This window comes from Actinopolyspora mzabensis, assembly GCF_900101095.1.
GTDB lineage: Bacteria > Actinomycetota > Actinomycetes > Mycobacteriales > Pseudonocardiaceae > Actinopolyspora > Actinopolyspora mzabensis.
Genome location: NZ_FNFM01000006.1, coordinates 1 through 189,810 on the forward strand (window position 1 = coordinate 1; position 189,810 = coordinate 189,810).

At 68.3% G+C, this 189,810-nt stretch carries 171 protein-coding genes, 4 tRNA genes and 1 pseudogene; 96 read left to right on the top strand and 80 right to left on the bottom strand.

What is annotated here, in order from left to right:
- The 5 genes from BLR41_RS10835 to BLR41_RS10855 all read left to right on the top strand — a co-directional run.
- The coding region (locus BLR41_RS10835; protein ID WP_176797945.1) for an NAD(P)/FAD-dependent oxidoreductase at positions 1-458 on the top strand (458 nt) is incomplete at its 5' end.
- A 111-nt stretch (positions 459-569) separates the two neighbouring features.
- A complete protein-coding gene (trxA, locus tag BLR41_RS10840; protein ID WP_092627938.1) occupies positions 570-896 on the top strand; it encodes a thioredoxin in 327 nt (108 codons plus the stop codon).
- A gap of 287 nt (positions 897-1,183) precedes the next feature.
- Positions 1,184-2,335, top strand: coding sequence for an N-acetylmuramoyl-L-alanine amidase (locus tag BLR41_RS10845; protein WP_092627939.1), 1,152 nt, complete (start codon positions 1,184-1,186; stop codon positions 2,333-2,335).
- 408 nt (positions 2,336-2,743) lie between these two features.
- Entirely contained in the window at positions 2,744-4,027 is a 1,284-nt protein-coding gene (locus BLR41_RS10850; RefSeq protein WP_342745362.1) for an aminotransferase-like domain-containing protein, read from the top strand.
- 193 nt (positions 4,028-4,220) lie between these two features.
- Positions 4,221-5,171, top strand: a complete 951-nt coding sequence (locus BLR41_RS10855) for a D-alanine--D-alanine ligase family protein (RefSeq protein ID WP_092627941.1) — start codon at positions 4,221-4,223, stop codon at positions 5,169-5,171.
- 489 nt (positions 5,172-5,660) lie between these two features.
- Here BLR41_RS10855 and BLR41_RS10860 read toward each other — a convergent pair whose 3' ends face one another.
- From BLR41_RS10860 to rpmH, 8 genes are all read right to left on the bottom strand, one after another.
- Positions 5,661-6,650, bottom strand: coding sequence for a ParB/RepB/Spo0J family partition protein (locus tag BLR41_RS10860; protein WP_092627942.1), 990 nt, complete (start codon positions 6,648-6,650; stop codon positions 5,661-5,663).
- Positions 6,647-7,582: a ParA family protein gene (locus tag BLR41_RS10865; RefSeq protein WP_092628293.1), complete on the bottom strand. Its 936-nt coding sequence runs from the start codon at positions 7,580-7,582 to the stop codon at positions 6,647-6,649. The genes BLR41_RS10860 and BLR41_RS10865 overlap by 4 nt, the downstream gene beginning before the upstream one ends.
- 68 nt (positions 7,583-7,650) lie before the next feature.
- Positions 7,651-8,358, bottom strand: a complete 708-nt coding sequence (gene rsmG / locus BLR41_RS10870; RefSeq protein ID WP_092628295.1) for a 16S rRNA (guanine(527)-N(7))-methyltransferase RsmG — start codon at positions 8,356-8,358, stop codon at positions 7,651-7,653.
- A gap of 453 nt (positions 8,359-8,811) precedes the next feature.
- Positions 8,812-9,378, bottom strand: coding sequence for a Jag family protein (locus BLR41_RS10875; protein WP_092627943.1), 567 nt, complete (start codon positions 9,376-9,378; stop codon positions 8,812-8,814).
- A 32-nt stretch (positions 9,379-9,410) separates the two neighbouring features.
- Positions 9,411-10,358: a membrane protein insertase YidC gene (gene yidC / locus BLR41_RS10880; protein WP_092627944.1), complete on the bottom strand. Its 948-nt coding sequence runs from the start codon at positions 10,356-10,358 to the stop codon at positions 9,411-9,413.
- Positions 10,359-10,366: 8 nt separating this feature from the next.
- Positions 10,367-10,690: a membrane protein insertion efficiency factor YidD gene (gene yidD / locus BLR41_RS10885; protein WP_092627945.1), complete on the bottom strand. Its 324-nt coding sequence runs from the start codon at positions 10,688-10,690 to the stop codon at positions 10,367-10,369.
- Complete coding sequence (rnpA, locus tag BLR41_RS10890; RefSeq protein WP_092627946.1) at positions 10,690-11,187, bottom strand: ribonuclease P protein component; 498 nt, start codon at positions 11,185-11,187, stop codon at positions 10,690-10,692. The genes yidD and rnpA overlap by 1 nt, the downstream gene beginning before the upstream one ends.
- Positions 11,188-11,199: 12 nt before the next feature.
- Positions 11,200-11,343 (bottom strand): 50S ribosomal protein L34, encoded by a 144-nt coding sequence (gene rpmH / locus BLR41_RS10895; protein ID WP_092627947.1) that lies wholly within the window; start codon positions 11,341-11,343, stop codon positions 11,200-11,202.
- A gap of 568 nt (positions 11,344-11,911) precedes the next feature.
- On the opposite strand from rpmH, the gene dnaA reads away from it, so the two are divergent.
- The 13 genes from dnaA (at position 11,912) to cutA (ending at position 26,596) form a co-directional block, all read left to right on the top strand.
- Positions 11,912-13,801 (top strand): chromosomal replication initiator protein DnaA, encoded by a 1,890-nt coding sequence (gene dnaA, locus BLR41_RS10900; protein ID WP_092627948.1) that lies wholly within the window; start codon positions 11,912-11,914, stop codon positions 13,799-13,801.
- A gap of 1,270 nt (positions 13,802-15,071) precedes the next feature.
- Complete coding sequence (gene dnaN, locus BLR41_RS10910; RefSeq protein WP_092627950.1) at positions 15,072-16,193, top strand: DNA polymerase III subunit beta; 1,122 nt, start codon at positions 15,072-15,074, stop codon at positions 16,191-16,193.
- 121 nt (positions 16,194-16,314) lie between these two features.
- Positions 16,315-17,205 carry a phosphogluconate dehydrogenase (NAD(+)-dependent, decarboxylating) gene (gnd, locus tag BLR41_RS10915; RefSeq protein ID WP_092627951.1) on the top strand — a complete coding sequence of 297 codons (891 nt, stop codon included), beginning with the start codon at positions 16,315-16,317 and terminating at the stop codon, positions 17,203-17,205.
- A gap of 74 nt (positions 17,206-17,279) precedes the next feature.
- Entirely contained in the window at positions 17,280-18,455 is a 1,176-nt protein-coding gene (recF, locus tag BLR41_RS10920; RefSeq protein ID WP_092627952.1) for a DNA replication/repair protein RecF, read from the top strand.
- A 139-nt stretch (positions 18,456-18,594) separates the two neighbouring features.
- Positions 18,595-19,182, top strand: a complete 588-nt coding sequence (locus BLR41_RS10925; RefSeq protein WP_092628296.1) for a DciA family protein — start codon at positions 18,595-18,597, stop codon at positions 19,180-19,182.
- A gap of 388 nt (positions 19,183-19,570) precedes the next feature.
- The gene (gene gyrB / locus BLR41_RS10930) at positions 19,571-21,544 is read left to right on the top strand and encodes a DNA topoisomerase (ATP-hydrolyzing) subunit B (RefSeq protein ID WP_092627953.1); all 1,974 of its coding nucleotides are present in this window, start codon (positions 19,571-19,573) and stop codon (positions 21,542-21,544) included.
- A gap of 118 nt (positions 21,545-21,662) precedes the next feature.
- Positions 21,663-24,158 (top strand): DNA gyrase subunit A, encoded by a 2,496-nt coding sequence (gene gyrA, locus BLR41_RS10935; protein WP_092627954.1) that lies wholly within the window; start codon positions 21,663-21,665, stop codon positions 24,156-24,158.
- Positions 24,159-24,317: 159 nt separating this feature from the next.
- A complete protein-coding gene (locus BLR41_RS10940) occupies positions 24,318-25,106 on the top strand; it encodes a DUF3566 domain-containing protein (RefSeq protein ID WP_425426910.1) in 789 nt (262 codons plus the stop codon).
- Between the two features lie 140 nt (positions 25,107-25,246).
- Positions 25,247-25,320 (top strand) — tRNA-Ile (locus BLR41_RS10945).
- Between the two features lie 66 nt (positions 25,321-25,386).
- On the top strand, positions 25,387-25,503 hold the full coding sequence (locus BLR41_RS23125; protein WP_130468691.1) for a DLW-39 family protein: 117 nt from the start codon (positions 25,387-25,389) through the stop codon (positions 25,501-25,503).
- Between the two features lie 99 nt (positions 25,504-25,602).
- A tRNA-Ala gene (locus tag BLR41_RS10950) sits at positions 25,603-25,678 on the top strand.
- Positions 25,679-25,713: 35 nt separating this feature from the next.
- A complete protein-coding gene (locus BLR41_RS23130; protein ID WP_218120072.1) occupies positions 25,714-25,905 on the top strand; it encodes a helix-turn-helix domain-containing protein in 192 nt (63 codons plus the stop codon).
- Positions 25,906-26,362: 457 nt separating this feature from the next.
- Complete coding sequence (gene cutA / locus BLR41_RS24000; RefSeq protein ID WP_092627955.1) at positions 26,363-26,596, top strand: divalent cation tolerance protein CutA; 234 nt, start codon at positions 26,363-26,365, stop codon at positions 26,594-26,596.
- Positions 26,597-26,701: 105 nt separating this feature from the next.
- Here the strand turns inward: cutA and BLR41_RS23855 are convergent, their stop codons facing one another.
- Positions 26,702-27,298: a GNAT family N-acetyltransferase gene (locus BLR41_RS23855; protein WP_218120073.1), complete on the bottom strand. Its 597-nt coding sequence runs from the start codon at positions 27,296-27,298 to the stop codon at positions 26,702-26,704.
- Between the two features lie 152 nt (positions 27,299-27,450).
- Here BLR41_RS23855 and BLR41_RS10970 point away from each other — a divergent pair, with 152 nt between their 5' ends.
- From BLR41_RS10970 to BLR41_RS11010, 8 genes are all read left to right on the top strand, one after another.
- The gene (locus BLR41_RS10970) at positions 27,451-28,044 is read left to right on the top strand and encodes a DinB family protein (protein ID WP_218120074.1); all 594 of its coding nucleotides are present in this window, start codon (positions 27,451-27,453) and stop codon (positions 28,042-28,044) included.
- Between the two features lie 1,584 nt (positions 28,045-29,628).
- Positions 29,629-30,018 carry a VOC family protein gene (locus BLR41_RS10980; RefSeq protein ID WP_092627956.1) on the top strand — a complete coding sequence of 130 codons (390 nt, stop codon included), beginning with the start codon at positions 29,629-29,631 and terminating at the stop codon, positions 30,016-30,018.
- 198 nt (positions 30,019-30,216) lie between these two features.
- Entirely contained in the window at positions 30,217-30,690 is a 474-nt protein-coding gene (locus BLR41_RS10985; RefSeq protein ID WP_092628301.1) for a DUF1648 domain-containing protein, read from the top strand.
- A 166-nt stretch (positions 30,691-30,856) separates the two neighbouring features.
- Positions 30,857-31,489: a class I SAM-dependent methyltransferase gene (locus BLR41_RS10990; protein WP_092627957.1), complete on the top strand. Its 633-nt coding sequence runs from the start codon at positions 30,857-30,859 to the stop codon at positions 31,487-31,489.
- A 201-nt stretch (positions 31,490-31,690) separates the two neighbouring features.
- Positions 31,691-32,344: an SAV_915 family protein gene (locus BLR41_RS10995; RefSeq protein ID WP_143013052.1), complete on the top strand. Its 654-nt coding sequence runs from the start codon at positions 31,691-31,693 to the stop codon at positions 32,342-32,344.
- 2 nt (positions 32,345-32,346) lie between these two features.
- Complete coding sequence (locus BLR41_RS11000; RefSeq protein ID WP_143013053.1) at positions 32,347-32,658, top strand: hypothetical protein; 312 nt, start codon at positions 32,347-32,349, stop codon at positions 32,656-32,658.
- Between the two features lie 13 nt (positions 32,659-32,671).
- Positions 32,672-33,799, top strand: a complete 1,128-nt coding sequence (locus tag BLR41_RS11005; RefSeq protein WP_092627960.1) for a hypothetical protein — start codon at positions 32,672-32,674, stop codon at positions 33,797-33,799.
- A 14-nt stretch (positions 33,800-33,813) separates the two neighbouring features.
- Entirely contained in the window at positions 33,814-34,455 is a 642-nt protein-coding gene (locus tag BLR41_RS11010) for a hypothetical protein (RefSeq protein ID WP_245694065.1), read from the top strand.
- Between the two features lie 242 nt (positions 34,456-34,697).
- Here BLR41_RS11010 and BLR41_RS11015 read toward each other — a convergent pair whose 3' ends face one another.
- From BLR41_RS11015 to BLR41_RS11025, 3 genes are all read right to left on the bottom strand, one after another.
- Positions 34,698-34,955, bottom strand: a complete 258-nt coding sequence (locus tag BLR41_RS11015) for a hypothetical protein (RefSeq protein WP_092627962.1) — start codon at positions 34,953-34,955, stop codon at positions 34,698-34,700.
- A gap of 367 nt (positions 34,956-35,322) precedes the next feature.
- Positions 35,323-35,874: an SRPBCC family protein gene (locus BLR41_RS11020; RefSeq protein WP_143013054.1), complete on the bottom strand. Its 552-nt coding sequence runs from the start codon at positions 35,872-35,874 to the stop codon at positions 35,323-35,325.
- Between the two features lie 197 nt (positions 35,875-36,071).
- Complete coding sequence (locus tag BLR41_RS11025; RefSeq protein ID WP_245694066.1) at positions 36,072-36,716, bottom strand: hypothetical protein; 645 nt, start codon at positions 36,714-36,716, stop codon at positions 36,072-36,074.
- Between the two features lie 123 nt (positions 36,717-36,839).
- Here BLR41_RS11025 and BLR41_RS11030 point away from each other — a divergent pair, with 123 nt between their 5' ends.
- Positions 36,840-37,403: a peptidylprolyl isomerase gene (locus tag BLR41_RS11030; RefSeq protein ID WP_175496715.1), complete on the top strand. Its 564-nt coding sequence runs from the start codon at positions 36,840-36,842 to the stop codon at positions 37,401-37,403.
- A gap of 57 nt (positions 37,404-37,460) precedes the next feature.
- Positions 37,461-38,384, top strand: coding sequence for a rhomboid family intramembrane serine protease (locus BLR41_RS11035; protein WP_245694067.1), 924 nt, complete (start codon positions 37,461-37,463; stop codon positions 38,382-38,384).
- Between the two features lie 114 nt (positions 38,385-38,498).
- On the opposite strand, the gene BLR41_RS11040 is transcribed toward BLR41_RS11035, so the two are convergent.
- Positions 38,499-38,948: a PH domain-containing protein gene (locus tag BLR41_RS11040; protein WP_176797947.1), complete on the bottom strand. Its 450-nt coding sequence runs from the start codon at positions 38,946-38,948 to the stop codon at positions 38,499-38,501.
- Between the two features lie 88 nt (positions 38,949-39,036).
- Positions 39,037-39,303 (bottom strand): cell division protein CrgA, encoded by a 267-nt coding sequence (crgA, locus tag BLR41_RS11045; RefSeq protein ID WP_092627966.1) that lies wholly within the window; start codon positions 39,301-39,303, stop codon positions 39,037-39,039.
- Positions 39,304-39,567: 264 nt separating this feature from the next.
- On the opposite strand from crgA, the gene BLR41_RS11050 reads away from it, so the two are divergent.
- Complete coding sequence (locus tag BLR41_RS11050) at positions 39,568-40,395, top strand: class E sortase (RefSeq protein ID WP_092627967.1); 828 nt, start codon at positions 39,568-39,570, stop codon at positions 40,393-40,395.
- Positions 40,396-40,423: 28 nt separating this feature from the next.
- Positions 40,424-40,579: a hypothetical protein gene (locus BLR41_RS22860; RefSeq protein WP_092627968.1), complete on the top strand. Its 156-nt coding sequence runs from the start codon at positions 40,424-40,426 to the stop codon at positions 40,577-40,579.
- A gap of 339 nt (positions 40,580-40,918) precedes the next feature.
- Here BLR41_RS22860 and BLR41_RS11060 read toward each other — a convergent pair whose 3' ends face one another.
- On the bottom strand, positions 40,919-41,557 hold the full coding sequence (locus BLR41_RS11060; protein WP_092627969.1) for an NAD-binding protein: 639 nt from the start codon (positions 41,555-41,557) through the stop codon (positions 40,919-40,921).
- 28 nt (positions 41,558-41,585) lie between these two features.
- Positions 41,586-42,962 (bottom strand): TrkH family potassium uptake protein, encoded by a 1,377-nt coding sequence (locus tag BLR41_RS11065; protein WP_092627970.1) that lies wholly within the window; start codon positions 42,960-42,962, stop codon positions 41,586-41,588.
- A gap of 228 nt (positions 42,963-43,190) precedes the next feature.
- Here BLR41_RS11065 and BLR41_RS11070 point away from each other — a divergent pair, with 228 nt between their 5' ends.
- Positions 43,191-43,832, top strand: coding sequence for an aminodeoxychorismate/anthranilate synthase component II (locus BLR41_RS11070; RefSeq protein WP_092627971.1), 642 nt, complete (start codon positions 43,191-43,193; stop codon positions 43,830-43,832).
- Between the two features lie 295 nt (positions 43,833-44,127).
- On the opposite strand, the gene pknB is transcribed toward BLR41_RS11070, so the two are convergent.
- From pknB to BLR41_RS11105, 7 genes and pseudogenes are all read right to left on the bottom strand, one after another.
- Entirely contained in the window at positions 44,128-46,104 is a 1,977-nt protein-coding gene (gene pknB / locus BLR41_RS11075) for a Stk1 family PASTA domain-containing Ser/Thr kinase (protein ID WP_092627972.1), read from the bottom strand.
- 728 nt (positions 46,105-46,832) lie between these two features.
- Positions 46,833-47,885, bottom strand: a pseudogene (locus BLR41_RS24005) (serine/threonine-protein kinase); the annotation flags it as partial.
- Between the two features lie 3 nt (positions 47,886-47,888).
- A complete protein-coding gene (locus BLR41_RS11085) occupies positions 47,889-49,352 on the bottom strand; it encodes a peptidoglycan D,D-transpeptidase FtsI family protein (protein WP_092627974.1) in 1,464 nt (487 codons plus the stop codon).
- Positions 49,349-50,821 carry an FtsW/RodA/SpoVE family cell cycle protein gene (locus BLR41_RS11090; RefSeq protein ID WP_092627975.1) on the bottom strand — a complete coding sequence of 491 codons (1,473 nt, stop codon included), beginning with the start codon at positions 50,819-50,821 and terminating at the stop codon, positions 49,349-49,351. The genes BLR41_RS11085 and BLR41_RS11090 overlap by 4 nt, the downstream gene beginning before the upstream one ends.
- A complete protein-coding gene (locus BLR41_RS11095; protein WP_092627976.1) occupies positions 50,821-52,341 on the bottom strand; it encodes a PP2C family protein-serine/threonine phosphatase in 1,521 nt (506 codons plus the stop codon). Before BLR41_RS11095 ends, BLR41_RS11090 begins: the two co-directional genes overlap by 1 nt.
- Positions 52,338-52,802 (bottom strand): FHA domain-containing protein FhaB/FipA, encoded by a 465-nt coding sequence (locus tag BLR41_RS11100; RefSeq protein ID WP_092627977.1) that lies wholly within the window; start codon positions 52,800-52,802, stop codon positions 52,338-52,340. Before BLR41_RS11100 ends, BLR41_RS11095 begins: the two co-directional genes overlap by 4 nt.
- A 52-nt stretch (positions 52,803-52,854) precedes the next feature.
- Entirely contained in the window at positions 52,855-54,075 is a 1,221-nt protein-coding gene (locus BLR41_RS11105) for an FHA domain-containing protein (RefSeq protein ID WP_092627978.1), read from the bottom strand.
- A 266-nt stretch (positions 54,076-54,341) separates the two neighbouring features.
- Here BLR41_RS11105 and BLR41_RS11110 point away from each other — a divergent pair.
- Positions 54,342-54,425: transfer RNA gene (locus BLR41_RS11110), tRNA-Leu, on the top strand.
- Positions 54,426-54,891: 466 nt separating this feature from the next.
- Here the strand turns inward: BLR41_RS11110 and BLR41_RS11115 are convergent.
- Positions 54,892-56,268, bottom strand: coding sequence for a dihydrolipoyl dehydrogenase family protein (locus BLR41_RS11115; protein WP_092627979.1), 1,377 nt, complete (start codon positions 56,266-56,268; stop codon positions 54,892-54,894).
- A 193-nt stretch (positions 56,269-56,461) separates the two neighbouring features.
- Here BLR41_RS11115 and BLR41_RS11120 point away from each other — a divergent pair, with 193 nt between their 5' ends.
- Complete coding sequence (locus tag BLR41_RS11120; protein ID WP_176797948.1) at positions 56,462-56,722, top strand: SbtR family transcriptional regulator; 261 nt, start codon at positions 56,462-56,464, stop codon at positions 56,720-56,722.
- 257 nt (positions 56,723-56,979) lie between these two features.
- The gene (locus BLR41_RS11125; protein WP_092627980.1) at positions 56,980-57,444 is read left to right on the top strand and encodes a hypothetical protein; all 465 of its coding nucleotides are present in this window, start codon (positions 56,980-56,982) and stop codon (positions 57,442-57,444) included.
- Here the strand turns inward: BLR41_RS11125 and BLR41_RS11130 are convergent.
- The 6 genes from BLR41_RS11130 to BLR41_RS11155 all read right to left on the bottom strand — a co-directional run bounded on the left by BLR41_RS11130 (position 57,416) and on the right by BLR41_RS11155 (position 61,887).
- A complete protein-coding gene (locus BLR41_RS11130; protein WP_092627981.1) occupies positions 57,416-57,727 on the bottom strand; it encodes a monooxygenase in 312 nt (103 codons plus the stop codon). The two genes, BLR41_RS11125 and BLR41_RS11130, sit on opposite strands and share 29 nt — an antisense overlap.
- Before the next feature lie 122 nt (positions 57,728-57,849).
- Positions 57,850-58,890: a C40 family peptidase gene (locus BLR41_RS11135; protein WP_092628305.1), complete on the bottom strand. Its 1,041-nt coding sequence runs from the start codon at positions 58,888-58,890 to the stop codon at positions 57,850-57,852.
- Positions 58,891-58,940: 50 nt separating this feature from the next.
- Positions 58,941-59,777, bottom strand: coding sequence for a cytochrome c biogenesis CcdA family protein (locus BLR41_RS11140; protein WP_092627982.1), 837 nt, complete (start codon positions 59,775-59,777; stop codon positions 58,941-58,943).
- The gene (locus BLR41_RS11145; RefSeq protein ID WP_092627983.1) at positions 59,774-60,511 is read right to left on the bottom strand and encodes a DsbA family protein; all 738 of its coding nucleotides are present in this window, start codon (positions 60,509-60,511) and stop codon (positions 59,774-59,776) included. Before BLR41_RS11145 ends, BLR41_RS11140 begins: the two co-directional genes overlap by 4 nt.
- A gap of 57 nt (positions 60,512-60,568) precedes the next feature.
- Positions 60,569-61,519 (bottom strand): M56 family metallopeptidase, encoded by a 951-nt coding sequence (locus BLR41_RS11150; protein WP_092627984.1) that lies wholly within the window; start codon positions 61,517-61,519, stop codon positions 60,569-60,571.
- Complete coding sequence (locus BLR41_RS11155; RefSeq protein ID WP_092627985.1) at positions 61,516-61,887, bottom strand: BlaI/MecI/CopY family transcriptional regulator; 372 nt, start codon at positions 61,885-61,887, stop codon at positions 61,516-61,518. Before BLR41_RS11155 ends, BLR41_RS11150 begins: the two co-directional genes overlap by 4 nt.
- Positions 61,888-62,161: 274 nt before the next feature.
- Here BLR41_RS11155 and BLR41_RS11160 point away from each other — a divergent pair, with 274 nt between their 5' ends.
- Complete coding sequence (locus BLR41_RS11160; protein ID WP_092627987.1) at positions 62,162-62,884, top strand: DUF4386 domain-containing protein; 723 nt, start codon at positions 62,162-62,164, stop codon at positions 62,882-62,884.
- 851 nt (positions 62,885-63,735) lie between these two features.
- Here the strand turns inward: BLR41_RS11160 and BLR41_RS11170 are convergent.
- The gene (locus BLR41_RS11170) at positions 63,736-64,749 is read right to left on the bottom strand and encodes a sporulation protein (RefSeq protein ID WP_218120076.1); all 1,014 of its coding nucleotides are present in this window, start codon (positions 64,747-64,749) and stop codon (positions 63,736-63,738) included.
- A 298-nt stretch (positions 64,750-65,047) separates the two neighbouring features.
- Between BLR41_RS11170 and BLR41_RS11175 the strand changes: the two genes are divergently transcribed.
- The gene (locus BLR41_RS11175) at positions 65,048-65,914 is read left to right on the top strand and encodes a M48 family metalloprotease (RefSeq protein WP_092627990.1); all 867 of its coding nucleotides are present in this window, start codon (positions 65,048-65,050) and stop codon (positions 65,912-65,914) included.
- 173 nt (positions 65,915-66,087) lie between these two features.
- Here BLR41_RS11175 and BLR41_RS11180 read toward each other — a convergent pair whose 3' ends face one another.
- Both BLR41_RS11180 and BLR41_RS11185 read right to left on the bottom strand, forming a co-directional pair.
- The gene (locus BLR41_RS11180; RefSeq protein ID WP_092627992.1) at positions 66,088-66,348 is read right to left on the bottom strand and encodes a hypothetical protein; all 261 of its coding nucleotides are present in this window, start codon (positions 66,346-66,348) and stop codon (positions 66,088-66,090) included.
- A gap of 31 nt (positions 66,349-66,379) precedes the next feature.
- Complete coding sequence (locus BLR41_RS11185) at positions 66,380-67,072, bottom strand: DedA family protein (RefSeq protein ID WP_092627993.1); 693 nt, start codon at positions 67,070-67,072, stop codon at positions 66,380-66,382.
- Between the two features lie 409 nt (positions 67,073-67,481).
- Between BLR41_RS11185 and BLR41_RS11190 the strand changes: the two genes are divergently transcribed.
- From BLR41_RS11190 to BLR41_RS11200, 3 genes are all read left to right on the top strand, one after another.
- A complete protein-coding gene (locus tag BLR41_RS11190; RefSeq protein ID WP_218120077.1) occupies positions 67,482-68,900 on the top strand; it encodes an LCP family protein in 1,419 nt (472 codons plus the stop codon).
- 369 nt (positions 68,901-69,269) lie between these two features.
- Positions 69,270-71,429, top strand: a complete 2,160-nt coding sequence (locus BLR41_RS11195) for a HelD family protein (protein WP_245694070.1) — start codon at positions 69,270-69,272, stop codon at positions 71,427-71,429.
- A gap of 164 nt (positions 71,430-71,593) precedes the next feature.
- Positions 71,594-71,968 (top strand): MerR family transcriptional regulator, encoded by a 375-nt coding sequence (locus BLR41_RS11200; protein WP_092627995.1) that lies wholly within the window; start codon positions 71,594-71,596, stop codon positions 71,966-71,968.
- A gap of 152 nt (positions 71,969-72,120) precedes the next feature.
- Here the strand turns inward: BLR41_RS11200 and BLR41_RS11205 are convergent, their stop codons facing one another.
- Complete coding sequence (locus BLR41_RS11205) at positions 72,121-73,605, bottom strand: SulP family inorganic anion transporter (protein ID WP_218120078.1); 1,485 nt, start codon at positions 73,603-73,605, stop codon at positions 72,121-72,123.
- A gap of 420 nt (positions 73,606-74,025) precedes the next feature.
- On the opposite strand from BLR41_RS11205, the gene BLR41_RS11210 reads away from it, so the two are divergent.
- Positions 74,026-75,630: a peptide chain release factor 3 gene (locus BLR41_RS11210; protein WP_092627997.1), complete on the top strand. Its 1,605-nt coding sequence runs from the start codon at positions 74,026-74,028 to the stop codon at positions 75,628-75,630.
- A 106-nt stretch (positions 75,631-75,736) separates the two neighbouring features.
- Positions 75,737-77,122, top strand: a complete 1,386-nt coding sequence (locus BLR41_RS11215) for an MFS transporter (protein ID WP_092627998.1) — start codon at positions 75,737-75,739, stop codon at positions 77,120-77,122.
- Positions 77,123-77,133: 11 nt separating this feature from the next.
- Here the strand turns inward: BLR41_RS11215 and BLR41_RS11220 are convergent, their stop codons facing one another.
- Positions 77,134-77,610, bottom strand: a complete 477-nt coding sequence (locus tag BLR41_RS11220; RefSeq protein WP_092628000.1) for an Lrp/AsnC family transcriptional regulator — start codon at positions 77,608-77,610, stop codon at positions 77,134-77,136.
- Positions 77,611-77,715: 105 nt separating this feature from the next.
- Between BLR41_RS11220 and BLR41_RS11225 the strand changes: the two genes are divergently transcribed.
- The 4 genes from BLR41_RS11225 (at position 77,716) to BLR41_RS11240 (ending at position 82,121) form a co-directional block, all read left to right on the top strand.
- Complete coding sequence (locus BLR41_RS11225) at positions 77,716-78,342, top strand: LysE family translocator (protein WP_143013055.1); 627 nt, start codon at positions 77,716-77,718, stop codon at positions 78,340-78,342.
- Positions 78,343-78,851: 509 nt separating this feature from the next.
- Positions 78,852-80,060: a CynX/NimT family MFS transporter gene (locus BLR41_RS11230; RefSeq protein WP_218120079.1), complete on the top strand. Its 1,209-nt coding sequence runs from the start codon at positions 78,852-78,854 to the stop codon at positions 80,058-80,060.
- A 137-nt stretch (positions 80,061-80,197) separates the two neighbouring features.
- Positions 80,198-80,977: an IclR family transcriptional regulator gene (locus tag BLR41_RS11235; protein ID WP_092628002.1), complete on the top strand. Its 780-nt coding sequence runs from the start codon at positions 80,198-80,200 to the stop codon at positions 80,975-80,977.
- Positions 80,978-81,470: 493 nt separating this feature from the next.
- Entirely contained in the window at positions 81,471-82,121 is a 651-nt protein-coding gene (locus tag BLR41_RS11240; protein WP_092628004.1) for a hypothetical protein, read from the top strand.
- A 306-nt stretch (positions 82,122-82,427) separates the two neighbouring features.
- Here the strand turns inward: BLR41_RS11240 and BLR41_RS11245 are convergent, their stop codons facing one another.
- Positions 82,428-83,138 (bottom strand): hypothetical protein, encoded by a 711-nt coding sequence (locus BLR41_RS11245; RefSeq protein ID WP_092628005.1) that lies wholly within the window; start codon positions 83,136-83,138, stop codon positions 82,428-82,430.
- On the bottom strand, positions 83,135-83,434 hold the full coding sequence (locus tag BLR41_RS11250) for an HC3 family zinc finger protein (RefSeq protein ID WP_092628006.1): 300 nt from the start codon (positions 83,432-83,434) through the stop codon (positions 83,135-83,137). Before BLR41_RS11250 ends, BLR41_RS11245 begins: the two co-directional genes overlap by 4 nt.
- 141 nt (positions 83,435-83,575) lie before the next feature.
- Here BLR41_RS11250 and BLR41_RS11255 point away from each other — a divergent pair, with 141 nt between their 5' ends.
- The 6 genes from BLR41_RS11255 to BLR41_RS11280 all read left to right on the top strand — a co-directional run bounded on the left by BLR41_RS11255 (position 83,576) and on the right by BLR41_RS11280 (position 88,795).
- A complete protein-coding gene (locus tag BLR41_RS11255) occupies positions 83,576-84,433 on the top strand; it encodes a helix-turn-helix domain-containing protein (RefSeq protein WP_092628007.1) in 858 nt (285 codons plus the stop codon).
- A complete protein-coding gene (locus tag BLR41_RS11260) occupies positions 84,430-84,630 on the top strand; it encodes a DUF397 domain-containing protein (protein ID WP_092628009.1) in 201 nt (66 codons plus the stop codon). Before BLR41_RS11255 ends, BLR41_RS11260 begins: the two co-directional genes overlap by 4 nt.
- Before the next feature lie 738 nt (positions 84,631-85,368).
- Positions 85,369-85,704 (top strand): hypothetical protein, encoded by a 336-nt coding sequence (locus BLR41_RS11265; protein WP_092628010.1) that lies wholly within the window; start codon positions 85,369-85,371, stop codon positions 85,702-85,704.
- Between the two features lie 17 nt (positions 85,705-85,721).
- Positions 85,722-86,333, top strand: coding sequence for a DUF3558 domain-containing protein (locus BLR41_RS11270; protein WP_143013056.1), 612 nt, complete (start codon positions 85,722-85,724; stop codon positions 86,331-86,333).
- Between the two features lie 13 nt (positions 86,334-86,346).
- Positions 86,347-87,735: a hypothetical protein gene (locus BLR41_RS22865; RefSeq protein WP_176797949.1), complete on the top strand. Its 1,389-nt coding sequence runs from the start codon at positions 86,347-86,349 to the stop codon at positions 87,733-87,735.
- A 250-nt stretch (positions 87,736-87,985) separates the two neighbouring features.
- Positions 87,986-88,795, top strand: a complete 810-nt coding sequence (locus BLR41_RS11280; protein ID WP_092628013.1) for an ESX secretion-associated protein EspG — start codon at positions 87,986-87,988, stop codon at positions 88,793-88,795.
- Between the two features lie 302 nt (positions 88,796-89,097).
- Here the strand turns inward: BLR41_RS11280 and BLR41_RS11285 are convergent, their stop codons facing one another.
- Positions 89,098-90,432 (bottom strand): D-arabinono-1,4-lactone oxidase, encoded by a 1,335-nt coding sequence (locus BLR41_RS11285; protein ID WP_092628014.1) that lies wholly within the window; start codon positions 90,430-90,432, stop codon positions 89,098-89,100.
- Positions 90,433-90,510: 78 nt separating this feature from the next.
- Between BLR41_RS11285 and BLR41_RS11290 the strand changes: the two genes are divergently transcribed.
- Positions 90,511-91,797, top strand: coding sequence for an alanine racemase (locus tag BLR41_RS11290; protein WP_425426903.1), 1,287 nt, complete (start codon positions 90,511-90,513; stop codon positions 91,795-91,797).
- Here BLR41_RS11290 and BLR41_RS11295 read toward each other — a convergent pair.
- Positions 91,767-92,414: a TetR/AcrR family transcriptional regulator gene (locus BLR41_RS11295; RefSeq protein WP_092628310.1), complete on the bottom strand. Its 648-nt coding sequence runs from the start codon at positions 92,412-92,414 to the stop codon at positions 91,767-91,769. The two genes, BLR41_RS11290 and BLR41_RS11295, sit on opposite strands and share 31 nt — an antisense overlap.
- 519 nt (positions 92,415-92,933) lie before the next feature.
- Here BLR41_RS11295 and BLR41_RS11300 point away from each other — a divergent pair.
- Complete coding sequence (locus tag BLR41_RS11300; protein WP_245694071.1) at positions 92,934-96,314, top strand: L-tyrosine/L-tryptophan isonitrile synthase family protein; 3,381 nt, start codon at positions 92,934-92,936, stop codon at positions 96,312-96,314.
- A 724-nt stretch (positions 96,315-97,038) separates the two neighbouring features.
- Here the strand turns inward: BLR41_RS11300 and BLR41_RS11305 are convergent.
- Positions 97,039-97,377: a hypothetical protein gene (locus tag BLR41_RS11305; RefSeq protein WP_092628015.1), complete on the bottom strand. Its 339-nt coding sequence runs from the start codon at positions 97,375-97,377 to the stop codon at positions 97,039-97,041.
- A gap of 509 nt (positions 97,378-97,886) precedes the next feature.
- Between BLR41_RS11305 and BLR41_RS11315 the strand changes: the two genes are divergently transcribed.
- The 3 genes from BLR41_RS11315 to BLR41_RS11325 all read left to right on the top strand — a co-directional run bounded on the left by BLR41_RS11315 (position 97,887) and on the right by BLR41_RS11325 (position 102,652).
- On the top strand, positions 97,887-99,269 hold the full coding sequence (locus BLR41_RS11315) for a helix-turn-helix domain-containing protein (RefSeq protein WP_092628018.1): 1,383 nt from the start codon (positions 97,887-97,889) through the stop codon (positions 99,267-99,269).
- Between the two features lie 61 nt (positions 99,270-99,330).
- A complete protein-coding gene (locus tag BLR41_RS11320; protein WP_245694072.1) occupies positions 99,331-100,257 on the top strand; it encodes a phosphotransferase enzyme family protein in 927 nt (308 codons plus the stop codon).
- A 727-nt stretch (positions 100,258-100,984) separates the two neighbouring features.
- Positions 100,985-102,652: a BCCT family transporter gene (locus BLR41_RS11325; protein ID WP_092628312.1), complete on the top strand. Its 1,668-nt coding sequence runs from the start codon at positions 100,985-100,987 to the stop codon at positions 102,650-102,652.
- Between the two features lie 269 nt (positions 102,653-102,921).
- On the opposite strand, the gene BLR41_RS11330 is transcribed toward BLR41_RS11325, so the two are convergent.
- A complete protein-coding gene (locus BLR41_RS11330) occupies positions 102,922-103,560 on the bottom strand; it encodes a DUF6474 family protein (protein WP_218120081.1) in 639 nt (212 codons plus the stop codon).
- A gap of 236 nt (positions 103,561-103,796) precedes the next feature.
- Between BLR41_RS11330 and BLR41_RS11335 the strand changes: the two genes are divergently transcribed.
- Positions 103,797-105,524, top strand: coding sequence for a TM0106 family RecB-like putative nuclease (locus BLR41_RS11335; RefSeq protein ID WP_281240954.1), 1,728 nt, complete (start codon positions 103,797-103,799; stop codon positions 105,522-105,524).
- A 157-nt stretch (positions 105,525-105,681) separates the two neighbouring features.
- Here the strand turns inward: BLR41_RS11335 and BLR41_RS11340 are convergent, their stop codons facing one another.
- The 4 genes from BLR41_RS11340 to BLR41_RS11355 all read right to left on the bottom strand — a co-directional run bounded on the left by BLR41_RS11340 (position 105,682) and on the right by BLR41_RS11355 (position 110,444).
- Positions 105,682-106,716: an alcohol dehydrogenase catalytic domain-containing protein gene (locus BLR41_RS11340; protein ID WP_092628317.1), complete on the bottom strand. Its 1,035-nt coding sequence runs from the start codon at positions 106,714-106,716 to the stop codon at positions 105,682-105,684.
- 199 nt (positions 106,717-106,915) lie between these two features.
- Positions 106,916-107,674: an SDR family NAD(P)-dependent oxidoreductase gene (locus BLR41_RS11345; protein ID WP_092628024.1), complete on the bottom strand. Its 759-nt coding sequence runs from the start codon at positions 107,672-107,674 to the stop codon at positions 106,916-106,918.
- A 315-nt stretch (positions 107,675-107,989) separates the two neighbouring features.
- Entirely contained in the window at positions 107,990-108,952 is a 963-nt protein-coding gene (locus tag BLR41_RS11350; RefSeq protein WP_092628026.1) for an aldo/keto reductase, read from the bottom strand.
- A 139-nt stretch (positions 108,953-109,091) separates the two neighbouring features.
- On the bottom strand, positions 109,092-110,444 hold the full coding sequence (locus tag BLR41_RS11355; RefSeq protein WP_092628028.1) for a short-chain fatty acid transporter: 1,353 nt from the start codon (positions 110,442-110,444) through the stop codon (positions 109,092-109,094).
- Positions 110,445-110,769: 325 nt separating this feature from the next.
- On the opposite strand from BLR41_RS11355, the gene BLR41_RS11360 reads away from it, so the two are divergent.
- A complete protein-coding gene (locus BLR41_RS11360; protein WP_218120083.1) occupies positions 110,770-112,572 on the top strand; it encodes a gamma-glutamyltransferase family protein in 1,803 nt (600 codons plus the stop codon).
- A 10-nt stretch (positions 112,573-112,582) separates the two neighbouring features.
- On the opposite strand, the gene BLR41_RS11365 is transcribed toward BLR41_RS11360, so the two are convergent.
- Entirely contained in the window at positions 112,583-113,026 is a 444-nt protein-coding gene (locus BLR41_RS11365) for an SgcJ/EcaC family oxidoreductase (protein WP_092628030.1), read from the bottom strand.
- 550 nt (positions 113,027-113,576) lie between these two features.
- Here BLR41_RS11365 and BLR41_RS11370 point away from each other — a divergent pair.
- The 4 genes from BLR41_RS11370 (at position 113,577) to BLR41_RS11385 (ending at position 120,159) form a co-directional block, all read left to right on the top strand.
- Complete coding sequence (locus BLR41_RS11370) at positions 113,577-114,725, top strand: RtcB family protein (protein ID WP_092628320.1); 1,149 nt, start codon at positions 113,577-113,579, stop codon at positions 114,723-114,725.
- Between the two features lie 408 nt (positions 114,726-115,133).
- Entirely contained in the window at positions 115,134-115,508 is a 375-nt protein-coding gene (locus BLR41_RS11375) for a hypothetical protein (RefSeq protein ID WP_143013057.1), read from the top strand.
- A gap of 208 nt (positions 115,509-115,716) precedes the next feature.
- Positions 115,717-116,772: a WXG100 family type VII secretion target gene (locus BLR41_RS11380; protein WP_143013058.1), complete on the top strand. Its 1,056-nt coding sequence runs from the start codon at positions 115,717-115,719 to the stop codon at positions 116,770-116,772.
- Positions 116,773-116,937: 165 nt separating this feature from the next.
- Positions 116,938-120,159 carry a glycosyltransferase gene (locus BLR41_RS11385; RefSeq protein ID WP_092628037.1) on the top strand — a complete coding sequence of 1,074 codons (3,222 nt, stop codon included), beginning with the start codon at positions 116,938-116,940 and terminating at the stop codon, positions 120,157-120,159.
- Between the two features lie 60 nt (positions 120,160-120,219).
- Here the strand turns inward: BLR41_RS11385 and BLR41_RS11390 are convergent, their stop codons facing one another.
- On the bottom strand, positions 120,220-121,476 hold the full coding sequence (locus BLR41_RS11390) for a hypothetical protein (RefSeq protein WP_092628039.1): 1,257 nt from the start codon (positions 121,474-121,476) through the stop codon (positions 120,220-120,222).
- A gap of 202 nt (positions 121,477-121,678) precedes the next feature.
- On the opposite strand from BLR41_RS11390, the gene BLR41_RS11395 reads away from it, so the two are divergent.
- On the top strand, positions 121,679-122,968 hold the full coding sequence (locus BLR41_RS11395; protein ID WP_092628040.1) for an acyltransferase family protein: 1,290 nt from the start codon (positions 121,679-121,681) through the stop codon (positions 122,966-122,968).
- 103 nt (positions 122,969-123,071) lie between these two features.
- Entirely contained in the window at positions 123,072-123,728 is a 657-nt protein-coding gene (gene msrA / locus BLR41_RS11400) for a peptide-methionine (S)-S-oxide reductase MsrA (protein ID WP_092628042.1), read from the top strand.
- A gap of 242 nt (positions 123,729-123,970) precedes the next feature.
- On the opposite strand, the gene BLR41_RS11405 is transcribed toward msrA, so the two are convergent.
- From BLR41_RS11405 to BLR41_RS11415, 3 genes are all read right to left on the bottom strand, one after another.
- Entirely contained in the window at positions 123,971-124,579 is a 609-nt protein-coding gene (locus BLR41_RS11405; RefSeq protein ID WP_092628043.1) for a lytic polysaccharide monooxygenase auxiliary activity family 9 protein, read from the bottom strand.
- A gap of 476 nt (positions 124,580-125,055) precedes the next feature.
- A tRNA-Gly gene (locus BLR41_RS11410) sits at positions 125,056-125,130 on the bottom strand.
- A 162-nt stretch (positions 125,131-125,292) separates the two neighbouring features.
- The gene (locus BLR41_RS11415; protein ID WP_092628044.1) at positions 125,293-125,694 is read right to left on the bottom strand and encodes a PPOX class F420-dependent oxidoreductase; all 402 of its coding nucleotides are present in this window, start codon (positions 125,692-125,694) and stop codon (positions 125,293-125,295) included.
- A gap of 284 nt (positions 125,695-125,978) precedes the next feature.
- On the opposite strand from BLR41_RS11415, the gene BLR41_RS11420 reads away from it, so the two are divergent.
- The 10 genes from BLR41_RS11420 (at position 125,979) to BLR41_RS11465 (ending at position 136,041) form a co-directional block, all read left to right on the top strand.
- Positions 125,979-126,416: a DUF983 domain-containing protein gene (locus BLR41_RS11420; protein WP_092628046.1), complete on the top strand. Its 438-nt coding sequence runs from the start codon at positions 125,979-125,981 to the stop codon at positions 126,414-126,416.
- Positions 126,417-126,527: 111 nt separating this feature from the next.
- Positions 126,528-128,000 (top strand): sensor histidine kinase, encoded by a 1,473-nt coding sequence (locus BLR41_RS11425; RefSeq protein ID WP_425426905.1) that lies wholly within the window; start codon positions 126,528-126,530, stop codon positions 127,998-128,000.
- A 206-nt stretch (positions 128,001-128,206) separates the two neighbouring features.
- Positions 128,207-129,115, top strand: a complete 909-nt coding sequence (locus BLR41_RS11430) for a S49 family peptidase (RefSeq protein WP_092628048.1) — start codon at positions 128,207-128,209, stop codon at positions 129,113-129,115.
- Between the two features lie 547 nt (positions 129,116-129,662).
- Positions 129,663-130,586 (top strand): LytR/AlgR family response regulator transcription factor, encoded by a 924-nt coding sequence (locus BLR41_RS11435; protein WP_092628050.1) that lies wholly within the window; start codon positions 129,663-129,665, stop codon positions 130,584-130,586.
- A gap of 36 nt (positions 130,587-130,622) precedes the next feature.
- Entirely contained in the window at positions 130,623-131,015 is a 393-nt protein-coding gene (locus tag BLR41_RS11440; protein WP_092628051.1) for a hypothetical protein, read from the top strand.
- A complete protein-coding gene (locus BLR41_RS11445) occupies positions 131,012-132,850 on the top strand; it encodes a sodium/solute symporter (RefSeq protein ID WP_092628052.1) in 1,839 nt (612 codons plus the stop codon). The genes BLR41_RS11440 and BLR41_RS11445 overlap by 4 nt, the downstream gene beginning before the upstream one ends.
- A gap of 75 nt (positions 132,851-132,925) precedes the next feature.
- On the top strand, positions 132,926-133,633 hold the full coding sequence (locus BLR41_RS11450) for an SDR family NAD(P)-dependent oxidoreductase (RefSeq protein ID WP_092628053.1): 708 nt from the start codon (positions 132,926-132,928) through the stop codon (positions 133,631-133,633).
- Positions 133,634-133,692: 59 nt separating this feature from the next.
- On the top strand, positions 133,693-134,034 hold the full coding sequence (locus BLR41_RS11455; protein WP_092628055.1) for a rhodanese-like domain-containing protein: 342 nt from the start codon (positions 133,693-133,695) through the stop codon (positions 134,032-134,034).
- Between the two features lie 29 nt (positions 134,035-134,063).
- Positions 134,064-134,948 (top strand): DUF4328 domain-containing protein, encoded by an 885-nt coding sequence (locus BLR41_RS11460; RefSeq protein ID WP_092628056.1) that lies wholly within the window; start codon positions 134,064-134,066, stop codon positions 134,946-134,948.
- A 130-nt stretch (positions 134,949-135,078) separates the two neighbouring features.
- On the top strand, positions 135,079-136,041 hold the full coding sequence (locus BLR41_RS11465; RefSeq protein WP_092628057.1) for a DUF5926 family protein: 963 nt from the start codon (positions 135,079-135,081) through the stop codon (positions 136,039-136,041).
- A 470-nt stretch (positions 136,042-136,511) separates the two neighbouring features.
- Here the strand turns inward: BLR41_RS11465 and BLR41_RS11470 are convergent, their stop codons facing one another.
- From BLR41_RS11470 to BLR41_RS11485, 4 genes are all read right to left on the bottom strand, one after another.
- Positions 136,512-137,072: a ferritin gene (locus BLR41_RS11470; protein ID WP_092628058.1), complete on the bottom strand. Its 561-nt coding sequence runs from the start codon at positions 137,070-137,072 to the stop codon at positions 136,512-136,514.
- A gap of 213 nt (positions 137,073-137,285) precedes the next feature.
- The gene (locus tag BLR41_RS11475; RefSeq protein ID WP_245694076.1) at positions 137,286-138,770 is read right to left on the bottom strand and encodes an FGGY-family carbohydrate kinase; all 1,485 of its coding nucleotides are present in this window, start codon (positions 138,768-138,770) and stop codon (positions 137,286-137,288) included.
- Positions 138,767-139,456 (bottom strand): HAD family hydrolase, encoded by a 690-nt coding sequence (locus BLR41_RS11480; RefSeq protein ID WP_092628060.1) that lies wholly within the window; start codon positions 139,454-139,456, stop codon positions 138,767-138,769. The genes BLR41_RS11475 and BLR41_RS11480 overlap by 4 nt, the downstream gene beginning before the upstream one ends.
- A 252-nt stretch (positions 139,457-139,708) precedes the next feature.
- Positions 139,709-141,082: an MFS transporter gene (locus BLR41_RS11485; protein ID WP_092628061.1), complete on the bottom strand. Its 1,374-nt coding sequence runs from the start codon at positions 141,080-141,082 to the stop codon at positions 139,709-139,711.
- A gap of 332 nt (positions 141,083-141,414) precedes the next feature.
- Between BLR41_RS11485 and BLR41_RS11490 the strand changes: the two genes are divergently transcribed.
- The 5 genes from BLR41_RS11490 (at position 141,415) to BLR41_RS11510 (ending at position 146,958) form a co-directional block, all read left to right on the top strand.
- Positions 141,415-142,137: an HAD family hydrolase gene (locus BLR41_RS11490; protein WP_092628062.1), complete on the top strand. Its 723-nt coding sequence runs from the start codon at positions 141,415-141,417 to the stop codon at positions 142,135-142,137.
- Positions 142,137-143,876 (top strand): dihydroxyacetone kinase family protein, encoded by a 1,740-nt coding sequence (locus tag BLR41_RS11495; RefSeq protein WP_092628063.1) that lies wholly within the window; start codon positions 142,137-142,139, stop codon positions 143,874-143,876. The genes BLR41_RS11490 and BLR41_RS11495 overlap by 1 nt, the downstream gene beginning before the upstream one ends.
- A gap of 5 nt (positions 143,877-143,881) precedes the next feature.
- Positions 143,882-144,337, top strand: coding sequence for a ribose-5-phosphate isomerase (locus tag BLR41_RS11500; protein ID WP_092628322.1), 456 nt, complete (start codon positions 143,882-143,884; stop codon positions 144,335-144,337).
- 129 nt (positions 144,338-144,466) lie between these two features.
- The gene (locus BLR41_RS11505; protein WP_092628065.1) at positions 144,467-145,504 is read left to right on the top strand and encodes a 2-hydroxyacid dehydrogenase; all 1,038 of its coding nucleotides are present in this window, start codon (positions 144,467-144,469) and stop codon (positions 145,502-145,504) included.
- Entirely contained in the window at positions 145,501-146,958 is a 1,458-nt protein-coding gene (locus BLR41_RS11510) for an FGGY-family carbohydrate kinase (RefSeq protein WP_092628066.1), read from the top strand. Before BLR41_RS11505 ends, BLR41_RS11510 begins: the two co-directional genes overlap by 4 nt.
- 308 nt (positions 146,959-147,266) lie before the next feature.
- Here BLR41_RS11510 and BLR41_RS11515 read toward each other — a convergent pair whose 3' ends face one another.
- Complete coding sequence (locus BLR41_RS11515; protein ID WP_092628067.1) at positions 147,267-147,701, bottom strand: DoxX family protein; 435 nt, start codon at positions 147,699-147,701, stop codon at positions 147,267-147,269.
- Between the two features lie 110 nt (positions 147,702-147,811).
- Here BLR41_RS11515 and BLR41_RS11520 point away from each other — a divergent pair, with 110 nt between their 5' ends.
- Entirely contained in the window at positions 147,812-148,267 is a 456-nt protein-coding gene (locus BLR41_RS11520; RefSeq protein WP_092628068.1) for a MarR family winged helix-turn-helix transcriptional regulator, read from the top strand.
- A 197-nt stretch (positions 148,268-148,464) separates the two neighbouring features.
- On the opposite strand, the gene BLR41_RS11525 is transcribed toward BLR41_RS11520, so the two are convergent.
- The 7 genes from BLR41_RS11525 to BLR41_RS11550 form a co-directional block, all read right to left on the bottom strand.
- On the bottom strand, positions 148,465-148,671 hold the full coding sequence (locus BLR41_RS11525; RefSeq protein ID WP_092628070.1) for a DUF397 domain-containing protein: 207 nt from the start codon (positions 148,669-148,671) through the stop codon (positions 148,465-148,467).
- Between the two features lie 75 nt (positions 148,672-148,746).
- Complete coding sequence (locus BLR41_RS11530) at positions 148,747-149,358, bottom strand: DUF3558 domain-containing protein (protein WP_092628072.1); 612 nt, start codon at positions 149,356-149,358, stop codon at positions 148,747-148,749.
- A gap of 17 nt (positions 149,359-149,375) precedes the next feature.
- The gene (locus BLR41_RS22870) at positions 149,376-149,531 is read right to left on the bottom strand and encodes a hypothetical protein (RefSeq protein WP_176797951.1); all 156 of its coding nucleotides are present in this window, start codon (positions 149,529-149,531) and stop codon (positions 149,376-149,378) included.
- 168 nt (positions 149,532-149,699) lie between these two features.
- The gene (locus BLR41_RS11535; RefSeq protein WP_092628074.1) at positions 149,700-150,311 is read right to left on the bottom strand and encodes a DUF3558 domain-containing protein; all 612 of its coding nucleotides are present in this window, start codon (positions 150,309-150,311) and stop codon (positions 149,700-149,702) included.
- Positions 150,312-150,328: 17 nt separating this feature from the next.
- On the bottom strand, positions 150,329-150,661 hold the full coding sequence (locus tag BLR41_RS11540; RefSeq protein ID WP_143013059.1) for a hypothetical protein: 333 nt from the start codon (positions 150,659-150,661) through the stop codon (positions 150,329-150,331).
- Between the two features lie 334 nt (positions 150,662-150,995).
- A complete protein-coding gene (locus BLR41_RS11545) occupies positions 150,996-151,193 on the bottom strand; it encodes a DUF397 domain-containing protein (protein WP_092628076.1) in 198 nt (65 codons plus the stop codon).
- 3 nt (positions 151,194-151,196) lie between these two features.
- Complete coding sequence (locus BLR41_RS11550) at positions 151,197-152,048, bottom strand: helix-turn-helix domain-containing protein (protein WP_176797953.1); 852 nt, start codon at positions 152,046-152,048, stop codon at positions 151,197-151,199.
- A 139-nt stretch (positions 152,049-152,187) separates the two neighbouring features.
- Between BLR41_RS11550 and BLR41_RS11555 the strand changes: the two genes are divergently transcribed.
- From BLR41_RS11555 to BLR41_RS11565, 3 genes are all read left to right on the top strand, one after another.
- Positions 152,188-152,487, top strand: a complete 300-nt coding sequence (locus BLR41_RS11555; RefSeq protein WP_092628324.1) for an HC3 family zinc finger protein — start codon at positions 152,188-152,190, stop codon at positions 152,485-152,487.
- Positions 152,484-153,176: a hypothetical protein gene (locus BLR41_RS11560; protein ID WP_092628079.1), complete on the top strand. Its 693-nt coding sequence runs from the start codon at positions 152,484-152,486 to the stop codon at positions 153,174-153,176. The genes BLR41_RS11555 and BLR41_RS11560 overlap by 4 nt, the downstream gene beginning before the upstream one ends.
- 102 nt (positions 153,177-153,278) lie before the next feature.
- On the top strand, positions 153,279-153,875 hold the full coding sequence (locus BLR41_RS11565; protein WP_092628326.1) for an RICIN domain-containing protein: 597 nt from the start codon (positions 153,279-153,281) through the stop codon (positions 153,873-153,875).
- Positions 153,876-154,100: 225 nt separating this feature from the next.
- On the opposite strand, the gene cydD is transcribed toward BLR41_RS11565, so the two are convergent.
- From cydD to BLR41_RS11595, 6 genes are all read right to left on the bottom strand, one after another.
- Entirely contained in the window at positions 154,101-157,586 is a 3,486-nt protein-coding gene (cydD, locus tag BLR41_RS11570; protein ID WP_092628327.1) for a thiol reductant ABC exporter subunit CydD, read from the bottom strand.
- Positions 157,587-157,963: 377 nt separating this feature from the next.
- A complete protein-coding gene (cydB, locus tag BLR41_RS11575; RefSeq protein ID WP_092628080.1) occupies positions 157,964-158,971 on the bottom strand; it encodes a cytochrome d ubiquinol oxidase subunit II in 1,008 nt (335 codons plus the stop codon).
- Positions 158,972-159,089: 118 nt separating this feature from the next.
- Entirely contained in the window at positions 159,090-160,616 is a 1,527-nt protein-coding gene (locus BLR41_RS11580) for a cytochrome ubiquinol oxidase subunit I (protein WP_092628329.1), read from the bottom strand.
- A gap of 513 nt (positions 160,617-161,129) precedes the next feature.
- Positions 161,130-161,831 (bottom strand): IclR family transcriptional regulator, encoded by a 702-nt coding sequence (locus BLR41_RS11585; RefSeq protein WP_092628081.1) that lies wholly within the window; start codon positions 161,829-161,831, stop codon positions 161,130-161,132.
- 4 nt (positions 161,832-161,835) lie between these two features.
- Positions 161,836-163,041, bottom strand: coding sequence for a fumarylacetoacetase (gene fahA / locus BLR41_RS11590; RefSeq protein ID WP_092628083.1), 1,206 nt, complete (start codon positions 163,039-163,041; stop codon positions 161,836-161,838).
- On the bottom strand, positions 163,038-163,901 hold the full coding sequence (locus BLR41_RS11595) for a hypothetical protein (protein ID WP_245694078.1): 864 nt from the start codon (positions 163,899-163,901) through the stop codon (positions 163,038-163,040). Before BLR41_RS11595 ends, fahA begins: the two co-directional genes overlap by 4 nt.
- Positions 163,902-164,073: 172 nt before the next feature.
- Between BLR41_RS11595 and BLR41_RS11600 the strand changes: the two genes are divergently transcribed.
- The 5 genes from BLR41_RS11600 to BLR41_RS11620 all read left to right on the top strand — a co-directional run bounded on the left by BLR41_RS11600 (position 164,074) and on the right by BLR41_RS11620 (position 170,097).
- Complete coding sequence (locus tag BLR41_RS11600) at positions 164,074-165,261, top strand: homogentisate 1,2-dioxygenase (RefSeq protein WP_092628331.1); 1,188 nt, start codon at positions 164,074-164,076, stop codon at positions 165,259-165,261.
- A 471-nt stretch (positions 165,262-165,732) separates the two neighbouring features.
- Positions 165,733-166,503, top strand: coding sequence for a DUF2470 domain-containing protein (locus tag BLR41_RS11605; RefSeq protein WP_092628084.1), 771 nt, complete (start codon positions 165,733-165,735; stop codon positions 166,501-166,503).
- Positions 166,504-166,640: 137 nt separating this feature from the next.
- A complete protein-coding gene (locus tag BLR41_RS11610; RefSeq protein ID WP_218120085.1) occupies positions 166,641-167,468 on the top strand; it encodes a CPBP family intramembrane glutamic endopeptidase in 828 nt (275 codons plus the stop codon).
- 129 nt (positions 167,469-167,597) lie between these two features.
- Complete coding sequence (locus BLR41_RS11615; protein ID WP_092628085.1) at positions 167,598-168,782, top strand: arginine deiminase; 1,185 nt, start codon at positions 167,598-167,600, stop codon at positions 168,780-168,782.
- A gap of 160 nt (positions 168,783-168,942) precedes the next feature.
- Positions 168,943-170,097 carry a GAF domain-containing sensor histidine kinase gene (locus tag BLR41_RS11620; RefSeq protein WP_092628086.1) on the top strand — a complete coding sequence of 385 codons (1,155 nt, stop codon included), beginning with the start codon at positions 168,943-168,945 and terminating at the stop codon, positions 170,095-170,097.
- A gap of 212 nt (positions 170,098-170,309) precedes the next feature.
- Here the strand turns inward: BLR41_RS11620 and BLR41_RS11625 are convergent, their stop codons facing one another.
- The 3 genes from BLR41_RS11625 to BLR41_RS11635 all read right to left on the bottom strand — a co-directional run bounded on the left by BLR41_RS11625 (position 170,310) and on the right by BLR41_RS11635 (position 172,308).
- Positions 170,310-170,945, bottom strand: a complete 636-nt coding sequence (locus tag BLR41_RS11625) for a response regulator (RefSeq protein ID WP_092628334.1) — start codon at positions 170,943-170,945, stop codon at positions 170,310-170,312.
- A gap of 106 nt (positions 170,946-171,051) precedes the next feature.
- Complete coding sequence (locus BLR41_RS11630) at positions 171,052-171,576, bottom strand: DoxX family protein (RefSeq protein WP_092628088.1); 525 nt, start codon at positions 171,574-171,576, stop codon at positions 171,052-171,054.
- Between the two features lie 132 nt (positions 171,577-171,708).
- Positions 171,709-172,308 carry a macro domain-containing protein gene (locus BLR41_RS11635; protein WP_092628336.1) on the bottom strand — a complete coding sequence of 200 codons (600 nt, stop codon included), beginning with the start codon at positions 172,306-172,308 and terminating at the stop codon, positions 171,709-171,711.
- Positions 172,309-172,456: 148 nt separating this feature from the next.
- On the opposite strand from BLR41_RS11635, the gene pheA reads away from it, so the two are divergent.
- Positions 172,457-173,380, top strand: a complete 924-nt coding sequence (pheA, locus tag BLR41_RS11640) for a prephenate dehydratase (RefSeq protein WP_092628089.1) — start codon at positions 172,457-172,459, stop codon at positions 173,378-173,380.
- Between the two features lie 114 nt (positions 173,381-173,494).
- Here the strand turns inward: pheA and BLR41_RS11645 are convergent, their stop codons facing one another.
- Together BLR41_RS11645 and BLR41_RS11650 are read right to left on the bottom strand one after the other, a co-directional pair.
- On the bottom strand, positions 173,495-173,845 hold the full coding sequence (locus BLR41_RS11645) for a metallopeptidase family protein (protein ID WP_092628338.1): 351 nt from the start codon (positions 173,843-173,845) through the stop codon (positions 173,495-173,497).
- A 5-nt stretch (positions 173,846-173,850) separates the two neighbouring features.
- Entirely contained in the window at positions 173,851-174,882 is a 1,032-nt protein-coding gene (locus BLR41_RS11650; RefSeq protein ID WP_092628090.1) for a septum formation family protein, read from the bottom strand.
- Positions 174,883-175,026: 144 nt separating this feature from the next.
- On the opposite strand from BLR41_RS11650, the gene serS reads away from it, so the two are divergent.
- Entirely contained in the window at positions 175,027-176,286 is a 1,260-nt protein-coding gene (gene serS, locus BLR41_RS11655; RefSeq protein ID WP_092628091.1) for a serine--tRNA ligase, read from the top strand.
- 93 nt (positions 176,287-176,379) lie between these two features.
- Here the strand turns inward: serS and BLR41_RS11660 are convergent, their stop codons facing one another.
- Positions 176,380-177,042: an endonuclease gene (locus tag BLR41_RS11660; RefSeq protein ID WP_092628093.1), complete on the bottom strand. Its 663-nt coding sequence runs from the start codon at positions 177,040-177,042 to the stop codon at positions 176,380-176,382.
- A gap of 126 nt (positions 177,043-177,168) precedes the next feature.
- Positions 177,169-178,062, bottom strand: coding sequence for an LLM class flavin-dependent oxidoreductase (locus tag BLR41_RS11665; RefSeq protein ID WP_092628094.1), 894 nt, complete (start codon positions 178,060-178,062; stop codon positions 177,169-177,171).
- A 123-nt stretch (positions 178,063-178,185) separates the two neighbouring features.
- Between BLR41_RS11665 and BLR41_RS11670 the strand changes: the two genes are divergently transcribed.
- Positions 178,186-178,998 carry an HAD family hydrolase gene (locus BLR41_RS11670; RefSeq protein ID WP_092628096.1) on the top strand — a complete coding sequence of 271 codons (813 nt, stop codon included), beginning with the start codon at positions 178,186-178,188 and terminating at the stop codon, positions 178,996-178,998.
- Positions 178,999-179,044: 46 nt separating this feature from the next.
- Here BLR41_RS11670 and BLR41_RS11675 read toward each other — a convergent pair whose 3' ends face one another.
- Positions 179,045-180,121 carry a peptidoglycan recognition protein family protein gene (locus tag BLR41_RS11675; protein WP_092628097.1) on the bottom strand — a complete coding sequence of 359 codons (1,077 nt, stop codon included), beginning with the start codon at positions 180,119-180,121 and terminating at the stop codon, positions 179,045-179,047.
- Positions 180,122-180,370: 249 nt separating this feature from the next.
- Here BLR41_RS11675 and glf point away from each other — a divergent pair, with 249 nt between their 5' ends.
- The 4 genes from glf (at position 180,371) to BLR41_RS11695 (ending at position 185,575) form a co-directional block, all read left to right on the top strand.
- Complete coding sequence (gene glf / locus BLR41_RS11680; RefSeq protein ID WP_092628098.1) at positions 180,371-181,558, top strand: UDP-galactopyranose mutase; 1,188 nt, start codon at positions 180,371-180,373, stop codon at positions 181,556-181,558.
- Between the two features lies 1 nt (position 181,559).
- Positions 181,560-183,611, top strand: a complete 2,052-nt coding sequence (locus BLR41_RS11685) for a glycosyltransferase (protein ID WP_218120086.1) — start codon at positions 181,560-181,562, stop codon at positions 183,609-183,611.
- Positions 183,612-183,729: 118 nt separating this feature from the next.
- On the top strand, positions 183,730-184,326 hold the full coding sequence (locus tag BLR41_RS11690) for a phosphatase PAP2 family protein (RefSeq protein WP_218120087.1): 597 nt from the start codon (positions 183,730-183,732) through the stop codon (positions 184,324-184,326).
- Positions 184,319-185,575 (top strand): decaprenyl-phosphate phosphoribosyltransferase, encoded by a 1,257-nt coding sequence (locus BLR41_RS11695; RefSeq protein WP_218120088.1) that lies wholly within the window; start codon positions 184,319-184,321, stop codon positions 185,573-185,575. Before BLR41_RS11690 ends, BLR41_RS11695 begins: the two co-directional genes overlap by 8 nt.
- 337 nt (positions 185,576-185,912) lie before the next feature.
- Here the strand turns inward: BLR41_RS11695 and BLR41_RS11700 are convergent, their stop codons facing one another.
- A complete protein-coding gene (locus BLR41_RS11700) occupies positions 185,913-186,389 on the bottom strand; it encodes a YbaK/EbsC family protein (protein WP_092628343.1) in 477 nt (158 codons plus the stop codon).
- Positions 186,390-186,504: 115 nt separating this feature from the next.
- On the opposite strand from BLR41_RS11700, the gene BLR41_RS11705 reads away from it, so the two are divergent.
- Complete coding sequence (locus tag BLR41_RS11705; RefSeq protein WP_245694079.1) at positions 186,505-187,044, top strand: nitroreductase family protein; 540 nt, start codon at positions 186,505-186,507, stop codon at positions 187,042-187,044.
- 135 nt (positions 187,045-187,179) lie between these two features.
- Here the strand turns inward: BLR41_RS11705 and BLR41_RS11710 are convergent, their stop codons facing one another.
- The 3 genes from BLR41_RS11710 to BLR41_RS22875 all read right to left on the bottom strand — a co-directional run.
- Positions 187,180-187,761: a DUF2017 family protein gene (locus BLR41_RS11710; protein WP_092628102.1), complete on the bottom strand. Its 582-nt coding sequence runs from the start codon at positions 187,759-187,761 to the stop codon at positions 187,180-187,182.
- A 177-nt stretch (positions 187,762-187,938) separates the two neighbouring features.
- Complete coding sequence (locus tag BLR41_RS11715; protein ID WP_245694080.1) at positions 187,939-188,766, bottom strand: LGFP repeat-containing protein; 828 nt, start codon at positions 188,764-188,766, stop codon at positions 187,939-187,941.
- 231 nt (positions 188,767-188,997) lie between these two features.
- The coding region (locus tag BLR41_RS22875) for an LGFP repeat-containing protein (protein WP_425426909.1) at positions 188,998-189,810 on the bottom strand (813 nt) is incomplete at its 5' end.

The following is a 189,810-nucleotide window of genomic DNA, read 5'->3' on the forward strand; positions in this document are numbered from 1 at the left end:
TGCTGGAACGCGCACGGGCCAACGACAAGATCCACTGGCGCACGAACACCGTGGTCACCGAGGTCAACGGGGACGGGACCGTCTCCGGGCTGACCGTGCGTGACACCGTGACCGGGCAGGAGTCGCAGCTGCCGGTGACGGGCATGTTCGTCGCGATCGGGCACGATCCGCGGAGCAAGCTCGTCACCGACCAGGTCGAGGTGGACGAGGAGGGCTACGTGCAGGTGCGGCATCCCTCCACCGCCACCAACATCCCGGGTGTGTTCGCCGCGGGTGACCTGGTGGACAAGACGTACCGGCAGGCTGTCACGGCTGCCGGTTCGGGTTGCTCGGCGGCCATCGACGCGGAGCGTTGGCTGGCCGAACACGAAGCCTCCGAGGCGGCCGAGGTCGCACCGGAACTCGTCGGCGGTGGCTACGGAGCCGCCACCGAAGCCGACACCGCGGCAGCTCACTGAAAGGCCGCGAGCGACACCGAGCCGAACCCCGCACGGCGCCGGGACGCCCGGGGGGGGGGGCGGGCCGGTGATCACCCCCGTACCGACCAGAGCACCGAACAAGGAGCGAACATGGCAGCCAAGCCGGTTACCGTCGATTCGGAGTCGTTCAAGAACGACGTCCTCAACAGCGACAAGCCCGTCCTGGTGGACTTCTGGGCCACCTGGTGCGGCCCCTGCAAGATGGTGGCCCCGGTCCTGGAGGAGATCGCCTCGGAGCACGAGGACAAGATCACCGTCGCCAAGCTGGACATCGACCAGAACCCCGGCGTCGCCCGTGACTACCAGGTGATGTCGATTCCCACCCTGCTGCTGTTCTCCAACGGGGAACCGGTCAAGCAGATCGTCGGTGCCAAGCCGAAGGACCAGTTGCTCTCGGACATCTCCGACTATCTGTGACGGGTGACCACACCTCGCGCACTCGGGCGACGAAGCCCGAGTGGCAGCTCGCCGAGATCCCACCGTCCCGCGGGACGGTGGGATCTCGCGTTCGAACGGTCAACGATCGGGGCCGACCAGGCTAGCGGAACGTGCCGAAGCGGCGACGGTGCGGCCCATAGCCCACGCGCTACAGCGACAAGGCACAATACTTCGCAGCGGACCGCATCGGAATAAACTGATACTTGGGGGTAATGACACGTCGTTAGCACCGGCCGAGGTCGGTGCCTGAATCGAGCGAGGGGTGCATGCAGCTGCTCCACCGCGGTGACATCGGCCCGGCTGTAACCGAGATCCATGGCGTTCTCGTTACGCTGGGGCTCTTACCACCACCGAACGGCCACGGGGGCCCGGCCACCTACGACGCGTCGGTGGAACACGCGGTACGCGCCTTTCAACAGCAACGAGGTCTGATAACCGACGGGGTCGTCGGCCCGGCCACCTACCGAGCGCTCACCGACGCCAAGTGGCGGCTGGGCGATCGTTCGCTCGCCTACTTCGTGTCCCGTCCCATCAGTGGTGACGACGTGTTCGCCCTGCAGGAGAGGCTGCTCGAACTGGGTTACGACGCCGGCCGCCCGGACGGGATCTTCGGCAGGCAGACCGAGCACGCGCTGCAGAACTTCCAGCGCGAGTACGCGCTGAACTCGGACGGTATCTGTGGGCCCGCCACCCTGCGTTCGCTGCGACAGCTGACCCCGAAGGTTCGCGGCGGACGCCCGGTCTACCTGCGGGAACAGGAGAAGGTGCGGCGAGCGGGACCACGCCTGCGTGGCAAACGCATCGTCATCGACCCCGGACACGGCGGAAACGATCGGGGAGCGGTGGTCAACGGTGTCGCCGAGGCCGATCTGGCCTGGGACTTCGCCCGCAGGATCGAGGGCCGCATGGTCGCCACCGGCATGGAGGCGCTGATCTCCCGAGGCCCCAACTCGTGCCCCGCCGAGGCCGACCGGGCCTCGTTCGCGAACGAGGCCGGCGCGGACCTGTTCCTGTCGCTGCACGTGGACTCCAATCGCTCACCACAGGCACAAGGGGTCGCCACCTTCCACTTCGGCACCGGCAACGGCACCACGTCGAACGTGGGGGAGGCGCTCGCCGGTTTCCTGCAGCGCGAAGTGGTGGCGCGCACCGCCATGCTGGACTGCCGCAGCCACCCGAAGAGCTGGGAAGTCCTGCGCTGGACGAAAATGCCCGCCGTGCGCATCGAAGCCGGATACCTGAGCAACCCGGAGGACCAGGCGCGGCTGTTGGATCCCGGCTTCCGCGACGTGGTGGCCGAGGCGGTGCTCGTCGCCGTCAAACGGCTCTACCTGCTGGGCGAGGACGACCGGCCCACCGGCTCGTTCACCTTCGACGATCTGCTGCGCTACGAACTCACCCGCGCCGAGGGCGCCTGAACACGCGTCCGACCCGGGGAACATCGGGGATGTTTCCGAGAGCGGTTCTCGCACGGCACGAGGAGTGTTCTCGGAAATCACCTCCGCCGTGGGACATTCGCGGCCCGCGACGGCGCGTTCGGCACGCCCGGTCAAGCACTTCCGGGAGCCCACCGAAAGCCCTCAACTAGTGATTTTGCTCACTGTTGGCCAGGATGGCACGAGGCGGACGTTACACAACCGCGAACGTCACACGATGAACCGGTTAGAATCGCCGGATCAAATCCGGTCCCGCTTCCCCGTGACCGGTGCCGATCACACGGCGCACCACCGACCCTGGAGCGCGGAATGTCCGATCATTCGAACCAGCCGAACGAGCAATCCGAACCGGAAGAAACCGGCACGCCGGCTCCCGCGACAGGAGCGGCGATGGGCAACCTCGACACTCACTCCGCACGGTATGCCGAGCGCACGGCGGGGATGACGGCATCGGAGATCAGGGCACTCTTCGCGGTGGCCAGCAGACCGGAAGTGGTATCGCTGGCCGGTGGCATGCCCAACCTGGCGGCGCTGCCGCTGGACTCGCTGTCCGAGGAAGTGGCCCGGCTGATCGCCGAGCAGGGCCAGGCGGCGCTGCAGTACGGCTCCGCACACGGCGTTCCGGAGTTGCGCGAGCAGATCTGCGAGATCATGGCACTCGAGGGCATCTCGGGCCAGCCGGACGACGTCATGGTCACCGTGGGCTCGCAGATGGCGCTGGACCTGGTCACCAGGATCTTCTGCGACCCGGGCGACGTGGTACTGGCCGAGGGGCCCTCCTACGTCGGCGCCATGGGCGCGTTCTCCACCTATCAGGCCGATGTGGTGCACGTGGCGATGGACGAGCACGGGCTGCAGCCGGACGCGCTGCGCGCCGCCATCGAGGAACTCCACGAGCAGGGCAGGAGCATCAAGTTCCTCTACACCATCCCGAACTTCCACAACCCCGCGGGCGTCACGCTGGCGGAGCAGCGACGCCCGGAGATCCTGGAGATCTGTTCCCGACACGGCATCATGGTGTTGGAGGACAACCCCTACGGACTGCTCGGTTTCGAGGGGCAGACCTACTCGTCGCTGCGCTCGCTGGATCCCGACAACGTAGTGTACCTGGGCTCGTTCTCCAAGACCTTCGCATCCGGACTCCGGGTCGGCTGGGTGCTGGCCCCGCACGCCGTCCGGGAGAAACTCGTGCTCGCCGCCGAGTCGGCGACGCTGTGCCCCCCGACGCTGAACCAGATGATCGTCTCGCGCTACCTGAGCACGCACGACTGGTTGGGACAGATCAAGAGCTTCCGGGAGCAGTACCGGGAACGCCGTGACGCCATGCTCAACGCGCTGGAGCAGCACATGCCCGCGGGCTGCGACTGGACCCGCCCCGACGGCGGTTTCTTCGTGTGGTTCACCGCACCGGAGGGGGTGGACACCAAGGCGATGCTGCCGCGCGCGGTCACCCAGCGGGTGGCCTACGCCTCCGGGACCGGTTTCTACCGGGACGGCCTGGGAACCAGGCAGATGCGGCTGTCGTTCTGCTATCCCACCCCGGAGCGGATTCACGAGGGCGTTCGCAGGCTGGCCAACACGCTCAACGAGGAGCTGGACCTGCTGCGAACCTTCGGTTCCGGTGGCGGACGCGAACTCTCCGGGCCGCAGACCCCCTCACCGGACACCGCCTGATCTTCGGTGGAACCCGCACGGCGTTCCCGGTTGGGGCCGCACAAACCCCGGCAAGCGCGCTGAGCCCGTGCGGGGCGGCCCTACCGGCCGGTTGCCGAACCGCATAACGTCGTCCGGGTAGGTTTTTCGTACTGATCCGGTAAGTCCGTCACGCTCGGTCGGGTGTGACGGACTTCGTCATGCAGGAGTCCACTTGAGCGATCGCTGGGTTGCCGTACTTTCCGGAGGGCTGTCGCACGAGCGCGACGTCTCGCTGCGTTCCGGCCGCAGACTGTCCGCCGCACTTCGTTCCACCGGGCTCACCGTGACCGAGCTGGACGCCGACCACGAGCTGCTCAACCGCCTGAGCATCGAGCGGCCGGAGGCGGTGCTGGTCGCGTTACACGGCGGAGAAGGGGAGAACGGCGCGATCCAGTCCATCCTGGAGCTGCTCGACATTCCCTATGTGGGCACCGATCCGCGGGCCTGCCGCCGGGCCTGGGACAAACCGACGGCCAAGGCCGAACTCGCCAGGGCGGGGTTGCCCACTCCCGAGTGGATGGTGCTGCCGCAGTCCACCTTCCGCGAGCTCGGCGCCCATCCGGTGTTGGACGCCCTGGTGGACAAGATCGGTCTCCCGCTGATGCTCAAACCGGTGCAGGGCGGCTCCGCCCTGGGGGCACGAGTGGTGCGGGAGTCCGCGGAGCTGCCCTCCGCGATGATGGGGGCGTTCTCCTACGGCGACACGGTCCTGGTCGAGAAGCTGGTGGAGGGCACCGAGCTGGCGATCGGGGTGCTGGAGGACTCCGCGGGGCCACACGCGCTCCCGGCCGTACGAATCGAACCGTCGAAGGGGATCTTCGACTACACCGCGCGTTACACGGCGGGGTTGACGAGCTATCAGGCTCCCGCCGAGCTCCCCGAGGGAGTGGCTCGCCGGGCGGCCGAGCTGGCGGTCTCCGCGCATCGCCTGTTGGGACTGCGCGACATCTCGCGCACGGACGCGATCGTGGACGAATCCGGCGAGGTCCACTTCCTCGAAGTGAACGTTTCGCCCGGCCTGACCGCGACCTCGCTGATGCCGATGGGGATCGAGGCTGCCGGACGGGGACTCGGGGACGTCTTCGACGGGCTGATCGAACGGGCGATCGAAGGACGGAACTAGCGGCGTCGACCTCGCTTCGTTTCACGTGAAACGCTGGCCATGGTTCCGGCTACGGGAGCACCGTCCGAAACAGAACGTCACCGTGACGGAACCATGTCGGCCCAAGGGGACCTTTGAGTCCGCCCGTGGTTGGAGCGCGCCGGGGCAGTGGCCGCACTGCCCCGCTGTGCGGTACCTTCGCCCCGCAGTGGAAACCACCACGACGAACCACAGTCACCACCATGCGGCTCAGACTGCGTAAATTTCCCACGAAATTCACGCCGCTCCGACACCCCCGTCGGGAAGCGACCAGGTGTGTCGCAGTGCGAGTGTCCGCAGGCCGAGCCCAACTACCCTCGTAATCGGCGCCGCTGCGGGTTCTCCCGTGCGGCTCTCGCGAGGACGCCGGAGACGTTGTGTAGGTCGCTACCCGATGTCGCCGGCCCCGCAGCGAGAGCCGCGCGAGAGGTTCCGCCACCCACACCGCCAGGCAAACCGAGCCGCCGACAATTAGTCACCCAACAGAAGTTCCGTGAGTCTGCGCAGATCGTCGGAGGAACCGAACTCCACGACGATGCGTCCCTTCCGCTGCCCGGACTCGACCTTCACCTTGGTGTCCAGCCAGTCGGCGAGGCGTTCCTGCACTTCCTCGGCTCCCGCGAGCTCCATCTTGGGACGTTGCTTGGACTTCGGCTTCTCGGGTTGTTCCCGCTTCTTGAGCGTCACCTGCTCCTCGGCGGCACGTACCGACAGCCCTTCCGCCACGATGCGATTGGCGATCTCCTCCTGGGCCTGTGCGTCGTCCAGACTGAGCAGCGCCCGGGCGTGGCCGGCTGCGAGCACTCCGGCGGCGACTCGACGTTGCACGGGCAACGGCAGCCGCAGCAGACGAATCATATTGGTGATCACGGGTCTGCTGCGCCCGATGCGGTCGGCCAGTTCGTCGTGGGTGACCTCGAACTCCTCCAGCAACTGCTGATACGCGGATGCTTCCTCCAGCGGGTTGAGCTGCACCCGGTGGATGTTCTCCAGCAACGCGTCCCGCAACAACGCGTCGTCCTTGGTCTGTCGGACGATCGCGGGAAGTGTGGCCAGTTCGGCCTGCTGCGCCGCTCGCCAACGGCGCTCTCCCATGATGAGTTCGTACTGCTCGCCACCATCGAGCTCACGCACCACGATCGGCTGCATGAGCCCGAACTCCTTGATGGAGTGTTCCAGCTCGGCGAGCGCGTCCTCGTCGAAGACCTGGCGCGGCTGTCGTGGGTTGGGAACTATCGCCGAGATCTCGACCTCGCGGTAGACGGCTCCGGCGACGCCCTCGCTCGTTTCACGTGAAACAACGGGTTCCACGGCGGAGCCGCCGGGCGGGGGAGTGGAGTCGGTTCCCCCCGGAAGCGTCACCGTGTCGAAATTCTCCCCTTCCCGTGGTGCCTCCGATTCCGGAGCACTCGGAATGAGTGCGGCCAGTCCGCGCCCCAAACCACCACGACGCTCGGTCATGACGTCTTCCTCTCCGTACCGCGCTCGGCGATCTCACGAGCAGCATCCAAATAACTCATGGAACCCCGCGATCCGGGGTCGTAACTCAGCACGGTTTGCCCGAAGCCGGGAGCTTCGGAAATCTTGACGCTACGGGGGATGACGGTTCGCAGCGCCCGCTCTCCGAAGTAGTTACGAACTTCCTCGGTAACCTGTTCGGCCAGCTTCGTGCGCCCGTCGTACATGGTCAGCAACACGGTGGAGACGTTGAGACCGGGGTTGAGATACGACTGCACCAGCTCGATATTGTTGATCAGTTGCCCCAACCCCTCCAGCGCGTAGTACTCGCACTGGATCGGAATCACCACTTCGTGCGCGCCCACCAGCGCGTTCACCGTGAGCAGTCCCAACGAAGGTGGGCAGTCGATGAAGACGTAGTCGTAGTCCAACTCGTCGAGTACCGCCGGTCGCAGCGCCTCGCGCAGTCTCGCCTCGCGAGCGACCATCGTGACGAGTTCGACTTCCGCCCCTGCCAGATCGATGGTGGCGGGCACACAGCTGAGGTTCTCCGACTGCGTACTGGTGGCGGCGGCATCCGCCACGCCGATCTCACCGAGCAGCAGTTGGTAGACCGAGGGAACCCCGGCCTGGTGATCGACCCCGAGCGCGGTACTGGCATTGCCCTGCGGGTCGAGATCTATTACCAGAACCCGCAGCCCCTGCACTGCCAACGCGGTGGCCAGGTTGACCGTGCTGGTCGTCTTTCCCACGCCGCCCTTCTGGTTGGCGACGGTCATGATCCGGCGCTGATCGGGTTTGGGCAGCCGGGTCGATTCCGGCGCGGGGGAGGAGGTGCTCCGTTTCGCCTCCTCCACGAGAGGGGTCCAGGCGCTCCAATCGGAACCCGGTTCCTCCGCCTGCGCTCCCTCGCCCGCCACGGCGGGGAAACGCATCCCACCCATGGAACGACCCTTTGTTTCACGTGAAACACCATCGGTCTGGTTCGATTCCGGGGTCACCGTCACCGTTCCTTTCTGTTTCGCCGTTTGTCCGGCCGAGGCGTCCCCGCCCCACGAGCTCGCTTTCCGGAGCCGGCGGAACGCGACGGAGCCGCATCCGAACGCCGCACCACGACGACATTGGCCGGAGTCTCCAGCACATCCGCTCCGCAATGGCGCACCTCGGCCGACACGCCACCACGGCGTGCTATCGCGGCACGATCACGCTCCAACTCCTCGGACGCACTGGCACCTTTCTGCGCGAGCAGCCGGCCGCCCGAACGCAGCAGCGGCAGACACCATTCGGCGAGCCGCTCCAACGAACTCACCGCCCGGGCAACCACGAAGTCCTGATCGTGCAGCCGGGCACGTATCGGCTTTTCCTCCGCTCGTCCCCGCACCACCGTCACGGGCAGTTCCAGATCATCCGACAGTTCCTCCAGCCACGCGACCCGACGCGCCATCGGTTCCAGCAATGTGACGGTCAGATCGGGACGAGCGATCGCGAGCGGTATACCGGGCAGCCCCGCCCCGGAGCCGACATCGACCACCGTGGCTTCACGTGGCAACAACTCCCGCAGCACCGCCGAGTTGTAGATGTGGCGTTCCCAGAGCCGGTCTCCCTCTCTCGGACCGATCAAGCCACGTTGCACGCCATCCGTCAAGAGGCGTTCCGCGAACTCGGTCGCCAACGACGCCCGATCACCGAAAATCATCCGCTCCGGTGACATTCCCTCGGTCCCTCGCACAGCTTCACCCGCATCATTCTCGGCCGGGAACCGCCCGGCCGGACTCTCGTCGTCCAACAATCCGCCTCTTCACTGCCCCGACTTCGATCCCGTTCATCATAGAGTTGTTTCACGTGAAACATGCCCCGAAGGCAGGCTCCACCGCAGCCACCCACGAAAAACGAATATCTCTCACCCGTCACGGGTGACATCCCGCCGAACGAGCACGTCGCACACCTCGGACAGCGGCCCGGATCCACCCGTACACCAACCCCACGAGCGAGGCCGCCACGCTGTTTCACGTGAAACGCGCCGGGCGAGCACGCCCCCGCGCGGTGCGCCGCCCCACGGCACAACGCGGCACGCCGCCGAACACAACGCTGCCCCTGTGACGCGGTGTCACAGGGGCAGCATGACAACGAACCGTTCCCGCCGGAACGACCACACGCCGGGGAATCACCCGGCCCGGTAAACGACCACACGCCTACTGGGCGGTTCCCCCTCGCCCTCGCTGCTGACTCCCGACACGGCGGCGACCGCGTCGTGCACCACCTTGCGTTCGAACGGACTCATCGGGCGCAGCCGCTGGGTCTTACCGGTACTCGCGACCTTCTCGGCCGTTCGGCGGCCGAGATCACTGAGTTCGTCGCGCCGGTTCGCGCGCCAACCGGCGATGTCGAGCATCAGCCTGCTACGCACCCCGGTTTCCTGCTGCACGGCCAGTCGGGTGAGCTCCTGCACGGCTTCGAGCACCTCGCCCTGCGAACCGACGAGCTTTTCGAGGTCCTTGCCGCCTTCCACGCTCACCACGGCACGCCCCGACTCCACATCCAGATCGATGTCGCCGTCGTAGTCGAGCAAGTCCAACAGCCGTTCCAGGTAGTCACCGGCGATGTCGCCTTCGCGCACCAGATCGGCTTCGTTTCTGGACGTCGATCCACTGTCCCGATCAGTGGCCTGTTCGGAACCACCGACTGCCTCGGACTGCTCGTCCTGGCCGGCCTCCTGCACGGTATCGGACACTGGGTGTCTCCTCTCTGGAGGTGCGTACGGACTCACCGGTGCTCGTCCGGCTTGTCCGTGTCGCTGGAACGGTCTTCCGGTATTCCGGGCAATTCGGCTCGCTCGTCGTCTTCAGGTCGAGCGTGGGACTCCGCACGCTCGCCTGCCGAGGAATCGATCACCGCGGGCGCCGCGTCCGGCGTCTGCTGCCGCTGTGCTTCTTCCTCGTCGATACGTCGAAACACGATACGCTGCTGCCCGAGGGTCCAGAAGTTGTTCGCCAACCAGTACAGCAGGATCGCCAACGGCAGGAACGGGCCCGCTATCACGGCGAACGCCGGAAAGAGCCACAGCATGATCCGATTCATCATCGCCTGCTGGTTCGGAGCGGCCGCGGGAGCGCGTTCGCCACGCTGTCTGGCTATCGAATGTCTGGTGGTGAAATGCGTGGCGACCCCCGCCGCGATCATCAACGGCACTCCGACCGACAGCATCGAGGCCCGGTCGGTTCCGAAGGCGCGCAGTGCCTCGGCAGGAGCCGTGAGCGTGCCGGAAAGACTCGCTCCGAACAAGTGGGCGTCGAGGAAGGAGCGCACCCCCTCCGCGCCGAAGAAGTAGTTGCTCTCCTCGTTCGGCCGGAAACCGTTGAGCACACGGAACAACCCGATGAAGACCGGAATCTGCACGATCATGGGCAGGCAGCCACCCAGCGGATTGAACCCCTGCTCGGACTGCAGCTTGCGCATCTCGGCGGTGAGACGCTGCGGATCGTCCGGGTGGTCCCGCTGCAACTGCTGTATCCGCGGCGCGACCTCCTGCATCTTGCGCATGGAGCGGACCTGGTGCACGAAGGGCTTGTACAGCAGGGCCCGCAACGTGAACACCAGGAACATCACGGAAAGTGCCCAGGCGAAACCACTGTCCGGACCGAGCAGCGCCCCGAACACGGCATGCCACAGCCACAGGATGAACGAGACCGGGTAATTGATGAAGTCCAGCACTTGAAAGGCTACTCCTCGCCGGTGGAAGGATCTGTGGCGCGACGCGTGTCACGGGGCGGTGGAACCGGATCTATCCCGCCCGGGTGCCAGGGACCACAACGCAGCAGTCGCCACAGCGTCAGCCAACCGCCCCGGAGAGCCCCGTGAACCCGCAGCGCCTCCACGGCATAGGCACTACAGCTCGGATAGAACCGGCAGGTGGGCGGAAGTATCGGTGATACGACCTTGCGGTAGACGTGGATCGGCAACGAGAGCAGCCAGGCGAGCGGCCCCGGGCGAGTCACGGGAGCCGTTGCCGAGTCATCGGACGAACCGGGATCTTGCTCTGCCATTACGAGGGATCCGTGGTGGAGTGGACACCACCGTCCGGGTGATCACCCGGCACCGGCAGGCCCAACCTGCGAGCGGCCTTGTCCAGGTCCCGGCCGAGTTCCGCACTGGTGGCCGCTGCCGCCGGCGGCAGCGCTCGTACCACCACCATTGTGCCCGAGGGCAGTGCCGGAAGGCGGTCACGCATCAGATGGCGCAGCTGTCGCGACACCCGGTGCCGGACCACCGCGTTGCCGACGGCCTTGCTTACGACGAAACCCACCCTGGGCTGCTCCCGCTTTTCCAGGGTGGGCGGACTGTCGGATGTTCCGCGCTTGTTCTCGTCGTCGGGTTCAGCGACGGCATCGCCGGCAGCCCGGGACTTCACGGCCGGTTCGGCATCCACCGCCCCGCACGTCAACGCGTGCAGCACGAGACGTGGCCTGCCCGCTCGACGTCCACGACGTACGACCCGGGTGAAATCCTGGCTGCGCCTGAGCCGCGCGGCCGCTGGAAGCACGGCCCGTCCCGATCAGGCGGTCAGACGCTTACGGCCCCTGCGGCGCCGGGCGGTCACGATGGCGCGGCCGGCCCTGGTGTGCATCCGCTGCCGGAAACCATGCGTCCTGGCCCGTTTGCGGTTGTTCGGCTGGTAGGTGCGCTTGCCCTTGCTCACGGTCGGCTCTCCCGGTTACTACAGGCCAACCATGCGCCTTACAAGGCACAAGATGGCCGCTGTGGCTCGGTCAAGTGTCCCCGCGCTGGGAAAGCGGAAGCGGCTTTGAAGCTTCATCCGCGGCAGGCGCACGCACTCCTGTCGTACGCGCACGATGCCGTGCGGACGAACCGGGTTGGGCGCCGGGTCGGATTTCGCGACCGACGCAACAACCGAACGCCCGCATTACAGCGGGAGACTCAACGAGGGTACTTACTCGAACGCCGAGTCGAGCAGCCGGGGTGCCGGTCAACGACGGGACGGACACCGCCACCAGGGTAGCGCCGGAGGTTTCCGAAGCCGATCAAGGCCGCCCCCGAAGGGCTGGTGGAGCGCCGCGGACGCCCCCGACAGTCACGGGCCGCCGGCTCTGTCGTACCTTCGGCAGAGCTGTGGACAACTCTGTGGATACCTTGTTTCCACCTTGTCGTGCACAGGTGATTCGACCCGGAACCGGCCGAGCGGAACTCACGAGCCCGCCACCGGGGCATCCGGAGTCCCACGGCAACGAGGGGAGGGGAGCTCAGCGGTGTCGGACCACCAAGCAGATCTCGGCAGGGTCTGGGACGAGGTGGTGCACGAGCTGTCCTCGGGAACGCTCTCACCCCAACAACGCGCGTGGATGCGCGTGACGCGTCCCATCGGTCTGCTGGACGGGACCGCCCTGCTGGCGGCCCCCAGCGACTTCGCGAAAGAGGCCATCGAGCGCGCCCTGCGGGACCCGATAACCGACGCGCTCTCGCGCAGGCTCGGCCGAGAGATCTCGCTGGCCGTGAAAGTGGACACCGCCGTGCCCGCCCCCACGCGCCCCGTCACGCCGCAGTCCATGGGCGAGGAGGACGGCGAGGACGTCCCCGGCTCGATCGATGCCGAGCCGGAGCCCGAGCCGGACCCCGTCGACGAGGGCCGGTGGCAGTTCGGCCAAGTCGAGCTGCCCTACGAGACCGGCTACGGCGCTCCACCGGGAAACGGGCCGGTGGGCTACATCCCCACGGACGAGGCGCAGGGGTGGCACGGGAGGCCGAGCGAGCACCGGCAACGCCCCCACACCACGCACGAGACCGAGGACTACGGCAACACCGCCCACACGGGTTCGATCAGCGGGGCGCTTCCCCCTGCTCCACCGGAGCAGCACCGCCCCGGAAACACGGGTTCGGACTACTCCTGGCAGGGCATGACACCCCTGCCGTTCGGTCCGCAGTACCGGGCGGGGGAACAGCACGCCGACGGCGAGAACGACTCCGAACCGGAGGAGGACGAGGAGGGGGAGGCCCTGCGGGCGGCCAACGAGATCTGGCCGACCTTCGGCGGGGACAACAAACCGGAGCAGCAACAGGGGCAGCCCTACACGGCACCGAAGAACGGGCCCCCGACCTCCCAGACCCGGTTGAACGCGAAGTACACCTTCGACACCTTCGTGATCGGCTCCTCCAACAGGTTCGCGCACGCGGCAGCCGTCGCCGGGGCGGAAGCACCCGCGCGCGCCTACAACCCGCTGTTCATCTGGGGCGAGTCCGGACTGGGCAAAACCCACCTGCTGCACGCGGTCGGCCACTACACCCAGCGGCTCTTCCCCGGGATGCGGGTGCGCTACGTCTCCACCGAGGAGTTCACCAACGACTTCATCAACTCGCTGCGGGACGACCGGCAGGTGGCCTTCCAGCGGCGTTACCGGGATGTGGACGTGCTGCTGGTGGACGACGTGCAGTTCCTGGAGGGCAAGGAAGGCACCCAGGAGGAGTTCTTCCACACCTTCAACACGCTGCACAACTCGAACAAGCAGATCGTGGTCTCCTCCGACCGCCCGCCGAAGAGCCTGCACACGCTGGAGGATCGGCTGCGCACCCGGTTCGAGTGGGGACTGATCACCGACATTCAGCCCCCAGAGCTGGAGACCCGCATCGCGATCCTGCGGAAGAAGGCGGCACAGGACCGGTTGGCCGCCCCCGCGGAAGTGCTGGAGTTCATCGCGGCACGCATCGAGCGCAACATCCGGGAGCTGGAGGGCGCGCTGATCCGGGTGACCGCGTTCGCATCGCTGAACCAACAGCCGGTGGACGTGCAGCTCGCCGAGATCGTGCTGCGCGATCTGATTCCGGACGACGCCCAGCCCCCGGAGATCAGCACGCAGACCATCATGTCCATGACCGCCGAGTTCTTCGGCGTGACGGTGGACGATCTGTGCGGGCCGGGCAAGACCAAGGCGCTCGCCCAGGCGAGACAGATCGCCATGTACCTGTGCCGCGAGCTCACCGACTCCTCACTGCCCAAGATCGGCCAGAGTTTCGGTGGGCGGGACCACACCACGGTGATGCACGCCGACAAGAAGATCCGCAAGGCCATGGCCGAGCGGCGCCGGGTCTACGACCACGTGCAGGAACTCACCGCCAGGATCAAGCAGCAGGCCTCGTTCCTCTAAGCGGGTTTCGTCGGCTCGGGCTGCGTAGCGGGGCGCTTGGCGGAACCTCTCGCACCGCTCTCGCTCCGGGGAGGCCCGACATCGGGTAGCGATCTACCCAACGTCGGGGCCGTCCTCGCGAGAGCCGCACGCGAGAACCCGCGGCGGTGCCGACCGCGCGGGTGGTGGGGGCTCGACCTGCGGGGGTGGTCGGAGTTCGGCGCCGTACCGAAGAGATGGGCGAGTGGCCCGGCCTCGCCACGCGTCCGACCCACTCACCAGGGACACGCACGCTGCTTACTCGCATGGCCGCGTCCCGAGGACGGTCCCCGGATCATCGATTTCGCGAGAAATCGACCCCCACCCTGGCCAGTCCACATCCCGTACCGGGGTCTCTCCACAGCGGCGCGGTGATCTCGCGGGAACTTCCCGCCGTTCTCCGCCGTGGCCCAGTGGCTCGACACCTCCGCGGCTCTCTTCCGGCGAATCGGACGAAGTGCACGAAACGGGGGCGTGCACAACCTTGATCACGTTGCGTGCCCGGGGCGGGCAAAGATCACACAAATGTGAATTTCCACATCCGAACCCCGTCGAAAGTCACTCGGAAGTGGGGTTGTGCACAGCTTTCGGGATCCCCAAGGCTGCGCAGCAGCAGGGCTCGATCGCCCCACAAGCTGTACACAACAGTGGAGAACTTGCCCACAGCTACCCCCCAAGTTACCCACAAGATGTCCACAGATTTATCCACAACCTGATCGAGCGATCACAGCGTATCCACAAGCACTGGGGACAACCTGCGAAAATCTTGGGGATCGACTGTGGATCAACACCCCGCAACTGTGGACAACTCGGCTTGTGGACAAATTGGTCCACAGTGCCGCTTGTTCATCCCCAAGTTGCCCACAAGGTTCTCCACAGCGGGGTAGCGCCACTCAGCAGCGAAAAACCGGGTTGTCCCCAATATCCACAGGCCCTACTACGCCTGCGTTGTTTGGTTTTTCTCTTAAAGAGAGGGGAAACGAAGTAGGGCGGCGAGTCAAGATCAATTTTTCGGCTGCCCCGGACTCCACGAGCCGTGAAACCCCGGACCCACGTCATGGGCGCAGAGCGCACGCTCTACCGTGGGAGACCCATCGGGCCGAGAGCCGCCGCGGTTCCGCCGCGCTGGGTGGGGGCTCGAAGCACGATTCGCCGTACCCGCTTCGGTTCGCGGTGCACAGCACACCCGCATCCCGTTCGACCAGGCTCTCCACGACCGAGACGTCGTGGAACCGGAACCGAAAGGACACTCATGAAGATCCGTCTGGAACGTGACGGTCTCGCCGATGCTGTCGCCTGGGTCGCTCGTAGCCTGCCCTCACGCCCGCCGGTGCCGGTGCTGGGAGGGATGCTGCTGGATGCCGACGAGGGCAAGCTGACCATCTCCGGTTTCGACTACGAGGTCTCGGCGCAGGTCGGGGTGGACGCCGAGGTCGAGACCGGTGGCAAGACGCTGGTATCCGGCAGGCTGCTCGCCGACATCACCAAGGCGCTGCCGCAGCGCCCCGTCGAGATCACCGTCGACGGTTCCCGGGTGAGCATCACCTGCGGCAGCTCCCGCTTCAGCCTCCCCACCATGCCTGTGGAGGACTATCCACAGCTGCCGCGGATGCCCGAGCTCGCGGGCTCGGTGCAGGGCGACTCGTTCAGCTCGGCGGTGGCCCAGGTCGCCGTGGCCGCGGGCAAGGACGAGACGCTGCCCATGCTCACCGGCGTGCGGATCGAGATCAACAACGATCAGCTCACCCTCGTGGCCACCGACCGGTTCCGGCTCGCGATGCGCGAGCTCACCTGGCAGCCCACCGAATCCGTCGAGGACACCGAGGTGCTGGTTCCCGCGCGCACCCTGTCCGAGTCGGCCAAGACGCTGGGTGGCGCGGGGACCACCGTGGAACTGTCGCTGGCCTCCTCCGACGGGCTGCTCGGCCTGTCCGGAACCACCCGCCGCAGCACGACCAGGCTGCTGGACGCCGAGTTCCCGCCCTACCGCAAGCTGCTGCCCGACGAGTACGCCACCTCCGCCGTGGTCGACGTCGGGACGCTCGCCGACGCGATCAAGCGTGTTTCGCTGGTCGCCGAGCGCGGTACCCAGGTGCGGCTGGAGTTCTCCGAGAACGCGCTGCGACTGACCGCGGGCGGTGACGACGAGGGCAGCGCCGAGGAGGAACTCCCGGTCGAGTTCGAGGGCGAGCCGCTGACCATCGCCTTCAACCCGAGCTACCTGCAGGACGGGCTCTCCGCGCTGAAGGCGGACCGGGCCCGCATGCTGTTCACGACCTCCAGCCGGCCCGCCGTGATCAAACCGGCCGGTGAGGACGGCGAGGTGCTGCCCGGGTATTTGTACCTGCTCATGCCGGTTCGGATGCCGGGCTGAAAACGCAGCACGTTCACACGGCCCAACGCGGTGCGACGCCGGCTGCGACGACGTGGCTGTGATCCCGCCCCGGTGTGCTCCGTCGGGGTGAGGCCAGCGAAGTGTGTGAAAGGGAGTTTCGGTGCAACTGGGTCTGGTCGGTCTCGGCAAGATGGGCTACAACATGCGCGAGCGGTTGCGCGCGGACGGCCACGAGGTCGTGGGCTACGACCGTGACCAGCAGGTCGCCGACGCGTCCTCGATCACCGCCATGGTGGCCGAGCTCACCGCGCCGCGCACCGTGTGGGTCATGGTTCCGCACGGCGAACCAACCAGCAGCACCGTCCGGGAACTGGCGGGGCTGCTCGATGCGGGCGACCTCGTCATCGAGGGCGGCAACTCGCGCTACACCGACGACCGGGACAACGCGGCGTTGCTGGCCGAGTCGGGAATCTCCTACGTCGACGTCGGCGTTTCCGGCGGCGTCTGGGGTGCCGAGAACGGCTACGGCCTGATGGCGGGTGGCGAGACCGCCGACGTGCAACGCGCCATGCCGATCTTCGACACGCTGCGCCCCGCGGGCGAGCGGGCCAAGGGCTTCGTGCACGCGGGCCCGGTCGGCGCGGGCCACTACGCCAAGATGGTGCACAACGGCATCGAGTACGGCCTGATGCAGGCATACGCCGAGGGCTTCGAACTGCTCGCGGCATCGGACCTGGTCACCGACGTCGCGGGCACGATCAAGGCCTGGAGCCACGGCACCGTGGTGCGCTCCTGGCTGCTGGACCTGCTGGTCCGCGCCATGGAGCAGGACCCGGAACTGGAACAGTTGCAGGGCTACGTCACCGACTCCGGCGAGGGCCGCTGGACCGTCGAGGAGTCCATCAACCACGCGGTCCCCACCCCGGCCATCACCGCCGCGCTGTTCGCGAGGTTCGCTTCCCGGCAGGACGACTCACCCGCCATGAAGGCGGTGGCCGCGCTGCGCAACCAGTTCGGCGGTCACGCGGTGCAATCCAGCGACGGCGAGTGAGCCGCTGGTGGTGGTCGCGCTGCCGGCCACCACGTTCAACGCCCGGTTCGTGCCTCCTCGCCCCTAGGACCGTCGTGTACGTACGCCACCTGCAACTCACCGATTTCCGGTCCTGGCAGCACGTGGACCTTCCGCTGGACGCCGGACCGACAGCGCTGGTCGGCGCCAACGGTCAGGGCAAGACGAACCTGGTCGAGGCGGTCGGCTACGTGGCCACCCTCGGTTCGCACCGCGTGCCCAACGACGCCCCGCTGATCAGGCACGGTGCCGAGCGCGCGGTGGTGCGTGCGGCCGTGGTCAACCAGGACAGGGAACTGCTCGTCGAGCTGGAGATCGCCCCGGGGCGGGCCAACCGCGCGCGGATCAATCGCGGCTCGGCCACGAAACCGCGCGACGTCCTCGGCGTCCTGCGCACCGTGCTGTTCGCCCCGGAGGACCTGGCGCTGGTGCGGGGCGACCCCGGCCAGCGGCGGGACTTCCTGGACGAACTGCTGGTGGCCCGATCCCCGCGCTACGCGGGGGTGCGTTCCGACTACGAGAAGGTGCTCAAGCAGCGCGGCGCGCTGCTGAAGTCGGCGGGCGCGGCGCGGAGCGTCGATCCGACCGACCTGCGCACCCTGGAGGTCTGGGACGGCCACCTGGCCAAGTACGGCGCCGATCTCCTGGCGGGCAGGTTGGACCTGGTCGCCGACCTGATTCCGCACGTCAGGCGTTGCTACGCCGAGGTCGCGGCGGACGGGTCCCCGGCGGAGGAGGGGCCCGCCTCCCGGGTGGCCGAGCCTGCCTACCGCAGCAGCGTCCCGGGACTGCCCGAGGGGTACGGCACCCCGGAGGGCCCCCGTGCCGATCCCGGCACGATCGAGGCCGCGCTGCTGACGCAGCTCGGCGAGTCCAGGCAGCAGGAGTTGGAGCGCGGTGTGTCGCTGTCGGGGCCGCACCGCGACGACCTGGAGCTGGTGCTGGGGCAGGCTCCGGCCAAGGGGTATGCCAGCCACGGCGAGTCCTGGTCGTTCGCGCTCGCGTTGCGGCTGGCCTCGTATCACCTACTGTCCGAGGATGGTGCCGAACCCGTGCTGATCCTGGACGACGTCTTCGCGGAGCTGGACGCGCGACGCCGCGCCCGGTTGGCCCGGTCGGTGGCCGGGGCGGAACAGGTACTGGTGACCGCGGCCGTGGCCGAGGACGTTCCCGCCGAACTGTCGGGGGTTCGGTTCGACGTGCGCGAGGGGGAGGTGCGGCGTGCCGAATGAGTTCGGAGGACGTCCCCGGTCGGCGGCGGAGCGCGACGCGTTGTTCGCGTCCTGGCGGCCCGCACGCGCCGCAGCGGGCCCACCCGGCGGCGCGGACTCCGCGCGGGGAGCCACGGTTGGGGATCGAACTGTGGACAGTGTGGACAACTCGAAGAGCGCGTCGAGTTCCCACGACACCACATCTGCCGATCTCCGGGCCGTCGGACCCGAACCGGTTGGGGCCGCGGGCGAGCGGACGGCGGGCTCGGACCTGGCTCGGGCGGCGTTGCAGGCGGCGCGGGAGAAGTCCGGGGTACGTCCCCGTGGCCGGACCGCACGTCCGGGTGGCCGTACTCGGCGTGGTCGTGGCTGGTCGGGTCCCGACGCCGACGACCGGGATCCGCAGGAGCTGGGGCGGCTGCTCCGGCGGGTCGTCGATGCCAGGGGATGGTCCGAGCGGTTGACCGGCGGCCAGCTGTTCGGGCGCTGGGCGGAACTCGTGGGGGAGGAGATCGCGGCGCACAGCGAACCGGTCGAGCTGAGCGAGGGAGTGCTCACGCTGCGGGCGGAGTCCACGGCGTGGGCCACCGAGTTGCGGTTGTTGCAGCGCCAGCTCGTGCAGCGGATCGCGGACGGTCTCGGCAGCCGGGTGGTGCGACGGATCAAGGTGTCCGGTCCGGCGGCCCCCAGCTGGCGGCACGGGCCCCGGCACATCTCCGGGAGGGGACCGCGCGACACCTACGGGTGAGCCGCTTCGCGGGGGTGGCGGTGCGTGCCCGGGTGTCCGGGCGGCACCGGGGTCGTCCCGCTTTCAGGTGAGGTTCGCGCGGTTCGGGCACCCGGGTTGCACCTGGCGGCAGGCTACAAGTCAGAATCTTCCTGTCGTGTTCGCCGCCCTTTAAAGGTGTCCTGATCCGTTTTGGTCGCTCTGTGAGCAAGCCAGGGGTGTCCTTGGCGGCTTTCTGACAGGGCCGACCAGTAGAATGGCGGTGGGTCCGGTTCGTGCGTCGGTGTCGTGACGTTCCAGTACCGGGCGGTGGTGGGGTCGTACCGGCCCCGGCCCGCGGGCGGCTTCGCCGATCCCGCCGTGCGGGCCGCAGACTCAAGCAATTCGGCTCTAGGAGACTCCGAGGCCCGTGACAGCGAAGAAGAACGAATACAGCGCTTCATCCATCACCGTTCTCGAGGGCCTTGAGGCAGTCCGCAAGCGTCCCGGCATGTACATCGGCTCGACCGGTGAGCGCGGCCTGCACCACCTTGTGCAGGAGGTTGTGGACAACTCGGTGGACGAGGCGATGGCAGGCCATGCCAGCGAGGTCACCGTCACACTGCTCGCCGACGGCGGCGTACGGGTAACCGACGACGGGCGCGGTATCCCGGTGGACGAGCACCCCGTGGAGAAGAAACCCACGCTGGAAGTCGTGCTGACCATGCTGCACGCGGGCGGCAAGTTCGGCGGCGACAGCTACGCGGTCTCCGGCGGGCTGCACGGCGTCGGCGTTTCCGTGGTCAACGCGCTCTCCACCGGACTCGAGGCCGAGGTGCACCGCGACGGCCACGTGTGGCGGCAGCGCTACGAGGACTCGAAACCCGTCTCGTCGCCGGAACGGGGCGAGCGCACCGGCGAGACCGGCACCAGCATCACCTTCTGGGCCGATCCGGAGATCTTCGAGACCACACGGTTCGACGCCGAGACCATCGCCAGGCGGCTGCAGGAGATGGCCTTCCTCAACAAGGGGCTGCGCATCGTGCTGCGCGACGAGCGCGCCGCCGCCGAGGACAGCTCGGGGGAGGACGCCTCCGGCGAGTCCGCCCGCGCCGCCGAACGGATCTTCCACTACCCGGGTGGCCTGGAGGACTTCGTCGCGCACATCAACCACACCAAGGACCCCATCCACAAGAAGATCGTGAGCTTCAGCGCCGCCGGTGAGGGGCACGAGGTCGAGATCGCGATGCAGTGGAACGAGGGGTTCAACCAGTCGGTCTACACCTTCGCCAACACGATCAACACCCACGAGGGCGGCACCCACGAGGAGGGCTTCCGGGCGGCGCTGACCAGGGTCGTCAACTCCTACGCCAAGGAGAAGAAGCTCCTCAAGGACAAGGACGGCAGCCTGACCGGCGACGACGTCCGCGAAGGGCTCGCCGCCATCATCTCGGTCAAGGTCTCCGAACCGCAGTTCGAGGGGCAGACCAAGACCAAGCTGGGCAACACCGAGGTCAAGTCCTTCGTGCAGACCACCGCCTTCGAGTGGCTCAACGACTGGTTCGAGCGCAACCCGGCCGACGCCAAGAACATCATCAACAAGGCGGTCTCCTCCGCGCAGGCCAGGGTCGCCGCCCGCAAGGCCAAGGACCTGGTGCGGCGCAAGTCGGCGATGGACATCGGCGGGCTGCCCGGCAAGCTCAAGGACTGCCAGTCCAACAACCCCGACGAGTGCGAGCTCTACATCGTAGAGGGCGATTCGGCCGGCGGTTCCGCCAAGGAGGGGCGAGAGTCCCGCTACCAGGCGATCCTGCCCATCCGGGGCAAGATCATCAACGTGGAGAAGTCGCGGATCGACAAGGTCCTCAAGAACAACGAGGTCCAGTCGATCATCACCGCGCTGGGCACCGGCATCCACGACGAGTTCGACCTGTCCAAGCTGCGCTACAACAAGATCGTGCTGATGGCCGACGCCGACGTGGACGGGCAGCACATCCGCACGCTGCTGCTCACGCTGCTGTTCCGGTTCATGCGGCCGCTGATCGAGAACGGGCACGTCTACCTGGCCAGCCCGCCGCTCTACAAGATCAAGTGGCCGCGTTCGCAACCGCAGTACGTCTACAGCGACCGGGAGCGCGACGCGGTGCTGCAGCAGGGCGCCGAGGAGGGGCGCAAGCTGCCCAAGGAGGAGGGCATCCAGCGGTACAAGGGGCTCGGCGAGATGAACGCCCCCGAGCTCTGGGAGACCACCATGGACCCCGACAACCGCGTGCTGATGCAGGTCAGCCTGGACGACGCCGCCACGGCCGACGAGCTGTTCAGCGTGCTGATGGGCGAGGACGTGGAAGCGCGCCGCTCCTTCATCACCCGCAACGCCAAGGGCGTCCGACTGCTCGACGTCTGATCGGCGCCCGCGCCGAATCCCCACGACCCCGCGAGATCGCCCGGCGTGGCCGTGGCCGCGTACCCGACGGGGCCACCGGGCGAACCGCGACCGCCAACCCAGCGAAGAGAAGGACGGTATGACCGAGACCTTGCCCCCGGAGGGTGGCCGAGTCGAACCGGTCGATCTCCAGCAGGAGATGCAGAACTCCTACATCGACTACGCCATGAGCGTCATCGTGGCGCGGGCGCTGCCCGACGTGCGCGACGGGCTCAAACCGGTGCACCGCAGGGTGCTGTACGCGATGTACGACTCCGGGTTCCGGCCCGACCGCTCCTACGTGAAGTGCTCGCGCGTGGTCGGTGACGTGATGGGTAACTACCACCCGCACGGCGACTCCGCGATCTACGACACCCTGGTGCGGATGGCCCAGCCGTGGTCGATGCGCAACGTGCTCATCGACGGCCAGGGCAACTTCGGCTCGCCCGGCAACGATCCGGCCGCCGCCATGCGCTACACGGAATCCCGGCTGGCGCCGCTGGCGATGAGCATGCTGGCCGAGATCGACGAGGACACCGTCGAGTTCTCGGACAACTACGACGGCCGCACGCAGGAGCCCGACGTCCTGCCCTCGCGCATCCCCAACCTGCTGGTCAACGGCGGTGGCGGTATCGCGGTGGGGATGGCGACCAACATCCCGCCGCACAACCTGCGCGAGGTCGCCGACGGTGTGGTGTGGGCGCTGGACAATCCCGAGGCCGAGGACGATGAGCTGCTCGAGGCCATGATCGAGCGCATCAAGGGGCCGGACTTCCCGACCCACGCGATGATCATGGGCACCAACGCGATCGCCGACGCCTACCGCACGGGCCGCGGCTCGCTCCGGATGCGCGCGGTGGTCGACGTGGAGGAGGATGCCAAGGGACGCACCTCGCTGGTGGTCACCGAGCTCCCGTACCAGGTCAACCCGGACAACCTGATCGAGAACATCGCCACGATGCATCGTGAGGGCAAGATCTCGGGGATCACCGACATCGCCGACGAGTCCAACAGTCGGCGCGGGATGCGCATCGTGATCACGCTCAAGCGGGACGCCATCCCCAAGGTCGTGCTCAACAACCTCTACAAGCACACCCAGCTGCAGACCACCTTCGGCGTGAACATGCTGGCGCTGGTCGACGGTGTGCCCCGCACCCTGCGGCTGGACCAGGTGATCCGCTACTACGTGCGGCACCAGATCGACGTGATCGTGCGGCGCACCAAGCACCGCCTGCAGCGTGCCGAACGGCGGGCCCACATCCTGCGCGGGCTGACGCTGGCGCTGGACCAGCTGGACGCGGTGGTCAACCTGATCCGCAACTCCTCGACCGTGGACGACGCCCGTTCCGGGCTGATCGAGCTGCTCGGCATCGACGAGGAGCAGGCCACCGCGATCCTGGACATGCAGCTGCGCAAGCTGGCCGCGCTGGAACGGCAGAAGCTGCTGGACGAGCTGTCCGAGATCGAGACGCAGATCGCCGATCTCAACGACATCCTGGTCAAGCCGGAGCGGCAGCGCCAGATCGTGCGCGACGAGCTGATGGAGATCGTGCACAAGCACGGCGAGGAGCGGCGCACCCGGATCGTCCCGTACGAGGGTGAGGTCTCCATGGAGGACCTCATCGCGGACGAGGACGTGGTGGTGACCATCACCCGGACCGGTTACGCCAAGCGGACCCGGACCGATCTCTACCGGGCCCAGAAGCGCGGCGGCAAGGGCGTGCAGGGCGCCGCGTTGAAACAGGACGACATCGTCTCGCACTTCTTCGTGTGCTCCACGCACGACTGGATCCTGTTCTTCACCAACAAGGGGCGGGTCTACCGTGCCAAGGCGTACGAGCTGCCGGAGGCCAACCGCACCGCCCGCGGGCAGCACGTGGCGAACCTGCTCGCGTTCCAGCCGGACGAGCACATCGCCCAGGTGATGCAGATCAAGGACTACACCGCCGTCCCCTACCTGGTGCTGGCCACCAAGAACGGGCTGGTCAAGAAGTCCAAGCTCACCGATTTCGACTCCAACCGCTCCGGTGGGCTGATCGGTGTCAACCTCAAGGACGGCGACGAGCTGGTCGGTGCGGTGCTCTGCTCGCCGGAGGACGACCTGCTGCTGGTCTCGGCCGAGGGGCAGTCCATCCGCTTCAACGCCAGTGACGAGGTGCTGCGTCCGATGGGGCGGGCCACCTCCGGTGTGCTGGGGATGCGGTTCAACTCCGGGGACGAGCTGCTGGCCATGGGCGTCTGCCACGAGGACCGTTACGTGCTGGTCGCGACCCAGGGCGGGTACGCCAAACGCACCCCCATCGACGAGTACCCGGTGCAGGGACGCGGCGGTAAGGGCGTGTTGACCATTCAGCACGACCGGAAACGTGGCAGGCTAGTGGCAGCGCTCATCGCCGAACTGGAGGATGAGCTCTACGCGATCACCTCCACGGGCGGGGTCATTCGCACCACCGCCAAGGAGGTGCGCAAGGCCGGTAGGCAGACGAAGGGGGTGCGCCTGATGGATCTGGGCGAGGGGAACTCGCTGGTGGCCATCGCGCGCAACGCGGATGAAGCCGCCGATCCGGACGCAGCCGGCCCGGAGCAACGGAAGTAGGCGCGGGGCACCCCGCGTGGTAGGCAGCCGACGATCAGTGAAGGATCGCTCGTGACATCTTCGGACAAGCCGCAGGAATCGGAGTCTCGTTCAACCGGCGAGCAGGAAACGACCTCGACCACTACGACGGCGGAGGCGACCACCTCGGTTTCCGAGGGGATGTCCACGGACGCTGCCGAGAGCGGTGGGGATTCGCGTGGTTCTGCCGGTGGCGCGAAGGGCTCCCGGAGTGAGGTCGACGGTTCCGGGGCCACTCCGCCCTGGCAGCGAGCGGGTGGCTCGATGAGTACTTCCGCCGCCTCGGCGGACACCTCCTCGGGCACCACCGAGGTTTCGGACGACTCGGACGGGCAGCAGGGTGCGGACTCGGGGACGGGGTACGAGGAGGAGGAAACGCATCGGATTCCGCATCCGGCGGGTTCGGCCTCCCAGACCGGTTCGCAGTCCGCCGGTTCGCAGCCTGCCGGGGAAGCCGCCGGTGACGGTTCCGCCGCGGAGTCGCCCCGGCCGGGACTCTCGCTGGGCATGGGAGGCGGGGCTCGCGGTGGGGCGGCCACCCAGGGTGCGCCGCGTCGGCCGAGTCGCGGTCCCCGGCGGGCGAGCCTGCAGATCCGGCGGGTGGATCCGTGGTCGGTGCTCAAGCTGGCACTGATGCTCAGCGTCACGCTGTTCTTCGTGTGGTTGATCGCCGTGGCGGTGCTGTACGGGGTGCTCGGCGGTATGGGCGTCTGGGAGCAGCTCAACGGGACGTTCAGTGAGCTGACTCAGCCCGAGAACTCGTTGAGCGAGCCGTTGATCAGCCCGGTGCGGGTGTTCGCGGTGGCCTCGATGATCGGTGCGATCAACATCGTGCTGTTCACCGCCCTGGCGACCGTTGCCGGGTTCATCTACAACGTGGCGGCGGATTTCGTCGGTGGGGTCGAGGTGACCCTCTCCGAGCGGGAGTGAGGTTCCGGGTTACTCCCGGTTCCCCGGTTGACCTGGGGTTCCGGGAGTCCGTTCCGGGCTCGGTCGTCACTCGGGACGGTGAGGGGGACCCCCCTTTGGAAGACGATCGCGCGGGTGTGTAGTATTTGTAATCGCACGCAGGGCCTATAGCTCAGTCGGTTAGAGCGCTTTGCTGATAACGAAGAGGTCGGAGGTTCAAGTCCTCCTAGGCCCACGTGGCACGTGCCGCCGCTGCGATTATCGTGGCGGCGGCATACGTTCGTAGTAGGAGGCGTCCGAAGTGAAGAAGCTGCTCGTTCTCGCTGCTGTTGCCGGTGCCGTCCTGTTCGTCGTGCGTCGCAAGACCGCGGCCAAGGCGGAGGCCGACCTGTGGCGTGAAGCTACCGCGGAGGTCTGAGCGAACCGCGGTTCGGCCGTGCTTCGGGGTGTCTCACTACGGCACCACCGATCGGGCAACGTTGTCCGCGGGCCGTGGGGCAGTGCTTCGGCGCTGCGAGGGGACGTAGCTCAATCGGCAGAGCACCGCTTTTGCAAGGCGGGGGTTAGGGGTTCGATTCCCCTCGTCTCCACCATCGAAGGACCAGGTCACCAGGCCTGGTCCTTTTTCATGATCCATCCTGGGGCGCATCTGGGGCACATGCCGCAGCCCGGGCTTGCCGATGCGGCGGGTATCGGTGTGCGCCAGATCAGGCGATACGAGGTAGGCGAACAGCAACCTATCCTGTCGGCTGCTGTGGCGCTGGCGAACGCTCTCGGCATCTCGGCAGCCGAACTGGCCGGCGACTGGTGGGCTTCCTGACAGACGTCGAAGGACGGCGAAGAGGTCGTCACCCCCAGGAAGTCCGCATCGGGCAACAGGGCAACCTGTTCGAAGTCCACACCACCACACGCGGCATCGAAGGCGAAGACGGTGGCTACCACTGGCGTGGTGAGCTACGGCTGTGGGACAGCGAGATCCTTGTGGGCTGGTATGCAGCCGACGATGGTTCCGTCCGGTCCAAGGACAAGATGCCTCTCATCCTGCACGTGCACGGTAGCAACATGTGCGCTCGGTGGGTCGGTTTGAGCTATGACGGCCGGATCATGATCGGTCGGGGCGGCCATGGGCCGCAGCGAGTACGCCGCGCGAGGAGTAATCGAGCAGCTCAAGGAAGACGACAAATGAGCGCACGGGATGACGTTTGCGAAGTAGTCATCACGGCACCACGCTCCGAACGGCTCGCGGACTTCGGTAAGCGACTCGTAGATGATCGTCTCTGTGCGGCTGCCCACACGATTCCCCGTATCGAACCGCGTACCGATGGCGCGAGGAAGCCAACGACACAACCGAAGCGAGCGCCGCACTCCGGACACGTCGCACTCTCGTGAACGCCATCGTGAAGCGGACCAGGCAAGGGCACCCATACGAGTTCGCTTGTGTCGCCGGATTACCGATCATCGACGGCGATCAGGAATACGCGCGGTGGATCATCGACGAGACCAGCAACTGAGTCGCTCTCCACTGCGTGTTATGTCGGTCAGCGTATCCCAGACGCGGTGGATCTATGAACTGAGCTCTTCGTACTACCCGGGAATGGCGGACAGTTGGTCCTCTGTCAGGGGCGGTCGGTGTAGCCGAGTCGTATGGCGTCGGGGTCAGGATTGCCCGTATCAGGCACTCGATGACGCAGCCTTAGACCCACCTTTACCGCCACTTTCACCGAGCCGGTGTTGTGCTCGAGCAAGGGGGCTGCGACGGGTATGTCGGCTTCGCGCCGGTGAGCGTGCCTCACTGCTTCCTGAGTGAGTTCAGTGGTGTAACCGGGGCCCTGGGCATCAGTTGCGAACCTGTATCCGAGATTCCAGAACATTTGTCCACCGCGTAGGCTGCAACAGCCGTAACCGATGATGGGCGACGAATCGCGGACTCTGACCCTCCAAGTCCCCAAGCCGTCTCGGTCCCACTTTTGTTGCCGGGTATGGAGCATCGCTAGCCTCGCGTCGATGTCGTCGTGCCGAAGACTCGGAAAGTGAGTCCACACCTGAGGGTCAATGCAAATGTCGTGAAGGCCCTCGAGGTCACTGGCGGTTGGTCGGGCAAGATCAAGGCGAAGACTTCCGGAATGCCCCCGGTAACCTAGCCAGTCCCTCTGCCAGAGCGCAGCCGTCGATGTACCGATGCCGAGGTGCGGGCACGCATAACCCAAGGCCACCGGACACGGACGCGCCCAGCCTGCTTCTCAGTCGAGGAGGGACCACGATTCCGGCCGCGCGTAAGGATTCCGCGGATGTACGGGAGGGATCGCTCAGCGGACGCCCCAGGGCAAAATAGTCGTTGTCGGTCGATAGGGCTACGGTGTGCTGCGTGGTCAGTAAGACGTCCTCCGCAGGTATGGCAAGCGATCTGCTCCGGTACCTGCAAGAGGCCCGGGAGACTGTGTTGCGCGGGCTCGACGGACTCGACGAGTACGACGCCAGGCGCCCGCTCACACCCAGCGGGTCGAACATTCTCGGGCTGGTCAAGCATCTGGCGGGTATCGAGATCGGCTACCTCGGTGATTGTGTAGGGCGGCCCTCACCTATCTGCCTGCCCTGGGTAGAGGATGGCTCGATCTGGGACGACGCGGACATGTGGGCGACCCCCGAACAGTCCCGCGACTACCTCACTGGGCTCTACCGCCAGGCGTGGGAACACTCCGACACCTCGATTACGCAGCTGGGTCTGGAGACGCCCGCGCACGTCGCCTGGTGGGCCCCTGACCGGCGCGACACGACGGTCGGTCACCTGCTGGTACGCGTAGTTGCCGAAACCGCCCAGCACGCCGGCCACATCGACATCCTGCGCGAGAGCATCGACGGTCAGGGGGGTCGCAATCACGACGAGTACGGCAGCCAGGGTTACTGGGCAGGCTACGTCGCCCGGATCCAAGCTGCGGCCGATACCTACCGCAGCAGCTGACCAGCCGACGCAGGCGAGGACATCCGCCGATCGTAAAGAATCACCTAAAACCGACGTGTCGAGACCGCACAACTAGAACACCGAGCGAGCGTGTTCACAATTTCTCTACAGGATTCAAGAGCGGCCCCTGCCGAGGCCACCTGCCTACTTGCCCGGTGGGTCCTGGGGAGAGCCGCCAGCCCACGTGCCGGTGTGGTCGGCCCGACCGGACGCCGGGCGTGCGGCTGGTGCCGGTCCCGGCGCCGGTAGCCGACCGCGCATCGGTGCGCCCTGGTCTCGCGAGACGCCCCCTCCCTCATCCGCCGTTGGAGGATGGCGGCCAATCCGGTGAGTCAAGAGAGTCAGGCGGCTCCCCAAGCAACGCTGCGGCACGCACAGGTTCGGGCACTCTTGACTAACCGGCTTGCCCGCTGAAAGCGGTGGGATGTCGGATGAGGGAGGGGCTGGGTGATCGTCATCCTGAGCAGGTCGAACATCCGATGGAGGTCTTGATGGACTTTGATCAAGGGTTCTCAAGGACAAATCCTGACCGTCCGAGGCAGTTCAATGGCGCTGGCGAGGAGGTTGACTACTTCATATCGATTGTTTGCACCGATCGCGGGCAACACGAGCGAGTTCAGCTTACCGAGGCTCGTAGGATGCTTGATGGGCAACGCGGCATGAACCATGCTCTGAAGTGGTTCGCTCCGCCGCAGCGAGATGCGGAACCCCACACGTTCCTAGGTCGGGACTCATATGTGTTTCGGTGTCCCAAGTGCCCACGCACCCCGCAAGTTCAACGTGATAAGTGGTGGAGCCTTCTAGATGGAGCAGTGAAAGCGGACTTCGACGAACTCGAATCTCTCTTTTAAGCTAGAGAAGCTGCTATTAAGTGCGGTCCCCGGGCGCGGACGGGGTAACTTTCCGACTGGGTTGACTGTCCGGTTAACGCGCTTTAAGCCCGCTCATCCGGTGGGACATTGGATGATGTCCACTGGAGGACCGGATGGGGTATGGGGTAGTTCCAGAACGCTCTGATCACGAGTCTGTATTCACCCGTCGGCAGTCTCATTCCAAAGAGACGTTGTACCTTGTTGCGACTGAAGGCTGGGGGACTACCATCCGTTATGGTCTTCTATTGCTTGTACTACGAGGATCTGGTGTGGCGGGGGGTTGTCTGGCCTTTGTGATCGCACGGCACTTCGGCTGGTCGTGACCACTTCTCGTGGTTGCTCTGAGAGCTATGTGGCATAGGTTGGTTTGGGGCACACACCAGCGAACAGCGGCGACGAACAACAGAGAACAAACGGCACGGTGTCCAGCGATGCGCCGGTATAGATACCGGTAAGCGCATCGACCGCACCGCTTTTGCAAGGCGGGGGTTAGGGGTTCGATTCCCCTCGTCTCCACCATCGAAGGACCAGGTCACCAGGCCTGGTCCTTTTTCGTTCCCGGCCCTGGGCACGATCCGGCCGGCTGGGGGCCGAAAACCCTTCGCGCCTGCTCGACTCACCCGGTACGATCTCGAGCTGTTCCCAACGCGGGAGACCGCGAGATCCGTCCGCGGTCGCCCCTCGGTTCCTTCGCTGAGAGTAGGTTTCGTCAATGGCGTGTCGTATCGGTGAGCTCGTGCTCGATTGCCGCGACCCCGAGGTGCTGGCGCGGTTCTGGTGCGAGGTCCTGGACTTCGTGGAGCTGGGTCGCGAATACGCCGGGGAGGACTACGCCATCGAGATCGGGCCGCGCGAAGGGTTCGGCGGCCCGCAGCCGACGATCATCTTCCGGAGCGGGGGCGAGCCGGGCCAGGAGAAGTCTCGGTTGCACATCGACGTGAACCCCACCGACCGCGATCAGGCCGCCGAACTCGAACGCCTGATGAAGCTCGGGGCGCGTCCGGCCGACATCGGCCAGACCGGCGAGGAGCAGTGGAGCGTGCTCGCCGACCCCGAGGGCAACTCGTTCTGCCTGCTCAAGGCCCGCCTCAACCCGCTCTGACGGCGCTTCGTGCCCGGCGTGGTCGGTTTCTTCGTGGGTGGGTTCCGTCGCGCTCGACAAAATTTCACGAATGCCCGAGCGCTGTCGGATAGGGTGGTTGCCGGCGACGGTTCAGCGGGGTGATGCGCGATTTCCGGGGATTCCCGGCCACGGTTCCCGTGGCCGTGGTTGGTGCCGAGTCTCGTGCTCCTGGTCGGCATGAGTGCTTGGGGAGCGACGGTGTATCCCGAGCTGCCCGAGACGGTGCCCCAGCACATCGGCCCGACCGGGGTCGATGCGTGGGCGCGCAAATCCGTCGGCTCCGCCTTCGTGCCCGTCTTCCTCTACCTCGGAACCACGGTGCTGATCGCGGGCGCCGCTTTCGCCGTCGCACGGACCAAACCCGAGAGCGAGCTGCCGTCCACCGCTCGCACCGGGGCGGTCAACCGCCCCGCCACCCGAGCCTCGGCGGCGCGGCAGGCCAGGGCGTTCCTGGTGCTCAACGCCGCCCTGGGCACGGCGCTGCTGCCGCTGTGCGCCGTCCAGTGGCGCACCACACGGACGGTTGAGGTCGGCTGGTGGCCGCTCCCCGTGTTCCTCGTGCTCTTCGTCGCCGGGTTGGTGCCGCTTTTCCTCGCGGCTCGGTGGGATCGGTTGGCGAAGCGTCGAACCACCCGTTGGGACGCCGGCTGAGATTCCCGCCGGGCATCCCGCATGCGCACGGAAGCGGCACCTCCTCGATGACCCCCTCCCCACTGGGGGGTGGGGCTCGGTGCCTCGTGAATCCCGGAAACTGCCACGCCGCTGCCGTCCCGTAGTAGCTTGAGAGCGTACTCGGCGTGCGAAGCGGGGGTGGGCGATGCGGACGACGGCAACGAAACTGGAGCGGTCCCGACGGCACTGGGATCGGCACTCCCGGACCTACGATCGGCAGATGGGCCGCCTGGAGCGTCGCTTCTTCGGTGACACCCGGCAGTGGTTGTGCGGGCGGGCCGAGGGTGAGGTGCTGGAGGTGGCCATCGGCACCGGGCTGAACCTGGAGCGGTATCCGGCCGGGACCCGGTTGACGGGGGTGGACCTGAGCCCGGCGATGCTCGAACAGGCGCGGCGCCGGTCCGAGCGCACGGGGCGTGCGGTGGAGCTCGGCGTCGCTGACGCGCAGCGGTTGGCCTTCCCCGACGCCTCGTTCGACACGGTCGTCTGCACCTTCTCGCTGTGCGCGGTTCCCGAGGTCCGTACTGTGCTGTCCGAGATGGACCGGGTGCTCAGGCCGGGCGGGCTGCTGCTGTTGGCCGACCACGTGGTGAGCACCTCGCGGCCGGTTCGGGTGGTGCAACGCCTGCTGGAGCTGGTCACGGTTCCGCAGGCCGGAGAGCACTTCCGGCGACGTCCCCTGGAGCAGGTCCGTGCGGCCGGCTTCGGGTTGGAGTTGCACGAGAGGTTCAAGCTCGGCATCGTCGAGCGTGTGGTCGCCCGCAAACCCACGGGTTGAGGCGCACCGGTCGTCCCGGCGCCGACCTGTCCGAGGGTAACTCGATCCCCGGAGTACGCCGGGCGGGTTCTTGCCTGGCCGGGGGCGACCTCCTTGAACACCCCGGTTCTCACCGGTCCCGAAGTGTCGAATCCGAACTGTGCGGGCCGATGACTCGTTACGCTGCGCCGTACGGCACTCGTACTGAAACGGGGGATGACGATGGTCGAACTGACCGAGAAGCCGCGCGTCTACGACCTCGACGAGACCGATCAGCTACCCTCCCGGCTCTACCTCGCCTGTCGTCCTGCGGAGGAGAGTGGCGGTCTGATGCTGGAGATGCGGGATTTCTCCGGAGGGCTGGTGGTACTCGCTTATTCCACATTAGACGGTTTTCTGGCCGGATGTGGACCGAATCAACCGTGGATACTGCTGCCACTCGACAAACTCCACGAGTCCGCACGAACCGGTTCCCGTTCCGATTCCGTGTTGGAATCGCCCGATTTCCGGTTCGGGGTGTTGCTGGACGCGCCGATTCCGGCCGAGCTGCGGGGTACGGCGGGCGAATGGTCGGAAGAAGAAGCGGAGTGGAACGACCCGGATTCGCCCGACTGGACAACGGTTTACCTGGCTTCGCGCCCGTACGGCGGGCGTGAGGAGCGTGTTGAGCTGGAGCTGCAACCCATGCCCGGTGGCTTGCTGGCCGTGATGGCTTACACCTCGATGGAAGCGCTGCGTCGGGGCTGCGGGCCACATCAGGCGTCCGCCCCCGTTCCCGCGGGTCTGCTCGGCGAGGTCAGGCATGCGTGTGGCGCGCACACGATCTGCTTGGACACGCCCTTGCCGGAACACCTTCGGCACGGCGGAGAGGAGTGACCGTGTCGGAGAACGGGATTCGCGCCGATCGCGATCGATTGCGCGGTATGGCCTCCGCGCTGCGAAGCAGCACGGACAAGCTGGACGCGGCCGCGAACGACGCCGCCGATATGCCCCAGGTGTCCACGTCGGCGGAGAAAGTGAGTCACACGCTGGGTGAGCTCTCGAAGACCGCTGCCGCTGTGATCGCGGCGATCGATGAGATCGCCCGTGACATCGACGCCAGCGACGGCAGCTACGGCGAGTTGGACAACCGGAACGCCGAGCGGTTACGGAAAGAGTACTACGACGAGTACGGCGGTAGGGCCGACTGATCCGGGGTGGAACATGGCTGGGGAACTGAACACCGAGGTGCTGGACGAACCCGCCACGTGTCGTGACACCGCCGACTGGTTGGGGAAACTCGGTACCGGCACGGGAGAGGTCATCGATGTCGTGAGCGAGCAGCGCGGTGCCTCCGAGAGTTTCTGGACCGGAACCGCTGCCGATGCGGCACGCGGTGAACTGGGGCGGCGATCCAAGCAGGCGCAGGAGCTGGAGGAGGCGCTCGGCAAGGTCGAGTCAGCGCTGCGGGCCTTCGCGGACGAGATCGAGACCGTCGATTCGCGCATGGCCGCCGCCCGTGGCGTGGCCCGGCAGGCGGGACTCGTGATCAATGGGACGAAGATCCTGCCGCCGAAACCGAGTCCCGCCGGGGAGTCCGGGTCGCCGAGCGCTCCGGGGAAAGCCGCCGAGAAGCGGCAGCGGGCGTTCGAGGAAGCGGGCGACATCGTGGTCGATGCGCGGGAGAAGCAGGAGAGGGCGCATCGCGAGCTCGAATCCGCGATGCAGGATCCCAACGAGACCTTCAACGCCGTGAAGACCCACGTGACCCGTTCGCTGACCGGCGGCCTGACCGCGATCAAGACCTCCACCGAGAGTGCCGCCGCGCTCTTCGAACAGGCGGACGCCCTCGAGGACAAGGCGAGGGAGATGCGGAACCTGGCCAAAGCGGCGGACCACAGCAGCGATGCCGCCAAAGCGAGGGTGGCGGCCATGCAGTACGGCGCCAAGTCAAAGGTCGCCGATGCGCGGGGAGCGAAAACGGGTGCGTTTTCGGAGAAAGTCCCGAGTTCGTTGCGAAGGGCTGCTACTGCGGACGCAGTCGGTTTACTCGGCGATGGGGCGAAAATGGCTTCCAATGCGAAGCCGGTTTTACGTGGATTGCCTTATGTGGGAACAGCGATAACAGTGGCTTCCGAGACCACCGATGTGGCAACTGGAACCCATGGGGTTGGGGAAGCTGCGATGGATGCTGGTGCCAGTCTCGGAGGCGCAGCGGTCGGCGGAGCCGCCGGTGCGGCGATCGGATCGGCGATCTTTCCGGGTGTCGGAACGGTGGTCGGAGGAGCGGTCGGAAGCATGGCTGGAGACTTCCTTGCGACCAGTGCGGAGAACTGGCTGACCGGCGAGTAGTGAGGACCAGGTATATGCAAGAGGAGACTCCGGCGCAGGAGGAGCTGCCGCCGCGTCCGGATCCGTGGACCGGAGAGCCCAGACCGCCGCGTGCTCCGGCATTCTTCGGTACGAGAAAGGCGGAAAAAAGCAGGGATTCGGACAGAGAACAGGAGCAGCACCGAAAGCCGGAGCCGCCGCCCGGTCAGGGTCCGGTGCTGGAGTGGTACCGCCACAGTCGACTGGGCGCTTTGTCCGTGGCTCTCGCCGGTTTCGTGCTCATCGTGGGCGGTGTAACCCTCAAGCAGGGGCTGGAGTTCTCGTGGATGAGCCTCTGGCCGGTGTGGGTGATCTGCCTACTGGCGACCATAGGTCTCTATGTGCTCAGCAGAAAGCTGCGTCAAGCGGCAGGGGCCGATTGGTACAGCAACGGTGGTGAGTGGGTTCGGCTGTACGAACTGGTCGAGGTGACCGTCAAGCACAGGAGTTCCTCGATGTACCTGGATCTGAAGGACACCGGTGGACGGAAAGTGCACGCCAAAATCGAGGAGGTACAGGAAGACCGCGACATGTGGGATCTGGTCTACAATGGCCTGCTGCACTCGGTGGTGGCCAACGGGGCGAGTACGAACAACGCGGTGCACTCGCGGTTGAGGGTTCCCCGTCGTTCCGAGTGATTTCGGGGCTCCGAGCGGCGAGACCGGGCCGGGCTCGAGTGCCCGGACTCACCGGGAAGGCGCGCGTTCTTCCGGCGCGGCCCCGGCTCGTCGTCGGATTCCGAAACGTCCCGCCGCGTCGGACGGTTCCGAGCGGTCGTGGCCCATCGGGGTGCCGGTCACCCTCGAACCTCGTCGAGCCCGGGCTCGACGAACTCGACGCTTCCGACACGCCCGTCCGTCCGGCCGCGTACCGAGCGGGCTCAATTCGACTGGGCGTGCCGACCGGCGGTCTGCAGCACCGCCCCGTCCGGCCGCTCGATTCCGCTCGACTCGGTACCGGAGGCATCGGCCCCGGCCTCCTCGCTGTCGCGGTGCCTGCCGCTGAGCGCCGAGTCGACCAGCAGGTCCGCGAACTCCGGCGGCTCGGAAACGGCGATCTCGGAGCCGACCGGATCGGACAGTTCGCGGGCCAGTTCGGCGAAGATCGGGTTCATCGTCTCGTTCGTGAGGTCGGACATCGTTTCCGCTCCTGTTCTCCGGATCGTGCTGCTCGGTTGTCGTTGTCGTAGTGGCGGGGGAGGGGCCCGAACTTCCCCGGTTCGGGCCCCGGCGCACCGCCCGGTCCCTCCCCCCGTGCGCGCCGATGACCGGGTGGTGCTTACGGACGTGTGCCCTCGGCACCGGGGCTCCCCGTTGCCGTCCGTTGCCCGTGGGACGCATGGCTCGCCCGCTCGTGACGTGACTAGACCTGTCCGATTTCGTTCCGCTATCCGCTCGTTATGACCGATTCGGGAAACCGCGTCGCGGTCGGTTGCCGGGCCGGGCAGCCCGTCGGTTCCTCGGAAAGCCCGTGCTCCGCTCCGCACGGGGGCGTGCCAGGATGCTTCAGTCGTTCGTCGGGGTGAGGCCGGGGGCCTGCTCGATGGTTCGCTTCACGGCGCGGACGGTGTGGCGCATGCCGCCCTCCAGTCGTGACCTGCGGCGGGCCAGGAACAGCGCCGCCTGTTGTTCGGAGAGTTCGGCGAGCTGCACCCGCAGCCCGTGGCGGAGTTCACTCATCACGTACCGCTGGGTCAGCAGACAACCGCCCTCGGTAGGGGTGATCTCGAACGACCAGGTCGAGGTCTCGGCCGCGTTCACGCTGCCGTGAACGCCCCACGAGAACAGGTGGGGGCGGTCGGCCGCCAGGACCTCGCACTCGGTGGTCCAGTCGCGTTGCTCGCCCCTGTTGTGGCCGCGGAAACGGGCGCCGGCTCGTCCGGGTGGGGCGGTGAGCCATTCCCCACCGGTGTTCTCGGGGCTCCACTCGCCCATGCGGGTGATATCGCTGACGGTGTCGTAGACGGTGTGGGGGTTCGCGTGGACGTGTACGGCGGCGTGCAGCTCGAAGCGCGTGTCGATCTCGGGCTCGGCCATACGCGTACTCTGCCAAGCCACCCCGACAAATCGCCCGGAGTTTTCGGCGTGGGGCCGATACGAGACGTGGGGCCGATACGAGACGTGGGGGCCGGTACGAGACGTGGGGGCGCCGATACGAGACGTGGGGGCGCCGATACGAGACGTGGGGCCGATACGAGACGTGGGGGCCGGTACGAGAACCACCGGCCCCCACGTCCGCTGTCGTTAACCGTCGATCAGTGGTTCTGCGACCCCTGGTGCGGCTGCTTGTCCGAGACCTGTCCGTTCTCGGTCGACGCGGGCCCCTGGTCCTGCGGCTCGTTCGGGGGGAACTGCCCGTCGTCGATCGGCAGCTCCTCGGGGCGGCGCGAGAGGGCGGCGGCCGCGGCTGCCGCCGCTCCGGCGAGGAGCAGCACCACCCACGGCCACTTACGCCGCTTGGGCTTGCCCGGATCGATCCGCCCGGCGAGCTCCTTGCGTGCGACCTCGGCGCTCTTGGCGAGCTGCTTGCGCTGCTTGGCGGTCCGCTTGTCCCACGCCTTGCGGGCCTTCTTGCCGCGTTTGGCGAGTTCCTTGCGGGACATTCCAGTGGCCCGCTGCGCGATGCGTTCCTGCAGGTCGTCCGTGTAGATGCCGCGTGCGGCCAGTTCCTGCTCGGCCAGTGCCGCGGCCTGCTTGGACACCTTCGATCCCACGGTGCGGGCCCTGGCCGCTCCGTGCTTGGCGCCCTTCACACCGGTGCCGACGGCCCTGCCCACGTTCTCGCCGGCGCGGGACATCGCTTTGACCTCGTCCATGCTGTTGCCTCCTATTCCCTGGGCCCTGCCGGACTCCTCGCCCGGGTGGCGCCGCTGGTCGTCCGGCTTTCGCGGGGTTGCCACCGTGATCAGCGGGCTGTGGACCCGATGCTCGCTTCGCGCTCACCGGGTACCGCGCACTCCTTGACGATCAAACCCCATATTGCACCCTGTGGCGGTTCGTACGCTCGTCGATGCGAGGATGAGGTGGTGGCAGACAACGGATCGCTCGTGGGAACGACGGTGACCGCGACCCTGCATACTACGCAGGGCAATATTCGAGTCGAGTTGTTCCCGAACCAGGCTCCAAAGACCGTGTCCAACTTCGTCGGGCTCGCGGAGGGGACCGCGGACTACACGGAGCCCAACGCGCGGGGTGAACGGTCCGGCCCGTTCTACGATGGTGTGATCTTTCACCGGGTCATCGACGGTTTCATGATCCAGACCGGGGATCCGACCGGTACCGGTCGTGGCGGCCCCGGCTACCAGTTCTCCGACGAGTTCCACCCCGAGCTGCAGTTCAACCGGCCGTACCTGCTGGCCATGGCCAACGCGGGGCCGAACACCAACGGTTCGCAGTTCTTCATCTCGGTCGCGCCGACCACGTGGTTGAACTACAAGCACACCATCTTCGGCGAGGTCGCCGACCAGGAGTCGCGTAACGTGGTGGACGAGATCGCCAACACCGCCACCGGTCAGGGCGATCGTCCTGTCAACGACATCGTCATCGAGAAGGTGACCATCGAACGTGGCGAGACCGCCGAAGCCTGAGCCGTGGCGACGCGGCCGGTACGGGCCGCGCGCCTCGCACGGGGAGCGGGGATCGAGGTGAACGTTCCACCCGGACAGGCCGGGGACCCGAACAGTCCCCAGGCCATGCCGACGTGTCCGCGTCACCCGGACCGGCCCACCGGGTTGAGCTGCACGCGCTGCGGGCGCCCCGCTTGCCCGGAGTGCCTGCGGGACGCCGCGGTGGGGCAGCACTGCGTGGACTGCGTCAAGCAGGCCGAGCGCACCACCCGCAGGCCCGTGACCGTGGCGGGGGCTCCGCTGCGCAGCAAACCCGTGTTGGTTCCCGGGTTGATCGCGGTGAACGTGCTGATCTACGTGTTCACCGCGGTCCAGGCGGGTTCGGCAGCCGCCAACAGCTCCGCGCCGCTGTTCCAGGCGTGGTGGTTGATGCCCGCACAGGTGGCCGGGGATCAGTGGTGGCGGGTGTTCACCTCCGCCTTCCTGCACTTCGGGCTGATTCACCTGCTGATCAACATGATCGCGCTGTGGGTGGTCGGTCGAGATCTGGAGTTGTTGCTCGGTAGGCTCCGGTTCGCCGCCGTCTACCTGCTCTCGCTGCTCGGCGGCAGCATGTTCGTCTTCCTGTTCGACGCACCGTTCACGCGGACGGCCGGTGCCTCGGCCGCGTTGTACGGGCTGTTCGGTGGGCTGGCCGTGGCAGCATGGCGCCTGAAGCTGAACATACGGCCCATCCTGCTCGTGATCGGGCTCAACGTGGTGCTGACCATCACCATCCCGAACATCTCGCTGCTCGGGCATCTCGGTGGCCTCGTGCTGGGTGCGTTGTCCACCGCGGCGCTGCTGTACGCGCCCGCCGCCCGCCGCAACCGCTGGCAGGCCGGCGGACTGGCCGCGGTGTTCCTGGTGATCGTGGCCGCGATGCTCACCCGCGACGCGATGCTCGGCGGGACGGTGTGCGACGTGTTGCAGGGCAGGCAGTTCTGCGTGCGGACGAACTGATTCGAAGCACCGCCCGCACCGGGAGCCGTGTGAGCCCGGGGACTGCCGAGCGCCGCTTCGCCGGTGCCGGGTACGTGGCGTCGGAGACTCCGGCGACGTCGGCGGCGGAAATCCTCAGCGCCGCAGCGCTTCGAGCTCTTCGGCCACCTCGGCCGGTTCCGCTCCCAGGTCGAACCGGCCCAGCAGCAGCAGTCCACCCGTCAGGTCCGCTTCGGGAACCTCGATCTCCAGTATCGGCACGGTGCGTCCGAACCGGCTGCTGGTGGTGACGCGGTGCGAGAGCCGATCCCAGGGCCAGCGGTGGCGTCCTCCGAGCGTGCGCACGGTTATCCCGCCGGGGTCGGCACGAAGCCTGGGGCGCAGGTAGGTCAGACATCCCGCGGCCACCACGGCCACCGCCAGGGCGGCCCCGAGGAAGACGCGGTCCAGGCTGTTCGAGGCCAGCCACACCACGGGCACCAGTCCCGCGGCCACCACCCAGCAGAGCACCAGCGAGCCTACCGGTGTGGACCAGACTCGGGATTGCGCCGCGCCGGGATCGCCGGAGCCGTCATCGCAGCTCAATGGCTGTCCGAACGAAGTTGTCCACAAGAGTTGTCCACATGGGGATGACTTACATTCGTGTTATTCGGCGTCCCGGCCCGGCCAGTTCTCACCGCCATTTCATGGTCATCAACAACCCGATGATCATGAAGCCGAAGCCGACGGCGAAGTTCCACGGCCCGAGATCGGCCATGAACGGGATCTTGGGGCCCGCCAGATAGTTGACCACCAGCCACAGCAGGCCCAGCACCATCATGCCGAGCATCACCCCGACGTAGATGGGGTGGGAGGGTCCGGCTGACTTCGCCTTCACCGGTGTGCGGCGATCTACTGGCGGGGGAGAGGAGGTCTTCTTGCGGACCTTTGACTTGGGCATGGTGTCCTCGCCAGGTGGGTTCGGCCGCCCCGACCGCGCTGCTCGCCCGGTGAGACGGACCTTCCTCGACACGTTTTCACACGCCGCCGAGCGAGGTGATTCGCACGTTCGACCGGACCGGGCCCGTTGGTGCCCGGCGACCGGCGGCTGACGAACCGCCCCGAGGCGACTACTTTCCACTCACACGTTAACGCAATATCCCGGTTTTCCGAACAACCCGTATGCTGCTGTTGATATCCCTCGATCGGGGCCGGGGAGGGCGTCATGGTGAGTCTCGACACTCCGCCGCAGGCACCACCGCCGGAGCGACGGTCAGGTCGGCTACGCGCTGTGCTGCGCGGATTCGGAGAGGGGCTCATCACGCTGGGACTGGTGGTGCTGCTCTTCGTGTTCTACGAGGTGCAGGTGACCAGCTGGTTCTCGGCGCGTCAGCAGGCCGATGCCACGCAGCGGTTGCGTGACCGCTGGCGGGAGGTCTCCCCGGAGGCCCGGGCACCGGACCCCATCCCCGGTCGTGGCTTCGCCCGGCTCTACGTGCCGGCACTCGGATCGGGCTTCCCGTTCACCGTCCTGGAGGGCACCGACCAGGAGACCCTGGCCGCCGGGCCGGGGCACTACACCGGTACGGCCCTTCCCGGGGAGCGGGGCAACTTCGCCCTCGCGGGGCACCGCTCCGGACGCATGGCCCCGTTCGGGGATCTCGACCGGCTCGACTCCTGTGACGCGGTGGTCGTCGAAACCGCCACCGAGTGGTACGTCTACCGCGTGCTCCCGCTGCGGGACGAGGCCGCCGACTGGGATCCGGAAACCGCTCCGGAACGCTGTGCCGGTGCGGCACCGATCGGCGGGCCCTACCGGGAGGTCTTCGGCAGGAGCATCGTCGAGCCACAACGCCGCGAGGTCATCCACCCCGTGCCCGGCGTGCCCCGTGGGACCGTGCCCGAGCAGTGGCGCAGCAGGCTGATCACGCTCACCACCTGCCATCCGCGCTACTCGGCCGAGAAGCGGATGATCGTGCACGGCGTGCTGACCAAGCGCTATCCGAAGGTGGCGGAGCGGCCGGATCTCCGACCCCCGGAACTGGACGGTTGAGCACCGCGACACGAGAGCGGGTTGTGGAATGTACGCATGGATCTGGCGCCAGCTGCCCGGACCGCTCGCGGTGCGGGCCGTCACGGCGTTGCTGCTGGTGGTCGGGGTGATCGCGCTGCTGCTGTTCGTGATCTTCCCCGCGGTCGAGCCGCTGCTGCCGTTCGGCGATCCCACTCTGGAATGAGCGGTTCCCCGGGCTCGAACTCCACCCGGCCCGCCGTCGACTTCTCGCGAAATCGCCGCGCCCGGGACCGCCGTCGGGACGCGACCGAGCGGCTCGCAGCGCGGGTGTCTCGAGCGCGTGAGTCGGATGCATTGCGAGGCCGGGCCGCCTCGCCGCGTAGGTCGCTACTCAAGAGCCGGCCCAACGCTCCCAAGGCGCCGACTCACGTGACGGCTACCGGACCACGTAGCCGAGTCCTGTCACGAACTTACCTACCCGATGTCGGTCCTCCCGGAGCGAGAGCCCACGAGAGGTTCCGCCAGGCGACCACCCTGCCAAGCCTGGGCGCTCAGGGGTCCGTCAAGTGAGGTCGGCGAACCGCTCCACGTCGTTCGACCTCCCCGAGACGATCAGAATGTCGCCGTGGTGCAGCACGGTTTCCTGCGTGGCGTAGGTGAACCCTTCGCCGGGACGTTTGATCCCCACCACGGTCACCCCGTACTTGCTGCGCACCTTGGTCTCGCTCAGCGGGCGTTCCACAGCCGCCGCCGGGGCGCGGGTCTTGACTATCGCGTAGTCGTCCTCGAACTGGATGTAGTCCAGCATCCGGCCGGTCACCAGGTGCGCCACCCGCTCCCCCATGTCGTGCTCCGGTAGGACGACCCGGTGCGCGCCGACTCGTTCCAGGATGCGGCCGTGCTGCCTGTTGACCGCCTTCGCCCAGATGTGTGGGATCTCGAATTCGGCCAGCAGCGAGGTGGTCAGGATGCTGGCCTCCAGATCGTCCCCGATCGCCACCACGGCGCGCCGGAAGTCGGGTACGTCGAGCTGGCGCAGCACCTCGGGGTCGGTGGTGTCGGCCACCGCCGCGTGGGTGACCGCGTCCGAGAACTGCTGCACCAGGTGGGGGCGGTTGTCCAGTGCGAGTACCTCCGAGCCACCCTCGACGAGCTCCACGGCGAGTGAACCCCCGAAGCGGCCCAGTCCGATCACCACCACGCGGGACGGGCGTGCACCGTGATTCTGTCTACCCAACGATCGGTCGCTCCTCAGGCAAGTCGTAACGGCGGCCACGCTCCCGCAACGCGAGAGCGGAGGCCATGGTGATCGGCCCCAGCCTGCCGGTGAACATCAGCACGATCAGTACGAGCTCGGCCGCCCGCGGCAGCTGCTCGGTGATGCCGGTGGAAAGACCGACGGTGCCGAAGGCCGAGATCGATTCGAACAGGGTCGCGTCCAGTCCGAAGGGGGTGATGACGAGCAGCAGCAGCGTCGCGGTGAACACCATGCCCACCGCTACCAGCACCACGGTAAGCGCCTGGCGCTGCACCCCCACCGGTAGTTTGCGCCCCAGCACGTGTACCTGCGATTCGCCCCGCACCTCGGTGAGTATCACGAACGCCAGCAGCGCGAAGGTGGTGACCTTGATACCGCCCGCGGTGCCCGCGCTGCCGCCACCGACGAACATGAGCACGTCGTTGACCAGCATCGTGGTCGGGTTGATCTCGCCGATGTCCACGGTGGTGAACCCGGCGGTGCGTGGGGTGGTCCCGTGGAACAGTCCGACCAGCAGTTTGCCCCCGACGCTCAGCGGGCCCAGGGTCTCCGGATTGTTCCACTCGAACGCCCCGAAGGCCAGCACGCCGACCCCCAGCAGTACGGAGTAGGCCAGCAGTGTCACCCGCGCGTGCAGCGACCAGTGACGGCGTTTGCCGCGCAGCCTGCGGCCGATCTCGAACAGCACCGGGAATCCCAGGCCGCCGACGATGACGGCGAACAGCACCGGCAGGCACACCAGCGGATCGGTGGCGTAGCGCTGCAAGCTGTCGGGATACAGCGCGAATCCGGCGTTGTTGAATGCGGAGACGGCGTGGAACACCCCGAAGTAGGCGCCCTCCCCCCACGACTGGCCGTACCCGAGCACGAACCGGAGGGTCAGCGCGAGCGCGGTGATCGCCTCCATCACGAGGCTCAGCGTGATCACTCCCGCGATCACCGAGCGGACGTCACCGAGGCCCAGGCTCTTCGTCTCGGCCTGGGCACTGCGCCGCATGCGCAGCCCCAGCCTGCGCACCACGAGCATGCCCAGCAGGGAAGCCAGCGTCATGATGCCGAGGCCACCCACCTGGATGAGCCCGAGGACCACCACCTCGCCGAAGGTGGACCAGTGCGCGGCGGTGTCGACCACCACCAGGCCGGTCACGCACACCGCCGAGGTCGCGGTGAACAGTGCGGTCACCCAGTCCGTCGTGCTGCCCTGCTCCGTCGAGACCGGCAGCATCAGCAGTCCGGCTCCCAGCAGCACGGCCATCGCGAAGCCGATGACCACCATCCTGGCCGGGTGGCTGGCCCGGAGGAAAAGTCGCACCAGCGCCGCTGCCCGTCGCACCACGGCGGTCGGCATCCCGTTCGGTCTCCCGCTGGTCGTCACGGCGCCACCGTTGGTTCCGGCACCGCGGAGCTAGGCGTGTCCACGAGACGCGGAGGCTATCGCATCCTCCTCGCCCGTCACGAGCGACCCGCCGCGTCTTCGCAGTACAGCGGATGATTCGGGTGATTCGGGTGACACGTCCCGGGCCGGAGCTCTCCAGGGGCTCGCCGTGCGGGGGAACGGCGAAGTAGGCTGGCCAGCGTGCGGGTTCTGGTGGTCGACAACTACGACAGCTTCGTTTACAACCTCGTGCAGTACCTCGCCCAGCTCGGGGTGGAGTGCGTGGTTCGCCGCAACGACGTCGTGGCCGACGAGGACGTCCGATGGTCCGACGGTGTGCTGCTCAGTCCCGGACCTGGCAAACCCGAAGGGGCCGGGCGTTCCCTGGAGCTCGTCGGCGACTGCGTGCGCCAGAGCAAGCCGCTGCTGGGAGTGTGTCTCGGCCACCAGGCGTTGGGGGCCGCGCTGGGGGGCGTCGTCGAGCGGGCACCGGAGCTGCTGCACGGCAAGACCAGCGAGATCGAGCACGGGGAAGCCGGCGTGTTCGCCGGGTTGCCGCATCCGCTCGTGGCGACGCGCTACCACTCGTTGACCCTGCGCCCGGACAGCGTGCCCGCCGAGTTCGACGTCACCGCACACACCGCCGAGGGGGTGGTGATGGGGCTGCGGCACCGTGAGCTGCCGCTGGAGGGCGTGCAGTTCCACCCCGAGTCGGTGCTGACCGAGGGGGGACACCGCATGCTGGCCAACTGGATGGACCTCGCCGGTTACGCGCCGGACTGGACCCTGGTCGGGGAGCTGGAACGCGGCATGCGGGAGCTCGCCGCGAACGCACTGCGCTGACCGGTTACCGGGCCCGACCGGGCGGCGATACGGCCGGGCGGCGATACGGCGAACCCCGTGGCGGAATCACCGAGGCGGGGATTTCCGCGGCGGAATCCCCGCGGGGCGGGACCGCCGAGCCGGTATCGGCCCTCGTCGACCCCCACCTCACGGGGTCGGCCCGAGAGGCACGGGCGCTGTTCTGTTCCGGCTGTGTGCTCTCCGGCTCCGGCCGTGTGCCGTGCCCGTCCCGGACGGGTGCGCTTCGTCCGGGACGCCCGCTCCCACGGCTGCCGAGAGTCCGGGGCCGCGCCGGTCAGTCGAAGATGCCTCCCCCGGGAGGGCTCGTGCTCGACGTGTCGGTGGGGCTCTCCTCGTTCTCCTCGACGCCGATCCGCAGCGTCACCTCACCGTTGCGGTCCAGCTTCGAGCTCGCCGAGGGGGAGGTTGCCACGACCGTGTCCTCCTGGGAGGAGTCCGAGACGGCCTTCTCACCGGTCCTGACCGTGCCCTTGAAGCCCGCCTCGCGCAGCGCGGATTTGGCCTCGGACTCGTCGAAACCGATCACGTCCGGCATCCGCATCTGTGAGCCGTCCGAGACCGAGAGCGTGACCTCGGACCCCTTGGGCACGCTCGACCCGCCGGAGGGACTCTGGCCGACCACGGTGCCCTGGTCCTTGACAGAGGCGACCTCCTTGGTCGAAACGTCGAAGCCCGCCGAGCTCAGGAGCTGTCTGGCCTGTTCCACCTGCAGCTCGGTCACGTCGGACAACTGCTGCTTCGGGACGGCCTTGCCCACCACGACGTTGATGGCGCTTCCCTTCTCGGCCTGGCCGGTGGCGTCCTGCTCGATGATCTTGCCGACGTCGGACTGGTTCTGCACTTCCCGTTCCTGCTGGGTGCCGAGCTGCAGGCCCCTTTCGTCCAGGGCGGCGCGGGCCTCTCGCACCGTCATTCCGCTCAGGTCGGGAATCTTCACCGAGTCGGGGCCGGTCCCCTTGATCAGCTCTATCTTCCGGTCGGGCGGGTACATCCCCGCTCCGGGAGTCTGCTCGATGATGGTGCCTTCCTGCCCGGATTTCGAGGCCTGGCCGGTGATCGAGAAGTTCTGGAATCCGGCGTTCCTGAGTTCCTGCTTGGCCGCCGGAACCTCCATCTCCGTCAGATCATTCAGCCGGAGCTGTTTCGGCTCCTCGGAACCGCCCCCGTTGAACATCACCAGGGCCAGCCCGGCCAGCAGGGCGAACACCGCTACGCAGGCGGCGGTTACCAGCCCGATCGTCCACCGCCTGCGTCTCCTGCGGGCGTAGTCCTCGTCGTCGCCGTCGTAGTCCGGCGGCATCGCCGCCGCCGTGCGGGGCTCGCGTTCCTCGTTGACCCGGGTGGTCTCGGCCTCCCCGGCGGCCAGCTCGGTGCGTTCCTCCTCGGACATCACCAACGGCGCCTTGGGGCGCTGGCCGGAGAGCACCCGCACCAAGTCGGTGCGCATCTCGGCCGCCGACTCGTAGCGGTTCTCCGGGTTCTTGCTCAGCGCCTTGAGGATCACCGCGTCCAGCTCGCCGGGCACCTGCTGGTTGACGTCGGAGGGTTTGCCGGGTTGTTCCCGGACGTGCTGGTAGGCCACGGCCACCGGCGAGTCACCGGTGAACGGGGGTTCGCCGCACAGCAGCTCGTAGAGCACGCAGCCCGAGGCGTAGACGTCGCTGCGGGCGTCCACGGTCTCGCCGCGGGCCTGCTCGGGTGAGAGGTACTGCGCCGTTCCGATGACCGCGGCGGTCTGCGTGACGGCCGCCTGCCCGTCGGCCACCGCCCGCGCGATCCCGAAGTCCATCACCTTCACCGCGCCGGAGTCGGTGATCATGATGTTGGCCGGTTTCACGTCGCGGTGCACGATGCCGTGCCGGTGGCTGAAGTCCAGCGCGGCGGACGCGTCGGCCATGACCTCCATCGCGCGGCGCGGCGCCAGGGGCCCCTCGGTCTTGACGATGTCCCGAAGTGTGCGGCCGTTGACGTACTCCATGACGATGTACGGCAGCGGCCCGTTCTCGGAGTCGGTCTCACCGGTGTCGTAGACGGCGACGATGGCCGGGTGGTTCAGCGCGGCCGCGTTCTGCGCCTCCCTGCGGAACCGCAGCTGGAAGGTGGGATCCCGAGCGAGGTCCGCACGCAGCACCTTCACTGCGACGTCCCGGCCGAGCCGGACGTCACGGCCACGGTGTACCTCGGACATACCCCCGTAGCCGAGGGCGTCCTCGATCTCGTAGCGGTTGGAGAGAAGTCGCGGTGAGCTCATCGCTGCGTCGTCCCGATCTGTGTCCACGAGCGTCCCATCAAGTTGCCCCGGAAAGCCGTGACGGCTGTCGCCGACCGGTTCCGGGCGCGGTGCGCGGTTCCCCCGACTTCGTGCTTACCGGCTCCACGTGTCTCGTTCGCGATCGACGAGACAGCGTAGGTGCCTCCGATTCGCGGTGGCAGTGCGTACTGCCGCGGTGTGCCGATTCCTCGCCGGCCGGGCGTCCGTTCCGCCACCGGCCTCGGAATCGACGAGAGCCGTCCCTCAGGATGCCGTACCGACCCGCCGTTGAATGCCTCCGGAGAGGCGAAATCGGCCAATCTCACACGACTGTCGGTGCCCGGTCGGGCACTCGGTGCGACTTCCGGGGCGGCCGGTGCTCCCACGCCGCGTGTGCCTGCCGAACGATCGTACGCCAGCAGCAACGCGAAACCGCCGGCGATCAGTATCAGCACCACTATCACGCCGAGTACCACCAGCACGGCGGTCCGGCGCCCGGGGCGGTGCGAAGCCGGATGTCCCAACGGGTGGTCGCGCCCCCGGCCGTGGTTCCCGCCGCCCGCGAGGCCGGGGGGTGCCGGTTGTGGCGGGATGACACCCGGGGGAACGGTGCTGCCCGTGTGGTGCGGCGCCCCCGCGGGTGGCGCGTGGTGGTTTCCCGGTGGCTGGTTGGCGCCGTAGGTGGTGGGGGTGAGGTTCCCCCCGCTCGGCGGCACGGCGTGCTGCTGGCCCCCGGGGGGTGGCTGATTTCCGGTCGGTGGTTGTGGGGGCGGCGGTTGCGGTCCGGGAGGGTGGTGCTGACCCGTGGAACCCTGCCCCGTCGTTGACTGCCCCGTCGTTGAGTGCCCGGTCGCCGGTTGGCCCGGGTACTGCTGCACCGGAGCGTGGCTGGGCGCGTGGGGCGGCTGCTGCGGAATCGTCAGAGCCACCGGGGTGGGCAGTGGTCTGCCCGCACGGACGTTGGCCACCGCGTTCGCGAACTCGCCGCCTTCGGCGTAACGCCTGCGGGGGTCCTTGACCAGGGTCGCTTCGATCAGCGCACGGGCTCCCGGCGGAACGTCCGGCGGCAGCGGCTGCGCCACGTCGCGGATGTGCATCATGGCGACGGTCACCGCGTTGTCGGAGAGGAAGGGACGATGGCCACGCAGGCACTCGTACCCGACCACCGCCAACGAATAAACATCGCTGGCCGGGGTCGCCTCGCCGCCCAGCGCCTGTTCGGGCGAGATGTAGTGCGCCGTGCCCATCACCATTCCCGAGCGGGTCACCGGTGCCGCGTCCGCGGCCTTGGCGATGCCGAAGTCGGTCAGCTTGATGGTTCCGTTCGGTGTGACCAGGATGTTCCCCGGTTTGACGTCGCGATGCACCAAGCCGCGTTCGTGGGCGGCGTGCAGCGCGTTACCGGCCTGTTCGAGCATCTCCAGCGTGTGCTCGGCCGTGATGCGCCCCTCCCTGGCGAGGATGGCGGCGAGGGGCTCGCCCTCGACGTGCTCCATCACCAGGTAGGCGGTGTCCTCCGGCCCGTCCGAGACGGCCGCCGCCTCGCCGTAGTCGTGCACCGCGGCGATTCCAGGATGGTTCAGCGACGCGGTGGTGCGTGCCTCGGTGCGGAAGCGGTGCAGGAACTCGGCGTCGCCGCACAGTTCGGGTTTGAGGACCTTGACCGCGACAGTGCGATCCAACCGCACGTCCACGGCCTGCCACACCTCGCCCATACCGCCGACGGCTATGCGCGTGGCGAGCCGATAACGCTCGGCGAGCGTTTGGCCGGAGTTGGGCACCCGTCAGCCACCCCCCTGCAGACCGGCGCGGATGACGGCCCGCGCCACCGGTGCGGCGATCTTGCTGCCGGTGGCGTCCGCACCCACGTTGCCGCCGTCCTCCACGACGGCCGCGACCGCGATCTGGGGGTTCTCGGCGGGTGCGAAGGCCACGTACCAGCCGTGCGGATCCTTGCCCTCGCCGTGCTCGGCGGTGCCGGTCTTGGAGGCGAGCTGCACGCCGCTGATCTTGCCCTCGTCGCCCGCCTGCTGCTCGGCCTTGACCATCATGTCCCGGACGGTTTGGGCGATATCGGGCGAGACCGCCTGGCCCAGCTCCTCGGAGTCGGTGCTGTCGAGCACCGACATGTCCGGGGCCAGCGTCTTCTCCACCAGGTGCGGTTTCATCACCTTGCCGTCGTTGGCGATCGCCGCCGCCACCATCGCGTTCTGCATCGGGGTCATGCGCACGTTGAACTGCCCGATACCGCTCTGGTAGAGCTGCGCCTGGTTCTCGATGTCACCGATCGAGGACGGTGCCACGCCCATCGGGACGTTCAGATCCTGACCGAACCCGAAGCTCCGCGCGGTCTCCCGCAGCTTCTTCTCCCCGATGTCACCGGCGATCTCGGCGAAGGCGGTGTTGCACGAGCGTGCCATCGCCTCCCACAGCGGGGCCGTGGGCATCGTCCCGCACGTGGAGCCGCCGTAGTTGGGCAGCTGGGCGTCGACCTTCGGCAGCTTGATGGACGACTTCGCGGTCACCTTGCTGTTGTAGTCGTACTTGCCGGTCTCCAGCGCGGCGGCCGCGGTGATCAGCTTGAACGTGGAGCCCGGCGGGTACAGCGTCGAGGTGGCCCGGTTGACCAGGGGATCGCGGGGTGCCTCGCGGAGCTCGTTCCACGCCTGTTGCTGCTTGTCCGAGGACAGGCTGGCCAGTCGGTTCGGGTCGTAGGACGGTGAGTTGGCCATCGCCAGGATCGAGCCGTCCTGCGGGTTCAGCGCGACCACGGAACCGCGTACCCCGCTGCCCGCGAGCTGGTCGTAGGCGGTCTGCTGCATGGCGGGGTTCAGGGTCAGCTCCACGTTGCCGCCCTGCTGTTTCTGCCCGCTGAACATGCGCTGCAGCCGGTTCAGCGCCAGTGAGTCGGCGGTGCCGCTGAGCACCTCGTGCTCGGCCTGCTCGATCCCGCCGCGGCCGTAGACGAACGAGAAGTAGCCGGTGGCGGGCGCGAAGGCCGGGCCGTTGGCGTACTCACGCTTGTACTTGAACCGTTCGCTGTCGGTGGGCTCGGAGCTGGCCAGCAGTTTGCCGTCGGCGATGATCTGGCCGCGCGGTGTGGAGTACTGCTGGTACAGCGTTCTGCTGTTGCCGGAGTGGTTGCGCAGTGCGTCGGCCCTGATGACCTGCACATAAGTGGCGTTGGCCAGTAGTAGCACGATCATCGCCATCATGGCCATGGCCACTCGTCGTAGTGGCTTGTTCATCGTGGACGCTCCACCAGCTCGGTATGTGCTTCGGCGATCGGGGGTTGTTGCGGCTGCGGCTTACTCGGTTGCTGCGGGCGTCTGGAGGCGTCCGAGATGCGAAGCAGCAGTCCCACCAGCACGTAGTTGCCGACCAGCGACGAGCCACCCGCCGCCAGGAACGGCGTGGTCAGTCCCGTCAGCGGAATCAGACCGGTCACGCCGCCCGCGATGACGAAGACCTGCAGCAGCATCGCGAAACCCAGTCCGCCTGCCAGCAGCTTGCCGAAGGAGTCCCGCACCGCCAGCGCCGCCCGCAGGCCACGCGCGGTCAGCAGCAGGTACACCAGCAGCAGCGCGGCGAGCCCGAGCAGTCCCAGCTCCTCGGCGGCGGCCGCGAGGATGAAGTCGTTCTTGGCGTAGGGCACGATCGCGGGACGCCCGCCACCGAGGCCGGAACCGCCGATGCCGCCGGTGGCCATGCCGAACAGCGCTTCGCTCAGCTGGTAACCGGAATCGCTGGTCATGGGGTTCAGCCATGCGTCGACCCGCTGCTGCACGTGGCCGAACAGCGAGTAGGCGGCCAGGCAGCCCGCCGCGAACAGCGAAAGCCCGATCGCGATCCACACCGCCCGTTCGGTGGCGATGTAGATCATCACCAGCACGATGCCGAAGAACAGCAGCGAGGTCCCCAGATCGCGTTCCAGCACCACGATCCCGATCGAGGCCGCCCAGGCGACCAGTACCGGAGCCAGGTCCCGCGCGCGGGGGAGGTCGATGCCGAGGAATCTGCGTCCCGCCGTGGTGAACAGTTCCCGCTTCGACACCAGGAAGGAGGCGAAGAAGATCAGCAGCAGGATCTTGGCCAGCTCGGCGGGCTGGAACGACAGCGGGCCGAGCTTGATCCACAGCTTGGCTCCGTTGATGTTCGGCGCGATCATGCTGGGCAGCACGGCGGGCAGCGCCAACGCCACCAGGCCGACCAGGCCGCAGGTGTAGCTGTACTTGGCCAGCGTGCGGTGGTCCCTGACGAACACCAGCACCAGTGCCAACAGCACCAGGCCGAGCGCGGTGTAGAACACCTGTGAGGGCGCGGCGGGGCTGAAGGCGTCCCCGGCGCGTTCGGCCTCGGCCGCGTTGCCGATGTCTATCCGGTGGATCAGCACCAGGCCGAGTCCGTTGAGGAACGCGACCAACGGCAGGATCAGCGGGTCGGCGTAGGGGGCCCAACGCCGGACCGCCAGGTGCGCCAGGCCGAACAGCGCGAGGAACGCCACCCCGTAGTAGAGGATCTGGTTCGGGGGCTGCGATTCCAGGTTGAGGTTGACGAGTGTCAGTGCGCAGGTGACGACCACGGTGGCGAATGCCAGCAGCACCAGCTCCGTGCCGCGCCGGGTCGGTGTGGTGGAGGTCGCGGAGCCTGTCCCCTTGCCCGTGCCCGGTCCGCCCGGGGCCTCGCGGTTGTCCGGGTTGGTCGAGGTGGCTGCCATCAACTCACCGTCCGGCAGTTGACACCCGGTTCCTGTTCGGGAGAACTCAGCGGGGTTCTTTCGCTGGACGACTGCGAGGACCGGGGGGTCGAGTTCGTCGCGCTCGCTCCGGCGCTGGAGTCGGCCGGATCGTTCCGCGCGGAGGCGCCGGTGGCGGGGGGCTGCTGGCCGGTGTCGTTGCCGGAACCGTCGTCGCCGGAACCGTTGTTACGGGTGTCGCCGTTTCCGGAACCGTCGTTGCCGGTGTTGCCCTGGTTGTTCTCGGAGTTCCGCTCCGTGTCGTCGCAGATCGGCAGCAGCGCGCTCAGCCGCAGCCGGTGGATCGTCTCCCGCGCCTCGTCGAGATCGGAGACCTGCGTTATCCCGTCACGCACGTTGGCGCGTTGGGCTTCCTTGAGATCCTGTACCTCGATCGGTGTGCATCCCTCCGCCGCGCCGGGGGGGCAGGACAGCTCGAGCTGCCGGTGCATGCTCACCCCCAGCACACTGCCCTGCACTCCCTGGAAGATCGCGACTTTCTGGGAGCCGTTCACCCCGATGTAGTACTGGTTGAACAGCCACCAGCGCCCCGCGAAGACCAGCCCCGCCAGCACCACCAGCACGCCGAAGCCGACGAGCATTCCTCGTAACCACCGTCTCCGGCGTGGTGGATCCGGGGGCGGGGCCGTGAACTCCCGCTGCTGCGGCGCGGGCTGGCTCCGGGTGGCAGCCGAGGCGCGAGCCGCGGCCGAGTCGGGCTGTGGCCGGGGGTCCTGGTCGTCGAACCCGGCCGCTCCGGCGACTATCGGCGCGTCGTCACCGAACTCGACGTCGACGACGTCGGCGACGATCACGGTAACGTTGTCCGGACCACCACCCTTGAGGGCTAGTTCGATCAGCCGGTCGGCGGACTGCTGTGGATCGGATATCCCGAGGGCCTCGGCTATGGTCTCCTCGCTGACCACACTGGACAGACCGTCCGAGCACAGCAGGTACCGGTCGCCCGCTCTGGCTTCCCGCACCGCGAGGCTGGGTTCCACCTCGTGGCCGGTCAGCGCACGCAGCAGCAACGAGCGCTGCGGGTGGTTGGCGGCCTCCTCCTCGGTGATCCTTCCCTCGTCGATCAGCGACTGCACGAAGGTGTCGTCGTGCGTGATCTGGGAGAGCTCGCCGCTGCGCACCTGGTACGCCCGCGAGTCACCGATGTGGACCAGGCCGAGTTTGCTCCCCGCGAACAGCATGGCCGTCAGCGTGGTGCCCATGCCGTCCAGATCCGGGTCGCTGGCGACCAGTTCCGAGATCGCGTTGTTGCCGGACAGCATCGCTTCGTGCAGATGGCCCAGCAGGTCGTCACCGGGTTCGTCGTCGTCCAGCGCGGACAACGCCGCTATGACGACCTTGCTTGCCACCTCGCCGGCGGCATGGCCGCCCATACCGTCCGCGAGGGCGAGAAGTCTGGGGCCGGCGTAGACCGAGTCCTGGTTGTTGGAACGAACCAGGCCGCGATCACTGCGGGCCGCGTAGTGCAGGACGAGGGTCATGAGCGCAGCTCGATCACCGTTTTGCCGATTTTGATCGGAGCTCCGAGCGGGACCTTGGTCGGCCCCGTAACCTTCGTCCGATCGAGGTATGTGCCGTTGGTGGAGCCCAGATCTTCCACGTACCAGTCCTGGCCCCGTATCGACAGCTTCGCGTGTCGTGTCGAAGCATAGTCGTCGTCCAGGACGAGTGTGGAGTCATCGGCGCGACCGATCATTATGGGACGCCCCTCCAGGGTTATTCGGGTGCCCGACAGCGCCCCCTCGGTGACCACGAGCTGCCGTGGTGACTTCGTTTTCGGGCGTGACTGCTTGCCGGACTTCTTGCCCGCTCCCGGAACCGACATGCGCAGTCCGGAAGCCGACTGCAGGTCGGAGCGCACCACACGCAGCGCTACGAGTACGAACAACCAGAGCAGGGCGAGAAACCCTGCTCTGGTCAGCTGAATCACCAGCTCGGACACTTGTTGGGGACGCTCCTAGCTTGCTGGTCGGCTCGTGCTGGTACAGGCGGACTCAGCCCTGAGCCCGGAAAACCAGGGACGAGTGGCCGACACGGATGACGTCTCCATCGGCCAGTTGCCAGGTCTGCACCGGCGTGCCGTTGACCGTGGTGCCGTTCGTCGACCCCAGGTCCGCGAGCATCGCCGCCTGACCGTCCCACTGGATCTCGATGTGCTTGCGGGAGACCCCGGTGTCCGGCAGCCGGAACTGGCCCTCCTGGCCACGCCCGATCACGTTACTACCGTGCTGCAGGGTGTACGAGCGGTTGGACCCGTCGTCGAGCTGGAGGGTGGCGGTCAGCTGCCTGGGAGCCGCGTCCGGCGGATAACCGCCCGGCGCTCCCGGCGGAGGGTATCCGGGCTGGCCGTAGCCGGGGGGTTGTTGGCCGTAGCCCTGGTCGGGGAAACCGCCGGACTGCGGGTATCCGCCACCCGGCTGACCGTAACCGGGCGGCTGTGCGTAGGCCTGGTCGTAGCCGGGGGGTTGACCGTAGCCGGGGGGTTGTTGGCCGTAGCCCTGGTCGGGGAAACCGCCGGACTGCGGGTATCCGCCGCCGGGCTGGCCGTAGCCCTGGTCGTAGCCCGGGGGCTGGCCGTAGGCCGGCGGGGGCGGGGGATAACCGGGCTGGCCGTAGCCCTGGTCGGGGAAGCCACCGGACTGGGGGTATCCGCCGCCGGGCTGACCGTAACCCTGGTCATAACCGGGCTGGCCGTAGCCGTAGTTCGGGTCCTGCCCGTACTGGCCCTGGTCGTAGCCGTACTGCGCCTGCTGGGCGTACGGATCCCCCTGGGGATATTGGCCTGGTGGCTGGCTCATGGGTCGGTCTCCTGCGGTACGAGGTGTTGCCGGCCGTCGGCTTACGTCGGGGTCGACGGACGAGCTTATTCGAAACTGTCCCGTGTGCAGCGTCTCAGAGCGCTCCAGGGAGACTACGACGTCACCATATGTGTCCCACCGCTGCTCGGTGAGATGCTCCTGAACGCAGTCGGCGAGAAGATCGGTGACCCGATTCTCGTCCTCCATGAGTCGATCGTGATCGGTGGGGCTCAGCTGCACGACGTAGTGGTTGCACGCCAGCAATCTGCCGCCCGCGAGTTCGCGCACCTGCAACTCGGCTTCCCGCTGCAGTGACTGCGCGACCTCCTGGGGAACGACCTTGCCGCCGAACACCCGCGCGAAGCTGTTGCCGACGATGCCTTCGAGCCTGCGCTCGAAGCGCTGCACGAGGCCCACGGCAATCCCCCTCCATACTCTCGACTCTTGCGTACCATCGTATCTGGCGCGACGAGCCGTTACAGCTACTAGTTCCGATCGGGGACGCACCCCGCGGGATTCCGGCGACCTGGCTGTGTTAACCTGATCGTGCCGGTTCCGGAACACGGTTTCCGCTGGCCGATTGTACCGATCGCTCACGGTCGGTGCGGTGATTCGGACGAGGACCCCCGTTGAAGGGTTCGGATCCGAGTGTTGTAGGGTGAGGTTACAACAGAAAAGCCCACGGGCGGGTGGCGGAATAGGTAGACGCGCACGGTTCAGGTCCGTGTGTCCGAAAGGACGTGGGGGTTCAACTCCCCCCTCGCCCACCGGGGGCCGACGACACGATGAATGTCGGGTGACCGGCACAATGGTTCGTCGAGCTTGGACGTGACGATCGGGGAGAGCTTCGCTTGAGGCGGGGCTCTCCCCGGTTTTTTGTGTCTCGGTTCTTGTGGGGCTTTGCGGCTGGGTTGCCCGCTGTGCCCGGTTGGCGGGATCTCTCGCGGGCTCTCGCTTGCGTGCGCCGTGTCGGGTTTTCGGGGTGGTGGAGTGTTTCGAGTGTCACTCCGTGGTGGGTTTTCGGCCTGTCCTCGGCTGGGGTTCAGCGGTGTGAAGTCCAGGGGTGTGGGGTTCGGGTGTCCACTGTGGCAGTGATGTGGTGGTGCGGCCGCTGAAATCTCGTTGGCGTGCCGGAGCGTGTGCATCCGGCGGGTACCGCCGAGCGGTTACGGCCGCCAACGGTGCGATGCTCCGTCCGGACCGGGGCATCGGATCGGGGGCATCGGACCTGCCTCAGTCGACTAGCTGGCCGAGGGCGGCTTCGATCGCCCGGTGGAAGGTGGGGAAGGCGAAGATCATCCGGCGGAGCTGGGCGATATGCACCTGGGTGTGCACCGCGACGGTGAACGCGCTGAGGATCTCGCCGCCCAGTGGTGCGACCACGGTGGCTCCGAGCAGGATGTCGCGGTCGGTGTCGGCCACCAGTTTGATCACCCCCTCGTTACCGGCCTTGTGGATCCAGCCGCGGGCAGAGGAGGGAATCGCGGTGACCGCTGTGCGCACGGGGAAGCCCTGTCGGCGGGCTCGGTCCTCGGTGAGGCCGAGGGATGCCACCTCGGGGTCGGTGAACGCGACAGCTGGCATGGCCCGGTAGTCCGCGGTCTCCGCACCATCGCCGAGGATGTCGTCGGCGGCGATGCGTGCCTGATACACCGAGGTGTGAGTGTAGGCACCGTGACCGGTGACGTCACCGACGGCCCACACCCCCTCGGCGGCGCGCATCCGCTCGTCCACGGCGATGGTGTTCGCGTTCTCCTCGAGACCGAGTGCGCCCACCCCCAACGTGGCGAGATCCGTGTGCCGTCCGGTGGCGATCAGCAGTTGTTCGGCGGAGACGCTCTCCCCGGAGTCGAGTTCCAAGGTGAATCGGCCCTCCCGGTGCCGCACGCGCCGCGCGGAGGTGCCGGTGTGCACGGTGATCCCCTCGGCGGTGAACACTTCGGTGATGCTCTCGGAGGCTTCGGGTTCGCCCACCGACAGCACTCGTGGTGCGGATTCGACCACGGTGGTGTCGACGCCGAACCGTGCGAACACCTGGGCGAACTCCAGTCCCACGGGTCCCGCGCCGAGCACCACCATCGAACCGGGCAGCGAGCGGGCCCGCACCGCCTCCCGGTTCGTCCAGAAGGGGGTGTCCCGGAGCCCGTCGATCGGCGGCACGGTGGGCTCGGTACCGGGGTTGAGCACGATCGCGCGGCGAGGGCGGAAGACCCGCTCTCCCTCAGGCGTGGCGACGGTGACCTCACCGGGGGCGGTCAGTCGGCCGAGACCACGCACGAACCGCCCTCCCGTGGCCTCGAAACGCCGCACGGCGGCCTGGTCGTCCCAACCACTGGTGGCCTCGTCGCGGATGCGGTCGGCGACCGGGGTCCAGTCCGGCTGGACCGACGCCGTTCCCGCGAGCAGCGGAACCCGTCCGGCCTCGGCGAGCGCACCGGCCCCGCGGACCATCATCTTGGTGGGAATGCAGGCGTAATAGGGGCACTCCCCTCCGAGGAGACGATTGTCCACGCCGACCACGCTCAGTCCCGCCGTGGCCAGTCGCCCGGCGAGCTCCTCACCGCCCGGACCCATGCCGACCACCACGGCATCGACCTCGTCCTCCGCCATCTTCGCCTCCTCGCGGTTCGGGGTTTCCCGTAACCGTCAGCCCAGCACCGGAACGGCGAGTACGCACGGCGGAGCGTCGGCTGCCCGGATACACCGATACCGAGTTCCCCGAAAGCTCGCTTCGTCGCCCCGTGGTGGTGAACCGAGCGCCTCGATCACCCCACGACGTTCCCGCCCTGGTAGGGAGCTCGCCATGCTCGGCACCCTCCGCGCGGGCTGGGCCTCCGGGAGCATCGCGACACCGACCCCGCGGGAGCGAATCACCGCCGTGCTCGCCTCGATCCTGACCGCCGGGGCACGAACGGGGTCGTTGCGAGCCGATGTCGACCCCGGAGACGTCGTCACCATGCTGCTGGGTGAGTTCCTGTCCACGACAGCCGCGGAGACCCCGGAACGCATCGACCGTCTGCTCGACCTCGTCCTCGACGCACTGCGCCCGAACGGCCGAACCTAGGCGCGACCGTCGGTTCCCACGGGAGCGGAGAGTCGGGCCGGGTGGCCGGGGCTCGTGCGGGGTTCCCGGCAGGGGTGTGACTTCCCGCCGTGAAATACTATGATTTGTAGTAGTTGTTGTGTCGCGGGTGGCTCTCCCGCGAGCGCGAGGGCGCATCCGACCCAGGGTGGCCGCGGTCGTGTGCTGTTGGCTCGGTACCGGCCGGTCCGGCGTCCCACGCCGGTTTCCTCGCGCGCACGTGGCGAAAGTGGTGTTCGATGAGAGCGTGGACAGTGCGTCAGTGGGGCGTGGCGGGTGTTTCGGCGCTCGTGATCGCTCTGGTCATGGGAGTGGCGACCGCGATCATCGACAATCCGTTCTTCGTGCGGATGATTCCCACCCCCTGGTGGGCCTACCCGATCTGGATCACCACGTCCGTGCTGCTCGGACTGCTCCTGGCCACGTACGTCAGGCCACGGGGACCCTGGCTGGAGAGCTCGTCGTCGCGGCAACGGCGTGGCTTGGGGGCGGCGGTGTTGGCGTGGTTCGCGATCGGCTGCCCCACCTGCAACATGCTGGTGGTCCTGGCGGTGGGCACCAGTGGGGCGGTGACCTGGTTCCAGCCGCTTCAGCCGGTCCTCGGAGTGCTCTCCGTGCTGTTGCTCGGTGCGGCGCTGCGCGGCCGGTTGCGTAACGCGTCGGCTTGTCCCGTGGCTATTCCCGCCGCAGCGGAGCGTGATTGATCCTCGACAGGGATTCGTTGACATCGAAGACCTTGGCAGTTATGCCGGTGATGCCGAATCCGGTCAACCGTTCGGTGTGCTTGCGCAGGTAGCGCTGCGCGGTCTCGTGGGATTCGAACAGGTAGACGCCGCCCGCTTCGGCCGTCTCGCGGTTCTCGGTCCAGATCTTCCACAGCAGTCCCGGTTCGCCGTCGATGCTCTCGGCCAGCTCGGTGAACGCCTCGGTCATGGCCGCACCGAAGGGACCCTGGGTGGGAAAGTCGATCTGCAACAGGCAGGGCATCGTGAGCCGGTTCCTTCCCGATCGGAGTGGGCACGTTCGGACCCGGGTTCGGTGCCGCGTCGTGGGCTGTCGGCGGCCGTCTCCTGCCGAGCGCCGTGGTGCGCGGTCGAACCCGCCTCCGCTCAGCCGACCATACGACGTACGGAATGCACGTCGCCGATGTCACTGTAGTGCTCGACCTTGACCGTCTGACCGGTCGTGGGGGCGTGCACGACGTCGCCGCCACCGATGTAGAGCCCGTTGTGGCTGGCCGAGTCGTAGTAGAAGACCACGTCGCCCGGCTTCATCCGATCGAGGTCCACTGCCCTGCCCGCGTCGATCTGGGTCCTGGTGGAGGCGGGCAGGTCGACTCCGGCCTGTTCGTAGGACCATTGCACCAGTCCGGAGCAGTCGAAGCTGTCCGGCCCCTTGGCGCCCCACACGTAGGGAGAGCCCTGTTTGCTCAGGGCGATGTTGACGGCTTCGACGGCCGCGCCGGAACCGGATATGGCGCCGACCCCGGTCGATCCGTCCGCGGCGAGTGCGGCTCGTTCCGCGCGGGTGAGCCTGTCGTACTGCCGTTCGACCTCGGCGATCCGCTCGCTCATGGCTCGTTTACGTCGAGCGATCCTGTCCTCCAGCCGTTCCGCCTCGGCGGCGGCCTTCGCCGCGTCGTCCCGAGCCGCTCGCGCTCGCCGCTCGGCGGTCTCGGCGCGCCGTGTCGCCTCGGTGATGCTTCGTACGGCCGCGCTGCTCTCGGACGCGAGTTTGTCCAGCATGCTGGCGCGATCGAGGTACTGGTCGGGGGATTCACTGGTGAGCAGGGCGGAGAGCTGGTTCGAGCCGCCGCCGGTGTAGGCGGCGGCGGTGAGCTCGTCGACTTCCTCGCGGAGCGCTTCCTGCTCGGCCCTTGCCCGCTTAGCCGCACGCGTGGCCCGGGTGACGGTGGTTTCGGCGCGGGAGAGCTCTCGTTCGCGGGCCCGGTGGTTCTCCCGGGCTTCCTTGTAGTCCTCGGTGAGGGACTCCGCCTCACGGGCCAGTTCCCGAAGGCGTTGCGCCGCTTCGGAGGAGGTGTCCGGGGGTGCCGGGGCCGCGGTGGCCGCGGAGGTTCCCGTGGTCAGGGCCACGACGAGCGTGGTGGCCACGGCGAGGACTCCCGCGCACTTCGGCGGGTGGGAAGGCATGTGAAGAACTCCGCTCTCGTCGTTGGTGCGAGCTCGCTCGTGCGGGCGGTTCATCGGGAGGGGGAACGTTCGCGACGGGCGCGGTGGAGTCGCCACAAGGCGACGCCGAGGGCGAGCACGGCCAGTACCAGCAGTACCGCTCGGTTGGAAACGCCGGAGGTGAGTCCGTGCAACAGGACGCCGAGCTCGTACTGCGTGTCCACATCGATCGGACCGCCCAGCCCGGCCGTTCCGTCGGTGGCCAGGAACAGCACTCCGAGAGCGCAGAACAGCGCGCCGGAGACGAGGTTGGTCGAGTGGATCCGGAAACTTCCCAGGGAGAGCTCTCGTCCTCGCAGCCAGCGCCGGTTCCCCAGGTCGAGGCGTTCCCACAGCAGGGCGAGCACGAACAGCGGAAACGCCATTCCGAGGGCGAACACGGCCAGCAGCATTCCGCCGTAGCCGGGGTTCCCGCCCGCGGCCGACACGGTCAGCACGCTGCCGAGGAGAGGGCCCGCGCAGAAACCGGCCAGCCCGTAGACACCACCGAGGGCGAACACCGAGATCCCGGAGGAGATCGGGATTCTCCCGACCGAGCGCTGTGCGGCGCCGATGCCGAATCCCTTTCCGCTGATCTGCAGCAGACCCAGCCCGATCAGCACGAGTCCGCTGCCGAGAGTAACGGCGCCGCGGTGCTGCGTGAGCAGGGCGCCGAACAAGCCCGCCGCGGCGCCGAGCGGTACGAGTGTCACGCACAGCCCGAGGTAGAAGACCGCTGTTCGCGCCACCAGCTTGCCGAGGTTGTCGAAGGCGTAGGCGAAAAAGGACGGCAGCAGCAGCGCCGCGCACGGACTGAGCAGGGTGAGCAGTCCGCCCAGGAACGCGCCGAGCAGGCCGATACCGGTCATCGGGCTTCCTTGCGGGCGGTCTCGATCGCCGAGACGAACGCGTCGAGGGGCTGTGCCCCCATGATCGGATCTCCGTTGACCACGAACGTCGGTGTGGCGGAGACTCCTATGCGGTTGCCCTCCCGCGAATCGGTCCGGATCGCGCGCTCGACGGCGGCGTTCGCCATGTCGGACTCGAACCGCTCGATGTCGGTGATCCCCGCCTGCTCGGCGTAGTCGATCAGCTTGGACACGGGCAGATCCGGTTTGCTTCGACGAGGTGCGTTCGAGTACACCACGTCGTGGAACCGCCAGAACTTTCCCTGGCGTGCGGCGGCCTGACCGGCCTTGGCGGCGCGCATCGACTGCGGGCCGAAAACGGGGAAGTCGCGCCACTCGATGCGCAGTACCCCGGTCTCCACGTAGCGCTTCTTCAGTTCGGGAGCCACGGTGCGCGCGTACTTGGCGCAGAACGGACAGCGGAAGTCCTCGTAGGTGACCATGACCACGGGTGCGTCGACCCGGCCGAGCGCCTGTGGATCGCCGGGTTCCCGGCGGGCGAGTGATTCGAGCGGCCCCGCCTGCTCTGATTTCGCTTGCCCGGACCCGGTGGTTTCCTGCTGCGCGGCCGGCCGGTTCGAACTCTCGTTACGCGGTACCAGCATGCTGACGAGGAGAACCGCGATGACAGCGACCAGGACCGCCACCACCGCGTTGAGCCGCCACAGCCGTGCCTTTCGAGGTGATGTGCCCATGAGCGCTCCGTTCGATCAACTACTACGGAGCATAGTAAATACTACGGTCGATAGTATTTAAATGGGGGGCGCGGTCAACAGGCACAACCACAGCACGGCACCGGCCGTGGCCCCCAGCGCGAGCACGGCGGGTGACAGGGACGTGAAGGCCGCGAGCGGGTAGCCCATGCCACGTCCCACCCTGTTCGGACCAAAGCGGGATCTCGGCTCCAGCCACCGCAGTCGCAGCTCGATCGCCTCGCGCGACATGGCCAGCGAGATCGTCGGGAGGCGTTCCGAACCGACCGTCCGCAGTGCGTTCCGGACCCCGTCCCGGCCACACACGCGGGCCGCCGCGGAGTCCGCGGCGAGTTCCACGAGCACGCGAATCGCCGAAGGGGCCGTGCGGAACAGCGGCACGAAGCACAGCACCCGCGAGGCGATCTCCGCCAGGAGCACGAGGCGGTGGTGGCGTCCCCGCAGGTGGGCGTGCTCGTGCGCGAGGATCGCCCTGCGCGTTTCCCCGTCGAGTCGGGCGACGCCGGTGGTGGCGACCACCGCGCCGCGGCGCCCGCCGAGGCTGTACGCCACCGGGGTGCTCTCGGGCAGCCAGAACACCGCCTCCCGGTCACCCCCTTCGGTGTGGCCGAGGAGACGCAGCGCCGTCAGGTGCTGGTGGCCGCGCTCCGAGGCCGATCTGCCCATCCGCACGGCAACCCAGCACGTTCGCACCGTCAGGGCGACCGCGAGCCCCGCGAGGAGCAGCCGCAGCACCGTTTCCCACAGGTGCCGGCCGGTGTTCACACAGGCGGCGGCCATCCCGATCAGCCCGTCGGCCGAGAGGCCGTGCGGCAGGACGAGCAGAGCCGTCGCCACGTAGAAGGAGGCGATGGCGGCGAACATCGAAATGAGCCAGCCGGCCAGAGCGGTGCCGGGGCCGAATCGGGGGGACATGAGGCCGCGCAGGTAAACGGGACCGAGCGCCCCGATCAGTACCGCCGTGCCCAGCAGTCCCAGTACGAGGGTCATGGTTTCTCGTCACGCCGCTCGTCGCGGTCGAGGGCCCGGCGCAGCAGCCGGTACTCCCGCTCCGACACCGATTCCGCGAAGTGCAGCAGCACCGACTCCGCATCCCCCGACGAGTCGAGCACCTCGCGCAGCAGCCCGGCGCCCGCCTCTTCCCGGCTCCGCGCCGGAACGTAGTGGTAGGCCCGGCCGTGGCGGGAGCGAGTGACCCAGCCCTTGGTGTGCAGGTGATCGAGCACGGTCATGACCGTGGTGTAGGCCGGGTCCCGGTCACCGGTGAGCCGTTCCAGCACGTCACGGACCCGCAGCGGGCTCTCCGAGGCCCAGAGGACGTCCATGACCTTCATCTCCAGCTCACCCAACCCGAGCACGACGCGAGTGTATCCGTCCTCTCGCCCGTTCCCACGGGCTGACCGGATTCCCTCCGGCGCGCGACCCCTCGGGGTGGTGGTGATCTCGGCGGCTCAGCGGATTCGTTCGCGCGGGCTAACGAGGAGTGTCCCCCGGACCCGCCGTACCGGATCCCCGGCACCGAGTTCTCCGGGGAGAGCCGGGGAGATCCCGGATGACCTCGGTGTTGGAGAGCGCGACTCTTACCGGTGGGTACCTCGTGCACGGGAACCGCGTAGCGAAGGGCAGGGACAGATGTCGGAGTCGGTGGAGTCAGAGGTCCGGGTGCGTCGGTTCCGGACGAGAGCGGCCGGGAGCATCGTTCTGTTGGGAACCGCGCTGACGATCGTCAGTCAGTCCCTGCAGCAGCGGGGGGAGATCCCCCGTGGTGATGCGGTGGGGGTCTTCGAGCACGTCCTGGGAACGCCGTGGCTCGTGGCCGCGTTGCTCGGGATCCTCGGGGTGCTCTGCTGGGGGGTGGGCTTCACAACTGCCGGGCGTGCCCTGCGGGATCCGGTGGGCAGGGCTGTCGCGCGGATGGTGGACCCCCTGATGGTGGTCGCGCTCGCCCTGTTCGTGGTCAACTACGCGCACGACGGTTTCAGCAGCGGGGTGCTCGCACGCCGGTGGGCCTCCGGTGAACTCGAGGCCGGTACGGCGACGGGGGACTTCCGAGTCGTGGAGATCCTCGTCGGGGGGACCTCCATCCTGTCCCAGGCCCTCGTGGGGCTGGCGCTGGCGGGCTATGCCTTGGCGATGCTGCTGAGTCGGCAGTATCCGCGCCCGTGGTCCTGGCTGGGCCTCGTGGCTGCCGCGGGATGGTTCCTGCTCGGTTCGGGGTTGTTCCTGCGGCTTCCCGGGGTCTCTTTCGAGCTGCTCCTGCCGTTCGCGGGGCTGGCAATGGTGTGGGCGCTGGGCGTCGGGGTCATCCTGCTACGGCTGAGCACCTCGGGAAGGCGGATCGAAGCCGACCGGTAGGAGCTCCTCGCGCCATGTTCGAAATGGTTGCCGCGAACCGCACATGGGAAAGCGAGCAGGGTGGCCACCCGCTGTTTCAGGCAGGTGCGGCGTTTGCCTGTGATGGCGAACCCGGTCGATAAGAAAAGCGCGCTGGCCGCGGTGATCACCTCGATCAATAGCGGGTCACCGGACGGGGAAAAGCGTGATTGTCAAGTCCCATTGTGCTGAATGCACGATTTCCGGATGGTGAGCCGGTGGTCCCGGTTAGGTGAGAAACGCTCGTTATCGGCGGGTGAGTGTTCTCGCCTTTTTGGCGCGTCGCGCCAAAAAGTTGTTACCGTACGTGATAGCAGAATGCGCGACGGTGAAAGTCGAGTCGCTTCGAGGTATTAGGTTGTGCGCTGCGGCGACGTCCCCCTCCGGGGGAGGGCAGTGGTCGACGCCGACCAGCAGCGTGACCTCCGCACCCCGCAGCCCCGGGATGCGACGCCTGGCGCCTCCGAGGACGGGCAGGCCGACCTGGCCGGGGTGACGCGCGCCCACCGTGTTCCCGGGAACCCGCGCACCTCGCCGCGGTCGCCTATGCCTCGACGGTGGGGCCTCGCCGGTAGTCGAGGGGGTTGGCGGTCCCCGTCTCAACGTCCCCTGGCAGATGTCGCTCCGCGCGGGTTTCGTGGGTGTCACCGGACTGCGGAACGAACGCGGTCCGGAGCCTCTGGGACGCGATCGCCCGTCGCCGGTGGTCAGGATGGACGACGTCGCCGTGCCCGAGCAACCCGAACATCCGCTGGCCGACCTGAGGCGTGGCCATGGGGGTGTCGTGGCGCCGGTCAGCGGCCACGACACCATCGCTCGTGAGGAGCGGTCGGTTACTCCTCTTCCATCTCCTCCGCGAGTTCCTCGGCGAGCTCCTCCTCGTCGACCTCGCCCTCTTCCTCATCGCCGTCGAGCATTTCCCCGACGACCATGCCGCCCACCGCGCCGACGGCCAGTCCGCCCGCACCGGCGGCGATCATGCCTCCCATACCGGGACCGGAATGCTCCTCCTCGTGTTCCGGATGCCCGTGGTGTTCGTGCACGTGGTGCGTGTGGATGCCGCCGTGTCCGTGAATGCCGGACTCGTGACTGGTGGCCACGCTTTCGAGCCAGTGGGTGAGCTCGGCGTGCCAGTCGGTGTGGACGGCTTCCTCGTGGCTTCGCCGGAGGCGCCCGATGGCCTCGCCGTCGGGGGTGAACATCCCGCCCCGCTTGTCGGCCTGCAGCACGATGTCGATGCCGTCGGGGTGTGCGACGAAGGTGAGTTCGATCTCCTCGACAAGTCCGGCCAACTGGGCCGGCGGGAAGAACTCGATCTCCTGGTAGAACGGCAGTTGCTGCGGGGTGCCGTGGATGTGGCCGTGTTCTAGGTCGGCGTCCTTGACCCGGGCTCCCAGGTCCAGCAGAGCTTTGATCACCGGGAGCTGGGACTCCAGCGGCTCGATGTGGACCGGGTCCAGGTCACTGGTGTCGACCGCCTTGGCCACCGCGACCTGCGTGCTGAGCCCCAGGTGCATGCCTCGCAACTTTTCACCGAAGACCGTCGTGATCGGTGCTTCCCACGGCACGGGCACGCTGAAGGGGATGGTGTGGTATTCCTCACCGCTCAGGTGTAGCTCTTCGGCGACGGTGACCTGCTGCAGCGGCATGGCCCGCTTCTCGTCGTCGCCGATTTCCACCTCGGCCACGAGGGTCAGCACGACCTGCTGTATCTCGGTATCCGTGCTGGCGCCGCCGACCCGGACCTCACCGAAAACGGCCCCACCCGGTCGGGCCGTGTCGTTGCTCAGGACGGCGTCCACCGACGGTCCGCCCACGCCGACGGCTTGCAGCATCTTCTTGAACATCACCGCTCCTGTGTTCCGTACGATCGGATTCGGGCCGGGCAACGTGTGCCCGTTATCAGCGGTTCCTCACGGACCGTGACGATCCGGTGATCGTTATCGACTCGTGATGAACGGGTTGTGCCCGCGCACGCGGCGCCGCGCACGCAACGCCGCGCACGCACCCGTTCGGTCCGACGAGCGGGTGTACTACGGCTCGTGCTCGTACCGAGGTGTTCGGTCGGGAATCAGCGGCCCCGCAGGTCCGTTCGAGGACGGAAAGGGTTCTGTCCGGCCCGCTCCGATTCGAGATGAGGTAGAGGTGCACAGACTCCGCAACGGACTCAAGACCGCCGTCCTGCTGGGCGGCCTGTCGGCGTTGATTCTGCTGGTCGGCCAGGTTCTCGGCGGCACCGTCGGCCTGCTGCTCGCCGCCGTGGTGGCGCTGGGGCTCAACGGCGTCTCGTACTTCTACTCGGACAGGCTCGCGATCCGGGCGATGCGTGCCGAGGAGATCGGGCCGAACCGGGCCCCGCGCCTGCACGCGATCGTGGCCGAGCTCGCCGCCACCAAGGGGATGCCCATGCCCCGGCTGTACCTGAGCCCTACGGACAGTCCCAACGCGTTCGCCACCGGTCGCAACCCCTCCAACGCGGCGGTGTGCGTGACGTCGGGGATTCTGGAGATTCTCGACGAGCGGGAACTCCGTGGTGTGCTGGGACACGAACTCAGTCACGTGGGTAATCGGGACATTCTGATCTCCTCGGTGGCGGCCGGACTGGCCAGCATGGTCATGATTCTGGTCAACATCGCCCAGCTGGGGGCGCTGTTCGGGTTCGGCGGGGACGAGGACGGTCCGAGCTTTTTCGAGATCATCCTCATGGCGGTGCTGGGTCCGGTGGCCGCCGGGCTGATTCAGGCCGCGATCAGCCGTTCCCGGGAGTACGCCGCCGACGCGTCCGGTGCTGAGGCCACTGGTGATCCGCTGGCTCTGGCCAGTGCGCTGGACAAGATCGAGCGTGTCGCCCAGGGACGCCCGCTGCCGGAAAGTTCCGAGACCGCTCCGGTCAGCTCGCTGATGATCGCCAACCCGTTCTCGGGTAAGACGATGATGCGGCTGTTCTCCACTCATCCCGACACGCGCGACCGCATCGCCCGACTGCATTCCATGTCCGGCGAACAGCGTTGAGGAAGCGACGAGCTTCCGGAGGGAAGTGTCGACAGCGCGCTACCCCGGAAGCGGGAGGGCTGCCCGGTCACGCGTCCCCGGCGTGTCAATGCTCCCGTGTCCGCCCGTCGGCGAGGAGCCCCGTCGGCGAGGAGCACTGTCGGCGAGGAGCACTGTCGAGGTGTAGGTCCGCGTCAGCGCATCGTCCACAACAACAGCATGATCGAAACCAGCACGTGTGCCGCCCCGAGCGCGATACCGAGTAGCGCGGTGATGTCGAGACGGTGGTCGCCCCGGGTTGTCACCGAGGCCGCGCCGCAGACCACGGCGCCGACGGCACATACCACGCCGGGTACGAGCAACACCCAGCTCGCGATGCCCAGGCACAGGGCGAGCGGGCCCAGCCAGGCATACGAGCCGGGACGATGTCGGGCCGGTATTCGTTCTCGGCTCATGCGGCTTTCCTGGGCTACCGAACTCGGGAACTCAGTGGTTCGGGGAATCTTGCGGGGACCGGTCTACTGAAATCGAGGATCGCCCGCCCTGTCGGTCGTTTCCGCTTTCCGGGGTCCTCCGACGGTATCGACGCCAGAGCAGCGTGCTCACGACAATGAGGGCGAGGGCGGCGAAGAGAATCCAGCTCGCACGTCCGAGCACGTCCTCGAGGTAGGTGGCCGAAGCCCCGGCTGCTGTACCGAGGCCCACGTGCAGCAATGACCAGCCACACGCTCCGAACAGCGAGGCGGGCAGAAACCGACGGAAGGACAGCCCGCTGGCCCCGGCGGCGGCAGGGGTCAGGGTGCGCACGACGGGCAGGAACCGGGCGGTGAACACTGCCCCACTGCCGTGCTGACGCAGCATCGCCGCGGCACGGTCCCAGTGCTGCCGCCCGAGTCTGGTCACGATCCGCGTTTGCCGCATGCGGGTGCCGAAACGGCATCCCAGCCAGTAACCGAAGCAGTCGCCGGCGCACGCGCAGCCCGCGACGACGGCGACCAAGCCCAGGAAGTAACTGGGTTCGGTCACACTCGCACCTGCGAGGAACAGGGCTGTCTCACCGGGGATGAGGAAGCCCAGCCCGATGGTGCACTCGCTCAGCGCCAGTAAGCCGGCCAGTGCGATCACCAGGGGCCACGGAAGGTCCGTCAGGACGCTGACACCGTCTCCGATGTCGGGCATGCGCACTCCTTGTGATCGAAAGCGGTGCCGACACCGTACAGGCGGCCGGGGACGTGTGCCGCAGTGAGCGAGGCCGCCGTAGCGGTAAGCTGCACGTCGAAGCGAGCCACGGTGCGCGCGTGGGGTCGTCGTAGACACGGAGGTCGCCGTGCCGGACGAGCAGCAGCCCGGAACCGGTCGTGAGCAGCGCAGGCCCTATAGCGGCTACCATGCCGACTCACGGCATTCCGGATCTCTTCCCGAAGACCGGCAGGAACGCACCAGTGCGCCGCCCTCTTCCTCGAATGCCTCCCACCGATCGCGTAGGAACTCGCGGCGATCTCCTGACGAGCCCGTCACACGCCCCATCCGCGCGGCGTCGCGACGCCCCGTCCGCCCGAGCCGGGCCCTACGTGCTGTGTTGAGGTCGATGCTGGCACTGATGTCGGTTGCGGTGTTCGTTCTCAGTGGCTACGCGTGGCTGATTCTCAACGACCTCGAGGGCCGCCTCAACACCAGCGATGTCACCTCCAAGGTCAGTGCCGACGGCTCGATGGACATTCTGCTCGTCGGCAAGGACAGCCGTACCGACGCCAACGGCAACCCGTTACCCGATGATCTGCTCCGACGGCTGCGTGCCGGTGACAACGAGGCCGAACTCACCGACACGCTGATCCTGCTGCACATTCCCCGTGACCGTTCGCGGGCCGTCGCCTATTCGATCCCGCGTGACACCTACGTCTCGATGCCGGACGGCTACGGCAAGCACAAGATCAACTCCGCTTTCGGGCGTGCCAAGGCGCAGGCCGCCGACGAGCTTCGCTCCGAAGGAGTATCGGATTCGGCCGAGCTGGAACGTCGTTCCGCCGAAGCCGGCCGAGAACTGCTCGTGGACACGGTGACCGACCTGACCGGCGTCGGCATCGACCACTACGCAGAGGTCAACCTGCTCGGTTTCTACCGGCTGACGAAGGCCGTCGGTGGGGTGGAGGTGTGCTTGAAGAACGCCGTCGACGACCCGTACTCCGGAGCGGACTTCCCCGCTGGTCGACAAACCATCTCCGGCGGTGACGCGTTGGCCTTCGTGCGGCAACGCCACGGTTTGCCCCGCGGTGACCTCGATCGCGTGGTGCGCCAGCAGGCGTTCATCGCGGGCCTGGCGCGTTCGATGCTCTCCAGCGGAACATTGTCCAATCCCGCCCGCCTCGACCGGCTGTTCAGCTCGATAGAACGCTCGGTGGTGCTCGACTCGGGCTGGGACGTACTGGAATTCGCACAGCAGATGAACGGTCTCGCAGGCGGGAACATCACCTTCGACACGATTCCCGTACAGGACCCCGCCTACGACACCCCCGACGGGCTGGCCGTCAAAGTCGATCCGGACGAGGTTCGCGAGACCATCCAACGTGTCAACGACGGGCGGTCACCGCAGCCGGAGCCCCCGCGACAACTCGCGGCCACCACGGTCGACGTGCGCAACACCACCGACATCACCGGACTCGCCGGTCGTGTCCACGATGACCTGGACGAGGAGGACGTACCGGTCGGCGACGTCGGCAACGCCGCCGAACGTGACACCTCCCGTGTCACCTTCGGGCCTGGGGCCGACACCGCCGCGAGTTACGTCGCCGAGCTGCTCGACGGTCTCCCCGTCACTGCGGACGACGGACTCGACTCCGACGAGATCCGAGTCCTGCTCGGCGACGACTACGAAGGACCCGGCGCCGCACAAGGCTTCACCTCCTCGGCGCCGCTGTCGCTGAACCCCGATTCGTCCCCATCCCTCGCGAGCCCGCCAGCTCCCAGCGACGACGCCATCACCGCCGAGGACATTCCCTGCGTCAACTAGACGCCTCAACTAGGCGAACTCCTCCCGCGCTGGAGGAGTGCCCATTCCGCCTCCGTCGCTCGTCGCGGGTGTCCGCAACGCAGCTCCGAGACGTGGACTGCCTACCGTGCTCGGTCGTGGAGCGGGGGATCGGATCGTTCCGGCCGGAGGGTGTGGGGGCGTCGTCGGATTCCCGGTATCCGATGGGTGCGGCAGTAGGAAGTTCCGGCCCCGGTCGTCGAGACCACCCCGCGACGTCGGCTCCCGTCGTCGCGGCACAACCCGGGATACCCGCGAGCCATGCCTGTCCGCGTACCGGTGGGGACCGTGATCGAGCCATTACTCTACCCTCACGTAAGGGTAGGTTCTGCCCGGAAGTCCGACCCGGAGGTGGCCTTGACGGACGCGGGGACGCGAGAGGAAGAACGGGAGCGTCGGCATCTGGCCGAGACGACGCGGCTGCTGAACGCGGAGTTGGAGCGGCTGGTCGATTCCATCGACAGGTCCGCCGAGTTCATCCAGGCGCAGAAGGAGCACCTGTGGGAGCACTGGCGCGACATGGACAGCTCCGAGAAGGCCAGGTTCCGCGTCGACGTGGACCTGTCGGTCGCCCAGGGGGAGCACTCGGTCGAGCGGCGGGAACGCGTCGAACGGCTGCTGGAATCCCCCTACTTCGGGCGCGTTGACTTCCGCGCGGAAAGCGACGCGGAGTCCGGTGCCCACTACATCGGGGTGCACAACTTCTCGGACCCCGAGACCCAGGAGATCCTGATCCACGACTGGCGCGCGCCGGTCGCCACGCTGTTCTACGACTTCGAATCCGGGGAGGCGCACTTCGAGGCGCCGGTGGGCACCATCCACGGCGAGATCACCGGCAAGCGCCAGTACAAGATCCGGGGCGGGCAGCTGGAGTACATGTTCGAGAGCTCGCTGAACATCGGTGACGACGTGCTGCGGCGGGAGCTGGGCGAATCCGCCGACGACCGGATGAAGAACATCGTGGCGACCATCCAGCGGGAGCAGAACGCCGTGATCCGCAACGAGACGGCACGGGTGCTGATCCTGCAGGGCGTGGCCGGCTCCGGGAAGACGTCGATCGCGCTGCACCGCGTTGCGTTTTTGCTCTACCGCTTCAAGGACACCCTCTCGTCCGACAACATCATGATCCTCTCCCCAAACAGGGTCTTCGGCGACTACATCGCCGACGTGCTTCCCGAGCTGGGCGAGGAGCAGGTCTCGGAGATCGACTTCGACAGGATCGCGGGCACGTTCCTGGCCAAGGTCACCGGCTACGAGACGTTCAGCGAGCAGGTGGTCAAGCTCCTGGAGAACGGCGACGAGGCGGCTGCCGAGCGGATGCGCTACAAGGCGACCCCCGAGTTCGTCGCCGAGCTCGACGAGTGGATCGCCGCGCGCGCGGAGGAGGATTTCACCCCCGCCGACGTCGAGCGCAGGAGCCGGCGACTCTCGGCCGACTGGGTCGCCGACGCCTTCGAGGAGGCGCGAGGGCTTCCGATCTTCACCAGGCTCGACCGCGTGGCGAGCAGGGCCGTGAACCAGCTCAAGCAGCAGGTCATGGACAGGGGCGGTGGCAAGTGGTCGTCCTCGGACGCCGCCAGCGTCCGCAGGCGTGTCCACGCCATGTTCCCCTACAAGGACGCGCTGGCCGTGTACAGGGCTTTCTACGAGGATCCGGCCCGGCGCGGCATGTTCCAGCCGCTCGCCCGGAAGCGGATCGAGTACGCCGACGTGTTCCCGCTGATCTACACCATGATCAGGACGGCCAGGCAGGAGGGCTACGGCCACATCCGTCACCTCGTGGTCGACGAGATGCAGGACTACACACCGGTGCAGTACGCCGTGCTGCGCGAGCTCTTCTCCTGCGACATGACGATCCTGGGCGACTCCAACCAGTCGGTGAACCCGTTCAGCTCCTCGTCACTGGCCACGATCCACAGTGTTTTCCCGGAGGCCGACTGCCTGGAGCTTTGCAAGAGCTACCGCTCCACGATCGAGATCACCGAGTTCGCCCAGCGCATCTCCAGAAACGACAAGCTCGTCCCGATCGAGCGGCACGGGCCCCGACCCAGGGTTGTCGCCTGTTCCGACGAGCGGGCGCAGCGGGAAGAGATCCTGGGCGTCGTCGAGCGGCACGGGGACAGCGAGCACCGCTCCCTCGGGATCATCTGCAAGACCGCTACCCAGGCGGAGGCGCTCCACGGCTTCCTGTCCGAGACCGGTGTCGCCGCGACCCTGCTCGACTACGGGAGCACGGAGTTCACCGGTGGCATCGTCGTCACCTCGGCACACGTCTCCAAGGGACTGGAGTTCGACGCCGTGGTGGTCCCCGCCGTGGACGACGCGAACTACGCCGACGAGATGGATAGGTGCATGCTCTACATCGCCTGCACCAGGGCCATGCACGAACTCCACCTGACCCACGAGGGGAAGCTGTCGCGTTTCCTGGAGTTCGGGCGGCACTCCGAGGTGCTCTCCGGTGCCGGTACGGCCGAGGTCGGCGAGCATTCAGCGGAAGTGCGGGTGGGGTGACTTCGAACCTCCCCGGAAGCCCCGCGGCTTCTCGGTGAGGCTCTGGAGCCCGCGGTGCCGATCCTCACACATGGTCCGTGCCCGACCGGGCTCGCCGGTGCGCGAGAATCGACGGTCACCGTCGTCGCGAACAGCGGGCGTTCCGGGTGTGAGGAAAGGACGGCATGGTGGACGGGCATATGCAGATCGGTGAGGTCGCCGAGCGCACCGACCTGTCGTTGCGCACGATCCGCTACTACGAGGAAGTCGGTCTGGTGGTGCCGAGCGCGCGCAGCCAGGGCGGGTTCCGGCTGTACACCGAGGCCGATCTGCGGCGCTTGGCCGTGATCAAGCGGATGAAGCCGCTGGGGTTCCAGCTCGAGGAGATGCGTGAGCTGCTCGACCTGCTCTCGCGGGAGATCACCGAGCTGACTGATCGGGAGCGGGAGCGGCTGCGGGGCTTCCGAAACAAGGCCGACGAGCAGTGCGACCGGCTGCGGAACCGACTGCGGACCGCCGAGGAGTTCGCCGAGACGCTGCACAACCGCCTGGCCGACTGAGCGGGCCCTGCCGGGAGAATCGACGGAATTCCCCACCGGCTCTCGCCGTTGTGAGGCCCGAGGTCGAATGGGCCGGGCCGCACGGGCTGCAGCGCGGCTGCGGTACCGCCCGTGCGGTGCTCCGGCAGTGGTGCCCGATCAGTTGTGCCTGATCAGTGATGCCCGCCGAGATTTCCCGCGAGAGCTGTGTGGCGCTGCTCGCTGGTTTCGTTCATGCCGGTGATGGTCACCTCGGTGCCGCGTTGTTCGTACTTGGTGGTGATCGCGTCGAGTGAGGCCACGGTGGAGGCGTCCCAGACGTGGGCCTCCGACAGGTCGATGACCACGTTGGCGGGATCGTTGGCGTAGTCGAACTGGAACACCAGGTCGTTGCTGGAGGCGAAGAAGAGCTGGCCGGTCACGCGGTAGATCTTCGTGCTGCCGTCCGGGTCGAGGACGCTGTCCACGGAGACGAGGTGCGCCACTCGGTGTGCGAAGAGCACCAGCGCCACCACCACGCCGACCACGACCCCGATGGCGAGGTTGTGGGTGAACACGGTGACCGCGACGGTGGCGAGCATGACGGTGGTCTCGCTCTTGGGCATCCTGCGCAGCGTCCTCGGGTGGATGCTGTGCCAGTCGAAGGTGCCCACCGCGACCATGACCATGACCGCGACCAGGGCGGCCATCGGAATCAGCGCGACGACGTCGCCCAGTGCGAGCACGAGCACGAGCAGCAGTGCTCCGGCGAGGAAGGTCGACAGCCGGGTCCGGGCGCCGGACTTCACATTGATCATGGTCTGCCCGATCATCGCGCAGCCACCCATGCCGCCGAAGAAGCCGGTGACGATGTTGGCCACGCCCTGCCCCCACGAGACGCGGGTCTTGTTGGAGTGCGTGTCGGTGAGGCCGTCGACGAGTTTGGCCGTCATCAACGACTCCATGAGCCCGACCAGGGCCAACGCCAGCGCGAAGGGGGCGATGATCCGCAGGGTCTCGAAGGTCATCGGTACGGCGGGAATGCCGAGCACCGGCAGGCTGTCGGGCAGCTGCCCCTGGTCACCGACCGTGGGTACGGGGATTCCCGCGCCCACGGCGATGCCGGTGACCACCACGATCGCCACCAGCGGCGCCGGGATCGCCTTGGTCAGCCGGGGCAGGCCGACCATGATGCCCAGTCCGACCGCGGCCAGCGCGTAGACCTTCCAGGAGACGTCGGTCAGGTAGGGCAGCTGGGCGGTGAAGATGAGAATGGCCAGCGCGTTGACGAAGCCGACCATCACGCTGCGCGGCAGGAAGCGCATCAACCGGGCGACGCCGAGCGCGCCGAGCAGGGCCTGCATCACTCCGCCCAGGACGACGGTGGCCACCAGGTACTCAACGCCGTGCTGCTGGGCGACGGGAGCGACGACCAGCGCGATCGCCCCGGTGGCGCCGGAGATCATCGCGGGGCGCCCACCGGCGAACGCGAGCGTGACGGCCATGGTGAACGAGGCGAACAGTCCCACGCGCGGGTCCACCCCGGCGATGATGGAGAACGAGATCGCCTCGGGGATGAGCGCGAGCGCGACGACGAGTCCGGCCAGTGCCTCGGTGCGCAGCACACGCGGGGACAGCCAGGACGGGCGTGTTCGCAGGACAGCAGGAAGCGACATCATCTTCTTTCGGTGACGACGGAAGTGGAAGAGATTGACCCCAGTGGGGGCCACGCCGATGGGGCCCCGTGATCGAGTCCAACACTACCCTTACGTAAGGGAAGCTTTGGGGAGAATGTGATTCAGCTCGGAGTGTGACCCGGCTTACCGCGCTGTTTCCCGTCGAGGCGGGACCCAGCTCGACGCTGTTCCCGCCGGACGGCGGTTCTCGCGGTTCGGTCCGGCCGGGGCACGGAACCGCTCCGCGCGCGGAAACCTACACTGACGTAAGTGTTGCGTACCGGGGCTCGACCGGCGGCATCTCCGGCACGGCAGCGTTTTCGTGTCGGGACAGTGTGGCTCGACGTGGCGGTCCGGCCGTGTGGTGCCCCGACGAGCGCCGGTGAGACGAACCCCGGCGATCCGGCTACAGCGGGAGACAGATTGAGCACGGCCCCACGGACCCAGCACGCGGACCCCTCGAAGGAGGCGGCACGGCGCCGCACCTTCGCGGTGATCAGCCACCCGGACGCGGGCAAGTCGACCCTGACCGAGGCGCTCGCGCTGCACGCGAAGGTGATCTCGGAGGCCGGTGCGGTGCACGGCAAGGCCGGTCGGCGCGGGGTCGTCTCGGACTGGCTGGAGATGGAACAGGCACGAGGTATCTCGATCACCTCGGCGGCGCTGCAGTTCGAGTACGACGACTGCGTCATCAACCTGCTGGACACGCCGGGCCACGCCGACTTCTCCGAGGACACCTACCGGGTGCTGGCGGCGGTGGACTCGGCGGTGATGCTGCTGGACGCCGCCAAGGGCCTGGAACCGCAGACGCTGAAACTGTTCGACGTCTGCCGCCACCGCGACATCCCGGTGATCACCTTCATCAACAAGTGGGACCGTCCCGGGCGCGAGGCGCTGCAGCTGTGCGACGAGATCAGCGAACGGATCGGGCTGCGGCCGATGCCGCTGACCTGGCCGGTCGGCGAGGCCGGGCACTTCCGGGGCGTGCTCGACCGCGAGTCCGGGGAGTTCGTCGGTTACGAGCGCTCCGACGGCGGCGCCCACCTCGCGCGGGAGAACCGCCTGACCGCCGACGAGGCCGCCTCGGAGGTCGGCGCGGAGTGGGACCGGGCCGTCGAGGAGTCCGAGCTGTTGACGGAATCCGGCGGTGACCTCGACACCGAGGCGTTCCACGCGGCCGTGGCCACCCCGGTGCTGTTCGGTTCGGCGGTGCGCAACTTCGGGGTGGGGCAGCTGCTCGACCTGCTGGTGCGGCTGGCACCCCAACCCGCCGCCCGGCCGGACACGCGAGGAACCCCCCGAGCGCTCGACGCGCCGTTCTCGGCGTTCGTGTTCAAGGTGCAGACCGGCATGGACCCCGCCCACCGGGACCGGGTGGCGTTCGCCCGGGTGTGCTCCGGCGAGTTCGAACGCGGCATGGTCGCCACCCACGCCGCCACCGGCAAGCCCTTCGCCACCAAGTACGCCCAGCACATGTTCGGTCAGCAGCGCGACACCGTCGAGACCGCCTACCCCGGCGACGTGGTCGGCCTGGTCAACGCCACCGCGCTCGGGGTGGGGGACACGTTGTACGAGGGCAAACCCGCCGTCGAGTTCCCCGGCATCCCCAGCTTCGCCCCCGAGCACTTCGCGGTGGCTCGCACGAGTGACCCCGGCCGGGCGAAGCAGTTCCGTCGCGGTGTCGAACAGCTGGCCCAGGAGGGCGTCATCCAGGTGCTGCACTCCGAGGTTCGTGGTGAGGGTGCTCCGGTGCTGGCGGCGGTCGGGCCGATGCAGTTCGACGTCGTCACGCAGCGGATGGAGTCCGAGTTCCGCGCGCCGATCAAGCTGGAGCGACTGCCCTACCAGGTGGTGCGCCTGGTCGGCGACCGGAACCAGAGCGCCGCGCTGCGGACCCACAACAGCGAGGTCCTGGAACGCCGGGACGGTGTCACCCTGGCCGTGTTCACCGACAACATCGCGCTGCGCTCGCTCGTGCGGCTGAACCCCGATCTGGACCTGCGTCACCTGGTCGCCGACGCGGAGTGATCCCCTGATCTTCGACGGACTTCCCGGTTTCCGTCCGATACCGTCGGTTACGACCGAGCCCGTCGCTTCCGCCCGACCACCACGAGTCGACCGAGGAACTCGCTTAGTGTCCACTTCAGACGGCTCCGGAAACAGCGCCGCGACGACGAACACCACGGCAGCGACGAACACCACGGCAGCTTCGGACACCGGGACAGCGGTCGAACCCCGCTTGTCCCGCGTGGTCGTTCCCACCGCGACGGCGCTGGCGCTGACCGCACCGGGACAGACCCCGGCCGTGTCGGTCTTCGTCGATCCGATCATCGAGTCACTGGGGCTGTCCCGCACCGTGGTCTCGACCGCCTACATGGCGGGTTCGATCTCCGGCGCGTTCGTCATGCCGCTGCTGGGGCGCGCCATCGACCGCTTCGGCCCCCGCACGATCATGGCCGCCATCGGGGCCTGCTTCGGGATCATCCTGCTCGCCGCGTCCACAGTGTCCGGAATCATCGGTCTGACCGCGGCCTTCATCGGAATCCGGGTCGGCGGGCAGGGAGCGCTCAACCTGGTGGCCACCACCACCGTGGCCGTCTACGTCCACCGCCGCCGCGGCTTCGCGATGGGCCTCACCTCGGCCATCGGCACGGCGGGCATCTCCCTGGTGCCGGTGCTGCTCGAACGGCTCGTCTCCCAGCTGGGCTGGCGTGAGGTCTGGGCCCTGGAAGGGGTGGTCGTCCTCGCGCTCGTCGTCCCCGCCGCGCTGCTCGTGCTGCCGCGCACCCCACCCCGCCCCGAGGAGCATCAGCGGAAATCCACTTCCGGTGCCGGCGGCGGAACCGGACGCCGCAACGGCCCCGCCGTGGACTGGACGCTGCCCGAGGCGATGCGCACCGGCATGTTCTGGGTCGTCGCGAGCGGTGTCGGGGTGTGCAGCCTCGTGGCCACCGCGCTGACCTTCCACCAGGTCTCGCTGCTCGGTGAGCGGGGGCTGAGCGCCGCGCAGGCCGCGGCCGTGTTCATCCCGCAGACCCTGGCCGGACTCGCCGCCAGCTTCCTGCTCGGCTGGCTCGCCGACCACGTGGCCGACCGCGTGCTCATCATCGCCACCATGACCGTCCTCGCCGTGGCCACGATCGGCGCCGGGTGGGTCCATCCCGGTTGGACCGCCTTCGCCTACGGACTCGGGCTCGGCGTGTGCACCAACGGCATCCGCACCCTGGAAGCGGTGGCCTTTCCCCGCTGCTTCGGGCTGCGCCACATCGGCTCCATCCGCGGGGTGGTCCACTCCGTCACCGTCGGAGCCTCCGCGTTCGGACCGCCGCTGCTGGCGATCGGGCGTTCGATGACCGTGTCCTACCGCCCCGTGCTGCTCGTGCTCTGCCTGCTGCCCATCGCGGTCGTGGTGGCGGCTGGGCTGACCAAGGACCCGCCCCCGGCGCCGCCCAACCGCCCCCTCACCGAGCGGGACGAGGAGCAGCCCGCCACCGGCCCGTCCGAGGACCGGTCCGACTGACGGCACGACGCTCACTCCTCCGGCGGCAGGAGTGGGCCTCCGAGCCACCTCTGGAACACGAGGTTCGTGTGCACCAGGGCTATCTCGTCACGTGCCGTGAGCTCATCGAGCACCAGTCGTTGCAGGGCGTTCGCGTTCTCCGCCGCCACGTGGATGAGGAAGTCGTCGGGGCCCGTCAGGTGGTAGAGCTCGCGGGTCTCGGGCTGGTTGAGGACGTGTTCGACGAAGGGTTCCACCAGCGGACGGCGATGCGGCTGCATCCGAACGTAGAGCAGCGCTTCCAGCGATCGATCGAGCTTGGCCGGATCGACTCGTAGCTGATACCCCACGATGACCCCGGTCTCGCGGAGTCTGTTCACCCGGTCCAGACAAGTGGACGGTGCGATCCCGACCGTCGCGGCCAGCTCCTTGTTGGAAAGCCGGGCATTGTTCTGCAGCGCCGCCAGAATTTTGAGATCCACCGAATCCAATGGGACAGCCCGGGACATCGGTCGAATTCTACACGGATTCGTTGCCCGTTCCCGTGTTCGCGGCGGAGACTTCGGCCCAGTCGCGCCGAGAATCTCGAACCGTTCTCACTCGATTGGACCTTTATGATCGAGCATGTTGTCGTCTTCATCGGCACGACCGTGCTGATGCTGGCCGTCCCCGGTCCGGATTTCGTGCTGGTGACCAGGAATGCCGTCGCCGGTGACCGAAAACGGGGCTACCGGACGATGGCGGGCATCTGCGCGGGACTGGCGTCGCTGACCGTGATCACCGCCAGTGGGCTGGCAGCGGTGATAGCGGCCAGCACCACCATGCTGACGATCCTGCGCACGGCTGGAGGTATCTACCTCCTGGCGCTCGGCGGCTTCGTCCTGCTGTCGCTGTGGCGTCGGCGGCAACGAACTCCCACCACGGTCCCGCCGCCGCGACGGGCGAACTCGCCGTTCCTGCAGGGGTTTCTCAACAACGTGCTCAACCCGAAGGCACTACTGTTCTACCTCACCTTCATGCCGCAGTTCCTGCTCGCGTCGGGGCCGCCCGTGTTCGTGCAGACCCTGTTCATGGGGATGCTGGTGGTCGGCTGCGCCGCGACGTGGTGGACCCTGTACGTCACCGCGCTCGGCTCGATCCACCCCACGCTCGCACGCGGGTCCGTCCGCACCGCCGTCGACGCCGGGGCCGGGACAGCGCTCGGCGCGCTCGGCGCGGTGGCTCTCGTGGGGGGACTGTGAGAATCCCCGCGGGCTGTTCTCGCGCCGAGAGCGACGGAAGAATTTTCGGAACGGTTCCGGACGGTTTCCGGTCCTTCGGATTCCTCGCGGTGAAATCCTGTCGGGTCCCTCGTCGACCACACGATGTTCGGACCGCCGTGCTCGTGAGACCGCGCTGAACCCGTGACGACTTCGGGTGACGGATGCTCCCGCCAAAACGCGTTCGTACGGCGCGAGGCTGCTCTGCTCTCTCCCGAGCAGCGGCCCGGTGCGCCGTACCACGATCCGGAAGGCTCTCCCGCTGGGCCGGGTTCGTGATTTCGTGTGGGAGTGGCAGTTTCGACACCTGTTCGCCGCGAAACGGCGATGATCAGCTCCGAGCCCGCCCGGCGAGGCCCTGCTGGAGCGTTCCGCGTCACGGCGGGACGTCCACGTGGGGCGCCGTCCTCCCCGGCGGCGAGCGAGCCGAGTGCGGCGGCCCCGGTGCGAGATTCGCGCCCCCTGGCGGGAACACGCCGGAGGGGAGGTCGGTGACGGTGCGCAAGCGTTCGGTGTGGCTGCTGGTGGCGATCGCGGCGCTGGCGCTGAACCTCCGCCCGCCGTTCACGGCGGCGGGCGCGCTGCTGCCGGACATCGCGGCGGGTCTGGGGCTTTCCACCGGTGTCGCGGGCCTGCTGCCGACCCTGCCGGTGGTCTGCCTCGGCGTGTTCGCGCTCGCGGCGACCTCCATCCGACACCGGTGGGGCGACGAGGGGGTGGTCGCGGTCTGCCTGCCGCTGCTGGTGCTGGGCAGTCTGCTCCGCGCAGGTCCGGGGGCGGCGACGCTGTTCGCCGGCACGATCGTGGTCGGCGCGGCCGTCGGGATCGCCAACGTCACGCTCCCCGCGCTGATCAAGCGGGAGTACCCGGACAGCGTGACGCTGGTGACCTCGCTCTACACCGTGTTCCTCACGCTCGGCAGCAGCCTCGCCGCCGCGCTGGCGGTGCCGCTGATGCGCGCCGCGGGTGGTTCCTGGCGGGTGCCGCTGATCGGGCTGGCGGGGCTCGCCCTGCTGGCCGGCCTCGTGTGGCTGCCGTTCCTGCGACGCGGCCGCGCGGTCGCCCCCGGTTCCGGTGTTTCGGCCGTGCGACTGCTGCGCAGTCCGCTGGCCTGGCAGGTGACCGCGTTCATGGGGCTGCAGTCGCTGCTGGCCTACGTGGTGTTCGGCTGGCTGCCGACCGTCGCCCAGGACCGTGGGATGGCCGCCACGGCAGCGGGGCTGGTGCTCTCGGTGTCCACGCTGGTGCAGGCGCTCGGCGCGATGGCGCTGCCGCTGCTGGCGGGCAGGCGTGCGGACCAGCGGGTGCTGGGCGTGGCGCTGCTGGCGGTCTCGGCGCTGGGGCTGCTCGGGGTCTTTCTGGCGCCGCTCTCCTGGATGTGGGTGGCCGCCGTGGTGCTCGGCTTCGGGATGGGAGCGCTGTTCGGTCTCGCGCTGAGCGTGATCGGGCTGCGTGCGGCGGACGCCGCCGTGGCTTCCCGGCTGTCCGCGATGGCACAGGCGGTGGGTTACCTGGTCGCGGCGAGCGGACCGCTGCTCGTCGGGCTGCTGCACCAGATCAGCGGCGGCTGGACGTCGTCGATGTGGCTGCTGCTGGCGGTGTGCCTGTTCGGTGCGTTGGCCGCCCTCGGTGCGGGCAGGCCACTGCGCATCGGCGCGGAACCGGAGGTGCGCCGTTCGGGTGAACGCTCGGTGGGCTGATCACCGAATCCGCTGTGTGTGACGTTTCATCTTCCCAGTATCTTTCCGGGTGAGGACCGGTACGTGGCATGTTCTCGCCACACGGCGACCGCGTGCCGCGGCCGGGGCACCCGACGCCGAGGATTCGGGAGAGGTCGATGGCGGGCAACAGCAGGCAGGCAGGTCGTTCGGTGACCGAACGTGCGCTGAGCGTGCTCACCGCTTTCGGTCCGGACGCCGACAGGTTGTCGTTGACCGAGATCTCCCACCGCGCCGAGATCCCGCTGGCCACCGCACACCGCCTGGTGGGAGAGCTGGAGAACTGGGGCGCGTTGCAGCGCGACTCCGACGGCCGCTACGCGATCGGGTTGCGGCTGTGGGAGCTCGGACTGCTCGCTCCGGTGCACACCGGGCTGCGCGGCGTGGCCATGCCCTACATGCAGCAGCTGCACGAGCAGACCGGCGCCAACGTGCAGCTGGCGGTGCGCGACGGGCTGCAGGCCGTCTACGTCGAGAAGCTCACCGGCAGGCGCTCCACCCCGATCATCTCCCGCAGCGGCGGCAGGCTGCCGCTGCACACCACCGGCGTGGGCAAGGTGCTGCTGGCACACGCCTCGCGGGAGGAGGTGCAGGAGTACTGCGCCCACCACCTCTCCCGCCACACCCCTTACACGATCGTCGAGCCGGGCAGGCTGGTGCGCGAGATCGGCGGGATCCAACGGCGCGGTTTCGCCTGGACCACCGAGGAGATGACGCTGGGTTCCTGCTCGGTGGCCGTGCCCGTGCTTTCCGAGGGCGAGGTGGTGGCCGCGCTCGGGCTGGTGGTCGACAGCGCGCGTGCCGAGGTCGGCAAACTGGTCCGCCCCCTCTCCCGGACCGCCGGGTCGATCGGGGAACGACTGGCCGAGACGAACCGGGCGAAGGCCGGCGTGGAGTGATCGAGGTTTTCCGGTGGGGTCGCTGCGGTGCTCGCTCGGCGGGACGTCCCCTCGGCTCTCGCTCCGGGAAGCCCCGACGTCGGGTGGCGAGCTACCCGCCGTCGGGCCTCCCCGGTTCCGCCGCGTGCCGCCGGGACGGTTGAGATCTTTCGAGCGCGGGTGGTTGTGGGAATCCGCCCCGCTGTGGCCGAATTATGTCGACCGTTCACCCGGTTGGTGAAAATCAGCGAGAGGTGTCGGGTGGCGGTTCACCGCTTACTCACCCGAATGGCGGTCAAGCCGGACCGAATTTCCCGAACCATTCAGCTACCGGTCACCGACGTCTGCTGGCCGTCTGTCGCAGCGAACCCGAGGTGAGCGCATAGAACCCCCTCCTGGCTGTTCTAGTCGGGTGCACGTGCAGATGCGCCGAGTACGCGGCGCCGGAGCCGTTCCGACGGTTCCGCCCGCTTCGGCCGTTGGTTTCGCGCAATCACCCTTGGAGGCGGGAAAATTGACCGCGACACCTGAATACGCCGCGAGAGACAACCGCGGGGACAACGGGGTTCGAATCTGTTCGACCGGGCTCACCGACACGCGTGACCTGCCGGGCTCCGTGGAGGAGCTGGCCGATCTCGCCGTCGGAACGCTCGACTGGACCGGCAGCGTGCTGCCCGCGCTGCGGCTACTGGGGCGGCGTGTCGTCCCGGTGGCCGAGCTGGTTCCGGACGCGCACGCCGAGCGGGTCTGTGTCGGAAGTGCGCCGGTGCTGGACCGTACGGAGATCGCCACCTGGGTGTGGCCGGAGATGAGTGACCGGGTACCACCCGCCGCCGCGCGGCTGTCCGGGGTGCTCGCCCCGGCACGGCACTGGCGTACCGCGCTGACCGCCGCGGTGCCCTTCGCGCGCTTCACCAACGCGGCGATCGTGGTCCCGCGCAGCGTCAGCGACCGCGACGGTTTCGTGTCGACCTGCCTGATCAGAGCCAGGCAGTTCGGCGTGGCGGTGCTCAGCGCGGACGAGAACAGCGTCCGCGTGGAGCTGGAGGGCAGGTCGTTCGCGGACAGCGCCCCCGTGGAGCAGACCGCCGTTTCCCGCTGGGTCAACGAAGTGGTCTACGAACAGCTGCTGGCTTCCGAGACTCCCGCGCCTTCGCACAACTGAGATCCGACGAGCGGTTTCGGCGCGTGCGCTGCCGAATGCGCGCTGTCGAAACTCCGACACCGTGGTTGGAAGATCGCCTGCCGGACGTTCGGCGCTCGTAGGCGGTTCGCGGGATCTCGTGGAGGTCCACGCGCGATACGAGCAGCCCCGGGTTCTGCTGCGGAGTCCGGCGCGGGCCCGGTGTCGGTTTCGAGGCGGGGGAAGCGAGGACCGCGGCGAGCGGTTACCGACTGACATATCGGCGAGGGCCGACATCGCGGGTGCGGTGTCGGCCCTTCTCGCGTTCGCGGGCCGTTCTTCGGGGAATCACGCCGCGAGGAGTCGGGGCCGTTCGTCGTGAGTGGGCTGGGCCGTCAGGCCTCGGCGGGATTCTTCCGGGAGTTCGAGCAGCCTGGCGAGGTCTTCTTCGGCGAGGCTGGTGGGGTGGTGTGGTCGTTGTCTGCTCGCGTTCGGGGGTTGGTACTCGGGGTGGTTGAGCAGGGCGCGTCGTTCGGCCGGGGTGGGGTTGGGGTCGGGCCGGTGGCCGAGGGCGTCCCACCAGTCGGAATCGGGTGAGCGGTCGGGGCCGTGGAAGACGATCGTGGCCGTTTCCAGGGGTGAGCCCGGTGGTGGGCACAGCACCGAGCCCGGTGGTGGCGGGGGATTTCGGGTAGTTGCCGAGGTAGGTGCGTCCACAGTGGTGGTTTTACCGGTCCGGTGAGGTGTTCGGTTCTCGGGCGAGGTGTGCTGGGTGAGCAGCTGTACCACGGTCAGCGCGCCCGGCCCGGAGTCGGCGTGTTGGCCGTGCCCGCCGCGTAGTGGGGTCAGGGTGCCCACCAGGGCCAGCGCGAGCGTCACGGCGACCGTGAGCAGCAGTCCCGAGGGGTGGAGGAACAGCCCCGGTGGGTGGATCCGCGGTACCGGTGGTTGCAGCGGCAGGGCCCCTGGCTGGAGGAGCAGTGTCGATGGCTGGAGGAGTAGGGCCGAGTCGGCGAGGGTCGGTATCGATGCGTCCAGCCGAATCGGTGGCGCGGTCACAGCGCGCCTCCGTCCCGGCCGAAGCGTTCGCGGAGCTTGCGGCTGGTCTCCTGCTCGCGTTGTTCCTGCTGGCGGCCGTGTTCGACGGCCGCGCTCATGCAGATGTCACAGGTGGGCACCAGCCAGTCCACCTCGGACGGATCCGTCAGCACGACCTGCTGCCCGCACAGCGTGTCGCGCTGTTGCTCCGGACGCGGCCGGACCTCGCGGGAGAAGGCGTGGCGAAACCCGCCGACGGGGTTCCACCACACCACCGGACCCGGCCAGCCCCAACCCAACAACGGAACCTCAAGCATCGCCAACACTCCCTCTAAGTGAGCCATATTTTGTGAACCTCACATTCAACGTGACGCATAGAAAGTGAACCTCACAAGTAGCTTCACCTGATCGGGTACTGCGTACGCTGCTGTCGCAGCAGGCATCAGCGAGGAGGAGTCATGAGCTTTACCGGCAGTCCACGTGTGCTGAAACGACGAATCGCCTCGGAGCTGACGCGGATGCGTCTCGAACTTGGCTGGTCCCAGGCACACGTGGCACACCTGATGTCTTCCTCGGAGGGGCGTATCGCCAACCTTGAAGGGCAGCGCAACCTTCCCAAGCCCGAGTTCCTGGAAAAGCTGTTGCGCATCTACGGGCACGCCGACGAAACCGAGCACTACCTCTCGCTGCTCGAAGAAGCCAAGGGCAACAAGGCGGCGTGGGAGAACATCGATCTCACTGCTGAGCCGGTCGGCCTCGACGACTACCTCGGACTGGAGCGTGGGGCTTCCAAAATCGAAGGCTACGAGTCTCGTCTTGTCCCCGGCCTGCTGCAGACTCACGACTATGCCCGCGACGTGATCCGTGGGAGGCAGCGTTCGGACAGCAATCTGGACCAGAAGATCGAGCTGCGTACCCGGCGACAGGAGATCCTCACTCGCTCCGAGCAGCCGGTCCGGTCGTGGATGATCGTCGAGGAACAGGTGCTGGATCGCCCGGTGGGGTCTTCGGAGACCATGCGCGCTCAGCTCGAACATCTGATGGAACTGGGTAAGCTCGACAACGTGCAGCTACAGGTGTGCCCGACATCGCTGGGCTCACACCCGGCGTTGACAGCGCCGTTCACCATCTTCCATGTGCCCATTCCGAACGATCCCGGACTGGTCAGTGTGGAGACCCGGATCAAAACGATCTGGTTCGACGATCAGGCCGAGGTCGATCAGCACGTAGAGATCCTGAACCACCTGCGCACGCTCGCACTCTCTCCGGAACAGAGCCACGCACTGCTCGGCACCAAGCGGAAGGAATACCAATGACCAGCTTCCCCAGCAACTTATGGCGAACCTCCAGCCGAACCACCGACGTCGGCCACTGCGTCGAGGTCGCCTTGACCAGCCGGTCCGTCGGTATCCGCGATACCAAGAATCGCGCGGGTGGCACTCTCACTGTCACCCCCGCAACCTGGGCGGGCTTCGTGGACCGTCTCAAGACCGGCAACTACGACCGGGGCTGACTCCGAACGGACGCCGCTCACGCCGTGGCCGGGCCGGGGCGTCGATTTCCCGCGAAACTTACGAAACCCCGGTGCGGACAGCCGAGTGTTGTGCGGTTGTGGGCTTATGCACCGAGATCGAGCCGTTCGAATCGTGGGAAAAGTCGACAGAGCAGCCGAACTTGCACAACTTTGCTGTAACGATTTGTTCGGCTTCCGAAGGTTTCTTCGGAAGATTTAGTGCTCGGTGGTCCGGATGCTCTGCCGTAGTGGCTCCGAGTCGATCATCCGGTGGCAGCGGCGGCGGTTCTGATCGTAGATCTCGCTGCTGGTATTGGGGGGAGATCAGTGAAGCAATACGAAGTGTGTCCGGACATGGACTTCTTCTTTTGTTTGCTTTCGCGAACTGATTGCTGACCAGGAGAATTCGGCCAGAAAAGCATGGGACTCGTTGCTGGCCGTAACCGAGCGGCGATCCGCCGCGAACTCTACAGCGGACTTGGCGGTGAGCCGGTGCTGGGGTGGGAACGTGGTTGCGGGGCCCGCGGGTGGGTGAGTAGTGGCGGTAGCTATTACTCGTAAGAGGGGTCACTGGGGATGGACTGGGCCGTTCGAGTGATCGCAGTGTGTTTTCCGGAACACGTTAGAGTGTCGATCGTCATAGTGATAGTGGGTCTGTTCTGCTGACGTGGTGTGCGCTGGTCCGGCAGGATGTGGCCCGGTCGCGGATCATGGCCCAGGGGACCAGGGGGAGCAGACGTGAGTCAGCAGGACGGCTTCGGCGTCGACCACGAGAAGCTGAATGCAGCAGTCAAGGAGCTGCGGAAAGCGCGGGACGAGGCAAAAAATATCTCTGAGCAGTCGGAGTCGATTGAGCCCGGTGAGTTGACTGCTTACGATGACACTACCGGAAAAGCGCGCGAAGCGTTCAAGAATCGTATGAATGGACCCGAAGGTTCGCTTCGTGCCGCTGCCGAGGATATTCGTAAGAAGTTGGACGAAAAGATAGTCGCTTACGATGCCCTGCTGCGAGAGTACGGCTTGGCCGAAGATAACGCTTCGGTTGCGCAGCGGGATACCGAGAGGCAGAGCTGAGTAGCGTGGATAGCTTCATGGCTAAGGTACGGCGTGGCGCTGTGGTTGCGGGCGTTCTCATGTTGAGTTTTGTGCTCGCCGCATGTTCTGCTGACTCCACGGGGCAGACCGAATCTTCGGTAGAGACGACCACTGAAAATGTGGCTTCCTCGGATTCACAGTCCGGAATCGAGATAGAAAATCCGAAGGATGCCGCCTCTCTCGCTCCATGTGAATTACTGCCCAATGACGTGGCGACCACGCTGGGCATGGAAGCTGACGGAGAAAATAATCCGAACGAGCTCAAGCCTAGCCTTCCTGACATATGTCGATGGGAAAATGTTGAGAACTCTTTTACTACGGTGTCCTTGACCGCTTTTTCCGGGCGACCTATTCAGCAGTATTACGACAACCAGTCGAGTTACGGATATTTTGAGAAGCTGGACATTTCTGGGTATCCTGCCGTTGTGGCAAATACTGAAGATCCAGCTAGTAGTGCCGATTGCGCGATGTACATGGCCGCGAGTGCAAATCAGGTGGTCATGTCGTCCACGGATATTTCTCCCAATGATGTTGGTAAGGTGAATCCGTGTGATTTGTCGCGGAAGGCTTTGAAGCTGTCGTTGCCGTCTTGGCCTGCGGCGAAGTGAGAAGGTGGGGGTAATGTCTTCGAGTCCTACTGTTCCGATAATGTGTTACGCGAGTCAGGCGAAGGACATCCGGGCCAATATGGCCGGAACACCTGAAGCCACTCAACTTCCCTCGGCGAGTAGCCAGGGGTCCAGCTCGCTGGAGATCGCTGCCTCGAAATTCCGGAGCATCGTCGAAACCGTCAACTCGGCGCTGGGCAAGGCCGAAGAGGCCCACGAGGGGCGTGCGGCCGAGATCGCCAAGGCTTCGGTCTCCGCGGTCAAGCCGGTCGTCGACAACGCGGCCGATTTCTGCGAAACCGTCCAGAAATCGTTGGACGATCAGGCGGGCGCGCAGCGCAAGACTTTCCAGGATCTTCCGGCTGAGGGTGGCAAACTCTCGGACGGCCGTCCCGCCCAGATGGAACCGCCTGAGAAGAACTGGGCGGACGACAGCGGGATCAGTGGTGTTCCCGGGTTGGGGTGGACCAGTGATTACGAGGAGAAGCAGGAGCGTTATCGGGCCACCAATGCCGAGGCCAACGGTGTGATGGGTCGGTACAGGGAGCAGACGACGGCGGCGACACAGGGCCTGCCGGAGTTCAAGCCGTCGGAGGACTCCGACACCGACGCGTCGCGGCAGGCCGACTACGGCGGCAGCGCGGGCAGCGTGGTCGCGGGCAGCACCTTCGACAACAGTGTGGGCTCGGGATACTCGGCGCCCGCCGCCTCGTCCTCGGCGTGGGCCGGAGGTTCCGGCGGCTCGGTCGGTGGTGGCTCGTATGCCCCGTCGGGTGGTTCCGGTGTGGGCGGTGGGTCCTACACCTCACAGCCCGCCGGCTCGAGCTCGGCGTGGGTGAACCCCTCGGGTGGTGGCTCCGCGGGCAGCGGCTCGCTTCCGCCGGGCGCGGTGCGCGGATCGGACGGCACGGTCTACCGGCAGGGGCCGGACGGTGCTTGGCAGCGGCAGAATCCGTACAACGGCCGGTGGGCGCCGGCTCCGAACGGCCCGCCCGGAGTGTCCGGCGGTTCGGGTTCCGGTGCTCGTGCCGGCGGCGCGGGTGGCCTCGGTAGTGGTCGTGCCGGCGGTGCGGGCGGTCTCGGTGGTGCCCGTGGTGGTTACGCGGGCGGTGCCGGTGGGTTCGGTGGAACCGCCGCCGGTGAGCCCGCTGCTGGTGGCCGTTCCGGGGCGGGTTCGTTCGGCCCGAAGGGCGGCGGCTCGACCGTCTCGGGTGCCAATGCCGCTGGTGGGGCTCGTGGCGCGCCGATGGGTGGTGCCGGTGCCCGCCAGGGTGATGGTGGCGACGAGGAGGAGCACGACCGTCCGAGTTGGCTGGTCGAGGACGAGGACGTGTTCACCAACGACATGCAGCGGGTGGCCCCGCCGGTACTGGGTGAGACCCCCTACGAACAGGGCCGCTGACCGGCGAAACCCGAAACGAGGCAACAGGCCGTCCCCCACGAGCACGGGACGGCCGTCCAAGTGAGACCGAGGCGAACACTCGCGTAGCGCCCGGCGCGGGCACGCTCCACCGGGCACGCCCCGATGGGCGAGTCCACTGGCACGCCTCACCGGCCGTGCCACCGGACCCCGCCGGTCGCCACGCGAGTTCCCTCCGCCACGCGTTCGCGAACGCACGGTGCGCGGAGCGGCAGAACCAACGGAAACGACGGTGCGGAACCAGATCTCTGTCGGCCCAGCGGCCGCCATCTACCTGTGTGAGCGTTACGACCTCACGATCCACCCGCTGCTGCGGGTGGGCATGCTGTCGGTGCAGCTCGACGAGGACGAACGGGTCCGGATCCCGGAAGAGGGCCGGGCCGAGCTGCAGCGGCAGGGGTTGATCCAGACCGACGAGGTGCACCCCTTCCTCGACGACGCCTGGCACCTGCTCGCCTATCCACCGCTGGCGCTCGGCATGGCGGTGCGCGACGACGAGGAGAGCTTCAACGCGGTGCTGGCAGAGCAGGGCCGCGGCACGCTGCGCGCCTACCAGGCCGACGCCCCCGACTCCGGCTCGGCGGAGAACATCCTGCTCGATCGGCAGGAGTACGGCGGTCTCGGCGGAAACGCCGTCAAACTGCTCGGCGAGCTCAAACCGCTCTCCGGCGGCTCGGCCAGCGTGCCCACCGAGCTGCTCAAGCAGGTGGGCCAACGGATGAAGTCCGATCCCTCCGGCAACGCCATGAGCGCGCTGGCGTCGGTGGGGGTCCGGCAGAACGACGCGCGGGTGCTCGGCAACGTCATGACCACGCCGCGCAGCACCGAGGCGGTCATCACGGCCCGCCGTCACGACCGCAAGGTCAACCGGACGCACAAGCTGCCGAACGGCCTGCAGGTCTTCCGCACCGAGCAGGGCTGCTACATGACCCAGCAGAGCACCGGAAGCGACGGGCGCGAGTGGTTCACCGTCGCGCCCGCCGACCCACGCAAGGTCACCGCCAAGCTGGAGGAGATGCTCGAACACCTTCGTAGCGCCTGAGCCTCGCCCGGTTGCCGGGGTGGTCGCTTGGCGGAACCTCTGGCACGGCTCTCGCTGCGGGTCCGGCGACATCGGGTAGCGACGCACGACGTCTCCGGCGTCCTCGCGAGAGCCGCACCGGAGAACCCGTGGACTGTTGCCCTGCGTGAGTGGTGGGAGTTCGGCACTGCGCCGCGGGGCCGGCGATTTCGCGGGAAATCGCCGGCAGCCGGGACCGCACCGACCCACCTGCCGGCGGTTTCGTGGGAAATCGAGGCCGCTCCGGAGGTGCGGGGCGGGTGGTCAGGGCCGGGGAAGCCCGGTCAGCTGCCGAGGACGCGGGCCAGGTAGGGGTTGCCGAACACACGCTCCGGGTCCAGCCGGTCCCGCACCCGCAGGAAGTCGTCGAACCGGGGGTAGCTGCGGCGCAGCTCCTCGGCGCCGAGCCCGTGCATCTTGCCCCAGTGCGGCCTGCCCCCGACCTCCCGCACGATTCCCTCGAAGGTGTCGAACCACTCGCGGTACGGCATCCCCTTGTACTGGTGGATCGCGACGTAGGCGGTCTCGCGCCCGTGAGCGGTGGACAGCCAGATGTCGTCGGCCTCGGCCACCCGAACCTCGACGGGGAACATCACCGGATGGCGCAGGCGCGCCACGGCACCCCGCAGCCGCTCGATCACCTCCGGCAGCCGCTCGCGCGGGATCGCGTACTCCGACTCCACGAACCGGACGGTCCGGCTGGTCACGAACACCCGGTGCGAGATGTCGCCGTAGGAGCGTCCCGACCAGGTGGCGCCGCAGATCCGGCTCAGCCGCCGCACGAGACGGGGGTTGCGCCTCCCGATCTCGCACGCGAGACCGAACAGCCCGTTCTCCAGCACCCGGTACTCCAGCCAGGAGCGCACCGGGTGCAGTGGTCGGGGCCGCTCGTGGTCGGGCAGTCTGTTGTTTCGTTTTACCAGGGTGTGCGTGCTGTGCGGGAACCAGTAGAACTCGAAGTGGTCGTTCTCGGTGGCGTAGCGCTCGAACTCGGCCAGCACCTCGTCGAGTTGCCGCGGGTGTTCCTCGGCGGCCAGTGCGAACGCGGGAACGCAGCGCAGCGTCACCGTGCTGATCAGACCCAGCGCCCCGAGACCGACCCGGGCCGCGGCGAACGTCTCGGGGTTCTCGGTGGGGGAGCAGCGCAGCGTCGAGCCGTCGGCCAGTATCAGTTCCAGCGCCGCCACCTGGGTGGCCAGCCCGCCCAGCTTCGCCCCGGTGCCGTGGGTGCCGGTGGATATCGCGCCTGCCACGGTCTGCCGGTCGATGTCGCCGAGGTTGGGCAGTGCCAGTCCCAGCCGGTCCAGCAGTTCGTTGAGCAGGTGCAGCGGCGTCCCGCCGCGGACCGTGACCGTCCTTCGATCGGGGGCCACATCGGTGATCCCGGTCCATTCCGACAGGTCGAGTGCCGTGACCTCGGTACGCTCACCGGACGGCAGCGGTGCGGCGATCTCGCTGAACGAGTGGCCGGACCCCAACGGGCGCACCCCGTGGCCCGCGGCACGCGCCTCGGTGACGGTGTTGACGAGGTCGGCCCGGTCGCGCGGGCGTGCGGTTCGGCTCTCGGATGCGACCGCCGTGCTCGCCCAGTTCGACCACGTGGTTCGGGTAATCGTCATGACCGCATCGTCCTTCCGCCGCCGATTGCCGGAAAATTATGTGAATATCTCTCGCGTAACAAGGGGTGCGGGCTTACCTTGAAATACGTGACCCCGTCGGCAGCACCCACCATCGCCGGTTCCGCGACACGGTTGGACGCCGTGACCGCCGAGCTGGAACCACCCTTCGGGGTGGCGGATCTGGACGCGTTCGACCGCAATGCCGCCGAACTCGCGAGACGCGCCCACGGCAAGCCGATCCGCCTGGCCACGAAGTCGCTGCGCTGCCCCGAGCTGATCCGCCGCGCGCTGCGCTCACCGGGTTTCGCGGGACTGATGTGCTACAACCTGCCCGAGGCGCTCTGGCTGTACCGACTGGGAATCTCCGACGACCTGCTGGTCGCCTACCCCACGGTCGACCGCGCGGCCCTGGCGGAACTGGCCGCCGATCCGGGCGCCGCCGCAGCGGTCACGATCACCGTCGACTCCGTCGAGCAGCTCGACCTGATCGAACGGGTGACCTCCGGCGCCGCCGAGCGGGTGCGGATCTGCATGGAGATCGACGCTGCCTGGCGCCCGCTGGAAGGGCCGCCGCTCTCCCGTGTTCCCGGGCTCGGCACGAAGCTCGTCGAGCGGCTGCACCTCGGCCCGTTGCGCTCGCCGGTGCGTTCGCCGCGACAGGCGCGCGAGCTGACGCGGGAGATCCAGCGCCGGGAAGCCTTCCGGCTCGTCGGCATGCTGGTCTACGAAGGACAGATAGCGGGAATCGGTGACGCCCCACCCGGGCAGCCGCTACGCGCGGCTGCCGTCCGTTGGGTGCGGCGTGGCTCGGCCACGGAACTCGCCCGCCGTCGTGCGGCGGTCGCCGAGGCCGTCGGTGAGCTCTGCTCGCTGGAATTCGTCAACGGAGGTGGAACCGGCAGTCTGGAGACGACGACGATCGAATCGGCCGTCACCGAGGTAGCGGCGGGCTCGGGTCTGATAGGGCCGACCCTGTTCGACGCCTACGAGGCGTTCCAACCGCTGCCCGCCGTGCTGTTCGCGCTGCCGGTGGTACGTCGCCCCGACCGTCGTAGTGCCACCCTGTTCTCCGGTGGTTATACGGCTTCCGGTGTGGCGGGGCCGGACCGGCTTCCCAGCCCTTACCTGCCCAGTGGGTTGCGACTGACCGGAACCGAAGGCGCCGGGGAGGTACAGACCCCCGTCGTGGGGCCGGGAGCACGGCGACTCCGGCCGGGTGATCGGGTTTGGTTCCGGCACGCCAAGGCAGGCGAGCTGGCCGAGCGGCTTCCCGAGTACCACCTGCTCGAATCCCTCGACTCCGGAGCGGACCGCAGGCTCGGTGCCGTCGACACTTACCGCGGCGCGGGCAAGTCCTTCGGCTGATCCTCCGAGATCCGACTGGACAGGTAACCGCGGACCAGCTCCCTCGCCTCGTTGACCAGTGTCTGGTCCCCCTCGGGAGCGCGCCGGAACGCCAGGTGCAGCACCGCGTCAGCGGCCTCCACCGCGACCGACAGCGGAAGCTCCAGCGCACCGGGTGGCATCCCGAACCGATCCGAGATTAGGCTGGTGAGCTTCTCCGCGATCACCGCGTTGTTGTCCTTGGTCTCGTGCAGCAGCCGCAGATCCACCACGTCACCGAAGTGCAGCTTGCTGAACGCGGGTATCTCCCGGTGCATCCCCAGGTAGACGTCGAAGACCGTGTCCACGGCGTCCCACCAGTGGGCGAGCTCTGTCCGGTCCAGTCGTTCGGAGACCGTCTGCACGAAGCGATCCAGATTGCGCAGTGTCAGCTCCTGCACCACCGCGCGTTTGTCCGGAAAGAACTGGTACAGCGAACCGACGGCGACACCGGCACGTTCGGCTATCAGTGTCGTGGTCAGCCCGTCGTACCCCACCTCATCGATGAGTTGTGCGCAGGACTCCAGCATCCGCTCGACACGCTGGGCGCTGCGTTGCTGGACGGGCTTGCGGCGCAGCGGGGCTACTTCGGTTGGCAAGGTGACTCCTTGATCGTATCCGAGCTCCAGGTTTTCCCGGACCGAGTCCGAGGCGCGCCGCAGGCGCCGACGGCCAGCCAAGCGGCACGGCTTGCCTAGTCTCGCGCTCTTAAAGCGATCATGCTTCCTGAGCGGTCCTTCAGAGTGTCAGTCGATAGGGTGAGCAGTGATCCTTCGTCCGCACGATCGCCGCTGCCGCCGGCCCGGTGAACCGTGCCGACGTCGGCGGGATCCAACGCCCGAGTCGGATCGCGTTACGCGATTATGCACCTCGTCACATCGGCGGCGAAAAAGATCGCTCGCAAGCGTGAGACGGTGCGCCCGGCCGGTCGGTCGTCCCCCGCACGATTACTCGATGATTGACTATCGCGATCTCGGGGTGGCGCATGGTGTTGTCTGACCGAGACGAATCGCTGTCCGCAACCCCGGCACCCCCATCCGGTACCCCGGACCGGATGGTTCCAATCGCGGAGCTCGGTGTCTCCGCCCGCAGCCGGAGGAAGAGCAAGGAGATACCCGTTGGACGGTCGGTCCCGGCTTGGCCCCGAGGAAAACACAGCACCGCCGTTCGGGGCGTGGCCGCTCGACGTGGCCCGGGCCAACTCCGTGCTCGCCGGAGGCGAGTACGGGGTGCGTCTGTCGCGTCGCGACGGTCTGGTCAGGTTGGTCGGAGAGAGAGCGGGTAGTGGGATCTCACTGGGAAGCGCTCCGACCTGGCGGGAGCTCTACCGGACGCTGATCCGACTGCGCCTCACCCGTGGCCGCCGTGATCCGGCGTGGCTGGCGCTGCTCACCGAAGTACTCGACACCTTCCCCGTCGACTTCCCGGGTAACGGCTCCCCGCGGAGCGCTTCCCCACGGGGTGCGTTCCCGCCGGGTGGGTCCGGAGCGGGCGGACCCGGACAGGAGGAGCCCCCACGGCCCGGCCCGGCGTGGACCCGGTTCGCCGGGATGTTGGCCGAGGACCCGATAATCCGGATGCACTGCGCCACGGCCGAACCACGCGTTCCCGACGATGCGGCGGCCCCGCTGGGTGAGCCGAGCCCCCCGCACCCCGCTTTCCCCGGCGGGACCATAGCCGTCCGGCTCCCCACCCTGCTGCGGATCGGTCCGGCGCTGCCGCAACCGCTGCTGGGTGAGGTGGTGGGCAACCGCTTCGAACGCGCCGAGAGCGCGGCACGCTACTTCCTGGAACACTTCGTCCGACCGCCGCTGCGGGCCTTCCGGCTCGTGCTGGAGAACTCACCGGGAATGCTGCTCACCCCGCGCGTGGAAACCCTCGCCGTGGAACTCTCCCCGGAGACCCAGGCGACCGGCCGGTTCGTCTTGACCCCCGAGACCGCGGTGCGCGAGGCCCGGGAGGTCACGGCGAGCGAGGTCCGTGACGGGGTGCGCGAACTGGTTCGCACCCTCCAGGAGCTGTCCGCGACGTTCGAGCTGACCCAGTTCGGCGAGCGCGACCGGGCGGGTCGCGGCGAGTTCCGCGCCGCGATGCGGCAGGTGATCTCGGCCGAGTTGCGTGACCTGGAAACCGGTAGCGCCGATGTGCTCTCCGGAAACCATCCGCTGCGCGGTTTCGTGCACACCGTCCCGGCCGAGCAGGACGAGCTGCTTCGCCGGGTGCTGCGCACCGTGCAGGAGCGTACCCGGCTGCGCAGGTGGAATCGCGAGCTCGGCCAACCGGCCGTGGTGATAGACCTGGAAGCCTGCGGGCTGGTGCCGGAACGCACGGTCCCGCCGGGCCAGGCCGGAAGCGAACCGTTCCGGAACCGCTCGGACGGCGACCCGTTCCCGCACTCCTTAGCGCGCGGGGAAAGCTCGAATCGTCGTAGCTCCGGAGCCGCCGGGCCCGAACTCCCTCATCCCGAGAGCGTCCTGTCGGAAGGTTCCCGGTCAGAAGGTTTTCGGCCGGAAGGTTCCCACCCCGAGAATCACCCGTTCGAGCTATGCCGCTTCGAGTCGAGCCGCGACGAACCCGGCGGGGCGCGCGGACCGCGATTCCGCGGCCGGTCGTCCCACCGCGCCGCCGAATCCGTGTGGGACCCGCCCACCGCCGAGCTGGCGGAGCTGCACACGCCGATCACCGGCACGGTCGGAGCGGGGCTGCCCAGATTCGTCTGGGACATCCGCGACGCGGGTGGGCGAGTGGTGTTCTGCGGGCCGGGAGCCGAGCGGCACTACGACCACGCGCGAGTCGTACTGGATCGCGCCGGAGTCCCCGAGGCCGACCTGATCCGGGTGCCGCTCACCGAAGCCGGTTCCGCGACCGAGTGGACCGTCCACCGGTTGCGGGAACTCGGCGACACCGACGTCGTGGCGATCTTCGACACCGAATCCGCCGCCACCGGGATCGAGCTCCCCGGAGTGCTGACCGTCGCGGTCTCGCCGCGGGGGACGCTGCCCCGCCAGCGCGACGGTCGGAGGAACGGTGTCGAGCCCTTCCCGGTACCGGACCGGGTCGTTCCCGTGATCTCCAGTTTCGAGATCTCCCCGTGGCGCCATGCCGCGTGGTCCCAGCCCGTGCTCTCCAACACGCATTCCCTGGAAGAACTCCAGATAGCCTCGTTGCGGGAGAACCGCAGCTCGTGGCGCTGGGCGGTCCGGCTGAGCCGGGCGGAAACCGAATCCATGGTGGAATCCGTGCTCGACGACGCCGACCGTGCCGCGGACCGAACCGCGCGTGGCGCCAGGGTGAAGTTCGCGGTCGACGAGCCGGTCGCCGACCCGGCCGAACGGACCCGGCGCACCGTCGGGGCGTTGCATCACGTGCTCACCAGGAAGCAGTTCCTCAAGGGATCGCGCTCCAACTACCTGCTGGCGGACATGCATCGCGACGCGGATCTCTTCGTGGCGCGCGACGAGCCGGTCGAGGTGATGCTGCTGGGCTTCCCGGTCAAGCATTCGCTGAACCGGCTGAAGGCGTGCGGGCCGCTACCCGACATCGCCGAGCTGGGTGGGCTGATCCGGCTGCGCGAGCTGCAGCGAGCGGCGCGTGGTGTCTACCCGCCCGGGCTGCGTTTCAACATCCTCACCGACGGCAGGCACTTCCGTCCCAGGCCGGTCTCGGTGACAGCCGCTTACACCCGCAAACTGCGCGAGTACGCCTCGATGGTGGGGCTCGACGGCTGCGTGTCCATCCGCGAGATCGACTCGCTGGCCACCGAACGGCTCGGGCGGGAGGTGACCGACCTTCGCCCCGACATGTACGAACGTTTCCGAGGTTCGCTGGAACGCGCGCTGCAAGGGCTCGACATCACCGACCAACCGCTGCGCACCCTGGACCGGGTGCGGGATCGGGCGGATGCGCGGCTGGGGCCGGACGCGGAGAGTGTGGCGCGTTCGCTCTACCTGTTCCGCGAGATGGTGATGTCCATGGTCTACTCCGTGCCCGTGCCGACTCCCACGGGCACGGATCGGTTCGGTTGGGCCCGAAGGGTCTACGCCGATGTCTACAACCTCGGTGACTCGCGACTCTCGCCGCAGCTCAGGCAGGCGCGCGTCGCGGTGCTGCGGCGTGCCTGGCACAACGCGATCCGCTATCTGTCCACCATGCAGGTGGACGAGGAGCTCGGTTACGAGAAGCTGCTGGATCCCCGGGTGAGGCTCACCGTGAGCGCCGTGACCAAGGGACGCTGCGGTTTCACCTATCTGGGTGGGTCCGGGCTGCTTCCCTGGCAGGGGACCGGGGTGCTCGACAGCAGGGGGTACGTCGCTGTGGACTTCGCGGTCTCGTTGATCGACCAGGGGTTCGTGCCCGCCTTCTCCCCGCTGCTGGGGTCGAGCCAGCCGCTGATGATGGTTCCACCGCAGTACGCCCGGTTGCCTTCCCGCGGGTCACGTGCACCGGGCGCCCTGCTGGACGGCTCCCTGCGCGACAGGGCCCGCCTACGCCGCAAGTGACCCGGTCCCGCCCGTGTCGATTTCCCGAGAAATCGCCGCGCCGGCGGTGCCCCCAAAGCCGAACTCCGACCATGCACGCAGTCGGCACCGCTGCGGATTCTCCGGTGCGGCTCTCGTGCGGAAGGCCTGACGTTGTGTAGGTCGCTACTCAAGAGCCGGCCCAACGCCGCAAGGCGCCGACTCACGTGCCGGCTAACCGGCCACGTACGGTGCGCTACCACCGTCCGTATTCGAAAAAACCGGGATCCCGGTACTCGCCAGGGGGGAAACGAGTACCGGGATCCCGGTTCGACTCCGTCGTCGTTGATGATGTAGAGCAGCGGAGTATCTCAACGACGGAGTTGTTGGAATCCGCGAGCCGATACCGGTTCGGGGGAGGGGAGTAACGTCGGTACCGGCTCGCGGAAGTCTGGCGTGAGAACGAGCTTTTCGGTGAAATCGTTAGTCCGAAAAAGTGATCGTGTCTTCACCTTGTGACGCTCTGGGGCAGTGTGGAGTTGTTGGGCAAGCCGAAGTTTCCACCGTGGTGGCGTCCCACCGATGCCGTAGCCCTGCCGGGGAACGGGGTAGCCGGAAAGCAGCACGGTCGGGGGAACGGGGGAGACCGGTGATCGGCATAGCCGTGGTCGGGGGGCACGTCATGCCGACCACCGGTCAACTGGCGGTGACTCGGTCCGAAACCAGTTCGGGGGAGGTGGTGTCCGGTGACCGAGTCCGCCGAGTCCTACGGCACCGGCGCCGCTCGGCGCAGGGCCTGCGCCGGGCGCAGGTGCCGTGCGGGACGGGGTGCGAGGCCACCGGCCACCAGGTGCTCGTAGGCCGAGCGCCACACCGCGCAGGGTGCCTTGCGCTGGCGCAACCGGGTCGAGCACTGCGGGCAGTTGCCTCGTTCGTCCGGTTCGTGTGCGGTCAGCAGCGTCCGCCACCCCGCGGTGAGGCGCGGGATCTCGGAGCGCGCTACGGACAGCAGGGACGACGCATCAGCGCGGTTCGCGAGCTCGGAAAGCACATCGAGTCGCTCCCACACCGCGTTGCGCAGAACCTGTCCCAGGATCGCGTCCACCGTACGTCACCGTCACTTTCTCGCCTGATCAGCGGCGAACCGCAGCGCGGAGCTGAGTTGGCCGACCCGTTCGGTCGACACCGCCGCGGTTGCGCCGGGCGGTCCGGCGAGAACCACCCTGTCCCTATCGAGGAGCACTTCGAGGGTCCGGGGAGTGTGGTCCACACCCCGGCACTGCACCCGCAGTCGATTCGCCCCGGCGGTCTCACCGGAATCCTCGTGGCGGTGTTCCGGTCGGGGGACGGGGCCCACCGGTTCCGGTTCGCCGGACTGCTGGGAGGAATCCACTTCGCGGATGTCCTTTCGGTGCTCGGCTGCTTGCTGATGTCTAGATTGGAACGAACCGGCGCCGGCTGGCTAGGTGGTGGGCGACGACCGGACATACCGCGCGATGAGCGGTCAGCGGACTTCGGTCCCGCCGATCAACACACTTCGATGTCGACTTCACCGTCTGTTGGGCGGAGCCTTAACCTGCGATCGACGCCCGAGAAGCTTAGAGGGGTCTTCAAATGAACACCATCGGTTCCAACGGCTCTCTCGTTACACCCGAGGTCTGGGAAGGACGAGAGATGCGCCAAGCGCTGGCCAATCGCGACATCAGCGACATCTACAAGCTGTTGCGCAAGCACGGTGTATCGCAGCGTCAGATCGCTGCCGCGACCGGCCAGTCGCAGTCCGAGGTTTCGGAGATCCTCAAGGGCAGGCAGGTCATCGCCTATGACGTGCTGGCCCGAATCGCGGATGGTCTCGGCGTCCCGAGGGGGTACATGGGCCTCGCCTATGACGGGGCGACGGCAGTGAGAGCCACCGAACAGGACACCGGTGGCTCCCCGGCTGAGGAGGACGAGACGGTGAAGCGTCGGAAGTTTCTTACCCATGCCGCGGCGGTTGCCATGGGGGCTTCTGTCTTCGGTGCGGAGGAGGGCGAATGGCTGATGTCCAGCGCCCAGACTCCGGCACCGTCGCGTATCGGCATGACCGACGTTCAACAGATTCAGGCGGCGACCAAGGCGCTGCGCGATCTGGACTACCGTCACGGCGGGGGGACTTGCCGTGACGCTGTCGTGGCCCAGCTGAACTGGGCCAGGCAACTGCTGCACGCCGACTGCAGCGAACACGTCAAGCAGCGGTTGTTCGTCTCGTTGGCCGATATGCACAGCCTCGCGGGGTGGACCTCGTTCGACATGGGGTTGATGGATCCCGCCAGGAGCCATTTCGGCAAGGCGCTGCAGTTCGCCAAACAGGCCAACGACGACAGCCTGGCCGCCAACGTGCTCTACCGCATGGGGCGGGTCTACCTGCACTACCAGCAGCCCAACGAAGCGCTCAAGCTGTTCCAGCTGGGACAGATCGCCGCGCAGGACTCCGGGTCCTCGTTGACGGTCGCCGTGATGTGTGCCAACGAGGGCTGGGCCTACGGCATGCTCAACCGCCCCGATCAGGTCGGCAAGATGTTGGGCCGTACCCAGGACGAGTTCGCCAGGGCCGAGCACAATCAGGAGCCGGACTGGGTGAAGTTCTTCGATCAGAACGATCTGCACGGCATGACCGGTTCGGTCTACGACGCGTTGGCCGAGTTCACTCCGGAGCGCTACGCCCCGCTGGCCGTCGCGGAGACACTCAAGAGCAACCAGGCGTACGGCGAGAACATGCAGCGTAGCCACGTGTTCATGCTGGGAATGCAGGCCACCAACCACATGCGCTCCGGCGACGTCCAGCAGGGCATCAAGGTCGGCAGGCAGGCACTGGAACTCGGTTCGCTGGTCAAGTCCGCGCGGGTGCCCGACCGGCTGCGACCCTTGCAGCTGGAAGCCGCCAAACACACCATGAACCCGGACGCGCGCGATTTCGCCGAACAGGTCCGCACCTTCCGCGAGGCGCGATCGGTTTGATCCCGGTCACCGGTGGTGCCGGAGTGCGGGCGCCGGTTCGACCACATCGAAAAGACACAACATGACATCGGCAAACATGACTTTCCCGCCGAACTCGGCATCCGGTGCCGGGGTTCCGCCCGAACTGGAAACGGCACTGGCCGAGATATGTGCCGAGGCAGGGCTCGACCACCGCGGCGCGCGGTTGCTGCGGTTCGTCAACAACGGGGTTTTCCTGCTGCGTGCTCACCCCGTGGTGGTGCGTATCGTGCTGTCGCCGTCGCTGGCCTATCGCGCGGAGCACGTGGTCGAGGCCGCGAGCTGGTTGGCCGAACACGGTATCGACTCCGTACGGCTGTTCCGAGGAGTTCCCCAGCCCGTTCGGGCCGGACCCCACATCGCCACCCTGTGGGAGGAGGTCGCCGATTCCGGGGTAGCCCCCACGGGAGGCGACCTGGGCCACCTGCTGCGTGAGCTGCACGCGCTGGGGGAGCCGCCTTCGGCGCCGCCCTGGCAACCGATGGCCGACGCCCGGCGCCGCCTCGCCGAGGGCGAGCACGAACTCGACCGCAGTGACCGGGACTTCCTGAAACGCCACTGCGACGACGTCGAGTACCGGCTCTCCGAGCTGGAGTTCGTCCTCCCCCGCAGCACCGTGCACGGCGACGCCCATCTCGGCAATGTCATCGTCGGCCCGAACGGCCCGGTGCTGTGCGATTTCGACTCGTTGTGCGCGGGACCTCCGGAATGGGATCTCACGCCGATGGCGGTGGGATATCTGCGCCTGGGGCGTTCTCCGCTCGCGTATCGGCAGCTCGTGGACGCCTACGGGTTCGACGTCACCGACTGGTCGGGTTTTTCGGTGCTGCGAGACCTGCGCGAACTGAAAATAACCGTGAGTGTGCTTCCGAATCTTCGCGGTAATCCCGCTGTCGTGGAAGAGTTCTATCGCCGGTTGCGCTCGATGCGTGAGCGCGATTTCACGGTGCGCTGGTCGCCATACCGTTGAAGGGATGCCCGCCACGGGACTCCGTGGTCGAACGCGGCCGGCTCGATTCGTGCCGCAGCGGTCTCGGGGAGAACACCGAGTACTTTGTGTCCGGGTACTTTGTGTCCGGCGGTTCGCGCCCGAGTCGGCCTGTCACGCCCGGCCCGATCCCGGAATTTGATCGGCGCGACCGAAGTCCGGCAACTCACCGACGAAAAACAACCGTTCGACGACATGACCTGCTTTTCGTATCGTGGAAAATTTGGTCCGAATTTGTCGAACTTCGGTTCCACTGACAGGTCGCGCTCTATTCTGTTGTCGTTCGTGGGCGAAGCGTAATCCTTGGTGCTCCGTGTTTGCCACCCGGAGATGCCGGGCGTGTCGGCTCCGGAGGCGGCAGCTTCCGTTCGGTCGGTCCGCTTCGGAGTCTCGAATGTGTTCGCGGTCACATTTTCGTCGTGGGGTGATCCAGCTCGTCCGCTGCCGCGTCGCAGCGAAACGTTGCAACCACCCGAAGTGATCGTCGTGATCGGAACGTCCCCGCACCGGGGCGGGCTCCGTCACTCACCACAAGCACCGTAGGGGGAACGCCGTGGCCACGAACACACCAATCCAACAGCAGGGGCTCGGCTCGGGGGAACCGGACCCCGGGGACAGCTCCCGAACCGGCGAACACGCCACCACACCACCGGGGACGGGCGGGAAAACCGGGACCGACCGGATCGTGTTCGGCACCGTGGCGCTGATCATGTTCGCGCTGGTCGCCTGGGGCGGCCTCGCCACGAAATCGCTCGGCGACTGGTCCAGCGGGGCGTTGAACTGGCTGATCGGCAATTTCGGCTGGAGCCTGGTACTGGCCTCCACCGGTTTCGTCGTGTTCGCGCTGTACCTGGCAGTGAGCAGGTTCGGGCGGATCCCGCTCGGTGCCGACGACGAGGGCCCCGAGTTCCGAACCGTTTCCTGGATCGCGATGATGTTCAGCGCGGGCATGGGGATCGGGCTGATGTTCTACGGCGTCAGCGAGCCGCTCTCGCACTTCGTGTCGCCCCCGCCCGGGTCCGTGGCAACCGTGCCGGGCCCGGACGGTACGGCCGTGGTCGCACCCGGCGCCACCGACGAGGCGGTTCGAACCGCCATGGCCACGTCGCTGTTCCACTGGACGCTGCACCCCTGGGCCATCTACGCGGTCGCCGGCCTCGCCATCGCCTACAGCGCGTTCCGAAAAGGACGGAAACAGCTCATCAGCGCCGTGTTCGCCCCGCTGCTCGGTGAACGCAACGCCTCCGGTCCGCTCGGCAAACTCATCGACGTGCTCGCCCTGTTCGCGACCCTGTTCGGCTCCGCCGCCTCACTCGGCATCGGAACCCTGCAGATCCGCACCGGACTCAGCGAGGCGGGGTGGATCGACGGCGCGAGCACCACGGTGCTGGTGTTGATCATCGTGGTCCTGACCGTCTGCTTCATCGCTTCGGCGGTGTCCGGCGTCGCCAGGGGTATCCAGTACCTGTCCAACATCAACATGGTGCTCGCCGCGCTGCTGGCGGTGTTCGTGTTCCTGGTGGGACCGACGGTGTTCATGCTGAACCTGATCCCCACCTCGCTGGGCACCTACCTCGGTGACTTCGGCCTGATGGCCTCGCGTTCCGGTGCCACCGGCGGCGGCGAGACACAGCGGTGGCTGTCCACCTGGACCGTCTTCTACTGGGCGTGGTGGATCTCCTGGACGCCCTTCGTGGGGATGTTCATCGCACGCATCAGCCGGGGGCGGACCATCCGGCAGTTCGTGGGTGGCGTGTTGCTCGTTCCCAGCGTGGTCAGCGTGATCTGGTTCGCGATATTCGGCGGGGCCGCCATCGGACTGGCCAGGGACGGTGTGTCCGTCTCGGAAGGCGGTGCGGAGGCACAGACGTTCAACGTGCTGGAGCAGCTCCCGCTGTCGACCATCACCTCGGTGCTGGTGATGATCCTGGTGGCCATCTTCTTCGTCTCCGGCGCGGACGCGGGGTCGGTGGTGATGGGCACCCTGTCGCAGCGCGGCTCCATCGAGCCCGCCCGCTGGGTCGTGATCTTCTGGGGTGCGGCCACCGGTGCGGTCGCGGCCGTGATGCTGGTCATCGGGCACGGCGGCGACACCGCGTTGAGCGGCATCCAGAACCTGACCTTCATCGGTGCGCTGCCGTTCACCGTCGTGATGGTGGTGATGTGCGTGGCGCTGATGAAGGACCTGCGCTCGGATCCGCTCACCCTCCGCGCCGACAAGGGCACCGAGGTGCTGGAACGGGCCGTGCTCAAGGGGCACGAGCAGCACGACGGGAACTTCGAGCTGGAGATCTCGGAGGACGAGGGCGAACCGTCGGACGGTGATCCCTCCGGATCCCCGGGCACAGCGGCTGACGCGCCCGACCGGGACCGGTAACCGACCGGTACCGGTAACTCGGTAGGGGCTTCGGGTGTGGGAAGTGTCCGTTCGGGCGGCGCCGCTTCGACGCAGGCCGCGCTCCGACCACCCTCGCAGGCCGAACTCCGACCACCCTCACCACCGGCACCGCCGCGGGTTCCCCGGTGCGGCTCTCGCGCGGAAGGCCCGACGTTGGGTAGGTGGCTACCCGCTGTCGGGCCTCCCCGCAGCGAGAGCCGCACGCGAGGTTCCGCCACAGGCGAGGTCACGCGAACCGAGAGACTTACTCACCCTTCCACCCGGAAGCGGCGCAGCAGATCGTCCTCGATCCGACCCAACTCACCCCGCACGGCCCGGTGCGCCGAGCGACGCCTGCCCGCGGGCATCCGCTCCGCCGCGCGTACCGCGCTCGCCAGTTCGGACAGGCGTTGCTGCGCCGAGTCCACGAAGCGGGTCACCTCGGTCTCGCCCCGGTCCTGCTGCTCGCGTTCGCGCAGATCCCGCAGCGCCGTGCTGTCCCCCGCGATCCGGGCGTGCAGCGCGGCGCCCCGCCCCGAGAAGCGATCCACCTCCGTCACGGCCACTCCGAGCCTGCGGGCTCTCGCCCGTTCGTAGGTCTCCCTGGCCGCCGAGGCCGCCTGTGCCGCGTAGGGCGCCAACGCCGGTCCGATCACCCTGGCGACCCCGACCACCTTCCTGGCGTTGCCGGGTGTGATCCGCCCCGCCTCGCCCTTGCTCGCGGCCTTGTACCGCTGTTTGGCGAGTTTGACCTCCTGCTTGGCGGTCTTGGGGTTCTTCCCCTCGAAGTATTCCCCCGACTCCGGTTCCGGGGAACGTCGCGGGTGGGGGAGCCGCCGTGGGCTGGGGGATTCGGAGCGCCGACGCGCTGCCGGGGCTTCGTGCCGCGTTCGCTGTGCACGTGTCATACCGACGAACACCTCCGGACCGGTCCGGCGTAACGGATACTGCGCCGATCAGTCTAGGCAGTACCGCCGTTCGTTGCTACAGCGCGGCGAGCGCTCGATTACTTTCCGTGCTGGGTGCTGTTTTCGGGTGTTGGAACACCTCGCCGTGACGTTCGCCGCGCGAACCGCCCGTGTCTCCCGCTGGCCAGGGGATTCCGGTATTCGGAAGGATGATTGTCATATCTCTCACCGGGGTGATGGACGCGCCCGGCAGCGTTAGGACATACCCTGCAAGCGTGGAATCCGAGGTGCTACTGGACGGCGATGTGGTGACGCGCTGTCGCCGCCGCGTACATCTCGATCACGATCCGACCATGATCGACTCGCCGACCGCTCCGCTCGATCCCGGCGCGGAACAGCGAATCGCCGACGCGGCCGAGCACCGGCGCGAGCTAGCCGATCGGCTCGGCAGGGAGCTCGCGCCGGACTGGACCGAGATCCCCGGCGACGAGAACGTCGTCGACAGGGAACGAGCCACCCTCGCCGCGATGCGTTCCGGCGTGGGATACATCTCGGGAGCACAGCTGCCCTCGGACAACGAGGGCGGCAGACAGGGCTCGGTGGATCTGCTGGTGCGCAGCCGGGGCGGTTACGTGCCCGTGCTCGTGGTCCGCCACAAGGTGACCGACCCCGGTAAGGGTGCGCGGACCTCCCCGCTGACCGATCCCAGACCCGAGTCCGCGGCCAGGGACCCGAGACGCAAACCTCGTTCGCAGGCCAGGGACCAACTCCGGCTGGCTCACCTGGTGCGGCTGCTGCAGGCGTGCGGGATGCAGCCCACCGGCAGGAAGTTCGGCGGGGCGATCGGCTCCGACACCGACACCGTGCTGTGGCACGACCTCGAATCCCGGGGCTGGTCGGGTGGCCGCAGCGTGCTCGCCGAGTACGACGAGCGGTTCGCCGACCGGATCGCGGTCGCCGAGGCCGCAGCGACGGGGAGCGAGGCGCTGGCCCAGCCCACCCGAGTCTTGGAGTGCAAGGGGTGCCCCTGGTGGCCGGTCTGCGGCCAGCAGCTGCGTGCCGCCAGGGACGTGAGCCTGGTGGTGCGCGGCGACGACGCCGTGCGGCTCCGTGCGGTCGGGGTCACGACCGTGGACCAGCTGGCGGAGTTGCCGGTGGGGCCCACGAGGGAACCCCCGTTGCCGCCCAATCGGATGAGCGAGGCGGTGCTGTTGGCCCGGGCCTGGTTGCGCGACCTCCCGCTGGTGCGGCGGGTCTCGGAGGTGAAGGTCTCCCGGGGCGACGTCGAGATCGACGTGGACATGGAGAGCTACGCCGACTCCGGCGCCTACCTGTGGGGCAGTCTGCTCTCCTGTCCGAGAGACGAGGCCAACGGGAGCCGCACCACGGCCGAACTGCTCGGCGCCGAGCCCGGTTATCGCGGGTTCGTCACCTGGGACCCGCTGCCCTCCGACGACGAGGCCAGGTCGTTCGCCGAGTTCTGGTCCTGGTTCTCCGCGCTGCGCCGCGCCGCCCACGAGCACGGCCTGACCTTCCGCGCCTACTGTTACAACGAGCTCGCCGAGAACCGTTGGATGCTGAGTTCGGCGCAGCGGTTCGCGGGAAAACCAGGCATCCCGACCGTCGAGGAGGTCCGGGAGTTCGTCGGCTCCTCCGAGTGGGTGGACGTCTTCGCCGTGGTTCGTGACCAGTTCCTCTGCCCGAACGGCAAGAGTCTGAAAGTCATCGCGCCCAGCGCCGGATTCGCCTGGCGCGACTCCGAGGCGGGCGGGGAGAACTCGATGCGCTGGTACCGCGCCGCGGTCGGTTTCGACGGCGGTGCGCCCGATCGGGAACAGCGCGACCGGCTGCTGGAGTACAACGAGGACGACGTCAGGGCGACCCTGGCCATCCGGCGCTGGATCTCCTCGGGCCAGGTGCGCGAAATCCCGTACACCGGGGACATGGGCCCCCCGGGCAGGTGATCATCCCCTGCAGCGAGTGTCCGGTGCTCCCCGAGCCCGAGCCCCGACTCCGAACCCGGCCCCGGCCCGCCGCGCGGGCAGCGGGCTCGCCGGAGCATCGGGTACCGGGACTCGCGGCCGTCCGTCCGGTAGTTCCGCGGGCGGCGGCCACGGGGGATCAGGGCACGATCACGGCCCTGCCGGGGATCTCGCCCCGGTGGAAGCGTTCGTAGATCTCGGGGGTCTCGTCCAGCCCGAACGAGTCCGCGTGCACCCTAACCGCACCGGAGCGGGCCAGTTCCAGCACCTCGATCAGCTCCGAGCGGCTGCCCCAGTACGTTGCGGAGACCGAGACCTCGAACGGCGTGGTGCCGAAGCCGACCGGTACCGTCCCGCCCCCGATGCCGACCACGGTGAGGTCGCTCTCGGCGCGGGTGCACTTCGCCGCGATGGCGGTGGTCGCCGAGCTACCGACGAAATCGAGCACCACCTCGGCGCCGAAGCCGTTCGTGAGATCGCGGATCTTGTCCGGTGCGGACTCGTCGGAGATCACGGTGCGGTGCGCGCCGATCAGGTACGCCAGCTCCAGCTTCTGCTCGCTGACGTCCACCGCGATCACCTCGGCCGGTGACAGCGCACGAAGCAGCTGCACCGCCACGTGGCCGAGACCGCCGGTGCCGATCACCACGGCTCTGGAGCCGCCCACGAGCTTCGGCAGTGACTTCTTGATCGCGTGGTAGGGAGTAAGTCCCGCGTCGGTCAGCGGGGCCGCCTCCACCGGATCCAGGTCGCCCAGCGGTACCAGGTGGCGTTCCCGGTCCACCAGCATGTACTCCGCCATCGCGCCCGGAGCGCCCAGGCCGGGCGGGCGGATGCCCAGCTGGTCGGCGTAGTCGCAGTAGTTCTCCTTGCCCTGGGAGCACATGTGGCAGAGGCCGCAGCCCTGCGGACCGTAGACCGCCATCCGGTCGCCCACGGAGCAGCTGTAGGTCCCGGGGCCGAGCGCGCTGACGGTTCCGATTCCCTCGTGTCCCAACGTCATGGGAAGCGAGTAGGGGAAACTCTCCTCGGGCCAGCTCATCACGGCTATGTCGGAGTGGCACATCCCGGCCGCGTCCACTTTGAGCAGAATCTGGCCGGGGCCGGGCTCGGGGACGTCCACCTCGACGACCTCCGGTTGCTCCCCGACCCGCCGGTACTGAACGGCTTTCATGGTGCGCGACATTCCACATCCCTTCGCAACCGGTGCCGGTCGCATCATGCGGTATCGGCGGAGTCGCCGCAGCGTTACGGCGCCGTCCGGGGGACGGGGTGCTCCGACAGCTCCCTTCGGAGCACCCTTCGGAACACCCCGACGCCGAACTCACGGTGCGGCCCGTGGGCGATGCCCGCCACCGCGCGAAGAGCGGGACTTACTTGGGCCCCATCCGGAGTCCGCCGTCCATCCGGATGACCTCGCCGTTGAGGTAGTCGTGCTCGACGATGTCCAGGGCCAGCCTGGCGTAGTCCTCGGGCGTTCCCAGCCGCTTCGGGAACGGCACGCCTTCCGCCAGGGTGTTGCGGATCTCCTCGCCGACCGTGGCCAGCATCGGCGTGTCCACGATGCCCGGTGCGATCGTCATCACGCGGATCCCGGTCGAGGAGAGATCGCGCGCCGCGGGCAGCGTCAGACTGGCCACACCACCCTTGGAAGCCGCGTAGGCGGCCTGCCCGATCTGCCCGTCGTAGGCCGCGATCGAGGCGGTGTTGACGACGACGCCGCGCTGTCCGTTCTCGTCCTGCTCGGTCTCGCCGATCGCGGCCGCGGCCAGTCGGAGCATGTTGAACGTGCCGACCAGGTTGACCTCGACCACCTTGCGGAACAGGTCGAAGTCGTGCGGTCCCTTCCGCCCCGCGACCCGCGCGGAGGGCCCGATGCCCGCGCAGTTGACGACGGTGCGCAACGGCACACCCGAGCCCGCGGCCGAATCCACCGCCGCCTGCACCTGGTCCGCGTCGGTCACATCGGCCGCGGTGTGGGTCACGCCGGCCACCTCGGCCGCGTTCGCCACGGCGTCCGGCAGGTCGACAGCGAAGACGTGGGCCCCGTTGGCGGCGAGTTCGCGTGCGGTGGCGGCGCCCAGCCCGGACGCTCCGCCGGTGACGATGGCGGCAGTACCGTTCAGTAACATCTCATCTCTCCTGGGTTGGAACTTGTGGGTCGGCCTTGTAGGGGGCTCGGGTAGCGGAACCTCGCGCACGGCTCTCGCTGCGGGGAGGCCCGACATCGGGTAGCGACCTACACAACGTCGGGCCTTCCTCGCGAGAGCCGCACGGGAGAACCCGCGGCGGTGCCGGCTGCGAGGGTGGTTGTTCGGCGCTGTCGCGCCGATGGGAGGGTACGGATCCGTTTCCGCGGGGACGCGAATTCGGAGACCGAACGGAACTCCTTCGGCTCGATCGTTGATATCCGTTTCACGTCGCGGGCCGGACGACGCTTACGGTTGTCAGCGGTAGGCGGGTGGGCAGATCGTGTCGATCTCGTCGAGGTCGGCCTGACTGGGGCGCCACTGTCCCGCCGAGGCGTTCGACTCGACCTGCTCCGGCGAGGTGGCGCCGCTGATCACCGAACCGACGGTGGGCTGTGCCGCGAGCCACCCGATCGCGGTGGCGATCATGGAGATCTCGCGCTTCGCCGCGAACTCCCGCAGCCGCTCGATCCGTTCCCAGGGGGCGTCGGCCAGCAGCCGCTCGCGACCGGACAGCCTGCTGCCCTCCGGTGGTTCCTGACCCTGCTGGTACTTACCGGTGAGCAGCCCGTTCGCCAGCGGGAAGTACGGGATGAGTCCCACCCCGAACTTCGAGCAGGCCGGGATCACCTCGCGCTCGGCCTCGCGCTCCAGCAGCGAGTAGTGGATCTGGGCCGAAACCGGGCCCGTCATCCCCCGGTGGGTGGAGGTCCACGACGCGTCGACGGTCTGCCACCCCGCGAGATTGCAGTGACCCACGTACCGGATCTTGCCCTCCCGGACCAGGTCGTCCAGCACGGACAGCGTCTCGTCCAGCGGAGTCAGCGGATCGGCGCGGTGCAGTTGGTAGAGGTCGATCCATTCGGTGTCCAGCCGTCGCAGCGACGCCTCCACGGCGCGGCGCACGTAGCGGCGGGAACCGCGTGCCTCGAAGTCGGGGCCGTTGCCGCCCTGCATGTCCATCCCGAACTTCGTGGCGATGACGGCCCGATCGCGATGTCCCCGCAGCGCTTGGCCGAGCAGCTCCTCACTGCGTCCTCGCGGTGAGCCGTACGCGTCGGCCACGTCGAAGAACGTGATGCCCGCATCCAACGCGCGGTTGACCACGTGCTGCGCACCGCGCGGGGACTCGGTGGTCGTGCCCGGCCTGCCCAGGTTGTTGCACCCCAGGCCGACGGCACTGACCACGAGACCGGAATCGCCCAGACGTCGCTGTTCCACGAGATCCGACTCTAGCCCCGGCGGGATGCCGCGTCACGGGTTTCCCCGCCGCGACCCCCGGTCGCGTCAGGACACCAGCCGGTTCCCCGTTCGAGGCGCCCCTCGGAGCAGCGGTGACGGCGCTCTTCCGCCGTGGCGGTCAGAGGCTGACGAGGAGCATGGTCCCCACGAAAACCGCACCACTGACGACGAGCGTGACCGCGGTGAAGCCCAGGATGTCGCGGATGCGCAGCCGGGCCATCGCGAGTAGGGGGAGCGCCCAGAACGGCTGGATCATGTTCGTCCACTGGTCGCCGTACGCCACGCCCATGGTCACGACCGCGGGATCGACGCCGAGCTGTGAGCCTGCCTCCAGGAAGACCGGAGCCTGGACGGCGAACTGTCCACCGCCCGAAGGGACGAAGAAGTTCACGATGCCGCCGGCGAGGAAGCTCCACAGGCCGAGCGTGGTCTCGTTGGAGATCGAGACGAAGAAGTCGGAGAAGATCGTGATGAGGCCGGTGGCGCTCATGATCCCGAGGATGCCCGCGTACAATGGGAACTGCAGCAGGACGTCGCCGACGTTTCTCGCGGCCTGGGCACCGAGCCGTCCCAGTTCGCGGGGTGAGTCGATCAACAGCAGAATCAGGCAGAGAAACGTCCAGTTGACGATGTTCAGGGTGAGGGAGAATCCTTCCTGGGCGAAGTAGATCACCAGGTAGGCCAGTAACAAGGCGCCCATCGCGAGGGTGACCGCACGGGCGTTGTCGAGTCGCTCGGCCGGTGCAACGCCGGTTGTGGTCTCGATAAGACCGTTTTCCCGCTCCTCCGTCGTCCTGGCGTCTTCCGGGAATTCGATGATCCGCTCGTTGGAGCCGGGAGCCATCAGCATCATCGCGCCGACGACGACGAGCAGCGTCACGACGGCGGCGGTGATGTTCCACCAGGAGAAGATCGTCTCGCTGATCGGCAGCGGAGCACCGAGCTGGTCCTGGGCGAAGCTTCCCTCGGTGGCGGCGGCCAGCGGCCCAGAGCCGGAATAGCCCATGTGCCACACCACGAACCCGGAGTAGCCCGCGGCCACCAGCAGGGGGTAGTGCAGGCGCATCCCGCGCTCGCGACCGACCCGCGCGACCTCGACGGAGAGCAGCGCCGCGACGACCAGGCCGAGCCCCCAGGTGAGCAGGGAGGCGGCGCCGGCGCACAAGGTCACGAAACCGTACGCCTGCAGGGGTGTCCCGGGCACCCGCGCGAGTCGTACGAGCAGTCGGTGCACCGGTCCGGTGTGCGCCAGGAGATATCCGAGCAGCAGCACCAGGGCGATCTGGGTCATGAACTCGAGTAATCCGGTTAAGCCGTCCCCCCAGGCGCGGATCACCTCGACCGGGCCCGAGTCGGTCATACCCAGCGCCATCAGACCCACGGCGATCGTGAGTACCACGGCGAAGACGAACGAGTTCGGCAGCCATCGCTCGACCATCGCCACGAACGGTCGCGAGAGGGTACGCAACATCGGGAAGCTCACCTTCGAAATGCGGGGCGTCGAGAGATTCACCACACCCTAAGGGGGGTATCGCTCTACCGGAACCCGTCGACAGCGAACTTTGGACAGAGCTGAAAAATTGACGGCTCCCAACCGGAAATGAAGCGGTCGTCCGTATCAGGGCAGAGTGTTGACCCGCTCGACGGTAAGGGAACGTCTCATGTGGCGTGTTCTGTAGCAGGTGAAGGCGGCAGCCAGGGCGGGGAAGGCGGCGATAGGTTCCAGGACAGTCCGGCGAACCGAGGACAGTCCGGCGAACCGAGCCGCCGAACCCTCCCCAGATCGGAGTGAGCGCATGACCAGCCCCACACGACCCGAACTCGCGGGTACACACGGCATGGTCGCCTCGACGCACTGGCTCGCCTCCGCCGCGGGCATGGCGGTGCTGGAGGACGACGGCAACGCCTTCGACGCCGCCGTGGCGGCCGGATTCGTGCTGCAGGTGGTCGAACCGCATCTCAACGGTCCCGGCGGCGAACTTCCCGCCCTGTTCGCCACACCCGGCGGTCCCGTTCGCGCGCTCTGCGGCCAGGGGCCGGTGCCCGCAGCCGCCACCGTCGAACACTTCCGGGACGAACTGGGGCTCGAACTGATCCCGGGTTCCGGGCTGCTCCCGGCCACCGTGCCCGGTGCCTGGGACGGCTGGTTGCTGCTGCTGCGCGACTACGGCACCAAGTCGCTCGAGGAGGTCCTGCGGTTCGCGATCGGATACGCCCGTGACGGGTTTCCCGTGGTCCCGAGGCTGTCGGAGACCATCGCCACGGTGCGGGAGATGTTCCGCGTGCGCTGGCCGTCCTCCGCGCGGTTGTGGTTGCGCGACGGTGCCGCGCCCGGCGCGGGAACGCTACTGCGCAACCCGGTGCTGGCCCGCACGTGGCAGCGACTGCTGCGGGAGGGTGACGCGGCGGGAGGCGACCGGTGCGACCGCATCGACGCGGCCCGCCGAGCCTGGGCGCAGGGGTTCGTCGCCGAAGCGGTGGACCGGTTCGCGCGCAGCCCGGTCACCGACAGTTCGGGACGTTCGCACGCGGGGGTGCTTACCGGGCAGGACATGGCCGAGTACAGCGCCACCTACGAGGATCCCGTGACGCTGCGGACCTCCGGCGACGGGCGGTTGGCCAAGTTCGGCGCGTGGTGTCAGGGTCCCGTGCTGCTGCAGCAGCTGCGGCTGCTGGAACAGCTGCCGGTGGAGTACCGGGACGGGATCGCCACCGCGGAAACCGTGCACCACGCGGTGGAGGCGGCCAAACTCGCCTTCGCCGACCGGGAGGCGCACTACGGCGACTCGGCCGATCCGGGAGTGCTGTCGGAGCTGCTCGGTGCGGACTACACCGCCGCGCGTCGCGAACTGATCGGGCGACACGCGGCCGAAACGCTGCGGCCGGGAACCCCCGGCGGCCACGCACCACGGTTGCCCGAGTACGTCTCCGAGGCGCGAGGGGCCGGACTCCCGCCCGATCCCAGCGGGGTGGGGCTGGGGGAGCCGACGGTCTCGCCGAACGGGGACAGCAAGGGGGACACCGTGCACCTCGACGTGGTCGACCGCTGGGGGAACATGGTCTCGGCCACTCCTTCCGGGGGTTGGTTGCAGTCCTCACCGGTGATCGAGGAACTGGGGTTCTGCCTGGGGACCCGTGCCCAGATGTGCTGGCTGCGCGAAGGACTGCCGAACTCGCTGGTCCCCGGCCGCAGACCGCGCAGCACACTGAGCCCCTCGCTGTTCACCAGGGGCGACGAGCCCGTGCTGGCCTTCGGCACGCCGGGTGGTGACCAGCAGGACCAGTGGCAGCTGTGCTTCTGGCTGGCCCATGTGCACGGTGGGCTGGATCTGCAGGCGGCCATCGACGCGCCCGCCTGGCACACCACCGCGTTTCCGGCCTCGTTCTACCCGCGCGGCTGGCAACCGCGCCGGGTGCTCGCCGAGTCGCGACTCGGCGAGGCGACCTTCGAGCGGCTGCGGCGGCTCGGACACGAGGTGACCGACGCGGGCCCCTGGTCGCTGGGCAGGCTCTCCGCGGTCGGCAGGGACCCCGAGACCGGAATGTTGCGGGGCGCAGCCAACGCGCGCGGCGCGCAGGGCTACGCCGTGGGGCGATAGCCTCTTTCCCCTACTGCGCGACGACTGGTGTGTTCTGAGCCATGCGGATGCGCCACTGTCCAGCGGCGTCCCGCAGCAGTGTCATCGTCAAGATGGCTTCCAACGGATCATCGGCCTCCGCCGCCCGCTCCTCGGACGGGACAGACCTCTGGCGGGCACGGGCCACGGCGACCTCGGGGGTGAGGAAGGCGATGTTCTCGGTGGTGTAGCGCACCGTGATGTCTGCCAAGGGGCCGTTCGCGGCGAAGACGAAGGATTGCGCCTGATACAGCTGCTCGGCTCCCGATACTACGGTGCCGCTGAAGTTGACGAAGACCGTGTCCGGCGAGAAGAGGGCATTCATCGCCCTGGCATCGTTCTGATTGAACGCAGCCTCGTAGCGCGCCACGACCTCGGCGACTTCCGCTTCGCCGTTCGAGAAGCTCGTCCCTTCGAGCCCTTGCGCGGTCGGCATCGGATACCCCTAACTGTGTGGTGGTACTTCGACGTCGAGCCTCACACCTCAAGCGCGCTTCAGGTCAACGGCACTCGCGACGGCCACGTCGGTACTTCGTCGGCTGGCGCGCTGTGTCGGCGTTGCACGGTTCACCGGGACATCGACAGGATTCGCCGGTCGTGCCTTGGTGGCACCTCCGGTCACTCCCGTTCGCGAGGTGCCCTCGTTCGGCCCCGCCCACGGCGGCGATTTCGCGAGAAATCGACGCGGTACCGGTGATGCTCGTCGCTCCGCCGCGCCGCGGAGAACTCCCAGATACAGGGGCGGGCTTCCGGCGTCCTCGCAGGGCACGAAATCATTGGACGTCTTTTCCCGGCCGGGCTTACGGTTCTCGTGTCCCGTTCTCAGGTTTCCGCTCCCGTTGGGCTGGTTCGCGACGGCACCGCGATTGCGCGCGAAATCGCGGCCGCACGAAATCACCGCCGGAGAGCGTCCGATGTCCGTGCAAGGGTGAAGCGTCGTGACCGATTACCCCGTACTGCTGTCCGGTGCTCGCGCTCCCACCTTCATGTGGGCCGCCGAGCACGAGGTTGACTCCGCCGTGCTGGACCAGCTGCGCAACATCGCGGCCCTGCCGTGGGTGCACGGAGTACGCGTCATGCCCGATGTGCACCTGGGCAAGGGCGCCACGGTCGGTTCGGTCATCGCCATGCGGGATGCCGTGTCCCCCGCCGCCGTGGGGGTGGACATCGGCTGTGGCATGGAGGGTGTCCGGACCTCGCTGCGCGCCGGGGACCTGCCCGCCGATCTCGGTGGTATCCGCGCGAGCATCGAGCGCGCCGTGCCGGTGGGCTTCCGCGCGCACGACGAGGCCGTCGACCCCGCGCGGCTGGGCCTGAACACCTCGGAGTGGCAGGACCTCTGGAGGCGTTTCGGCGAGCTGCACGGCGGAGTGAGCTCGCTGGAGAGCAAGGCGGGCAAACAGCTCGGCACGCTCGGCGGTGGCAACCACTTCATCGAGGTGTGCCTGGACGAGAACGACGCCGTCTGGCTCATGCTGCACAGCGGTTCCCGGCACATCGGCAACCGACTCGCCGAACAGCACATCGCAGCGGCCCGCGAACTGCCGCACAACCAGGACTTGCCCGATCGTGACCTCGCGGTGTTCGTCTCCGACACCCCGCAGATGGCGGCCTACCGGCACGACCTGTTCTGGGCGCAGGAGTACGCGCGGGTCAACCGGCGGATCATGCTCGCCCTGACGATGCGCGCGCTGCGCGACTGCTTCACCGGACGGCGGATCGACTTCGACGAACCGATCTCCTGCCACCACAACTACGTGGCGGAGGAGACCATCGACGGTCAGCCCATGCTGGTCACCCGCAAGGGTGCGATCCGGGCGGGGAAGGGCGACATGGGACTCATCCCCGGCTCGATGGGCACCGGTTCCTACGTGGTCCGCGGCTTGGGGTCGGACGACTCGTTCCAGTCGGCGGCGCACGGGGCCGGGCGCCGGATGAGCAGGAACAAGGCCAAGAAAACGTTCGGTTCGCGCGACCTGCGGGAGCAGACCTCGGGAGTCGAGTGCCGCAAGGACGACGGGGTGCTCGACGAGATCCCGGGCGCCTACAAGGACATCGACTCCGTCATCGACGCGCAGACCGCGTTGGTGGAAGTGGTGGCCAGGTTGCGGCAGGTCGTCTGCGTGAAGGGGTAGAGAAGGTTCCGGTCCGCTCGGGCGGTCGCTCGGCGGAACCTCTCGTTCCGGGAGGCCCGACATCGGGTAGTCACTACACAACGTCGGGCCTTCCTCGCGAGAGCACCACGAGAGAACCCGCGGCGGTGTCTGTCGCGTGAGTGGTCGGAGTTCGGCCCGCGGGGTGGTTGGGGTTCGCCCTGCGTCGATGGCGCGGCGATTTCTCGAGAAATCGACGGAGTCCGGGGACACATCCACGAGAGTGCTGGGACATCCACGGGACCGCCGCACCGATCCGGTGCTGCGGGCCCACGGCTCCGGTCCGCTCTGCGAGACTGCGGACGCGGGTCTCCCGGCGTTCCGCCGTGAGCCCGCCCGCTGTCCCGGTGCCGAACGGAGAGGCTACGGCTGGTGAACCCTTCGAGTTCGATGAGCGAGGACGGGCGAGTCGTCGACCCGGTGCGAACCGGGGGACCACCCACGACGGGCCCCGGAGCCGGCTACTCGGTGGATCGGGACCGCATCCCGGAAGCCGTCGCCGAGTTGCGCCGCGCCCTGCACGCCCTGGAGCGGGCAGCCGACGAGGCGCGGGACAACGCGCCACTGACAGCCCCGGGTCACGACCCCTACAGTCGGCGTGCGGCCCACGAAATGGGGCCGAGACTGGTGACGGACTACCTGGCGGGCAACGAGCGGGAGCAGCGCGAACTGCGCGCGATGATCACCGATCTCGAGGACGCGATGCGGCGCTACGACGTGAGTGAGGACGAGGCGACTCGCGCGTCGCGCACCGCCTCGGAGTGATCCCGCTCTGGAGTGATCCCGCCCCGGAGTACCTCCTTCCGAGGCCGGTCCTGCCGGGAACCGGGAAGCACCGGATTGTCCCGAACCACCCGGACGACGATCGTCCTTCTGGCAGACTGCGCGGTGACGGGGATCGTACGTCGTCCGAAGTGGCGGCTCGGGCGATGTGACGGGCAGGGCGCTGTCCGAGGCCGAAAGGCGGTGGGGCGTGGATCGGGAAGCGGACGGCACGTCGATCGAGGGTGGCGCGCGGGCGGACCGCTCCGGTGCGGACGTCGAGGACGTGCCGGACTCGGAACTCCGCCCCGAGGGCGTGGATCCCGGCAGGATCCACGAATGGTTCCACCACGCGCCCGGTACCGACAGCATGGATCGTGCGGCCGAGAGCTGGAGCAGGGTCGCGGCCGAACACGGGGAGGCGGCCGAACGTATCGATGCCGCGATCGACGGGATCGGAGCAGCCTGGAGCGGTACCGCGGCCGAGGCGGTTCGGGACCGAGGCATGCGAGCTCGTGTCGCGGCCGACGACTCGGCGGAACTCGCGGAGCGGGCGGGTGAAGCGCTGCGGGCGCAGAGCTTCGGCTTCAACGAGGCCAAGAAGCAGGTGGTCGAGGTGAGCGGCCACTCGCCCGCGACGGGCCACTCATCCGCCCCGGGCGTCGCGGAGCGGGGTGATCCCGGTGCTGTCGTCGACGAATCGGCCACGATGGAGGAGAACCGGCTCGCGAACCAGACCGCCCTGCGGAACTACGGTGTGCGAACCACCGAGAACACCCACGTGGTGCCTCGGCCAGCCGAATCATCGTGGGAGTCGGCGGCCGCGTGGGGGACTGCTACCGCGGGGGAAACGGGCACCGCCCGGGACACCGAACCCGCGTGGGGTGCGGGCCCCGCCTCGACCGGCCCCACCGCACCGGATTCCGGCGATACGGGGGAAAGCGGAGCCCGTACCGGTTTCGGGGGAGAGGTGTCCGGCGCCCACCTCGCCGCCGGTGCGGCGGGACTGGCCGCCACCGGTGGTGCGGTACTCGGCGGTGGTGTGCTCGGTGAGCGGATGACGGGGCGCGGCGGGATCAGCGGACGCGGCTTCCCCGGTTTCCCGGGGTCGGCCGCGCACGAGCGAGACGACGACACCGAGCAGCCTGCTCCGGACCGAGTCACCGAGGACGAGGACCCCGACGAGTTGTTCGCCGCGGCGCCGGGAGCCGTTCCCGCGGTGCTCGGCTTGCTGCCCGCAGCGGAACGGGAACCGGCGGCCGAGTGACGCACGGCGGCACGAACCAACGGGTTGTCGTCCGGTGACCGACCCGTTCCGGACTGCTCACCGGACGGGGGCAGAATTGGCTACACGGTTGCTGGTGGCCGAGCTCGCACCGGTTGGGTGAGCGGCGGACTCGGACCGATGTCTCGTGCGTCGAAGGGGGGCCGAATGGGCGACAACGGTGATTCGGTAACGGAGCGTCCGCAGCGGTTGATCGAGTGGACCGGGGAGCGGTGCGTTCCGTGGGCCGACGACGCGCGGGTGATCTACGAGCACTACCACCGCTACGCGGTGGCGGCCCGCCTCGCGCGTGGCAAGCGCGTGCTCGATCTGGCCAGCGGTGAGGGGTTCGGCGCCGCCATGCTCGCGGCCCAGGCGGCCGAGGTCGTGGGGGTCGACATCGACCGCGAGGCCGTGCGGCACGCGGCGAGCAACTACACCGCCTCGAACCTGACGTTCCACACCGGATCGATCACCGATCCCGCGACGCTGGCCGAGGCGGGAACCTTCGATGTCGTGGTGTGTTTCGAGGCGATCGAGCACGTGGCCGAGCACGACGCCGTGCTCCGGCTCGTTCGGGCCAGACTCGCCTCCGGCGGACTGCTGCTGATCAGCACTCCGGACACCGCCGTGTACCACCACGAGCACGGCAACGACAATCCGTTCCACGTGAAGGAACTCGCCGCGCCGCAGTTCGAGGAGCTGCTGCGTGACTCCTTCCGGCACGTGGCGCTGCTCAAGCAGAACGTCGCCGTGGGGTCGCTGCTCACTCCGGCCGATCCCGGCGATCCCGACATCGCCGCCGACGGGGTGCGGCTGCAGACGCTGCGTCAGCTCGACTCCGGGGACTGGCAGGTACGGCAGGGCGTGGGGCACACCTATCTGTTCGGGCTGGCCTCCGATCGGCAGCTGCCGCAGCTCCCCGCCGCAGCGGTGCTGCTGGACGCGGATCTCAAACTCGCCCGCGGCGATTCCGGGGCGGATCACAGCGAGATCGTGGCGCAGCGTGACGCCGCCGTGGCCGATGTCGCTCGGTTGAACGAGCTGTGTCGCGCCAACCGGGCCGAGGCCGAGGAGTTCAAACGCACCATCGGCGAGCTGGAGTCGGCGCGGAGCACGGCCGAGGAGCGGGCTGTCGAGGCGGAGCGGGAACGTGACGGCTTGCGTGCCGAGCTGCGCGAGGCCCGACTGCGCTCCCGGCGCGAGTCGACTCGCAACGAGTGGTTGCGCGAGACCGTCACCGAACTGGAGTCCGAACTGGACAGTGCTCGTCGTCGGGTGGCCGAGCTCGCCGAACAGAACTCCGCGCTCGTGCAGCGCGCGGTGAGCAAGTACCGAAAGGTGGTCGAACGCGCCGCCCCGCGCGGCACCACCAGGCGTGACGTCTACGAGATCGCGATGGGGCGCGGCCCCTCCCACACGCAGGGGACGGTGGAGCGGGAGCCGCTGGCCGTGCCGCACAGCGCACAGCCCGAGGTGAGCGTGATCGTGCCGGTGCACGGCAAGTGGGAGTACACCAGGCAGTGCCTGCGCAGCCTGGCCGGGCACCGGGTGAGCACTCCCTTCGAGGTCGTCGTGGTCGACGACGCCTCCCCGGACGACAGCGCCGAACTGCTGCGGAGTTGTCCCGGTGTGCGGCTGGTGCGCACCGAACGCAATCTCGGTTTCGTCGGCGCCTGCAACCTCGGCGCCGAACACGCCCGCGGTCGTCAGCTGTTCTTCCTGAACAACGACACCGAGGTCACCGAGTCCTGGTTGGACGAGTTGGTCGACACCGTCGATTCCGACGAGCGCATCGGTCTGGTCGGCGCCAAACTGGTCTACCCGGACGGGCGGATGCAGGAGTGCGGCAGTGCCGTGTGGTCCGACGGCACCGGCTGGAATCTCGGCAGGCTGGGTGACCCGGAAGCGCCCGAGTACGCCGCGCTGCGCGACGTCGACTACTGCTCCGGCGCGGCACTGCTGGTGCGCCGTGAGCTGTTCGAGTCGTTGGGAGGCTTCGACACCAGGTACTCGCCCGCCTACTACGAGGACACCGATCTCGCGTTCGGCGTCCGTGCCGCCGGTTTCCGCACCGTGGTGCAACCGCGGGCTGTCGTGGTGCACCACGAGGGAGTCTCCAACGGCACCGAGGCCGGCTCCGGGATCAAACGCCACCAGGAGCTCAACCGCGGGGTCTTCGTCGAAAAGTGGCAGGGCACCCTCCGCGAGCAGCACCTTCCGGAGGCCGGAACCCGTAACCTCTGGATGGCGCGCGAGCGCGGTACGGAGGGACACTTCGGGCCGCTGGTGCTGGTCAAGGACCACCAGGTGCCGCGGCCGGACTACGACTCCGGATCGTTGCGCATGTGGCGGATTCTGGAGCAGCTCACCGCTCTGGGCGCACGGGTGGTGTTCTTCCCCGACAATCAGGCAGAGCTACGGCCTTACACCGACGAGCTGCGGCGCATGGGTGTCACCGTGCTCGCCAGGCCGGAACACCAGCACGCCTTCCTGAGCGAAGTGGGTTCCGAGATCACGCTGGCGTTGTTGTCCCGCCCCCAGGTCGCCTGGAGCCTGGTCGAGCGGTTGCGGGTCGACGCGCCGAGTGCTGTGATCGTCTACGACACCGTGGACCTGCACTTCGTCCGGCTGCAGCGGCAGGCGGAGCTGGCCGCCTCCGACGCGCGTGACCGGGATGCGGCAGCACTGCGCCGCAGGTCCTTCGCCTCCCGGCAGTCCGAGATCGGCCTGGTGCGCAGCTGTGACGTCACGCTGGTCGTGTCGGGGGACGAGCAACGCACGCTTTCGGAGCTGGTCGAGGACGTAGACGTGCGAGTCTTGTCCAATGTGCACGAAGTGCGGCTCGGTGCCGACGGTCCCGCCGGACGCGCCGACGTGCTCTTCGTGGGCGGTTTCGACCACCCGCCGAACGTCGACGCGGTGGAATGGGCGGTCCGCGAGATCATGCCGCTGGTGTGGCACCACTGTCCGCGGACCACACTGCACATCGTCGGCAGCAACCCGCCTTCGGAAGTCACCGCCCTGCGGGGGGCCGGAGTCGAGGTGCACGGCTGGGTCGACGACCTCACCGGGATCTACGACCGCACCAGGGTGACGTTGGCCCCGCTGCGGTTCGGCGCGGGCGTGAAGGGCAAGGTCGGCGAGAGCCTGGCCGCCGGGGTGCCGGTGGTCGGCACGAACCTGGCGATGGAGGGCATCCGGCTCACCCCCGAGCGCGATGTTCCGGTCGCCGACGACGCGGCCGGGCTGGCCTCCCGACTCGTGCGGGTGCTCACCGACGACGCCGAGTGGCGCCGGTTGTCCGAAGTGGGCGGCCACGCGGTGGCCGAGCAGTTCGGACCGGGCGTGTGCCGGGAAACGCTGCGGGAGCTGCTGGAACTTCGTTGACCCGGCCGGGGCGGTTCGCCCGTGGAACCGCCCGCGCTCGCCGTGGTCCCGCCCCCGGAATCACTCGCGGATCGTCGGTGGCGTCTTCGCGAGCTGGTCGGTCAGCAGCTTCTCGAACAGCGCGCGTGCGTCGCTGCCCGGCGCGTCGACCGCCTGCACGTCCAGGATCACGGTCCAGCCGTGGCTGGTGTAGGCGGTGCGCAGCGTATCGCCCGAGGAGTAGACGTCGACGCCCTGATAGGACAACTCGTCGATGACCGTCAGCGCCCCCTGCTGTTGGAGGTACTTCCGGGTGAGCTCCCCCGCGGTCGCCTCGTCGGGCATCTCGATGGCGATCATCGTCGTGCGCACCGGCACACCGTTGGCGTCGGTTCCGGAGTAGCGACCGTTGACAATGCCGTTGTTGAGCGCGAACTCGCGCACCGGTTTGATCAGGGCGCCCGAATGTGGTCCGGACAGCGCCGTCCTGCCCAGCGGTCCGTTGAAGGGATGGGGCTTCCCCTCCGGCGTCGGAATCAGCACTTCCTCGGCGTTGCCGGGAGCCGGTTTGACGGCCGGGGGCTCCGGCAGCGGCGGAGTCGTCGAGGTGGGCGTCGAGCTGCTCGTGGGCTGCGGGGGTGTCGCCTGGGGCGTGCCCTGTGAGGACAGCAAGTAGAACACCACCGCGACGGCGACGCCGAGCACCAGCACGCCGCCGACGGACAACCCCACGGTTCTGCCCGTTTTGGAGGATTTGCCCACCGTCTCGAAGACCTCGGGGCCCTGCCGCATCCAGCTCGGGTCACCGTGTTCGGCCGGAAACTCCGAGTTGCCCCAGGGAGTGCCGCTGCCACCGCCCCAGGAGTACTGGCCCCACTGGAACTGCTCGTTGGGGCGCGCCTGCTGGTACTGCCCCTGGCTGGGCCAACCGTGCGGTGGGCTGGGTGGTTGTTGCTGGTAACCCTGCTGCGGGAGGTCCTGCTGCCCGCCGGGAGACTGTGCTCCGGTGTTTCGCACCACCTGGGTGCTGTCGGACTGCCCCTCGGCGTCCCCGCCGTACTGCTGCCAGCTGAAAGCGGGCGGGAACGGGTTCTGCTGTGCCCCGGATTGCCCACCGTAGCCGCCCGAGCTCTCTCCGGGGGCGACGGAGTGCTGCGGCCAGGAGTGCCGCTCGCCCGGATCGGGCTGCTGCGCGGGTAAACCACCGGACGGACTGTCCGATTGCTCCGCTTGGGCACGGCCCAACACGGCATCGCGCCGCTGCCGGTACTCATCGGCGGAGATCCGTCCCGCCGTGAGTTCCGCGTCCAATTGTTGCAGCTCGTCTTGCCAGGTCACCGCTGAGCCCTTTCCGGATTACACCACCGCGCCCCAATCGCGGTCGATTCCATCATCGCACTCCTGCGGGGGTTTGTGGTCACTACCCGAAAACGATCCGCGGGAGCGGGCCGTCGTACCTACCCCGCTCGACCGGCTCGTCCGAGCCCGGAGATCCGTTAAGCTACTCCGCGTCTTCGCAGTCGTACGGTGAGGTTCGGGGATGGGTGAACGCGTGTCACGCGCCGAACGCACGCATCCCGAACGGTTCGCCCCGCCGAGCCACGGGTTCGCCTGGCTGCGGATGATCGGCGCGCTCGTCGTCATCTACGGCCACAGTTATCCGCTGGTCAGCGGGAACGACATGTTCCCCCCGGAATGGCCGGTCCAGCCCGACCACGGGCTGCTCATGGGTTTCTTCGCCATGAGCGGTTTCCAGATCACCGGCAGTTGGGTGGGTGACCCCCACCCCGTCAGGTTCGCGGCGAAACGAGTGCTTCGGCTCTGGCCGCCGATGCTGAGCGTCTCCCTCTTCGTCGCGCTGGTGCTCGGCCCACTGGTCACCACGCTGCCGTCGGCCGAGTACTTCGGCGAGCAGCGCACCTGGGGCTACGTCGTCGGCAACACCGGGATGGTGACACTGCGGCACCACCTCCCCGGCGTGTTCGCGAACAACCCGTGGGACGGCTCGGTGAACGGCTCGCTGTGGACACTACCCATGGAGCTGATCGCCTACGCGGGACTGTGGCTGCTGTTGCTGGTGGGAGCGGCACGCCGACGCAGCCGCTGGTTGGCGGTGCTGGCGCTGGTGGTGTTGGTCGTGGTGGACCGCAGGATGGCGCACGCTCCCGGACCGGACTCCCCGGGATCGCTGCTGAGCGTGCCCGTCGAGCCGTTGCTGTCCTTCCTGGTCGCCTTCGCCATCGGGGTCGTGCTGCGGCTCTACTCGGTTCCCCGCTCACCGCTGGCCGCGACGGCGGGACTGCTCGCGTTGGCGGCCATGCCGATGAGCGAGGCCACCGCGTTCTGGATGACTCTCGCGGTCAGCTACGCGGTGATCGTCTTCGGGCACCACTGGCCCGCCCGCGCAAGCGTCCCGGGAGTTTGGGTCAACGGCAGCTACGGCGTCTACGTCTGGGCCTTTCCGATCCAGCAGACCCTCGTGCTGGCCGGGATCGGCAACCAGTGGGTGCTGCTCGCCCTGGCCGCGCCGATCGCCTACGTAGCCGGAACGCTGTCGTGGCGGTTCGTCGAGGAACCCACCATGCGGCTGCGGCACTACATCGCGCCGCGTCGTGCACCCGGCACCGCTCCCGCCGGCACGGTCGGGCCGCCGGTGGACCCGGCGAGTGCTCAGCGGGAGGACCCACCGACCGAGCCGATCGGTTCCCCGCCCTCGGTTCCGGTGGAGCCCCCCGAGGAACGCACCACGCCCGCGCTGCCCCGCGTACCTCCTTCCGGCTCCGGCGAGGGGAGTCGGCTTCCCGAACCGCCCGACCGCAGCCGGGGATGAACGCGGTAGGTACGACTCCCACCACGGGACGAGCGATGCCGCCCCCGCCGCGCTAGGCACGCACAACCGCTCTCCGGGCGGCGCACCGCTGTAGCCTGGGGGTATGGCACTGTTCGGCAACAAGACCCGCATGATCGAGCCCGCCGAGGCACTCCCGGGGCGCTCAACTCCGCTGCACGTCCCCGAGCGGCACGCCGTGTATCCGGACCGCACCATTGTCGGCCCCTTCCCGGAGGGGACCGAACGAGCGGTGCTCGGCATGGGGTGTTTCTGGGGTGCGGAGCGGACCTTCTGGCGAACCGAGGGCGTCTGGACCACCGCGGTGGGCTACGCCGGTGGCTACACCCCTAATCCGACCTACGAGGAAGTGTGCAGCGGCAGGACCGGGCACACCGAGGCCGTGCTCGTGGTGTTCGACCCGAAGGTGATCGACTACGCCGGTGTGCTCAAGGTGTTCTGGGAGAACCACGACCCCACCCAGGGGCTGCGGCAGGGCAACGACGTCGGTTCGCAGTACCGCTCGGCCGTCCTGACCGTGGACGAGCGTCAGCGCGAGGTCGCCGAGGCCAGTCGGGAGCGGTTCCAGCAGGCGCTGACCGAGGCCGGGCACGGCGGCATCACCACCGAGATCGCGCCGCTCGGTGAGTTCTACTACGCGGAGGGCTACCACCAGCAGTACCTCTCCGAGAGCAAGAACCCGAACGGCTACTGCGGGATCGGTGGGACCGGGGTCGCCTGCCCCACCGGGCTGGCCGTCTGAATCCCCGGCGGTCCGGGTCCGGAGCCGCCCGGGGCGGGCTCTCCCGCACCGCGTACGTTTCGCGCGAAATCGCCGCGCCCCGGCAGCCGGGGCGCCCTGCCGGACGTGATCCGTCCCGGCGCCGCAACGGTGGCGCCGGGACGGATTATCGGTGATCACGGTCGGGGCCCGTCACGTCCGGGTTTCCGTGGCGTGGTGCTCCCGAGACCCGGGCGTTCGCGACGTGCGCCGCCGCGTCGACGTCAGCTGAAGTTGACGTCCGAGCAGGTGTAGAAGGCGTTCGCGGTGTCCGCGACCTCCCAAACACCGAAGATCAGGTGTTTGCCGCTCTTGTCACTGGGCAGCTGACCGGTGTGGGTGACGGTGAAGTCGGGCTGCGCACCGTTGTAGTCCACCGTGAAGAAGGGTTGCAGCTCCAGGTCGCTGCGGGTCAGCTGCTGACTCGGGTCGTAGCTGTCCTTCGTGATGAAGTAGCGGAACGACTCGGTGGAGTGCGCCGCGGTGAGCTCCCAGCGGAACTGCAGGCTCTGCCCCGCGTTCACGTCGGTGGCGGGCCAGTTGCCGTTGCGCGGCTCGTCGAGCTCGGAGAACCGGCTGTTGCCGCCGCTGCAGAGCTGGCCGTCGGAAGGACCGCCCGAGGGGAAGTTCCCGGGCCCTTCCACGCTCTGCGGCTCCCACTGGATGGAGCCGCAGTCGCTGACAGTGCCCTCGGCGCAGTACGCCTGCCTGCTCATCGGGTTCTGCGTGTAGCCGTGGCCGACGGCGGCACCCGAGGTGACCATGGGAAGCGCCAGCGGTACGACCGCGAAGGCCGTGATGCCGAGCGCCCGCTTGATCCGTTTGGTGAGCATGGGTACTCCCTTCGTTGCTCGTTGTAACCGGAAAAGCTACGGATGAGCTCGGGGCCGTCGGCAGCTCCGTTTCGCGTAATCCGAGGCGGATGATCACCATCACTTTGGTCCAGACCTCATAACAGGTTCTGGTCTAGACCTATAGGCCGAATGGCGTAGCGCACCACTCTGTCAGGTGGGGAAAGTGCTCGTCTCTTGCGCCGCTGCGGGACTGCCCCGAGCACGCGGAGCCGAGCGAGCACGTCCGTCGGGTGCGGAGTTCGTCGGCGCCTCCGACCGGGGTCGGACGAGGCCATCGGCAAGGGGCCATCGCGCGCTCCGCACGCCACGGGAGTCCCGGCGGTTTCGGGGGAAATCGACGCCGCCCGACTCGGGAATCCCGCGACCTCGCAACTCACCGGAGCTCGTGGTGCCGCGTGGAGTCGCCGTACCGAAGAAACGAAGAACCCGCCGGGGCTCGCCCGGCGGGTTCTTCGTGGAGCGGATGACGGGATTCGAACCCGCGACCCTCACCTTGGCAAGGTGATGCGCTACCGCTGCGCTACATCCGCACGATCCGTATTCGACTCTCACACCGGCCCGTCGGCCGCTGTGACAACTACTCTAACCCATGCCGGGCGGGCGCGGAAAAGGGGGGTCGGCACGGCCCTCACCCCTCCTCGTACGTGCCTGGAGGCCCCGCGCGGGGCTCGCCACGCGGCGGAAGTGCTCGATCAGGACGGGCCCGCACGTGTCGGTTCGACACGCAGTACCACCCGTCGCTCCGCCCACATGGCCGCGCGGTACTGCTCCCAGTCCTCGTGCTCACCCGAGATGTCGCGGTAGTACTCCTCGAGCAGCGGCATCGCCTCGGGCAGCCGCACGATCTCGGCCGTGCCGTCCACCTGGATCCACCGGCCGAAGAACTCGTCGGGCAGCACGCACAGCCACACCCGCCGGTCCCTGCCGATGTTGGCGACCTTGGCGGTGTTCGCCTTGGTGCTGACGGTGATCCGACCACCGGAATCCACAGTGGCCAGTATCGGACTCAGCTGTGGCTCACCGTCCGAGCGTCGGGTGGCCAGCACGGCGTGGTGCTGTTCGCGCACGATTCCGCGTGCCCGGTCCAGATCCATCGAACCTCCCGGTCGTCGCTGCCCGGGAGCCGGTCCGGCTCTCCCGCCAGCCGACTCCTCTATCGGTGCTTCGCCCGCGCCGCGGCTTTCGCCCCGGGTTTCGTGGGTGTTCGGCACCACTCCCGATGGTTGAGCCCACCTCGATTCCTCCGGAAGAGTAAAACCGCGGTCGTGTTCGGCGCATCCGCGGAACTCACGCGGTACGGTGGGATCACGGTTGCCGATCAAGCCGGTACGGGCCGTCGCTGGCCCGGACCGTGCCCGACCAGTGCGTGGAGGCGGTAATGAACCGCGCGGTACGTGGTTCCGACGGTCGGAGATGGACCCTCAAGACCAACATCGAGTGGAGTGATCCGCTCCAGGTCGACGAGTGGGAGCTCGATGTCAGTGGCGGTCGTTCCCCCGGCGTCGTGATGGGGACGATCGTGTTCGTGATGATCGCGGCGTTCCTCCTCTGGACACCGACCGCCGTGATCGTCCCGATCTGGGTGGTTCTGGCGCTGCTCGTGCTGATCCTGTTCTTCCCGGTCCGCTGGTTGGTGCGCAGGCCGTGGACGGTCATCGCGGACACACCCGGCGACACCGACGAGCACCCACCGGAGCGATGGGTCGGCGTCGTACGCGGGGCACTCACGGCGCGGCAGGAAAGTGCCCGGGTGGCGCGCAACATCGAGCTCTACGCCGAACCGGACATGAACGGAGCACTGCAACCGGTGGAGTGATCGGCCGCCATATGGGTGAGCCGCTGCCTCGTCGAACCGCTCACCGACGAAACGGGCTCACTGGTCGTGGTTTCCTTGATTCCGCGCGTGATGACCGTGAATATATGAAGTGTGCTCGAGCTGTTGACTGAGCGGACAGTGCTCACCGTGATCGCCGCGCTGGCCGTGCTCGGCATGTTCGTGATGCTGTGCCGTTCACGCCGAGTCAGCACGTCCAAGGAGGACGCGACGCTGGCGGCGTTGCACAACGTGACCAGCGCCGCGCCCCACCTGCGCCGGGGACTCGATCAGGAGTCGGCCGACGAGACCGCGCCCCACTTGCGAGCCCTGCTGTCCTGTCTCGCCGTGGGAATCGTCGACCCGGAGGGGACGCTGCTCGCCTGGGACGGCGGTGCCAACCACCACTACCGCGACACCACCGAGAGCATCGAGCGGGCCCTGCGCACCGGCAAGAGCGAGTACGTGGACCACTCCGACATCGTCTGCGACGAACGTCCCTGCCTGATGCGGCACGTCGTGATCGTGCCGCTCGAAGTGGAGGGGCTCAGCCGGGGTGCACTGGTGCTGATCACCGCGGGGGAGCGGAGCCGGTTGATCCGGGCCGCCACCGAGGTGGCCGAACACGTCACCTCGCAGCTGCGGTTGGCGGAACTCCAGGTGTCCCAACAGAAACTGGCCGAGGCGGAGGTCAGGGCGTTGCGGGCGCAGATCTCGCCGCACTTCGTCTACAACTCGCTGAACACGATCTCCGCGCTGATCCGCACCGATCCGGATCACGCCAGGGAGCTGATTCAGGAGTTCGCCGACTTCACCAGGTACTCGTTCCGGTCGAACGAGATGTATACGACCCTGGCGGACGAGATGCGCAACATCGACCGCTACCTGACGTTGGAATCCGCCAGGTTCGGTCCGGAGCGGTTGAACGTGCAGCTCAAAATCGCACCCGAGGTGCTTCCCGTGGTACTGCCGTTCCTGGCGCTGCAGCCGTTGGTGGAGAACGCGGTGCGCCACGGTCTGGCGAAGAAACCGGGTGGCGGGACGCTGTCGGTGGCCGCCGAGGACAACGGCAACGAGGCACTCATCAGCGTCGACGACAACGGGGTCGGCATGGACCCCCGGGAGCTGGAACTGGAGCTGGAAGGCAGCCACACCGAGGGGTCGCACGTCGGCCTGGGCAACGTCAACGACCGGATGCGCGCGACGTTCGGCAACGACTACGGGTTGGTGGTGGAAACCGAACGCGACGCGGGGATGAAGGTCATCATGCGGGTGCCGAAGTTCGCGCCCGGAGTCCGGCCCCTCGCGCGTGAGCCGTTCGAGGAGATGGACTGTCCCCAGGTGCCTCCCGACCCGGAGCCCGATCCCGAGCCGCTACAGGAGGAATGGCGGGTCGAATCCGATGGCACGGCTCCCCAGGAATTCGGGCCAGGGGAGTACGGAACCGGGGAGTTCGACACAGTGGATTCCGAGACAGCGGATTCCGACACGGCGGAGGCCGACACGGCGGAGGCCGACACGGCGGATTCCGACACGGAGCAGCCCGTACGGGAAGCGATCTCCTCCGACTCCTCCACGGCAGGCTGAAGCGCGTTCCCGTGCTCTCGGGTCCGTCCGCCGGGCCCGAGCGATCGGCCCGGCGGGCGGAGCCACCGGTCCGGGGTGCCGGGCGGATCCGTGGCCGGGGCGCTGCGCCCGGTAACCGGGTACACGGGTGAGTGCCGCCATCCCGCTCGCGGCCCGGCGCGCGGTCGAGTCGTCGACGGTGCGTTTATCGGCAGTAACGTGGGGGCATGAACGACAAGTCCTCCCAGAAATTCACCGCCACGCTTTCGGACAGGATTTCGGAGAAACTGCCCGGAAAACTGGCCGAACGCGCCGAGCGGGGCCCGGTGGTGCCCGTGGTCAAACTGCACGGCCCGATCACTCCGACGCCGTCGCCGGTGAGCCGCCCCTCGATATCGCTGCACACCGTGGAATCCGCACTGACCCGCGCGTTCTCCTTCGACCGGCTGTCCGGCGTGGCGCTCGTCATCAACTCACCGGGCGGTGCCGCCACGCAGTCCGCCCTGGTGGCCGAACGCATCCGGAGCCTGGCCGCCAAGAAGGAGGTGCCGGTGCTGACCTTCTGCGAGGACGTGGCCGCTTCCGGGGGGTACTGGCTCGCCTGTGCCGGGGACGAGGTCTATGCCCACGCGAGTTCGATGGTGGGATCCATCGGCGTGGTCAGCGCCGGTTTCGGGATGGAGGAACTCATCAGGCGGATCGGGGTCGAACGCCGGGTGCACGCCGCGGGTCAGCACAAGACTCGCCTCGACCCGTTCCGCCCCGAGAACGCCGAGGACGTGCAGTGGCTGCAGGGCATGCAGCAGGAACTGCACACCCAGTTCGCGGACTGGGTGCGGCAGCGTCGCGGGAACTCGTTGGACGAGTCCACCGAGGACCTGTTCTCCGGTGAGGTCTGGACCGGAAGGCGAGCCAAGGAACTGGGGCTGGTGGACGGACTCGGCAACCTGCGTGACGTGGTGTCCCAACGGTTCCCCGAGTCGCACCTGGTGTCGGTGGAACCGCGCAAACCGCTGCTGGCGCGGTTGGGAATGACCGGTCCCGCCGGTGGAGCCCAGGGGTTGGCGGCCGGGATGGCGCAGGCGCTGTTCGACACCGCCGAGAACAGGGCCACTTGGTCCCGCTTCGGGCTTTGAAGTTGATTCCCGGCTCGGTGGTCGCGGGTGGTGCTGTGGCGGAACCTCGCGCACGGCTCTCGCCGCGGGTGCCCCGACATCGGGTAGCGCCCTACACAACGTCGGGGCCGTCCCCGCGAGAGCCGCACCGGAGAACCCGCGGCGGTGCCGCCCGCGAGGGCGGTCGGAGTTCGGCTTCGCGGCGAGTGGCCCGGCGATTTCGTGGGAAATTGACGCCGGCGGGGCCGCACCGCCCCCAGTGGAGCGTCGATTTCGCGAGAGAGCGAGCTCGCCCCGAGCCGGAGCCGACACATGCACCGGACCGCGGTGACCCGCACGGTCGTTTCCCTCTGACGAGGGAAAATCGGCGAAGTGTTGCATCGATCGTGCGAATGCGGTCGTACCCACCCGGCGAAACGTGAATGCGGGGGCTTAGGTTGAATGCGGTGAGTGTGTTGACTCACTCACGGTCGGTTCGTTCCGGACGGTTCCACGGGCGGACTCCACGACGTTCGGTGGAGTCGGCCGTGGACAGTGCCCGGTGTGCTCGGGAGGATTGGGCGTTGCCGTGAGTACCCCATATCGCATCAACGGTTCCCGTGATCGCGTAGAACGCGCCGGTTCCGGTGCCGGCGGTTCGGACGGTGGCGGGCTCGTAGTGCTCGTCGTCGACGACGAGGAGCCGGGAATCACGACGACCCGTGACATGCTCAACGGCAATTCACGGGTCGGCAAGGTGCTGACCGCCTTCGACGCCGCCGAGGCGCTGCGGCTGCTGCGGCAGGACAACCCGGATCTCGCCGGACGCCCCTCCGACGCGCCCCTGGTCGACGCCGTTTTCATCGACGTCGCGATGCCGGGACTGACCGGAATGGACCTCGCCAGGGTGCTCTTCTCGTTCGAGAACGCCCCCGCCCTGGTGTTCATAACCGCCCACGGCGAGAACGCGCTGGAGGCGTTCGACCTGGGGGCCATCGACTACGTCATGAAACCGGCCAGCCCGGAACGGATGGAACGGGCGCTGCGCAAGGTGCAGCGGATCAGCACCCCGCTGGAGGGCTCCTCCGGCGACCGTTCCGCCCTGAACGCCGGCTCGACCGGTGCGGCGCTCGAACCGGCCGGACAGGACGACCACTCGGTCATCCCGGTGGAGCTCGGCGGCACCACCCGCCTGGTGCAGCGTTCCCAGGTGCGCTGGGTGGAGGCCCAGGGGGACTACGCGCGGCTGCACACCGACGAGGGCTCCCACCTGGTGCGGATTCCGCTCGCGCAGCTGGAGGAGAAGTGGGCGGACGCCGGTTTCGTCCGCATCCACCGGTCCTATCTGGTCTCGTTGAACCTCATAAACGAGCTGCGCATGTCGTCCTCCGGATATTCGGTGTTGATCGCCGGAGGTCAGTACCGCGAGACTCGTGAACTGCCGGTCAGTCGCAGGCACACCAGGGAACTCAAGGACCGGCTGGTGCGGTCACCCCGGCCACCCCGGGAATGACCCCGCGGGCCACCACTTCTAAGAGGGTCGACGAACGTGACTTCCAGCAGAACATCCGCCTCGCAGCAACGTCCCCCACGTCGTAAGCGGGTCGTGCTCGCGGACCGGCGCGGCGAACGCCGAGTCCCCCGCACGATCATCGAGCTGGAGGACCAGAGCAGCATGGGCGAGGCGATGGTGCGCGGGCTGGTGCGGGCCCAGCTGCGTACCTCGCTGCTGCTGGCGGGCATCAGCGTGCTGGTGCTCGGTGGACTTCCGATGCTGCTGCGCTGGGTGCCCCTCCTCTCGGAGATCCGGTTGTGGAACATTCCGCTGCCGTGGCTCGTCCTCGGGGTGCTGCCCTTCCCGTTCATCCTGCTGATCGGTTACGCGGCCACCCGTGCGGCGGAGCGGCACGAACGCGAGTTCGCCGAGTTGGTGCAGCGGTGAATCCGTGGGCTCTCGGCGGTGTGGTGCTGATCGCCGTCGGCACGTTCGGGCTGGCGGTGTGGGGATCGCGCGGTGCCCGCACCACCTCGGACTTCCTGCTGGCCAGACGTATGGTCGGTGTGGAGCGGAACGCCGCCGCCATCGCGGGTGAGTACCTCTCCGCCGCGTCGTTCCTCGGAATCGCCGGGCTGCTGCTCAAGGACGGCATCGAGGCGCTCTGGTACCCCATCGGCTACACGGCGGGCTATCTGCTGCTGCTCCTGTTCGTGGCCGCACCGCTGCGTCGTTCCGGTGCCTACACCCTCCCGGACTTCGCGCAGGTCAGGTTGGACTCCGGGCGCGTGCGCACCCTCGCCACCGTGTTGGTGGTGCTCATCGGCTGGCTGTACCTGGTGCCGCAGCTGCAGGCGGCGGGCGTGACTCTGGCGACGGTCACCGGTATCTCCTACGCGGGCGGCATCGTGCTGGTGGCGATCGTGGTGCTCACCGGGGTGCTCAGCGGCGGGATGCACGTGGTGACCCTGGTGCAGGCGTTCCAGTACGGCGTCAAGCTCTTCGCGATAGCGGTGCCCGTCTTCGTGTTGTTCTTCGTTTTCCTCGGGGACGACGCGCAGCACCGACGTGGGCTGGACCAACCCACCTCGCCGGTGTTCGAGCGGGCCACCACCGTCCACATCGAAACGGACGTGCGGTTGCGCGTCACCAGCCCGGTGTGGGTGAAGGTGCTGTCCGGCCCCGGTCCGGAGCGGCTCAGCGGGCCGGTGCGGCAGGACGAGCCGACCGGCGGGACGGTGTATCTCGCTCCCGGGATGCACTCGGTGAGCGCGGATTCCGAGTTGCGGTTTCCCGCGGGCAGCACGGTTCCGGTGGTCGACGACGCGGAGCCGAACAACCGCGCCTGGCTGTCGCCGCAGGACGGTGACTCCTACGAGCTCTTCGAGACCTATTCGCTGATCCTGTCGACCTTCCTGGGGACGATGGGGTTGCCCCACGTGCTGGTGCGGTTCTACACCAACCCCACGGGGCGAAGCGCCCGGCGCACCACGCTGGTGGTGCTGGGCCTGTTGGGGTTGTTCTACCTGTTCCCGACCGTGCTGGGCGTGCTTTCCCGGTTCTACGTGCCGCAGCTGCTGGTGAGCGGGGAAACCGACGCCGCGGTGCTGCTGCTCCCGACGGCGATGCTGCAGGGATGGCCGGGGGAGCTGGTGGGAGCGATCACCGCGGCGGGCGCCTTCGCGGCTTTCCTGTCCACCTCCTCCGGGCTGGTGATGAGCGTGTCCGGGGTGCTGTTCACCGACCTGTTGCCGGGCAAGCTCTCCAACTTCAGGCTCGTGGCGCTGGGGTCGTGCATCCTGCCCGCCGCGCTGGCCGTGATCGCCATCGGCCGCGACATCTCGCAGAGTGTCGGATTGGCTTTCGCCATGGCCGCTTCCACGTTCTTCCCGCTGCTGGTGCTCGGTATCTGGTGGCGCGGGCTCACCGCGGTCGGCGCGACGAGCGGTCTGGTCGTGGGCGGCGGTCTCGTGCTGCTGGCGGTGTTCCTCGGCGCGTTCCTCGGCGACGGCTACGGGTGGTGGTCCGCTGTGCTGCTGCAGCCCGCCGCGTTCACCGTTCCGCTGGCCTTCGCGGTGACGGTGCTGGTGAGCAAGCTGACCGCTCGAAGGGTTCCCGAGAACACCGGTCGCGTCATGCTGCGCATGCACACCCCCGACCGCCTCGGATTCACGCGGGACCGCTCGGCCGAGCACCACGCCGCCGAGCAGGACAGCCCCGCGACCGTCCCGAGCCGCTCCAACGGTCGTCACCGCCTCAGGCGCGGCAGGCGTCGCCGTTGAGCACGACACCCCGCCGCGGCGGGCAAACAGGTGAAAACTGGCCGGACTCTCCCCGAGGTGGGCAATCATGGTCCCATGACGACGACACTGATCACCGGAGCGAACAAGGGGCTGGGGTTCGAGACCGCCCGTCGGCTGGTTGATGCCGGGCACACCGTCTACCTCGGCAGCAGGGATCCGGAGCGCGGTCGAACGGCCGCCGAGCGGCTGGGCGCCAGGTCACTCGCCCTCGACGTCACCGACGACGAGTCCGTCGCGGCGGCGGCGAAGACCGTGGAGGCAGGCGGCGGGCTGGACGTGCTGGTCAACAATGCCGGCGCCGAGGGGCGCACCCCGGAGGGAAACGTGATCCCCGCCGCCGAGGTCACCGCCGGGATGATGCGCGGGCTGTTCGAGACCAACGTGTTCGGCATCGTGCGGGTGACCAACGCGTTCCTGCCGTTGCTGCGACGTTCCGCCGCCCCCGTGGTGGTCAACCTCAGCAGCGGACTGGCCTCCCTGGAGCGGATGGCCACCCCCGGCACACCGGCTCACGCGTATCCGGGCATCGCCTATCCCGCCTCGAAGACCGCCGTCAACATGATCACCGTGCAGTACGCGAAGCAGTTGCCGGCGATGCGGATCAACGCGGTCGACCCCGGTTACACCGCGACCGATCTGAACCACAACACGGGCTCCCTGACCGTCGAACAGGGCGCCGAGGTCATCGTCCGCATGGCGCGGATCGGTGCTGACGGGCCGAGCGGTGGCTACTTCGATGCCGAGGGGCCCCTGCCCTGGTGATGCCCGGCCGGTTATCCACGAGACCGGAAGGCTGGCAGTATCGGGGTGTGACTACACCGATGCACGGCCGCGTCCCCGAGGTGGCCCCCGAGGAACTGCCGACGCAGCTGCCCGAGGGTGCGCTGCTGGATGTGCGGGAGAACGATGAGTGGTCCGCCGGGCACGCCCCGGACGCGGTGCACATTCCGATGAACGAGATCCCGCAGCGGCTGGACGAGATCCCCGACGCCGAGCGGCTCTACGTGATCTGCCGCTCGGGTGGGCGCTCCTCCAAGGTCACCGCCTACCTGAACGCCAGCGGCTGGGACGCGGTGAACGTCCAGCGGGGGATGAACGGCTGGTCCGCTCTCGGTCGCCCGCTGGTGGCCGAGGAGCCGAATACGGAACCATACGTGCTGTGAGGAGCTACCCACCGGCATCCGGCCCCCCGATGGAGTGGACGGCCACCCCACCGGGCGGCCCCCGGCAGCCACGCCGCCCGCCCCGCAGGCGGCCCTACACCGGCCCGCCGTCCTACCCGGCACCGCCGCGTTGGGGTTTCCCGCCGCTAGCGTGGCGCTGGCCGCTGGCACTTCCCACGAACGGACGTGCCGATCCGGCCGAACGGGTCGCCTCGCTGTCGGTCACCACGGTCGCCACGCTCTGGATCACGGCAGTGCTGGGCAGTGCCGCGGCGGCTGCCGAGCTCTGGCGGTACGTGCTGCTGCTGCGCAGCACGAGCGGTGCGCTGGACGGGACGGTGCTGGCGGTCTCGGACGCGCTCGTGGCGACCGCGGGGATCATGACCTGGTTGTTCGGGGCGCTCGGCGGTGTCTTCGGGGTGCTGTGGGCACTGCGGGCCCGGGAATACGCGCATCAGCGCGCCGAACTGCGCCCGGCGCGACGGGCCTGGCAGGTGGTGGCCGGATTCCTCGTGCCCGGGCTCAACCTGTTCGTGCCCGGATCGGTGCTGGCCGAACTGGAGCACGCCACGCTGCGCGGCATCGGCGAGGCGGACGGGCGGGTGCGTCCCGCTCCGTCGCGGATGGTGAAGCTGTGGTGGGGCGGTTGGTGCCTGAGTCTGCTGCTGGGCTGGACCACCCTGCTCTGGGGGCTGCGGGACAGCGCGCAGGCGCTGGCCGACGGGGTGCTGCTGCACGCCGGATCCGACCTGGCGCTGACCGGAGTGGTGGTGCTGTCGATACTGGTGATCAAGCGGTTCAACCGGCTGTTGCTGCCGCCGGACCCGACGACCTCCCGGCCCATGCGGGTGGGGCGGGTGACCGGCGCCCCGGAACCCCCACGCGCTCCCCGACCCCCGCACGCGGTGCGCTGAGCGGTGCCGAACCGTCCTCCGTGGGACCGCGCGCCGGTGGATGTGTCGGTGCCGTCGCGCGGGAAGCCGGATGTGACACAGTGCGTACCCGAGCACAGCAAGTCCAGACAAGCACTACCGGGAGACAGACTTGAGCGAACGCACCGAAGCACAACAACGTCCCGATGCCGAGATACCGGTGGTCGGTCGCAGGCAGCCGTGTCCGTGCGGCTCCGGCAAGCGCTACAAGGCGTGCCACGGCGCCTCCGGCGGCCAGAGCAAGATCAAGGTGACCAGGCCGTTCGAGGGGATCGCGGCCGAGTGCGAACTGGTCGCGCTGCGCGAGTTCGTGCCCTCGGCGACGGCGGTGCTGCCCCGCACCTCCGGCGAGCGCGAGATCGAACTGGCCACTGTGCTGCCGATGGCCGCGGCGGCCCTGGTGCGCACCGACGGCAAGGCGTTCGTCGGGCTGCAGGTGCAGACCAAGTCCGGTGACATCAGCAGGGATCTGGCCCGTGCCGTGGAGTGGGCGGAGACCGCCGAGCCCGGCAACTCGCTGTCCGCGATCGGCCCGGAGGACGCGCCGGAGGGCACGGTGCCCAACCGGCTGCAGGACCTGATGGACACCGAGGCGCAGCTGGACGTGCGGATACACGAGGACTTCTCGTGGTGGATGCCGGAAGGCGTGGAGGCTTCGGGCGAGGTCGCCATGTCGCTGGAGCGGGCCAACGCCGCGATCATGCCCACCCGCAAGTTGGAGACCGAGGGCGTGCACGCCGCCTACTGGGTGGACGCGACCGACCGTGCCCATCTGCGCTGGGTGCGTCCCGAACCCGAGGAGAAGCTGATCTCGGCGATGGCCCGGTTGTCGGCACGCGGTGAGCTGGCGCTGGACGAGGACAGTCGTTACGCGGGCTCGTTCCGGGCGCACGGCCTGTTGGTGCCGGTGTGGGACCTGGACCGCGAGAAGCACCACCGGGAGTGGGAGGAACCCGCGGCCGCACTGGGGCAGCGGCTGGACGAGGCGCTGGCCTCGCTGGACGAGCAGGGCTTGGACGCGGCCGAGCGTCGTGCCCGGGACGGGCTGCGCGGGCGGCAGATCACCATTCGTTAGTGCCGCCGGGGTGGCCCGGTCTGCTCGGGTGGTCGCTTGGCGGAACCTCGCGCACGGCTCTCGCTGCGGGGAGGCCCGACATCGGGTAGCGACCTACACAACGTCGGGCCTTCCTCGCGAGAGCCGCACGCGAGAACCCGCGGCGGTGCGAGCTGCGTGAGTGGTGTAAGCGGCTGGCGCCGCTTGGCGTAGCTCGGTTTTTCGGTCCGGTCGGGACTTCGGTTGCGGGACCGTGCGTGTCGCAGCGCGGGTGTCTCGAGCGCGTGAGGCGGATGCATTGCGAGGCCGGGCCGCCTCGCCGCGTAGGTCGCTACTCAAGAGCGGCCCAACGCGGCGAGGCGCCGCCTCACGTGCCGGCTACCCGACCACCGTGCCAGAGCGACCGGTACGGCAAAGCAGCGAGAGCCCGCGAGAGGTTCCGCCACACGACCAGCTACGACGAGCGAGCCGACACAGTGCTTCGCGGGGTCTCAGACGGCGCCGCCTGCGGCCTCGGGCGCGGAGGAGTCCGCACCCTCCTCGCCCACCTGCTCCCGGGTGAGGAAGTTCTCCACCTCGAAGAGGTTGCCGTTCGCGCGGTCGACCACGGTCAGCAGGGTGGACATCTGCGAGACCTCCTCGACCTGTTCCTTGAGGAACCACTGCATGAACTGCTCGCCGATGTAGTCGTCCTCGGCACGCGCGGTCCTGGCCAGCAGCTCGATCTCGCGGGTGACCTCGCGCTCCTGTTCCAGCGCCAGAGCGACGAGTTCGCGTGCCTCGTTGAACTCGTTGCGTACCTCGTCGACCGCCGGAATGTGCACGGAAATGTCGTTGTCCATCAGGAACTGCACGATCATCATGCCGTGATTGCGCTCTTCCAGCGCCTGCTTGTAGAAGTGCGCGGCGAGGCGGGGAAGATCGGATTTGTCGAACCACACGGCGAGTGCGATGTACTGTTGCGAGGCATTGAACTCGCTGCGCACCTGCTTCTGCAGCAGCTCGTGGAACTTGGATTCGTGTTCTTCCGGTTTGGCCGCCTTCAAAGTCATACCACGAATGTACGCCTTTTGGTTCGCGGCGTTTTTATCAGGGTTTCCTCAAAAAAGTTCGCCTGTCCTCAAAAAAGTTTGGCTTTCCTCAAAAAGGTGAGCCTCAGCGAATTGAGGTTAACCTCAGCGAAGTGACCCGTGTCGCAGAAAGCGATGCCGTCCCGAGTCTGGCACGGATGATCCACCGCCCGGTACGGCCCCGGGCGGCAGCCGTCACGAGAGCCATCCCCTGCCGGCCAGCTCGGCGTGGAACGCCTCGTAGCTCTCGGCGAGCCGCGCCACCTCCCCGGGAACCGGTTCCACCGACTCCGCTTCCGGTGTCATGGCCGCGGCGGCCGTCCCCAGATCCGGGTGGAGCGTCCCGCAGGCCGCGAGCAGCGCCGCCCCCAGCGGCGTACCGGCCCGGGGCACTCGCAGTACCGGTTCGCCGAGCACCGAGGCGCGGATCCGGCACCAGGTGAGGCTGCGAGCTCCACCTCCGGCCGTGCGGATCGGTCCGGTCACGGGGGCGCCGAGTGAGTCGAGCCGGCGCAGCGCCAGTTTCTCGCAGAACGCCACGCCTTCCAGCCGCGCGCGGTGCAGCTCCACCTCGTCGCCGGGCTCGCCCGAGAGAAAACCACGTGCTCGTTCGTCGGAGAACGGGAAACGCTCCCCCTGCCTGCGCAGCGGGTAGCACAGCACTCCTGCCGGGCCACGTGCCGCTGCCGCGCGGTCCAGCTCGGCCAGCTCGTCGGTCACGTCGGCCAGGGCCTCACCGCCGGTGTTCGACGCCCCACCCGGCAACCAGCCGCCTTCGGGGTGCCGGTGGCTGTAGATCACGCCGGTCGGGTCGTGCACCAGTTCCGCCGAGACCGCCTTGAGTACCAGGGTGGTTCCGAGGACGGTGACCACCCGCCCTGTGTCGACCGCCCCCGCGGCGAGCTGCCCGGCACAACCGTCCGTCATCCCCGACCGCACCTCGCAGCCCGCCGGCAGCCCGGTCTCGGCGGCGGCCCGACCGGAGACCACGCCCAGCGGCCGTGCGGGCGCCACCACGTCGGGCAGCCGCGCCGGCTCGACGCCGACCGAGTCCAGCGCCTCGTGCACCCACTGGCGGCGCAGCGGGTCGTAGCCGCTCTTCAGCGCGTGGCTGCTGTCGGTGGCCACCGGATGCCCCACCAGCCGTTCGGCTATCAGGTCCGGGGTGTGCAGCAGCCGGGATCCGGGGTCCTCGGTGCGTTCCGCCAGCAGCGCCAGGTGTGCGAGCCCCGAGGTGGGGGACGGGGTGATTCCGATGTCGTCCCACCGTCCCGCTCCGGCACGCCTGGCCAGCGCGGCGTGCTCGGCGCCGCGACGGTCGTCGTACATGATCGCCGGTGCCACCGGTTCCGTCGCGCTGTTCACGGCCGTGACGGTGCCCGAGGTGGCGCAGACGGCCAGCGCCGTGATCGCGCGGCTCCGGTCACCGAGTTCGGCGGTGCAGCGGGCCAGCGTGTCGCGCACGGCGGGCCACCAGCTCCGCGCGTCCTGTTCGGCGGAACCGTCGGCACCGTGCACCGGCCGTGGCAGGGCGGTGGCAGCTGTCGCCGCGAGTTCGCCACCGCCGTCGCGTATCTCGACGCGCACCTCGGCCGTGGCGATGTCCACCCCCGCGACCAGCGGTTCGGTGCCTCCGGTGTGGCGTACTGCCGTTTCGGTGCCCAAGGTCGTGTCCTTCACATCCGTTCCAGTGCCGCCGGGAGCTCGTCGAGTGAGCCGATCACGGCGTCCGGTTCGGCCAGCTGTTCCGGCGTGGGGTGGGGAGGGGCCTCGCCGCGCGTGATCCAGACGCTGCGCAGCCCGACCCGTTTCGCGCCGCGCACGTCGGTGTCCAGCCGGTTGCCGACGTGCACGGTCCCGGCGGCGGAGACACCGGCGCGGTCCATGGCGTACCGGAAGATCGCCGGGTCCGGCTTCTCCGCGCCCACTGTCTCCGAGATGGCCCAGACGTCGATGTGCTCGGCGATCCCGTCGCGGCGCAGTGCCTCCACCACCAGTTCTCGTTGGTTGGCCACTATGGCCAGTCGGTAGGTGCCGGCGAGGGTGCGCACGGTGGGCAGCACTTCCGGGTAGAGGGCGCTCGGGGGGTATTCCCAGTAGCTCTCGGCCAGCTCGGACAGTCGCTTCCGGTGGTTCGGGGTGAGGAAGTGCTCCGCGATCGCGGTGCGCAGCGACCCCGCCTGGCGTTGTCGCTGTTCGTCGTAGACCCGCTGGAACGTCTCGCGTTCGATCTCGGATCCGGCGAGTTCGCGGGTGGCCCGCAGCAGCGCGTCGCGGTAGACCGCGTCGTCGTAGATCGGCCCACCCACGTCGAGCAGCACCAGTTCGGTGGGGGCGGGCCGATGGGCGTTGTCTTCGCTGGTCATTGGCTCTCGTCGCGTGTTCGGGACCGTGTTGGTCGGGACGGTGGGTCGCTCACCAGGATCGCGCATCGGCCCTCCATCCCGGTGTGCTGAGCCGAGCGGCGCGTGTGACGGAGTACGCCACACGCGCCGCCTCGGGGTGAACGGGGCGTTCCGGAGGTGCTTGCCCGTGACCGTTCGGAACGCCCCCGACGCCACGCGGCGTCGGCTTCGAGCCGGGCCCTTCGCCGCGCGGCGAAGGGCCCGGACGGTGGGTCAGGCCGTCGTCGCGGCCCCGGCCGGGGTGGTGGTCGAGGCGGCCCGCGCCTTCTTGGCCTCGCCCGGGTCGCTGCCGTCCTTGACGAAGGTGGACAGCACCGCGACGATCACGTACATCAGCGCGAACGCGATGGCCACGCCGCCACCGCCGAAGACCGGGTGGATGGCGTAGACCGTCACCGGCCCGAGGAAGGCCGCACCGCCGGCGCCGAAGTTGAGCACCGCCAGCGCCGAGCCCTTGTCCTTGGTGGTGACCATGGACGGCATCAGGGCCGAGAGCGGGACGAATCCGGCCAGCAGCACACCGTAGACGGCGCCCAGCGTGGCGGCGACGCCGAAGCTCTCGCTGGCGATCGAGGCGAAGTACCACAGCGGGGTGGCGATCGCGCAGCCCACGCAGCCGAACCAGGTGACGGTGCGGCGCCAGCCGAAGTAGTCACCCAGCACGCCGAACGCCAGGTTGGCCGCGATGTTGGCGCCGTAGACGATGCTGGTCATGGCCGCGATCTCGGGTGCGGTGAGGAAGCCGCCGCCGGGAGTCTCCGGTCCGAAGACGAAGGGGAACATCGCGAAGAAGCCGAACTCCGGCGCGGTGTTGACGATACGGGTGATGCCGCCCGCCAGGGTCCGCTTGTCGCGCCACACGATGTCGACGCCCTCGATCAGTCGTTTCGGGCTGCGCGGGTTCTCCACCGTCTCGTCGGCGATGGGCTTGGTGCCGTGCGGTTCGCGGACCGAGCAGCCGATCACACCGCCGACGGCGACCAGTACCAGCGAGAGCACCAGCGTGTTGTGCAGGCTCATGCCCAGCGGGCCGATCGCGAAGGCGGCCACCGCCGCACCCAGGGTGGGCAGCCCACCGGTGAACACGAACCAGAACCAGCCCGCGACCGAACCGCGCATGTGCACCGGGCTGGCCACCTGCGCCCACACCAGGAAGGCGTAGGCGAACAGCGGGTAGGCGAAGCCGCGGATGCCGTAGATGGTCACGATCAGCAGGTAGCTCTGCGAGGGGATGGCCACGTACAGGAAGAGCAGTTCGAAGACGACCCACCAGGCCGCGCCGAGCCACATCACGTAGCGGGGTCCCCAGATCGAGGACAGCGTGCCGGAGAACCAGGAGGCGATCATCACGGCGAGGCCGTAGATGGTCACCGTGGCGAAGGTGGCCTGCGAGCCCGCCAGCCCGCCGCCCTCGGGCTGCGTCAGGTACTGGGTCAGGTAGGTGATCTCCACGCCGTCGCCGATCATGAAGATCAGCACACCGACGAAGCCCCAGAGCAGCGGCTTGGGGATGCCGATTCTGTCGAGCCAGCTACGGCTCTCCGATGCGGCGGTCGAACCGTCCGCCGCTGCTGGTTGCTGTACCAATGTTTTCGCCTCCGAAGCGACTGGTGTTGCCGGACCCCGCGGCCTCGGTCGAGGGGTCTTCGTTGACGCGGCGGATGGGCGATCTAGCTGTGATGCGCGGCACCGCCGGTGTTAACCGTGTATCATGCACCTCGTTACTTTCACGCGCAAGATGTTATTTCCGAGTTTCCGGTTGTGCTCGCAACGTGTACGACTGTGGATCGTTCCAGGGGGGATCGGCCGGACTCGCTGCGTTGTTCGAACCACTCGCCGCCCGAGGGCGCGTCAACTCGGGGCTGGACAATTAAAGTAGCTAGCGTTAATTTAACTTCAAGTTTGTGAAAGGACAGCGCATGACGGTCAGTCAGGTAACCGAGCCCCGGTCGACGGGACCGCTGCGGGCGGTCGTGTTCGACATGGACGGCGTACTGGTGGAGAGCGAACACCTCTGGGAACGGATGTGGAGCCGCTACGCCGCCCGGCACGGGCACGAGTGGAGCGCCGAGGACACCTCGACGGTCCAGGGCATGAGCTCGCCCGAATGGTCGGCCTATCTGGGCAGGGTCTGCGGGACCCCGGAACCCGCCTCGGAGACCGAACGCGCGGTCGTCGACGACATGATCGCCGCGCTGGAGGACGGCGAGATCGAGCTGCTCGACGGCGCCCGCGAGATGGTCACCGAGGTCAGCGCGATGGTTCCGATCGCGCTCGCCTCCTCGGCCGCCAGGCCGCTGATCGACGCCGTGCTGCAGCGGCACGGTCTGGCCGAGCACTTCACGGCCACCGTCTCCAGTGCCGAGGTGGCCAGGGGCAAGCCCAGCCCCGACGTCTACACCGAGGCCGCCCGGCGCCTCGGATTCACCGGCGCGGAGTGCGCGGGAGTCGAGGACTCCAGCAACGGGATCCGCGCCGCCCACGCGGCGGGGATGAGCGTGGTCGCCATCCCCAACACCGGGTATCCCCCCAAGCCGGACGCCATCGCCTCGGCCACCGTCGTCGCCGATTCGCTGGACCACGTGCGGAAAACCCTGCTGTCCATGCTGTCCGACCCCGTTACCGAGAGCGAGGGTGCCTGATGACCGGACTGACGGACTCCGCCACGTTCAAGGACTCCTGGCTGGACGGTTTCGTCGCCGCCTACGGCCGCACCGTGGCGCGCGTGCCCGGTGCCTACGGCGTGGTGGGCAGGCACGCTCCCCGCCAGGGCAAGGTCTCGGTGATCATCGGCGGCGGCTGCGGGCACTACCCGGCCTTCGCCGGGCTCGTCGGCCCCGGCTTCGCCGACGCCGCCGTCATCGGCGACGTGTTCACCAGCCCCAGCGCCGAGCAGGTCTACCGGACCGCGCTGGCCGCCGACGCCGGAGCGGGTGTGCTGTTCAGCTACGGCAACTACTCCGGCGACGTGATGCACTTCGGGCTAGCCGCGCGGCGACTGGCCGCCGAGGGCATCGACAGCCGCACCGTGCTGGTCACCGACGACATCGCCAGCGGCTCCGCCGACACCCCCGAGGTCCGGCGCGGCGTGGCGGGCGACTTCTTCGTGTTCAAGGTCGCCGGTGCCGCGGCCGAACGAGGCGAGAGCCTGGACAGCGTGGCCGCGTTGGCGCGCAAGGCCAACGACCGCACCCGCACCTACGGCGCGGCCTTCGGCGGCTGCACCCTGCCCGGCAAGTCGGAGCCGCTGTTCACCGTCGACTCCGGCCGGATGGAACTGGGACTGGGGATTCACGGCGAGTCCGGCGCGCGCGGCGTGGACGCCATGAGCGCCGAGGACCTGGCCGCCGAACTGGTCGACAACCTGCTGACCGAGCTGCCCGCCGGCACCGAGCGGGTGGCCGTGCTGCTCAACGGCCTCGGCCGCACCAAGTACGAGGAGATGTTCGCCTGCTACCCGGCCATCGAGCGCAGGCTGCGGGCCGCCGGGCTGCGCCCGCACCGCCCCGAGGTCGGGGAGTTCGTCACCTCGCTGGACATGGCCGGACTGTCGCTGTCGCTGCTCGCGCTGGACGACGAGCTCGCCGAGCTCTACGAGGCCGACTGCGACACCCCCGGTTACCGGCCGCTGCGGCCGCTGACCGGCCACGAGCCCACTCCGGAGGAACGCGGCGCGGCACCCACCGAGGAGTCCACCAGCCGGGGCGGGCTCGTGCACGAGCTGCTCGAGCGCGCGCTGGGCGACGTGGCCGACGCCGAGGACGAGCTGGGGCGGCTCGACGCGGTGGCGGGCGACGGTGACCACGGTCAGGGCATCGTGCGCGGCCTGCGCGCCGCCGTTCGGGCCGCCGACCACGCGGGCAGCGACGCGGCCGATCCCCGTTCGATCGGTGACGCGCTGCTGGCGGCCGGGACCGCGCTGGCCGACGCCGCGGGCGGCGCCTCCGGAGCGCTCTACGGAACCCTGCTCAGCCAGACCGGCGCCGGGCTGCGCGAACACGCGACGGTGGACACCGCTGTGCTGGCCGAAGCGGTACGGGAGGCGTCCCGAGCGGTCGCCGAACTCGGTGGCTCCGCCAGGGGCGACAAGACGCTGCTCGACGCGCTGGAACCGTTCGCCGAAGAACTCGCCGAGTGCTCCCGGGCAGGCACCGAGCTGCCCAACGCGCTGACCGCCGCCGCCGAGGTGGCCACCAAGGCGGCGCAGGACACCGCGCGGCTGACCTCCGCACGTGGCCGTGCCTCGCGGTTGGGCGGGCACGACCAGGGCACCGCCGATCCCGGTGCCACCTCACTGGCCCTGCTGCTCGGCGCGGTGGCCGCCGGAGTCTCCGACGGCGCGTGCGAGCGGAATCGTCGAAAGGGGAACCCGGAATCATGAGCCCGATCACCGTGGCCGTGGCGGCCGACAACGCCGGTGTGGCACTCAAGAAACTGATCGCCGAACAGCTGGAGGGTGACGTCAGGGTCGCCGAGGTGCTGGACTACGGCGTGCACGACGACTCCGACGACCGCGCCTACCCCCGGCTGGGGCTGGCGGCGGCGGAAGCCGTGGCGCGCGGCGACGCCGACCGCGCGGTGCTGATCTGCGGCACCGGCATCGGCATGTGCATCTCGGCGAACAAGGTCGACGGGGTGCGCGCTACCGTCGCGCACGACTCCTACTCGGCGGAGCGCTCCATCAAGTCGAACGACTGCCAGGTACTGACCATGGGGTCCAGGGTCATCGGACCCGAACTGGCCAAACGACTGGTCGACGAGTGGCTGGGCTATTCCTTCGACCCGTCCTCGGCGAGCGCGGCCAAGGTCGCATACATAACCGACTACGAACACCAGAGCTGATAGCCGCGGCCCGCGGCGGTCGCCGCGGCCGGAGCGGTCGGGGCGCCGTGCCCGCGAAGGCCGGTAACCCCGGGAACCGCCGCGGTGAGCCATCGGACAGCGGTGAGACCGCTGAAGGAGGAATGAACAGTGCGCGTGCTGGCAGCGGGCGACAACTTCGTCGGCCCCGACCTGCTCGAGAACGCCGTGCGTTCCAGGGTGAACGACGTCGAGGTCGGCAAGCTCAAACTGCCCTGGCCGGTCGAGCCGTTCGGCCCCGTCGGCGGGGTCGAGGAGGCCAGCGGGACCGAACAGCAGGTGATCGAGGCCGTCGAGGGCGCCGAGGTGTGCGTGACCCAGATGGCGCCGTTCACCGAGCGCGTGTTCGCCGCCGCCCCCTCGCTGAAACTGGTCGCGGTCTCGCGCGGTGGTCCGGTCAACGTGGATCTCGCGGCGGCGACCAGGGCAGGGGTGACGGTCACCTACGCCCCCGGGCGCAACGCCGCCGCTGCCGCCGAGTACGCGGTGGGCATGATCCTGGCCGCGATGCGCCGCATCCCCGACTCCGACGCCGAGCTCAAACGGGGCAACTGGCGGGGCGACTTCTACGCCTACCCCGAGGCGGGCATCGAGCTGGAGGGCAGCACGGTCGGCCTGGTCGGCTACGGCGCGATCGGCAGCAGGGTGGCCAGGGTGCTGCGCGCCTTCGGCGCGGAAGTGCTGGTGGCCGACCCCTACACCGACCAGGACGCGCTGCGCGCCGACGGGGTGGAACCCCTCGCGCTGGACGAGATGCTGCCCCGCTGCTCGGTGGTCAGCCTGCACGCCAGGCTCACCCCGGAGACCAAGCACCTGCTCGACGCCGACCGCCTGGCGCTGCTGCCCGAGGGCGCGGTGCTGGTCAACACCGCCCGCGGTGGCCTGCTCGACTACCAGCCGCTGCCGGGGCTGCTGCGCAGCGGCAAGCTGGGTGCGCTGGCGCTGGACGTCTACGACGAGGAGCCCCCGCCGCCGGAGTGGCCGCTGCACGGCGCGCCCAACCTCATCACCACCCCGCACCTCGCGGGCGCGACCCGGCAGACCGCGCACCGCGCCGCCGAGATCGTGGCCGCCGAGGTGGATCGGTTCGCGCGGGGCGAGCGGGCCGCGCACCTGGCCAATCCCGACGTCCGGGGGAGCGAGACATGATCACCGCGGTCGACATCGGAACTTCGCTGACCAAGGCGGCGGCCTTCGACGACTCGGGCCGCGTGCTCGCCGAGGCGAGCAGGCAGTCGCACCTGGAGCACTACCCCGACGGCAGGGTGGAGCAGGACCTCGACGACGTGGTGTCCACCGTGGCCGCCGTGGTGCGCGACGTGGGTGAGCAGACCGGGCAGCAGCCGCGCGCCGTGGCGCTGACCGGGCAGGGCGACGGGTTGTGGTTGCGGGACTCCGCCGGGAGGCCGGTCCGGCAGCCCATCTCGTGGATGGACGGTCGCGCCGCTTCCGTGGTCAAGCGGTGGCAGCGCGACGGGGTCAGCAGGCAGGTCTACGAGCGCACCGGCAACGGGCTGTTCCCCGGTGCGCAGGGACCCCTGCTGGCCCACCTTCGCGACAACGAGCCGGAGTCGCTGCGCGACGCCGCGGTCGCCGGGTACTGCGTCGACTCGGTGTTGCACGTGCTGACCGGCGAGATCAGCGTGGACGCCTCGGACGCCTCCGTGCCGTTCCTGGACGCCGACACCAGGGAGTACGACGAGCTGGCGCTGGAGGCGTGCGGGCTGTCCGAGTTCCGGCACCTGCTGCCCAAACCGGCCCGGCCGAGGCAGCTGTTCGAACTCGACGCCAACGGCGCGGAACTGCTGGGGCTGCCCCGGGGGTTGCCGGTCACGGCGGGCCCGTTCGACCTGCCGGCCTGCGCCGTGGGCGGCGGGCTGCACGAGTTCGGCGACGGGCTGCTGATCGTGGGAACCACGCTGGCCTGCCAGGTGCTCACCGAGACGGGCAACCGCCGTTGGCAGGAAGAGCCCTCCGGGATGTGGTTGTGCACGCCAGAGGAGAACCAGCTGCTGCACGGCATGCCCGCGATGGTGGGCACCGCCAGCCTCGACTGGGTGCTGGACCTGCTCGGCATGGAGATCGGTGATCTCGGCGGAGCGCTGGAGGCCAGCCCGCCGGGAGCCAACGACGTCTCCGCGCTGCCGTTCCTGGCGCCGGGCGGGGAGCGCTCGCCGTTCGTGGATCCGCGCGCCAGCGGGCAGATCAGCGGGGTGCGGTTGGGCACCAGCCGCAGCGACGTGGTGCGGGCGGTCTGCGAGAGCGTGGCCTACGCGGCGCGGCACTGCTTCGAGGCGGCCGGGTTGAACGGCAAGCTGGTGGCCTGCGGCGGCGGCACGCGCTCGCATCCCTGGGCGCAGGTGTTCGCCGACGTGCTGGGGCAGCCGCTGCACCTCACGGACGATCCCGGCATGGGGGCCAGGGGAGCGGCGGTGACGGCCGCCCGCGCGCTGGGTGACGAGGTGGACTCCGGCGAGTGGACGTTGCCGCTGCGCGAGGTCCGCCCCAACCCGGACGTGCGGGAGCGCTACGAGGACGGCTACCGCCGCTACCGCGAGACGCTGGACAGCATGCGCGAGCTCTGGCGCGACTGGATGGGCTGAGACTCACGGGCCGAGATCGCTCTCCACGGGGTCGCTTCCCACGCGGTCGCTCCCCGTGGGGCGCGGCGATTTCGCGAGAAATTTACGTCGTCGTGGGGTGGTTGGCGCCTCCTTTCGCCGCCCCGCGAGGGTGGGACCGTGACCGGACACTGTCGGATCCCTCGTCCGAGGAGGTCACGGTTCCACCCGGCATTTCGCGTTTCCCGGCGGCTCCCGTTTCGGGCACTCCGCTCGCGACGCGCCCGCCGGCAGCCCGTGCCGGTGCGACACGGTGCCGAGTACCGCGTCGTGGCCCGAGCGGACGTTGTTCAGGCGTTCGTCGTACTCGGAGTGGCTCCCGACTCGCGCGGTTTGCGCAGCAGCCGGTCGACCGAGTAGTCGCCACCGCTGAAGCCGAGGGCGAGTGCGGCGGCGGCCAGCACGAGCACGTACTCGTAACCGGAGAAGCCCTGGCTGAGGTGGACGAAGAACAACGCCCCGAGCATGTTCAGCGCCAGCAGCACCCCGGCGAGGGGCAGCGCGATGCCCAGGATCAGCGCGATTCCGCCCAGCGTCTCCACCAGCGCGGCGAACCAGGCTGATACTCCGGGGGCGGGGATCCCCATGCCCGCGAACGTGTCCGCGGTGCCGCTGACCCCCCACTGGGTGAGTTTCTGCAGGCCGTGCACGATGAACACGGCTCCGAGCACGACTCGCCCGAGAAGCAGGGCGAGATCGCGGACTGCGGTTGGTAACTGCGGCACGGTCTTCCTCCCGTGGTTCGGCGTCGGGTGGCCCCGAGCGGGTAGTTCAAATTGAAACCACCACGAAATTACCGGGTTGTTCAAATTCGAACAACCGCTATGGTGGGTGCATGACGCGACCGAGGTGGCTGGATTCCGAGGAAAAGGCCGCGTGGAACGCCTTTCTGGAGGCGAGTCACCGGGTGGAGCGGCGTGTGGAACATCACCTGCGCGAGCAGGAGGGGCTGTCGCACCCGCAGTACGAGATCCTGGTGCGGCTGGCCGACGAGCCGGAGTGGCAGCTGCGGATGACCGAGCTGGCCGAGTCGCTGCTGACCTCCAAGAGTGGTGCTTCGTACCAGATCGGCAAGCTCGAGAAGGCCGGGCTGGTGTATCGCAGCTCGTGCCCCGGCGACGATCGCGGGGTGTTCGCGGTGTTGACCGAGGAGGGCATGGCCAAGCTGCGTCGCGTGGCCCCCGGCCACGTGGAGCTGGTCCGCTCCTCGCTGATCGACCTGCTCAGCCGCGAACAGCTCGCGGCGCTGACCGACGGCCTCGACACCGTCGCGCGCGGGCTGGAGGACTGAGCGGCGCGTCCCCGAGCACGTGCTTCCCGGCTTCGAGTGCTCGGGCCGACACGAGTCGAGCGGCTGAGCGCGGTGCTCCGAGAGCTACGTCGTCTCCGAGAATCTTTCGGCGTGTCTCGTGCGCTGTCTTGCACCGGGGCTTCGCACATTTCGCGAGAAATCGACGCCCCGGCCACGGCGTAAACGGCGTCTGTTGGTCAGCTCTGGTCGTAGTCGCCGGTTTTGAGGCGGTTCAAGAATCCTGCCCAGGCTGCGGGGGTGACGGTGAGAGTGCCGCCCGCGCGGTCCTTGGTGTCGCGGATGGTGATGGTGGGGTCGGCGAAGCCGACTTCGACGCAGTGGGCGTTGTTGGCGCTGCGGCTGGGCTTGCGCCATGTGTGCGGTGCGGGATGTTCACGGGTCATCGTCACGGCTGAGTTCCACCTTCCTGGCTGATCGGACACCGAACAGGACGCTTCGGAGTAGCTCATCACGCGGGGTCACTTCGCCGCTGGCCACGACGGCAGCGACAGCTCCAGGGCCTGCTTTGCCAAGTCGCACGGGTTTACTTTTCCGATGTTCTCAGTGGAAATAAAAGTGGAGGACAGGACTATCTGGTTTTCGTTCGCGGCCATGTACATTGCGCAGCCTGAACTCTTCGCGGGATCTTTATCATTTGTCACGACGGCGGGGTGTCCGGAAACCTCTAGTTTTTCGAAGTATCCGTAGCTCGATTTGTTGTCGTAGTACTGTTGAATGGTGCGTCCGGGAAAGGCGACCAAGGAAACTCGCTCCGAAACGATCTCTCCAGCTCTCCATCGGCATAGATCTGGGAGGCTGGGTTTGAGGTCGTTCGGGATCCTTTCGCCTTTGGTCTCCACTCCCAGCGTGGTGGCGGCTTCGTCCGGTAGCAGCTCGCACGGTTCGAGGGCAGCGGGGTTTTTCGGGTTGGTTATTCCGGTTCCTGACTGTGAGTCGGATGAGGTTACGCTGCTGGTGGTTGTGTCTTCTGGGTTTCCGGTCTGTCCCGTTGAGTCACTGGAGCAGGCGGCCAGTGCCATGGTCAGTGCGAGTCCGCCCGCGATGACAGAGCCGCGTCGTGCCTTGTGCATGAGGTTTTCCACGGTGTTCAGCTCTGCCTTTCGGTGTCGCGTTGTGCGAGCGAGGCGTTGTCCTCGGCGATGTCGTATTCGCGCAGCAGGGCTTCGTAAGCGGCTATCTTCTCGTTCAGTTTGTCGCGAATGTCCTCAGCGGCAGCGTGAAGCGATCCTTCGGGGGCGTTCATACGCTTCTGGAACGCCTCGCTCGTGGGAGCTTAGGGTGAAGGTGGTTGTGGAACTCCTGTGATGGAGGTGGTCGTGCCGTGGATCCTCCTCACGAAGGAGTTCCAGCTACCGGGTTGTGTCTGTGACCTCGGGAGGACGCTTCGGAGTAGCTCATTACCCCTGTGGGGTCACTTCGCCGCCGGCCACGACGGTAGCGACAACTCCAGGGCTCGTTGCGCCAAGTCGCATGGGTTTGTTTTTCCGATATCGTTAGCAGGGATAGATGTGGAGGACAGGACTATCTGGTTTTCGTTCGCGGCCATGTACATCGCGCAGCTGGAGCTCTTCGCTGGATCCTCCGTGTTCCCCACAACCGCGGGGTGTTCGGAAACCTCTAGTTTTTCGAAGTATCCATAGCTCGATTTGTTGTCGTAGTATTGCTGGATGGTACGCCCGGGGAAAGCGACCAAGGAAACTCGCGTCGAACCGGTCTCTCCGCCTCTCCAGCGACATAGGTCTGGGAGGCTGGGTTTGAGGTCGTTCGGGATCCTTTCGCCTTTGGTCTCCACTCCCAGTGTGGTGGCGGCTTCGTCGGGCAGCAGCTCGCACGGTTCGAGTGCGGCGGGGTTTTTCGGGTTGGCGATTCCGGTTCCGGATTGCGAGGTGGACGAAGCCACGCTGCTGGTGGCTGTGTCTTCTGGAGTTCCGGTCTGGCCCGTTGAGTCACTGGAGCAGGCGGCCAGTGCCATGGTCAGTGCGAGGCCACCCGCGATGACAGCGCCGCGTCGTGCCTTGTACATGAGGTCTTCCACGGTGTTCAGCTTTGCCTTTCGGTGTCGCGTTGTGCGACCGAGGCGTTGTCCTCGGCGATGCCGTATTCGCGTAGCAGGGCTTCGTAAGCGGCTATCTTCTCATCCAATTTGTCGCGAATATCCTCAGCGGCAGCACGAAGAGATCCATCGACTCCGCTCATGCGCTTCTGGAACGCCTCGCGTGCCTTTCCGGTGGTGTCGTCGTACGCGGTCAACTCACCGGGTTCGATCGACTCCGACTGTGTCATAAGATCTGCGGCCTCTTCCCGCGCTTTTCGCAGGTCCGCGATGGATGCTTTGAGTTTGTCGTGGTCGACGCTGAAACCATTTTGGCTCACGTCTGCTCCTTCCTGGGCCGTTGGCCGCTGGGTCGTGATCCGAAACCGGGTCACATCCTGCCGGATCTGGGTGTGTCGCGTCAGCGGGATGGACCTATGGCCACTATGACGATCAGCACTCCGAGGTGCTTCGGGAACGCACTGCGATCACTCGGATGGCCCAGCGCTGTCGGCAGTGCTCGCGCGTGTGGAGAGCGGCCAACCAGGTGAGGTCGCTCTGCCGAACGGTTCGCGAGTCTGATCGGGATGCCGCCCCTACCGCGTAGTGCCGGGGCTTTGTGAATTTCGCGAGAAATCGACGCCCCGGCCACGGCGTAGCGGCGTGCGCGCGAGGTCAGCCCTGGTCGTACCCGCCGGTTTTGAGACGGTCCATGAACTCGGCCCAGGCTGCGGGGGTGACGGTGAGGGTGCCGCTTGCGCGGTCCTTGGTGTCGCGGATGCCGACGGCCCGGCTGGATAATGCGACTTCGACGCAACCTTGGTCATCGTTGGAGTAGGAGGACTTCTGCCAGGCGTGGGCGGTGAAGCGCATCGTCTAGAGCTCCTTCAGCTTTTCGGTGAGCAGCTTCTTCGACTCTTCCGGGGTGTTGGCCAGCGCGCGTAGGTGATTCATGACCTGGGTGTATTGATCGATCTCGGGTTTGTCCTCGAACCACACCGCGCGTACTCGGGTCTCAACGTAGACCACGCCGGGATCTTCGGGAATCGGGAAGTGCAGGATCTCGAATGTGCCGGTCAGGCCAGGGTGCGGTCCTACGCTGGCGGGACAGATCTGGATCTGGACGTTGTCGAGTTCGGCGAGCTCGACGAGGTGTTCGAGCTGTCCCCGCATGGTCGCCGTATCGCCGATGCGACGATCGAGCGCGCACTCGTCGATGACCATCCATGCGTGCAGCGGATCGGTAGACCGGGTGAGCGCTTGTTGTCGTCTGCCGCGCAACTCGACCTTGTACTCCAGGTCGCTGTCCGACTGCTGGCCACCCCGAACGACCTCGCGCGCGTAGTCGGAGGTCTGCATCAGTCCCGGAACCAGCAGTGCGTGGAATCCCTCGGTCTTGCTGGCTCCGTCTTCCAGTCCGATGAACGTCTGTAGTCCTACGAGGGTTTTCGTGTCGGATAGCCGATCCCACCAGGTTCGCTGTTCGGCGGTCTCCAACAGTTCGGTGTAGCGCGGGATCTCGTCTTCGGCGTCGTAGTGGCGTAGCAGCTTCTCGATGAACTCCAGCCTCGGCAGGTTACGGCTGTTCTCGAGGTTGGCGATCTTGCCCTGTGAACAGCGCATGTACTTCGCGGCTTCGGCCTGGGAGTACCCGGCACGCTTGCGCAAGTTGGTCAGGCCGTACGCCACCAGACGGCGCACCACTGCAGGGCTGGCGTTCACGTGCATCGGTGGCCTTCCTGTAGGTCGATTCGCCCCCAGTTTCGCAGCTCGTTTCGCATCATCCGATCGAGGCATAGTAGTTGCTATTAACACGAGCTACTTCTAAAAAGTAGTTACACCGATTGATAAGTAAGGAGTGTTCGTGATGCTTGAGGTTCCGTTGTTGGGGTGGGGTTGGTCGGGTCCGGTGGTGTGGTGGAACCCGGTGGGCGGGTTTCGGCACGCGTTCTCCCGTGAGGTCCGGCCGCGTCCGGAGCAACAGCGCGACACGTTGTGCGGGCAGCAGGTCGTGCTGATCGATCCGTCCGAGGTGGACTGGCTGGTGCCGACCTGCGACATCTGCATGAGCGCGGCCGTCGAACACGGCCGCGAACAGGAACAACGCGAGCAGGAGACCAGTCGCAAGCTCCGCGAACGCTTCGGCCGGGACGGAGGCGCGCTGTGACGGCGGCCAGCACGCTGGGCCCGGCCGTGCTGCACCAACCATTCGGGTTGCTGTGGCTGTTGGGAACGGTGCTGGCGCTGGCGGTGGGCAGCGCGCTGGCCCCGCTGCGCGGCGGGCACGGCGAGCACGCCGACGCCGGTCCGGGCACGCTGACGGTCGCCGGTCTGCTCGCACGGCAACCGAACAGCGACCCGGCAAAGCACCACGACGGTTCCACCACCGGGCACAGCACACCGGGAGCGAGCTGTGGCCCTATCCCGCCGGGCTCGCTGCTGCGGCGAGCCACGATCGTGCTACACGGCCCCGACCGCTCACCCGACTCCGGCTGGTGGGACGCCCTCGGCCACCGGCCCGACCCCAACCCCACCCCGGCCGAACGACGCGCCCTGCTCAACCACCCCGAGTACCAACCCCCGAACGCGAGCAGACAACGACCCCACCACCCCACCAGCCTCGCCGAAGAAGACCTCGCCAGGCTGCTCAGCCTGCCCGAAGTGCCCGAGCAGCTCCCCGAATCCGGCTACATCGGCAGACACCGGCTCAATGCGAGCCGTTCCCGCTCCACGTCGGTTAATCCGGAATGGACGGAACTCGGAAACAATGGAGAAGTCGGAAGCAGTGGAGAAGATCGCTGGGTGAGGCACATCGGCGAACCGTCGCCGTACCGGGAACGGGCCATGGCGGCCTGAGCAGCCGGATAGCCCTCGCGGTGAAGCACCTTGGGCGGTTCACCCGAACGATATGTTGATCTTCGTACTCCGGTGCTCGACAGTTTTCCCGGGAATCACGAAATGATCACGAGAAAGGATCGGTTCTCGGTGAAGCCGAAGAAGCGGATCGCACTGGTACTCGCGACGGCGCTCTCCCTGGTGGGCATCATGGGAGCGGGAGCGGGTGCCGCCGAACAGCACGAACAGCGGCCTGGGGCGCGCGAGGCGCAGACCTCGATCGTGCTGGGAGAGCCGTACCATCTCTACAACCGCAGCGCCCACCTGTTCATGATCGCCAAGGGGTGGAACACCTCGCAGAACGGCATCCTGGACCTGTGGTACCAGCACCGCACCGACGCGAACCGGCTCCAGGAGCAGTGGAAGTTCCTGCCCACCGGCTTCAGCGGGGTGCTCCGCATCAAGAACGTCGGCTCGGGGCTCTGCCTGCAGCCCGACAACCAGGACGCGCTGCGCCACGTGCGGCAGCAGGAGTGCGACCGCGGTGACCGCGAGCAGTGGTGGAACGTGGACAAGGACGAGGGGCTGCGCATCTCGCCCTACAACAACGCCCACCGGGTGATGAACCCCTACCAGGTGGCCTATCCCTCGCGGGACATCGTGCTGAACAAGGACGTGGACAGCCTGTCCCAGCGGTGGAGCGCCGTTCCCATCGACTGATTCGCGTACGACGAATCGAACGGTCGGCTCGTTCCTCCCGGTTGCTCGGAAAGGAACGGGCCGACCGTTTCCGCTCCGGCTCCCAGCGGTGTTCCGCCACTTCGGCCGGAGCGCCGAGTCGAGCACCCGCCGGTGATCCCCATCGGAGGATCCAGCCGGAGGATCCAGCCGGAGAGCACCTCCTCGGGAACCCACTCCGGTTCGGCCCGGTTCCCGACACGCGCGCTACGCGGGATCCGCCGAGCGGTGCACCAACTCCGCGTGGCCGCGGCGGACGCGAACCACCAGATCCGCCCGGTGCACCTCGCGCTCGTGGTGCGTCACCCGCACCACGGTGCGGCCGCGCGACTCGCGTTCCAAAGTGTCCAGCAGTTCCAGCGCGGTCGGCTCGTCCAGGTGGGCGGTCGGCTCGTCCAGCAGCAGCACCTCCGCGTCGGGAACCAGCAGCGCCCTGGCCAGCGCCAGCCGCCGCGCCTCACCGCCGGAGAGCTCGGTCCCGCCGGTGCCGACCACGGTGTCCAGCGAGTCCTCCCAGCCACTCAGCCCGGCCGAGCGCAGCGTCGCCGCCAACCGGCGGTCGTCGGCGGTGGGATCGGCCAGCCGAAGGTTCTCGCGGATCGTGGTGGAGACCAGCTGCGGATCCTGCGGACACCACGCGACCCTGCCACCCACCGCGCACGTCCCGCTCGCCACCGGCAGCAGCCCGGCCAGCACCGCCAGCGTGGTGGACTTCCCACCGCCCGAGTCGCCCACCACGGCCACCTGCGATCCCGGTGGGATCCGCAGCGTCAGCCCGGCCAACGCGGGCTCATCGGCACCGGGCCAGCTCGCTCGGACGCCTTCGAGCAGCACCTCGCCCGGAGCGACCGGCTGTCCCCGGGCCGGCTCGGTTTCCGACCCCCCGGACACCCCGACCGGGCGCTTCCCCCCGTCGATACCGCCGTCCCGTTCGGACAGCGCTCCACCGGACGGCGCTCCACCGGACAGCGCCCCTTCCGCCTGGTCCGGCTCGGACAGGAACGGGCTCAACCGCTGCTGCGCCCGTCGCAGCGGCAGCCACTGCTGCGCGGCCGTGGGGAGCTCGGCGACCGCCTCGGTGGCCGCCATCGGCACCAACGCGAGCAGCGGCGCCAGCACCGGGGCGAGGTCGCCTGCCGCTACCGCGCGTGCCGCCAGCGCGGTGCAGCCGACCACGGCCGCCCCCATCACGAGCGTGACCACGGCCCCGGCAGCACCCTCCCCCGAGGCCGCCCTGCGGGCCTTGCGCGCCAGCTCGGCATCGGCGCGTGCCAGTTCCGCACGCCGCCCCTCGGCGGCTCCGAACGAGAGCAGCTCGGCGGCGGAATCGAGCAGCCCGAGCACCCGGATGGCCACCTCCCGGCGTCCCGAAGCCACCGCCGCGGCCGCACGACGCTGCACCGCCAGCGCCACCAGCGGACCCAGCACGCCCGCCAGCAGCAGTGCCACCGCGAGCAGCAGCCCCGCCTCGGGCAGCACCAGGGCCTGCACGACAACGGCCCCGCCGCCCACCCCGACGGCGGTCAGCGGCGGCCCCAGCACGCGCGGCACCAGGTCCCGCACGTTGTCGGTGTCGTCCACCAGCCTGGCCGCGCCGTCGCCACGCACCAACGCCGCCGTACGCGCGGGGCCCCAGCGGACCAGCCCGCCCCACAACCGTTCCCGCAGGCTGCCCGCCAGCCGGAACGCGGCGTCGTGGGTGGCCAGCCGCTCCAGATAGCGCAGCACGGCGCGGGACAGCGCGAAGGTCCGGACCCCCACGGCGGCGACGCTGAGCGTCAGCACCGGTGGCTGCTGCGCGGCCCGCGCGATCAGCCAGGCCGAGGTGGCGGTCAACGCTATGCCGGACAGCAGCGAGAGCACACCGAGCGCCGCGCCGCCGACTCCCCGCGCCGTGACCAGCTCCCGGATGCGGGCGGGTCCGGAGGCGGCGGGGGAGGACGCGGTGCCGTGCTCGTGCTCGTCGGGCGGCGACTCGCGCGGCTCGGCAGGTCCGGGGCGGTGGCTGGCCAGCAGCACGACGGCGCCCGACTCCGCCGCGTCCTCGATCGCTGCGGAGACGTGCGCGGCGGTGGCGGCGTCCAGGTGGGCCGTCGGCTCGTCGGCCAGCAGCACCCGAGCTCGGCCACGCAACCGCAGCAGGGCACGCGCCACCGCCACGCGCTGCCGCTCACCGGTGGACAGCGAATCGACCGGACGGCCGGCCAGGTGCTCGGCCGCCGCCGCGCGCAGCACCTCGTCGATGCGCTCGGCAGTGCCCTCGGGCTGGTCGCTGCCGGCGAGCAGCAGCTCGTCGGTGACGGTCCCACCGGAGAACGCGGGACGCTGCGGGATCCAGGCGATCGTGGCGCGCCAGCTCGCGGAGTCCGGCCGGTCGATCTCGGTCGCGCCGTAGCGCAGCGTCCCGGACTCGGGGGCGGTGAACCCGAGCAGCACCCCGAACGTGGTGGACTTGCCGCTGCCGCTGGGGCCGATCCCGCCGAGACCCTCCATGCGGGTCACCCGCCCCGGCGGAGCCGTGAAATCCAGCCCGTCGGGAGCGTGGCCCTGCCTGCGGGCCACCCGGAGACCGCTCACCCGCAGTGGGGCGGCGCTCGGAACCCCGGCGGCGCTCGGAACCCCGGCGGCGTTCGGAATCCCGGAAGGCGCGGGTGAGGAGGTGCCCTGCCCGGCATCCGGAGGCTCGAACCGGACCTCCTCGACGCGGCGAACCGCCTCCAGGCCGTCCTCGCTGGCGTGGTGCGCCGCCCCCGCGTTGCGCAGCGGGAGGTAGCACTCCGGAGCCAGCACGAGCACCAGCAGCCCGGTAGCCAGGTCGAGATCCCCGGACACCAGCCGCATCCCGATGCTCACGGCCACCAGCGCCACCGACAGCGAGGAGCACAACTCCAGCACCAGCGCGGACAGGAACGCGATCCGCAGGGTGGAGACGCTGTCGCGCCGGTACCGCTCGCTGAGGCGGCGCACCGCCTCGCGCTGCGCGCCCGCCCGGCCGAAGGCGGTGAGCACCGGCAGGGCGCGGACCAGTTCGGACAGCTGCCCCGACATGCGCCGCAGCGACTCGGCGGCCCGGTTGGTGCGGCTCTCGGTGTAGCGGCCGACCAGCCAGGCGAACAGCGGGATCAGCGGGACCGTGACCAGGATGATGGCCGCCGAGGTCCAGTCCGCGAGCAGAATCCGGAAACCGACGATCGCGGGCACCACGGCGGCGGTCACCAGTGCGGGGAGGTAACGCGTGAAGTAGGCGTCGAGCGCGTCCAGCCCCTTGGTGGCGAGCGTGGTGAGCTCCGCCGCTCCGTAGCGGCCGATCCACTCGGGACCGCGCCGCAGCGCGGAGTCCAGCAGCAGCGCGCGCAGCTCCTCCTTCGCTCCTGCCGCCGCGCGGGCGGAGACGCTCGCGGTGGCCCAACCGAGTACGCCCCGGGCCAGTACCGCGCCGCACAACACCGCCAGCCGGTCGCCGATGGCGGCGGTGTCGAAACCCCGCATGACCACCCGCGCCAGTGCGTCGGCCAGCGCCCACGCCTGCGTGATCAGCGCGAACGCGCTCAGCACGGCCAGCGCGCCGCTGAGGTAGAGGGCGCGCCGGGTGGACGGCGACAGCCGGGGCAGCGCCCCCAACGGCCCCCCGGCGAGGACGGCGCTGCCGTCGGCACCCGGGTTGCTGCCCGGCTCCGTCGAACGACCCGTCACGCTTCCCACCTCCTTGGCGCGATCTCTCCCGATCTCATTGCTGCTTTCGCACCGTCGTCACCCCAACCGAGTCGCAGTGCTCGTGGGCGTCGATTTCTCGCGAAATCGCCGCGCCGGTGGTGCGGTGTGGCTCCGTGGCCGTCGATTTCTCGCGAAATCGCCGCGTCGCTTCGACGCAGGTCGAGCTCCGAGCGCCCTCGCAGGTCGAACTCCGACCACCCCGGCAGTCGGCACCGCCGCGGGTTCTCGGGTGCGGCTCTCGCGAGGACGGCCCCGACGTTGTGTAGTAACTACCCGAGGTCGGGCCTCCCCGCAGCGAGAGCCGTGCCAGAGGTTCCGCCAAGCGAGCACCCTCCACACCCGAGCAGACGAACCTCTCAAGCGGCGTGCACCGGAGGGATGTGCTTGGTCCCGATCCGCTTGCGGAACACCCAGTAGGTCCACCCCTGGTAGACCAGCACGGCCGGGGTCCCGAACGCGGCCACCCAGGTGACCACGGTCAGGGTGTAGGAGCTGGACGCGGTCTCGGCGATCGACAGCGACCACGCCGGGTCGAGCGTGGAGGGCAGCACGTTCGGCCACAACGCGCCGAACAGCGTCACCACCGCCCCGGCCAGCGCCACTCCCTGCAGCACGAACGCCTGGCCGTCGCGGCCCACCGCCTGCCGCGCGAGCGCGGCGAGCCCCGTCAGCAGCGCGATCAGCAGCGGAATCCAGGTCCAGGGCGCTCCTTCCCGCAGTTGGGCGACCAGCAGCAGCCCCACCACGGGCAGCAGCAGCGGGACCCCGAACCGCAGCGCGAAGCGGTGGGCCCGTTCCCGCACGTCGCCCTCGGTCTTCAGCGCCAGGAACGCGGCGCCGTGCAGCAACGAGAACGCCGCCACGGCCACGGCTCCGAGCACGTTGGGCAGCGTGAGGATGACCAGCGGGCCACCGACCCGGTCCCCGTTGGCGTCCAGCGGCAGCCCGAACACGGTCGCCGAGAGCACGAGGCCGACCATCAGCGGAGCGATCCACGAGGCGAGCACGATCACCGTGTCCCAGGCACGACGCCACCGGGCGGTGTCGACCTTGCCCCGGTACTCGAACGCCACGCCTCTGCCGATGAGCACCAGCAGCAGCACGGTGAACGGCAGGTAGGCGGTGCTCAGCAGCCCCGCGTACCAACCGGGGAACGAGGCGAACATGGCGCCGCCCGCCACGATCAGCCAGACCTCGTTGCCGTCCCAGACCGGGCCGATCGTGTTGATCAGCACGCGGCGTTCGGTCTCCCTGCGTCCCAGCACGGGAAGCAGCATGCCGACGCCGAAGTCGAAGCCCTCCAGGAAGAGGTAGCCCAGCCAGAGCAGGGCGATGATGCAGAACCAGACGGTCGGCAGGTCCATCAGGTCACTCCGGTGGTCGGGGCGGTGGGGCGTGCGCGGCTGATTCCGCGCGGGTTCGGCAGCGGGTCACACGTGGGGTTGGTGGGGGAGAGGGGCAAACCGGTCCTCCGGAGCGGCGTCAGTAGGCGAACGAGAGGACGTCGTCCGAACCGGAGCCGCCCGAATCGGAATCGTCCTCGGAGTCGTCGGAGGACTTGTGCGGCATCACTGACTCGAAACCTCCCCGCGCGTAGCGCACCATCAGGAACACCTCCACCACGAGCAGCACGCCGTAGACGGAGGTCAGCGCGATCAGCGAGGTCGTCATCTCGCCCGGCGAGACCCCGGAGGAGACGGCCTGCGCCGTGTACATCCAGACGCCGTCCACCCCCGAGGGATTGGGGTTGGGAGCCACCACGAACGGTTGGCGCCCCATCTCGGTGAAGATCCACCCGAACACGTTGGCCAGGAACGGGGTGGCGATGGAGGCCAGTGCCAGCGGTCCCCACAGCCGCCCGCGCGGGAACCTGCCGCCCCTGGTGAACCAGAGCGCGCCCAGGGCGGCCAGGGCGGAGACCGCGCCGAAGCCGATCATGAACCGGAAGCCCCAGTAGGTGACCGGCAGGTTCGGCTGGTACTCGATCCGCTCGCCCGCGAGATCGCCCAGCCGGGGGTCGTCCGGGTAGTGCGTGCCGTACTTCGCGGCGTACTCGTCCTGCAGCTGCCGCACGCCCTTGACCTCGGTGCTGAAGTCGCCGTGGGCGAGGTAGGAGAGCATGAACGGCACGGTGATGCTCTTGACGCTCTCGCAGTCGGGGCGGCTGACGTCCCCGTAGGCGAAGACCGAGAAGCTGGCGGGCTGTTCGGTGTGGCACAGCGCCTCCGCCGAGGCCATCTTGAGCGGTTGCTGCTCGAACATCAGCTTGCCCTGGATGTCGCCGGAGATCGCCAGGCCCACGAAGGAGAACAGCGCCACCCACGCGCCGACCCGCATCGACTTGTGCCAGACCCGGCGGTCCTCGTCGTGCGGCATGCCCTGCCGGTCGCGTTTCCAGACCTTCCAAGCGGCGATGCCGAGCACGAACGTGCCCGCCACCGCGAAGCACCCGAAGATCGTGTGCGGGAAGGCCGCGAGCAGGGTGTTGTTGGTCAGCACGGCCCAGATCGAGCTCAGCCTGGGCTCGCCGTCGACCATCTCGACACCGACCGGATGCTGCATCCACGAGTTGGCGGCCAGGATGAAGTAGGCCGAAGCCACGGTGGCCAGCGAGAACGCCCAGGCGCAGGCCAGGTGCACCCGCTTGGACAGCCGGTCCCACCCGAAGATCCACAGCCCGAGGAAGACCGATTCCACGAAGAAGGCGACGATGCCCTCCATGGCCAGCGGTGCCCCGAAGACGTCGCCGACGAACCTGGAGTACTCGCTCCAGGCCATGCCGAACTGGAACTCCTGCACGATGCCGGTCACCACGCCCATGGCGAAGTTGACCATCATGAGCTTGCCCCAGAACTTGGTCATCTTCAGGTACCGCTCGTTACCGGTGCGGTACCAGGCGGTCTGCATTCCCGCGACGAGGATCGCGAGGCCGATCGTCAACGGGACCATCAGGAAGTGATAAACCGTCGTGATCCCGAACTGCCACCTGGCGATGTCGAGAAGATCCACGCGTACCAGCCTGCCCCCGGAGCAGCTGGGGCTCACAGGACAAATCGTCCTCTTTCCCGCCGGGCGAGGGTCCCGGGGCGACCGGGACGTTGGTCCTGTCGGGGGAGGACCACTGGTCCGAGCCGGGGCGGATCAGGGCGCGATCAGGTGAGCGGCAGGGGCTTCACCCACGAATGAACGGAATTCTCACTCCGAAATCGCCCGTTGTAAACCGCCCGCCCGAAAAATCCACCAGCAGGGGACGCTCCGATTCGCGGCCCAGGCGGCCCGGGTGGGTGTCAATTTCCCACGAAATCGCCGCGCCCTCGCCGCGGAGCCGAGCTCCGAGCACTCCCGCAGGCCCAGCTCCCACCACTCACGCAATCGGCACCGCCGCGGGTTCTCCCGTGCGGCTCTCGCGAGGACGCCGGAGACGTTGTGTAGATCGCTACCCGATGTCGCCGGACCCGCAGCGAGAGCCGTGCGAGAGGTTCCGCCACGAAACCAGCTACGCAGACCGAGCCGACAATTCGACTACCCGAGAGCGTCGGAGACGGCGGAGCAGGTGCGCACGACCAGGGGTCCGACCTCGTCCGGCGAGAGCGGCTCCATGGCCACCACGCCCACGCTGGCGCGCAGGCCGGGCACACCACGTACCGGAGCGGCCACGCCGTACGCCCCCGGCTGGAGCTCGCCGACGCTGGCCACCCACTTCGGCCCCTCCTCCGAGAGGTCCACGGCGCGCCCCGCCGCACCGCGCTGCACGGAATGTCTGGTGCCCACGCGGTAGGAGACGTGATAGCTCGTCCAGGACGGCTCGACCACGGCGATGGCCTGGGCCTCGTTGCCGTCGGCGACGGTGAGGTGAACCGTGGCCCCCACTCGTTCCGCCAGCGCGCGCAGCGCGGGCAGTGCCGCGAACCGCAGCTGCGGCACCACCTTGCCCGCCAGCCACAGCACGCCGAGGCCCAGCCGGACCTTGGAGCCCTCGCGCCGAACCAGGCCCCGGCTCTGCAACGGGCCCAGCAGCCGATACACCGCCGCCCTGCTGACGCCGACGATGGTGGCGAGGTCGCTGATGGTGGGGGCCTCGCTGTCGGCGTCGGCCACCGCCTGCAGCAGGTTGAGGCCGCGCTCCAGCGTCAGCGAACTCTCCTTCGTCGGAGTGGCGCCGGCGGGCTCCCGCTCGGGGTCCGGAGTGGGATCCCCGGCGGATCGGGCCGAGCTCGTGCTCATCGGGTCACCTCCGAACCGCGGGCAGCACCGTGCCGGACACGTCCCCCAACCCGACCGGACGGCCGTGCTCACCGGGCGCCGTGGCGCTGATCGTCACGCGGTCGCCGTCCTGCAGGAAGGTGCGCTGCTCGCCGTCCTCCAGCGTAATGGGATCGGAACCGCCCCAGCTGAGTTCGAGCAGGCAACCCCGTTGCTCGGGCTCCGGTCCCGAAACCGTACCGGAGGCGAACAGGTCGCCCGGTCGCACCGTGCTGCCGTTGACGGTCAGATGCGCCAGCTGCTGCGCGGGCGACCAGTACATCTCCGCGAAGGGCGGTCGGGACAGCAGGGTGTCGTTGCACCGCACCTCCAGGCGCAGATCCAGGCCCCACGGCCGCTGCTCGACGAGGTAGTCCAGCAGCTGGTGATCGTAGCCGGTGGTGGGGACCCGGGCCTGTTCCAGCGCCGCCAGCGGGGTGATCCAGCCCGACACCGAGGTCGCGAACGACTTGGCCAGGAACGGACCCAGCGGCTGGTACTCCCAGGACTGGATGTCCCGGGCGGACCAGTCGTTGACCAGCAGGGCCCCGAAGACGTGTTCGTCGAATTCCTCGGGGCTCACGCACGAGGCCGGTTCGCCGCCGCAGACGAAGCCCACCTCCGCCTCGAAGTCGAGCCTGCGGGTGGGCCCGAACACCGGGGTGGGGTCACCGGAGACGCGGCGCTGCCCGTTGGGGCGGGCCACGTCCGTGCCGGAGACCACCACGGTGCCGGAGCGGCCGTGGTAGCCGACCGGCAGATGCGTCCAGTTCGGCAGCAACGGATCCGCTTCCCGGCGGAAGATCTTGCCGACGTTCTCGGCGTGGTGCCGGGAGGAGTAGAAGTCGGCGAAGTCGGCCACGGTGAACGGCATCAGCTGGGTGTGCCAGTCGGCGCGGATCAACTCGGCGTCCCGGGGACGTGAGTCGGCACCGACCAGCTCCAGCAGGCGTTCCCGCAGCTCGCGCCAGGCCGCCGGTCCCGCTGCGAGCAGCGGGTCCAACGAGTCGCCGGAGACGAGCTCGCCCACCCGCGGGCCGAGCTCGTCGGCGACGCTCCGCAGCGGGACGGCGTGTTTGCCCACCCGCACGGCCACCGTCGGACCCTTGGCGGTGCCCAGCACGCCGTAAGGCAGTGTCTGCGGCCCGAACGGGCGGTCCGGCGCGAACTCTGGGTCCTCGATCCAGGTCACAACAGTTCCAACTCGACGAGATCGGACACGGGGTCGATGGGCGAAGTCGCCCCGTACGAGGAGAACACGCTCCGGACCGCCTTCGCCGCCTCGTCGGAGAGCGAGCACGCTTCCTCGGTCAGTGCTCGCTCGTCGGTGCTGGCCAGGGCCGCGCGCACGTCCTGACCGGACAGGGCGCGCCCCACGGCCACCAGCAGGTTCAGGAAGCCGTGGTGCGGGAACCCGGTCTCCGAGTCGGTACGGCGAACCGCGCGGGGCATTCCGGCGGTCACCTTGAACGGAACCTCCAGCGTGGTGGCCACGGCCAGGAACTCGGCCACGACGTCGACGCTGGGGAAGGACTCGACGGTCTGGCCGCCCGACCGCAGTTTCGGCCAGCATCCGAACTCGGCGACCCGACGCACCCCGTCGAGCCATCCCTCGCCGCGTCGTGGTTCGACGACGCGAACCACGTCCTCCGGGACGAACTCGGAGACGCGTTCCAACCACACGTCGTCGACCTCGGACGGCCCGGGCATCTCGACCATCCGCAACGAGAGCAGTTCGTGTCGCCCCTCGATGATCGACAGTGCCTTCGGCACCTCACCGAGCCCGGTGTCGCAGACCAGCGACATGGGAACGGGCTCGGCCGGTTTGGTCTTGGCCAGTTCGGTGATCAGTTCCGGCAGGCGGGAGACCTGGCAGAGGATTGGCCCCAGTAACCCCGCGTACTCGCCGTCCCGCGCACGCAGGTGTTCCTCAACCGCCTGAGCGACGGACGCGTTGGCGGGCGGGAACAGCGAGGCATCGTCCACCAGACGTGCGAACAGGGGCGGAATACCGCGCGGACCGGGCGCGTGGAGTTCAACAGCGCTTGACACGAGTGTCACGCTAATGCCGTGCCGGGCAGTGAACAAAAGTGTCCGCAAAACGAACGCTTTGCGGGATCGCTCGATTCGTCGCCGGTTCGGGGCGAACCGGCGCTCGTTCGGCTGTCAGCCCGGGGTTTTTGCAGCGTTCGACTTCGCCGCACTCGATCGACCGGAGGCCGGTATGCCGTACTACCGCCAAGTGGGTCAGATTCCGCGCAAGAGGCACACGCGGTTCCGTCAACCGGACGGCAGCCTCTACGCCGAGGAACTGATGGGAATCGAGGGGTTCTCCTCGGAATCGGCTCTGCTGTACCACCGCGGACTGCCCACCGCGGTCCTCGCGGCCGAAGCGGTCCCCGAGCAGGGACGTGCCACCGAACCCAACCTGCCACTCCGGCCACGGCACTTCCGCACCGGAGAGCTCGCGTTCCCGAGCGGTGAGGCCGGTACCGACGCGGTCACCGGGCGCAGGCTGCTGTTCGGCAACAGCGACGTGTCGATCTGCTTCGCGGTGCCCGACACCACGAGCCCGCTCTACCGCAACGCGACAGGTGACGAGCTGTGCTACGTGCAGCGCGGCTCGGCACGATTCGAGACGATCTACGGCGCCCTGGAGGTCGCCGAGGGCGACTACGTGCTGCTGCCCGCCTCCACCACGTACCGGGTGGTGCCGCTGGGCGAACAACCGCCCCGGCTGTACCTCGTGGAAGCCACCGGGCACATCGGCCCGCCCAAGCGCTATCTCAGCGCCAAAGGGCAGTTCCTGGAGAGCTCCCCCTACTGCGAACGGGACCTGCGCGGCCCCACGGAGCCGCTGCTGCTGGAGGGCGAGCACGTGGACGTGCTGGTGCGGCACCACGACGGCCTCACCCGGATGACGTACGAGCACCACCCCTTCGACGTGGTCGGCTGGGACGGCTGCCTGTATCCGTGGGTGTTCAACATCGCCGACTTCGAACCGATCACCGGACGCATCCACCAGCCGCCGCCGGTGCACCAGACCTTCGAGGGGCCGAACTTCGTGGTGTGCTCGTTCTGCCCCCGCAAGGTGGACTACCACCCGGACTCGATCCCGGTGCCGTACAACCACGCCAATGTGGACTCCGACGAGCTGATGTTCTACGTGGGAGGCAACTACGAGGCGCGGAAGGGATCCGGAATCGGCATCGGCTCGCTGTCGCTGCACCCCTCCGGATGCAGCCACGGGCCACAACCGGGGGCGGCGGAGGCCTCGCTGGGCGCGGAGCGGTTCGACGAGACGGCCGTCATGATCGACACCTTCCGGCCGCTGCGGTTGGGCGAGGCGGCCACCGCATCGGAAGACCCCACCTACTACCGCAGCTGGGTCACCAACAAGCCGAATGGCTGAGCAAGTCGGCTCGGTGGGCCCGGCGGTGCGGGTGGCGGAACCTCTCGCACGGCTCTCGCCGTGTTGCTGTGCCGGTCGCTCTGGTGAGTTGGTCGGGTAGCCGGCACGTGAGTCGGCGCCTTGGGAGTGTGGGCCGGCTCTTGAGTAGCGACCTACGCGGCGAGCGGCCCGGCCTCGCGATGCATCCGACTCACGCACCGGGGACAATCGCGCTGCGAACCGCACGGTCGCTTCCCGACGGGGGTTCCGGGACCGGCGATTTCGCGAGAAATTTACGGCCACGGGGCCACGTCGCCCGAGCGGGGCGTCGATTTCGCGAGAAATCGACGTCGTTCCGGCCCCGGTCGACGGCGCGGCACACCGCACGCGGTTCCGACCCGCGGTGGTCCCTGATCGGGTCACTTCCACAACGGCGCCGACTGGGTTAGGGTTGCCTAATAAGTCCTGCTGTGCCGTCTCTGGAGGTGAGTGATGCCCGAGACCGCTCGCACGCCCGCGAAGCCCGAGGCTGCCGAGCGCGCCCGCACGATCGCCAAACGGGGCGGCAGAGCGGCGGTACAGCCTTCCGGCGTCGACGCCGAACGGGTTCAGCCGTTGCTGCACCACGTCCACCGGGACGGCACCGCCACGGTGCTGCTGTCGGACGGGCACCCCCTGGTCGGGGCGGTCTGGCAGGCGCCGCGCGGCGAATTCGGTGCCGTGCTGGAAGTGGCGGACTCCGCCCCGGTACGGCTGCGTGAACCGGTACGCGGGCTGATCTGGCTGACCGGATGGCTGCGCGTTCCCGGCAGCGGTGAACGGCACGAACGGGTGCTGCAAATCGCCGAGGAACGCCCCGATCCGCGACTGCTGGACGTCGGGCACGGCGTGACGGCACTGCGCCTGGAGTCCGTCTCGCTGGTACTGGCCGATTCCGAGGAGACCAGCTCGATCGACTCCACCGAGTTCGCCGCCTCGCGGCCGGACCCGTTCTGCCTCTACGAGGACGGCTGGCTCCGGCACCTGGAACTCTCCCACCGTGACGTGGTCGGACTGCTCACCCGCTACCTGCCGGAGCGGCTGCGGGGCGGGCACGTGCGGCCGCTGGGGCTGGATCGCTACGGGGTGCGGCTTCGAGTGGAATCGGCGGACGGGGACCACGACGTCCGGCTCGGGTTCTCCCGAGCGGTGGAGGACTCCGAGCAGCTCGGCGCCGAACTGCGGCGGTTGATGGGATGCCCGTTCCCGGCCGAGCAGCGGTGACCCGTCCAGCGGTGCTCATCCACCGGTGAGCACCGCCGGTGACCACCCACCGATGAGCGCCCGGTCGCTTCGGCGCCCGCCGTGCGTAACGGGCACGGCCACGCGCCCGGAAAACACCGGTCAGTAGGGTTCCCGGGGTGAGCACCAGTCACGGTCCCACCGCGCCGCGTTCCTGGTTACTGCCGAACCGACCCGAGCAACCGGCCCTGATCACCGATCCGGGCAAGCGCAGGGCGATCGTCGTCGAACTGGTGATCGTCTTCGCGATCACGCTCGGCATGGCGGGGTTGCAGAGCCTGCTGTCCCTGTTGGACGCGCTGCTGCGTCCCGAGTCACTGGACCAGCAGGCGGTGGCGCTCAACACCTCCCAGGCGCGGTTGGGACTGCTGGACCTGCTGGAACAGCTGGCGGGTGTGCTGCGCCTGTTCGCCTGGGCCGCTCTCGGCGTCTACCTGCTGTGGCAGGGCGGTATCGCGCTGCGAAAAGTGGGTTTCGACAACAGCAGGCCGGGGCGGGACCTCGCGGGAGGCGCCGGGCTGGCCGCCCTGATCGGCATCCCCGGTCTGGGGCTTTACCTGGTGGCGCACTCGCTGGGGCTGAACCTGGCCGTGCAGCCCTCCACCCTGGACGAGGCGTGGTGGCGGGCTCCGGTGCTGGTGCTTTCGGCGTTGGGCAACGCCGCGGCCGAGGAAGTGCTGGTGGTCTGCTACCTGCTCACCCGGTTGCGGCAGCTGGGCGCCACCGAGAACCGCGCCCTGTGGATCTCGGCGGTGCTGCGCGGCTCCTACCACCTGTACCAGGGATTCGGCGGTTTCATGGGCAACGTGGTCATGGGGTTGGTCTACGGTCGGGTGTGGCAGCGCACCAACCGGATCCACGCGCTGATCATCGGGCACGCGCTGATCGACGTCGTCGCCTTCGTCGGTTACGCCCTGTTGCGCGAGCAGGTGGGTTGGCTGCCCTGATCGCACACCCTCGGCGCAACGAACCGTTCCCGTCCTGCCGGAATCGGTTAACGATCCGTCGAATTTCGCGTCGGATGCGGCTATTCTCGCTCGATACGGCTAGGCTGCGGGACCGTGACGACCCCACACGTGACGAGCGAAGTCGGCCCGCTGCGCACCGTGCTGCTGCACCGCCCCGGCGGTGAGCTCAAGCGGCTCACCCCGCGCAACAACGACCAACTGCTGTTCGACGCGATTCCCTGGGTGGACCGCGCCGAGCAGGAGCACGACGCGTTCGCGGCGGTGCTGCGCGAGCAGGGCGTCGAGGTGCTGCTGCTCGACGAACTGCTGTCCGAGGCGCTGCGCGACCCGAGGGCCCGCACCGCCGCGCTGCACAGCGGCGTGGACGAACGCAGGCTGGGCGCCGAGGTGGCGGACACGCTGTGCTCCTACCTGTCCAGCATGGACGAGAAGACGCTCACCCGCGTTCTGGTGGCGGGAATGACCTTCGAGGAGCTGCCCGCCGCCGAGGGGCAGTCGCTGGTGCGTCGGATGCACCAGCCGCACGACTTCGCCATCGACCCGCTGCCGAACCTGCTGTTCACCAGGGATTCCTCGGTTTGGATCGACGACAGGGTGGCGGTGACCTCGCTGGCGATGCCCGCGCGGATCCGCGAGTCCGCGCTGACCGACCTGGTCTACGCCTACCACCCCAGGTTCGCGCAGTCCGCCCGTGCCTACGGTGCGCACTCCGCCCCGGTCGAGGGTGGGGACGTGCTGCTGCTGGCGCCGGGCGTGGTGGCCGTGGGGGTCGGGGAGCGCACCACTCCCGCGGGTGCGGAGTCGCTGGCCCGATCGCTGTTCGTCGACGGCCTCGCGCACACCGTGCTCGCGGTGCCGATCACGCAGACCCGGGCCTCGATGCACCTGGACACGGTGTGCACGATGGTCGACCACGACGCGGTGCTGATGTATCCCGCGATCCGCGATCACCTCACCGCCTACGTGCTGCGACCCGCCGGTGAGGGCATCAAGGTGTCCGGCCCCGAGCCGTTCCTCCGGGCTGCTGCCGAAGCGATGGAACTGGACCGGCTGCGGGTGCTCGACACCGGGCTCGATCCGGTCACCGCCGAGCGCGAGCAGTGGGAGGACGGCAACAACACGCTGGCGGTCTCCCCGGGAACGGTGGTGGCCTACGAACGCAACGTGGAGACCAACGCGCGGTTGGAGGAAGCGGGCATCGAGGTGCTGCGCATCAGTGGTTCCGAACTCGGCTCCGGACGCGGCGGGCCCCGCTGCATGTCCTCCCCGATCGCGCGGGACCCGCTGTACTGATCGAAGTCCTCCGCTCGGGTGGCCGGGTGCTCGCTCGGCGGAACCTCCCGCCGCGCGGCGATTCCGCGAGAGATCGCCGCCCCGGCGGAGGACTCCGGGTGTGAGGTTGCTCCTGCACCGAGCGCACGAAGCGCCGAATGGCTATAACGTCGTGGGTGCCATGGATTCGACGCTGGCCAGGCGAATGCTCGCCGCCTCCACCGAGATCACCAAGGCCGCCCTCGCGGAGGAGGATCCGGGGGCGGTGCTTCCGCTCGTGGTCCGGCGCGCCGCCGCGCTGGCCGAGGCGGACCTCGGGCTCGTGATGGTCCGCGACGAGCAGGACAACCTCACGGTGGAGGCGTCCCACGTCGGTCCGCACGCCCCCGAGCCGCTGACCGACCCGGTGGGTTCGGTGCTCTCACCGCACTCCGCCGCCTCCCAGGTGGCGCACGGCGGTGTACCGGTGGTGGTCGACGACCTCATCGACGATCCGATGACGGCTCCCTACGTCCCGTGGGCGCTGCGGGTGTACGGCCCGTTCGCGGTGGCCCCGTTCGGCACGCACGAACGGAGGTTGGGTGCGCTGGCGGTGTACCGCAGGCGGGGTGCGGACCCCTTCACCAGGGTGACCGTGGATCTGTTGACCTCGTTGGCAGCGCAGGCCGGGCTGGCGCTGGTACTGGCGGAGGGGTCCACCGCCCGGCAACGTGTCGCGGTCTACCAGGAACGCGAGCGGATCGCGCGCGACCTGCACGACGTGATCGTGCAACGGCTCTACGCGGCCGGGGTGCAGCTCAACGTGCTCGACCGCAGGATCGCCGCCGATCTGGATCCCGCGGACGCGAAGCGGCTGACCGAGATCACCGATCAGATCGATCAGACCATAGCCGAGGTGCGCGCGACCGTGCGCACGTTGACCTCCTCCGATCCCGAGCAGCCGACCCGGCCCCCGGACCTGGCGGAGTCGCTGCGCGGCGAGGTACGCATCGCGGGCGAGCTGCTCGGCGAACCGCCCGAGCTGGAGCTGTCCGGCAACCTCGACGATGTTCCGGTGACGGTGGCCGATCACGCACGCGCCGCGTTGCGCGAGGCGCTTTCCAACGTGGTGCGCCACTCCGGCGCCCGGAACGTGCTGGTCCGGGTGCGACGGACCTACGAGGGAATGCTGTTGCAGGTCACCGACGACGGCTGCGGTATTCCGCGGGACGTGACCAAGCGGGGACTGCGCAACATGGCGGAGCGCGCCACGGCCGCCGGAGGCAGCTGCACCATCGATTCCTCCCCGGACAGCGGCAGCACCGTCACGTGGCAGGTCCCACTCGCCGCGACCTGAGTCCGGCAAAGCTCGCCCCGCGCCCCGAGCACGTGCCGCGGCTCGGAACAGGCCCCGCGATTCCGGCCGGGTCCCGCGGCTCGACCGAGCACGTGGTTGCCGCTACCGGGCCCGAGCGCCGCTGGCAGCCGACCGCTCATTCCGCAGCCGATCAGCCCTCGGCAGCCGACCTCTGGCAGCCGACCTCTGGCAGCCGACCCTCTGGCGGCCGATCAGCCCTGTCTGCGGGCGTACCAGGCGGCTGCCTGGGTGCGGCGTGCCATCCCCAGCTTGGCCAGTACCGATGTCACGTAGTTCTTCACCGTTTTCTCGGCGAGGAACAGCCGTTTGGCGATCTCGCGGTTGCTCATGCCCTCGCCGATCAGCTCCAGCACCCGCTGCTCCTGTTCCGTCAGCGTGTCCAGCTCGTCCGGCGGTTTCTCGCTGTCCTCACGCATCCGGTCCAGTACCCGGCGCGTGGTCACCGGATCCAGCAGGGAGCGTCCCGCGGCGACCTCGCGGACCGCGTTCACGAGGTCCTGACCCCGCACCTGTTTCAGCAGATAGCCGGAGGCGCCCGCGTTGATCGCCCCCACCAGGGCCTGCTCGTCGTCGAACGCCGTCAGCACCAGGCAGCGTGGCGGTTCGGGTAACTCGCGCAGTCCGCGGCACAGCAGCAGCCCGTCGCCGTCCGGCAGTCGCATGTCCACGACCGCCACGTCCGGCTGATCCGCGCGTGCCCGGACGAGGCCCTCGTCCACGTTGCCCGCCTCACCGACGACGCTGACGTCCGGCTCGGTGTCCAGTAGATCGCGCAGCCCTCTGCGCACGACTTCGTGGTCGTCGACGAGCAGCACGCGTACCTGCACGGCCTCCACGCTACTGGCGTGCTCCGCCGTGCGGTCGGGCAGGGTGTCGACCGGTCGTTCCCTCGGGGTGGAACCGCGCCGACCCGCCCCGTGACACCGGCGGTTCCTAGTGCCGGAGCTTCCCGATGCCGCAGTTCTTACCGCCCTTGCCGGGTACGGCCTGCTGCGTCTGCTCGACGGCCCGGTGCGCGCCCTGCCGGGCCCGGTAGCCCACCGAGGGTTTGCCCTTCGTGTCCACCGCCGTGGTCAGCAGCCCGCCGAGCAGGCCGAGATTCTTCAGGAAGTGGATCTGCTGTGCGGCGCGCTGCTCCGGGTCCTCTATCTCCCAGAAGGCGTGCGCCGCGAGGGTAGTCGGCACCAGGCTGCCGCTGAGCAGCACCGCTGCCAACCGCGGCGCCTTGCCGAGCCCCAGCAGCACACCCGCCCCGATCTTCACGGCGCCGTCGATCTTGACCAGGGTTCGGGGGTTCGTGGGGACCTGTTGGGGCAGGCTGTCCTTGACCGGAGCGGTGGCTCGTTCCAACAGTGGGGTGGCCGCCTTGGCGTGGCCCTCGGTGTCGCGGAAGACTCCGATACCGCCCCAGACGAAGATCGAAGCCAACAGTGGGCGCGCGAGCCTGCGGATGAGCATCGACGAAACCTCCCGGGGTCCTTACACCTGGCCAGCCTGCGACGTGGCCGACATTACGCTTTCGAGCTCCGTTTCGCTCGGGGCGGAGTCGCCGCTCGACGAGGCTCGCGGGTGGGAGCGGCCGATGTGCGATCAGGCGGTGTCCACCCGTGCGAACACCTCGTCCCAGGCGGCCGCCGTCTGCTTGGCGCAGAGTTCGGGCGCCGCGCCGCCCACTCCGGTTCCCAGCCCGGGCAGCGCTATGGAGCGCACGACGTGGCGCACCGGTGTCCCGTTGTCCAACACCGCCCCGGACCACAGCCGAAGCATCGCCCTGGCTGCCAGGTAGGGGTGCACGGTGTCCCCCGGCAGTGTTTCGCCCGGTTCCCGCATCGTGGGGGCGCTGATCAGCCAGGTGGGTACTCGGCAGCCGGTGGGAACCAACAGCGCCTCACCGACCGGAAGCTCGCCCCCGTGGTAGGCGAGTACGGCACTGCGCACCTGTTGTTCCACATCGGGGAAAGCGTTCGCGTAGGCGGCGTCGATGCCGCCCCGCATCCACCCGTACGAGTTCGCCGGGCTGACCACGGCGTCGACGTGCGTGTCGAGCACCGAACCGTGGTGAACGCTGATGCCTTCCCGGCCGTAGGCGATGCTGTTCCACGCTGCGGCCAGCGGCTCGTCCAGTGCGCACAGGACCAGCCGCAGCTCCGGTTCCGCCCCGTATCTCGAGCGCTCCGAATCCGCGGTCACGTGCACAGCATCGCAGCCGGAACGGGTTTCGCGTAATTGGGTAGGTCACACTTCGGGGGCATGATCTTTACCACTAACGTGTGAACTGGGGTTTCTTCGGTACGCCCGGGTGACCACTCCCGCCGAAACTCGGCATAGGCTGGCAGGCGTGCCCCGAATCGCTTATCTCGGTCCGCAAGGCACGTTCACCGAACAGGCCGCGCGTGAGCTGACAGCGGACTTCGCCGCAGAGCTGGTCGCCTACGACACCGTGCACTCGGCGTTGGAGGCGGTACGTGCCGGGGAGGTCGAAGCGGCCGGTGTGCCGATGGAGAACTCCGTCGAAGGCTCCGTGCCGTCGACCCTGGACGCGCTGGTGGCGGGCGACCCGGTGGTGGCCGTCGCCGAGCTGGTGCTGCCGATCCGGTTCGACGTGCTGGTGCGCCCGGGAACCACCCCCTCGGAAGTCACCTCGGTGGCGAGTCATCCGCACGCACTGGCCCAGGTGCACGGTTGGTTGTCCCGGGAACTGCCCCGGGCGCAGGGCGTACCCACCGCTTCCACCGCCACCGCCGCGGTGGAGGTGGAGAACACCACCGCGGACGCGGCCGTGGTGGCTCCGGTCGCCCACCGGTACCACTCCCGACTCACCCGGCTGGCGAGCGACATCGCCGATGTGGACGACGCGGTCACCAGGTTCCTGCTGGTCCGTAGCCCGGGTCACCTGCCCGAGCCGACCGGGGCCGACCGGACCTCGATCGCCGTGGTCGCACACGACGAGGTGGGAGCGCTCGGGGAGGTGCTGTCCGAGCTCTCGCTGCGCGGCATCAACCTGAGCCGCATCGAGTCCCGGCCCACCAAGGACCGGCTCGGCGCCTACCGGTTCTTCCTCGACTTCGACGGCCACGTGGCCGACACCAGAATCGGCGACGCGTTGACCGGGCTGCACCGGCGCTGCTCCGAGGTGCGCTTCCTGGGCTCGTTCCCCAAGGCGGACAACAAGCCCGTCAGCGTGCGGGCGGCCGACTCCGAGCAGGCCTTTCGCCGCTCGATGCGGTGGCTGAGCGAGGTGCGCGAGGGCAGAACCGCCTGAGCGGCGGTCCGGTACCGGCCCCGACCCTTACTGGCCTCTACCCACTGCCGGGCCCGCCCGTTGCCAACCCCGGCCCGCTGCCGACCCCGGTCCGCTGCCGACCCCGGTCCGCTGCTATCCCCAGCCGAGCGCGTGCAGCTTCTCCTCGTCCAGCCCGAAGTGGTGCGCCAGTTCGTGCACCACGGTCACCGCGACCTCGTCGACCACGTGCTGTTCACTGGAACACATCTCCAGCAGCGGTTCGCGGTAGATCGTGATCCTGTCCGGCAGCACTCCGCCGTAGCTGCTGTCGCGCTCCGTCAGCGCGATCCCCTCGTAGAGCCCGAGCAGCGACTCGTCGTCCGGGTTGCGGTCCTCCACGAGGATGACCACGTTGTTCAGCTCCCGCAGCAGCTGCTGCGGCACCCGGTCCAACGCGTCGCCGACCAGCTCCTCGAAACGCTGGGACGACATTTCCACCGGCATCTCGCTCACCTCTGGCCGTCGGCGGGAACTCCCGGTCGGGGTGTCTTCTCGGGTGCGGGCTGGTCACTGATGGAGATCTCGCCGGTGACGCTGCCCGTCACCGGGGCGAATCCGCCGTCGTCGAGTGTGGCCGCCACCTTGCAGTTGACCTTGCGCGATCCGGCCTGCCAGCTCTCCTTCGAGAGGTTGTCCCAGTAGAGCGACAATCCCTTGTCCTCGGCCACGTTCTTGCCGCCCGCGTAGTCGGCCAGCTGTTTCTGACAGGTCGTGAGCAGGAACTCGTCCTGCTTCTCGGTGGCGGGATGGCCGCCCTCGAACTTCTGGCTCAGATCGGCGACTCCGGTCATCTCCACCGAGTGCGGTTTCGAGCACTCCACGGGCGAGGAGACCGAGGTGCCGCTGATCCCCAGGCAGGTGCCCACCTCGTAGATGTCGGACTGGTCGAGGGAGTCGACCTTGCCGGTGAAGCGGTACAACTGACCGGCCGGGCCCGGCTGCTGCAGCGCGCAGTGCAGCGTGCGGTCGCCGTCGTTCCAGCTCTGCTTGCTCGGCAGGAAGGCGCTGACCTCGAAACGGCCGTTCGGGTCGAAGCCGTTCCCCAGGTACTGCCGGGCCACGTCGGAGCAACGCTTCGTCTTGATCTCGTTGAACACCTCGGTGTTGGGGAACTCGGCATCGGGACCGAACCGGGCCCACACCTCGGTGGTCCCGGTCATCTCGAACAGGTGGGGTTCGGAGCAGGGGACCTCGCTGATGTCGCTGGCATCCGGCTGGGTCCAGTTCAGGCAGGTCCCGGCCGGTGCCTCGAAGTCGGGAGGCGGGGCCGTCGTGGTTGGCTGCTGCGCCAGCCCTGGGGGCGGGTTCTCGGCGGAGGGCCAGTTCAGCAGCGCCGCTACCGTGAACACCAGCAGGGCACCGATAACGGCCATGATCATCACCAGTCGTGCGTTCGCGGCTCCCTGCCGGCTCCGACCGCCGCGGGAGGGATTCGTACTGCCGGAGTTCTGCTCCGACGGTGATTCGGGGGGCTCGGCCATCACTCCTCCATACTGCCTAACCCGACATCGGAACGCGCACAGCACGGTGTGTTTCGCGCCCGAGGGGGTGCGGATCGCGCCCGTGGGCGCGCGGGGCCACCCAGGCTGGGGCACACCGGCCGCGACAAGCTAGGCTGACCTGCCGTGATCGACCTGAAGACGCTGCGCGAGGATCCCGACGCCGTGCGCGCTTCGCAGCGCGCCCGCGGGGAGGACTCCGCTCTGGTGGATGCACTGCTCGCCGCCGACGAGCGGCGCAGGTCAGCGGTGGCCGGCGCCGACGAGCTGCGTGCCGAGCAGAAGCGGATGGGCAAGGAAGTCGGCAAGGCGTCGGGCGAGCAACGCGACAGGCTGCTCGCCGAGGCCAAGGAGCTCGCCAACAGGGTCAAGGAGGCCGAGGCCGAGCAGACCGCCGCCGACGCCGAACTGGAACGGGCGCAGCGAGCTGTCTCCAACATCATCGAACCCGAGACCCCACACGGGGGCGAGCAGGACTACGTCGTGCTCAAGCACGTCGGCACGCCGCCCGATTTCGACTTCGAAATCGCCGATCACCTCGAACTGGGTACCTCGCTGGGTGCGCTGGACATGGAGCGGGGAGCCAAGGTCTCCGGGGCGCGGTTCTACTTCCTCACCGGTGTGGGGGCCCAGCTCGAACTGGCGCTGCTCAACATGGCCGCGGCCAGTGCGACGGCGGCCGGTTTCACGCTGACGGTGCCGCCGGTGCTGGTTCGCCCCGAGGTCATGGAGGGAACCGGCTTCCTGGGGGCGCACTCCGACGAGGTCTACCGGCTGGAGCAGGACGACCTGTACCTGGTCGGCACCTCCGAGGTCCCGCTGGCCGGCTACCACCAGGGCGAGATCCTCGACTTCACCGCGGGCCCGCGTCGCTACGCCGGCTGGTCCACCTGCTTCCGCAGGGAAGCCGGGTCCTACGGCAAGGACACCCGCGGCATCATCCGGGTGCACCAGTTCAACAAGCTGGAGATGTTCTCCTACTGCCCGCCGGAGCAGGCCCGCGAGGAGCACGAGCGGCTGCTGGCGCTGGAGGAGGAGATGCTGGGCAAGCTCGAACTGGCCTACCGGGTGATCGACACCGCCGCGGGCGACCTCGGCGACAGCGCCGCCCGCAAGTTCGACTGCGAGGCGTGGATCCCCAGCCAGGGGGAGTACCGCGAGCTCACTTCCACCTCCAACTGCACCACGTTCCAGGCACGGCGCCTGAACGTCCGCTATCGCGACCCGGACGGGGCGAACCGGATCACCGCCACGCTCAACGGGACGCTGGCCACCACCCGCTGGATCGTGGCCATCCTGGAGAACCACCAGCGGTCCGACGGCTCGGTTCGGGTTCCGGAGGGGCTGCGCCCCTTCATGGGCGGTGTCGAGGTCCTGAACCCGTAGTCGCCACCCGGTTCCGGACCTCCCGCCGCGAGAGCGGACGGGAGGTTCCGTTGGGAAGCCCCCGGGATGGGGCGCGAGCCGGGCCTCCTGCGCTCACCCGGTGGCGGCGGTTCGGCCGGTGGCGGAGGGTTGCTCGACCTTCTCCGCCGTCCCCTTCTCCAGCGTCACGCGTACGCAGGCCGCTGCCAGCCGGGCCAGCTCCTCCGCCTCGGCGAGTTCGGCGAGTTCCGCGGCCCTTCCCGGCAGGCCGACCCGCTGCGCGCCTGTCAGGGCCTTCTTGTCGAAGTAGGGGCGCAGCTCCGGCCACACCGCCTGTGCCTCGCGGCAGAAGATGTCGGCCCCCACCGGCCCCAGCTTCGGGATCCCGCGCAGCGCGGAACGCAGTTTCGCGGGGTCGCCCGCTGCCTCGGTTCGTATGTTGCGCGGATCGCCCGCGTACTCGTCCCGCAGCAGTTCCGCCCCCTGGCCGAGGGCGGTGGCGGTGCTCTCGTCGTAGCGGACGTAGTGGCCGCGTCCCAGCGCGTCCACCCGCTGCTGCCAGGTGGCGCGCAGCATCCGCTCCGGCGTGTCGAACTCGGCGAGCTCGCGGGCGGCGGCCACCGCGATCTCGGCCTTGATCCGGGTGGACAGCAGCACCGACAACACCAACAGTCGGTACAGCGGTTCCGGTCGGTTCCGCAGCGTGATGTCCGCCTGGGCGGCGTAGGTCGTGCCCGCCACGTCCAACAGGCGGCGGGCCGTGCTTCGTGTGTTCATGGGCCGGGATCTCCCGACGGCGAGGTTGTCGATTCCGAGCGGTTCGTCCGGTGGATACCCGACACGACCCGTCGGTATCCGCGTTGCCGGAAGCGGTTTCCCCGGCAGGGGGCCTCCGGCGGCGGGTCAGTGCTCCTTCAGACCGGGCAGTACCTCCGATGCGATCTCCTCCAGCACCGATTCCCGTCCCGCGAACGGTGCCTCCGTCCGGGGCCAGTGCACGATCACGTCGGTGAATCCCAGTTCGCCCGCTCTGCCCAGTACGTCCCTGAAACGCTCGACGCTGCTGAGCGAGTAGACCGCGCCCGCGTCGGCGTTCAGGTAGCGCGGCACCCTTCCCGGCACGCGCCCCCGCTCCCGCAGTACTTCCTCGAAACGTTCCGTGTTGTCCCGCAGCGAACGCCACCACGCCTCGTCGTCGGTCACTTCGGTACCCGACCCGCGGCCGTTCGTCACCCAACCGTTGCCGAACCGCGCGGCGAGGTGCATCGCACGGGTGCCCTCGGCGGCCACCACGAACGGGACACGCGGCGTCTGGACGCAGCCCGGGGAGCGCCGCGCCTCCACCGCCGAGTAGTACTTGCCGTCGGAACTGACGTTGTCGTTCGTGAGGATCGAGTCCAGCAGCTCGGTGAACTCCCCGAAACGCTCGACCCGATCGGAGGTGGACAGGGGCTCGGTTCCGAACACCCGTTCGTCGAAACCACTGCTTCCCGAGCCGAGACCGAGCAGGAAACGTCCGTCGCTGACATCGTCCAGCGCGGTCACCTCGCGGGCGAAATGCACCGGGTGTCGGAAATTGGGGGAACTCACCAGCGTGCCCAGCTTGATCCGGGAAGTCACGGTGGCCGCCGCCGTGAGGGTGGGAACCGCGTCGAACCACGGTTTGTCCACCAACGATCTCCAACCCACGTGGTCATAGGTCCAGGCGTGGTCGAAGCCGTACTCCTCCGCCATACGCCAGAGCGGCTCCGCGGCCCACCATCGGTGTTCGGGCAGAATCACTATCCCAACGCGCACACTCGTGACCGTATACGTTCATGCCGCTCCGCTACGAGAGGTAGCCACGGCGTAGGCGGCATATTCCATGAAAGTGGTGCGCATCGCGTCCCGATAACCGGCTCGGCACGGCAGAATGGTCTGGTGCGCAGACCATCCCTTGTCGCTTCCGACGTCGACGGAACCCTGCTGGACCCCGCGGAGCGGGTCAGCGAACGCACCGCGCGCAGCGCGCGCGGCGTGCATGACTCCGGAACCCCGTTCGTGCTGGTCACCGGTCGTCCGCCTCGGTGGGTCCCGCGAATCGTGACCGGTCTCGGCGTGGCCGGCACAGTCGTGTGTTCCAACGGTGCGGTGCTCTACGACGCGGCCGCGGACCGTGTGCTGCACAGCACGCCGATCGAGCCGACAACCCTGCGGGAGGTGACCGGCGAGCTGCGCGAGGCCCTCCCGGGGTGTTCCTTCGGGGTCGAGCGAGCCACCAGCGGCGCGCACGACCGGTTGGACCAGCAGTTCATCGCCGAGTCCGCGTTCCACCGCTGCTGGCCCAACCCGGATCTGCGGATCGCGGTCCAGCACGAACTCGTCGGTGTGCCGGTGGTGAAGTTGCTGGTCATGCACGAGCGGATGACCAGTGCCGAGATGGCGCCCTTCGCGGAGGAACTGATCGGGGGACGGCTGGAGATCACCTACTCCACCGGGGCCGGGCTGCTGGAGCTGTCCGCGCCCGGCGTGAACAAGGCGGCGGGGCTGGCGCGGGTGGCCGAGCAACTGGCGGCTGAGCCCCCCGACATCATCGCGTTCGGCGACATGCCCAACGACATCCCCATGCTGGAGTGGGTGGGGCACGGCGTGGCGGTCGGCAACGCGCACCCCGAGGTCCGCCAGGTCGCCGACGAGGTGACCACCAGCAACACCCACGACGGGGTGGCAACCGTGCTCGAACGCTGGTGGTGACCTCCTGCTGGAGGCGGCTCGGTTCGCTACGCGAACCGGCGACGGATCATTCGGCCGAGGCCTGTCTGATGGTGGCCATCCGGTCGTAGACGTTTTGACCGGGGCAGGCGGTGTCGCCGACGTCGCTGTGGGTGAAGATCCGGGGCAACGTGACCGAGGTGCCCTCGGGGTACTCGTTGCCCTTACCGCCCCCGGAGACCAGCGTGGTTTGGCCCAGCGGATCACGACCGACGGTGCCGAGTTTCCAACCCGCGATCCTGCCGGTCGAACGAAGCGCGCTGTCGGTCGGGTGGGCGGTCTCGAAGTTGCCGATCAGCGCCACCCCGAAGGTCTGGCCGTTGAATCCCTTGGTGTGGCCACCCACCACGTGGCGGCGCAGCCCGTCGGTACGGCCAGCGAAGATCGTCCCGCACTTGTCCACCAACGCGTGGTAGCCGATGTCGCCCCACCCGAGCTCCACGGCGTGGTAGTGATACAGCCCCCTGACCACCTCGGCGGAACGCGCGCAGGTGTAGTCGTTCGTCTCCACGGTGTGGTGCACGATCGCCGCTCGTGTGGTGGCCGAGTACTCCGGTGGCCAGCGCATCAGGCTCTCGTCGGCGCCCCACTCCGCGCGGGTTACCACCGGTGGCCGTGCGCTCCGCCGTTCGGGTTCCGAGCGCACCGGCTCCGTGCCCGGCGTGATCGCGATCAGTTCCAGTTCCCCGGTCACGTGCTCGCCCGCCCGCACCGCGCGTATCCGGATGCGGGAGCTCGGCCCGGTCCACCAGGCACCGCTGGCGCCTGCCGCGCCGGAGACATCCTCCCCGCCGTGTCCCGCGGAGCGCAGTGGTGACAGCTCGTGCCAGGAGCTCCAGCTTCCGTCCTGCCAGTACTGGGCCGCTGTGTGGTCCGGGGCTTTCCCGTCCCAGGTGACAGCGACCATGCTGAACTGTTCTCGGGTCCGTACCGTGCGGACGCCCGGTGCTTCCCGCGTGCCCGGTGCCTCGGAGAGCGCTCGGTGCACCGCCGTGGTTTCCCCGCGGTCCGGGTTCGCTCGTTCCGTGGTCGAACCGGCTGCGCCGGTGGTCAGCAGGGTGGTCGTGGCCAGTGCGATGGTTCCGACGATCAAACCGCGGAGCATAAGTCGCCTCGCTCACATTGCCGGTGGGCCGGGCGGTAGTTGTCGGTGGGCCCGGACGGTGGTTTTCGATGTGAGTCGTTCACACCATCGCGGGGCAGTATGCGACCGAATCACTTCACGCGCCCGACGGAGTTCACGCGCCCGGCGGAGCGAGCCGTTTTCCGAAGCCGCGATCGCGAAACCGACACGATCAGTCGCTGATGGCACGCGGTTTCGGCACCCGATCGGTCTAACGCTACCCTCGCGGCTGTGAGCTTCGGAGGTTATGACCTGATAATCGTAGGTTCCGGATTTTTCGGACTTACGATCGCTGAACGCGCCGCCACCCAGTTGGACAAGCGAGTACTGCTGCTGGAGCGAAGGCACCACATAGGTGGCAACGCCTACTCCGAGGCCGAGCCGGAAACCGGTATCGAGGTGCATCGTTACGGTGCGCATCTGTTCCACACCTCGAACAAGCGCGTGTGGGACTACGTCACCCGCTTCACCGACTTCACCGACTACCAGCACCGGGTCTTCACCCGGTACCAGGGACAGATCTACTCCTTCCCGATGAACCTCGGGCTGATCTGTCAGTTCTTCGGACGTGCCTTCACTCCGGACGAGGCGAAGGCGCTGGTCGCGGAGCAGGCTGCCGAGATCGAGACCGCCGACGCCAAGAACCTCGAGGAGAAGGCGATCTCGCTGATCGGTCGTCCGCTCTACGAGGCGTTCGTACGCGGTTACACCGCCAAGCAGTGGCAGACCGACCCCAAGGAACTGCCCGCTGCCAACATCACCCGGCTGCCGGTGCGCTACAACTTCAACAATCGTTACTTCAGCGACACCTACGAAGGCCTGCCGGTGGACGGTTACACCGCCTGGCTGCGTCGGATGGCCGATCACCCCAACATCGAGGTGCGGCTGGAAACCGACTACTTCGACGTGCGCGACCAGTTGCCCGACGTGCCGGTCGTCTACACCGGGCCGCTGGACGGTTACTTCGACTACTCCGCCGGTGAGCTCGGCTGGCGAACTCTCGACTTCGAGACCGAGGTCGTGCAAACGGGTGACTTCCAGGGCACGCCGGTGCTGAACTACGCCGACGAGGAGATCCCTTACACGCGGATCCACGAATTCCGGCACTTCCACCCGGAGCGGGATTACTATCCCAATGACAAGACCGTGATCGTTCGGGAGTACTCGCGGTTCGCCGAGAGCGGCGACGAACCCTACTATCCGATCAACACGGCCGAGGACCGAGCGAAGCTGGAAGCCTACCGTGATCTGGCCAAACGGGAGGCGAAGGAGCGCAAGGTGCTCTTCGGCGGCAGGTTGGGCACTTACAAGTACCTGGACATGCACATGGCCATCGGATCCGCGCTGAGCATGTTCGACAACAAGGTTTACCCCTACTTCACCGAGGGCCGCTCGTTGGACGGCTCGATGGAGGACTGACGTGACTGACCGGACTTCTCCGACCGAGCCTGACCTGGCCGAGTCGGATCAGTTGGAGCAGGACGCCGCGGAGCAGAACTCCCCGGAACAGGGCACGGCGGTTTCCGGAGCGGAGAGTGACTCCGCGGACGCCGTGGGTGAGAGCAAACTCGCCGATTCGGCCACGGTCCGCACCGGCGGCAAGCGGATCGGCGCGGAACAGGTGCTGCAGCGGGTGTTGCTGCCCCGTTCCGAGGACCCGATGGATGCCCGTCCGCTCTACCTCGACGAACCGGAAGCCGCTTCGCAACACGCCACCGTGTTGTCCCGCCGATCGCTGCGTGTTCCGGTACACACCAACATCTCGTTCGCCTCGTACTTCAACGCGTTCCCCGCCAGTTACTGGAAACGCTGGACGAAGCTCGACGAGGTGGTGCTACGGCTCAAGGTTCGCGGCTCGGGCAGGCTGGATGTTTACCGCTCCAAACCGAACGGCGACATCGTGCACCTGGAGGGGACGGCCGTATCCAGTCCGAAGTCCTGGCGTCGGCTGGAGTTCCGCATCTCGCTCAAGCCCTTCGAGGACGGCGGCTGGATCTGGTTCGACCTGTTCACCAACGAGGGCGACATCGAGCTCGACGAGGCGGCCTGGACCACCGACCTCAAACTGCCGAAGCAGCGGGTCGTGGTCGGCACCACCACCATGCGCCCGGACGACTGCGTGCAGACGCTGCAGACCCTGGGTGAGGACTCACAGGTCCTCGACCTCGTCGAACGTGTGGTGGTGGCCGACCAGGGGGCGCAGAAGATCCGCGAGACCGAGGGCTTCGACGAGGCCGTTCGCCGGATCGGTGACAAGCTTCACGTCATCGAGCAACCCAACCTCGGCGGTTCCGGTGGGTTCACCCGCGTGATGTACGAGGGGATCTACAACTCCGACGCCGAACAGGTGATGCTGTTCGACGATGACATCGCGATGGAGCCGGACGGCATCCTGCGCTCCAACGCCTTCGCACGCGCCTCGGTGCAGCCGGTGGTCGTCGGTGGGCACATGCTCAATCTCCAGGCCAGGTCACGGCTGCACACCATGGGTGAGGTCGTCGATCTCGGCGCCGCGATGTGGCGTGCCGCACCCGGAGCCGCCACCGACCACGACTTCGCCCAGTACCCGCTGCGAAAGAGCAGGAAGCTGCACAAGCTCATCCACTCCACCTACAACGGGTGGTGGATGTGCCTGTTCCCGAGGGAGGTCATCGAGCAGACCGGTCTGCCGCTGCCGCTCTTCCTCAAGTGGGACGACGCCGAGTACCACCTGCGGGCGGGTGAACGCGGTTATCCGACCGTTTCGCTGCCCGGTGCCGCAGTCTGGCACATGCCCTGGACGGACAAGAACGACGCGACGGACTGGACGGCCTACTTCCACACCCGCAACAGGCTGATCCTCGCCGCGCTGCACAGCCCGGACGACGTGCGCAAGAACCTGGTCAAACAGAGTCTCAAGCTCACGTTGCGGCACCTGTTCTCCATGGAGTACTCCACGGTCGCGGTGCAGCTCAAGGCGGTGGAGGACTTCCTGGCCGGGCCGGAGGGGCTTTTCGACAGCCTGCGTACCGCGTTACCCGAGGTTCGCAAGCTTCGTGAGCACTACTCCGACGCACAGACCTACTCCTCCGCGGGAGAGCTACCGACTCCCTCCGCCAATCCCGCCATGGCCGAAGCACTGTTGGATCCGCCGGTGCACCCGGTGCGGATAGCCAAGCGTGCCTCCCAGGCGTTGCTGCACAACCTCAAGGCCCCCGATCCGAACGCCAAGAACCGGCCGCAGCTGAACATCCCCTCCTCGAACGCGCTCTGGTTCCTGCTCGGTGCGCTGGACAGTGCCACCGTATCCACCGCGGACGGGAGCGGTACCGTGTTCCGGCGACGTGACCCGGACGAGTTCCGCAGGCTCGGCAGGCGTGCCCTGGCGGACTACCGCAAGCTCGTCAGTGAGTGGCCGCGGTTACGGGACGCCTACCGCCAGGCGCTGCCGGAGCTGACCAGCCCGGAGTCCTGGAAGCGGATGTACGAGTGATTCGAAGCGAATCCGAGCGTCGGGCACTACCGGGTGCGCCGGTCCGGGGCCGGAACACCGGCCCCGGACGGGTCCCCGGAGTGGACGCACCTCGGCAGGAGAGGAAGCCGGAGACGAAGTGGACGCAGAGCTGACCACCGTGGCGGCCGAGCCGATCGAGCGGATCGAGCCGGAGCAGACCACGGAGGAGAGAATGCCCGCTGCAGTCACGGCAGAGACCACCGCGGTGCGCCGTGTGCAGCACGTGCTGGCAACACCACCGGTGGTTACCGTCGCGAAGGGCATGTCCAAATTCGGCGATCACGCCCTCGGCTGGCTGGCGCTCGGGGCGGTCGGGGCGCTCACCGACCGCCGCCGTCGTCGCGAGTGGGTACTGGCCGCCGCCGGTGTCGCCGTTTCGCACGGCGCCTCCATCGCGGTCAAGCGCGTCGTGCGACGCAACCGCCCCGGCGACCCGGGCATCCGGGTGCTGGTCGACACCCCCAGCCGGTTGAGCTTTCCCTCCTCGCACGCCACTTCGACGACCACGGCCGCGATTCTTTACGGCAGGTTGCTCGGGCGCGGGCTGGGACCGGTGGTGGTGCCGCCGATGATGGTCAGCCGCCTGGTGCTCGGTGTTCACTACCCGAGTGACGTGCTGGTCGGTTCGGGACTCGGTGGGACCGTCGCGCTGGGCGTACGTCGATACGTCGAACGGCGGAGGAACCGTGGCTGACAGGAACGAAGCCGATTCCAGGACCGCGGAGGACACCACCGCGGGAAGCAACGAGGGGCAGCGGTCCGAGCGGTCGGCGACAGGATCCGCTTCCGGCGGCGGTGTCGACACCGCCACCACCGAGCGCGAAGCCGAGACCGAACGTGACGCCGAATCCTCGCCCGCCGAGGCACGTGCCGCGGACACCGAAGAGGCCGTGCGGGCCGACTCCGAGGGACTGATCGGCTCGGAGGCGGGCGGTGAGGCCGGTGCGCTGGAGGACCGGTTCACCGAAGACACGGCGAGCACGGCCCCGGCGGGGGAAACGAGCGCCGCGGGATCGTCCCAGGACAAGTCCTCGGACGCCTACCACGCGAGGGTGATCGCCGCCGCGGGAACTCCGAGCGGGCTGCTCAACGGCCTGCTCAAGGAGCTACGACCGAAGCAGTGGGTCAAGAACATCCTGGTGCTGGCCGCACCGTTCAGCGCGGGTGAGCTGTGGGCGGTTCCGACCCTGCTCGACGCTGCCGTGGCCTTCGCGGTCTTCTCGATGGCCGCTTCGGGGATCTACTTCATCAACGACGCTCTCGACGTGGAGTCCGATCGGGCGCACCCCACCAAACGAAACCGGCCGATCGCGGCGGGGTTGATCCCGCTGCCGGTGGCCTACGGGGTGTGCGGGTTGCTGCTCGTGGGCTCGCTGGTCGTCTCCGGCCTGATGAGCATGGGCCTGCTGGCGGTGATGGTCGTCTACGTCGCCGTGCAGCTCGGCTACTGCTTCGGCCTCAAGCACCAGCCGGTGATCGACCTGTGCATAGTGGCCTCCGGCTTCCTGCTGCGCGCGGTGGCGGGCGGCGCGGCCGCCGGGCTGGAGATCACCCAGTGGTTCTACATCGTGGTCGCTTTCGGCTCGCTGTTCATGGTGGCGGGCAAGCGCTACGCGGAGGTCAAGCTCGCCAACGAGACCGGAGCCAAGATCCGCAAGTCGCTACGGGCCTACTCCGCCTCGTACCTGCGGTTCGTCTGGGCCATCTCGGCCGCGATCATGATCATGTCCTACAGCATGTGGGCCTACGACATCCGGCAGGAGGACAACTCGATCTGGGGAGTGGTGTCGATCATTCCCTTCGTGATCGGCATCCTGCGTTACGCGGTGGACGTGGACAAGGGCGTGGCCGGTGAACCGGAGGAAGTGGCACTCAAGGACAAGGTGCTGCTGGTGCTGTTCGGCATCCTCGCAGGGTGTCTTTTCTTCGCCTTCTACCTCTGAGCGAGGTTTTCGGCTCGGTCTGTGCGGCGGTGCGGGTGGCGGAACCTCTCGCACGGCTCTCGCTGCGGGTCCGGCGACATCGGGTAGCGACCTACACAACGTCTCCGGCGTCCTCGCGAGAGCCGCACGGGAGAACCCGCGGCGGTGCCGACTGCGAGGGTGGTCGGGACTCGGCCTGCGGGAGCGCTCGGAGGGCGGCTACTCCTCGGCGCTGCCGGCCCGGCGATTTCGCGAGAAATCGACCCCCCCCCCAGGCCGGACCGTCGTACGCCCCGGCTCCCTCGCCACCGGCGCGGCGATCTCGGGGGAGATTGACGCCGGACGGTGCGGGCTCCGGTCACTCTTCGGAGGCGACCGGTAGGGACCGGCCGTCGGTCATGCGGACCAGCTCGTCATGGCTGGTGGGAAACAACGTTCGGGGTGTGCCGCCCGCGGCCCACACCCGTTCGTAGTCCGCCAGTGCGCTGTCGACCACCGTCGGCAGCGCCTCGGGATGTCCCAACGGAGCCACCCCGCCGATCGCCTGGCCGGTGGCCCGCCGGACCTGCTCGGGCTTGGCGCGGACGAGCGGTTGCCACCCCAGCCGCAGGGCCAGCGCTTCCGTGTCCACCCGGTGGCGCCCACTGGTCAGCACCAGGACCGGCTCCTCACCGGAGAGGAAGACCAGGCTTCCCGCGATCGCGCCCGTCTCGCAGCCGAGGGCCGCCGCGGCATCGGCGGCGGTCCTGGTCGATCCGGGCATCTCCCGGATCTCGCCCGGTACTCCCATCGCCCGGAGCCGACGGGCAACCTCTTTGCTGCGTTCGGGGAGCATGCTCTCCGAGGACGCGGTCGTCTCCGACTGCACGCGGCGAACCTCCGTACGGCTTTTCGGCGCATTGGGCCGACCTCTCGCGACAGTTCGCACCCTAGCGCACCATACTTCGATCGTGACCGAATCACCCGGGCGTGGTGCCCCTTTCCCGGACTCGTTGGAGATGCTGCGCGGATTGCGCGCCAACCGCTGGTTCACGGACGCCGAGGTGCCCACGGCGGATCTGCGCCGGATACTCGAGGTGGCCCGTTGGACCGGTTCCGCGCGTAATCGCCAACCGTGGCGGGTGCACACCGTTCGCGATGCGGACACCCGTGCCGAACTGGGGCGCTGCGGCGACTACGCCCTGCACCTCGCGCAGGCACCGGTGGTGATCCTGCTGGCGCTGGATCGCGGCGGGGCGGACGCCGAGTTCGACGGGGGCAGGTTCGCACAGACCCTCATGGCGGCGGCGGGCGCTTTCGGACTCGGCTGTTGCCCGGCGACCTTCTTCCCGGCGGCCAACGCCGAGCGGGCCACCGCGATCGCCGGGTTCGAGGAGCCGTGGTCGGTGCGTACCGGTATCGCGTTGGGATGGCCCGCGCCCGCGCCTGCCGGCAGGTCCGCGATCCCGCGGGGCAGGTTGCCGTTGCACACCCTCTGGTCGGGGGAGTGAGCTTGGGTAGGAGAGTGAGCTGGGCAGGGGAGTGGGCGCCGCTCCACAGCGGCACGGCCCGCAAGGCACCGCCGCACGCGCCGTCCGTCACTCCACCCGCGCGAATCCGGCCGCGAACCCGCTCGGTAAGACCAGTCAGTAGTAGGAGTACTCCGGCAGGGGTTGCCCGGAAACCTTGCGCAGCACGTCCGCGACATTCTGCATCCACCACACCGCGAAGCGTGCGGGCGTGAGCGGATCGCTCCAGTCCGCCGTCTTGTCGAAGTGCTCGTCGATGGGGGCGCAGCCCGGACCGAGCACGCCGTGCTCCACTCCGTAGGCGATGCGCATGTTCACCAGCACCCAGAACCACGCCTCGACCTGCTCGGCGTTGTGCAGCACCAGTTTTTCGCCCCTGGCGGGCAGGGTGCGCAGCACGACGTCCGCGTCCTCGCGGAGCCGGTTGATCAGATCGGCCTCCAGCCAACCGCGCAACGCGTCGTCGTCCACGGGATCGCACCAGCTGTCGCGCAGCGCGCGGAGCATGGTCGAGTCCAGTGGGGTGACCGGCAACGGCAACGAGAGCCGCTCACACAGCCAGTCGTATTCGCGGTATTCGTCCAGTCTTCCCTGGACCAGTTCCCGATATCGTGGCAGTGAAGCGCGTAGCCACTTGAACATGGTCGAATCGAACTCAGCGACCAGCGTGTTATCCACAATGGAGCACTTCACGGCCATATCCGAGTCTCCCATCGCCCCGGCCCCGAATCCACAGTCGATTCTCGCAGCCGACTCGACGGGAGTCACAACCGCATCCACGATGCGATAGCGAAGGCGTTTTCCGCCCGTTGCCCGGTCTCCCTCGACGCTTCCGCGCCGAAGGAGACCGGGTGGCAACCCGGTGGAAAACTCCGGTCAGTAACGGTACGCCTTGGTCTTGCCGGTCTTGGAGTTCCAGATGATGTAGCCGTGCTGGAAATCGCTACGTCGACCGTTTTTGATGCCGTACTCGTTGGACTTGGGAAAACCCAGCCACGATTTCTCGGCGCCGAGCTTCAGCCAACGGGCGCGGATCGCGCCCTGCACCGAGTGAGCACCGGTTTTCTCGCTCCAGTACACGGAGGCCCCGTGGTGGTCCGCGCCGCGGAAATGCGTGTAGATCCCCTTGCCACCGGGAGTGTCCGTGGTGGTGGAGGTGGGGTAGTTCAGAAAGCCGCGCTCGTAGCCGTGCTTGGCCCAGAATTGCCTCGGCGGCCCCCAGATTCCCTGTGCACCGGTCTTCGGGGTCCAGTAGATCGAGGCGATCCCGATCGCCTTGGTCCCCGTGAAGTGGTTGTAGCGCCCCTTGCCGTCCGGGGTCTTCAGCTCGTCGGTGGTGGGGACACCGTAGGTCTCGTGCGTGCCTACCTCGGTGTAGCGGTCCGCGATGGCCCCGTGCACCTCGTGCGTGCCCGTGTCGTCGGTGTGGTACATCCAGCCGTTCTGGTACTCCTGGTAGGAGATCCCGTCCTTGTGGTACTCGGTGTCCACCGGGTGACCGAGCAGCTTACGCAGCTTCGGATCGTTCCAGTACCGGTGTTCGATGGGGGTGAATTCGGCGGGCGAGGCCTTCTGGGGCTGCTCCTCCGCCCGGGTCTGCTGCTCCGCGCGGGGAGTGTCCACATCGCCGCTCGCGGTGCCGGACAGCCCCAGCGACAGCGTGACCGCGAGCATGGTGGCCGCACCGGCCACCGCTCTGCGCAAGATCGAACCATTTCCGGAAAACACGGGATGCTCCTGTTCAGCTCGGCGAACTCCGAACGATGCCCAGCTTGGGAGCGGGTGGGCCGGAGCTGTGGAACGGACACGCTCGATCACGCGGCTCATACCGGTATTTCACCTGTTAGTGACAACGAAGGGCCTTCCGGAGCGTTCCGGAAGGCCCTTCGGGGATGTCACACTCGCCGGGTGCTCAGCCCGGTGTGACCGGTTCGGTCACCACGGCCGGTCGACGATCTCACCGGTCTCCGGGTAGTAGGTGATCTGACCACCCTGGAAGTCGACCCGGTAGACGCCGTCCACCTGGTACTGGCCGCTGGTCGGGTAGCCCAGGTAGGAACGCTCCCAGCCCCGCTGCTGCCAGCGGTCCCGGATCCCGCCGAAGACCGCGTGCGCCCTTCCGACCGCCTTGCTGGAGTAGATCGAGCTGCCGCCCGCACCGTTGAAGTGGTTGTAGGAGCCCTGACCGTCCGGGGTGGTACGCTGGTCGGTGGTCGGGTAGCCCAGGACACCGCCCGGACCGCCGTACTTGGAGCTCGCGTATTTGTAGGCGATCTTGCCCTGTACCGAGTGTGCTCCTGTCTCCTGGCTCCAGGCGATTAAGGCGAACATACCGTCCTGACCGCTGAAGGCGTTGTACCTGCCGCTGTAACCGAGTTCCTCGTAACCGACGAGCTCGTCGGTGATCGGGTACCCCAACGGTCCGTTGACCCCGCCGCTCGCCACCCATTTGTCGTAGATGGCGCCGTAGACGGCGTGCGTGGCTCCGAACTCTTCTATCCAGGCGCCCTCCGAGGCCGAGTAGATGGCGCCGCCATCGCTTCCGGCGAACTCGTTGTAGCGACCCTTACCGTCCGCGGCGCTCTGCTCGTCGGTGGTGGGGTAACCCAGCGGGCCGCGTTCCCAGCCCATGGAAGCCCACTTGTCCCGGATAGCGCCTTGGATGGTGTGTGCGCCGGTCTGTTCCGACCAGTAGATCGAGCCGTTGTTCTCGAAGTGGTTGTACTGGCCGGTGTTGCCTGGTGTGGC

Excerpts from the sequence above, each read along its gene's own strand:
- BLR41_RS11385 (WP_092628037.1), top strand. The coding sequence starts at position 116,938 with ATGGGCGACAACGGTGATTCGGTAACGGAGCGTCCGCAGCGGTTGATC.
- cydB (WP_092628080.1), bottom strand. The coding sequence starts at position 158,971 with ATGGACCTGCCGACCGTCTGGTTCTGCATCATCGCCCTGCTCTGGCTG.
- BLR41_RS11630 (WP_092628088.1), bottom strand. The coding sequence starts at position 171,576 with ATGCTCATCCGCAGGCTCGCGCGCCCACTGTTGGCTTCGATCTTCGTC.
- trxA (WP_092627938.1), top strand. The coding sequence starts at position 570 with ATGGCAGCCAAGCCGGTTACCGTCGATTCGGAGTCGTTCAAGAACGAC.
- BLR41_RS11420 (WP_092628046.1), top strand. The coding sequence starts at position 125,979 with ATGAACCGCGCGGTACGTGGTTCCGACGGTCGGAGATGGACCCTCAAG.
- BLR41_RS11120 (WP_176797948.1), top strand. The coding sequence starts at position 56,462 with ATGCTCGGCACCCTCCGCGCGGGCTGGGCCTCCGGGAGCATCGCGACA.
- BLR41_RS11335 (WP_281240954.1), top strand. The coding sequence starts at position 103,797 with ATGGACGCGCCCGGCAGCGTTAGGACATACCCTGCAAGCGTGGAATCC.
- BLR41_RS10860 (WP_092627942.1), bottom strand. The coding sequence starts at position 6,650 with ATGACCGAGCGTCGTGGTGGTTTGGGGCGCGGACTGGCCGCACTCATT.
- BLR41_RS11455 (WP_092628055.1), top strand. The coding sequence starts at position 133,693 with ATGCACGGCCGCGTCCCCGAGGTGGCCCCCGAGGAACTGCCGACGCAG.
- BLR41_RS11130 (WP_092627981.1), bottom strand. The coding sequence starts at position 57,727 with ATGCCCTGCCTGTTGCAGATCGACTTTCCCACCCAGGGTCCCTTCGGT.
- BLR41_RS11200 (WP_092627995.1), top strand. The coding sequence starts at position 71,594 with ATGGTGGACGGGCATATGCAGATCGGTGAGGTCGCCGAGCGCACCGAC.
- BLR41_RS11495 (WP_092628063.1), top strand. The coding sequence starts at position 142,137 with ATGACCGGACTGACGGACTCCGCCACGTTCAAGGACTCCTGGCTGGAC.
- BLR41_RS11415 (WP_092628044.1), bottom strand. The coding sequence starts at position 125,694 with ATGGATCTGGACCGGGCACGCGGAATCGTGCGCGAACAGCACCACGCC.
- BLR41_RS10940 (WP_425426910.1), top strand. The coding sequence starts at position 24,318 with ATGTCCACGGACGCTGCCGAGAGCGGTGGGGATTCGCGTGGTTCTGCC.
- BLR41_RS11180 (WP_092627992.1), bottom strand. The coding sequence starts at position 66,348 with ATGAGCCGAGAACGAATACCGGCCCGACATCGTCCCGGCTCGTATGCC.
- BLR41_RS11220 (WP_092628000.1), bottom strand. The coding sequence starts at position 77,610 with ATGTCCCGGGCTGTCCCATTGGATTCGGTGGATCTCAAAATTCTGGCG.
- BLR41_RS11450 (WP_092628053.1), top strand. The coding sequence starts at position 132,926 with ATGACGACGACACTGATCACCGGAGCGAACAAGGGGCTGGGGTTCGAG.
- BLR41_RS11185 (WP_092627993.1), bottom strand. The coding sequence starts at position 67,072 with ATGCCCGACATCGGAGACGGTGTCAGCGTCCTGACGGACCTTCCGTGG.
- BLR41_RS10990 (WP_092627957.1), top strand. The coding sequence starts at position 30,857 with ATGCGGACGACGGCAACGAAACTGGAGCGGTCCCGACGGCACTGGGAT.
- BLR41_RS11170 (WP_218120076.1), bottom strand. The coding sequence starts at position 64,749 with ATGTTCAAGAAGATGCTGCAAGCCGTCGGCGTGGGCGGACCGTCGGTG.
- yidD (WP_092627945.1), bottom strand. The coding sequence starts at position 10,690 with ATGGCAGAGCAAGATCCCGGTTCGTCCGATGACTCGGCAACGGCTCCC.
- BLR41_RS22865 (WP_176797949.1), top strand. The coding sequence starts at position 86,347 with ATGTCTTCGAGTCCTACTGTTCCGATAATGTGTTACGCGAGTCAGGCG.
- BLR41_RS11660 (WP_092628093.1), bottom strand. The coding sequence starts at position 177,042 with ATGAACACACGAAGCACGGCCCGCCGCCTGTTGGACGTGGCGGGCACG.
- BLR41_RS11550 (WP_176797953.1), bottom strand. The coding sequence starts at position 152,048 with ATGCACGTGAACGCCAGCCCTGCAGTGGTGCGCCGTCTGGTGGCGTAC.
- BLR41_RS11325 (WP_092628312.1), top strand. The coding sequence starts at position 100,985 with ATGTTCGCGCTGGTCGCCTGGGGCGGCCTCGCCACGAAATCGCTCGGC.
- BLR41_RS10845 (WP_092627939.1), top strand. The coding sequence starts at position 1,184 with ATGCAGCTGCTCCACCGCGGTGACATCGGCCCGGCTGTAACCGAGATC.
- dnaN (WP_092627950.1), top strand. The coding sequence starts at position 15,072 with ATGAAGATCCGTCTGGAACGTGACGGTCTCGCCGATGCTGTCGCCTGG.
- BLR41_RS11600 (WP_092628331.1), top strand. The coding sequence starts at position 164,074 with ATGCCGTACTACCGCCAAGTGGGTCAGATTCCGCGCAAGAGGCACACG.
- BLR41_RS10850 (WP_342745362.1), top strand. The coding sequence starts at position 2,744 with ATGGGCAACCTCGACACTCACTCCGCACGGTATGCCGAGCGCACGGCG.
- BLR41_RS11065 (WP_092627970.1), bottom strand. The coding sequence starts at position 42,962 with ATGCCGACCGCCGTGGTGCGACGGGCAGCGGCGCTGGTGCGACTTTTC.
- BLR41_RS23130 (WP_218120072.1), top strand. The coding sequence starts at position 25,714 with ATGATCCATCCTGGGGCGCATCTGGGGCACATGCCGCAGCCCGGGCTT.
- BLR41_RS11255 (WP_092628007.1), top strand. The coding sequence starts at position 83,576 with ATGAGCTTTACCGGCAGTCCACGTGTGCTGAAACGACGAATCGCCTCG.
- BLR41_RS11520 (WP_092628068.1), top strand. The coding sequence starts at position 147,812 with ATGACGCGACCGAGGTGGCTGGATTCCGAGGAAAAGGCCGCGTGGAAC.
- BLR41_RS11470 (WP_092628058.1), bottom strand. The coding sequence starts at position 137,072 with ATGACTTTGAAGGCGGCCAAACCGGAAGAACACGAATCCAAGTTCCAC.
- BLR41_RS11340 (WP_092628317.1), bottom strand. The coding sequence starts at position 106,716 with ATGAAAGCCGTTCAGTACCGGCGGGTCGGGGAGCAACCGGAGGTCGTC.
- BLR41_RS11545 (WP_092628076.1), bottom strand. The coding sequence starts at position 151,193 with ATGCGCTTCACCGCCCACGCCTGGCAGAAGTCCTCCTACTCCAACGAT.
- BLR41_RS11510 (WP_092628066.1), top strand. The coding sequence starts at position 145,501 with ATGATCACCGCGGTCGACATCGGAACTTCGCTGACCAAGGCGGCGGCC.
- BLR41_RS11395 (WP_092628040.1), top strand. The coding sequence starts at position 121,679 with ATGGGTGAACGCGTGTCACGCGCCGAACGCACGCATCCCGAACGGTTC.
- BLR41_RS11145 (WP_092627983.1), bottom strand. The coding sequence starts at position 60,511 with ATGGGCACATCACCTCGAAAGGCACGGCTGTGGCGGCTCAACGCGGTG.
- BLR41_RS11315 (WP_092628018.1), top strand. The coding sequence starts at position 97,887 with ATGAACACCATCGGTTCCAACGGCTCTCTCGTTACACCCGAGGTCTGG.
- BLR41_RS11535 (WP_092628074.1), bottom strand. The coding sequence starts at position 150,311 with ATGTACAAGGCACGACGCGGCGCTGTCATCGCGGGTGGCCTCGCACTG.
- BLR41_RS11605 (WP_092628084.1), top strand. The coding sequence starts at position 165,733 with ATGCCCGAGACCGCTCGCACGCCCGCGAAGCCCGAGGCTGCCGAGCGC.
- BLR41_RS11355 (WP_092628028.1), bottom strand. The coding sequence starts at position 110,444 with ATGTTGCGTACCCTCTCGCGACCGTTCGTGGCGATGGTCGAGCGATGG.
- BLR41_RS11250 (WP_092628006.1), bottom strand. The coding sequence starts at position 83,434 with ATGCTTGAGGTTCCGTTGTTGGGTTGGGGCTGGCCGGGTCCGGTGGTG.
- BLR41_RS11115 (WP_092627979.1), bottom strand. The coding sequence starts at position 56,268 with ATGGCGGAGGACGAGGTCGATGCCGTGGTGGTCGGCATGGGTCCGGGC.
- BLR41_RS11125 (WP_092627980.1), top strand. The coding sequence starts at position 56,980 with ATGAGAGCGTGGACAGTGCGTCAGTGGGGCGTGGCGGGTGTTTCGGCG.
- crgA (WP_092627966.1), bottom strand. The coding sequence starts at position 39,303 with ATGCCCAAGTCAAAGGTCCGCAAGAAGACCTCCTCTCCCCCGCCAGTA.
- BLR41_RS11405 (WP_092628043.1), bottom strand. The coding sequence starts at position 124,579 with ATGCTCACCAAACGGATCAAGCGGGCGCTCGGCATCACGGCCTTCGCG.
- BLR41_RS11225 (WP_143013055.1), top strand. The coding sequence starts at position 77,716 with ATGATCGAGCATGTTGTCGTCTTCATCGGCACGACCGTGCTGATGCTG.
- BLR41_RS11150 (WP_092627984.1), bottom strand. The coding sequence starts at position 61,519 with ATGACCCTCGTACTGGGACTGCTGGGCACGGCGGTACTGATCGGGGCG.
- BLR41_RS10980 (WP_092627956.1), top strand. The coding sequence starts at position 29,629 with ATGGCGTGTCGTATCGGTGAGCTCGTGCTCGATTGCCGCGACCCCGAG.
- BLR41_RS11285 (WP_092628014.1), bottom strand. The coding sequence starts at position 90,432 with ATGACGATTACCCGAACCACGTGGTCGAACTGGGCGAGCACGGCGGTC.
- BLR41_RS11005 (WP_092627960.1), top strand. The coding sequence starts at position 32,672 with ATGGCTGGGGAACTGAACACCGAGGTGCTGGACGAACCCGCCACGTGT.
- msrA (WP_092628042.1), top strand. The coding sequence starts at position 123,072 with ATGGCACTGTTCGGCAACAAGACCCGCATGATCGAGCCCGCCGAGGCA.
- BLR41_RS11270 (WP_143013056.1), top strand. The coding sequence starts at position 85,722 with ATGGCTAAGGTACGGCGTGGCGCTGTGGTTGCGGGCGTTCTCATGTTG.
- gyrA (WP_092627954.1), top strand. The coding sequence starts at position 21,663 with ATGACCGAGACCTTGCCCCCGGAGGGTGGCCGAGTCGAACCGGTCGAT.
- BLR41_RS11365 (WP_092628030.1), bottom strand. The coding sequence starts at position 113,026 with ATGCCGACCGCGCAAGGGCTCGAAGGGACGAGCTTCTCGAACGGCGAA.
- BLR41_RS11525 (WP_092628070.1), bottom strand. The coding sequence starts at position 148,671 with ATGACCCGTGAACATCCCGCACCGCACACATGGCGCAAGCCCAGCCGC.
- BLR41_RS11585 (WP_092628081.1), bottom strand. The coding sequence starts at position 161,831 with ATGAGCACGAGCTCGGCCCGATCCGCCGGGGATCCCACTCCGGACCCC.
- BLR41_RS11085 (WP_092627974.1), bottom strand. The coding sequence starts at position 49,352 with ATGAACAAGCCACTACGACGAGTGGCCATGGCCATGATGGCGATGATC.
- BLR41_RS22870 (WP_176797951.1), bottom strand. The coding sequence starts at position 149,531 with ATGAACGCCCCCGAAGGATCGCTTCACGCTGCCGCTGAGGACATTCGC.
- pknB (WP_092627972.1), bottom strand. The coding sequence starts at position 46,104 with ATGAGCTCACCGCGACTTCTCTCCAACCGCTACGAGATCGAGGACGCC.
- BLR41_RS11090 (WP_092627975.1), bottom strand. The coding sequence starts at position 50,821 with ATGGCAGCCACCTCGACCAACCCGGACAACCGCGAGGCCCCGGGCGGA.
- BLR41_RS11710 (WP_092628102.1), bottom strand. The coding sequence starts at position 187,761 with ATGGCCGTGAAGTGCTCCATTGTGGATAACACGCTGGTCGCTGAGTTC.
- BLR41_RS11010 (WP_245694065.1), top strand. The coding sequence starts at position 33,814 with ATGCAAGAGGAGACTCCGGCGCAGGAGGAGCTGCCGCCGCGTCCGGAT.
- BLR41_RS11565 (WP_092628326.1), top strand. The coding sequence starts at position 153,279 with ATGATCACGAGAAAGGATCGGTTCTCGGTGAAGCCGAAGAAGCGGATC.
- BLR41_RS11375 (WP_143013057.1), top strand. The coding sequence starts at position 115,134 with ATGAGCGAGGACGGGCGAGTCGTCGACCCGGTGCGAACCGGGGGACCA.
- BLR41_RS11205 (WP_218120078.1), bottom strand. The coding sequence starts at position 73,605 with ATGATGTCGCTTCCTGCTGTCCTGCGAACACGCCCGTCCTGGCTGTCC.
- BLR41_RS11650 (WP_092628090.1), bottom strand. The coding sequence starts at position 174,882 with ATGGCCGAGCCCCCCGAATCACCGTCGGAGCAGAACTCCGGCAGTACG.
- BLR41_RS11675 (WP_092628097.1), bottom strand. The coding sequence starts at position 180,121 with ATGCTCCGCGGTTTGATCGTCGGAACCATCGCACTGGCCACGACCACC.
- BLR41_RS11140 (WP_092627982.1), bottom strand. The coding sequence starts at position 59,777 with ATGACCGGTATCGGCCTGCTCGGCGCGTTCCTGGGCGGACTGCTCACC.
- BLR41_RS10985 (WP_092628301.1), top strand. The coding sequence starts at position 30,217 with ATGAGTGCTTGGGGAGCGACGGTGTATCCCGAGCTGCCCGAGACGGTG.
- BLR41_RS11050 (WP_092627967.1), top strand. The coding sequence starts at position 39,568 with ATGGTGAGTCTCGACACTCCGCCGCAGGCACCACCGCCGGAGCGACGG.
- BLR41_RS11190 (WP_218120077.1), top strand. The coding sequence starts at position 67,482 with ATGCTGGCACTGATGTCGGTTGCGGTGTTCGTTCTCAGTGGCTACGCG.
- BLR41_RS11015 (WP_092627962.1), bottom strand. The coding sequence starts at position 34,955 with ATGTCCGACCTCACGAACGAGACGATGAACCCGATCTTCGCCGAACTG.
- rsmG (WP_092628295.1), bottom strand. The coding sequence starts at position 8,358 with ATGTCACCGGAGCGGATGATTTTCGGTGATCGGGCGTCGTTGGCGACC.
- BLR41_RS11135 (WP_092628305.1), bottom strand. The coding sequence starts at position 58,890 with ATGCCTTCCCACCCGCCGAAGTGCGCGGGAGTCCTCGCCGTGGCCACC.
- BLR41_RS11370 (WP_092628320.1), top strand. The coding sequence starts at position 113,577 with ATGTGGGCCGCCGAGCACGAGGTTGACTCCGCCGTGCTGGACCAGCTG.
- BLR41_RS11095 (WP_092627976.1), bottom strand. The coding sequence starts at position 52,341 with ATGACCCTCGTCCTGCACTACGCGGCCCGCAGTGATCGCGGCCTGGTT.
- BLR41_RS11260 (WP_092628009.1), top strand. The coding sequence starts at position 84,430 with ATGACCAGCTTCCCCAGCAACTTATGGCGAACCTCCAGCCGAACCACC.
- BLR41_RS11330 (WP_218120081.1), bottom strand. The coding sequence starts at position 103,560 with ATGACACGTGCACAGCGAACGCGGCACGAAGCCCCGGCAGCGCGTCGG.
- BLR41_RS11555 (WP_092628324.1), top strand. The coding sequence starts at position 152,188 with ATGCTTGAGGTTCCGTTGTTGGGGTGGGGTTGGTCGGGTCCGGTGGTG.
- BLR41_RS10995 (WP_143013052.1), top strand. The coding sequence starts at position 31,691 with ATGGTCGAACTGACCGAGAAGCCGCGCGTCTACGACCTCGACGAGACC.
- BLR41_RS10865 (WP_092628293.1), bottom strand. The coding sequence starts at position 7,582 with ATGCGTTTCCCCGCCGTGGCGGGCGAGGGAGCGCAGGCGGAGGAACCG.
- BLR41_RS11480 (WP_092628060.1), bottom strand. The coding sequence starts at position 139,456 with ATGACCAGCGAAGACAACGCCCATCGGCCCGCCCCCACCGAACTGGTG.
- BLR41_RS11235 (WP_092628002.1), top strand. The coding sequence starts at position 80,198 with ATGGCGGGCAACAGCAGGCAGGCAGGTCGTTCGGTGACCGAACGTGCG.
- BLR41_RS11490 (WP_092628062.1), top strand. The coding sequence starts at position 141,415 with ATGACGGTCAGTCAGGTAACCGAGCCCCGGTCGACGGGACCGCTGCGG.
- BLR41_RS11700 (WP_092628343.1), bottom strand. The coding sequence starts at position 186,389 with ATGCTCCCCGAACGCAGCAAAGAGGTTGCCCGTCGGCTCCGGGCGATG.
- BLR41_RS11460 (WP_092628056.1), top strand. The coding sequence starts at position 134,064 with ATGGAGTGGACGGCCACCCCACCGGGCGGCCCCCGGCAGCCACGCCGC.
- BLR41_RS11160 (WP_092627987.1), top strand. The coding sequence starts at position 62,162 with ATGTCGGAGTCGGTGGAGTCAGAGGTCCGGGTGCGTCGGTTCCGGACG.
- BLR41_RS22860 (WP_092627968.1), top strand. The coding sequence starts at position 40,424 with ATGTACGCATGGATCTGGCGCCAGCTGCCCGGACCGCTCGCGGTGCGG.
- BLR41_RS11430 (WP_092628048.1), top strand. The coding sequence starts at position 128,207 with ATGAACGACAAGTCCTCCCAGAAATTCACCGCCACGCTTTCGGACAGG.
- BLR41_RS11320 (WP_245694072.1), top strand. The coding sequence starts at position 99,331 with ATGACATCGGCAAACATGACTTTCCCGCCGAACTCGGCATCCGGTGCC.
- BLR41_RS11530 (WP_092628072.1), bottom strand. The coding sequence starts at position 149,358 with ATGCACAAGGCACGACGCGGCTCTGTCATCGCGGGCGGACTCGCACTG.
- BLR41_RS11360 (WP_218120083.1), top strand. The coding sequence starts at position 110,770 with ATGACCAGCCCCACACGACCCGAACTCGCGGGTACACACGGCATGGTC.
- BLR41_RS11620 (WP_092628086.1), top strand. The coding sequence starts at position 168,943 with ATGGATTCGACGCTGGCCAGGCGAATGCTCGCCGCCTCCACCGAGATC.
- BLR41_RS11645 (WP_092628338.1), bottom strand. The coding sequence starts at position 173,845 with ATGCCGGTGGAAATGTCGTCCCAGCGTTTCGAGGAGCTGGTCGGCGAC.
- BLR41_RS11345 (WP_092628024.1), bottom strand. The coding sequence starts at position 107,674 with ATGTTACTGAACGGTACTGCCGCCATCGTCACCGGCGGAGCGTCCGGG.